Here is a 166,546-nt window from a genome sequence, read left to right on the forward strand (position 1 = left end):
GGGTGGGGGGTCCTTGTCGCTGACCAGCTGGCCCTCGACGATGGTGCCGGCGGGGGTGTCGCGGACCACTACCGGAATGGTGGAGCGGGTGTCGTCGTAGCCGGCGGTGCGGGGGCCGGGCGGGGGTGGGGGTGGCGGTTCGTCCTGGTCGAAGGACCAGTCGCGGTCGCGGCCCTCCCACGGGGCCGGGCCGACGGCGCCGAGGACGTCGTCGTCGAACTCGTCGCCGGCGGGGGTGGCGGTCTGCGGGGGCGGTGGGGGATCGGCGCCCTCGTCGCGGACGGCCGCGTCGTTCCAGTTGACGCGGACGCGGCGGGTGTCGTCGACGTCGACGGTGATGGGCACGGTGGAGCCGGGGACCGGCCATTTCGCGACCGGGACGCGGGACTCGCGGATCACCGTCTCGAAGGTGCCGAGGCCGGGCGCCACCACGATCGCCTCGATCTCGGCCCGGCCGTAGGCCGCGGAGACCGGGGGCGGCGGGATCGACTTGACCTCCGCGTTGCCGGCCACGGTGGCCCGGCCACCCCGGCGGCTGGTGACGTTCACCAGCGCGAGTATGACCGCCAGGACCAGGATGACGACGCCGAAGAACGCGACCGCCATGCTCGACATGCCGAGCCCGAAAACGATCACGAAGACCGCGAGCGTGCCCATGACCGCCGCCACCAGTTTGCGGGCGGGGGCGATGGGCCGGCCGGTCTGGTTCGCCACTGTGGACCTCCCGGTTGTTCCCGTCAGGTTATTGCCCGCCGGTGGCTCCGCGAAAGTGCGGTAGTCCGGGCATCGCCGCTCACCCCGTTCGTGGTACCGATAGGCTGAACCTCCCGCGTGTCGGGCAGCCATCTTACGGAGGAACCCCCGTGTCCAGCCCCACCGAGCGTTCGCTCGTGCTCGTCAAGCCCGACGCGGTCCGCCGCGGCCTGCTCGGCGAGATCCTGTCCCGCTTCGAGCGTAAGGGCCTGGTCATCGAGGCGCTGGAGTTGCGCACGATGGACGCGACCCTCGCCGACGCGCACTACGCCGAGCACGTCGACAAGGCTTTCTACCCGCCGCTGAAGGACTTCATGACCAGCGGCCCGCTCGCCGCCCTGGTGCTCTCCGGAGACTCGGTGATCGACGTGGTGCGCGCGATGATCGGCGCGACCGACGGGCGCAAGGCAGCCGCCGGGACGATCCGCGGTGACCTGGCTCTCTCCAACCGGGAGAACCTGGTGCACGCCTCCGACTCGGCGGAGAGCGCCGAGCGCGAGCTGGCCCTCTGGTTCCCCAAGCTCTAGATCGTCTCCAGGCTGGCCCTCTGGCTCCCCAAGCTCTAGATCGTCTCCAAGCTGGCTCGCCGCCGGGACTCCGCCTCGAAGATCTTCAGGAGGGCGGCGGCGAGCAGGGCGTACCCGATGCCGACCAGTAGTTCGGCGCCGAGGGCGGGTGCTGCCGCACCGAGGCCGTGCCCGGCGGCGAGCTGCCGGGCGGCTTCCGCGGCATGGGTGATCGGCAGGGCCTCGCCGGCGGCGGCCATCCACTGCGGCAGGCCGTCGCGGGGCACGTTCACGCCGGTGAGCAGCAGGAGCAGAGCCGCGGCGACGTTGGAGACCACCCAGACGTCGCGGAAGCGCAGGCCCAGCGCGCCGAGGGCGAGGCCGAAGAACGCGCAGGACGTGGCGGCGACGGTCAGGACCAGGGCGAGGCCGGGAAGTGCGGCGGCCGGGATCCGCAGCCCGAGCAGCAGCGCCCCGGCGGTCAGGGTGAACGCGGCGACCAGCAGGCCGTTGCCGGCGTACGGCAGGGCGCGTCCCCAGAAGATCGCGGTCCGGCTGCGCGGTGAGAGCAGCACGTGCCCCAGAGTTCCGTAGCGGCGCTCGTGGGCGACCGCCATCGTCCCGCCGAACACACAGGCCGTCGAGACCGCGAGGACCGCGTTACCGACGATGAAGAACCGGTCGTCGGCGACCTGCAGCTGCCGTCCCAGATAGGCGAAGAACAGCAGCTGGAACGTCGGCCCGGCGAGCAGTGTCCCGGTGTACATGGCCGGCGAGGTCCAGGTGAACAGCGCCCGGTACGAGAGCAGGCCACCCACGGTGATCAGCCGGAGTGTGCTCATGACAGCGCCAGCGTTCCGGCCGCCCGGGCCCGGCGCTCGAACGAGGTCAGGCAGTATGCGCCGAGTGCCAGGCAGGCTCCGCTGATGGCGAGGCAGATCCCGATCGACGGCCAGACCGGCCCGCCCGCCACCGCCTCCCGCACCGCGCGGGCGCCCCAGGTGGTGGGCAGCACCGCCGCGATCGGCGCGGTCCAGGACGGCAGCACGCTGATCGGCACGAGCATTCCGGAGAGCAGCCAGATCGGGTAGTCGAGCGGGTTCGCCAGGGCGTTCGCGTTGCGCAGCAGCACGAACGTCGACGCGAGCAGCAGGCCGAACATGCCGAGCCCGGCAACGCAGGTGACCACGGCGGCCAGGAAGGCGGCCGGGCGCGCCACGTCGAGCGGTATTCCGTAGATCAGCCGGCCCCAGAGCAGCGTGGCCAGCAGGGCGTAGGTGCCGGTCACCGCGGTGGCCACGGTGATCGGCAGCAGCACCGTGACCGGTCGCCGGGGCGCCAGCATGATCATCTCCAGGGTGCCCTGCCAGCGCTGGTTCTGGATCGCCCCGCCGGCGCCGAAGAGCACCATCGACCAGACTCCCATCAGCCCGGCGCCGACCGCCGCCTCGATCAGCCGGTGCGGTTCGCCGGCGGCGCGGAACAGGTGGACCGCGAGTGTGGCCTGCACGATGGGGACGACCAGCGCGATCGCCACCTCGAACGGGGAGCGGCTCATGTGTTTGGCGTGCATGAGGACGCCGATCAGCAGCGATCTCATGCGGCGCTCACGATCGCCACGTACGCGTCCTCCAGAGTCGGCTCGCGGCTGTCGACCCGGCCGAGCCGGATGCCGGCCAGTTCGCGCAGCACGTCGCCCTGCACGTCCCGGCCCGCGTCGGACTGCACGGTCAGCAGTTGCAGCGAGCCGCGCTCCTCGACGGCGGCCTCGCGGACGCCGGGCAGCCCCCGTAGGGCGGCGATCGCGGAGTCGGGCACGCCGTACGCCTCGACCTCCACCACCCGCCGCCCGTCCGCCCGGCGCCGCAGCTCGGCCGGTGTGCCGAGGGCCTGGATCCGCCCGCCGGCGATCACCGCGATCCGGTCGCAGAGCTCGTCGGCCTCGGCCATGTAGTGGGTCGTCAGCAGTACCGTGGTGCCGTTCGCGGCGAGGGCGGCGACGGTGCGGCGCAGCTCCCGGGCGGCGACCGGGTCCACGCCGATCGACGGCTCGTCGAGGAACAGCACGTCCGGGTCGTGCAGCAGCCCGCGGGCGATGTGCAGCCGCTGCCGCATGCCGCGGGAGTAGCCCTCGACCCGTTCGTTCTCCCGGCCGGTGAGACCGACGAGCTCCAGCAGTTCGGCGATCGCCGGCCGCTGGTGGTGCGGCGGGACGCCGTAGAGCTCGGCGAAGTAGCGCAGGTTGTCCAGCCCGGACAGCCGGTCGTAGAGGCCGCGGTCGCCGCCGAACACGTACCCGATCCGGCGCCGCACCTCGCGGGTGCGGGTGACCACGTCCCAGCCGCAGATCCGGGCCGTGCCGGCGGTCGGGATCAGCAGCGTGTTGAGCATCTTGATGGTGGTCGTCTTGCCGGCGCCGTTCGGGCCGAGCAGGCCGAACAGCTCGCCGCGGCGGATGGTCAGATCCACGCCCCGGACCGCTTCCACGACCTCCCGGCGGCCCTGCCGGTAGGTGCGGCACAGGCCTTCCGCCTCAATGGCGTACTTGCTTCCCATGGCCGCGACGGTAGGGCGGGCGGGGAGGTCAGGAAACGAATTCGGCTCCGGCCGAATCTCCGCCGGCCGCGGCGGTAGGGCGGGCGGGGAGGTCAGGAAACGAATTCGGCTCCGGCCGAATCTCCGCCGAGAAGGGTGACCAGAGCGGTCCCGGCCGGTTCCAGGCCGTAGAGGACGCGGCGGCCGGCCCGGCGGCGGTGGATGACACCGGCGGCCAGCAGGCCGGTGAGGTGCTCGGAGACGGTGCTGGGGGCGAGGCCGAGGGCGACCGACAGGGCGGTGGTGGTGGCCGGCGTGGTCAGGGCGCGCAGCACCGAGGCGCGGCCCCGGCCGACCAGGATGGCCAGGCGGTCGGAGTCGCCGGCCGTGGCGGGCGCGGGGGTGGAGGCCAGCAGGGCGGAGCCCCGGCACTGGTAGGTGACCATGACGATCTCGGGGTGGTCGGTGGAGCAGATGAGGGCGCCGCGGGAGAAGATCAGCGGCACCAGCAGCAGGCGCTGGTTGACCGCGTCGAACGTGTGCTCCAGCGGTTTGACCAGGGTGAGGACCGGACGCTCCCAGCGGATCCGGTCGTGCAGCCGGGCCAGGAGGGCGTCCGGGCCGTCGGCGGCGAGCGCGCGGGCGCGCAGCAGCACCTCCTCGTCCAGGGCGGCGCGCATGGCCGGCCAGTGTGGCGCGATGGCGCCGTCCCAGTACGCCTGGAGGCCGTCGGCGAGCCGGTCCAGCGCCGCACGCCGGTCCTCCCGGAAGGGTCGCAGGAAGGGTGGCACATCGCCGTCCGGGTGGTGCTTGTCCAGCTGCTCCTCGATGGTCTCGGCCGGGGTCGCCCGCAGCCGGTCGAGCTGCTCGCCGATGGTCGACACAGGGGTGTCCGGGATCGGGTTGAGGAAGTCGGGCGAGGTGCTGGGCAGCCGGAAGTAGAGCGACACCGGCTCGGTGGCCGGGTCGGTGCGCAGCACCCGCCGGGCCTGCTCGGCCCATGAGTCGTAGGGCCACGGCGCGACCGGGTTGCGATGCAGCAGGTAGAGGCTGCACACGGCCTCCGTCAGCGGGCTGATCGCGATCCGGGTGCGCGCCAGTGTCGGTTCGTCGATCTCGATCCGGATCACATGATGAATGTTAGGCGCCCGGCCCGGCAGCTGCGCCCGGCGCGGGCGGGGCGGTGGCGGAGGTTGCCGGGTGGTGAGGCCGGCCCGGCAGCTCCGCCCGGCGCGGGCGGCAAAGGCGTGACCGGCGGCGGAGGTCGCCGGCGAGCAGTGGAGGACTCTTCGTCGGGCGTACCAGAGCATGCTCTTGATCTTGGGTTGGAGCGCCCGCGGTAATGCGGATGAGGGAATCGTGGGGCGGCCGGTATCGTTGTCTGGACGCAGGCAGCGAACCGGCCATCACCGGGGAGCCTCCGGAAGAACGGGTTTTCGTAAGAAAGCCCTGGTAGAACCGGGCGGACACCGGACCGCGCAGATCATCCGGCGAATGAGCGGGCGTTCCGAGAGGGCCGTCAAGCGAGGTGGTACCGCGGGCTTGAAAGAGCTCGTCCTCGCAGTCACGACATGACTGCTTGAGGGGAACCAATGGCCTATCCGAAGCACAGTGACGCCACCGGTGTGCCGGCGTCGCCGGACCTGCCGGCGGTCGAGCGCGCGGTTCTCGACCACTGGGCGGCTGACAAGACGTTCGAGGCGTCTGTCGCGCAGCGCCCGGCCGGGGAGGACGGCTCCAACGAGTACGTGTTCTATGACGGCCCGCCGTTCGCCAACGGCCTGCCGCACTACGGGCACCTCTTCACCGGATATGTGAAGGACCTGGTGCCGCGCTATCAGACGATGCGCGGCAAGCGGGTCGAGCGGCGGTTCGGCTGGGACACGCACGGCCTGCCCGCCGAGGTGGAGGCGGAGAAGCAGCTCGGCATCACCACCAAGGCGCAGATCGTCGACCTCGGCATCGACAAGTTCAACGAGGCCTGCCGCACGTCGGTGCTCGCCTACACCAAGGACTGGGAGCGGTACGTCACGCGCCAGGCCCGGTGGGTGGACTTCCAGGACGACTACAAGACCCTCGACCCGAACTACATGGAGTCGGTCATGTGGGCGTTCAAGACGCTGCATGAGAAGGGCCTGGTCTACGAGGGTTTCCGCGTTCTGGCCTACTGCTTCCGGTGTGAGACGCCGCTGTCGAACACCGAGACGCGGATGGACGACGTCTATCGGGATCGGACTGATCCGGCTCTGACGGTCAAGTTCCGCCTGGAGACCGGTGAGGACATCGCGGTCTGGACCACCACGCCGTGGACGCTGCCGTCGAACCTGGCGCTGGCGGTCGGGCCGGACATCGAGTATGCGGTGCTGACCTCGCCATCCGGCGAGAAGCTGATCGTCGGCGCCGGCCGGGTGGGTGCTTACGCCAAAGAGCTTGAGGGGTACGAGCAAACGAGCACTGTCCTCGGACGTGACCTCGTCGGGCGCCGATACACGCCGCTGTTCGATTTCCTCGTGGAGCAGGGCGGGGAGAACGCCTTCCAGGTGCTCGGTGCCGACTTCGTGACCACCGAGGACGGTACGGGTGTCGTGCACATGGCGCCCGCCTTCGGTGAGGACGACCAGAACGCCTGCAACGCGGCGGGCATCCCGACCGTGGTGACCGTCGACGACCACACCCGGTTCACCTCGCTGGTCCCCGACTTCGAGGGCCTGCAGGTCTTCGACGCGAACAAGCCGGTCATCGCCACGCTCAAGGAGCGCGGTGTGGTGCTGCGCCACGACGGCTACGTCCACTCGTACCCGCACTGCTGGCGCTGCGACACCCCGCTCGTCTACAAGGCGGTGTCGTCGTGGTTCGTCGCGGTGAGCACGTTCCGGGACCGGATGGTCGAGCTGAACCAGGAGATCAGCTGGACGCCGTCGCACATCAAGGACGGCTCGTTCGGCAAGTGGCTGTCGAACGCCCGTGACTGGTCGATCTCCCGTAACCGGTTCTGGGGCTCGCCGATCCCGGTGTGGAAGTCGGACGACCCGAACTATCCGCGGGTCGACGTCTACGGGTCCTTCGAAGATCTGGAGCGGGACTTCGGCGTACGCGTCACCGATCTTCACCGTCCCTATGTCGACGAGCTGACCCGGCCGAACCCCGACGACCCGACCGGAAAGTCGACGATGCGGCGCGTGCCGGAGGTCCTCGACTGCTGGTTCGAGTCGGGGTCGATGCCGTTCGCCCAGGTGCACTACCCGTTCGAGAACAAGGACTGGTTCGAGCACCACTACCCGGGCGACTTCATCGTCGAGTACATCGGGCAGACCCGTGGGTGGTTCTACACCATGCACGTGCTGGCCACGGCGCTGTTCGACCGTCCGGCGTTCCGCAACTGCCTGAGCCACGGCATCCTGCTGGGCGAGGACGGGCGGAAGATGTCGAAGTCGCTCCGCAACTATCCGGACGTCTACCGGGTGTTCGACAGCTACGGGTCGGACGCGATGCGGTGGATGCTGATGTCGTCGCCGGTGCTGCGGGGTGGTGACATGCCCGTCACCGAGGTCGCGATCCGTGACTCGGTGCGGCAGGTGCTGCTGCCGCTGTGGAACGTCTGGTACTTCTTCAGCCTGTACGCCAACGCCGCCGGGCACGTGGCGACTCTCCGGACCGATTCGCAGCATCTGCTGGACCGGTACGTGCTGGCCAAGACCGGGGAACTCGTCGCGGACGTCCAGCGGCAGATGGACGACTACGACATCTCCGGCGCGGCGGCAAGCGTCCGGTCCTACCTGGACGCGCTGACCAACTGGTACGTCCGCCGGTCCCGTGACCGGTTCTGGGCCGGCGACGAGGACGCGTTCGACACCCTGGCCACGGTTCTGGAGACCCTCTGCCGGGTGCTGGCGCCGCTCGCGCCGCTGACCACCGAGGAGATCTGGCGTGGCCTGACCGGTGGCCGCTCGGTGCACCTCACCGACTGGCCGTCGGCGGACACGTTCCCGGCCGACCACGAGCTGGTGGCGTCGATGGACGCGATCCGGGACGTGGCCTCGGCGGCGCTGTCGCTGCGCAAGGCGAAGGGCCTGCGGGTCCGGCTGCCGCTCGCGTCGGCGACGGTCGCCACCCCGTCCGGCTCCGCGCTGGCCGGGCTCGGCGATCTGCTCAAGGACGAGGTGAACGTCAAGGACGTGGTCTTCACCGATGACGTCGCCGCGTACTGCCAGCAGGTGCTGACCGTGGTGCCGCGAGTCCTCGGCCCCCGTGTCGGCAAGCAGGTCCAGCAGGTCATCAAGGCGGTCAAGGCCGGGGAGTGGCAGCTCGTCGACGGTGCACCCGTCGCGGCCGGCGTCACCCTCGCCGACGGTGAGTACGAGCTGAAGCTTGTCGCCGCGGACGTGGAGAACTCCGCTCCGCTGCCGGCCGGCGGGGGTGTCGTGGTGCTCGACAGCGTGGTCACCCCCGAGCTGGCGGCCGAAGGCCTGGCTCGTGACGTGATCCGGGTGGTCCAGCAGGCCCGCCGGGACGCCGATCTGGACGTCAGCGACCGGATCTCGCTGGAGTTGTCGGCTTCGGAGGCGGTACGGGCCGCGGTGGAGGCGCACCAGGAGTTCGTGGCCGGAGAGACGCTCGCCACGTCGGTGTCGTTCGCCGTTCCGTCCGCCGGATTCGGCGGGTTCGCCGGTGAGGTGGGCGACGGTGATCACGTGGCGGTGAAGGTCACAGCGGTCTAATCGGCCGATTGGCCCGGATGTTCGCCTGGTGTGGGCGAATGTCCGGGCCTCGGTGCAAGATCACAGGATACTTCCGCGTCCGGGTCCGATAACCTCACCTCACCCCTTTTTCAGCCAGGTACCCAGGTGTTCCGGAGGACGAGTTGCCGCTGCTCTACTCAATCGGCAAAATCACCGTCGGTACGGCGTTGATGACCGGCTGGCGGCCGCACGTCGAAGGCATCGAGCACATCCCGCGTACCGGTGGCGCGATCTTCGCCGGCAACCACCTCTCCGTCGCCGATGAGCTCTTCCTCGGCGCGGTGGTGCCCCGCCACCTGGCGTTCTGGGCCAAATCGGACTACTTCACCGGCACCGGGTTCAAGGGCTTCCTCAACCGGCAGCTGATGCAGGGCCTCGGCGCGATCCGCGTCGAACGGGCCGGTGGCCGCGCGGCCCTGACCGCCTTCGACGCGGCGATCCCGGCGCTTCAGGGCGGCGAGCTGGTCGCTGTCTACCCGGAGGGCACCCGCTCGCCGGACGGCAAGCTCTACCGGGGACGCACCGGCGTGGCCCGCCTGGCGGTCGCCGCGGGTGTGCCGATCATCCCGGTCGGGATGCTCGGCACCGACAAGGTGCAGCCGATCGGCCGGGTCTACCCGACCCTGATGCGCAACACCGTGACGATCAAATTCGGTAAGCCGATCGAGACGGTGGGCCGGTCCGACGACCGGACGGCGCTGCGTGAGCTCACCGACCAGGTGATGGCGGAGATCCAGAAGCTGACCGGCCAGGAGTATGTGTCCCGCTACGCGCCCAAACGCGGAGACCAGGCCTCCTAGCCCCAGTACTTGGGCGTCAGCACCTGGGAGCGGAGCTCGGCGACGAGGTCGGCGCTCTCGGTCAGGGAGCGGCGGGTGAACAGGACGGTGGCGAGGCTGCCGTGATCCGCCCAGGTGCACGCCACGACCGAGGTGCCGTCCAGGCGCCCGGTGCCGCAGCTCTCGTGCACGCCGAACTCGCCCATGTCGAACGACTGGATGTCCTTCAGCTTGAGCTCGTCGGCCAGGCGGCCGAGCTGGGCGTCCACGTCGGAGCCGGGGGTCAGCCGCCAGCCGGTCACGCCGAAGAGGGTGATCCGTTTGCCGCGCTTGTCGGTGTAGATGCCGGCGAAGGCGTCACCTGAGGAACCGGCCTCCTGGAGCTGCTCGGCGAGACGTTCCGCCGCGCGCCTGCCCGCGTCGGTGTCGCGGAGGTCCAGGTCGGCGAAGGAGGACGGCAGTACGGCGGTCACCGGGAACTGCTGGGCGGCCGGGAACTGCCAGTAGGCGAGGGGACCGCCGCAGCAGAGGACCAGGGCGACGACCGTGAGCATGGTCATCCGGCGCATGAAGCGGCGGAACCGGCCGCGGCGGGGCGGGGCCGGGCGGGGTGACCAGGGCGGGGGTGCCGGTCTGGCCGGGGCTGGTCTCGCCGGTGCCGGGCGGACGGGTGCTGGGCGCGGCTGGATCGGGATCCGAGGGTGGTCCGTGGTCTTGGTGGTGCGCTGCCACGGGCGGAGCTTCGACGGGCGGCTCGGGGGGAGACCGGTTCCGGCGGAGGGCGGCGGGTAGGTGCCGGGGGCGGGAATGGGCGCGGGAAGGGATGTGGGCTGGGCGTTTGCGGTAGCGGCGTCGATCTTCGCCGGCTGGCCGGCCTTCATGGCCTGTTCCGCGGCTTTGGCCGCCGCGATGACGGCCGCTGCCTTCGCGGCCTCGATGACTTTGGCGCCGGCGGCGAGTGCTTCGCCCATCGCCTTCTCCGCGGCGTCGGCTGCCTTGGTCGCGGCGTCGGCTGCCTTGGCGGCCGGGTGCGGTGCGGCGGGGCGCGGGGCGGCCTGGTGCGGTGCGGCCTGGTGCGGTGCGGCCTGGTCGTGGTAGGTGGCCGTGTCCAGACGGGTCGGTGGCGGGGCGACGTCGAGCCTGGTGGTGTCGGCGGCGTACGTGTCCAGCCAGAGGGGAGTCTCCTGGTCGGCCCAGGGATCGACGGCGGGCATGGTCGCCCAGTTGTCCGGCTCGGCGGATGCCGCTCGGGGGCCGCTGACCCGCTCTCGCAGGCGTTCCCACATCGAACGGCGCGGTCCCGTCGCGGGCACCGCGGCTGCCCCGCTCCAGCGGAACGGCAGGTCGAGCGTCGACGGATCCGGACCGGCGGCGGAATTCTCGGCCCGGGTCTGATCGGGCACTCCGGCGGCCGCGGTAGGGTCGACCGGCTGCTGGTCGGCCATCGTTTTCTGCTCTCCTCCCGCACGCCTGGAAGCGAACGTCCTCCCCAGGTTAGGCACACTGCGCCAGTCGGACGGCAGGGCGAGAACAGGACGACAAATGCGAATGCCGGACAACGAGGGCGATGTGCGAAACGCTCCGGAGTCGTATGGTTACCCGGACTTGGTATCCGCTCGTTCGGCGCGAGCGCGAGTGCCGGGAGTCACCTGCCCGCCCGCCCCCCGGAGGGTTCGCTGAGATGAGTACCACCCAGAGGAACGCCGTCACCGTTACCGGTGCTGCTTCCGGCCGGCCGATGATCTTCGCGCACGGCTACGGCTGCGACCAGAACATGTGGCGTTTCGTCACGCCGGCCTTCGAGGACACCCACCCGATCGTGCTCTTCGATCATGTCGGCAACGGCAAGTCCGACCTGTCGGCCTATCGGGACGACCGGTACTCGAGCTTGGCGGGCTACGCGGAGGACGTGCTGGAGATCATCCGGGAGCACGACCTGCGCGACGTGATCTTCGTGGGCCACTCGGTGAGCTCGATGATCGGGCTGCTGGCCGCCAACCGGGAGCCGGAGCGGTTCGCCGGCCTGGTGATGGTGGGCCCCTCCCCGCGCTACATCAACGACGACGAGGACGGCTACTTCGGTGGCTTCGGGCGCCCCGACATCGAGCAGATGCTGGAGTCGCTGGACAGCAACTATCTGGGCTGGTCCAGCACGATGGCCCCGGTGATCATGGGTAATCCGGAGCGGCCGGAGCTGGGCGAGGAGCTGACGAACAGCTTCTGCCGTACCGATCCGGCGATCGCCAGGAAGTTCGCCAGAGTCACGTTCCTCTCGGACAACCGTGCCGATCTGCCGAAAGCCCGGATCCCGACACTGATTCTGCAGTGTTCCGACGATGTGATCGCGCCGGCGGTGGTCGGCGAGTACGTTCACAAGAACACTCCGGGGAGCACCTTCGTGACTCTGAACGCGACCGGTCACTGTCCCAACCTGAGCGCACCGAAGGAAACGGTTGACGCCATCAAGTCCTGGTTGTAAGACAGCGGGCATGATCGGCGGAGCAGTGGCGTGAGTGAAACTGGTGGGCCGGACGTGACACAGGAGTTACGACTGCCCTGGGACGACGATCCTGAGGACCTGTACGAGCATGCGCCGTGCGGTTACCTCACGACGCTCCCGGACGGCACGATCGTCCGGGTGAACGAGACGTTCCTGGTGTGGACCGGATATGCCAGGGCCGACCTGATCGGTCACCGTCGGTTCCGTGATCTGCTCACGCCGGGTGACCAGATCTATCACGAGACCCATTACGCTCCGCTGCTCTCCATGCAGGGCGAGGTGCACGAGATCGCCCTCGAGGTGGTCCGTGAGGACGGGCGCAGGCTGCCCACGCTGGTCAACTCGGTGATGGAGCGCGGTCCCGGCCACGCGCCGCGGCTCATCCGGACGATGGTCTTCAACGCGACCGAGCGGCGGAGCTACGAGCGGGAGCTGCTCACCGCCCGCCGGACCGCTGAGGACTCGGAGCGGCGCGTCCAGGTTCTTCAGCAGATAGTGGCCGACCTTGCGGCGGCGCCGACCGAGGCCGAGGTGGCCGAGGCGGTCCTCCGCGCACCGGAGCCCGCGTTCGAGGCCGCCAGCAGCAGCATCTACGTGGTCGACCTGGAACGCGACCAGCTGGTGGCGGTCGCCTCCACCGACCCGACCACCGGCAACTGGGACGACATGCCCCGCTCGTCCGGGCGGGCGGTCGCCCAGGTGGCCCGGCGCGGGGACCTGCACGTCATCGGCTCGGTGGCCGAGGCCGAGCAGCACTTCCCGGACCTCGCCGAGTCGATGCGCCGGTCCGGCCGCAACACCGTGGTGCTGCTGCCGCTCACCACCGGGCCGGCCGACGAGCACTACGGCGTGGCCGTGCTCGGCGTGCTGGCGTTCAGCTTCCGCGAGGAGCGCACGCTCAGCGACGGCGAGCTGCGGGTCATCCGCCTCCTCGGCCAGCAGGCCGGTCAGGCGCTGGACCGGGCCCGCCTCTACGACGCCGCCCGCCGCCGCGAGGAACGGGCCGTCTTCCTGGCCGAGACGTCCGGCGCCCTCGACGAGGAGCACCGCCTGCTGCAGCGGGCTCGCCGGCTGGTGGAGCTGGTGGTCCCGGAGATCGCGGACTGGGCGGCGGTGCGGCTCCAGGTCGGCCCGGCCGGTCTGCTGGAAGACGCGGGCGGCCCGCCGCCGGACGCCGGCCTGCTCGCTGAGCGCGTCGCCGAAGCGGTCGAGGCGGCCGCACCGGTCTTCGCCGTCGACGGCGACGGCCTGGGGTGCACCATCCTGCCGCTCACGGTCCGCGGCCGGGTGCTGGGGACACTCGCTCTGCGGATGGCACCGGACCGGCGGGACGCCGCCGCCGAGCGGCTCTTTCTGGCCGACCTGGCCGACCGGGCCGGGCTCGCGCTGGAGAACGCCCGCCTCTACGAGCAGGAACGCGCCATCGCCCGGACCCTGCAACGCAGCCTGCTCGCCGCGGACGTGCCCGGCGGCGACCCCCGGTTCGCGGTGGAGACCTACTACCAGGCGGCCGCCCAGGACCTGGAGGTCGGCGGCGACTGGTTCGACGCCTTCCTGATCACCTCGAACAAGCTGGCCGTGGTGGTCGGCGACGTGGTGGGCCGGGGCATCGACGCGGCCACCACGATGGGCCAGCTGCGCAGCGCGATCCGGGCGCTCGCCTCCGCCGAACACGGCCCCGCCCGGCTGCTGGAACAGCTGGACCGGTTCTGCGAGCGGGTCGACTCGGCCCGGATGGCGACCGTGGTCTACGCCGAGGTCGACCTGCTCAGCAGCGAGCTGTCGTACGCGTGCGCCGGTCACCTGCCGCCCCTGCTGCACGAGCCCGCCGGCTCACCGCAGTACCTGCTCCAGGCCCGCTCCGCGCCGCTCGGCTCCCGGGCGGGCGACCGCCGCCGCACCGAGCACCGGGTACGCCTGTCCGCCGGGAGCCGGTTGCTGCTCTACACCGACGGCCTGGTGGAGCGCCGCACCCGCCCCATCGACCGGGGCTTCGAGATCCTCGCCCGGGAGTACGCCCGTCGCGGCGACGCCCCGCTGAAGGGCCTGACCGGCGGGCTCGCCGACACGATGGTCGGCCGGGACCACGCCGACGACGTCTGCCTGCTCTGCCTGACGCTCGGCACGGAGGAGCGGCTGGAACGCTCGATCGGCGCCGACCCGCTGCAGATCGCGCTGCTCCGGGCCGACCTGCGGGGCTGGCTGATCGGGCACTCGGTCGACACCGACTGCGTGAACGCCGTACTGCTCGCCTGTTCGGAGGCGGTGGCGAACGCGATCGAGCACGGCTATCGGGACGACCCGTTCGGTGTGGTCGACGTGGCCGCCACGGTCAGCGCGGACGCCGTCGAGGTCCGGGTCACCGACCGCGGCAGCTGGCGGGGCCCGGGCACCGACCTGGTACGCGGCCGCGGCCTGCAACTGATCGAGGACTCGATGGACGAGGTCTTCTTCGACCGTGGTGAGGGGACCACAGTCACCATGCGACGGCACCGAGAGGGAGCTTCGGATGACTGATCAGTGGGTGACCTTCTCCCAGCGCGGCATCACGGAGCTGGTCCACCTCAAGGGCGAGATAGACCTGGCGAACGCCAACGACATCGGCCGGGCCATCGTCGCCCGGACCACCGAGGCGGACGCGGTGCTGATCGACCTGACCGCTGTCTCGTTCCTGGACAGCGCCGGCGTGCGGCTGCTCGACTTCATCGTGGGCGACCTGGACGACCGCGGTAAGCCGATCAAGCTGGTGGTCGGCGAGCGCGGCGCCGCCCGGATGACCCTCCAGTTGTGCGCCTTCCGAACGGATCTCCTCTCCTCAGACCTCGACCGGGCCGCAGCGGACCTGAACACGTAGTCCGCGTACGCTGGATCCCCATGAGCGTGAGTTCCGTCTTCCCGCAGCTCGAGCAGCTGCTGCCCCGGGTCAGCAAACCGATCCAGTATGTGGGCGGCGAGCTCGGCGCCGTCGTCAAGGACTGGGACGCCACCACGGTCCGGTGGGCGCTGATGTACCCGGACGCGTACGAGGTGGGGCTACCCAACCAGGGTGTGCAGATCCTGTACGAGGTGCTCAACGAGCAGCAGGACGTGCTCGCGGAGCGCACCTACGCGGTGTGGCCGGACCTCGAGACGCTGATGCTGGAGAACGGCGTCCCGCAGTTCACCGTCGACGCGCACCGGCCGGTGAAGGCGTTCGACGTGTTCGGGCTCTCGTTCGCCACCGAACTCGGCTACACGAACATGCTGTGCGCGCTGAAGCTGGCGGGCATCCCGCTGGACAGCGCCGACCGCGGCATCGACGACCCGATCGTGCTGGCCGGCGGGCACGCCAGCTTCAACCCGGAGCCGATCGCCGACTTCATCGACGCCGCCGTGCTCGGTGACGGCGAGGAAGCGGTCCTGGAGATCACCGGGATCATCCGGGAGTGGAAGGCCGAGGGGTGCCCCGGCGGGCGTGACGAGCTGCTGCTGCGTCTCGCGCGTACCGAGAGCATCTATGTGCCGCGCTTCTACGACGTCGACTACCTGCCCGACGGGCGGATCCAGCGGGTCGTGCCGAACCGGCCGGACGTGCCGTTCCGGGTGGCCAAGCGCACCACCATGGATCTGGACGCGTGGCCGTACCCGAAGAAGCCTCTTGTTCCGCTCGCCGAGACCGTCCATGAGCGGTATGCGGTGGAGATCTTCCGTGGTTGCACCCGGGGCTGCCGGTTCTGTCAGGCCGGCATGATCACCCGCCCGGTGCGGGAGCGGTCGATCACCACCGTCGGCCAGATGGTGCAGCAGGGCCTCGAGTTCTCCGGCTTCTCCGAGGTCGGCCTGCTGTCGCTCTCCAGCGCCGACCACTCGGAGATCGGCGACATGTGCTCCGGCCTCGCCGAGCAGTACGCGGACACCAACGTCTCGCTGTCGCTGCCCTCCACCCGGGTGGACGCGTTCAACATCGATCTGGCCCAGGAGCTGTCCCGCAACGGGCGGCGCACCGGCCTCACCTTCGCCCCCGAGGGCGGTTCGGAACGGATCCGCAAGGTCATCAACAAGATGGTGACCAAGGAGGACCTGATCCGGACGGTGGTGACCGCGTACAGCAACGGCTGGCGGCAGGTGAAGCTGTACTTCATGTGCGGCCTGCCCTCCGAGACCGACGAGGATGTCCTTGAGATCGCGCAGATGGCGCACGAGGTGATCCGGGCCGGTCGTGAGGCCGCCGGCACCAAGGACATCCGCTGCACGGTGTCGATCGGCGGGTTCGTCCCGAAGCCGCACACCCCGTTCCAGTGGGCGAGCATGGCGTCGCCGGAGGTCATCGACGCCCGGCTGAAGCTGCTCAAGCAGGAGATCAACAGCGATCGGTCGCTGGGCCGCGCGATCGGTTTCCGCTACCACGACGGCGAGCCGTCGCTGATTGAGGGCCTGCTCTCGCGCGGTGACCGCCGGGTCGGCAAGGTCATCCGCCGGGTCTGGGAGAAGGGCGGCCGGTTCGACGGCTGGTCCGAGCACTTCTCGTACTCCCGGTGGGTCGAGGCCTGCGCCGAGGTGCTGCCCGAGTTCGGCGTCGACCTCGACTGGTACACCGTCCGCGAGCGCGAGGAGCAGGAGGTCCTGCCCTGGGACCACCTCGACTCGGGCCTCGACAAGGACTGGCTCTGGCAGGACTGGCAGGACTCGATGAGCGAGTTCGAGCAGGACGACTGCCGCTGGACCCCGTGCTTCGACTGCGGCGTCTGCCCGTCGATGGACACCGAGATCCAGATCGGCCCGACCGGCAAGAAGCTGCTCCCCCTGACACCCGTGACCCACCCGACCGCCCCGCCCGCTGCCCCGAATTCGACGGAAGACCCTCTTCAAAGGGTCTCTGCTTAGGAGAAGACCATTTCCCCGAAGAACCAGCCCGTGGGCGGTCAGGCCCCGGTCGTGCAGCGGATCCGCTTGAGATATGCCAAGCGTGGTCCGCTGCGCTTCACCTCACATCGTGACTTTGCTCGCGCCTTCGAGCGGGCGTTGCGCCGCGCCGCCGTGCCCATCGCCTATTCCCAGGGCTTCACACCACACCCCAAGATTTCGTACGCCAGCGCCGCACCCACCGGCGTCGGCAGCGAGGCGGAGTACCTGGAGATCGGCCTGCAGGCACCGGTGGATCCGGAAGCGATGCGGGTCGCCCTGGACGCCGCGCTCTCACCCGGCCTGGACATCCTGGAGGCGGTGATCGCGGGCGGAACCGGCAGCCTGGCCGATCGTATCGACGCCTCCCGATGGCGGCTGGAGCTTCCCGAGGTGGAGCCGGCGACCGCCGCGAGCGCCGTCGCGGCCTTCCTCGGTGCCTCTGAGGTGCTGGTGGAGCGGATGACCAAGCAGGGCCGGCGGACCTTCGACTCGCGCGCGGCAGTGAACAGCTTCACGGTCGCGAGCGAGCAGGACCTACCTTCCGGGGCGGTTGGAGTACCGTGTGCGATAATCGACCTTGTCGTACGGCAGGTAACGCCCGCCGTTCGGCCCGATGACGTCCTTTCCGGCCTGCGCGTGGTGGCTGGCCTGGAGCCGCCGGTGCCCCCCAGGGTGACCCGGCTGGCCCAGGGCACACTCACCGCGCAGGGGGAGATCGTCGATCCGTTGGACGCGGATCGCGAGGACGTCGGCATCGGAGGACGCTAGCCGGGAACCGGTCGGCGTTCGTTGGCAGACTTCGGAAGCCCGGCCGAGCCGGCCGGGCCCGGAACACTTGCAGCGATCCTGCGTGGCAGCGCTCACCCGCGCCCGGGGTCGCGAGAACTGGAGAGCGCCCCATGCTCGATAACGAGCCCCCAGTGAACCTGGGAGACCAGGGCGGTGAACGGGACGGAGCAGTCGCTCCCCCCGCAGCTGCCGCCGCAAGCACCACCCCGGCACGCCGGACGCGGGCACCGCGCCGGAAAGCCGCCGCGCCCCCGCCTGAGGCGGAGGCGCCGGTGACCGGTGCCGGCCCCGCCGGGCCGGATGCCGTCGACGGCGGCGCCGAGCCGGCCGCCGTCCCGGCTGAGACCGAGACCGGAGCCGAGGCCGCCCCGGTCGCTCCGGTGAAGAAAGCCACCCGTAGCCGCCGTAAAGCCGCTGCTCCGGCGGCCACGGAAGCGGCAACGGACGTGGCCGCGGCGCTCGTTGAGCCCGCTGCTGAGGAAGCCGAGGCACCGGTCGCTCCGGTGAAGGCGACCAGGGCCCGCCGTAAGAAAGCCGCCGCTCCGGCCCCCGAGCTGCCCGAGACTGAGGCCGCCGCTGTCGACGCCCCGGCACCGGTCAAAGCGACCGCGCCGCCGGTGGAGACGCCGGCCGTCGCGACATCACCGGTCGCCGACACTCTGCCGTTCGCCGAGACGCCGGCTGACGAAGAGATCGATGAGGACGAGGCCGCCCTCATCGAGGACGCGGCCATCGCGGCCGCCTCCGCCGCCCGCGCCGCCGGGGTTCCGGTCGTCGGCATCCTTCCGCTCGACGACGACTTCGTCGAGGAGAAGCCGGCCCGCCCGACCCGGGCACGCCGTGTCGCGCTGCCCCCCGCCGTACTGTTCATGCCTCCGGACGCCACTGACACCGAGCCCGCGCCGGTGAGCCGGCGCCGCCGCCCGGCCGCGGAACCGGCCGTCATCGAGACGGCCACCGAGACCACTGCTGAGGCTGTCACCGAGGCCCCGGCAGCCGAGACCCCGGTCGCCGAGGAACGCGCCACCGAGACCACGCGCCGCAGCCGGCGCCGTCGCCGCGGTGCTGCCGACGAGCCCGCCGAGGCCGAGGTCACGGTCACCCAGCCGGTGCTGGAGGAGCCCGACGAGTCCGCCGACGACGTCGAGGAGGGCGTCGAGGACGAGGCCGACGAGGACGAGGACGGTGCCCGCCGCCGGCGCCGCCGCGGACGCCGTGGCCGTGGCCGTGGCAAGGGCCCCTCGGACGAGTCCGAGGACGGCGACGACGGCGAGGGCGAGGGCGATCCCGAGGAGGGCACCGAGGCTTCGGCCGACTCCGAGGAGGAGGACGAGGACTCCGAGGAGGGCGAGGTCGAGGGCGACGGTGTCACCCGCCGCCGCCGCCGCAGGCGCCGCAAGGGCTCCAGCGGGGACGGTGAGGCCGGCGGTATCGAGGACGGCGTGCACACCGTCGTGCGGGTGCGCGAGCCCCGCCGCAGCGACGAGGTGCAGGGCGTCTCCGGTTCGACCCGGCTCGAGGCCAAGCGCCAGCGCCGCCGGGACGGCCGCGAGCAGCGCCGGACCCGCCCGCCGATCCTGAGCGAGTCGGAGTTCCTGGCCCGCCGTGAGGCCGTCGACCGGGTCATGGTGGTCCGCCAGAAGCAGGACCGCACCCAGATCGCCGTTCTCGAGGACGGCATCCTGGTCGAGCACTACGTCGCCCGTGCCACCTCCGGCACCATGGTCGGCAACGTCTACCTCGGCAAGGTGCAGAACGTGCTGCCGAGCATGGAGGCCGCCTTCGTCGACGTCGGCCGCGGCCGCAACGCCGTGCTGTACGCCGGTGAGGTGAACTGGGATGCCACCGGCCTGGAGGGCCGGGCCCGCTCGATCGAGCAGGCGCTGCGTTCCGGCGACTCCGTGCTGGTGCAGGTCACCAAGGACCCGATCGGCCACAAGGGCGCCCGGCTCACCAGCCACATCGCGCTCTCCGGCCGGCACCTGGTCTACGTGCCGAACGGCAACGCCTCCGGTATCAGCCGCAAGCTGCCGGACAACGAGCGCAAGCGGCTGCGGGACATCCTGAAGAAGATGGTGCCGGACGGCGCCGGCGTGATCGTCCGGACCGCGGCCGAGGGCGCCAGCGAGGACGAGCTGGCCCGCGACGTCAAGCGGTTGCAGGCGCAGTGGGAGGACATCCAGGTCAGGGCGGCCGAGGGTAACGCGCCGCGTGCGCTGTCCGAGGAGCCGGACCTGGTCATCCGCGTGGTCCGTGACCTCTTCAACGAGGACTTCCGCGATCTGATCGTGCAGGGCGAGCAGGCGTACGCCGAGGTCGAGAACTACCTCGAGTCGGTCTCGCCGGACCTGGTGGAGCGACTGCGCCGGCACACCGGTACCGGCGACGTCTTCGCCGAGCACCGGATCGACGAGCAGATCCTCAAGGGCCTGGACCGCAAGGTCTTCCTGCCCTCCGGCGGTCACCTGGTGATCGACCGGACCGAGGCGATGACGGTGGTGGACGTCAACACCGGTAAGTACACCGGTGCCGGCGGCAACCTGGAGGAGACGGTCACCCGTAACAACCTCGAGGCGGCCGAGGAGATCGTGCGCCAGCTACGGCTGCGCGACCTCGGTGGCATCGTGGTGATCGACTTCATCGACATGGTGCTGGAGAGCAACCGCGACCTGGTGCTGCGGCGGCTGACCGAGTGCCTGGGCCGGGACCGGACCAAGCACCAGGTCACCGAGATCACTTCGCTGGGCCTGGTGCAGATGACCCGTAAGCGGATCGGTGCGGGCCTGCTGGAGGCGTTCAGCGAGACCTGTGACCACTGCAAGGGCCGCGGTCTGGTCATCCACCCGGAGCCGGTGCCGGAGAAGCGTGGCGGCGGTAACGGTGCCGGCACTCAGGTGAAGGCGGTGGCGGCGGCTGCCCGTACCGAGGCGCCCGCACAGCCCGCACAGCAGCAGCCGCAGCAACAGCAGCCGGCCGGTAAGCAGCGGCGCCGCCGTGGTGGTGCCGTGGTCGAGGAGGCTCCGGTCACCGAGGCCCCGATGGTCGAGGCTCCGGTCACCGAGGCCCCGATGGTCGTGGCTCCGGTCACCGAGGCCCCGATGGTCGAGGCGCCGGTTGCCGAGACGCCGGTCGAGGCCGGCCCGGTCGCCGAGGTGTCCGAGGCGCCGGTTGCTCAGACGGCCCCCGTTGCCGAGGCGCCGATGGTTGGTTCGGGCATCGTGCGCCCGGCCGCCAAGCCGGCGGTCACCACCTCCGGCGACGACGACGGCTACGACATCAGCGGATACGACCTCTCCCGGTACGACGGACCCGACGCGAACGGCGCGGAGTACGACCCGGCCGAGCCCATGCGGCTGGCCGGCGCCGACGACCCGGACGCGGCCGAGGACGAGGGCGAGGAAGAGGACGAGGACGAGCCGGTGGGCGCGGGTACGGGTACCCGCCGCCGCTCCCGCAGGGGTGGCACCCGGCGGCGTACCCGGCCCTGACACCGCGACGACACGGCTCGGAAGTTAGCTGTAAAGAAAGTTAACTACCGAGCCGTGTCATCCGTTACCCTCGGCGGGATCGACTCAGCCCGGTTCGATCCTGTCCGAGGAGGCCGCACCCCCATGCGCCATGTTCTTTTCGCCGCGGCGGGCCTGTCCGCCCTGCTCCTGGCCGGTTGCTCCAGTGATCAGCCGGAGGCCGCGACCGGACCGGGGTCGGTGCCGTCGGCCGCCGCCGGAGCCACTGCCGCCGCGGAGCCCGGTGCCGCCACGCCCGCCGCCGACACCCCGGACGCACCCGCCGCCGCGGCCGGTGACGCCGCGCTGGCCAAGGACACCGACGCCATCTGTGAGCAGGCCTCACGGACCAGCGTCGCGTTCGGCAAGACGTTCAAAGAGGACTACCGCCTGCTCAAGAAGGCGTCCGCCCAGGGTGGGCAGGCCGAGACCGAGGCCGAACAGAAGGCCTCCCGTGATGTGGAGAACTTCGCCTTCGCGCTGCTCGACATGTCGAAGCTGGCCTCCGACCCGAAGGTGAAGAAGGCGCTGGGCACGATGGGTGCTCAGGTGACCGCGCTCAAGGGTGATCTCGACAAGATCAACGACAAGAAGCTGGCCGGTTTGCGGGGCACACTGGACAAGGCGTGCGGCCAGAGCTAGGCGCAACCCGGCCCGGTTTGGGTCTGGCCCCGGCTATGAAGTACGCTTGCCAACGGCGCTTTTTCGGCGCCTGTTCCGTGCGCGCCTCACAGCGCCAGCCGGGATCCTCAGCAGTATCCGCCAGCAGTCTTCCGGCTGCGTAAGTCTCAGGGAGTCCGCGTCGATGTACGCGATCGTCAAGACCGGCGGCAAGCAGTACAAGGTTGCCGAGGGCGACGTGATCGAGGTCGAGAAGCTCGTCGGTGCGCCCGGCGACGCCCTGACCCTCGCCGCGATCCTCCTCGTCGACGGTGACAACCTGGTGACCGACGCGGCCAAGCTTGCCAACGTGACGGTGTCCGGCGAGATTGCCGAGCACACCAAGGGTCCGAAGATCCGGATCCACAAGTTCAAGAACAAGACCGGATACCACAAGCGCCAGGGGCACCGCCAGCCGCTGACCCGCGTCAAGGTGACCGGCATCAAGAGCGGGAAGTAGGCGCAGCCATGGCTCATAAAAAGGGTGCATCCAGCTCGCGGAACGGCCGTGACTCCGCCGCACAGCGACTCGGCGTCAAGCGGTTCGGTGGTCAGCTGGTCAACGCCGGCGAGATCCTGATCCGCCAGCGCGGGACCAAGTTCCACCCGGGCGACCTGGTCGGCCGCGGTGGCGACGACACGCTCTTCGCACTGGCCACCGGCAACGTGCTCTTCGGCACGTCGCGTGGCCGCAAGACCGTCAGCATCGTGCCGGTCGCGGAGTAGTTTTTCTCTACAGCGGGCCGTGGACCCTCGGGTCCGCGGCCCGCTGTCGTTTCATCCCGGCGTCCCCGGGAAGCCCAGCCCTGTGGGGCCGGGAAGCCCAGCCCTGTGGGGCCGGGAAGCCCATCCGGGCGGAGTTGGACCAGGCCGGGAAGAACCGGCAGTAGTAGGAGCTGAAGTGACCACGTTCGTCGACCGGGTAGTGCTGCACCTGCAGGCGGGTGACGGCGGGCACGGCTGTGTCTCCGTGCACCGGGAAAAGTTCAAGCCGCTCGGCGGCCCGGACGGCGGCAACGGCGGGCACGGCGGCAGCATCACGCTGGTCGTCGACCCGCAGCAGCACACGCTGCTCGACTTCCACTTCCACCCGCACATCAAGGCCAACAACGGCGGTGGTGGCGCCGGCTCCAACCGCGACGGTGCGACCGGCAGGGACCTGATCCTCAAGGTCCCCGACGGCACCGTGGTGCAGACCGAGGACGGCGAGGTGCTGGCCGACCTGATGGGCGCCGGCACCGAGTTCACGGTGGCGCGCGGCGGCCGCGGCGGCCGGGGCAACGCCTCGCTGGCGAACACCCGCCGCAAGGTGCCGGGCTTCGCCGAGCTCGGCGAGCCGGGTGACCGGCTCGACGTGGTGCTCGAGCTGAAGAGCGTCGCCGACGTCGGCCTGGTGGGTTTCCCCTCGGCCGGCAAGTCGTCGCTGATCTCGGTGATCTCGGCGGCCAAGCCGAAGATCGCCGACTACCCGTTCACCACGCTGGTGCCGAACCTCGGCGTGGTCCAGGCCGGTGACGAGACGTTCACCATCGCCGACGTGCCCGGCCTGATCCCCGGCGCGGCCACCGGCAAGGGTCTGGGCATGCAGTTCCTGCGGCACATCGAGCGCACCTCGGTGCTGGTGCACGTGCTCGACGCCGCGGCGCCGGAGATCGAGCGGGACCCGCTCGCCGACCTGGACGCCATCGAGGCGGAGCTGTCCGCCTACGGGGGCCTGGAGGACCGGCCCCGGCTCGTGGTGCTCAACAAGATCGACATCCCGGACGGGCGGGACCTGGCCGAGATGGTCCGCCCCGACCTGGAGGCCCGCGGCCACCAGGTGTTCGAGATCAGCGCGGTGACCCGTGAGGGTCTGCGGGAGTTCAGCTTCGCCCTCGCCAAGCTGGTCGCCGAGAACCGTGCCGCCAAGCCGGTCGAGGAGGCGACCCGCATCGTGATCCGCCCGCGGGCGATCGACGACGCCGGGTTCACCATCGAGCAGGACGAGGACGGCGTCTTCGTGATCCGCGGCCCTCAGGTGGAGCGCTGGGTCCGGCAGACGAACTTCGACAACGACGAGGCCATCGGCTTCCTGGCCGACCGGCTGGACCGGCTCGGCGTGGAGGCGGAGCTGGCCAAGCGGGGTGCCCAGGGCGGCGATCCGGTCCGGATCGGCGAGCGGGAGTTCGACTGGCAGCCCAACGCCGGCGACTACGTGTCCGGCCCCCGCGGCACCGACTCGCGCCTGGAGGAGCTCTCCAGCCGGGCCTCGGCGGCTCAGCGACTCGCCGCCCGCAAGGCCCGCCGGGTCCGCTCCGACGAGGAGTTGCTGCACATGGCGGCCGACGGGACGATCAGCACCATGGCGAACTCGCAGCGCCCGGTGCTGGTCAGCGACGAGGACGACGACATCGAGGAATAGGGCACCGGCCAGATCGGCGCAACCCGCCGGAAAGGGTCATCACCTACCGTTACCTCCGTGCTTATCGAATCCCGGCCCTCGCTGGACCCCGAACTCGCCGCGCTCGTCACCGCCCAGCAGCGGGAGCTGGCCGCCGCCGGCACCGGGGCCGGGGACCGGATATTCGAGCCGCACGACGACGTGGCGTACCTGGTGGGTGTCGTCCAGGGCCGAGCCGTGGCGTGCGGCGCCTGGCAGGCCCTGGACGGGGGTGTCGCCGAGGTGAGGCGGATGTATGTGCGCCCGGCGTTCCGGGGCCGGGGCCTGGCCCGCCAGATGATCGTGGCTGTCGAGGAGGAGGCGCTCGCCGCGGGCTGCCCGGTGATCCGGCTGGCGGCCGGCACCCGGCTGACCGCGGCGATCGCCCTCTATCAATCCTCCGGCTATCGGCAGGTCGAGCCGTTCGGTGAGCACGCCGCCGGCCCGGACCGCCTCTGTTTCGAGAAGCGCCTGCCCGCGTTAGTCCAGTAGCCCGAGGGCGGTGCGCGCCCGCCGAACCGTGGCCGCGGCGGTCGGCCGTACCCGGTCCGCGCTGTCCGCGAGCACCCGCCGGACGTGACCGGGATCCGCGACCAGCTCCGCGTGCCGGGCCTGGATCGGGGTGAGCAGTGCCTCCACCGCGTCGGTGACCTCGCGCTTGAGGACACCGTAGGAGCCGGTCTCCGTCGGCGGCCGGCCGGTGCAGGCGGACAGGATGTCGATCAGGTTGGTGATGCCCGGTTGCCGCTCCGGATCGCGGCGGACCACGGCGACGTCGTCGGTGACCGCCCGGGAGATGATGCGCCGGACCACCTCGGGCGGGTCCAGCAGGCCGATGCGGCCGGTACCGGAGCCGCTGGTCTTGCCCATCTTGGCGGTGGGCTCGGCCAGGTCCATGACCCGGGCGGCGGACTCCGGGCGGACACCGTCGGGCACGGTGAACGTGTGGCCGTACCGGGTGTTGAAGCGGGTGGCGAGGGTGCGGGTCAGCTCGAGGTGCTGGTTCTGGTCCTCGCCGACGGGTACCTGGGCGATGTCGTACAGCAGGATGTCGGCGGCCATCAGCACCGGATAGGTGAGCAGGCTCAGGCGTACCGGGCCGCCGGCCGCGGACTTCTCCTTGAACTGGATCATCCGGGCCGCCTCCCCGAAGCCGGTCACGCATTCGAGCAGGTAGTGCAGCTCGGTGTGCTGCGCCACGTGGGACTGCAGCACGATCGGGGTGCGGGACGGGTCGACTCCGGCGGCGAGCATCAGGGTGACCTGTTCGAGGGCGAGTTCGCGTACCGCTGCCGGGTCGTGCTCCACAGTCATCGCGTGCAGGTCCGCGATCAGCGCGACCGAGTCCGCGGCGTCCTGCGCCGCGATCAGCGGCCGCAGCGCGCCCAGCAGATTGCCCAGATGCAGGTGACCGGTGGGCTTGAAACCGGTCAGGCGGCGGGTCCGGGCCGGAGCGGCGGTTGCGGTGAGCGTCATGACGATCTCCTTTGGGTACGGGTGACCGCCCGGTCCGGAGAGGCTCGCTGGAGACGCAAAAGCGGCCGCCCGGTTGGGCGGCCGCGGAAGTGATCGCGCGTGGAAGGTGCCGCCCCGTCAGGGCAGCCACCAGCCGAGGTGGGAAACGCGCATGTGACCAGGCTAGCAGAGGTGTTCGTGAGGAGCGGAACATGATTCTCACGTCCGTAGCGCGCCTCTGCACGGTGGCCACGGCCCGCCGGGCATGATGGTCGTCATGCCGACCCTGACCCGTGCCGAGGCCGCTGAGCGGGCGTCCATCGTCGACGTCGAGGAGTACCACGTCGACCTGGACCTCACCGCGGACGGCGACACGTTCCGCTCCCGGACCGTGGTGCGTTTCCGAGCCGGGGCCGGCGCCGGGACGTTCCTGGAGTTCGAGCCGGCCGAGATCCACGCGATGACGCTGAACGGCGCACCGCTGGAAGCCGGCGTCTGGACCGGGGAGCGCCTGCTGCTGACCGGGCTGGCCGTGCGCAACGAGCTCGTGGTGGACGCCACCATGCGGTACTCGAACAACGGCGAGGGCCTGCACCGCTACGTCGATCCGGCCGACGGCAACGTGTACCTCTACCAGCACCTGTTCATCAACAGTGCCGGCCGGGTGCTGCCCAGCTTCGACCAGCCCGACCTGAAGGCGTCGTTCCGGGTGAGCGTGACCGCGCCGCCGGAGTGGCTGGTGGCGACCAACGGCAGGTGCGCGTCGCGGGAGGGCGGCCGGTGGGAGTTCGCCCCGACCGAGCGGATCTCGACCTACCTGGCCACCCTCATCGCCGGGCGCTATCACGTCCGTACTGACGAGCACGACGGCGTACCGCTCGCCCTCTACGCCCGCTCCGCGCTCGCCGAGCACCTGGACGCCGAGGCGCCGGAGATCTTCGAGATCACCAAGCAGTGTCTGGACCGGTTCCACGAGATGTTCGAGATCCGGTACCCGTTCGGCCACTACCAGCAGGCGTTCGCACCCGAGTTCAACTTCGGCGCGATGGAGTACCCCGGCCTGGTGGTCTTCCGCGACGAGATGATCCCCCGGTCGGCAGTCACCGAGAGCGAGCGCGAGCACCGGGCGAACGTGATCGCGCACGAGATGGCGCACATGTGGTTCGGCGACCTGGTGACCATGAAGTGGTGGGACGACCTGTGGCTCAACGAGTCCTTCGCCGAGTACCTGGGCACCAGGGTGACCGCCGAGGCGACCAGCTACCGGGGCACCTGGACCACGTTCGCGATGCACCGCAAGGCGTGGGGCCTGCGCGCCGACCAGCGGCCGTCCACCCATCCGGTGGCACCGTCCCAGGTGTCCGACACCGACGAAGCCCTGATGAACTTCGACGGCATCTCCTACGCCAAGGGCGCCGCGGTCCTCAAGCAACTGGTGGCCTGGCTCGGTGACGACGCCTTCCTGGCCGGGCTGAACGCGCACTTCGCGGCACACGCGTACGGCAACGCCACCCTGGCCGACCTGCTCGGTGCGCTCTCGGCGGCGAGCGGCCGGGACCTCTCCGCGTGGGCCGAGGTGTGGCTGCTCCGCGCCGGGGTCAACACGCTGCGCACCGAGGTGAGCCGGGACGGGGAGAGCTACGCCGAGGTGGCGGTGGTGCAGACCGCCCCGGAGGACCTCCCGACGCTGCGGCCGCACCGGATCGGGATCGGCCTGTTCGACAAGGGACCCGACGGTACGGTGATCCGCCGCAAGCACGTCGAGGCCGAGTTGGACGCTTCCGGCCGTACCGTGATCACCGAACTGACCGGCGAGCAGGCGGCCGACCTGCTGCTGCTCAACGACGGCGACCTGACCTATGCGAAGGTCCGCCTGGACCCCGACTCCGACGCCGGCGTGCCGCTGCTGCTCCCGCTGCTCGACGACTCCCTGGCCCGTGCGGTGATCTGGGCCGCCACGCTCGACGCGGTCGTCGACGGCGAGCGCCCGGTCGACGAGCTGGTCACCCTGGTCCTGGCCGCGCTGCCGATGGAGACCGAGGTGGTGCTCGCCGAGGACGTCCTGCGCGCCACCCGCGGCCTGGTCGACAGGTACGCCACCCCGGAGAGCCGCCCGGCCGCCCTGGAACTCCTCGCCCAGGCCGCCGACCGGCTGCTCGCCGCCTCACCGGCCGCCGGATCCCGGCAGCTGGCCGCCGCCCGCGGGCTGATCGGCGCCTCCGTCGAGACCGGACGCCTCCGGGGCTGGCTGGCCGGCGAGAACGTGCCGCCCGGGCTGGCCGTCGACGCCGACCTGCGCTGGCTGATCCTCTACCGGCTGTCGGTGCTCGGCGCGGCCGGTCACGACGTGATCGACGCCGAACTGGACCGGGACCGCAGCGCCAGCGGGGAGCAGTGGGCCGCCCGCTGCCGTGCCGCCCTGCCCGAGCCCGCGGCCAAGGAGACGGCCTGGGCGGCGGTGGTCGGCGACGCGTCGCTGTCGAACCGGCTGGCCGAGCTCACCGCGGCCGGGTTCTGGCAGCCGGAGCAGCTGGAGCTGCTGGACGGATACGTCGAGCGCTACTTCACCGAGATGCCCGAGATGATGCGCGTCCGCAGCGGGATGAGCCTGGAACGGACGGCGATGGCGGCGTACCCCGATGTCGCCGTCACGGCACGGACCCGGCAGCTCGCCACCGAGCTGCTGGCCCGCCCGGACCTCAACCCGATCCTGCGCCGCGTGGTGCAGGACGCCGACGACGACATGCGGCGGGCGCTGGGCGCCCACAGTTGATCGGATTCGCCGGTCACCTCCCCCGTTACCTCGTAATCTGAGGTCACGGGGGTGAATGCGTGGAGTGGTCCGAGGAGTTGTCCGGCGGCCTGCTGCAGGCCGCGCCGGACGCGATCCTGGTGATCGACGGGGAACGGATCGTGCTGGTCAACGACCGGGCCGAACAGGTGTACGGCTGGCCGCGCTCGGAACTGGTCGGACAGCCCGTCGAGGTGCTGATGACCGACGCATCACGGCACCTCCGCGTCGAGCGCCGTCGCCTGATCGCGGCGAGCCCGCCCGGATCGTTCGGCAGCGTGACCACCACCGCCCGCCGCCGTGACGGCACCGAGTTCCCGTGCGAGTCGTCCACCACCATCGTGGAGACCCCGCACGGCCGGCTCATCGTCGCCGTGGTCCGCGACATCTCCGAGCGGGTGCACGCCGAGCGGGAGAAGGACCGGCTGCGCGCCGAGGCCCAGGCGCACCGCAGCCAGCGCCTGGAGAGCCTGGGCCAGCTCGCCGGGGGCATCGCCCACGACTTCAACAACATGCTCGGCGTGATCCTCAACTACGCCAGCTTCGTGATCGAGGAGGCGGAGTCGGCCGAGCCGGACGTCTCGATGATCGCCGCCGACGCCAAGCAGGTGATCCGGGCCGGCAACCGCGGCACCGACCTGACCCATCAGCTGCTCGCCTTCGCCCGGCGCGAGGTGGTGCGCCCCCAGCCGGTCGACCTCAACGCCCTGATCGCCGCGGTACAGGAGCTGCTGCGCCGTTCACTCGGCGAACACGTCCGGCTGATCTTCCGGCCCGGCCCGGACCTGCCGCTCGTCACCTGCGATCCCAGCCAGATCGAGCAGATGCTCGTCAACCTCGCGCTGAACGCCCGGGACGCGATGCCGTCCGGCGGCAACCTGGTGATCGACACCGGCCTCGCCGACGGCCGGGTCCGGCTGCGGATCTGCGACTCCGGCCGCGGAATGGCTCCCGACGTGCTGGAACGCGCCTTCGAGCCGTTCTTCACCACCAAGGGCAGCGGCGAGGGCACCGGGCTCGGCCTGGCCACCGTGTACGGCATCGTCACCCAGGCCGGCGGCGAGGTGTCGATCACCAGCGAGGTCGGTCTCGGCACCACGGTCACCGTGTTGCTGCCCGCTGGTGCCGCCACGGCGCCGGAATCGGCGGCGGCCCGGCCCGCGGCGACCGGCGGGCACGGCGAGACCCTGCTGGTCGTCGAGGACGAGGACGCCCTGCGCGACGTGGCGGGGCGGATCCTCACCGGCGCCGGCTACCGGGTGATCACCGCCGAGGGCGGGGCGCAGGCACTCGACCTGGCCGCCCGGCACGACGGGGAGATCAACCTGCTGGTCAGCGACGTGGTGATGCCCGGGATGCTGGGCAAGGAGCTGGCCGAGCGGCTCGTCGTGGTCCGGCCCGAGACCCGGGTGCTCTTCATGTCCGGGTACGCCCAGCCCATCCTCGCTTCGCAGGGCACCCTCGAACCGGGCGTCGTGCTGCTGGAGAAGCCGTTCACCGCGAACGACCTGCTGGCCGCGGTCCGTTCCCGGCTCGATGGTTGATCTTCCATTCGAGGGCTATCCTTCGGCGATGTCCGGACGGCGCGTGGGGATCATGGGTGGGACGTTCGACCCCATCCACAACGGTCACCTGGTCGCGGCGAGCGAGGTGCAGGCCCGCTTCGACCTGGACGAGGTGATGTTCGTGCCGACCGGCCAGCCGTATGAGAAGGGTCGCGTCTCGCCCGCCGAGGACCGCTACCTGATGACGGTCGTGGCCACCGCCTCGAACCCGCGCTTCCACGTCAGCCGTGCCGACATCGACCGGGACGGGCCGACCTACACCGTCGACACGCTGCGCGACATGCGTGCCGTCTACGGTCAGTCGGCGGAGCTGTACTTCATCACCGGCGCCGACGCGCTCTCCCGGATCCTGCAGTGGAAGGACGCGCTGACCATGCTCGGCCTGGCGCACTTCATCGGCGTCACCCGGCCCGGCTTCGAGCTCACCAACGCCCACCTCCCGGCGGACAGCGTCACCCTGGTCGAGGTCCCGGCCATGGCGATCTCGTCCAGCGACTGCCGGACGAGGGTCGCGGAGGGCCTCCCGGTCTGGTACCTCGTGCCGGACGGTGTCGTGCAATACATCAACAAGCGGGGCCTGTATCGGGACTCGGGGATAACGGCCGCGGTGTGAGACGCTTGAAATCCTGAAACTCGACCGAGGGGACTCTTTTGCCCGTCACCGAACGCGCTCTGGAACTCGCGCTGACGGCCGCTCAGGCCGCCGCCGACAAGAAGGCGCAGGACATCTCCGTCATCGACGTCGCCGACCAGCTCTACATCACCGACGCGTTCGTCATCGCCTCGGCGTCGAACGAGCGTCAGGTGGTCGCCGTCGTGGACGCCATCGAGGAAGCACTCGTCAACCTGCCGGAGAAGGCGAAACCGGCACGCCGCGAGGGCGAGCGGCAGGGCCGGTGGGTCCTGCTCGACTACGTCGACATCGTGATCCACGTCCAGCACACCGAGGAGCGCGAGTTCTACGCCCTCGACAAGCTGTGGAAGGACTGCCCGATCATCCCGTTCGTGGACCGGGACATGGTTGACGCCGCCGCTGACGCTCAGTGACCCGCCTTCTCGTCTGGCGGCACGGCAACACCGACTGGAACGCCGGTCATCGCGTGCAGGGGCAGTCCGACGTGCCGCTGAACGACGTCGGCCGGCGTCAGGCCGCCGAAGCGGCGGCACTGCTCGCCCGGCTGCGCCCGGACGCGATCGTCTCCAGCGATCTGCGCCGGGCCGCCGACACCGCCGCGGCGCTCGCCACTGTGACCGGGCTGCCGGTCAGCAGCGACGAGCGGCTGCGCGAGCGGTACTTCGGCGCCTGGCAGGGCCTGACCACCGCCGAGGTGGCCGAGCGGCGCCCGGTGGAGTTCGCGCGCTGGAAAGCCGGTGAGGACGTCATCGGCGGTGACGTGGAGACCCTCGACGACCTCGGTAAACGGGTCTGCGAGGCGCTCCAGGACGCGGCCCGGGTCGCACCCGGCGGCACAGTCGTCGTCGCCACCCACGGCGCGGCGGCCCGCCAGGGCATCGGGCACCTGCTCGGCTGGCGGCAGCAGGAGCTGCGTACGCTGCGGGCCCTGCAGAACTGCCACTGGGTGGAGCTGGCCGACGACCCGGTCCGGGGGTGGCAGGTGGTGGCGTACAACGTCGGCGCCCTGGCGGAACGGCCGGTTCCACCACCGGTCTGAGGGAACCGGAGGCGATCCGGTAGCGTCCAAGCACCATGCTGATCCGTCGAAGCGTTGTCCCCGCCGCGCTGCTCCTGGTGCTCGCCGCCGGCTGCGCGAACAACAACACCTCCGACGCCGGAGCCCCCCCGACGGCACCCTCCGCCGATCTGCCCTCCGCGTCCCCCGAACCCACCGCCGAGTCCCCGGCCGCGTCCGCGCCGGCCGGGTCGGCCACCATCACCGGCACGGTCCGCCAGGGCGTCGAGCCCGGCTGCCTGCTGCTCAAGGACGCCACCGGCGACCATCTGCTGGTCTTCAAGGACGACAAGATCGAGGCGACGGTCAAGGCCGGCAGCGAGGTCACGGTCGTCGGCAAGGTCGAAACCGGCATGATGACCACCTGCATGCAGGGTGAGCCGTTTGTGGTCTCCTCCGTGGCCGCCAACTGACCCGGGCGTTCATCAAGTACCTTGCCTGCATGACCATCGCGGTCGTGACCGACTCCACCGCATACCTGCCCGCCGAGCTCAGCGGCACGTATGACCTGACCATCGTGCCGCTCACCGTCGCCATCAACGGCTGGGAAGGGATCGAGGGCCTGGAGATCTCGCCGTCCGAGGTCGCCCGGGCCCTCGGCACCCGTCGTGCCTCCGTGAGCACGTCCCGGCCCGCGCCGTCACAGTTCGCCGCGGAATACCGGCGGCTGCTCGACGCCGGTGCCGACGGCATCGTCTCCGTGCACCTCTCCGCGAAACTCTCCGGCACCTTCGAGGCGGCCCAGCTGGCGGCGGCCGAGATCGGCCCGCAGGTCCAGGTCGTGGACAGCGGGACAGCCGCGATGGGGCTGGGCTTTCCGGCCCTGGCCGCGGCCACGGCGGCGGCCGAAGGCGAAGACCTTGCTTCGGTACGGCGGACAGCCGCCGACCATTCGGACCGTGTCGCCACGTTCTTCTACGTCGACACGCTGGAGTTCCTGCGGCGCGGCGGCCGGATCGGGGCGGCGTCCGCGCTGGTGGGCACGGCCCTGTCGGTGAAGCCGATCCTGCACGTGCTCGACGGTGCCGTCGTGGTCCGCGACAAGGTGCGCACCGCGGGACGGGCCCTCGTCCGGCTCGTCGACCTGGCCGTGGAAGCGGCGGGCGACGGCGAGGCCGATGTGGCGGTGCACCACCTGGGCACCCCGGACCGTGCGGCGGCGCTTGTCGACGCGATCAGCACGCGGCTCGGCGACCGGCTGCGGGACTGCTACCTCACCGAGGTGGGTGCGGTGGTCGCTGCTCACACCGGCCCCGGTCTGGCGGGCGTCGTCGTGCACCGGCGCGCCTGAGCCGCCGGTCGCGTTTTGAGCCGGTCGCTCAGTCGGCCTTCATCGACCAGCGTGGCGGGTGCATGTCTTTGACCCGGCGCAGGCGCGGCTCGACCTCCCGCCAGCCGACGACCCGGTCGCCGGTCTGCACCTCGTCGGCCTGGGGCAACAGGGCGCCCTCAGCCCAGACGGCACGGGTACGCCAGCCGTCCTCCTCGGAAGCGGCGAGCACCAGCGGTGCGAGCGTGGCCGTGGAGTCGGCGGCCTGCCGGGTGTACTCCTGCACCGCCAGAACCCGCTCGGCACGCCTCACCAGGTGGTGCAGGGGATGACCGGCGGGTGCGGAGTAGGGCACTGTGCAACCGTGGTCGTCGCTCACGTACGCCATCGGGGTCAAACCCCGCACGGAGCGCAGGTAGAACGCCTCGGCCTGGGCGAACAAGCCTGGCAGATGGTCGCTGCCGTCGGCAGCGACGAGCAGAGTGCCCCGCTCCGGGGCGAACGCCACGGGCACACCGCCGACCTGATCGGCGAGCCGGGCGAGCCATCCCTGCAACAGCAGGTGCGAGGTCCAGTAGGAGTCACCGTCGTCGACGAACCGCACCACTGTGGGACCGTTCGCCGTGCCGTGCAGCACCGCGCCGGAGAGGTTGTCGCGGGCGGTCGCGTGGACCCGGGCCGCCGATACGCGCCAGACGGCCAGCTGAGCCTGAGTCACGTACGTCATGGTGTCCGGTTGATCGACCACCACGAACTCGGACAGAAACGGCAGGGTCGGCCGGCGCAGCGGAGCGCCCGGCGTGACGCCCCGCAGCACCGGGCGCAGCATCGGCCACGCCTGGGCCCACGTGGCCGGCAGGCTCGGACTCTGCAGCAGGCCGGTCACGAAGCCGTTCACCTGCCGGCGCCGGTACCGCCCGGCCAGCAGCGGTGTCAGCTGCACGATCGTCGGTTCGGAGTCGCCGGGGGCGGTGAAACGCACCTCGAAGGGGCGGGCGTGATAGCGCGCGTTGGTGACGCCCGCACGGCGCAGTCGCCGGATGACCCGGCCGGCCAGCCGGGCCCGAGCGATCCTCCGCATGAGGCCCACGATGCCTCCCTCTCGGCCTCGCTGTCGGTAACCGGTTGCCCTATCGCTTGCCCTACTGCTTGCTCACTGCTTGCGCTACCGCATGCGGGCCGCTTGCCTACCGCTTGCCCTGCCGCGGGCGGGCCTGACGGGCGACGATCACGCGGGCGTCGAGATCATCGTCGGTGGTGATGGTGGCCGTCAATCCGTTCCCAGCGGCAATCGCCAGCGCGGTCTCCGCCTGCGCCTCGGTGATCTCGGAAAGCAGTACCCCCGCAGGGGCCAGCCACGCCGGGGCGGCCCGCGTCACGGCGCGGAACACGGCCAGGCCGTCGACGCCGCCGTCCAGGGCGGTGGCTGGTTCGTGATCGCGGGCCTCGGCCGGGAGGAAGGGGATGTGGTGGGTGGCGACGTACGGGACGTTGGCCAGCAGTAGATCTATGTTTCCCCGGAGCTGTGCCGGCAGCGGGTCGAAGAGGTTGCCCTGGTGAACGATGCTTTTTTCACCCAGGTTGTCCACTGCGCAGGCGGTGGCGACGGGGTCCAGATCGGCTGCGTGCAGGATTATGCCCGGCACTCGGTGGCGCAGGGCCAGGCCTAGGGCTCCGGAGCCGCAGCAGAGGTCGACGACGAGGCTGTCGGGCCGCACGATGGTGGCGCCCAGGCGGACCAGGAGTTCGCTGCGGACCCGGGGGACGAAGACGCCGGGGCGGAGATGGACGCGTACGCCGCAGAAGTCCGCGTAGCCGACCACCTGTTCCAGGGGTTCGCCGGCGGCTCGGCGTTCCACGAGGGCGGCGAGTGTCTCTTCCTCGGCTGTCGCTGCCGTCTCGGCTGCTGCCTCGGCCAGGATGGCTGCTTCCTCCTCGGCGAAGACGCAGCCTGCGGCACGTAGCCGGAGCGTGGCTGCCGTCAAGGCGTCGGTTGTCGTCACAGGCAGTCCTTAGCACGGATCGGCGGGCCGTGGCCGTTGTCCACATTGAGGGGCTGTCCACAGGGGTGCGGGCAGCGGAGCGGCTGAGTTCCTAGTTTCGGAGCGTGCGAGAGGCGAAGGATAGCGGTGAGGCTGTCGAGGCCAGGCTGCGGGCGGTGCTCGAGCCCGGTGCTGGTGGGCCGGGGGTTGATGGCGCGGCGGTGAGCTGGGACGACCTGCTTCCGGGGTGGTCCGAGGAGGATTTGGCGGGGGATGGTCACCCTTTAGGGGGCGGATCCTCCGGTGGTGGTGTGGGGGAGGGTGGCGGGTTCGGCGGCGGCTCGGAGGTGTCTGCCGGTGAGGTGCGGCTGTCTGCGTCTCGTGTGCCCTCTGCGTCTTCTGCACCCTCTGCGCCGTCTGAGCTGGCCGGGGCTTTTGGAGGTGGGCGGCGGGCCTGGCTGCATGCGTTCGATCCGGGGCGGCCCGGTGTGCGGGCGATGGCTGCGGTTGCGGTGGTTGTGGTGCTGGTCGCGGCTGTTCTGGCGTGGCGGGCGCGGCCGCGGGTCGACTCGGTGGCCGGCTCGGTTGGTGGCTCGGTCGGCGACTCGGTTGGTGGCTCCGTTGTCGTGGAGTCCGGTGCTCCGCGGATGCCGGTGTCTTCGGTGGGCGGCGGGTCCGAGGTGGTCGTCGCTGTCGGCGGGAAGGTGCGCAAGCCGGGACTGGTCCGGCTGGCGCCGGGAGCGCGGGTCGCCGACGCGCTGACGGCGGCCGGTGGAGCCGAACCGGGTGTCGACGTGGCGATGCTCAACCTGGCTCGACGGGTGACCGACGGCGAGCTCATCATGGTCGGTGCCTCCGCTCCCGCGGGAACTGTTCCGGGCGTGGTGCCGGGGACCGTGCCGGGTGCTGGTGCGCTGGTCAACCTCAACACCGCGACGCTGACCGAGCTGGATTCGCTGCCCGGGGTGGGGCCGGTTCTGGCGCAGCGGATCCTGGACGCGCGGGATGCTCAGGGAGGGTTCCGCGCTGTCGGCGATCTCCGCAAGGTGGATGGCATCGGGGATGCGCGGTTCGAGCAGCTCAAAGACCTGGTGACGGTCTGATGCCCGAGCCTCAGCCCGACCCTTCGATGGAGCGCCGGGTGCCGGATTTGCGGCTTGCGGGGTTCACGATCGGGGCGTGGCTGTCGGCCCTGGGAGCCCTGCATCTGTCCGCGGTGGCCGGGGTCGTGTCGGGTCTCGTGGCTCTGGTTGCCGCGACTGTCCTGGTGGCCTTTGCCAGCCTTGGCCGTCGGTTCCCCCGGCTCGGGTGGCTCGCGCGGCTGGGGTGGTTCGGGGCGGTGCGGTGGGTGGTGGTGGCCGTTGTGCTGGGTGCTGGTTGTGGGGCGATCGCCACCGCGGCCAGGGTCTCGGTGCGCGAGGCCGAGGCGCTTGTCGCGGTGATGGAAGCGGGCGAACCGGTGCGGGTCGAGGTGGTGGTCCGGGACGACCCGCGGCTGCTGGCGCGTACCGCTGGTCCGCCGACCTATCTCGTCGCCGTTGAACTGCGATCCGTTCAGGCCGAGGAGGAGGCACCGGTCCGGCTGTCGGCGCGGGCGCTGGTCCTCGGTTCCGACCCGGGGTGGCGTGGCCTGCTGCCCGGGCAGCGGGTGAGCACCACCGGCCGGCTCCAGAGACCCCGGCCCGGCGACCTGAAGGCCGCGGTAATCTCGGCCCGGAAGCCGCCGGTGCTGATCGGCCGATCGTCCTGGGCACAGCGAGTGGCCGGCGTCCTGCGGGCGGGCCTCCAGCGCGCCTGCGAACCGCTGCCGGACGATTCCGGTGGCCTGCTCCCCGGGCTGGTGGTCGGCGACACGAGCCGGCTGGACCCGGCCCTGGAGGAGGATTTCCGAACCACCGGAATGACGCATTTAACCGCGGTCTCCGGCACGAACGTGGCGATCGTGCTGGGCGTTGTGCTCTTCCTCGTACGCCGGACCGGAGCCGGACCGCTGATCTGCGCCTGCGTGTGCGCGGTCGCGCTCGTCGGCTTCGTCATCCTGGCCCGGCCGTCGCCAAGCGTGATCCGGGCCGCGGCGATGGGCGCCATCGGGCTGATCGGGCTCGCCGGTGGCCGCCCACGTGCGGCGGTGCCGGCCCTGGCCGCCGGGGCCGCGGTGCTCCTCATCGCGGATCCGGAGCTCGCCGCCGATCCCGGCTTCGCGCTGTCGGTTCTGGCCACTGCCGGTCTGCTGCTGCTCGCGCCTGCCTGGCGGGACGGGTTGCGGCGGCGGGGCTGGCCGGTGATGGCCGCCGAGGCTCTCGCCGTACCGGCTGCGGCGCAGGTGGCCTGCGGGCCGGTGATCGCGGCGATCTCCGGGACGGTCAGCCTGGTCTCGGTGCCCGCCAACCTGGTCGTGGTTCCGGCGATCGCCCCGGCCACGCTGCTCGGAGTCGGTGCGGCGGTGCTCTCGCCGCTCTGGCCGGCGGGTGCGGAGTTCCTCGCGTGGCTGGGGCACTGGCCGGCCGAGTGGCTGGTGCTCGTCGCTCACACCGGTGCCCGGGTGCCCGCCGGTGCGCTGCCCTGGCCCGGTGGAGCGGCCGGTGGCCTACTGCTCGCCGTGCTGACGGTTGCCTTTCTGGTGGCGGCGCGGCGCGTTGTCGTACGGCGGCTGGCGACCGTGATCGCCCTCGGCGCGATGCTCGGCTCGCTGCCGGTGCGGCTCCTCGCCCCCGGGTGGCCGCCGCCGGGCTGGCTGGTGGTGGCGTGTGCGGTGGGACAGGGCGACGCCGCCGTACTGCCGGCCGGGGAGGGCCGGGCGGTCGTGGTGGACGCCGGTCCGGAGCCGAACGGGGTCGATCACTGTTTGCGCCGTCTCTCCGTACGCCAAGTGGTGTTGCTCGTGGTCAGTCACTTCCACGCTGATCACATCGGTGGTGTGGCCGGGGTGTTCCGCGGCCGGAGGGTGGGCGCGGTGATCGCTCCCGACTGGCCTGAACCGGAAAGCGGGCGGGCGGATGTGGAGACGGCGGCGGCCGACGCCGGGATCGCGGTGCGGGCGGTGGGGCCGGGCTGGTCGTACGCGATCGGTGCACTGCGTCTGGATGTGCTCGGGCCGATCGAGCCGCTTCGCGGCACCAACTCCGATCCGAACAACAACTCGCTGGTCCTGCGTGCGTCGATCGGCGGGCGGACGGTTCTGCTGCCTGGCGACGCGGAGACCGAGGAGCAGGACGATCTGCTGCGGACGCTGGGTGCTTCAGGGGTGCGGGCGGACATTTTGAAGGTGGCTCACCACGGGAGTTCGTTGCAGTCGGTGGAGTTGCTTGACGCGGTACGGCCGGCGGTGGCGCTTGTGTCGGTGGGGCGGGGTAACGACTACGGGCATCCCAATGCGGGGGTGCTGGGGCGGTTGGAGCGGGGTGGGGCGCGGATTTTGCGTACGGACGAGGCGGGGGATGTGGCGGCGGTGATGGTGGGGGAGGGGTTGGCGGTGGCGGCCCGGGGTGATCCGCCGGCTTAGTGAGGGGGTGTGCCCGGCTGGCCGGCGCTTGTCCGGTGGCTCGCGCTTGTCCGGTGGCTCGCGCTGGCCCCGCTGCCCGCCGGGGCGCTTGGGCGACACGCGCGGGTGAAGGATCAGGTCAGTGCGACAGTCGGCGGCATTGAGCCTAATAGGGTAGGAAACGGAACTCTGCCGATGAGGCGGCGTTTGGCCTGAGCAACCGACTCTACGACCGTAAAGGCATGGCAGCCTGCCGATATGTCGGGTTTCGCGTTCGGTGATCGGCGTCCATGCGCGAAGGAGTGAGGCGTGCTGACTTGTCGGTGCACCGTGCGACGATGTGGCACGTGAATTCCGCGCCGCCCCCCTCCCTGTTGCTCGTCCAAGGTGACGAGGAACTGCTCGCCGCCCGTGCCGTCGCGGCGGCGGTGGAGGCAGCCCGGGCGGCCGACCCCGGCGCCGACGTCCGGGAGTATGAGGCTGGTGCGCTCGCCGCCGGCGAGGTGGCCGAGATGTTGAGCCCGTCGCTGTTCGGCGGGCGGCGGGTGCTGGTGATCCGTAGCGGGCAGGACGCTCGCAAGGATCTGGTCGCGGCCCTCCTGGCATATGCGAAAGTTCCCGACCCCGAGGTCACCTTGATCGTGACGCACGTGGGCGGGGCGAAAGGCAAGGCGTTCGCCGACGGCCTGCGGGCAGCCGGTGCGACTGTCGAGCCCGCCGCGAAGCTGAAGAACGACCGGGAGCGCATCGCGTTCGTCCGGGACGAGTTCCGCCGCAAGGGCGCCCGGTGTGACGAGGCCGCCGCGTCCGCGCTGCTCGCCTCGGTCGGCAACGACCTCCGGGAGATCGCGGCCGCCTGCTCCCAGCTGCTCGCCGACACCGACGGCAAGATCACCGAGGGCGTCGTGGCCCGCTATTACAAGGGCCGTGCCGAGGTCAGCGGCTTCACCGTGGCCGACGCGGCTATGGTCGGCGACCTGCCGGGTGCGCTCGAAGCGCTCCGCTGGGCCCTGCACGTCGGCGTCGACCCGGTGCCGATCGCCGACGCCATCGCCGACGGCGTGCGGACGGTGGCGCGGGTGGCTTCGGCGGGGCGGGGCAACCCGTACCAGATGGCAAGCACTCTCGGCATGCCGGCCTGGAAGATCCAGCGTGCCCAGGAGCGCAGCCGCGGCTGGACACCCGAGGGCCTGATCGACGCGATGCGCGCCGCAGCCGACTGCAACGCGGCCGTCAAGGGCGGCGCCGAGGACCGGGGCTATGCCCTCGAGCAGGCAGTCTTCGCAGTCGCCACCGCCCGCCGGGACGGCGGTGCCCGTTGACCCGCACAGTTCGCTCCCGCCGCGCCGAGACGGCGTCCCAGCCGCTGTATGCACGCGTTCTCCGACTGCGCAACCTCGCCCCGAGCGGCCTGCTCTGCTTCGTCTTCCTGGAAGGCGCCGTGGTTCTCGGCGTCCTGCTCTCCCTGGCCGAGCTGGTCAGCTGGTGGGGCGTCCTGGTCCTGCCCATCACGGTCGCCCTGATGGTCAAGTTCAACGACCTGGTCGCCGGCACGTTCACCCCCACCTCAGCCACCACCGAGCCGGCCACCGCCCGAGCCTCAGTGCTGCGCCCGGCAACGCCCAGCACCGGCTTCTCACCCCAGCCCGCCAGCAACGCCACGTTCTCAGCCCAGCCCTCCGGCCATTCCGCGTTCTCAGCCCAGCCCTCTGGCCACGCTGCGTTCTCGGCCCAGCCCGCTGGCCACGCTGCGTTCTCGGCCCAGCCCTCTGGCCACGCTGCGTTCTCGGCCCAGCCCGCTGGGCATTCCGCGTTGTCGCTGGGGCGGCCCAGCGCGCATCCCGGGAGCTTCTCGCCGGCTCGATCCACCGGATACGCCGCGGCCTTCCCGCACGCACAATCCGGCTACGACTCCGGGGCCGACGGTGACCACAGGTCGGCGCAGCAGGGCATTCCCGAATCGAGCGGACAGGTGTATGCGCCGCCCGGAGTCACTCCGGGTGCCGGGCCTGCGCGGGCCGACTACGGAACCCCGCAAGTCACCGCAGCCGGAACCCCGCACGGGATCGCAGCCGGAACCCCATACGGGATTGCAGCTGAGGAGTCCGTAGCCCGGCCGCCCGCCGTGCCCAACCCTGTCCGGCGCCCATGGGCGGACCAGTTGGATGTCCGGCAGCAGATTGCTCGTCAGGCAGCCGCACGTCGTTACGAGTAAGCCCGGCGCCGGTTTCATCTCACAAGTCGACCGGTGCGGGCTCCGGTCCACGGTCGCCGACCCCCGCCCGGTCCTTGGTCCCCGGTCGCCGACCCCCGCCCCGGGCTTCGGTCCCCGGTCGCCGACCCCCGCCCCGGGCTTCGGTCCACGGTCGCCCGTCGCCCTCTGGGGATCGGCCCTCTGACGCAACGAAACCGGGCACCGTCCCGGACCGATGAGGTCCGACGGTGCCCGGTTTCATGAAGCCTGCTCGCCATTGGCAAGCGATGTCATCAACCGCGTCCATGCGATTGTGACCCTGATCCGCGAACGGATCAGGTAGAGCTGCAGCCGATCAGGCGGACAGCGCGGCGATCTTCTTGGCGATGGCCGACTTGCGGTTGGCCGCCTGGTTCTTGTGGATGACGCCCTTGCTGACAGCCTTGTCCAGCTGACGCGAGGCGTCACGCAGCAGAGCAGTCGCCGTCTCGGAGTTGCCCGAGTCGCTCGCCTCGTGCAGCTTGCGGATCACGGTCTTCAGCGACGACTTGACCGACTTGTTGCGCAGACGGGCCTTCTCGTTCTGCCGGTTGCGCTTGATCTGGGACTTGATGTTCGCCACGCGACAGCCTTGTCCTGACTAGGTTCGGAAAAATGGTCTCAAGCGGTGGTCATCGCCATTCGCTGTCCCGGCTGGGAGCCGGTGCAGCCAACAGCAACGTGTCACCACACGCGATGAGCCAGACTACCAGCACCCCGGCAGGCCGCCAAAGCGGCTCCGCCCCCACCTCACCTTTTCTCCCCCACTCGGCTGGGCGTGAGTGGTGTGTTTCGGGCTGGGGGAGCCCGCTGACGGCCAGCTGAGTGAGGGGGCTGGGCGTGAGTGGTGTGTTTCGGGCTGGGGGAGGCCGCTGACGGCCAGCTGAGTGAGGGGGCTGGGCGTGAGTGGTGTGTTTCGGCCTGGGGGAGGCCGCTGACGGCCAGCTGAGTGAGGGGGCTGGGCGTGAGTGGGCTCCGGGGGACCGGCTCATGGGATTTCCGAGGCGCTCCAGCCGCGGCGTTCGGCGAGCCAGGTGAGGGCCTGCGTACCGCTGAAGCGCTGGTGCTGACGGCTGTGCGGCGAGGCAGTGCTGGGGCCGTCGGCGGCCCGTACCAGCCAATAGCCGGCGAGTGCCGCCAGCGCACCGTCCACTCCGGCGTCCGGCGCGCCCCATTCGCGGAGGCGGGCGTCCGTGTCGAGGCCGCTGGCGTACGCGCTGATCAACAACGTAACGGTGTCGAACCAGGGCGCACCGAGGCATGGCCACGTCCAGTCGCACAGCCAGGCGCGGCCGTTGTGATCGAGGAGCACGTTGTCGACGCGGAGATCACCGTGCGACATGGAGGTACCGGCGGCCAGCGGGGGCAGGGCCTGTTCGAGTTCGGCCAGTTCCGCGAGGTGGGAGGGTGCCACCGTGCCCAGCGCGGTGGAGGGCATCCGCTCACGGCCCGCGGCGATCAGTGACCACCATGACATCTCCGCCCGCAGGATCTCCGGCAGCGGTGGCAGGCCCGCAGCGAGCAGCGCGGGCGACGGGTCGTTCAGCGCCGCGGCGGCAGCGGACCAGCTCGACAACGTGGCGTCCAGGTCGGCCGGCGTCCAGGGGAGGGCGGGTATCCGGCCGTCGACCGCCTCGAGGCACAGGACGAACCAGCCGTCCTCCGCCGACGTCCAGAGCGGCCGGGCGGCGGAGACTCCGGACGGTAGTGCGGAGGTGATCGCGGCCTCTCGGGCGTACCAATCAGAAGTTGGCTCCCACAACGGCGCCGCCTTGACGAATGCGCTGGTCCCAGCCTCGGTCGTGAGCACCGCGGCGAAGGCGCGGGTGAAGCCGCCGCCTGCGCTGCGCGCGGCGATGATCGGGCCGCCGAGGCGCACGGTGATCGCTTCGCGCACTCTTTCCGGAAGAGAAGACCAATCCGGCCGTACGGCAGTCGCGTCGTACGGTACGTCGGGCAACGAAATCGGCCGCATGTTCCCATCCTGTCGCCGACGGAAATGTCGTACCCCACTGGGAGGATCGCTGCCATGAGAACCGACGATTTCTGGGCGGTCATCGACCGCGCCACCGTGGATCGGCCGGCCTCGCCTGCCGAGGTGGCCGAGCGGGCCGTCGCCGATCTGGCCACGCGCGATCCGGAGGAGATCGTCGCCTGGGCTCGCCACCTCGACAAGGTCCTTGCCGCGTCCGGCACCGAGGACCTGTGGGCGGCGGCCTACCTGATCAACGGAGGCTGCACCGAGGACGGCTTCGACAACTTCCGTGGCTGGCTCGTGGCACACGGGCGGACAGCGGTCGCCGGCGCGGTCCGCTCGCCCGACGCGCTGGCCGGCATGCCCGCGGTGAAGGCCGCGGCCGACAGCGGTGCGGTGTTCGAGGCGGAGGAGGTGCTGACCATCGCCGGCCAGGCCTACGAGAAGGCCACCGGGGAGTCGCTGCCGACGCCGCCGGACCGGCCGCGCACCCGGCCTGAGGTCGCCGACCTGTGGGACTTCGACGACGAGGACGAGATGCGCCGCCGGTTGCCCCGGCTCGCCTCCCTCTTCCTCGAGCCTCCGGACTGACCAGCGGCAGCGGCTGGGTGGGCAGCGGCTGGGTGGGCAGCGGCTGGGTGGCCGAAGGGCGGGAAAAGGGGTCGTGGGTGGTGGTGATGGTTGAGCAGACTCGGCGGTATGAGTGCTGAGCAGCAAGCGGTCGCCGCGGTCAGTTGTAACGGCAGCTACAGCTTCACCAAGCCGAACCGGGATGAGATTGTCCTGGTGGCGGGGCTCGGGGTGGAGGGAGACGTGCATGCGGGGGTGACGGTTCGGCATCGCCACCGGGTGGCCGTGGATCCGGGGCAGCCGAATCTGCGGCAGGTGCATCTGATCCACGCGGAGTTGTTCGACGAGGTGGCCGGGAAGGGCTACGAGGTGCCGCCGGGCGGTCTCGGGGAGAACGTCACGACCAGCGGGATCGACCTGTTGAACCTGCCGCGGGGGACGATCCTGCGGTTCGGTGCGCCCGCCTCCGGAGCCGAAACAGCCGCAGGAGCCGAGACGGCCGCCGGGGCAGGGACGGCAGTCAGCGGGCCGGAGATGGCGGCTGGCGCGGCGGAGACGGCGGTCAGCGGGGCCGGGACGGCGGTCAGCGGGGCCGGGACGGCGGCCGAGGCGGTTGCTGGGGTGCTGGCGGCGGCTCGGGCTGCGCGACTTGACGAGGCTACGGCGCGGGCTGCTGAGGCTGTCGCCGCGGCGGCTGAGCGGGACGCGGGGGTGGGGGATGCGCGGCCCGCGGTTGTGGTGGCGGGGCTGCGGAATCCCTGTCAGCAGATCAACGGGTTTCGGCGAGGGCTGCTGAAAGAGGTCGTGGGGCGGGACCACGGCGGGACCGTCGTCTACAAGGCGGGCGTGATGGCTGTGGTGCTGCGGGGCGGGAGTGTCCGGGCCGGGGATCCGGTCAGCGTGGAGCTGCCGCCGGGGCCGTACGGGCCGCTCGAACGGGTGTGATCGGACCAGCCCGTGCGGACGTGGGACGATAGGAGGCGCCGGCTTGACCCGCCGGCGCCGCCTGCCCGCTGACGGTTCGGGGTGCCGGCCCGATGTGGGCCTGGGATGCCGGTCGTGAAAGGCCTGGCAGGCGAGCCCGCGAAGATCAGCCCGAGAAGAACGGAAGACCGTGCCTGGACCGCTCGACCCCGGCGTGAACGTGATCGGATCGACCGATCCCAGCCGTATCCGCAACTTCTGCATCATCGCCCACATCGACCACGGGAAGTCGACGCTGGCCGACCGGATGCTGCAGATCACCGGGGTGGTCGACCCGCGCCAGATGCGCGCGCAGTACCTCGACCGGATGGACATCGAACGCGAGCGCGGTATCACCATCAAGTCGCAGGCCGTGCGCATGCCGTGGACGGTCCGGGAAGGCGACCGGAAGGGCGACACCGCCGTCCTCAACATGATCGACACCCCGGGGCACGTCGACTTCACCTACGAGGTCTCCCGCAGCCTCGCAGCGTGTGAGGGTGCGGTCCTGCTGGTGGACGCCGCGCAGGGGATCGAGGCGCAGACTCTCGCCAACCTGTACCTGGCGATGGAGAACGACCTGCGCATCATCCCGGTGCTCAACAAGATCGACCTGCCGGCCGCGCAGCCGGAGAAGTACGGCGAGGAACTCGCCAAGCTGATCGGCTGCGAGCCGTCCGACGTGCTGCGGGTCTCCGGCAAGACCGGTGTCGGTGTGGGGCACCTGCTCGACGAGATCGTCCGGGAGTTCGTCGCGCCCGTCGGCGACGAGGCTGCCCCGGCCCGCGCGATGATCTTCGACTCGGTGTACGACGTGTATCGCGGCGTGGTCACCTATGTCCGGGTCATCGACGGCCGGATCGAGGCGCGCGACCGGATCAAGATGATGTCCACCGGCGCCGTGCACGAGCTGCTGGAGATCGGTGTCGTCTCGCCGGAGATGGAGAAGGCCGGCGCGCTCGGCGTCGGCGAGGTGGGCTACCTGATCACCGGTGTGAAGGACGTACGCCAGTCCCGTGTCGGTGACACCGTGACCGGCAACAACAGGCCGGCCAAGGAGGCGCTCGGCGGTTACAAGGACCCGAAGCCGATGGTCTACTCGGGCCTCTATCCGATCGACGGCTCGGACTACCCGGCCCTGCGGGACGCCCTGGACAAGTTGAAGCTGAACGATGCCGCCCTCACCTATGAACCGGAGACGTCCGCGGCGCTCGGCTTCGGGTTCCGCGTCGGCTACCTGGGCCTGTTGCACCTGGAGATCATCGGCGAGCGGCTGGAGCGCGAGTTCGGCTTGGACCTGATCTCGACCGCGCCGAACGTGGTCTACCGCGTCCTCACCGAGGACGCGAACGAGGCCGTGGTCACCAACCCGAGCGAGTTTCCCAACGGGAAGATCGCGGAGATTCACGAGCCGGTGGTCCGGGCCACCGTCCTGGTGCCGAACGACTACGTGGGCGCCGTCATGGAGCTGTGCCAGAGCCGCCGGGGCAGCCTGCTCGGCATGGAGTACCTGTCCGCCGAACGGGTGGAACTTCGCTACACGCTGCCGCTCGCGGAGATCATCTTCGACTTCTTCGACCAACTGAAGAGCAAGACCAAGGGGTACGCCTCACTCGACTACGAGCCGTCCGGAGAGCAGGCGGCCGACCTCGTGAAGGTCGACATCCTGCTGCACGGTGAGCCGGTGGACGCGTTCAGTGCCATCGTGCACAAGGACAAGGCGTACACGTACGGCACGTCGATCGCCGCCAAGCTGCAGAAACTCATCCCGCGGCAGCAGTTCGAGGTGCCCATCCAGGCGGCCATCGGCAGCCGGATCATCGCCCGGGAGACGATTCGCGCCATCCGCAAGGACGTGCTCGCGAAGTGCTACGGCGGTGACATCAGCCGGAAGCGGAAGCTGCTGGAGAAGCAGAAGGAAGGCAAGAAGCGGATGAAGATGGTCGGCCGTGTGGAGGTGCCGCAGGAGGCCTTCATCGCTGCTCTGTCCACGTCAGAGGCGGGCGACGCGAAGGGTTCCGGCAAGAAGTAGGCCTGGGAGCGGTACCAATAAAAAAATAGGGCGGTTTGAGGTTCCGAAGGGTCGGGAACACAGGGGCTCGACGGACGCAACCACTTGCTCCACCCCCCGAGGAGGACCTCATGGAATTCACTCTCACCGGAATCATCGTCGCCCTGATCGTCGGTCTGGTCATCGGCGCTCTCGGTCGCCTCGTGGTACCCGGCCGGCAGAACATCCCGATCTGGCTGACCATGGTCGTCGGTGTTGTCGCCGCGCTGCTGGGCACCGTGATCGCCCGGGCGGCCGGTGTCGCTGACACGGCCGGTTTCGACTGGATCGAGTTCATCTTCCAGGTCGTGCTCGCCGCGATCGGTGTGGCCCTGGTCGCCGGTGTCGGTAGCCGTCGCCGCCTGACCCGGTAATCGGAAGCACAGGTAACACCCGGGAATCGGCAACGACGCCGGTACCCACCCAAACGGCAAACGCCGGACCCGCACCAGGGTCCGGCGTTCGCCGTTTCCGGGGAGCTGTGAAGCACAAAAGAAAAGGCACCGGGATTGGTCAGGCGGGAACGAGCGCCCAGCAACGAGCGCCCAGCAACCAGCACCCGGCAACGAGCGCCTGGAGCGGGAGTAGGGGAAGAGCTGGAGCTCAGTAGCGGAACTTGTGCTGAGCGCTCCGGCGGTTGATCTGGCCCGGCTGCTCGCCCAGGAACTCCTGCGGCGCCATCTCGAACGGATCCCGCCGGCTGGTGACGTCCCGCATGGTCACCACGAGACCCTGAACCAGGCGGTCCTCGCGCAGATCCCGGTACGTGATCTCGACGAGCACCTGAGTCTGGTCCGGGCGCTGCAGAGCGCAGTGCACGGTCCCGTCGCCCAGGTCCGTCAGCGCACGCCGTACCCGATTCCGGTCGTCCGGATGGACCCAGTCGTCGAGTGCCGCCAGCGGTGGCAGCTCGTCGGTGCCCAGCAGGCGCCGCAGCGCCGGGCTGGCGTAGCGGATGCGCTGGTCCGAGTCGATGACCGCCATGGCCTGAGCGCTGTTCGGGATGACCGTACGCAGGTAGTTGTCGCTGTCCCGGCGGCCGATCGCCTCGACCAGGGTGATCCGGTCCAGGGCGAGGGCGGCCTCGCCGGCCAGCACCTCGAGGGAGCCGCGGCAGCTGACGAGCGCGTCCCGGCGACCGGTGAGGATCAGTGCACCGCCGCTCGGGCGGGCGACGGCGAGGGGGTCCAGCCGGAGCGGGCAGATCAGGGTGCGGTCGTCCGGGTCGCCGGCGGATGCCCACCAGCTGCGCGATTCCGAGCCGGCCGGGGTCACCGGAAGCTTCTCCCGCTCGAGCTGGCCGTCGTCAGTGGCGAGGAACACACGGCGAACCGTGTTCGGCGGCAGCAGCCGGGCGACTGCCGCGTGGACCGCCGCCTCGACCGCGGGCGGGTCGGCGGCCGCGACGAGGGCGGTGTTCGCTGTACGCAGGCCGCGCTCGCGGGTCAGCGCCTGGCTGTGCAGATGGATCGCGTCGGCGAGCCGGGTGATGGTGAGCAGCATGGTCATCGCGGTGGTGACGGCGATGAGCATGCCGTCGCGGACCTCGACCCCGCCGTTGATCGCCTCGACCAGCAGCACCACCGGCGGAGTGACAGCCGAGGCGGCCAGCAGCACGTTCCAGCGGAACTTCCACGGGCTCGGCTCGGCCGGGGTGCGCGGCTCGGTGAGCCGGGCCATCGAGGGGTGCAGGGCGGACAGGCCCCAGGCGACGTAGAGCACCGCGTACGCCGACTCGGTGAGCTCGTTCCTCATCAGTGGGTACGCGATGTCGCCGGCCAGCACCCCGACGGCGCCGGTGAGCAGCAGCAACGCGGAGATGTTGCGGGGCGCCGCGGCGACCAGGCGGCCCGCGGCGCCGATCAGCAGCAGCCCGCCGATCACGTCGGCGGCGTTGACCTCGCCCAGCTGGCCGGCCGTGCCGATCACGAAGACCCAGATCACGAGCAGGGTCGAGCAGGCGACAGCGCACAGGTCGATCAGCCGCGCCCGGTCGACGAGCAGTGCGCCGCCCCGGGTGAACTGGAGCAGGCTCAGCACCACCAGACCGAACATGGTCAGGTAGCAGGCGTCCGCCACGCCCATCCGGCCCAGGCCGTAGAACACGTCACCGGTGGCGATCGCGGCGACCGAACCGGCGAGCAGGAACCAGGGTGCCTTGCGGAGGGGGCGGTGCCGGTGGACGCTGAACAGGATGGCGATGACACTTCCCGCGCCCAGCAGGATCCATTCGATCGCCATCAGCAGCACGCCCTACTTAGTACCAGGGCTCCCGCGCAGTGTCCATGTCGATATATACGCAGCGCAACCTGCTCAGCGCGCTCCGGAACCTCACCATTGGTCACCGATAATTCCGCCGCACGCTAACTGAAGACCTCCGCCGCCACCTGGACCGTATTCGCGCCGCTGCCGTCCGTAACCGGCTGCCACTTTCCCTCCGGCGCGTGCCACTCCAGGCCGCCGAAACGTACCCGTTCGAGACCGGTGGCCGAGGCGTGCGAAACCAGCCAGTGCGCATAGCGCCAGCCGTTGTTCGCGTTCGTCACGTCAACGGTGAGGCCGGCCGCCCGAGCCGCCGCGGCGGCGCTCGGCAGCTTCTTCCCCCAGTCCAGTTTCAAGCTCTCCAGCAGGGCCGCGGCCGCCTCGGCACCACGCAGCTGCGGTGTGCCGCGGACCGTGCACTCCACCGCGCCGGTGGCCCGGCCGGTCAGCGCGGCGGCTAGGACCCGGGACTCGTCGGCCCACTTCTCGTACGCCTCCGGATAGGCGGAACGCTGCACCTTCTGAGCCGCGTCGGTGACCCGCATCTTCTGCCAGCCCTTGACCTTCTTCAGGGACGCGTAGAACTTGCCCGCCGCGTACCTCGGGTCCTTGATCTCCTCGAACGTGCCCCAGCCCTGGCTGGGACGCTGCTGGAAGAGGCCGACCGAGTCACGGTCGCCGTCGTCGAGGTTCTCCAGCTTGGACTCCTGGAAGGCGGTGGCCAGCGCGACGACCACGGCCTGCTCGGGCATGCCGCGCCGGACGCCCACCGCGGTGATCGTCGCCGCGTTGGCCATCTGCACCGCGTCGAGGGTCACCTCGCCGTCGGCGCTGACCGTGCACTCGGGCCCGAGACGGGGCAGTTTGAGGTTGCCCGCCAGGTTGTTCACCAGCACGACCACGCCGATCACACCGACGAGGGCGAGCAGGGTGATCACACCCACAAGCGGCTTCGCTCGCACCCACACCTCCTCTGCCGACGAATCGCGGAACCAGCCGCCGGCCCGGTCGCCGGACGCCAAGCCTAATCAACGAGCGCTCGCGCTCAGGCGTGACTGGGTCCGGCCACCCAACAGAGTCGATCAAGCACCGCACCCACCATCGATCAAGCGTGCCAGCGGAAGACGATCAAGCGTGCCAGCGGATGACGATCAAGCGTGCCAGCGGATGACGATCAAGCGTGCCAGCGGAAGACGATCAAGCGTGCCAGCGGAAGTCGATCAAGCCCGACGGCAGGAGTCGATCAAGCGGACGGAATCCAGGACGGGTCCCGCTTCTCCCTGGCGGCGGCCACCCCTTCGCGCCCCTCCGCCGATTTGAAGTACCCCGCCGACCGCTGGGCGAGTTCCGCGAGTTCGGTACGGATGGACTCGTTCCGCGTACGCCGAAGAAGTTGTTTTGTCCCGGCAAGCGCCAGCGGGCCACCGCGGGTGAGCGACGCGCAGAAGCCCTCCACCGTCGCATCCAGGTCCTCGTCCTCGACCGCGGCCGTGACCAGGCCGATGTCGGCCGCCCGCGTCCCGTCGAAGACGTCGCCGGTCAGATAGAGCTCGGACGCCGCACGCGGCGCCAGCCTGGGCAGCACCGTCGAACTGATCACCGCGGGGATCACGCCGAGCCGGACCTCGGTGAACGCGAACGTCGCCGCCCGGGTGCAGACCGCGATGTCGGCGGCGCCGATCAGGCCGAGACCGCCTGCCCGCGCGGGACCGCCGATGCGGGCAACGACCGGCTTGGGGAATTCCCAGAGCACAGCCAGTACGTCGGCGAGCATCTCGGCGGGAAGTTTGTCACCGGGACGGGCGGAAGCGGTCTCCTTGAGGTCGACGCCGGAGCAGAACACCGGCCCGGCGTGTGAGAGAACGATCACCCGCGAGGCGGGGTCGGCGCTCGCGGCAGCGAGGGCTTCGAGAAATTGCCGCAGGAGGGCGGTGGAGAGCGCGTTGCGGTTCGCAGGGCTGTCCAGCGTCATGGTGGTCACCCCGGCGGCGGTGACGGTACGGACCAGATCCATGCCGAGACCTTAACTACGCTTGACCGATGGCCGGCGCACTCCCCGACGGCGAACCCGTCCCCTCCGACGGTTCGCTCCCCGACGAAGCCACCCGACACGTGGGCAGGAATGGTTTCGCGGTCTATGTCCACGTTCCGTTCTGTGCCAGCCGATGCGGGTACTGCGATTTCAACACCTACACGCCCGGTGAGCTTGGCGGTGGGGCAAGCCGTGAGGAGTACGCGGACGCCGTTCTCGCGGAGTTGGCCCTCGCGGCAAAAGTCATCAATCCGGAAAAGGTGGATACCGTCTTCGTCGGTGGGGGCACTCCGACCCTCCTCGACGCCGGCGACCTGGCGAAAATCCTCGACGGCATCGATCGCACGTGGGGGCTGGCGCCAGGCGCGGAGGTGACCACCGAGGCGAATCCGGAATCAGTGGACATCTCCTACCTGACGAAGCTGAGAGCCGCCGGCTACACCCGGATCTCGCTGGGCATGCAATCCGCCTCGGAGAACGTGCTGCGCTTCCTCGACCGCAAACACACGGCGGGACGAGCGCCACAGGCCGCCGTCGAGGCCCGCGAGGCCGGCTTCGAGCACGTCAACCTCGACCTCATCTACGGCACCCCCGGTGAGACCGCCGACGATTTCGCCAGGTCACTCGACAAGGTGATCGAGGCCGGGGTGGACCACGTCAGTGCCTACGCGCTGATCGTCGAGGACGGGACGCGGATGGCCGCCCGGATGCGCCGTGGCGAGCTGCCCTACCCCTCCGACGACGTGGCCGCCGATCGTTATCTGGCCGCTGACCAGGCCCTGACTGGGGCGGGAATGAGCTGGTACGAGGTTTCCAACTGGGCGAGACCCGGTGGGGAGTGCCGGCACAACGAGCTGTATTGGACGGGTGCCGACTGGTGGGGTCTGGGTCCGGGCGCGCACAGCCACGTGGGCGGGGTGCGCTGGTGGAACGTCAAGCATCCGTCGGCGTACGCGAAACGCCTTGCCTTGAATGAATCTCCCGGACACGCCCGAGAGCTGCTGACAAGCGAGGATCGGCACATGGAGGACGTGATGCTCCGGGTGCGCCTGCGGAAGGGAATTCCGCTGGACCGGGTGGACGCGACCGGTGCCGCGCGGGCGCTGGCGGACGGGCTGCTCGACCCCGGCGCCTACGACGACGAGCGGCTCGTGCTGACCCTGCGCGGCCGTCTGCTGGCCGACGCGGTCATCCGTGACGTGCTGTGACGAGCAGATCCGTACTTTCGATCATCGCGCTGCCGCGAACGGCGACGTAGACTGGCACTCTGTCCGCGGGAGTGCCAGCCCGGTAAGAGCAGAGGGAGGGGTCGTCACATGAGTCTGGATGACCGCAAGCTCGAAGTGCTCCGGGCCATCGTCGAGGACTACGTCGAGACCCGTGAGCCGGTCGGCAGCAAAGCCCTCGTCGAGCGTCACCAGCTCGGCGTCTCCTCGGCCACCGTCCGCAACGACATGGCGGTGCTCGAGGAGGAGGGCTACATCCGGCAGCCGCACACCAGTGCGGGGCGGGTGCCCACCGACGCCGGCTACCGCCTCTTCGTCGACCGCCTGACCAGGATCAAGCCGCTCAGCCCGGCCGAGCGCCGCGCGATCGAGCGCTTCATGGTCGGCGTGGTCGACCTCGACGATGTGGTGCACCGCACTGTCCGGCTTCTGGCACAGCTGACCCGCCAGGTCGCCGTCGTCCAATACCCGTCGTTGTCCCGCTCTTCTGTTCGCCATCTGGAACTCGTGCCGATCTCCACGACCCGGCTGACGCTCGTGATGATCACCGACACCGGCCGGGTCGAGCAGCGCCTGGTGGAGATGCCGGCGCCCGTCGAGCCCGGCGACGTGTGGGAGCTGCGCCGCAAGTGCAACGAGAAACTCGCAGGTCAGAAGCTCGCCGACACGCCGCTGCTGGTGCAGAAACTGGTCGAGGAGTCCGCGCCCGAGCGCCGCGGCGACATGGCCTGCCTCGCCTCCGTGCTGCTGGAGACACTTGTCGAGCGCAGCGAGGAACGGCTGGCACTCGCCGGTACGGCCAACTTGACACGCGGCGGTGTGCTGGACTTCCAGGGCACGCTGCGCCCCGTCCTCGAAGCCCTCGAGGAAGAGGTCATCCTGCTCAAACTCATCGGCGACCTGGAACCCAGCACCACCCGGGTCCGGATCGGCGACGAGAACCAGATCGACAACCTGCCGGTGTCCGTGGTCAGCAGCGGTTACGGACCGGGTGCGACGATCGTTGGTGGGCTCGGCGTGCTCGGCCCCACCCGCATGGACTACCCGGGCACCATCGCTACCGTTCGTGCAGTCGCGCGGTACGTTGGCGACCTGTTGGCACAGAATTGACGGATTCGCGCAGACATTGAGGACTCCAAACCCCGTGGCCAAGGACTACTACGGAATTCTCGGCGTGAGCCGGGAAGCCACCGACGACGAGATCAAGCGCGCCTACCGCAAACTGGCTCGGCAGTACCACCCGGACATCAATCCGGACCCCGAGGCGCACGAGAAGTTCAAAGAGATCAACGCGGCGTACGAGGTCCTCTCCGACGACCAGAAGCGGCAGATCGTCGACCTGGGCGGTGACCCCCTAGCGCCCGGCGGCGGCGCGCCTGGCGGCCCCGGCGGCGCCGGCCCGTTCGTCGGCTTCCAAGACATCATGGACGCGTTCTTCGGCACCGCTGCCGGCGGCGGCTCGCGAGGCCCCCGCCCGCGCACCCGCCCCGGCGCCGACGCCATCCTGCGCCTCGAACTCGACCTGGTGGAAACCGCGTTCGGCGTCGAGGCGCCGATCACCGTCGACACCGCGGTCCTCTGCACCCAGTGCTCAGGCGCCGGCACCGCCCCCGGCACTCATCTGGCCACCTGCGAGGTCTGCGCCGGCCGCGGCGAGGTCCAGTCGGTCCAGCGCACCTTCCTCGGCCAGGTCGTCTCCTCGCGCCCCTGCCAGAACTGCCAGGGCCATGGCACCGTCATCCCCACCCCCTGCCCCACCTGCGCCGGCGACGGCCGCATCCGCACCCGACGCTCACTCACCGTGAAGATCCCGGCGGGCGTCGAGGACGGCATGCGCATCCGCCTGGCCCAGCAGGGCGAGGTCGGCCCCGGCGGCGGCACCGCGGGCGACCTCTACGTCGAAATCCACGAACGCCCGCACGACGTCTACTCCCGCAAGGGCGACGATCTCCACTGCCGGGTCACCCTCCCGATGACGGCGGCGGCCCTCGGCACCCGCATGACCATCAAAACGCTCGACGGCGAAGAGAACATCGAGGTCAAAGCGGGCACGCAGCCGGCGAGCACGCTGCGGATCCGCACCAAGGGCGTGCCCCATCTGCGTGGTCAGGGGCGTGGAGACCTTTTTGTGCACCTCGACGTCAAGACACCGACCAAACTCACCGTCGACCAGGAACGCATGCTGCGCGACTTCGCCAAAACCCGCGGCGAGGATGTGGCCGAACTGAGCAAGCAAGGTGGGTTCTTCAGCCGCATGCGAGACGCTTTCAACGGCCACTAACCGCGCCCCAGCAGCGGGCGTCCCTTTCGGCCGCGCTCCATCCGCGTCGCCGCCCCGTCCCTGCTGCCGTTCTTGCACCGGCTTCCGTCTTCGTCGTCTCAAGATCAAAAGCAGGGTGTCGTAGCCGGGTGGTGGGTGCAGATCGCTGCTCCCGCCGAGGACCGCGCGGCGGCGAGCTGGCCGCTGGCGCGTCCAAACCACTCACCCCCACCCGGCGACCTGCGTAAGCGGTCCCGCTCACCCCAAACCCCCTTTCGCGTGCCCCCTCAACCGAGCCGCCCCACCGCGGCTGGCCCTGAGCGGGGTCTTTGGGCTTGGAAAGGCCCTCTGGTGGCCAGCTGGGTCGGTCGGCTGGCCTTGAGTGGGGTCTTTTGGCTCGGAGAGGCCCTCTGGTGGCCAGCTGGGTCGGTCGGCTGGCCTTGAGTGGGGTCTTTGGGTTTGGAGAGGCCCTCTGGTGGCCAGCTGAGGTGGCTGGGTGGGTAGCGTTGCGGGGTGTCTGCGCCGCTGTTTTTGGTTGAGAGCTTGCCTACCGGGTCGTCGTACACGCTGGACGGGCCGGAAGGGCATCACGCGGCCACGGTGCAGCGGCTGCGTACCGGAGAGGCGTTGATCCTCGCCGATGGCCGGGGTGGCACGGCGCGGGCGGAGGTGACCGCGGTCGGGCGGGGGAGCGTCGACCTGATGGTGCTGAGCATCGCCGAGGAGCCTGCCGCCGATCCGCGGCTGGTTGTGGTGCAGGGCATCGCGAAGGGTGACCGGGGCGAGCTGGCCGTTCAGGCGATGACCGAGGTCGGCGTGGACGAGATCGTGCCGTGGGCGGCGTCCCGTTCGGTGGCGCAGTGGCGCGGTGATCGCGGCGTGAAGGCCCGGGACAAGTGGGCGGCGACCGCGCGGGAGGCTGCCAAGCAGGCCCGGCGGTCCTGGCTGCCGGTGGTCGCCGGGGAACCGGACTGCTCGACGAAACAGGTGGCGGCGCGGCTGGCCGGTGCGGCGGCCGCGTTCGTGCTGCATGAGGAGGCGACCGAGCGGCTCGCCGCGGCGTCTCTGCCGGATTCCGGGGAGATCGCTCTGGTTGTCGGGCCGGAGGGTGGCATCAGTGACGCTGAGCTGGAGGTCTTCCGGGAGGCCGGCGCAGTGCCGGTGCGGCTGGGCAGCGCGGTTCTGCGTACCTCCACTGCGGGTGTGGCCGGTCTCGCTGTCCTGGCGACCCGCCTGGGCCGCTGGTGACGTGCTCAGGGCGTGATCGATGACCACGCCCTGAGCGGGGTGTTCGTCAGCCGAGGGTTAGGTCGGCGGTGAGGCGGGAGTCGTCGAGGGCGTGGGCGGCGGTCACCGTGTAGGAGCCGGCGACCGTACGCCAGCCGTCGTCCCAGATTTGGAAGGCCCGCTCCGGTAGCGGAATCTCCACGGTCACGGTCTGACCGGGCTGAGCTGTCACCGAGGCGAATCCGGCGAGCCAGCGTTCCGGTCGCTGCGCGGAGTCCGATGCGGCGGACAGGTACACCTGCACCACCTCACGCCCCGTACGCTCGCCCGTGTTGGTCAGCGTCACCGTCGCGGAACTCTCGGTGACTGTCAGTGTGTCGTACCGCCAAGTGGTGTAGCCCTGACCGTGACCGAACGCGAACAGCGGCGTCACCCCGGAGCGCAACCACCCGCGGTATCCGATGAAGACGTCCTCGTCGTAACCGAGCGCGCCGCCCGAGGGCCGCACCCCCAGAACGGGGCAGTCCTCCTCGCGGCGCGGCCAGGTGGTGGGCAGCCGCCCGCCCGGCTCGGCGACCCCGGTGAGCACGTCGGCCAGCGCGGCGCCCGCCTCCTGCCCGGGGAACCACGTGAGCAGTACCGCACCGGCTTCCTCGGTCCACGGCAGCAGCACCGGCGAGCCCGCGTTGACCACCACGATGGTCCGCGGATTGGCCGCCGCCACCCGTGCCACCAACTCGTCCTGCCGTCCCGGCAGAGCCAGTGACGCTCGGTCGAAGCCTTCGGACTCGACCTGTTCGGTGGTGCCAACCACGACCACCGCCACGTCCGAGCGAGCGGCCAGCTCGACGGCCTCGGCGATCAGCCCCTCCTCGTCCGGGCCGGGCGGCCGGTGACCCAGTGTGGTGGACACCGAGTGCGCCATGCCGGGCTCGAAGGTCTGCCGCAGCACCACCGGTACGGGTACGCCGGCCGGCAGGGTCAGCGTGAACCGCTTCTCCCTCGGGTGCAGCAGCAGGTCGGCCCGTCCGGTGCCCGGCGGGTGCAGCGAGCCCTCGTAGAGCGTCTCGCCACCGACGACCAGCTCGAACGCACCGAACCCGGAGATCGCGAGGGTGTGCTCGCCGCCGGCCGACGGGGTGAGTTCGGTGTGCAGTTCGAGGCTGGTGACGTGTGCGACGTCCAGGCTGCCGGGCAGGTCGCCGATCCAGCGGACCGTCGCGGTCTCCACGCCGAACTCGTGCTCCTCCAGCCGGAACCTGAAGGGCGCCCACTGCGGGCCCTGCGCGGGGGGCAGGAACGGGCGCGGGTCGGCGCCGATCGTGTACGCCACGTCGACACCCGGCAGCGCCCGCCGGATCCCGTCCAGGGGCGAGATGACGTGCTGCGGGGTGACCTGCGCACTTCCCCCACCGAGCACCCGGGCGTCGGTGGCCAGCGCACCGATCACCGCGACCCGGGTCAGCGATCCCGCGTCCAGGGGCAGCGTCTCGCCCACGTTGCGGGCCAGCACGAACGACCGGACCGCCACCTCGTGCGCGACCGCAACACCGTCCTCGTCGAGCGGCGTCTCCGCTGCCGGGAAGCCCTCCAGCGCCCCGGTACGCGCGGCCAGCAGCAACACCCGCCGCACCTTGTCGTCGATCAGCTCTTCCGCCACGGCTCCGGACCGGACCGCCTCGACGAGCTTCGGCCCCCACGGGTTGTCCATGGCCGGCATCGCGATGTCGAGCCCGCCCAGTGCTGCCGCCACCGTGTCCCGTGCGGCCCGCCAGTCCGACACGACGATCCCGTCGAAGCCCCACTCCCGCTTCAAGATCTCGTCCTGGATGCGACCGTTTGCGGACATCGTCGACCCGTTGACACCGTTGTACGCGCTCATCACGCCCCACCCGCCGGCCTGGGTGACGCGTTCGAACGGTGCCAGGTACAGCTCACGGAGGGCACGTTCCGGGATGCGGACGTCCACGGTCATCCGGTCGGTCTCGAAGTCGTTGCCCACCAGGTGCTTCACCGTGGTGCCGACACCGTGTGCCTGGACACCGGCCACGAAGCCCACCGCAATCTCCCCGGTGAGCAGCGGGTCCTCGGAGTAGCACTCGAAGTGCCGGCCGCCGAGCGGGGTGCGGTGCAGGTTCACCGTGGGCCCGAGCAGCAGGTGGACACCCTTGCGCCGCGACTCCTGCCCGAGCAGCCGCCCAGCCCGCTCGGCCAGTGCGACGTCCCAGGTGGCGGCCAGGGCGGTGGGACTCGGCAGCGCCACGGACGGGTCGTCCGGGGTGTAGCCCGTGCCGCGTACGCCGACCGGACCGTCGGACATGACGAGCGACCGCAGGCCGATCCGGGGGATGGCCGGCAGTGACCAGAAGTCCTGTCCGGTCAGCAGGGACACCTTCTCCTCAAGGGTCAGTTGCTGGAGAAAGTGATCTAAATCAGTCATGAGAGCGCTCCCACAATCAGGTACGAGGATCCGCCGACCATTCAATCTGCAACACCTAAGATCCGACAGGTGGAAAACTCCTGCCTCTTCTGCCGCATCGTGGCCGGCGAGATCCCGGCGACCGTCGTACACCGGACCGAGACGACCCTGGCCTTCCGCGACATCGACCCGAAGGCACCCACCCACGTACTGGTGATTCCGCTGGCACACCACGCTGACGTCGCCGCCCTCGCCGGTGATCCGTCCGCCGCGGCCGACGTGCTCGCCGCCGCCGCACAGGTCGCCGAACTCGAAGGACTCAAGGACGGCTTCCGGGTGATCTTCAACACCGGGGCGCACGGCGGCCAGGAGGTCTTCCACGTCCACGCGCACGTGGTCGGCGGAGCACCGCTCGGCCCGATGCTGGCGGGCCGATGACGGGGGCCGTCGCCCGATACGAGCGCGCCGCCCGCAAGGCGCAGGCCGACGGGCGCATCCCCGCCCTCTCGGTCGCCCTGCACCGCGCCGACCGCGACCCGTGGGTCTTCACCGTCGGCACGTCCGGCAACCCGGCCCACCCGCTCGATACGGGCAGCCGCTTCCGGATCGGCTCGGTCACCAAGACGTTCACGGCGGTCCTCGTCCTCCAGGCCCGCGACGAGGGGCTGCTCGAGCTGGACGCGCCGGTTTCCGCGTACCTCGACATGCCCGCACACGGTGACGCCACGATCCGCCGGCTCCTCTCGCACACCGCGGGTTTCCAGCGCGAACCGCACGGTGACGTCTGGGACACCCTGATCACCCCGGACGCCGCCCGGATGATCGCCGAACTCGACCGCGCCGAACGGGTCCTGCCCAACGCCCGCCGGTTCCATTACTCCAACCTCGGTCTCGCCGTCCTCGGCCAGCTCGTCGCCAAGCTCCGCGGCGGCACCTGGGACCGGATCGTCACCGAACGGATCCTCACCCCGCTGGGCCTGCGGTCCACCACCGCCGAGACGCCGCCCGAGGCAGTCGTCGGATACCTGGTCGACGCCTACTCCGACGCCGCCCGCCCGGAACCCCCGGTCGACCTGGCCGGCGTCGCCCCCGCCGCCCAGCTCTGGAGCACCGCCGCCGACATGGCGAAATGGGCCGCCTTCCTGGCCGACCCGCAGGCCGTCGACCCGCGCGGCCGGGTCCTCTCCGCCGCCACCGTCGACGAGATGCGCTGGCCGGTCACCACCACCGACGAGTCCCTCTGGGCCGCCGGCTTCGGCCTCGGCCTGATCCTCGTACCGGATGGCAAACGGGTGACCCATGTCGGCCACGACGGCGCGATGCCCGGTTTCCTCGCCGGCGTTTACGGCCGGCGTGGCGGCGACGGCAACCCCGGCGCACTCGGCTGTGCCGTCCTCGGCTCCTCGGGCACCGCCGGCCAGACCAACGAACTCGTCCACGAGCTCCTCCGCCTCGCCACCGAACTCGACCCCGCCGAGATCAGGCCGTGGCGCGCGTCCCCGCCGGCCCCGGCCGGGTACCGCTCCGCGCTCGGCCGCTGGTGGAGTGAGGGTTCCGAGTTCGTCTTCGGCTGGCACGACGGGAAACTCCAGGCCAGAGTCGCCGAAGCGCCCGGCGACCGCCCTCCGGCGATCTTCGAGGAACTCGAGGATCAACCCGACGTGCTCCGCACGGTCTCCGGCCGGGAAGCCGGCGAGCTGCTGCGCCTCACCCGCGACGAGAGCGGAACTGTGATCCGGATGCACTGGGCCACCTACCGCTTCACCCGCCTGCAGGAAGGCTTCGACGGCGGTCCCGCTTCCGCGGGCCCCGAGCCCGTCTGACCGATCACCCCCACATCGTGCTCCTTGCCGCTCGGTCCCGCTCGCGTTCGTGCTCCGCACCGGCTTCATCGGCCGGTCACCCCCCGTCGTGGTCCCTGTTTCCGACAAATGCAGCGGTACGCGTGAAGCGCCCCTCTCTTCACCGCCGGGCTTCCGTTCGCGCTTGTCGTCGCAATTGTGCTCGCGGCTGCGAGCATGATCGGGCTCGCTGACAGCAGCAGGCGCGCACATTGAGGTTGCGTGCGACCTGGCATGGCCCCTGGGCCATCCAGACGCACACGGACAAGTTGAATGTGCGCCTACTGCCGCTGCGGGCCGCTCCCTCGGCGGGACGGCGGCTTGGGGAGGCGGCAGGGCGCGGCGCGGGCGGCGGGGCAGCGCAGAGCGCAGCGGCAGGGCGGCACTCCGGGGCGGGCGGCGAGACAGCGACGGGGCGCGGCAGCGGGACGTCGCCGGGAGCGCGACGGGGCGGACCGGCTCCCGTGGGTGATCCGCGGGGGAAGACGGCGATAATGGCATCGGCGGGCGGGCGCCCGAGCGGATAGGATGGCACGATCCTTGAGCACGCCGCCCCGACTGGGACGACGCAGAGAAAGAGAGCAGGTGGCGGAGGCCCTCAGGGCCGCCCTATGACCGGTACGCCGAACCCTTCCAGCACTGGCTCGTCCAGCCCGGTGCGGGCGCAGACCAAGATCTCGGTGAGTGACCCGAAGATCATGGTGAACCTGCTCGGCGCCAAGGACGAGATCCTCCGCCTGATCGAGCGGTCGCTCGACAGCGATGTGCACGTTCGCGGCAACGAGATCACCATCACCGGTGAGCCCGCCGAGAACGCCACCGCTGAGCGGCTCTTCTCCGAGTTGATCGAGCTCATCGAGAAGGGTGAGACGCTCAGCGTCGACGCGGTCCGCCGCACCCTCGCGATGCTCGAGGCCAACACGACCGAGCGCCCCGCCGAGGTGCTCACCCTCAACATTCTGTCCCGGCGCGGGCGCACCATCCGGCCCAAAACGCTGGGGCAGAAACGCTACGTCGACGCCATCGACGAGAACACGATCGTTTTCGGTATCGGCCCCGCCGGTACCGGTAAGACGTATCTCGCCATGGCCAAGGCGGTGCAGGCGCTGCAGGCCAAGCAGATCAGCCGGATCATCCTGACCCGGCCGGCGGTCGAGGCTGGTGAGCGGCTGGGCTTCCTGCCCGGCTCGCTGACCGAGAAGATCGACCCGTATCTGCGGCCGCTCTACGACGCCCTGCACGACATGCTCGACCCGGAGTCCATCCCGCGCCTGATGGCCGCCGGCACGATCGAGGTCGCGCCGCTGGCCTACATGCGCGGGCGCACCCTCAACGACGCCTTCATCATCCTGGACGAGGCGCAGAACACCACGCCCGAGCAGATGAAGATGTTCCTGACCCGTCTCGGGTTCGGGGCGAAGATCGTGGTGACCGGTGACGTCACCCAGGTCGACCTGCCCGGCGGCACCTCCAGCGGTCTGAAGGTGGTGCGGGAGATCCTGCGCGACGTGGAGGATGTGCACTTCTCGGAGCTGACCAGCTCCGACGTGGTGCGGCACCGGCTGGTCGCGGAGATCGTCGACGCGTATGCGCGGTTCGACGCCGTGCAGGAGCAACAGGCAGCACAATCCGTTCACGCCGTGCCGGGGCGGGCCGCCAGTGGTGGCCGGTCGCAGGGTCGTCGGCGCTAGTCGCAAGGGGTAATCGCGCCACTATGTCCATCGAGATCGCCAACGAGTCGGGAGTCGAGGTCGACACCGACGCGATCCTCGCGGTTGCCCGGCACGCGCTTGACGAGATGGGGGTCAACCCGCTCGCCGAGCTGTCGATCCTGCTCGTCGACATCGACTACATGGCCGAGCTGAACCATCGATGGATGGGCGGCGACGGTCCGACCGACGTGCTGGCCTTCCCGATGGACGAGGGCAGCGTCGATCACGGGCCGGGTGAGTCGGGCGCCGGTGAGCCGGCTCTGCTCGGTGACATCGTGCTGGCTCCGGAGGTGGCGGCGAAACAGGCCGCCGCCGCCGGCCACGCGGCGGCGGACGAGCTGCACCTGCTCACCGTGCACGGCGCCCTGCACCTGCTCGGCTACGACCATGCCGAGCCGGACGAGGAGCGGGAGATGTTCGCTCTGCAGAACAAGCTTCTGCAGAGCTGGCGTGCCAGTCGCAAGGCCGGCTAACCATGGACCCCGCCCATCTCCTGACGCTGACCACCATGACCGGCCTGCCGGACCTGAGAACGATCGCGGCAGCACCGGTCTCGGCCGGCCTGCCGGATCTGAGTACGACGCTCGCGGCAGCGCCGGTCTCCACCGGTCTCCCCGACGCTCAACTGATCATCGTCGCTGTCCTGCTGGTGCTGCTGGCGGGGCTCGCATCGATGACCGACGCAGCTCTGGCCACCGTTTCGCCGGCGCGGGCCGCGGAACTCGCCCGCGATGGCCAGCGGGGTGCCGGTGCCCTGGCCGCGGTCGCCTCCGACGTCGTCCGGCACGTCAACCTGCTGCTGCTCCTGCGACTGCTCTGTGAGCTGACCGCGACCACGCTTGTCGCTCTCGTGGCCGTGGACACCTGGGGGGTCGGCTGGCGGGCCGCGCTTGTCGCCGCCGGCGCGATGACGCTGGTGAGCTTCGTCGTCGTGGGGGTCGCCCCGCGGACGGTGGGGCGCCAGCACGCGTACGCGGTCGGTTGCGCCACCGCCCCGCTGGTCCGCTGGCTGGGCAAGGTGCTGAACCCGCTCGCGAGCCTGCTGATCCTCATCGGTAACGCGGTGACTCCCGGTAAGGGGTTCCCGGAGGGCCCGTTCGGCAGCCAGGTGGAGTTGCGTGAACTGGTCGACCTGGCCGAGCAGCGTGGCGTCGTCGAGCACGGTGAGCGCGAGATGATCCACTCGGTGTTCGCGCTGGGGGACACGATCGCCCGTGAGGTGATGGTCCCGCGTACCGAGATGGTGTGGATCGAGGCGCCGAAAACGCTCCAGCAGGCGCTGTTCCTCTTCCTGCGGTCGGGCTTCTCCCGTATTCCGGTGATCGGCGAGAGCGTCGACGACGTGCTGGGCGTGCTCTATCTGAAGGATGTCATCCGGCGGACGCAGAACGGGGATCCGGCGGCGGCCGCGCAGGCGGTGGCCGAGGCGATGCGCCCGGCGACGTTCGTGCCGGAGTCCAAGCCCGTCGACGACCTGCTGTCGGAGATGCAGGCGGCCCGCAATCATCTGGTGATCGTCGTCGACGAGTACGGTGGCACGGCCGGCCTGGTGACGATCGAGGACATCCTCGAGGAGATCGTCGGGGAGATCACCGACGAGTATGACGTGGAGCGCCCGCCGATCGAGCACCTCGACGACGGCGCGGTCCGGGTCGCGGCGCGGCTCCCGATCGAGGACCTGGGTGAGGTGTTCGGCGTGGAGCTGCCCGCCGACGAGGTGGAGACGGTCGGTGGCCTGCTCGCGCAGACCCTGGGCCGGGTGCCGATTCCCGGCGCCAACGCGGAGGTGGGTGGCTTGCACCTGACCGCCGAGGGCGCATCAGGCCGGCGGAACCGGATCGACTCGGTGCTGGTGCGCCGGGTGCGCCCGGAACCGGGGGCCGACGAACAGACTGATGACAACGTTGCCGAGAACGAGGAAAGACAACCCGCAGATGCCTGAGCAGACCTTCGCCGCCGCGACCGTCCCGAGCGCGGACGGTGCCGCGTTGAGCGCCGAGGACGCCAAACTGGTCACCCTGGCGCGCAGCTCGCGCGCCCGGGTGGGTGCGGTCGAGGGCGCAGCGGTACGCGACCAGGACGGCCGCACCTACGCCGCGGCGACCGTGACGCTGCCCAGCCTCGCGGTGACGGCGTTGCAGCTCGCGGTGGCGCAGGCGGCGTCGTCGGGCGCGACCCGCCTGGAGGCAGCCGCGGTGGTGACCGAGGCGTCGACGCTCGACGGAGCAGGCCACGCTGCGGTGCGTGATCTGGCTGCCGACGCGCCGATCCACGTGGCCGGCCCGAACGGCGCACTGCTCGGCACGGTCAACTGATGGCCCAGGAGCGAAACGCGCAGGGTTCGGGCAGGCCGCAGGGCTCGGGTAGGCCGCAAGGTTCGGGTAGGCCGCAGGGCTCGGGCCGGGCGCAGGGTTCGGGCAAGACGCAAGGTTCCGGTGGAGCGCAGGTTTCGGGTGGAGCGCAGGGTTCGGGCGGGGAGCGCCGGCTGACGGCGGGGGAGCGCAACGAGCTGCGCCGCCAGGAGCGACGTGCGGCCCGGCGTGCCGCGGATCAGGGCGCGGACCAGCGCAGCGGCGGCCAGTCCAGCCGCTCTGGCACTCAGGGCAGCGGCGGTCAGCCCGGCCGCTCGGGCACTCAGGGCGGCGCTTCCGGTGGCCAGGGGAACCGCTTCGGGAGCCAAGGGGATCGTCCCGCGCGTCGTGGCGGGACCGGGGCGGAACGGGCCGCCTCCGGTAAGCCCCGGGAACGGACACGTCCGGCCGCGGAACAGTCGGTCTCCCGTACCGGAAAGCAGTTTTCCTCCAAGGTCCATCGGCACAAGGCCGCGCGTTCCGATAAGGCGGCCGACGGGGTTTATCGTGCTGGTTTTGCCTGTTTTGTCGGGCGGCCGAATGCTGGCAAATCCACGCTGACGAATGCGATTGTCGGTCAGAAGATCGCGATCACGTCGAGTAAGCCGCAGACCACCCGGCACGTGATTCGCGGCATTCTGCACCGCCCGGATTCGCAGCTGGTGCTGGTCGACACGCCGGGTCTGCACCGGCCGCGGACGCTGCTCGGTGAGCGGCTCAACGACCTGGTCAGGGAAACGTGGAGCGAGGTCGACGTGATCGGGGTGTGCTTCCCGGCGGACGAGCCGGTGGGGCGCGGCGACCGGTTCATTTCGACGGAGGTCAGCGAGCTCAAGGCCAAGGTGATCGCTGTGGTGACCAAGGTCGACCTGGTTGATCCGGCCACCCTGACCGAGCGGCTGCTGGCGGTCGCCGAGCTGTACGACTTCGCCGAGATCGTCCCGGTCAGTGCGGTCTCCGGGCATCAGGTGGAGATTCTGACCGATGTGATGGTCAAGTATCTGCCGGAGTCGCCGCAGCTCTACCCGGACGACGTCCTGACCGACGAGCCCGAGCAGGTGCTGATCGCGGAGCTGATCCGGGAGGCGGCGCTGGAGGGTGTGCGCGATGAGCTTCCGCACTCGATCGCGGTGCTCGTCGAGGAGATGATGGTCGAGGGCAACCTCACCAAGATCTACGCCGATCTGTACGTGGAGCGCGACAGCCAGAAGTCGATCGTGATCGGGACCCGTGGTGCGCGGCTCAAGGATGTCGGCACGCGCGCCCGGGCGGAGATCGCGGAGCTGTTGGGTACGAAGGTTTATCTGGACCTTCATGTTCGTGTCGCCAAGGAGTGGCAGCGCGACCCGAAGCAGCTGCGTAAGCTGGGTTTTTAGATTTAAACATGGACATAGCCTGACTATGGGATAGTTCACCGGAGTTTGCGCTTTTCGGTCGGCCACGGGTAACACCTTTGGCCATGCGAAACCGGTACCTGGATCTCCTGCGCGCCGTCGCGACCGTCCGAGTGGTGATCTATCACCTCACCGGGTGGGCGGCGCTCACGGTGGTCTTTCCGGCGATGTCGGTGATGTTCGCGCTGGCAGGCTCGCTGATGGTGGCCTCGCTGGACCGGTTCGGGGTGTGGGCGGTCGAGCGCCGCCTGCGCCGCCTGCTGCCGTCCCTCTGGGTGATCGCCCTGATCGCGGTGCCGGCGATGCTGATCGCCGGCACACCGTGGGATTCCGGCCTGCTGCTCTGGGGCTTCCCGATCGTCGACCCGGAGGCCACCGGCTGGTGGATGCAGGCGCTGAGCCACGCCTGGTACCTGCGGGACTTCCTCTGGCTGGTGCTGCTCTCGCCGCTGGCGCTACCGGTGTTCCGGCGGTTCCCGCTCGCCACCGTGCTCGCGCCGTACCTGGCTCTGGCGGTCCTCGAACTCGGCGACATCGCGGTGCCCGCCGTGGCCCGCGACCTCGCCCTGTACGGCGGGGCGTGGCTGCTCGGCTTCGCACACCACGACGGTCACCTGGACCGGCTCGGCCGCAGGTGGCTGCTCGGCATCGCGGCGGGCCTGGCGGTGCCGGCCGCGGTCTGGGTGCTCAGCAATCCCGGCCCGCGCGGGTACGACCTCAACGACATCCCACTCGGCAACGCCCTCTGGTCGGCGGCGTTCATCCTGGTCGCGCTGGCGTTCTCGCCGATGGTGCGGGAACACCGGGTACTCACCGTGCTGAACTCGCGAGCGCTCACCATCTATCTCTGGCACGTGCCGCTGATCGTGGCGGTGACCCAGATCGGGGAGCGTGCCGGGCTTCCGGTCCGCGGCGTGGCCGGGATCGGATGGCGGGCTGTGGTGGTCGTCCTGCTGCTCGGAGTGGTGATCGCCGCGGTGGGCTGGGTGGAGGACCTGGCTTCCGGACGGCGGCCCGTGCTGCTGCCGGGCCGGAGGGTTCCGGTCCCGGCGGCGCCCTCGGTGGTTTCCCCCGCTTCGGCCCCGTCCGGCTCGCTCGTTTCCAGCTCTAGCGCGACATCTCGTTTCTAGCGCGCCATCCCGTCTCTAGCGCGCCATTACGGTGAGATCGCCGCTGCGGGCACGCAGGTCGAGGGAGTTGGTTGCCTTCGGGTCCACCGAGATGCCCTGGTCCACGAACTCGTCGCCGCTGAGGGTGTCGGTGCGGACCTTGTAGTCGCCGGCGGGCACGTTCACCTCCATGTCGCCGCTGCTCACCGAGGCCGTCACGGAGGCGGGCTCGGTGATGCCGAGCAACATGTCGCCCGAGGTGGCGTGGGCCGTGATCGGGCCGGCGATGTCCTGCGCGGTGAGGTCGCCCGAGGTGACCTCCAGGGTCGCCTCGGGGGCGCCGGTCACCAGGAGGTCCCCGGAGGTCGTCTTGACCTTCACCGGGCCGGTGGCGCTCTGCACCCCGACATCCCCTGAGGTCAGCTTCAGGTCGACGGGGCCGACGCGCTCCAGCAGGATGTCACCGGAGCCCAGCTCGCCGCGGACGGTCACCCCGGCGGGCGCCTCGATCTGGTACGAGATGTAGCAGTCGCGACCGCAGTCGGTGGACAGCGTCAGGATCGAGCCGGACAGCTCGTACGACGGGCCGGGGTCGGTCGAGCCGCGGATCTCCCGCTTGATCCGGGTCTCCGTGGCAGTGCTTGTCGTCACCATCACGTCGGCGGCGCCACCGGTCAGCACGATGTCGGTGACCTTTGCCTTCTCGGTGTCGTCGAAGGTCATCTTGGCGCCCACCACACCGTCGCAGCCGGCCAGGGTGATCACCGAGGCGGCGGCGAGGGTAACGGCAACTCTTCGGTTCATGGCCTGACGCTATTTGGGTACCCTCTCCGGGCACCATGGGTCCCGTCCCGGAGCCGACCCTGAGATCCGGGTCAGGGTATGTCGTAGGCACCGGGCAGAATGACAGGGTGCCCGCCGGATACCGACGCCAGCTCTACCGCGACGACGCGGTGGTCCTGCGCGTCCAGAAACTCGGCGAGAGCGACCGGATCGTCACCCTGCTGACCCGCCGGCACGGTCGCCTGCGCGCGGTCGCCCGCGGGGTCCGCCGCACCACGTCCCGCTTCGGTGCCCGGCTGGAGCCGTTCGGCCACATCGACCTGCAGCTCGCCGGCTCCCCCGAGGGGGTGGGCAGCTCGCTGCACTCGGTCAGCCAGGTCGAGGCCCTCACGCTGTTCGGCAAGAGCTTCCTCACCGACTATCCGAGATACACGGCGGCCAGCGCGATCTGCGAGACCGCCGAGCGGCTCACCCCCGTCGAGCGGGAGCCCGCACTGCGGCTCTTCCAGCTCACCCTCGGCGCGTTCAAGGCCCTCTCGGTCGGGGAGCACGCGGGGAGCCTGGTGCTCGACGCCTACCTGTTGCGGGCGATGGCCTTCGCCGGCTGGGCGCCCGCGATCACCGAGTGCGCGGTCTGTGGCACTCCCGGGCGGCATGCGGCGTTCGCCGTACCGGCTGGTGGTGCTGTTTGTCCTGACTGCCGCCCACCCGGCGCCGCCCATCCCAGCCCGGACACCCTCGGGTTGATGAATGCATTGACCACCGGCGACTGGGCGATCGCCGACGCCACGGCGCCCTCGGTGCGCCGGGAGTGCAGCGGCCTGGTCGCCGCCCACCTGCAATGGCACATGGAGCGCGCGCTGCGCTCGCTGCCGCTTGTCGATCGACGGGAGTTGAACCCTTGACGCCGCGCCCGCCCACCCCGCACATCTCCGGTGCCCGGCCGCCCCAGTTGCCCTCCGCCGCGATCCCGCGCCACGTGGCGATCGTGATGGACGGCAACGGCCGCTGGGCCAAGGAGCGGGGGCTGTCTCGCACCAAGGGGCACGAGCAGGGGGAGTATTCGCTCTTCGACACCATCGAGGGCGCCATCGAGCTGGGCATCCCCTACCTCTCGGCGTATGCGTTCTCCACCGAGAACTGGAAACGCTCGCCCGAGGAGGTGCGCTTCCTGATGGGCTTCAACCGCGATGTGATCCGCCGCCGCCGCAACCAACTCGTCGACCTGGGCGTCCGGGTGGTCTGGTCGGGCCGTGCCGGCCGGCTGTGGAAAAGCGTGATCTCCGAGCTGCAGACCGCCGAGGAGATGAGCCGGAACAACAAGACGCTCACCCTCCAGTTCTGCGTGAACTACGGCGGCCAGGCCGAGATCGCGGACGCGGCAGCGGCGATCGCCCGCGACGTGGCGGCCGGCAAGCTCAAGGCCGACAAGGTCAACGAGAAGACGATCGCGAAGTACCTCTACCACCCGGAGGTTCCGGAGGTGGACATGTTCCTGCGCCCCTCCGGCGAGCAGCGTACGTCGAACTTCCTTCTCTGGCAGTCGGCCTATGCGGAGATGATCTATCTGGACACGCTTTGGCCTGATTTCGATCGCCGCCATCTTTGGTACGCGTGTGAGCTTTACGCTCAGCGGGATCGGCGCTTCGGTGGCGCCCTGCCGAACCCGGTCAGCCCGACCTGATCGGGAGGCCTGACCTGATCGGGAGGCCTGACCTGATCGGGAGGCCTGACCTGATCGGGAGGCCTGACCTGACCGGGAGGCCTGACCTGATCGGTGTCGCGGTTGCGACGCGGGCGGTGTTCGGCCGGGCTGCTCCTGCCATCGTGAGGCGATGAGCGCCCGGGAACTGTGGATAGTGCGGCACGGTGAGGCCACACCCGACCAGAACGATCTGAGCGAGACCGGCCGCCAGCAGGCTGATCACCTCGGTGCCCGGCTGGCGGGTGTGCCGTTCGCCGCGATCAGCCACAGCCCGAAGGCCCGGGCGGTGCGGACCGCGACGACAGTGGCCGCACACCTGCCCGGTACGCCGGTGCGTGAGGCTGCCGAGCTGAACGACCGGATCCCGCCGGACGACCTGGCCGCGATGGCCGCGATGATCGCCAAGTTCACGGCGCCGGCGTCCGCGTCTCCGGAGTTGTTGATCACGCACAATTTTCAGGTGGGCTGGTTCGTGCGGGAAGCACTTGCCGCGCCGGCCGCCCGCTTCGACGCGATGAACTCGGCGAACACCGGGCTCACGGTGATCCGCTATCCGGCCGGTGGCCCGCCTCGGGTGCTGCTCTTCAACGATCTGTCGCATCTGCCGGCGGAGTTGCGATGGACAGGCTTGCCGCCTGAGCTGCGGTTATAAGCCTCTCGCGTGATCCAGGGAACGAATGTCCTCTAAGCGGTGACGGCCCGGATCGCGGCGTCGGCGTCGGTCAGGTCCGGCAGGACGGTGTGTGCCCCGGCCGCGACCAGCTCGGCCGCCGCCGTCGCACCGGTCGCCACGCCGATCGCGATCGCGCCGTTCTTCAGCGCCGCCGTCACGTCGTTGACCGTGTCGCCGATGACAACCGGCCGGAACGTCTCGCCGTACTTGACCCGCGCCCGCTCCAGGCTGCGGCGCACCAGGGTCGCACGCACGCTGTCGTCCGTGCCGTAGCCACCGACCTCGGCGTCGAACGAACCCTCCAGCCCGAACGCCGCCACCTTCGCCGCCGCGACCTCCGGGACGTTGCCGGTGACCAGCGTCTGCACCACTGCCGGGTCGTCACCGAGCCGGGTCAGCACCTCACGGACACCCGGCATCAACGCACCCTGCTCGGCGAACTCGTGCTTGATCTCGTGAACGTTCCGGACGTAGCTGGCGAAGAACCGCTCCGGCGTACAGTCCGTCACCCCGTGCACGGTGAACACCTCGGCGCAGATGTCCAGGTCGGTACGCCCGCCGAAGACCGGCGTATCCCGCCACGCCAACCCGGTCACCTCGGTGAACGCCGCCTTCCACGCCCGCGCCGCAACCCCGCCACCGCGCAGCAGCGTGTAGTCGATGTCCCACATCACCAGGCGTCTCACGACTGGCCCAGCACCCGCTCGATGTGCTCGACCTTGGCCGTCAGTGCGCCGGTGACCCCCGGTCGCACGTCCGCCTTCAGGGAGAGGCTGACCCGCGGTGCAACAGCCGCTACGGCGTCGACCGCCTGCTTCACGACAGCCATCACCTCGTCCCACTCACCCTCGACAGTGGTGAACATGGCATCGGTCCGATTCGGCAGACCGGAGGCGCGAACAACACGCACGGCCTCAGCGACAGCGTCACCGACCGAGTCCCCGTCACCGATCGGCGTCACAGAGAAGGCAACCAGCATGGATCCATCTTCCCATTGAGTCGATCAACGCGTACGACTAGTCTGGGCGTACGTCAACTTGTCTCTTGAAGATCATAGTGAGGGGCTTTTGGGGGACTGTTCTGATGCGGGCAGCGCCTCATCGTGAGCGATCGCCTGCGAGTGCCGGGATGCGCTGCGCATATATTTGCCTGCTCATGCAACCGCGCATCTGCGTTCCGCGTATATCTGAGGGTCTGGCGCGGTGGTGGCTGGTGTAGCTAACGTCCGTGACCGAAGGGTGCTCCTTACCTCTTCAGGCGATGCCGAGCCGGTAACCGAGTTGTTATGGTTAACTTTCGGTAGTCCGAGGGTCACTGATGGTCTTGGATGTCGGATTGGGGACAGTGCCGGATTCTCATGAGGGGCATACCTAACGGCAGGTGCCGTTCGGTACATGAGTGAGAATGACTGCTGGGATGGGGGATCATGCGCAGCGTGAAATTGATCAAGAATCCCGCGATGAATCCATTCATCTCTATTGAGTTTCGGCCCAGGGTCGCGCGGAGTGATCTTATGTCCGCCGCTATGCTGCCCGCCATGTCAAAAGAGTCCGAGCGCTCCGCTCTTCGCTTGGAGCAGTCTGCGCTGCGTGCCGAACAGGCTGAGCTGCAGGTGGAGAAGCTGAGGCTGCAGGTCGCGACACTCGAGGCCGACATCAGGCAACTCCGTGACAAGGACCGGGTGACGCTGCAGATTGCCCGCTTCGCTTTGCTGCAGCGCCTCGTCGAGGCGTTCGGCTGGGCTCTTGTGGTTGCCGCGGCATATTTTCCGCTACAGGCCGTCGAGCCGCTGGCGCGAAGCTTCGGAAGTAATGATGCGGAGCCGAGCGCCAGCCTGAAGATACTGATCGCCTTCGCTGCGATTGTCGGCATCGGCTGGCTGGTGACAGGTATTCAAAGCCGACTCAGGAAACGTAAGATCAAGGCTCAACGGCGACGCCTGGATGAATTGGAGAAAGAACTCGGGGAGAAATCTCCTCCGATCCAGAAGGCTGGCACGTGACATGGAAGCCGTTCCGATGCTGCTGCTCGTGATGCTGCTGGCTGTGGCGCTACTGCCGTTCGCGATCGCATTTCAGCTGACGAGCCTGGCGCACAGTGTCTACCGGAATCGCTTGTGGCTACTTCGTGACCGGATAACCGATGATCTGCGGCGCGGGAATGTGGGAAGGAGTGATTCTGCCGGCCAGATCAAGGAAATTGTTGATCGGCAGATCCATATCGTCGGCCGTCACACGCTAGCCGACTCTCTCATAGCGATCAACGTGTTCGAGGTGGCGGGTGACACCTCGGTTTTCGACGACATATTGCAGGACGGGACGCCTGACGACGACCGGGCGACGTTGATCGGATACCTGGAGGATTTCCAGCACGCGACTTCCAGCCACCTGAAATGGGGTTCGGTCTTCGGCTGGTTCATTTCCGGGGTCTTCGGCGTCGCCGTGTTCGCCGCGTCCATGATCCGCCGAGTGTTGCGCGGTTTCGGAACCTCGGCTGATCCGAACCACGTTGATCTCAGTGGCGAGGTCGAGGGTGGCAACGGCGAAGGTGGCAACGGCGAGATTGGTAGCGGTGAGTTCGGGCGTGGTGGCGACCGCGTTCCGGGTCGCCGAGAAGAGCGTCGCCGCCGCCCGGGGATTGGACGAAGACGGGCGAAGACAGCGGTGGAACAAGTGGCTCAAGAGCTGCGACACAAGGTGGAGCGGGCCGAGGTGGAGATCATGCCTGCCGCGGCGCCCGCACGCCCCGCGAGTCCCGCCGCTCGAGCGGAAGTGTTGGCGGGGCGCTAGCCTGCTGAAAGGCGTCGGGTGCGGGTCTGCCGCGTGTCGGCGAAGCGCTAGCCCGCGGCGATGTCTTTTCGCATCTCCTGTAGCAGTCGCACCTGCAACTGGGCCAACTGTGAGCCCGTGTCCCTCTTGGCGATCGCCTCGAAGTAGTCCGTCGCGGCCTGGTCGACCGAGAGTGGTGCAACGATGGAGACCTCTGCCAATAGCGCTGCGGCTTTTGTCTGAGCGTCTCGGCAGCTTTGAGTGATCTTTTGAACTTCGATTTCTTCGAGGTCCTCGGCTGACAGCATTCTGATCTCGGAATGCTTCATCTCGTGAAGTGCTCCGAGAAGCCGGCCATACAGTGAACGACGGTCGGATCGCAAGTTGCGGTCATGCTGGATTCGCAGAGTTTTGTGGGCCAGCCAGGCGGTGACGGAGATGGTTACCGTCCCTACTGTTCCCGTCACGGCGGGGCCGACCCATTCCCATGCCACGATATGAGTGTGGCAGTCGCCGTCAACGTCCGGCGCGTTCGGACCCGCGATGGGATTCGAGAAAATTCCTCGGAATAGCAGTCACCTCGGATGCGAAACGGCCGAGCTGGTTGATGGCGGCAGGGCGGGTTCGGCAGGGCGGGTTCGGCAGCGCGGGTTCGGCAGGGCGGGTTCGGCGGCGGGCTGGTTGACGGACGGCCCACCAACTCTGCCGGCGGCGTGGCGCTCCCGAAGACGCACCGGACCGGTTCGGCTCAGAGGACGTAGTTGGCGATCAGCTGGCTGAGCTGGCGGATGTCGACGTTGCGCTTGAATTCGAGGCGGACGTTGCCGAGGCCGCTGAACCACAGGTCGAGTTCGGAGTCGCGGTCGAAGCTGCCGGCGGTCTCGATCGAGAAGGCCTGGATGCGGTTGTAGGGCAGCGTCGTGAAGTCGGTCTTCGAACCGGTGAGGCCCTGGACGTTCGCGGCGATCAGGCGCTTGTCGGTGAAGACCACGAAGTCGCGGACCGTCTTGAACGCGAAGAACACCTGCTCGTTCTGCACCAGGAACGGGGCGACCTGGGAGATGACCTCCTGCGGGTCGCAGGGGTTGAGCTTGAAGACGGAACCGTTCTGGAAGTCGATCACGACACCACGGTAGCGACGCCGCCCAACGGCCGGGTCCGCCGCCGCCGGAATCAGCGCGAGTGAGCGCACACATTGAGGTTGCGTGCGAGCCGGCTGCTGTCCTGGCGTGGGTAAAAGCGCACGATCGGGCTATGTGTGCGCCGGCTGCTGCTGAACAGGCTGCTACCAAGCAGCGACCGCACACGCCGCGGCTAACGCGTGCGAGCAGTCGCACACGTTAGCCATAACGCGTGCAGATAAACGCACACGTTAGCCGTAACGCGTGCAGATAGGCGCACACGTTAGCCCTAACGTGTGCAGACAGGTGCACACGTTAGCCGCAACGTGGGTGGGCGGGGGCGTGCGGTGCGGCTCAGGTGGTGCGGTGGTGGGCCAGGAGGGTGGCGACCTCGGTGGCGAGGTTGGTGGTGGCCTCGATCTCGGTGCGGCGGATCGACACGTTTTCGATGTTGAAGCCGTAGGGCAGGCCGAGGTGTTCGCAGAAGTCGATGAGGTCGCGGGCGATGGCCAGGCACTGGCGGTAGGACTCGGTGAGTGGGTCGGGGGAGTGGCGCAGCGAGTTCTCCAGCCAGCGGGGGACGTCGACGCCCAGCCAGCGGAGGAACTCGAGGGTTTTCAGCGAGCCGCAGAGTGACAGCGTGAAGATGACGGTGCGGGGCTTGACGTCGCGGGCGCGGCACTCCAGGTAGTAGTCGCTGAGCAGGTTCTTCGTGTCGTTGATGTGGTAGATCACCTGGGAGATGAAGAAGCTGACGCCGCGTTCCTGCTTGTCCAGCATGCGCAGGTGCTCGTCGCGGCGCTCGCCGATCAGCACCGCGCCGAGGGGGAGGTCGGGGTTGGACTCGGCGCGGATTTCCTGGGCTCGGCGCAGGCCGGTGTGTACCGGTTTGCCGCCTGAGGAGGCGCCGACGAAGACGGTATGCACGTCGGGGCCGGCGCTTGTCATCCAGTGTCGGAGCTCGTCCTCCGGATATTTGCCGACGCAGCGGTAGATGACCACCGGGCGGCGCCAGCCGGTCAGGTGGTCGGCGTAGTACCGGGCCGGGTCGAGGGTCGGCAGGTACGGGAAGGGGCGCTCGCCCGGGATGCGGTCGGACTCGTCGTCGATGTCGTAGAGGATCAGGCCGTCGACGTCGAGCGGGGCGAGGCGGCCGATGGTGACCTCGGCGATCTCCTTGATCCGCTCCTCGGGGGTCCTGCTCTTCGGCGGCGTGATGCTGAAGAGCAGCACGCCGCTGTGGGCGTCGGCGAGCAGCTGGCGCAGCGGGGGACGAGACATTCCCCCACAGTAGGGAGGACCTGGTCAGTGGTCCGCACAGCAGGGGGTGGGATCCCGCCTTTCGAACGGCACCAGCCGTCCGCCCGCCGCCGGTGTGGTGACCAGCACGAGTTCGCCGTCCCGGAACTGCGGGCGGACGAAGTCGCCGGTCTCCACCACTGTCGCCGGATCGGCGGGGCCGCTGCCGAGCACCTCGACCCGGGAGATCGAGCTGCGCTGCAGGATCTCACTGACGGTCAGCTCACCGGTTAGCCGCTCCACGCCGGGGAACCGCACCGCGCGGCCGGATCGCCCGGAGGCGGCGGCCTGGGCGGCCACCGCCAGCTCCGGCGCGGAATCGATCTCCAGGAGGGTGAGCAGGCTGATCGCGACGTGCGGGAACGGTGCGGTCACCAGGTGGGTGCAGGCCAGCACCGGCGCCGGGTCCAGCGCCCGGATCCAGCGATCAGCCTCGGCCAGCGTGCGATGACCGAAACTGACCCCAAGAATCCGGGCCCGGAAACCGACACCGCCGCCGACGGAAGACGTGACGGCTGCGGTCATCGAGGCAGAACCCAGATCGGGTTGGTGTAGAACCACAGGTCACCCCACGGGTCGGCGGAGCCCGCGACATCAAGCTGCGGTCCGTACGGGTCAACCGCCGTGCCGAGCAGCCCGGGCTGCGTACGATTACCGTCCGTCCCGCGTACCCGCAGGTAGAACGGCTTGTCGAGGCGCCCCAGCGGATAGCTGATCGTGACCTTCCCGCCGGCCTGCGAGATCTCGAACGACTTGACCACCCTGGTGTTCGGGGTGGTGTAGACGTCCTTGTCCGCGACCGGCCCGGTGACCGTACCGACGATCACGTCGACCCGCTTCAGGGCCGGGATGAAGCCGGCCCAGTTCGGGATGTCCTGGAGGTCGATCTCGAGGACCAGTTCGGTCGAGGTGCCCCGCTTGACCTGGAGCACACCGCCGAGCGGCGTCCCGGTCGAGGAGCGGCGGTCGCCGGTGACGCGTACCCGGGCGTCCAGGTTCTTGATCAGCCGGCCGTGGTCGACCCAGACGCGGCCGGCGCGCAGGCCGTCCATGACCGACTTGTACGAGAAGGACGACGCGCCCACGTTCGTACGGCCGTAGTAGCCCGGCCAGAAGTCGCCGGCCTGCGTGTTGATCGACCCGTTGTAGACGGGGTCGTTGTATTTGCCGTTGGTGTTGAAGTCGCTGCCCGGGCCGCGCTCGGTCTGGTCCAGGTAGTTGACGTGGCTGTCCGAGTTGACGGTGATCCACCACGCCTTGCCCTCGGCGAGCAGGCTGTCCCAGAGGCCGCCGACGGTGGCGGTCATCCAGTCGAAGCCGCCCCAGGTGCGGTAGCTCTCCAGCGGGTAGCCGGCGAACGACGCGGCCGACGGATTGTTGTCGTAGTAGCCACGGGCGCCGCCCCGGCCGTTCGGTGCCGGGATGCCCGCGGCCTGGTGGCCCGGTGCGCCCTCGAAGCCGACGGCGACGGTCGGGTCGGCGTCACGCCAGTTGCGGATCTCGTGCGGCGAGTCGATGCCGCGCCGGGCCGGGTGGTTGGCGAAGAACAGCGCACCGTCGACCTTGCGCTTGCGTACCTGCTCGCCGAGGAACTGGATGCCGGCGATCGCCATCGCCTCGTTCTGGGCGTTGGTGTTGGTCGCCGGCAGCATCGAGCCGTCGTACGCGTTCTCGAACTGCTTGAGGACGTCGACCTCGTGACGGCCCGGGTGCACGAACACGGTGGCGTGCTCGGCGGCCGGGATGTTCCACTCCAGACCCTGGAAGGTGAGCAGCTCCGGCAGTTCCTTGCGGGTACGCAGGATGTCCGGGTTGACCTTGTCCACGCCGATCTTGGCATGGGTGACACTGCCGTGGTCGGTGATGGCCAGCCAGTCCAGCCCGTAGGCGTGGCCCTTCGAAGCCTGGTCGAGGACCCGGTACTGGGCGTCGGAGCTGTACTGGGTGTGAATGTGGTGGTCGCCGGCGAGCCAGCGGAACCCGCCCTTCGCGGTGCCACCACCGGCGGCGTCGTGGGTGTGCCGGAGCCCGGCGGCCGCGGCGGCGCCCGGCTGGGCGAGCACGGAGGCGGCCGCACCGGCGCCGAGCAGGCCGGCGCCGAGCAGGAAGCGGCGGCGGGAGCTGTCACCGGGGGAGAGCTCGCTCTCCGGGATGCTCAGGTCCAGCGCCTCCGGAACGTCGGCGCCGGTTGCGGAAACAGAATGCGAATGATCGTGGCCGTGACCCATGCGCGTCACCCTGATCCGATCAGGACAACGGCCGCTGGCGATCTCGTGACCGCCGGGCGAACGATCAGCCGACAACCGGCCGGAAAACCCCCAACGCCACTGAAAGCGTCAAGATCGACATGGCGGCCACACCGGCGCCGACCAGCAGCGCGGTATCCGCGGCGGTGAAGTGCTGGCGCCGGGCGTAGGTGCGGGGTGCGCCCGAGTCGAAGCCCCGCGCGTCCATCGCCACCGCCAGCCGGACCCCGCGCCGCAACGCGCCGACCAGCAGGGCGAACGCGGTCGAGGCGAACATCCGCAGCTTCGCCACCGGGTTGCGCCCGGCGTCGACACCGCGCGCCCGGCGGGCCAGGGTGAGCGTCCGCCACTCCTCGCCGAGCAGCGGCAGCAGCCGGAACGCGGCGAGCGCCCCGATGGCGAACCGGGCCGGTGCCTTCGCGTTCTGCACCAGCGCGTCGGCCAGGTCGGTGGGGTCGGTGGTCGCGAAGACGACGATGCCGGGCAGCGCCACCGCGAAGATCCGCAGGATCAGGCCGGCCGCGCTCGCGAGCACGCCCGTGGTGATGTCGAAGGGCCCGAGCGACACCAGCAGGCTGCCGGTGCGCTCGGCGGCGAACAGTGTCAGCGTGACCAGCACCCCGGCCGCGGCGAGCAGCAGCGGTGCCACCCGGCGGGCCAGCGCCCGGTAACGCACACCGAAGAACGGCAGCACCGCGAGTTCCAGCAGCAGCGCCACGGCCGGGGTGAACGGGTCGACAGTGGAGACCAGAGGGAGCGAGAACAGCAGGGCGGCGCCGAGCTTGGCGACCGGGTTACGGCGGGCGAGGGGCGCGGAGACATCGGCGATGACCTCGAACGCGGTCACGGGCGCAACCTCCGGGGAAGTGGGTCCGGCGCCGGCTCACCGAGGGGCACGGTGCGGTCGGCGATCGTACGGACGAACGCCTCGTCGTGGGTGACAGCGACGATCCCGTGCCCCTCCGCCCGCAGCCCGGCCAGCAGGTCGACAAGCTCCTGCCAGGTACGCCGGTCCTGTCCGAACGTCGGCTCGTCGAGCACCAGCAGCCGCGGCGCGGTGGCCAGCGCCGTCGCCACGCTGAGCCGCCGGGCCTCACCGCCGGAGAGGGTGTACGGGTTGGCCGCCGCCAGCTTCGTCAGCCGCAGCCGTTCCAGCAGCTCGCCGACGATCCGCCGGACCTCCTCCGGCGTCTTGCCGACCCGGCGTGGCCCCAGCGCCAGCTCGTCGGACACCCGGCTGGTGACGAACTGGTGCTCCGGGTTCTGGAAGACCGATCCGATCCGCTGGGTGAGCGCCGCCGCCCGCCACCGGTGCGGGGGCCGCCGGTCACCGAACGCCTCGATCCGTCCCGAGTCCGGGGCGATCAGCCCGCCGAGCAGCAGCGCGAGCGTGGACTTTCCGGCGCCGTTGGGCCCGGTCACGGCCACCAGCTCGCCGGCTCCCGCACCGATCGAGACGGGAGCCAGCCGTCCGGTCACGGAGATGTGCTCAGCCCGTACAAAATCGTTCTGTGCCTTTGATATGGCCTTGATCGGCGCGGTGCTGAAACCGGGCACCCAGACGCCCTCGTCCGCCAGCTTGTCGCCGTAGGCAGCGAAGATCACCTCGGGTGCGCCATCGGCGCGCACCCCACCGCCCGGCTCGAGCACCACCACGCGGTCCACCAGCTCGAGTGCCTCGGCCACCCGGTGTTCCACGATGATCAGCGTGGTCTCCGGGCTGGTCACCCGCGCGACCGCGGCACGGATCAGCTCAGCACCGGCCGGATCCAGGTTCGCGGTCGGCTCGTCGAGCAACAGCAGGCCTGGCCTCAGGGCCAGGACCCCGGCCAGGGCGAGGCGTTGCGCCTCACCGCCGGAGAGCGCGGTCGTCGGTCGATTGATGGGGTACCGGAAACCGACTCGATCAAGCGCATCGGATACTCGTGGCCAGATGTCATTTGCGGACACTCCCCGGTTCTCGCAACCGAACGCCACGTCGTCACCGCTGCGCGCCATCACCAGTTGCGTCTGCGGATCCTGGAAGACGATGCCGACACGCTCGCGGGCCTTCCGCGGATCCAGCCCGTCGATCTCGATGGTGCCCTCGGACTCGCCGGAGTCCTCCGCCAGCAGGCCCGCCAGCGCGGCGAGCAGGGTGCTCTTACCGGCCCCCGAGGGACCCAGCAGGAGCACCCGCTCGCCGTGCCGGATGTCCAGGTCCAGCCCGCGGACCGCCCAGGCGCGGCGCCCGGCGTGCCGCCACCCGAAATCGCGAAGCCGAACCTCACTCATGTCAGATGAGTGCCCGTTCCCGGCCCGCGCCGAACCGGTCCAGCACACCCGTCGGTGCGAGCGCCCGGACCACGGCCCAGCTGCCGAGCCCGGCCAGGAGCGTGCCGCTGACCACGGTGAAGATCGCGTACGGGATGCGGTAGCTCCCGAGCGCGTACTCGGAGTTCCAGACGATGAAGTCGAACAGTGCCGCGCTGAGGCCGGTCAGCGCACCGGCGAGCAGCGCAGCCGGCAGCCGGAACGACCGGTAGCGCAGCGCCGCGAACGCCAGCTCCGCGCCGAGGCCCTGGATCAGGCCCTGGGGGATGACTGTCGCGCCCCACGCGTTACCGAGCAGCGCGGAGATGATCGCCGCGACGGCCTCGGTGTAGAGCGCCGCACCCGGCTTGCGGATGATCAGGCCGCTCAGCACGGCCGGCATCAGCCAGACACCGTAGAGCAGGGCCTGAGCGGGCGGGAAGAAGGCGAACGCGCTCTCGGTGATGCTCCAGACCGTGTTCCAGGCCCAGAAGATCACGCCGAACGCGACGGCGATGACCGAGGCGATCACGACGTCCATCGTTCGCCAGCGGTTGGTGTTGATGTCTTTCATGACGCCTCCCAGCGGGTACCGGGAGGAGACGCACGCCGCGGACCGGGCGGCGATGCCCGGACACGGCGCGGCTGGAGAAGACCGAACTTCCTGCGCTGGCATTACCCAGATCAGGTACGAGGGTCTGCGGTTGCCCGCACTCTCAGCGCCTTGCGCTCCCCTGTCGGATCGAAGGTTGTTCGCGACCTACCTGGACCGGCGCCTCGGGTGGGTGACGCGCCTGATCTCCGCCGTCGCGAACAACCTTCGCTGCATGTGCTTCGATGACGCTAACACCCGGTAATGGCTGGGGACAGGGAGGGAGCGATCACATGCAGGTCAAGGCTCGCGGACTGACCTTCGACGTCCATGAGGGCGGACCCGCCGACGGTGATCCGGTGCTGCTTCTGCACGGATTTCCGCAGGATCATCGCGAGTTCGACCTCTTGGTCCCGCGGCTGCACGCGGCCGGTCTCCGCACCTACGCCCTGGATCAGCGGGGCTGCTCACCCGGCGCGCGGCCCGGCGAGGTGTCCGAGTACCGGATGGACGAGGTGACAGCGGACGCCCTCGCCGTGCTGGACAGCCTCGGTGTGGAGAAGGCGCACGTGGTCGGCCACGACTGGGGCGCCTACGTCGCCTGGCTGCTCGCCGCCCGGCACCCGGACCGGGTGCGGACGCTCACCGCGATCTCGGTACCGCACCCGCGCGCCATGATGCTGGCCATGCGTGTCCGCCTGTCGCAGCGCGCGCGTCTCGCGTACTTCAGGGTCTTCCAATCGGCGGGGGCGGAACGCCTGCTGCTCACCCGCAACGGCACCATGCTGCGCTGGATGCTGCGCCCGCTGCACCACGCCGAGCAGTACGTCGAGGCGATGCACGAGCCCGGCCGGCTCACCGGCGGCCTGAACTGGTACCGCGCCTTCAGCCTGGACCAGGTGGCCGGGACCGGTGTGGTGAAGGTGCCGACGACGTACGTCTGGAGCGACGGGGACGGGGTGGTCGGGCTCACCGCCGCGCTGCGGACCGCCGACTGGGTGGAGGCGGAATACCAGCTCGTCGCCATGAAGGGTGTCAGCCACTGGGTGCCGGAACAGGCGCCACGCGAACTCGCCGACGCCGTGCTGGCTCGCATCGGCGTTTGACCATGTGCCCGCGGGGGAACGCTGCGCCGTCATGGCGGTCGAAACACACACCCCCCGGAAAGATCAGTCCCACGAGACCGAGAAGCAGCGGTGGGACCGCAACTTCGCGGACCTGCTCCAGGAGCTGCGCGTCGCACAGACCGGCGTGCAGATCCTCTTCGCGTTCCTGCTGACCCTGCCGTTCAGCAGCGGGTTCCCGCAGGCCACGAACTTCCAGAAGGACGTATACATCGTGGCGCTGATCAGCGCGGCGTTCGCCACCGCGCTGATCATCTCGCCGGTCGCGTTCCACCGCGCGCTGTTCCGGCAGGGCCGCAAGCCCGAGCTGGTCCGGTACGCGCACAAGGTCGCCTCCGCCGGCCTGGCGTTCATGCTCGTCTCGATGGTGAGCAGCGTCCTGCTGATCACCGATTACGTGCTGGACTGGAAGTGGGCCATCCCGCTGACCGTGGCCACGGCACTCTGGTTCCTCTTCTACTGGGCGGCGCTGCCGTTCGCGCACCGCAACTGGGGCGAGGACGAGGACGAGAACGAGAACGAGAACGAGGTCAGCGCCGGCGCAGACCGAGCTGCCTGAGTTCGAGGTCGGCGAGAGCGTCCACCGCGTCGGCGTCACCGGCCCGCCAGCTCTGCGCGATGTCCGGGCCCAGTCTGGCCAGCTCGTTCAACGGGCGGCCGGCCAGGGCCCGGAGCGCCAGCAGGTCACGGCCGGCCGGTTCGCTGCGCACCGCGGCCGCCACACCGGCCCGCCGGATCCAGCGCAGCCGCCGCGGCAGCCATCCGAAGAGCACCAGGGCCAGCGGGACGGCGATCGCGATGAGCGGCAGGATCAGCGCCAGCTGGTGGACGAAATCCTGCTGCTCGCGGCCGGCGTCGGCGATGGACCGGGCGGCGTCGGCGGCACCGGTGAACGGCTTGGTCAGGTCGTCGCCGACCACCGGCACCCGGCCGACCTTGCCGCCGGCGTCGGCCAGGTTGTCGGCGATGCCGGTGCCGGCACCCTCCAGCTTCTGGCCCGGCACGGCGAGCTTCTCCACCAGATCGCGGATCCAGAGGGCGACCCGGATCCAGAGATAGACCCAGAGGACGACGAGGATGTCGGTGAGGAGCTGACGGATCGCGGTCGGCAGCCGGTCGGCATAGAGCTTCACACCGGAAGGGTCGCACTCAGCTTTTGGCGGCGCACTCCGGGCAGGTTCCGAAGATCTCCATAGTGTGGGAAACGTCGACGAAGCCGTGCTGACCGGCCACCCGGTCCGCCCAAGACTCCACCGCCGGACCGGCCACCTCGACCGTCCGTCCACATGACCGGCACACCAGGTGGTGGTGATGTCCCTGGCTGCACCGCCGGTAGAGGTGCTCGCCACCCGGCGGGCGCATCACGTCGATCTCACCGGCGTCGGCGAGGCCCTGCAACGTCCGGTAGACCGTGGTCAAGCCGACCCGCTCGCCCCGGTCCCGCAGCATCGCGTGCAGGTCCTGCGCGCTGTGGAAGCCCTCGGTCTCGCCGAGGACGGCGCTGACCGCGCTGCGCTGCTTGGTGTTGCGCGGTGCTCCGGCTTCTGGATTCACTGTCGGCTCTCCCTGGCATGGCTCACGGCGTCCGTGACTATGTGCGCGACGTGTTCGTCCACCAGGGAGTATGCGATCTCCCGGCCGCGCCGCACGCCCCGCACCACACCGGCGCCGCGCAGGACTCGCAGGTGCTGGGAGACCAGGGGCTGCGGAGCACCCAGCTTCTCCACCAGGTCGTGCACGCACTGCTCACCCACGCCGAGCTCGACCACGATCGCGACGCGGATCGGGGCGGAGAGCGCACGCAGCAGCGCACCCGCCGATTCATACGCTTCGTAGCCCGTGGCCGTCATGACTGTCCCAACATTTTTATCACCACGTCAGGTGGCTCGGCTGTCACCGGTGGGCGGGAATGACGGCGCAGGCCGCGGCGGACCATGCCGCCGATCGTGGTGCCCAGGAAGGCGGCGAGGGCCATCAGCACGGTGGTGGCGCCGGGGGCGGTGTCCGCCTCGGCGGAGACCAGGATGCCCGCGGCGGCCGAGCCCAGGCCGATCAGCATGGCCGCCGCCATCGTGGTGCGGAAACCCCGGGTGACCTGCTGGGCGGCGGCGACCGGGACCACCATCAGGGCGGAGACGAGCAACAGGCCGACGGTACGCATGGCGATCGTCACGGTCACCGCGGTCGTCACGGCGAGCAGGATGTTGAGTGTCCGCACGGGCAGGCCGCTGACCCGGGCGTACTCCTCGTCGTTGCAGAGCGCGAAGAGGGCCGGCCGCAGCAGCAGCATCGCCACGAGGACCGCCGCCGCGAGGCCGCCGATCACCATGATGTCCTGCGGCGACGTGGTGATCAGCGACCCGAACAGGTACTGCATCAGGTTCGAGTTGCCCTTGTCGTCGGAGAGACCGACAAGCACCACACCGCCGGCGATCCCGCCGTAGAAGAGCAGCGCCAGAGCCAGGTCACCGGAGGTCCGGCCGCGTTCGCGGATCAGCTCGACACCGACCGCGCCGATCGTCGCGACCACCACAGCGGTGAGCACCGGGGAGTTGTTCGTCAGCAGGCCGACACCGACGCCGGTCAGCGCCACATGCCCGATCCCGTCCCCGATCAGCGACAGCCTCCGCTGCACCAGGTAGATACCCAGGGCAGGCGCGGTGAGACCGATGATCAGCGCACCGGCCAGGGCGCGAAGCATGAATGGGTACGCCAGAAGCTCCATCAGTACGCCTTGGTCCCCTCGGTCGGGGCCCACTCGCAGATGCCCGCCACGACCTCGTCCGCGTGCGGATGCACATGATCGTGCCCCGGCTCGGCGTGGTGCCCGGCCGGTTCGGGCGGGGTTCCCTCGTGCACGATCCGCCCGTCGTGCACCACGACACCCCGGCCGATCAGCGGCCGCAGCGGGCCGAGCTCGTGCAGCACCAGCAGGATCGTGCCGCCGTCGCCGGCGAACCTGGTCAGCGCGGCGGCGAAGGCCTCCTGGCTGGCCGCGTCCACCCCGGCGTTCGGCTCGTCGAGCACCAGCAGGTCCGGACGGCCGGCCAGCGCCCGCGCGATCAGGGTGCGCTGCTGCTGGCCGCCGGAGAGGGTGGAGACCGGGTCGTTGATGCGATCCAGCAGGCCGACGTCGCTGAGCGCTTCGCGTACCGCCGTCCGGTCGGCGGCACCCGGGATCCGGAAGATGCCGCGCCGGGCCAGGCGGCCGGAGGCCACCACCTCGCCGACAGTTGCCGGAACGCCGCTTCCGGCGCCGAGCCGCTGCGGGACGTACCCGATCCGGGCCCACTGCCGGAACCGGCGCTGTGCCGTGCCGAACAGCTCGATCTCGCCGCGCCGCAGCGGGACCAGGCCGAGGATGGTCCGGATCAGCGTGGACTTGCCGGAGCCGTTGGCGCCGAGGACGGCGACCACGTCACCGGCGGCCACGCTCAGCGAGATGTCGCGCAGGATCTCCCGGCCGTCGTAACCGGCCGCGGCGTGCCTGACCTCGATCACGTTGTCGCTCATGACTGACACTCCAGGGCCTTGGTCAGGGTGGCCAGGTTGGCACGCATCACCGTGAAGTAGTCCAGGTTCTCGTCGGTCAGCCCCTCGAGCGGGTCCAGCACCGCCGTCTCGGCACCGACCTCGCGAGCGATGGTCTCGGCCACCTTCGGGCTGACCAGGGTCTCGAAGAAGATCGTGGTGGCGCCGAGCTCCTTGGCCTCCGCGGCGACCGCGGCCAGGCGCTGCGGCGACGGCTCGGCCTCCGGGTCGATGCCGGTGATGCCGATCTGATCCAGGTCGTACCGGTCGGCGAGGTAGTGGAACGCGGTGTGGCTGGTCACGATCTCGCGGTGGGCGCAGGTCGTCAGGCCCTTGGTGAACTCCCCGTCCAGCGTGGTCAGATCGGTGCGCAGCGCGGCGGCCCGGGCGGTGTAGTCCGCGGCGTGATCGGGATCGGCCTTGCCCAGCCGCTCGGCGAGCTTGTCGGCGATGGTGGCCAGGCGGGTCGGGTCCAGCCACACGTGCGGGTCGGTGCCGCCGGCGTGGGCCTCCTCGCCCTCCTCGGCGTGCTCCTCGGCGTGGGCGTCAGCGTCGGCGGCGGTCAGCAGCGGCACCGCGGAAGCGGCGTCGAAGGCGTGGTCGCCGGCGTTCTGCCGGACGGCGTCGTCGACCGCGGGCTGGAAGCCGCTCAGGTAGACCACGAGACCGGCGTCGGTGATCTCGCCCACCTGGCGGGCGCTCAGCTCCACGTCGTGCGGTTCGGCGCCGGCCTTGGTGAGGTTGGAGACGCTCACCGCGTCGCCGCCGACGCGCTGGCTGACGAACTGGAGCGGGTAGAAGGCGGTGACGACCGCGAGTTTCCCGTCGTCGCTCGACGTCCCGCCGCAGCCGGTCAGGGCGACCAGGAGGACCAGGGCGGGAAGCAGTCGGCGCATCATGCCAGCAACTGTCGTCGATAATGACAATGATTGTCAAAAGCGCATGGGTTTTTCACCGGGCCTTCGACACGACTGCGGTGATTTGTCACAGGGCCTTCGACACGACTGCGGCGAGCAGGAGGCTGAGCATGATCAGGCGGACGACCTTGGTGGCCGGCGTCTGCACCGGCCAGGTGGTGAACGTGAGTGCGCCCAGCCCGGCGGTCAGCACGCCGAGCAGCAGCGCGCCGATGATGCCCGGCAGGAAGAGCCCGGCCAGGAAGAGGACCAGGGCGCCGAGGAACGCCGCTGTCGGATTGACGCCGGCCAATCGGCGCAGGAGATGATCGGACGGTGTCACTGACGGCTCCTCCTCGCGTGCGTACCCTCGTCACATGCTGGTGCTCAACCGCTTCCACGTCCCGCCGGACACGCAGGACGGCTTCCTCGAGCGTGCGCACGCCGCGCTCGCCGCTCTGGCTCAGTGCCACGGCTACCGCTCCGGGCGCCTCGCCCGTGCCCTGGAGGACACCGCCGCGTGGACCCTGGTCACCGAGTGGGAGTCGGTGGGAGCCTACCGGCGTGCCCTCGGTGCCTTCGACGTCAAGGTCCACGCCACTCCGCTGCTCGCCGAGTCGATCGACGAGCCGTCCGCCTTCGAGACCCTCGCGGCCGCCGCGCCGGGCGAGCCGGTGGTCGTCACCGCCAGCGACCGGGCAGCCGAGCCCTGGCGGTGAACACTAGGCTGGGGACATGAGCACGGCGCCCTACGCACCGCCGCCCTTCCCCGGGCATCTGCCGCCGCCCCCGCCGGGTGCCGCGGCGCCACCGCCACCCCCGGGCCCGGGCGTGCATCCGCCGTTCCCGGCGCCGCCGGTCGAGGGCAAGGGCCGCCGGATCGGCCTGGGGTTCGGCATCGGCGCCGGCGTCCTGCTGCTGGTGTGCGGCGGTGGTGCGGCCGCGCTGTTCGGGCTGGGTTCCGCGGCCGACGACGCCATCAACGAGCAGGCCACCGTCGTCGTGGGGCGTTACATGGACGCGGTCCGGGACCGTGACTTCACCAAGGCGTACGGGCAGTTGTGCCAGGACGCGCAGGACGACGAGACCCAGTCGGAGTACACGGCACGGATGTCCGCGACCGAGCCGGTCCAGTCGTTCGACGTCGGCAACCTCGACCTGATCAACTTCAACGTGCCGGTCGACGTGACCTACTCCGACGGCGACACCGACCGGCTGCGGGCCCGGATCGACCAGAACGCGTCGACGGGCGCGTTCGAGGTGTGCGACGTCGGGGAGTAATCTCGCTTTTCGTCCTGTCAATCACCATTTCCCCGCCGACACCCAGCCGGCGTAGGAGGAAATCACATGCCTGCCGACCGTATCGACGCCGTCGTCAGCCTGGCCAAGCGCCGGGGCTTCGTCTTCCCCTCCAGTGAGATCTACGGAGGTACCCGTTCGGCGTGGGACTACGGTCCGCTCGGCGTGGAGCTGAAGGAGAACGTCCGTCGCCAGTGGTGGCGGACCATGGTCCAGCAGCGTGACGACATCGTCGGCCTGGACTCCGCGGTGATCCTCGCCCGTGACGTGTGGGCCGCCTCCGGTCACCTCGACGCGTTCGTCGACCCGCTGACCGAGTGCCAGTCCTGCCACAAGCGCTTCCGGGCCGACCACCTGGAGGAGGCGTGGGAGGCGAAGCACGGCTCGCTGCCGTCGTCGCTCCAGGAGCTGAACTGCCCGAACTGCGGCAACAAGGGCACCTTCACCGAGCCGAAGATGTTCAACGGCCTGATGAAGACCTACCTCGGCCCGACCGAGAGCCAGGAGGGCCTGCACTACCTGCGGCCCGAGACCGCACAGGGCATCTTCGTCAACTACAACAACGTGGCGACCTCGGCCCGCAAGAAGCCGCCGTTCGGCATCGCGCAGATCGGCAAGAGCTTCCGCAACGAGATCACCCCGGGCAACTTCATCTTCCGTACGCGGGAGTTCGAGCAGATGGAGATGGAGTTCTTCGTCGCGCCCGGCAGTGACGAACAGTGGCACGAGTACTGGTTGCAGCAGCGCTGGAACTGGTACCGCGAACTGGGCCTGTCCGAGAGCAACCTGCGCTTCTACGAGCACCCCAGGGAGAAGCTCTCGCACTACTCGAAGCGGACCGTCGACATCGAGTACCGCTTCCAGTTCGGCGGCACCGACTTCGCCGAGCTCGAGGGCATCGCCAACCGCACCGACTTCGACCTCTCCACGCACTCCAAGCACTCCGGGGTCGACCTCTCCTACTTCGACCAGGAGAAGGGCGAGCGCTGGGTGCCGTACGTGATCGAGCCGGCCGCCGGCCTGACCCGTGCGGTGCTGGCCTTCCTGCTCGAGGCCTACGACGAGGACGAGGCGCCGAACACCAAGGGTGGCGTCGACAAGCGTACGGTCATGCGGTTCGACCCCCGGCTGGCGCCGGTCAAGGTCGCCGTCCTGCCGCTGTCGCGCAACCCGGAGCTGTCGCCGAAGGCCCGCGAGCTGTCCGCGACGCTGCGCAAGCGCTGGATCGTCGAGTTCGACGACTCGCAGGCGATCGGCCGTCGTTACCGCCGGCAGGACGAGATCGGTACGCCGTACTGCGTCACCGTCGACTTCGACACCCTCACCGACAACGCGGTGACCGTGCGGGACCGCGACACCATGAAGCAGGAGCGGGTTTCGCTGGATCAGATCGAGGACTACCTGATCAAGCGCCTTCCGGGCTGCTGAGAACTCCTCCGCCGACGCCGGGTGCCCCCATGGCACCCGGCGTTGTTGTTACGCTCGCGCCTCAAGATCATCGATCTTTCGATCCCTCCTGAGGAGCAACTTGAAGCTGCGCCGAGCGCTGCCGCCCCTTCTCGCCGCGGTCGCCGTGACCGCCGTACTCGCCGGGGTGGTGGGTACCGATGCGGCCGTGACCGAGAGCCGCCCGGCGCCGCCGGCTGCCGTCGGCACGCTTGCCGCCGCCGCACCCGGTGAACGCATCCGTGCCGCGACCTGGAACATCTGCGCCGAGGCCGGAGGCGCGTTCGGCACGTCCGCGTACTGCCCGCACCGGGCCGATCCCGACGCCAAGGCCGACGCGGTCAAGCGCCTCGTCGACGAGCAGCAGCTCAACGTGGTGATGTTGCAGGAGATGTGCTCCGGCCCGCTGGTTCTCAACCAGGCGGCCGCCAGCATCAGCCTGCTCGACCGGATCAAGACGCGCCTCGGCACGGGCTGGTCGGTCGCCTGGGCCGAGATGCAGCGCCCCGACGGGCGCTCGGACTGCCGTGGCGGACTCGGCGGGACGCTCGGTGTGGCGATCGCCGTACAGGGGACGATCACGATGACCACCCGGCGGCCCCTGCCGGTACCGCACAAGACCCGCGCCGACGGTGCCGGATATTCGCAGCCCACGGTGCTGTGCGCGAAGGTGTCCGGCTGGGCGACCGAGGTGTGCACCGCCCACCTGGTCAACAGCGACATCGGTGAGGCCGCGTACCTGGCCGAGGTCAGCGCCCTGAACAACTTCGTCTTCGGGCGCCCGGCCGACGCGCCGCAGGTGGTCCTCGGCGGCGACCTCAACACCCGGCAGTGGGGCACCTGGCTCAAGACCCTGCACGACAAGTACCCGGAGTGCGACGAGGTGTCGCACGGCAGCGGTGACACGGTCCGCGAGCCCACCATCGGTGGCACCGACGGCGGGAAGATCGACTACCTGTTCGCCAGCGCCGGGTTCACCGCCTGCGACGTGCTCACCACCGGTTACCAGGACACCCTGACCTCGGCGACGCCCGACGGTTACTCGGACCACGCGCCGGTCGTCGGGGTCACCGCCGCCCTGCCCTGACGCCTGTCGGCCGACACTGTTCACAATGGAGTTTCCGCTGAGTTGATCCGGGGAATGGTCGCGGCCATGCCCCGGTATCAATTGCGGCCCAGCAAGCCGCAGGCCGTGTTCACCGCAGCCGGCGCCGCGGCGCTGCTGATCTTCGGCATCGTGCAGATGGTCCGCAGCGGCGAGTTCCAGTGGTTCTTCGTGCTCTGGGTGGTGATCGGGCTCCTGGTCATCGGCGGCGCGCTGGTGCAGGGCTTCGGCCGCCGGCCGACAGGCATGGGCACCGCCACCGTCGATGACGCCTCCGCACCCGCCAACCTGCGGTTCGCCACCGGCAAGCCGATGGCCGTGATCGGCGCGGTGGCCGGCGCCGCAATCCTGATCTTCGGGGTGGTGAAGATGGCCGGCACCCCGAACAGCGGCTTCCTCGTGCTCTGGGTGATCTTCGGTGTGGCCATCATTGCCTTCAACCTCTGGACCGCCTTCGGCCGCCGCGGCGCCTCACACACGGCCACCCGCGAGGACTAGGTTCCGCTCCCCAGGCACCTTGCGGGGCGTGGTGGGGTGTCTCGGCGCTTCAACACCCTGCTGGTCAGAACTCGAAGCCGCCCGGGCGGCCGTTGCGGTCGGCGATCAACCCGGCCAGGACCGCGACCGCGATCTCCGGCCCGGTACGGCTGCCGATGTTGAGCCCGATCGGCCGGTGCACCCGGGCGATCTGCTCCGCCGGCACGCCGAGTTCCCGCAGCGCCGCGACGTGCGGTCCGTCGTGCCGGGGATTGCCGACGATGCCGATCCACCGGGTACGGCGTTCGAGAGCCTCCTGGAGAACCGTCCCGATCTCGCTGCGGTGATGGTCGGTCAGCACCACGTCGGTGTGCTCGTCGAGCCCGGCCGCCGCGAGATCACCCACGAGCGTGTCGCCGTGCGCCCGCGGTGTGCCGCCGAGCCGGGTCGGGTCGGGCTCCACCAGCACCGTTCTGAACCCCAGGTCCAGCCCGAACCGCAGCAACGCCTCCGCCACCGGCGACTCGAAGACGGCCACCAGCCGCCGCGGACTCAACTCGTCACCCATCCGCCCGACTCTGCCAGATCATGGCGTACGGCGCGTACCGGAAAATCAGGGGTCGCGTGACAATAGTCGAGGGACTAGTATAGACGTACGCCAAGTGTGACCCCGGCGAGTAACGACCCCAGTGCCCCAGAAAAGCAGTGACCCAGAAAAGCAGTGCCCCAGAAAAGCAGTAACCCCGGCAGCATGCCTTTCGGCAGAGGCGACCGGGGTCTTCGCATCCGATGCTACCGCTCGACGAGAGGGGTGAGAGCGATGAGCGGTCCCGCACTCGAACCGGCGTTGATCGAGCGTCGGTTCTCACCCGAGCGGATGGCTCCCTACGTCGTCGCGACCGGCGGTGACCTGGAGAGGGCGATCGCGCTCTACGCCTGGAACGCCGACCTCTCAGCGGTTCTGTCCACCACCATCGGGCACGTCGAGGTGCTGCTGCGCAACGCCGTACACGAGAACCTGACCGCATGGTCGGCGGACCGGTTCGGGCAACCCCTGTGGTATCTGGATCCGGGCGGATTCCTGCACGCCCGCGCCGCGCACGACATCCGCGACGCGCGCCGCCGGGCACGCCGTGGCTCGCGCGCGGAGACCGCCGGCCGGGTCGTCGCCGAGCTCAATCTCGGCTTCTGGCGCTACCTGCTGGCGAACCACTACGACGGAACACTCTGGCGGCAAACCCTTCACCTGGCGTTCCCCGGCCAGCCGCGCCGCCGCCTGATCCACGACGCCGCGGCGGTGCTGCATCTCTGCCGGAACAGGCTGGCCCACCACGAACCGATCTTCAACCGCCCGGTCTCCGACATCCACACCACCGCGATCGCCCTGGCCGACTGGATCTGCCCGACCAGCCGGGCGTGGATCGAGCGCCACTGCCACACCGTCGAGCGCCTCGAGCAGCGCCCGGCCTGGCCGGCATAGCCGCGGCTGGACAGGCCGCAGCCGGGGGTGATCCGCGGCGGGTGGTGGGAGCGATTCGGAGTCGTGGCGGTGGGCGTGTCACTCTGGAGCGCGTGACCGCACCGCTCATGCTCGGCAATCACGCCGTCTCCCCGCCCGTCGTGCTGGCGCCGATGGCCGGGATCACCAACGTCGCGTTCCGGCGGCTCTGCCGGGAGCAGGGCGGCGGTGTCTACGTCTGCGAGATGATCACCACCCGGGCGCTGGTGGAGCGGATTCCCAAGACGCTCAAGATGATCGCGTTCGCGGAGGACGAGGGTTTCCGGAGCCTGCAGCTCTACGGCGTGGACCCGGACGTCACCGCGGCCGCCGTGCGCATGGTCGGCGAGGACAATCTCGCCGACCACATCGACCTGAACTTCGGCTGCCCGGTGGCGAAGGTGACCCGCCGTGGTGGCGGGTCGGCCCTGCCGTGGCGGCGGCGGCTCTTCGGGCGGATCGTGCGGCAGGCGGTCGAGGCGGCGAAGCCGTACGGGATCCCGGTGACGATCAAGATGCGCAAGGGCATCGACGAGGAGCATCTGACGTACGTCGAAGCGGGTCTCGCCGCCCAGGATGCCGGCGTGGCCGCTGTGGCCCTGCACGCCCGCACCGCCGAGCAGCGCTACTCGGGCAAGGCCGACTGGGACGCGATCGCCACCCTGAAGCAGGCCCTCGACGTGCCGGTGCTCGGCAACGGTGACATCTGGGAGGGCTCGGACGCGCTCCGCATGGTCGAGCACACCGGCGTCGACGGGGTGGTCGTCGGCCGGGGCTGCCTGGGCCGGCCGTGGCTCTTCGCCGACCTGGAGGCCGCCTTCACGCAGGGTGCCGACTACCGGCCCGTGCTGCCCACCCTGGGTGAGGTCGCGAAGATCGTCTCTCGGCACGCGCAGCTGCTGGTCGAGGCACTGGAGGACGAGAAGCACGGCTGTGCCGACTTCCGCAAGCACGTCGCCTGGTACCTGAAGGGCTTCCCGGTCGGCGGCGACCTCCGCCGCAGCCTGGCGATGATCTCGTCGCTCACCGAACTGGACGATCTGCTCGCCAAGCTCGATCCGTCGATCCCGTTCCCGGCCGACGCCCTGGGCCAGCCCCGCGGCCGGGTCAACGCCCCGGGCAAGGTCACGCTGCCCCACGGCTGGCTGGACAGCCGCGACGACGACACCGTCCCCGAGGGCGCCGAAACCGACGAATCCGGCGGCTGACCGCCCGGATCTACTGACGCTGAACTCGACGCTCGCCCTCCCGGCCGCGCGGGGCGGCTGGAGAACCGGCACCGCGCGGAGCGGCCGGGAGGAAGAGTCGAACCGTTCAGACGGTGATGTTCCACAGCTGGCAGGTGTTGCCGAGAGAGGCCCACTGGCGTACGGCAACGCCATCCGTCGACCCGCAGTCGGTCACGTCGAGGACCAGCCCGTTGCCCCGGTTGGCGATCAGATGGCCGCCGCCGATCGGGGTGAGGCTCCACTCCTGGCAGGCGTTGCCGAGGTTCGCCCACAGGTTGAGCGCTGTGCCGTTGACCGCGCCGCAGTTCACCGAGTCGAGCACCGTGCCGCTGTTGGCGTTGGTGATCCGGTAGTAACCGCTTGTCGTCCTCGTGAACGTCCACTGCTGGCAGGCGTTGCCGAGCGAGGCCCACTGCCGGATCGCGGTGCCGTTGGCGGTGCCGCAGTCGGCCGCGTCCAGGACCTTGCCGCTGGCCTGATTGACCAGCCGGTACTTCGTACTGCTCGACGGGAAGGAGACCGAGCCGCCCGGGTCGCCGGCGGGGGCGGTCAGTGCGGTGGAGAGCTTGTCCGGCGTACCCAAGTCGGGTGTGCCGTCTGAATTCCAGCCGACCTTCTTGATCCTGGTGGTCCGGGTGGCGCCGCAGCCCTGCCCGGTCGTCTCGTTGGCGTGGTAGGCCATCCAGGTCTCGGTGCCGTCCGGCGAGGTGAAGAACGAGTGGTGGCCGGGACCGTAGACGCTGTTCGTGTCGCTGCGCTGGAAGAGCGGGGTGCTCTTCTTGGTCCACGACGAGGCGGCGAGCGGGTTGCTGCCGGTCAGGGTCAGCATGCCGATCTTGTAGTCGGGGGTGTTGCAGGAGCTCGCCGAGAAGGTCAGGTAGGTCTGTCCGTTGTGCTGGAGGATGTAGGGGCCCTCCTCGGTGTTGCCGCCGACCTTCTCCCAGGCGTAGGTGGGGTACGAGATCCGCGTACCGTAGGCGGACACCGTCCACGGGTTGCTCATCGGCGCGATGAACAGGCTCTGCAGGTCGCCGACCCACGACGAGTAGAGGAAGTAGTTCTTCCCGCCGATCGTCGCGACACTCCCGTCGATCGCCCAGCCGTTGTTCGCCTGGACGTTGAGCTGGCCCTTGAAGGTGTACGGGCCCATCGGATCGGTGCCGGCGCTCTCCAGCACGAACGACCGCTGCCCGTCGCAGCAGGCGGTGGTGCCGGCGCTGTAGTACAGGTACCAGCGGGTCCCGTTCGGGCCGGCCAGCTTGTGCATCGACGGCGCCCACACGTTGCAGCAGCTGGCCGCGGCGGTGCCGGTGTACACGACGGACTCGGTGGCGCCGGGCAGGGCCGCCACCGACTTCGCCCTCTTGATCACGACCTGGGAGTTCCAGGTCGTCGCGGCCACGTAGTAGTAGCCGTTGTCGTAACCCATCCACGGGTCGGCGCCGTACGGCGCGGCAGCCACCGGGTTGGTGAACGCCACGGCCGCCTCACTGTTCAGCGGGCGGAGGATGACCGACGTGGAAATCGTGATGGTCATCAATATCACGAGCAGGGCCGCACGCAGCGGGCGTCGGGGAAGCGGCATGGTGATTCCTTTTCGAAGACGGAGAGGGTCAGTAGACGTACGGCCAGGCGGAGGAGTCCCACCCGAGCAGGTTGAGACCGAGCCGCGCGTCGCCCGCCGCGGTGTAGTAGTGGTACGCCAGGACGGTGGAGTCGGTGTCCTCGAAGACCTCCGGATGACCGGGGCCGAAGACCGCGCCGTGGCTGGCCAGGATCTCGGTGCCGCCACCCGCTGTCATCGCGGTGCCGGACCGGTCAACGTACGGCCCGGTGATGCTCCGGGAACGGCCGACCATCGTCCGGTACGTGCTGGACGCGCCCTTGCAGCAGAGATCGAACGCCACGAACAGGTAGAAGTAGCCGCCGCGCTCGAGGATGACCGGCGCCTCGACCGACTTGCTGTTGACGAACCGCTCGGCGAGGTTGCGAATGGTGCCGTCGGCCCGTTTGCCGGAGCTCGCGTTGAGCTTGACCATCTTGATGCCGGACCAGAACGAGCCGAAGCTCAGCCACCACTCGCCGGACGCGGTGATCGTCAAGTTCGGGTCGATGGCGTTGTACCCGCTTGTCGCCGTGCTCTCGATGACCTTGCCGTTGTCGGTCCAGGTGCCCGCCGCGCCGGTGGTGCTGGTGGCCAGGAAGATCGCCGACTTGCTCGACCCGAACGACGAGGCCGAGTAGTACATCAGGTACTTGCCGCCGGCGTAGGTGATGTCCGGCGCCCACAGGTTGGTGTCACCGTTCGTGTACGGGTTGGCCCACGGCGTGCCGTTCGGGAAGGCCTTGCCCGCGTCGGTGAACCTGGTCCGGTCAGCCGACGTCTTCAGGCCGATCCCCGGCGCCGTGTAGGCGAGCAGGTAACCGCCGGTCGGCCGTTTCACCATGGTGGGGTCGTGGGCGAACGTCGAACCGGTCACCACACCCGGGTTCGGGTAGGTGGCGGCGTCGGCCGTCGTCAATCCGTACACACTGGCCGCCAGGGCGAGCAGACCGGTCGTTCCGGTCAGGAGCATCTTGCGCAGGCGCGATCGCATCGGGGGAATCGCCTTTCGGTGGGGGATACCCGAAGGTGTCTTGCAGCGCTGAAAAGGTTGCTCGGCGGATTCGGGGATCTCAGCGGCGGGCGGCGAGCAGAGCCGTGGCGATCAGTGGGACGGCGGCGATCGCGTACAGGATCGGCAGCGGCTCGGGCAGGGCGAACATGGCGTAGAGCGCGACCGCGCCCACCTCCGCGGCGAAGCCGCTCATCGACAGGACAGTGGTGCGGGCGGGACCGGTGATCGTGTCCTGGAGGCGCGTCTCGGCGTGCACCATCGCGAACTGGAGCAGGCCGAACGCGGCGGACACCACGGCCATGCCGGACAGGTGCGGCATCAGGGCACCGGCCGCGAGCAGCGCGGCGGCAAGGGTGAGGGCACCGGCGAGCGGACGCGGCGAGGTGGGTGGCAGGCGCCCGGCGAGCGCGCTCCCGGCCGCCATCGCCAGCGCGGTCAGAGCAAACAGCAGGGGTACGACGGAAGTGTCCGAACCCTTGTCCCGGGCGAGCAGCGGCAGGTACTCGTCTAGTGCGCTGAACCCGGGCACGGCCGCCGCGACCAGCACCGCCCGGGCGACACGGCGGCTGCCGGCCACCTCCCGAAGCCCGGAGCGCAGCATGGCCAGATAGCCGAGCTCGGACTCGGTGTCGCCGGTGCGGTCGTCTCCCGTACCGGAAAGGGGTTTCTCGGAGAAACGGAGGGCGAGCAGGCCGCCCAGGGTGACCGTCGCGATGCTGACCAGGCCCACCAGGAGATAGCCGCCGGCGAGATAGGCCGGTGTGGCCAGCAGTGTGGCGGCGAGCATCGCGAGCAGCCCGGTCGTGCCGGACCGGCCGATCAGCCTGGCGTAGGCCGCGGAATCACCGCCGAGCTCGTCGTGGACGAGTGCCTCGAGCGTGCCGGAGCTGAGCGCGCCGCCCAGGCCCCACAGGACGAAGCCCAGCACGAAGCCGGGATAGGCGGGCCAGATCAGCCACAGCGCGAAACCGGCAGCGGTGATGACCTGCCCGAGCGCGTAGAGACGCTTACGGGACCAGACGTCGGCGAGCGCACCGGCCGGAATCTCGCAGGCGAAAGCGACCACCGACCAGATCGCGAAGAGCGACGAGATCTCGCCGGTGGTGAGCCCGGTGTCCGCGAAGAGCAGCGCGTAGACCGGGTAGAGGAGCACGCCCTCCTCGCAGGCGCGCACCACGTGGAGCAATCGGTGTCAGCGTCAAGTCGGGTGCATGCGACCAGTCTGCCGCACGCGTCAACGCAGATTCGCCTCGTCCGCGGCTGCCCGGCCGGACTCCCAGCCCTCCAGGCTGTCCACGCGGCGCCCACGTGCCCGGACCGTCCGCGGGAACGCCCGCTCCGCCGCCTCGTGCACCTGGACCTCGCGGTTGCGCAGCACCGGCAGCAGGTCACCGTGCCCGGCGAACTCGCGCTCGGCCACCTGCCGCAGCCGCTCACCGATCCGGAGCGCGTACGCCACCAGGAACGACCGCCGGAACGCCTTCACCCTGGCCCGGCCACGGCTCGGCTCGTCGCGCGTCATCGCGCGGTTCGCCTGGACCAGCAGCGAGGTGTAGAGCAGCTCCACCGCGTCGATGTCGGTGTCGAACCCGAAGACCGTGCTGAAGCCCAGCTCCGGTGACCAGACCGTGCGGCAGGTGTTGGCCCGTGCCACCGCGTCCAGCAGGCTCGCCTTCTCGCCCTCGTACGGGTGATCCACCCCGATCCGCCGCGCGAACGGTGTCACGTCCACGGCCGGTGCGGTGACCTCCTCGATCCGGTACCGGGTGATCAGCTCCTGGGCCTTCGCGCTGTACGACTCCGCCTCGGCCGGGAAGTCGGTGGCCTCCGCTTTCGCGAGCAGCGCGCGCACCCGGTCCAGGATCCGCCGGTCGCCGTGGTGGTGCACGGTGGTCGCGGGTGTTCCCGGCGGCGGGATGAGGATCTCGACGGCCGGCAGCCGTCCCAGCTCGCAGAGCAGGTCGAGCTGGGCGTCGAGGACCGCGATCCGGTCGCTTCTGCGCTCGTTGCGGGGGATCCGCCCGACCTGGTCCCGCCAGCGCTCGTCGACGGGTTCCCGGCCCCGCAGGAAGGCGGTGGCCGCGTCCGCGACCAGCCGCGCCTGGATCGGGTTGCCCCGGCGGGCGATGACCCGATGCAGCTCCAGGGGCTGCCAGCCGTGGCGGAACAGCCTGTCGAACTGCTCCTCGAGCGCGGTACCGAGGGCGGCGTCCACCTCGGCGGTGGGTACGCCGGTCAGCGCGTCGAGGGCCGCCTCGTGATCGAGGTCTCCGGCCCGGACGCGGTCGACGATCTCGCGGGCCGTCATGGGTGGGAATGGTAGTTGCCGGGGTCCTGGTTCCCGGCCAGGACCCCGGCACCGTGACCGCCGAGCGGCCGGACGGTCACGGAGTCAGCAGCATTACCTCCCGGATCTGCCCCTTGCGGGAGACCAGCCGGTAGGCGTCTCCTGAGGCCTCGATCCGCCATTCGGCCCCGCCCAGCCCGGCCCCGCGCCGGTCGGTGATCCGGTACCAGCCGTCGGAGAGATGCCGGAACCGCCACCGATCGCCGATCAGCCGGGTGTTCGCCGGGTCGGTGAGCAGCACCTCGCCGACCGGTTCGAGACGGAACTCCTGGCAGGGGCCGGCCGCCCAGGTCTGCACCGCGGCACCGGCACCACCGCAGGCGGCGGGTTGCAGTGCCCGGCCGGCGAGCGGATTGACGATGCGCGACCAGCCCTGCTCGGTGGCGGTCAGGCGGAACCGCTGGCAGTCGTTGGCCAGCCAGCCCCACTGGGCGACCCGGGCGCCGTCGGCGTCGACACAGGCGGCCACCTCGGCGACCTTGTTGCTCTGCCGGTTGGTCAGGCTGACGTAGCCGCCGCCGCGGGGGTCCAGCCGCCACTGCAGGCAGCGGTCGTCCGGATCGGGCGCGGCCAGGGTGATGTCGGCGCCCTCGTATCCGCAGGTGGCGTTGGCGAGGACCGCTCCGCTGTCGCGGTGCACCAGCCGTACGTAGGCGGGGCCGTGACCGTGGCCGCGGTTGCCGCTCAGCGGGTCGGACAGCCGGGGCCAGCCGTTCACCCAGGAGATCCGGCGTACCGAGCCCTTGGGGTTCCCGCTGTCGGCGGCATCGTAGTAGTGGTGGACGAAGAGGTCGCCGTAGACGTCACCGTGCCCCGGACCGGCGAAGCCGTTGTAGCCGGCCAGGATCTGGGTGCCGCCACCCGACAGCAGCGGTACGCCGTCCCGGTCGGTGTACGGCCCGGTGATGTCGCGGGAGCGGCCGACCATGACGCGGTAGTCGCTGTTCACATCGCGGCAGCAGAAGTCGAAGCTGAGGAAGAGGTAGTACCAGCCGTCGTGGGAGGTGATCGACGGTCCCTCGACAGCGCCGCCGCCGCGGGAGGCGATCCGGTGCACGGCGGTGTCGGCGGTGTCGAGCAGGCCGGTGCCGGTGTCGAGGCGGCGCATCCGCAGGCCGTCCCAGAAGGAGCCGTACGACAGCCAGGCCCGGCCGCGGCGGTCGAAGCTGACGTCCGGGTCGATCGCGTTGACGTCGTCGCCGGTACGCGTACGCAGGACCATGCCCCGGTCCACCCACGCCGGGTTCGCCAGGGACTTCGTGGTGGCCAGGCCGATCACCGAGTGGTTGGTGCCGAACGACGAGGCCGCGTAGTACAGGTGGTACTCGCCGTCGAAGTAGTTGATGTCCGGCGCCCAGAAGTCGGCGGGCGCCACCCCGAGTTCCTCGACCACCCAGGCCGGCGGCGTGTCGAAGACGGTGCCGAGGTAGGTCCAGTGCACCAGGTCGGCGGAGCGCCGGATCGGCAGGTAGGTCCGGGTGGCGCTGTCCCCGGTGATGATCTCGTAGTACCAGCGCCCCTGCTTGATCAGCGTCGGGTCGTGTGCGATCGGATCGGGGTTCGGCTTCGAGATCGGCGCGGTCTGTGCCGGCATTGCGTGTGCCGGCATTGCGTGTGCCGGCGCCGCCCGGGCCGGCACGACTGGCATGAGCGTGATCAACGCTGCGGCGAGCAGGGCCGCGCCGCGTCTCCAGGGTCTCCAGACGTCGGAAAGGTTCACCTCGGGTCCTCACAGGGTCTGCGCGCGACACCCGGCGCTGGCACACCGGCCGTCGATGTCAAGCCGGAAAACCGCACGTCAGGACGTACGGCTCGGGCTCTCGGCGCTCTTTGCAGCGCTGCAAAGACAGCATGCACGCGCGTCGATCCCACGGCAAGGGGGAACGCACCGCAAACCTTGCTTACGGTTCGGTCGTCCACAAGGCGGAGATGGGGAGGGCGACCATGTCGTCGCCGAAGCTCAGGGAATCCTCGCCGCCGTAGAGGACGAAGCCGGCTCGGAAACGGTCGCCCAGCCGCCGCCGGAGCAGCCGCAGCCCGCGGAAGTCGGCGGGACCGATCGAGACGGCCGCCTTCACCTCGACGCCGACGACTGTGCCCGCGTTGTCCTCGAGCAGGGCGTCCACCTCGTTCTGGTCGCGGTCGCGATAGTGGTGCAGCCGTGCCGAGAAGTCCGTCCAGGTGAGCTGGCGGGCCAGCTCACCGAGGACGAGGTTCTCCACGAGCCGTCCGGTGGCGATGTCTGCCGCCGCCCCGGTCGACAGGTGTGCGGCCAGACCCGGATCGACGAACATGACCTTCGGCGTCGACACGGCGCGGGCGGTGAGGTTGGCGGACCAGGCCGGGACCACCCTGACCAGATAGATGGTCTCCAGGATCCTGATCCAGGACCTGACGGTCGGGAGGGTGACGCCGAGGTCGCTCGCCAGCCTGCTCATGTTGAGCAGCCCGCAGGTCTGGTCCGCCAGCAGGGAGAGCAGGCGTCGCATGTCCGAGCTGCGATCGATCTCGGCGACCTGCTGGACATCGCGCACGATCATGTCGTTGACGTAGTCGGCGAAGAAGCGATCCCGGCGACGTTCGCTCTCCCGGTGCACCGCCTCGGGATAGCCGCCACGGCGTGCGCGAGCCAGATAGTCCCCGGGGGTCAGGCCGAGCGAGGTGGCCCGCAGCTGCGAACCTCTGCGGAAGGCCGCCGCCACGAAACCGTCCGGTCCGTCGTCGATCTCTCCCTGCGAGAGCGGCCACAGCTCGATGGTCTCGGCGCGACCGGGCAGGGCATCGGGGAGGCTCTTCAGCGCGAGCAGGCGAGCCGAGCCGGTGAGCAGGAACCGGCCGGGACGCGGATCGCGGTCGACCAGATGCTTGATCGCCAGCCAGAGGGCGGGCACGCGTTGCACCTCGTCGATCAGCATCAGGCCGTCGTGGTGCAGGAAACCGAGCGGATCGGCGGATGCGGCAGCTCGGGTGGCGGGGTTGTCGAGGAATCGGGCCACCCCGTCAGGCGTGCTCCGCAGGGCCATTTCGGCGAGCGTGCTCTTGCCGGCCTGACGGGGGCCGTTGACCACCACGACCCGGGTGTCGGCAAGCGCCTCTTTCACCAGGTCAATGGCGTGGCGAGGGTAGAACTGGTCGGCTTTTCGCACGCCTCCAGCGTACGCCTGACTTTAGATCTGCCGAAGGCCTGACTTTAGATCTGCCGTAGGTCTTGCTTTAGATCTGCCGAAGCGTTGACTTTAAATCTGCCGAGTTCTGCCGGGGTCGCCCGCGCAGGCTTTTCGCGCATCGGTGGAGGCATGGCGAGGGCGGGGAGGGCGGTGCGGGCCCTCCCCGCCGGGGGTGGCGATGGTGCTTCGCCGGTCTCAGGACCCTCAGACGTCGAGGTCGTTCTCGATGCGGCGCAGCCGGTGGCGGGCCATGGCCAGGTTCGCCCGGTCGCGGCGCAGGGCCACGTAGAGGAACAGGCCCTTGCCGGAGCGGCTCGTGAGGGGCCGGATCATGTGGTACTGGGTGTCCAGGGTGATGAGGATGTCCTCGATCTTCTCGGAGAGGTTGAGCATCTCCATCGCCCGCAGCTTCGCCCGGACCACGTCGGTGTTGCCGGCGGCCGCGACCGTGAGGTCGAGGTCCTTTCCGCCTCCGAGGGTGCCCAGGGCCATGCCGCTGGTGTGGTCCACGAGGGCGACGCCGATGCAGCCGTCGATCTCCATGACTTCCTTGAGTGCGGTGTCCATGTCGGGCATGGGAGTTGTTCCTCCGTTGTGGTGGGATGGCATCCCGCGATCCGTCTCGGACAGCGGCGCCTGATCTGGCGCGGCGGGCGCCACGCCTTTCTTTGTTCGGCGGTGCCGCTTCGGTGCGGCAGTGCCGTGGTTCGACCTGCCGATCAGCCGGCCTGTGGCCTGTTGGCCTGCCGGCCTGCTGGTCAGCCGGCCTGCCGGTAAGTAGGCCTGCTGGTCAGCCGGCAGCCTGGTGGCGGCGGGCGACGTTCGACAGGGTGGCCATCGGGGTCCGCCGGGCCAGCGGTGTCGATGGGCCGGCCTGCGTGGGGATCTCCGGCCGCATCGGCGGCGCGGATTCCAGGGCCATGATGCGGACGAGGCGGCGCACGCAGCGGCGTGCCTCGAGGTGGACCATGGCGAGGTTGGCGTCGCCGGAGGTGACCACGGTGAGCAGCGCGTTCGGGCCCGCCGTGTACGACGTGATGTAGCCGCCGTCGCACTCCACCACGGATTCCCGCAGGTCACCGTGGTTGACCGCGTGCGCGAACCGCCTGGCCAGAGCCAGATGTGCCGCGGCCAGCGCGGCCAGGGTATCCGGCTCGAGGCCGTGCGAGTCGTGCGCGACGACCAGGCCGTCGGCGGTGGCGAGCACGCTGCCGGAGAGCTCGGGCAGCTTGCTGCGCAGGCGGCCCAGTTCCTCCAGTACCGCCGGATCCACCGTCATCCTCTCCTCGCTCCTTCGGCTGATCGGGGGGTGCGCGCGTCACCGCAGTGCCCTCAGTGCGGTGCGTATGCGCTTGAGCAGGACTTCGTCGGTGCCCTGATGCACCGGCGGGTTCTCGGCCGACGCCAGCTCCTTCGGCAGCTTCGCGCCGGGTTTTCGCCGGGCCAGCCGGGGCGGCCGGAACGCCCCCGTGTTGTTCTCACCGGCCGGTGGGGCCGGCGGTGGGTCACCGTTCGGCGGCGAGGTCCGGGCCGTCGTCGTCTCAGGACCATTGATCACCGGTACGACCGAAGCGTCCCCGCGGTCCGGAGCAGGCCGGGTGACCGGCGCGGCAGCACCCCGGGGCTGGGGGAGCCTGACGAACTCGGGGCTGTCGTTCGCCCGTACCTCAGGCACTTCTATGAGACCCAGCGCCGCGAGGCGCCGCAGCTCCTGGATGGTCGCGAAGCCGGCGCGGCCCAGCAGCAGCGCCAGGTCGGCCGGGGTGCGCTGCCCGTCGGCGTGCACGAGCAGCTCCCACTGCAGCGAACTCAGCACGACCCGTTCCCGCGGCGCCCGGGTGACCGGGACGACCGCCGCGATGTCGACCCTCGGGTTTCCGAAGATCTCGTCCAGCAGCCGGACCCGGCGGCGGACCTCCCGGTTGACCGCCGCCGCGTCGATGTGCACGACTGCGCCGAGCCAGTGCGTCGCACCGGGCAGGAACTCGACCGGGGCGGTCGCCGACGAGAGGGCGAAGTACGCCGCGTCGTAGGTCGCGCCCAGCACACAGAGCTCCAGCTCGCCCTGCGTGAGATGGCCCTGCTCGACGAGCAGCCGGCCGACCCGGGCCGTCGAGGTGCCCAGGTCCAGCGCGTTCTGCCAGGTACGCCCCGCCAGCCGCCCGGACGACGTGAGCATCGCCCCGGCACCCGGTGAGGCCGGTGACTCGGCGTAGATGACCCGGCCCTCGAAGACGTAGACCGCGCCGCCGGGGTGGCCACCCACCATCAGCGCCCCGGTCTGCCGCTCACCGGCGACCTGCGTCAGCAGGTTCCCGGGTGCGGGGGTCTTCGAGGTGGCCACCTCATCAGCTCCAGTCCTTCTCAGGCAGCGAGTGGTTCGTCAGCTCTGTCGGCTTCGTCGGCTTTTCTCAGGCAGCGACCAGTTCGTCAGCGAGGCGCTGCATCACGCGCCGGGCCACGGCGAGGTTGCCGCGGACCCGGTCCAGCCACAGGTAGAGCACCAGGCGGCTGTCGAACTCGGTTTGCACGATCCGCAGGAGGTGGTAGCCCCCGGCGGTGGTGATGATCAGGTCTTCGAGCAGGTCGTGCGGTATGGCCGAGACGAACAGCGAACGGCTGTTCGCGGCCTGGACCACTTCCGCCGTGCCGGCCGCGGCGGCCTCGTGGTCCGCGTTGGGGGCGGCCCCGGTCGTGGCGACCGGGAATCCCGTGGTGTAGTCGACGATGCTGGCCCCGACAGCGCCGGGGATCGTCATGGCCTCCTGTAGACAGTGATCGACGCCGGGCACTTCTCTCCTCAGCGCTTCGTCGCTCCCGGCCTTACCGGGCTTCGTTGCCCCACCGTTTGCCGGAGCGGCCCGGTGCTCCCCGCGCCGCCACCGTGGGCCATCCTCCGGTGACCCTGCGGCGACAAGTCGCACGGGTTGTGCGTCATGGTCCAGAGGGTGGTGGATGTCCTCGCCGGGCCCCGCCGGCGGCCACCGCGACCCGGGAGCGCATGCGCCGCGGGCCGGGAACAGCTCGCAGCCGTACGGCGGCCGGATGACCGAGCGCACCGAGGTCCACCCCGGCCCCGGCGCCCAGCCAATGACGTTCGCCCGGCACGAAACGAGCCGGCGCGGACGACTGCTGCAACAGCTCGTGCGTAGCGTCGGCGATCACCGCCACCACCCGCAGTGCCAGCTCGTTCTGCCCGAGCCGGCCGTCACGCAGCAGTACCCAGCCGACCCGCTGGCCGCCGCGCCCCTCGCGGTAAGCGGCCCGCCAGGTCTGCGGTGCCAGCCGGCCGGAGCCGACCAGACGTTCACCGAGTCCGGGGCAGGCCGGGGTCTCGGCGTACGTGATGCGGCCGGCGGTCAGGTAGAACACCCCGCCCGGGCTGCCGCCGACGTGCAGTGCGCCGGTGCGGCCCGACTCGCCCAGATCGGTGAGCAGGCGGCGCATCGACGCGGTTGCCGGTGAACCAGGTATCACGGGTCGTCATCCTGAGGCAGTCATCGAACCCCGTCGTCGCACCGCCGGTGCGCTGTTCGGCGCTGGTCACCCGCCCGGGTCGCGTAACGTGATCGTCACATGTCGATTGCCGGGAGGACGCATGCCCAGTCGGTGGGAGCAGGTCGTGGTGGACGCCGAGGACCCGGCGCGGCTCGCGCGGTGGTGGGCCGAGGCGCTCGGTTACGTCATCGTCAACGAGGAGCCCGGCGAGGTGGAGATCCGCCGCACCCCCGACGAGCTGCCAGGACTGCTGTTCACCCCGGTCACCGGCACCAAGCGTGGCAAGAACCGGCTGCACATCGACCTGCGCCCGGACGACCAGGGTGACGAGGTGGAGCGGCTGGTCGGGATGGGTGCGCGCCCTGTCGACATCGGCCAGCGCGACGTCGGCTGGGTGGTGCTCGCCGACCCCGAGGGCAACGAGTTCTGTGTTCTCGGCTCCAAACCCGCTCAGTAACGGCAGGGGCGCTCCACAGCGGCAGGGGCTCTCAGTAGCGGAACTGGCCGATCAGGGAGCGGATGTCGTCGGCGGCGCCGGTGACCAGCTCGGCCGAGTGCCGGGTGGTGTTGGCGCCCTCCGCGGTGGACGCGCTCGACGCGGTGATGTGCGAGACCGTACCGCTGATCTCGCTCGCCGCCGCCGAGACCGCACCCACGTCGCGGGCCAGCTGATCCGTGGTGGCCGACTGCTGCTCCACCGCCGCGGCGATCGTGCGCTGGCCGGTGTCGATCCGGGCGATCACCGCGGCGATCGCCTCGATCGCCTCGGCGGTGCTCGTGGTCATCTCCTGGATCGCCACGATCTTCGCGGTGATGTCGCCGGTCGCCCGCGCGGTCTCCTGCGCCAGGTCCTTCACCTCGGTCGCCACCACGGCGAAACCCGCGCCGGCGTGACCGGCCCGGGCTGCCTCGATGCTCGCGTTGAGCGCCAGCAGGTTCGTCTGCTCGGCGATGTTCGTGATCATCTGCACGATGTGGCCCACCTCCCGGCTCGCCTCGCTCAGCCGGGCCACCGCCTCGGCGGTCCGGCCGGCACTCGAGGTCGCCTCCTGGGTGGTCGACGCCGCCGAGGTCGCCTGCTTCGCGATCTCCCGGATCGACGCGGACAGCTCCCCGGTCGCGTTCATCATGTCGGTCACCGAACCGGAGACGTGCACCACCGAACTGTCGGCCCGGCGCGCGTGCGACGAGGTCTGCTCCGCGGAGTTGTCCAGCTCACCGGCGAGCCCCTGCAACTCCGCGCTCGCCTGGGTCAGCGTGTCCGCCCGGGCCGCGGTCGCCGCCACCGTGCTCTGCAACGAGGCCATCGCCTCGTTCAGCGCCTGCGCCATCTCACCGAACTCGTCGCGGTTGAGCACCGGCGCCCGCACGGTCAGATCCCGGCCGGCCAGCGTGCGCAGCGTGTCCCGCATCCCGCTCAGCGGCCGCCGGATGGCCCGTACGGTCAGCCAGCACGCGATCACCATCAACAGGTTCGCGATGCCGGCCGCCCACTTGATGAAGCTGATGCTGGTCGCGGACGACTCCCGGCCCTCCTCGCCGGCCGCGGCGACCTCCCGCGCCATCTCGTCGTCCAGAGAGCCCATGCTCTCCTCGAGAGCGGAGTAGGCGGTCAGGAACTCGGCCAGCGACCTGCGGGCGGCGGCCCGATCGGTAGCCGCGGTCGCGACCGTCTCCGCGGCGGCCTCGGCGTACGCGACAACCGCCGCCCGCGTCTGCGCGTAGTGGGCCCGCAGCCCGGCCGGCGCGAGCGCGGCCGCCGCGTCGAACTTCTCGACCATCGTCTGGCCGTGATCGGTCACCTCGTCGGCGCCGTACTCAGTGCGCTGGGCGTCGGACGTGGCGACGAGAGCGGACATCACGTCGGCCTTCAGCGCGTCGTGCATCATGTCCGCGTTCCACTGGTTGCTCATCGCGGCGCTGACCGTCGCGATCTCGTCGTTCGCCTCGGACTGGTCGTCCGAGTTGCGCACGGCGAAGCCGGTGACCAGAGCGAGCGACAGCAGCCCGGCGGCGCCCAGGGCGATGAGGCGGCCGACGATGGTGAGGCCTCGGCGGCGCGAAACGGACTCCACGGTTGACCCATCGGCATCCTGGACATTCAGCTTAGGGTGGAGATCATGACGGCCGCCGACGCCCAGCGGTGGGCATCCGAGCCCGCCAAGGACAGTGGATACGGGCGTACGCCGTACCAGCGGGACCGGGCTCGGGTGCTGCACTCGGCCGGGTTCCGCAGGCTCGCGGCCAAGACACAGGTGCATACGGCGGGGTCGGACGATTTTCTGCGTACCCGGCTCACCCACTCCCTCGAGGTGGCCCAGATCTCCCGCGAGATGGGCGCCCGCCTGGGCTGCGACCCGGACGTGGTCGACGTCGCCGGGCTCGCCCACGACCTCGGCCACCCGCCCTTCGGCCACAACGGCGAGGCGGCCCTCGACGCGGTCTCCCAGTCCTGCGGCGGGTTCGAGGGCAACGCGCAGACGCTGCGGGTGCTCACCCGGCTCGAGGCCAAGGTGCCCGGCGCCGGCCTCAACCTGACCCGCGCCGCCCTCGACGCCTGCTCCAAGTACCCCTGGTTCCGCAAGCCCGGCAATCGCAAGTTCGGCGCCTACCCCGACGACCGCCCCGTCTTCGAGTGGCTCCGGCAGCCGCGCACCGACGAGCGGCGCTGCCTGGAGGCCCAGGTCATGGACTGGGCCGACGACGTCGCCTACTCGGTCCACGACGTCGAGGACGGCGTGCACGGCGGCTACATCAGCCTCCGCCCGCTGCTCAGCGACGCCGGCGAGCGCGCCGAGCTCTGCGCCGACGTGGCCGCCTCCTACTCCGCGGAGAGCGCCGGCGAGCTGGGTGCCGCCCTCGACCTGCTGCTGGCCGACCCGGCGATCGCCGCGGTCGCCGACTACGACGGCGGCTACCCGGCCCAGGTGGCGCTCAAGCGGATGACAAGCGTCCTGACCGGCCGATTCGTGTCCTCCGCCGTCGGCGCCACGCACAGCCGCTTCGGCACCGACCCGATGCGCCGTTACGACGCCGACCTCGTCGTCCCCCGTACCGTGCGGGACCAGTGTGCGCTGCTCAAAGGTATGGCGCTGCGCTACGTGATGCGGTCCCGGGCCGCCGAGGGCTGGTACGAGCAGCAGCGCACCATCCTGATGGAACTCGTGGAGGCGCTCTCCCGTACCCCCGAAAGGTTGGACCCTCTCTTTGCCCCTCTGCACGCGGCGGCAGTCGATGACGCCGCGGCACTGCGCGTGGTGATCGACCAGGTCGCGTCCCTCACCGACCCCGCGGCGGTGGCCTGGCACCGGTCGGTGGTCACGCCACGCGGCTGACGGCACCCCACCCTGCTGGCGGGCCCCCACCGGCGCGAGGCAGGATGTATGCCGTGGCGGGCAGGGTGAAGGACGAGGACATCGCACTGGTCCGCGACCGCAGCTCGATCGTCGACGTGATCAGCGAGACGGTGACGCTGCGGTCGGCCGGTGGCGGCAATCTGAAGGGGCTGTGCCCTTTCCACGACGAGAAAACCCCCTCCTTCAACGTGTCACCCGCGCGGAACGTGTATTTCTGCCTGGCGGGTGAAACGCGGGTCGTAACTGACGGGGGCATCCGGGAGATCCGGGATCTGGCGGGCGGAAGGCACCGCGTCATCACGACGCACGGCCGTTTCGTCGAGGCGCCGTTCCGTTCGTTCGGTGAACAGCCGGTCGTCCATCTGAAGCTGTCCCGCAACGGGCAGAAGAAGACGATCCGGGCGACGACCAACCACCGCTGGTTCATCCGGAGCCGTACTGGTGAGAAGCGCATCGAACGCACCACCGCGGAGTTGCGCCCGGGCGATCGACTGGCTCACGTCTTTCCTCGCGCGTTGTCGACCAGGGACGGCGGGCACAGCCTGACGCCGTCGCCGTTCGGTATAGCCCGGGGGATCGTGTTCGGTGACGGCACGCTGCTCGACCGCGGCAGCATCGCGATCCTTTACGGGAACAAGGACCGGGAACTGCTGAAATGGTTCCCACTCAACGAGAGTTACCTGAGCGAGGGCCGGGTCACTGTCACTGATCTGCCGGCCTATTTCAAGACGGATCTGCCGCCGCTGACCGAGTCGCTCTCCTACCTTTACGGGTGGCTCGCGGGTTACTTCGCGGCTGACGGTGACGTGGCGGCTGACGGCTGCATCTCATTGAACTCGGCGCATCGGGAGAACCTGGAGTACGTCAGGGACATCTGCACCCGGATCGGCGTCGGCACCTACGGCATCCGGGAGTACGTCCGCACCGGATTCGCCGATGTCGAACGGCCGAACGGGGAGATGGGGTATACGACCCCGATATACCGGCTGACCCTCATGGGCAATGACCTCCTCGAGGATTTCTTCCTGATCTCGGCGCACCGGGACCGTTTCCGGACGGCAAGGAAGAAGTACGAGCGCCGAGGCTGGGTCGTCGAGACGATCGAAGACCACGGCGAGGTCGAAGAGGTCTTCTGCCCGGTGGTCGAGGGCACCCATGCCTTCGTCCTCGAGGACAACATCCTCACCGGGAACTGCCACGGGTGTGGCCAGGGCGGGGACGCGATCAAGTTCCTGATGGACGCGGAGCACCTGTCGTTCATCGAGTCGGTCGAGCGGCTGGCCGGTAAAGCCGGCATCCAGCTGCGGTACGACACCGACAGTGGTGGGCCGCCGGCGCCGCGCCCGCAGACCGGTCAGCGGCAGCGGCTGCTGGCGGCGCACGTGGCCGCCGTGGACTTCTACCGGGACCAGCTCGGTTCGCCGGATGCGCGGAAGGCGCGCGAGTTCCTCGCCGAGCGCGGGTTCGGCCGGGACGCCGCGGAGAAGTACGGGTGTGGCTTCGCGCCGGACAGCTGGGACGCGCTCAGCAAGCACCTGCTGCGCAAGGGCTTCAGCGCGGAGGAGCTGACCGCGGCCGGCATCTCCAAGCCGGCCAGGTCGGGTTCGCTCATCGACCGGTTCCGGCGGCGGCTGCTCTGGCCGATCCGGGACCTGAGCGGTGACGTGATCGGCTTCGGCGCGCGCAAGCTCTTCGAGGACGACGACGGCCCGAAATATCTGAACACGCCCGAGACGCCGATCTACAAGAAGTCGCACGTGCTCTACGGCATCGACCACGCGAAGCGGGAGATCGCGAAGCGGGGCCGGGCGGTGATCGTGGAGGGCTACACCGATGTGATGGCCTGCCACGAGGCCGGGGAGCCGACCGCGGTGGCGACCTGTGGCACCGCGTTCGGTGTGGATCACATCCAGGTGCTGCGGCGCCTGCTGATGGACAGCGACAGCTTCACCGGGGAGATCATCTACACCTTCGACGGTGACGCGGCGGGGCAGAAGGCGGCGCTGCGGGCCTTCGAGGAGGATCAGCGCTTCGTCGGGCGTACGTTCATCGCGGTCTCGCCCGACAACATGGACCCGTGCGAGCTGCGGCTGGCCAGGGGTGATCTCGCGGTCCGCGACATGATCGCCGCCCGGGAGCCGCTGGTGGACTTCGCGCTGCGGCAGACGATCGCCCGTTTCGACCTCGACACCGTCGAGGGCCGGGTGGAGGCGATGCGCCGGGCCGCGCCGCTGGTGGCGAAGCTCAAGGACCGGGAGAAGCGCCCGGAGTACACCAGGAAGCTCGCCGGCGACCTCGGTATGGACCTGGAGCCGGTGCAGCGGGCCGTGAACAACGCACAGCGCGGCGACTCCGGCCCCGCCCCTCAGCGTGGATCCCGTCCGGCCGACTCCCCGCAGCGGCTGGTGGAGCGTGAGGCGCTCAAGCTCGCCCTGCAGGAGCCGGTGCTGGCCGGCCCGATGTTCGACGCGCTGGGCCCGGAGAACTACGGCGACGCCGTGCTCCAGGCGGTCCGGGAGGCGCTGACGCAGGCCGGCGGCGCGTCCTCGGCCACCAGCGGTGCGGTCTGGATCGAGAAGGTCCGCGACGCGTGCGTGGACTTCGCGGGGCAGGCGCTCGTCGGTGAGCTGGCGGTGGAACCGCTGCGGGTCGACGGCGCGGCCGACCCCCGATATGTGCAGATCACCCTGGCCCGGTTGCAGGCGGGTGCGCTGACCACCCGGATCCGTGACCTCAAGTCCAAGGTGCAGCGGCTCAACCCGGTGGCGCACAAGGATCAGTACCTCGCGTTGGCCGGCGAGCTCTTCTCGCTGGAACAGCAGGCTCGTGCCCTGCGTGAACAGGCGGCAGGTGGATTGTGAAGCTCTTTGGTCGGCGTCGATCGTTGCCCGCGGTGTCGCGGCCCGCGCTGGACGCGGAGGAGCGGGTGCTGGCGTGGTCGGAGGTCTCCTCCGCGTCCCCGGCGGCTCAACCCGCACCCGTCGTGGTGGCCACCACTCACGGGCTCTGGCTGCCGGGGTTCGAGAAGCGGCTGGGATGGCACGAGATCCACAAGGCAGCCTGGTCCGGGCGGGAGCTGCGGATCACCCCGGCCGAGGTGGCCGAGGTGCGGGAGAGCTACGCGGTCCTGGTGGACGGGCCGGTGACGTCGTTCCTGCTGCTGGAGCCGGGGGAGCTGCCGGACCAGGTGCGGGCCCGGGTGACACGGTCGGTGGCTTACACCACCCACCACCTGCTCGGTGAGGGCGCGGTCCGGGTGGTCGGCCGCCGGGTGAGTGGGAGCAACGGGCTGAGCTGGGCGGTCCGCTACGACTCGGGTACGCCTGTGACGCGACCCGAGGTGATCGAGGCGACCGACGAGCTGGTCGGTGCGGCGCAGTCGGCCACCGCGCCGAGTGATTGAGTTTTCTGTCGTACCCCGTCTTTAGGGTTCCGGGTGTGAAGTCCCTCATCCACGCGCGCGGGTTGGTCAAACGGTTCGGCGGGTTCACCGCTGTCGACGGCATCGATGTCGATGTGCGGGCCGGCGAGGCGTTCGGCTTCCTCGGCCCCAACGGCGCCGGCAAGAGCTCCACCATGCGGATGATCGGCTGTGTCTCGCCGCCGACCGACGGGGTGCTGACCATCCTCGGGATGGATCCGCGGCGCGACGGTCCCCGCATCCGGGCCCGGCTCGGGGTCTGTCCCCAGCTGGACAATCTGGATGTCGAGCTGACCGTCCGGGAGAATCTGACGACCTACGCCCGGTTCTTCGGCATCCCGCGCAAGGTGGCCCGCGCCCGGGCCGACGAGCTGCTGAGCTTCGTGCAGCTCGGTGAGCGTGCCGACAGCAAGGTGGAGCCGCTCTCCGGCGGGATGAAACGGCGGCTGACGATCGCCCGCGCCCTGGTCAACGAGCCCGAGATCGTGCTGCTCGACGAGCCGACCACCGGGCTCGACCCGCAGGCGCGGCACCTGGTGTGGGAGCGGCTGTTCCGGCTCAAGCAGCAGGGCGTGACGCTGGTGCTGACCACCCACTACATGGACGAGGCCGAGCAGCTCTGCGACCGCCTGGTGGTGATGGACGGCGGCCGGATCGCGGCGGAGGGCTCACCGCGGGAGCTGATCGAGCGGCACTCCACCCGTGAGGTGGTCGAGTTGCGCTTCCAGACCGAGGACCAGGGCACCTATGCGGAAAAGCTGAACGGCATCGCCGAGCGGGTCGAGGTGCTGCCCGACCGGGTCCTGCTCTATGTGTCCGACGGCGACGACGCCCTGGCCGAGGTGCACCGGCGCTCCCTGAGCCCGGCCAGCGCCCTGGTCCGGCGCAGCAGCCTGGAAGACGTCTTCCTGCACCTCACCGGCCGGACACTGGTGGACTGATGACCGCTTCTGCGTACGTGCTGGAATACCACCTGGTCAACTACCGGCGGACCTGGCGGTCGAGCGCGCTCTCCACGCTGGTGCTGCCGCTGCTCACCATGCTCGGCTTCGGGATCGGTGTCGGTGGTTATGTGCGGGGCGGCGTCGAGAATGTGGCGTATCTCGACTGGATCGTCCCGGGCCTGATCGCCTCCGCGGCGGTGCAGACCGCGATCGGCGAGTCGACCTGGCCGGTGCTGAGCTATTTCGAGTGGCTGAAGGTGTATTTCGCCCAGGCTGCCGCCCCGCTGCGGGTCTTCGACATCGTCACCGGTCACCTCGCCTTCATGATCTTCCGGGTGCTGCTCTGCGTTGCCGCGTTCCTGCTGGTGGCCGCGGCCTTCGGGACGCTGCACTCGTGGTGGGCGCTCGCGGTGCTGCCGATCGCGGCGCTGACCGGGCTGGCGGTGGCCACGCCGGTGATGGCCTTCAGCGCGAGCGTCACCAGCGACAGCTATCTGGCGATCCTGATGCGGTTCGCCGTGCTGCCGATGTCGCTGTTCTCCGGGGTGTTCTTCCCGGTCGAGTCGCTGCCCGAGGTGCTGCGCTGGGTGGCGTGGGCGCTGCCGCTCTGGCACGGGGTCGACCTGAGCCGGGCCGCGACGCTCGGTGTCGCGCCCGGTCCGGAGGCGCTGTGGCAGGTGGCGTTCCTGGTCGGCTGGGCCGCCGCGGGGTGGTTCCTGACGGTCCGGCGGTTCCGTAAGCGGCTGGTGGTGTGAGGTGCTGACTCTCCTGTTGCCGAAACGGGTCTCCTTCGAGGGGACGGCCCGGCGGTCCGCCTCGGTGGCCGAGCGCAACGTCGCCGCGCTCGGCTCCGCGTACTGGCTGGTCATGCTGGGCGGCTTCCTGGAGCCCGTGCTCTACCTCTTCTCGATCGGGATCGGGGTGGGCAAGCTCATCGGCGACATCACCCTGCCGGGCGGGGTCGTGGTGGGCTACGCCGAGTTCGTCGCCCCGGCGATGCTGGCGTCGTCGGCGATGAGCGGGGCACTGTCCGAGACGACCTTCAACTTCTTCGGAAAAATGAAGTTCATGCGGCTGTACGACGGCGTGCTCGCCACTCCCGTCCGGCCCATCGAGATCGCCCTCGGCGAACTGTCCTGGGCCATGATCCGCGGCAGCATCTACTCGGCCGCCTTCCTCGTGATCATGGTGCTGATGGACCTGACCACACCGGCCCGAGCCCTGGCCGCCTTCCCCGCCACGGTGCTGGTGGGCTTCGCCTTCGGCGCCCTGGGCATGACGGTGTCCACGCTGATCCGCAGCTGGCAGGATTTCGACCTGATCGGCTCGGCGCAGTTCGCCCTCTTCCTCTTCTCCGGAACCTTCGTCCCCGCCACGGCATACCCGGCGGTGGTGCGCTGGCTGGTCGAGGTCACCCCGCTGTACCGGTCGGTTGACCTCGTCCGCGGCATCACCACGGGGACGGTCGGCTGGGTGCAGGTCGTCGACGTGATCTATCTACTCGTGCTGCTCGGCGTGTGCCTCACCGTCGCCGGCCGCCGGATGGAGCGTCTGCTGTGTAAGTGAGGTTGGTTCGCCGCTCGGCCGGCCTTGAGGGGTCCAGCCCCCTGAGGGCCGTCCTCCGGGGGCGTCCTCCGGTGACCGGCCGCCTGCCAGCGGGCATCGATCCCGCCGCCGTCGCCCGCTGGCCGGGGGTTCGACCTCGCCGGCCGCCGCCCGCCCGCCGCCGCCCGGCCGCCGCCCGCCGCCGCTGTCCGCTGCCGGGCATCCGCCGCCGCCATCCGCCGCTCTGCCCGCCCGCGGTCTAGCTTTGGCCACTGCTGCTGGCGGCTCACCTGCGATCTTGTTGTTGCCGCCGCGAAGGTTTGTGTGAGTGGCGATTTCGGCGTTGGTAGGCGCACACGTTGGAGTTGCGTGTGCGCTGACATGGCGTATGACGTGGGTAAACGTGCACGCAACCTCAATGTGTGCGCCGATTCGCCCTTGCAACCGTCTCGCCGCGCGACGCCGGCTGGTGCGAGCCGGAGAGCGGGACGGGGCGGGGGATCGGTGGGGATGATCTTTGCTGGCTGGGCGGTATTTCGGCGGGAAGAGAAGGAGGTTAGACGGGGCGTTTGCCGGGCATCAAGCATTCAGGTCGTATTCGCACGTCGTGGCGGGGAAGAGCGTCGGCGAGCGACCGGATCTGTTGTGTCGCCCGGAGGGAACCCCGCGATGAAACTTCGTCACAAGTCCGAAGAAGAGCCTGGAAGTCACGCCTCGGCGGACACGCATGAGGGTGAGGAGGCTCGGCATCGGGGTGCCTCCGACTACGACACCGCTGCCGCCGCGACGACCCGGACCGGTGAGGACCGTGAGCCCGACCTCGCGGCGCCCGGGCCGGACGCCGGGCCGGACAGCCCCACCCAGTTGAAGGGCAAGGGGATCTGGGCCGCCGTGAAGCGGACCTTCAAACAGTTCTCCGAGGACAACATCTCCGACTGGGCGGCCGCTCTCACCTACTACGGTGTGTTGTCGATCTTCCCGGCGGTCGTGGTGCTGGTCTCCCTGCTCGGTCTGGTCGGCACCGACGGCCAGAAGGCCGTCACCGACGCGGTCGACGAGATCGCACCCAACGATCAGCTGCGCGGCCTGGTCAACACGGTGCTCGGCCAGGTTCAGGATCAGGGCAGCGCCGGGCTGGCAGCGATCATCGGTATCGTCGTCGCCTTCTGGTCGGCGTCCGGCTACATCGCCGCTTTCATGCGCGCCTCGAACGCCATCTACGACGTGCCGGAGGGCCGGCCGGTCTGGAAGACCCTGCCGATCCGGGTCGGCGTCACCGCGCTGGTCGGCGTGATGCTGGTCGCCTCGGCCGCCATCGTCGTCTTCACCGGCGACATCGCCCAGGTGGTCGGCGAGAAGATCGGCCTCGGCGGGGTGGCCGTCACGACCTGGAACATCGCCAAGTGGCCGGTTCTGGTGATGCTGGTCAGCCTGATGTTCGCGGTTCTCTACTGGGCCTCGCCGAACGCAAAGACCGGCGGCTTCCGCTGGATCAGCCCGGGCGGCATCTTCGCGGTCATCCTCTGGGTGGCGGCCTCGGTGGCGTTCGCCATCTACCTGGGCAACTTCGCGAACTACAACAAGACGTACGGCACGCTCGGTGGTGTCATCGCCTTCCTGGTCTGGCTGTGGATCTCCAACATGGCGATCATGCTCGGGGCCGAGCTGGACGCCGAGCTCGAGCGTGGCCGGGCCATCGCGGCCGGGCACCCGGCTGACGACGAGCCGTTCCTCGAGCTGCGGGACACCCGCAAGCTCAAGAAGGGCAGCGAACAGGGCCTCAGCCAAGGTTGACCCGCGCCGGGTCGTTGACCCGCGCCGGGTCGCGCCCGGGCGACCGGTTTCGGGTCGCGCCCGGACGACGTGTTCGACGAATCGCCACATCCGCAGCAGGTTGCGGATGTGGCGATTCGCTTTGTGGTCGGCGTCCGGGCACTGCACGAAGGGCGAGCGGTGCTGACTGCGGCCTCGGGAGTGCCGACGGTGCCGGAACCGCGCCTGTCCCCGTGGCATTGGGCGCGGCGGCGGGGGCGCGGGGAGCTGTGCCGGATTGCTGTCAGACCCGTCTGGTTGTCGTCTTCGTCCGGCGCAAGAGGGGGCACCGAACGGCGGGGCGGCGCTCATACTTTCGCTTCGTTATGCAAAAGTTTCTTTTGATCATGCAGAAGGTATGGACCGGTACGACGGAACTGGCCTACTGTGACGGGCACCACTTCATCGGAGGTGTTCGTTGTTCGTGACCGATGCACCTCACCAGCGGATCCTGCGCATGCTGCGCGACGAGGGTCCCGTCTCGCGTGCTGAGCTGGGCGATCGCCTCGAGCTGAGCCGTCCCCGGTTGCTCGCCGAGGTGGAGCGGCTGGTGGCGAGCGGGCTGATCGCCGAGGCCGGGATGGCGGCGTCCCGTGGCGGCCGCCGGTCCACGCTTGTCGAGCTTCACCCGGGTCTGCGGTTCGCCGCGGTCGATCTGGGCGCCACTTCGATAGACGTCGAGGTGACGAATGGGCGGCTGGAGCCGCTCGCGGCGTATCGGGAGAGTGCCGACATCCGCTCCGGCCCGCGGGCGACCCTGCACCGGGTCAACGACCTGCTGGCGAAAGCGCGCACCGACGGCGTCTACGAGCGGCTGGACGCTGTCGGAATAGGAGTTCCGGGGCCGGTGAGCTTCCGTGACGGCGTGCCGGTTTCGCCGCCGATCATGCCGGGCTGGGACCGCTATCCGGTGCGCGAGCTGCTCGCCCGGGAGAACAACTGTGTCGCCGTGGTGGACAACGACGTCAACATCATGGCGATCGGCGAGCGGCACGGCGGTGTCGCGCACTCGGTCGACGACTTCCTCTTCGTCAAGATCGGGACTGGGGTGGGCTGCGGCATCCACCTGGCCGGTGCGGTCTTCCGTGGGGTGGACGGGTGCGCCGGCGACATCGGGCACATCCAGGTCGAGGCGGGTGGGCCGGCCTGCTCCTGCGGCAACAGCGGTTGTCTGGAAGCACTGTTCAGCGGCGCCGCGCTCTCCCGGGACGCGCTCGCCGCGGCCCGCTCCGGTGAGTCGCCCGCCCTCGCCGCCCGTCTCGCGGCTGCCCGCCCGGCACGATCCGGCTCGTCCGCCCGTGCCGGTGGCACCGACTCCGGTGTGGTCATCACCGCGAAGGACGTCGCGGACGGTGCCGCCGAGGGTGACATCACCTGCATCCGACTGATCCGCGACGGCGGCCGGCGGGTCGGCGGTGTTCTCGCGACGCTGGTCTCGTTCGCCAACCCGTCGATGATCGTCATCGGGGGCGGGTTGGCGCAGCTCGGTCACGTGCTGCTCGCCGAGATCCGCAGCGTGGTCTATCGCCGCTCGCTGCCGCTGGCCACCGGCAACCTTCCCGTTGTTCTCTCCGAGTTGGGCAGCCGCGCCGGCGTCACAGGCGCCGCGGTGCTGGCCAGCGACGCCGTCTTCGAGCAGGCATCATGACGACACCGACACCCAACCCGGCGCCAGGCCCTGAAGAAAGCCGCGCCGAGACCACCAACGAGCCGAGCAACACGACCACCAACGAGCCGAGCAACACGACCACCAACGAGCCGAGCAACACAGAGACCCGGGCGGAAACCCGCCCGGAGACCCGCCCTGAAGAGGGCGACCACGAGGTGGTTCTCCGTCTCCACGACGTGGTCAAGGAGTTCCCCGGCGTCCGGGCCCTCGACGGCGTCCGCCTGGAGGTCCGGGCCGGCGAGGTCCACTGCCTCCTCGGCCAGAACGGCGCCGGCAAGTCCACCCTGATCAAGGTGCTCGCCGGGGTCCACCACGCCGACGCGGGCGAGGTCACCTGGCTGGGTGAGCCGTTCGCTCCGCCCACACCGCAGGCCGCCATGCGAGCCGGAATCGCGACTATCTACCAGGAGCTTGATCTGGTCGACGACCTCTCGGTCGCGGAGAACGCGTTTCTCGGCCACGAGCCCAGTCGCTTCGGTTTCACCAGGCGCCGCGTCACGTCGTACCGAACGAAGGAAATTCTGACCCGGCTGGGCCACGCGGAGATCGCCCCGCGCCGGGCCGTGCGGACCTTGCCGGCCGCCGCGAAGCAGGTGGTCAGCATGGCGCGGGCGCTCTCGCACGACGCCCGCCTGATCGTGATGGACGAGCCGAGCGCGGTGCTGGCCCACGACGAGGTGGAGAACCTGTTCCGGATCATCCGGGAGCTGACCGCGCAGGGCATCGCCGTCATCTACATCTCGCACCGGCTCGACGAGATCCGCGACATCGGTGACCGGGTCACCGTGCTCAAGGACGGCCGGACCACAGCGGCGAACCTGCCGGCTCGCACCACGCCGACGAAGGAGCTGGTCAGCAAGATGACCGGCCGCTCCATCGAGTATGTGTTCCCGCCTCGCGAGGAGTCGTCGGCTGCGGCGGAACCTCTGCTGGTGGTGGACAACCTGACCCGGTCCGGCGAGTTCGCCGGCGTGAGCCTGACGGTCCGCCCCGGCGAGATCGTGGGGGTCGCCGGGCTTGTCGGTTCCGGCCGGTCCGAGCTGCTGGAGACCATCTTCGGCGCCCGCCGCCCGGACGCCGGCACCATCTCGGTGGCCGGCAAGCCGATCCGCAGTGTCGGGTCCGCGGTGCGCAACGGCATGGGGATGGCACCGGAGGAGCGCAAGAGCCAGGCGCTGCTGCTGGACGAGCCGATCTTCAAGAACATGACGCTGGCGTCGTTCGCCCGGTTCGCCCGGGTGGGTTTCACCGACACCGGCGGGGAGCGGGCCGCGGCCGAGCGGACCGCCGAGTCGCTGGAGCTGCGACCGCGCGGTGTGGTCCGCCCGGTGCGCACGCTGTCCGGTGGCAATCAGCAGAAGGTGGTGGTCGGTCGCTGGCTGCTCGGCGAGACCCGGCTGCTGCTGCTCGACGAGCCGACCCGGGGCGTGGACGTGGGCGCCCGGGCCGAGCTCTACCAGGTCATCCGTGGTCTCGCCGACACCGGCGTCGGCGTCCTGCTGGTCTCCAGCGAGGTGCCCGAGGTGCTGGGCCTGGCCGACCGGGTGCTGGTGATGCGGGAGGGTCGCCTCATCCACGAGGCTCCCGCCGCTGAGATCGACGAGGACACCGTTCTGAACCTCGTCATGGCGGGTTCGCTGCTGGAAGGGGAGCCGGCATGATCACAGAAACAGTGCGTTCCGAGAAGCGGGACGCTCGTCGCCTCGACGAGGGGACAGTACGCAACCTCGGCCTCGTCGCCGTGCTCGTCGCTCTGGTGATCATCGGGATCATCACCAGGCCGGAGCTGTACAGCGACCCGTCCTGGGTGCGCAACAACATCCTGACGATCCTGCAGCAGGCGTCCGCGATCGGTGTGGTGACGGTAGGGATGACCTTCGTCATCATCGGTGGTGGCATCGACCTGTCGGTCGGGGCGATCATCGCGCTCGCCGGGGTGTGGTCCACCACGGTGGCGACGCAGAGCTTCGGCGCGACTGGGATGATCTTCACGGCGATCGTGGTCGGTATGGGTGTCGGTTTGGTCAACGGCGTGCTCATCGCGTACGGAAAGCTTGTCGCCTTCATCGCCACGCTCGCCATGCTGGTGGCCGCCAGAGGTCTCGCCGCGCAGATCTCCGGCAAGCAGACGCAGATCTCCACCAACGACACCATCAACGGCATCGCCACCACCCGGATTCTCGGCATCCCGCTGCTCGTGATCCTCTTCGCGGCGGTCGCGGTGGCCGGCTGGGTGCTGCTGAACCGGACCACCTTCGGCCGCCGCACCGTGGCGGTCGGCGGCAACCCGGAGGCGGCCCGCCTGGCCGGTATCAACGTGAAGCGGCAGACCCTGCTGCTCTACGTGCTCTCCGGGCTGTGCTGCGGCATCGCGGCGATCATGCTGACCTCGCAGGCGACCAGCGCACAGGCCGCCACCGCCAACCTCTACGAGCTGGACGCCATCGCCGCGGCGATCATCGGCGGCACGCTGCTCAGCGGTGGCCGCGGCACGATCGTCGGCGCTGTCCTCGGCGTCCTGGTCTTCTCCACCATCACCAACCTCTTCGCGATCAACAACCTCCCGACCGAGGTCCAGAACATGGTCAAGGGCGGCATCATCGTCGTCGCCGTCTTGATCCAGCAGTTCAACTACCGCTCCATCACCCAGATTTTCAAGCGATGACCCACCCCCGAAATAGTCTCAGGACGGGAGCAATAATGTCCTCATTGTCCCGTAGGCGCATTCTGTTCGGCGGCGCTGCCGTCGGTACGGGTGTCCTGCTCACCGCGTGCACCAGCAACGACACCACCAGCAACGCTCAGGTCAACACGAACGCCAGCAACGACAACTCCGCCGCCGGAGCGAAGGTGGTGATCGGGTTCTCCGCTCCCGCCGCCGACCACGGCTGGATCGCCGCGATCACCAACAACGCGAAGGCTCAGGCCGCGCAGTTCTCCGACGTCGAACTGAAGATCACCGAGGCCGGCGCCGACGCGGCTGCCCAGCGGGCGGCGATCTCCACGATGATCGCCCAGAAGCCGAGCATCATCGTGATGCTCCCGCACGACGGCAAGGAACTGAACGCGGCCGCCGAGGAAGCCATGCGAGCCGGCATCCCGGTGGTCAACCTGGACCGCGCCTTCCCCTCGCAGGACGCCTACCGGCTCCAGCTCAAGGGCGACAACTACGGCATGGGGCTGGCCGCCGGCACGTACATCGGCGAGCAGCTCAAGGCCAAGGGCACCGCCAACCCGATCATCGGTGAGATCGCCGGGATCGACTCCCTCGAGCTGACCCAGGAACGCTCGAAGGGCTTCGTCGACGCTCTCCAGGTCCACGGCTTCAAGGTGGCCAACCGGCGCGCCGCCGACTTCACCGTCAACGGCGGCCAGGCTGCGGCCGCCGACCTGCTCCAGGCGCTGCCCAGGATGGACGCGCTCTGGAACCACGACGACGACCAGGGTGTCGGTGTGCTGGCCGCGATCGACCAGGCCAACCGCAGCGAGTTCTTCATGGTCGGCGGCGCCGGCTCGAAGGCGGCGATCGACGCGATCGCCAAGGACGACAGCGTGCTCAAGGCCACCGTCACCTACAGCCCGTCGATGGCCTCCTCGGCGGTCTCGCTGGCTCGCCTGATCGTCCAGGGCAAGGGGATGAGCGACCTGGTGGAGCTCCAGGTTCCGAAGGAGATCATGCTCGCCTCCGAGACGATCACCAAGGAGAACGCCGCCCAGTACAGCAAGCTCGGCTTCTAAGGGGACAGAATGTCGCAGGACCTGCGAGTCGGCATGGTCGGCTACGCGTTCATGGGGGCCGCGCACTCGCAGGCCTGGCGCACCGTCAATCACGTTTACGATCTACCGCTGCGCGCCAGGATGTCTGTGGTTTGCGGCCGCTCCGCCGATCAGGTGGCGGGCGCGGCCGCGAAGCTGGGCTGGGAGGGGCACACCACCGACTGGCGGTCGATCGTGGACAGCGATGAGGTGGACCTGGTGGACATCTGCACACCGGGTGACACCCACGCCGAGATCGCGCTTGCCGCGCTTGCCGCCGGCAAGCACGTTCTCTGCGAGAAACCCCTGGCCAATTCGGTGGCCGAGGCGCGGGAGATGGCTGCGGCCGCCGCTCGTGCCAAAACCCATGGGGTACGGGCGATGTGCGCCTACAACTACCGCAGGGTGCCCGCCGTCGCCCTCATGCGTGACCTGGTCGCGTCCGGACGGATCGGAACCATCCGTCACGTCCGGGCCGCCTACCTGCAGGACTGGATCGTCGATCCGCAGTTCCCGCTGGTCTGGCGGTTGCGTAAGGAGATCGCCGGTTCCGGTGCTCTCGGTGACATCGGCGCGCACATCGTCGACCTCACCCAGTTCGTCACCGGCCAGTCGATCACCGCTGTCTCGGCGCTGACCGAGACGTTCGTGCGGTCACGCCCACTGCCGTCGGCGTCGTCCGGGCTCTCCGCGGCCGGCAACGGCGCCGCCGTGGGGGACGTCACTGTGGACGACGCCGCGCTCTTCCTGGCCCGGCTCGACGGGGGAGCGGTCGCCACGTACGAGGCCACCCGTTTCGCCACCGGCCGGAAGAACGCGCTGCGGGTCGAGCTGAACGGTTCGCTCGGTTCGCTCGCGTTCGACTTCGAGCGGATGAACGAACTGGAGTTCTACGACGGCACCCTGCCGACGGCGGAGCAGGGGTTCAGCCGGATCCTGGTGACCGAGGAGGATCACCCGTATGTGGCCGGATGGTGGCCGCCGGGGCACGGGCTGGGGTATGAGCACTCCTTCACCCACGAGGTCCGTGACCTGATCGAGGCGATCGCCGAGGGCCGGGACCCGGCTCCGTCGTTCGCCGACGCTCTCCAGGTGCAGCTGGTGCTGGACGCGGTGGAGCGGTCCGCCGCGGGTGGCAGCTGGACCGACGTCGAGCCCGTGCTCGAGCCCGTTCAGGGCTGAACCCACCAGCTGGCTCTCAGGGGTGCCTTCCGGTCGTTGAGGCGCCCCTGGGGACCAGCTGAAGAATGCCGGCTGGCTCTCAGGGGTGCTTCACGAGTGCTGAGGCAGCGCTGGGGACCAGCTCGCTGAGTGTCCGCCGGGAGCGGCGAGGGACGGCGTGGTTGCGCCCCGCGCCGGCCGGTCCGCGGCGGGTGATGCGGATGTGCGGGCTACTCGCCCGTGCATCCGCATCGGCGTGCTACGGCACGCGGCGGACGCACGAGCAGTCGACCAGTGCATGTCCGTTTATGCAAAACATGAACACGTACGCCGTCCGAGAACGCTCTCTTTGGACGGTGCGCGGAAAGCTACTCGCTGGTCACCGGCGTAACGTGAATCGACGTACATGTATTTGGTGGGCCGCTTCTGATCATGTTGTGGCCGGTCATGACGTCGCACGGTGGGTGCGCCGGTGATCCCTCTCACGCCGCACGCTCGTATCCGAGGACAGGCATCCACGGACGGAGGCGGCGATGAAACCCCGATGGTGCGGAGTCGGTCCATCGAGGATCGGCTCCGAGATGGTCCATACTGGAGGCGTCAGCACGAGCGAATGCACGTGCACCTGCACGGGTGACCTCGTCCGGGGAGGAAATTGATGCGGCTGCGACATCCCTCCGGCCGGATCGTGCACCTCAGTTGCGGCATCAGCCTAGACCAGGCAGAAACTCTGAGCGCCGCTGTCGATCATCTCGACGCCGCCACGTCGGCACTGCGGGCTCGCTTCGGCACCGGCACCCTGGGCGTCGCGCTCCGGCTGCCACTGCCACTCGCCGCCGCCCTCGCCGACGACGGGCGTGCCCGCACCCGGCTGCGTTTCGAACTCGACGCCCGCGGGCTCGAGGTCGTCACGTTGAGCGGCGGGTCCGACGCCGAGGGCGGCGGCGAGGACCCGGTGGCCGACTGGAGCACCCCGGGCCGCCTGCGGCACACCCTCGAGCTGGCCCGGATCCTCGTCGACCTGCTGCCCTTCGAGGAGGTGCGCGGCGCCGTCGCCACCTGTGGCCTCGGCCGCCGCGACGGGTGGGACGAGGCCAAGGACCGCGACGTCGCCCGCCACCTCGGCCGCCTCTCCGGTGGGCTCGCCGACCTCGCCTGGCGGGTCGGCCGTGCGGTCCGCGCCGGCTTCCAGCCCGGTCCCGGCCGCGTGCTGGACAGCCCCGAGGAGACGGTCGCCGCACTCACCCGGGTCGACAAGGACCGGCTGGGCATCTGCCTCGATCTCGCCACCGTGCTCCGCGACTGGCCGGATCCGACCGGTGGCATCGACCGGCTCACCGACGCCGGGCTCTCCGTCATCACCGCCCGGATCACCGACCCGAGGGCCGCCTGGCAGCCGGTCCTGCGGCACCTGCTCGCCGCCGACACCGCGCGTACCGAGTACGTCGACCTCGACACCCCCGGCGACCACGAGCAGACGGCGAGCGACCTGGCGTACGTGGTGGAGGAACTGACCGGCATCGGCCTGGTGCCGGAGCAGCAGCCCTGCACCGCTCCCTGATCCCGCCCGGATCCCGCCCTGAATAAGCCCGTCGGGCCTTCAGCGTCAGGGCGGCGGGCAGATGCGTTCGGGTGGTCAGCTGTTGCCGTGGGACGCGTCCCGGCTGCGCTCCAGCATCGCCTCGAAGTGCTCCGCCGGTGCCGCTCGGCCGAGCAGGTCACCCTGGCCGAGCCGGCACCCGGCCGTCCGTACGGCGTCGAGGTCCGCCGGCGTGGAGACCCCGCACGCGATCACCTCCAGGCCGAGCCGCCGCCCCAGGATCACCACCACGTCCATGATCTCGCCGAACTGCCCGAACTCGCCCTGGTCGATCTTCAACAGGTCGATCGGGAGCACCCGCAACCGGCTCAGCGACGTGGGCCCCGCGCCGAAGTTGCCGACCGCGGTCCGCACCCCGTACGCCCGCAGCTCACCCAGCCGTGGCCCCAGATCCTCACCCTCCTGGCTGAGGTCCTGCTCGGCGACCTCGATGACAAGCGCCGACGGCGGGAGCCGGTTGACCTCCAGCGCAGTCCGCAGGCTCACCTGGAACGCGGGGTCGAGCAGCTCGCGCGGGCGGACCGGAACCGCGAGCCAGAGCGACTCGTGCTGCCGCCGCCACTCGGCGAGCAGCCGGCACGAACGCTGTAGCACCCAGTGCCCGATCTGGTGGAGCAGCCCCAGTTCCTCGGCCTGGGCCAGCAGCTCGCCGGCCGGCACCGGGCCGAGCGTCGGATGCCGCCAGCTGATCAAGACTTCGACGCCTGCCGGGCGCTGCCCGGGAAGCTCGGCGATCGGCTGGTAGTTCAGGTCGAACTCGCCGCGGGAGACCGCCCCCGGCAGGTCCTGTTCGAGGGTCGAGCGGCGCAGCAGTCGAGCCTCCATCTGCTCGTCGTACCACTCCACCGACGCCGGGGGACCGGAGCGCGCCGACCGCAGGGCGAGGCCGGCCCGGCGGATCACCTCGTCGACCTCGGCCTCCGCGGTGAGGTCGGTCAGGCCGGCCCACGCGGACAGGCGCGAGACGGTGCCGGCCACCGAGTAGGGCGCCGACAGCACGCTGAGCAGCTGACCGGCGAGCAGGTGAGCGCGGACCGCGCCGCATCGGGTCAGCACCGCGAACCGGGTCTCACCCAGCCGGGCCGGTACGTCAGCGCTGTCCACCTGGTTGCGCAGCCGCCGGGCGGCCTCCACCGCGACCACGTCGGCGACGTCCGGGCCGTGCACGTCGCCGATCGCGGTCAGCCCGCTGAGCTCGATGACGATCAGCGCACCCGGGTCGTGGATCAGCTCCGCCGCGCGGCGCAGCCCCTGCCGGTTGGCCAGGCTGGTCTGCTGGTCGAGATGGGCCGCCTGGCGCAGCGCCTGCTCGAGGTTGCGCATCTCGGTGACGTCGCGCACGTGCACGACAAGGGTCCGGCCGGGCTCGGCCGGGTCACCGCCGCTTGTTGTCCACTCCGTCTCCCGCCACCGGCCGAACCCGTCCCGGAGGCGGACCGCGACGCTCTCCCCGGGTGAGGCCGCGCCGGTGACCAGCCGCGCGGCCAGGAACGTGTGCAGGGTGTCGGCCTGCTCGGGGTCGACCAGCACCGACGCCGCCCGGCCGAGGACCTCCTGGTCGGACAGGCCGAACTGGCGCGCCGCGGCCGGTGACTGCCAGCGCACCGCCAGGTCGGCGTCCAGGATCATCGCCACGTCCGCGGCGCCGAACATCAGGCTCCGCAGCCGGTTGCCCTGGTCGGTGAGGTGCTCGGCGTGCCGGCGCAGGGCGATCGCGGAGACCCACTCCCGGGCCGCCACGGCCACGATCGCCGTGGTGGCCAGGACTATCGACATCGGGTCCAGGCTGTGGCCGTTGAGCAGGTGGTACACGGTGCCCAGCACCGCCGCGCCGATCGGCAGCGCGAGCAGCGGGAAACTGGCGGACGGCTCGCTGCCCGCGGGGGCCATCGGGTGCGCGTCGGGGGAGATGCGGACCGAGCCGTACCAGAGCAGCCCGGCGGCCACGTTGACGGCGGCGGCACCGGCGAAGGCCCCGATGGCCGCGTTCGGCTCGAACGGATAGTCGATGCCGACGACCAGCGCCGTCAGCCCGATCAGGGAGAGCGCCGCGCCGGAACCGCACCACAGCAGGGCCGCCCGGTGCCGGATCGCGTGGACGCCCGCCACAGCGACGACCGCGGTGGCGGCACCACCGGCGATCAGCGCGGTGATCGCCGCACCGCGTGGCGGGCCGGCATTCTGGAGCAGGAGCCAGGGCGGCAGGATCAGGCAGGCCGCGCCGCCCACGGTGTCCAGCCCGACCCGCAGGCGGGCCAGCTGGTCGCGGCGCTGCAGCGGGCGCAGGATCGCCGGCAGGTAGGTCAGTGCCACCAGGAAGAGGGCGACGAGCGGGATCTCCGTGGGCAGCGGGACCTCGGCGACCAGCACGTCGGGCGCCACCACGACGGTGACCGCGCTGGCCGCGCCGGCTCCGGCGGTGAGCAGCACGCCGCAGCCCAGCGTCAGCACGCGCAGGCGGGGCCCGCCCGACCGGCCGGAGGCCGCTGCTCGGAGCATCACCACGGCGATCCCGGCCGAGCACGCCGTCAGCAGGCCCGCGCCGGCGGACGGCGGGAGCAGGACGAGGCCGGTGGTCAGCGTGACGGCGGCCAGGATCGCGAGCGCGACGAGGACGGCCGGCCGGTTGGTGCGCCACTCGGTCGGGGGTTCACCTGTCATCGGGGGTCATCCAGGTGTTCGGAAGGGGCAAAATGATCCTCACCCGTCAACGAGTGGCGGATGCTTTGGTTACGGCCTTTCTTCAGCACCGCGCCCTTCCGCCTCGGTGCCGCGCCGCCGTAGAGTCGCTGTGGGGCCACCCGCCACGACGGGCGGGCCGGCGGGAGGCGCAAACCCGTCCGGCACGACGCGTGCCGCATCGGCGTGGCGATGCCCCGTGGCCGGTTCTCCCTCGCCGGCCGGCTAACGCCAGCCACCAGGGAGGGAAAGATGGCACGACCCATAACGCTCTTCACCGGCCAGTGGGCCGACCTGCCGTTCGAGGAGGTCTGCCGGCTCGCGTCGGAGTGGGGCTATGACGGCCTGGAGATCGCCTGCTGGGGTGACCACTTCGAGGTGGACCGGGCGCTCGCCGAGGACGACTACGTCGACCGCAAGCACGAGCAGCTCGCCAAGCACAACCTGAAGTGCTTCGCGATCTCCAACCATCTGGTCGGGCAGGCGGTCTGCGATCACCCGATCGACGAGCGGCACCGCGGCATTCTGCCGGCGGCGATCTGGGGGGACGGAGACCCCGAAGGGGTACGGGTACGCGCGGCCGACCGGATGAAGGACACCGCCCGGGCGGCGGCCAAGTTCGGTGTGCGCACGGTGGTCGGCTTCACCGGATCGTCGATCTGGCACACGCTCGCCATGTTCCCGCCGGTTCCGCCCGAGATGATCGAGCGCGGGTACGCGGACTTCGCCGAGCGGTGGAACCCGATCCTCGACGTGTTCGACGAGGTGGGCGTCCGGTTCGCGCATGAGGTTCACCCGAGCGAGATCGCGTACGACTACTGGACCACCCGGCGGACGCTGGAGGCGATCGGGAACCGGCCGGCCTTCGGGCTGAACTGGGACCCGTCACACTTCGTCTGGCAGGACCTCGACCCGGTCGGGTTCATCCTCGAGTTCGCCGACCGGATCTATCACGTGGACTGCAAGGACGCGAAGGTGCGGACCGGCGACGGGCGGCGCGGGCGGCTCAGCTCCCACCTGGCCTGGGCCGACCTGCGGCGTGGCTGGGACTTCGTCTCGACCGGGCACGGCGATGTGCCCTGGGAGGACTGTTTCCGGGCTTTGAACAGCATCGGGTACGACGGACCGCTGTCCATCGAGTGGGAGGACGCCGGAATGGACCGGCTGGTCGGAGCTCCCGAGGCCATCAAGTTCGTACGCCGGCTCGCCTTCGATCCGCCGTCCGCCGCGTTCGACGCCGCTTTCTCGTCGGACTCCTGACGACTCTTTGCTCAGACGTCGAAAGGCCGCCCCGAGAGCGGGGCGGCCTTTCGACGAAACGGTCTCAGTAAGTGGTGCTGGTGCCGGTGGTTCCGGTGCGGCTGCTCTTCGAGGTGGCGAGGGTGTCACTGGACGCCAGCAGCTCGTCGGTGCTGTCCGAGCTGGAGGTGCCGGTCGTGCCCGTCTGCAGCTTCTCACCGAGCTTGGACGACTGGATCTTGTCCTTGCCCTCGGTGTAGAGCTTGTTCGCCTGCGCCTGGGCGACACCGGCGGCTTCCTGCACCGACGGGTGCTGCCAGACCTTCTGAGCGTTGGCCCGGATCTCTTCGTACTTCTCCCGGCCGGCACGGCTGCCCATGACGAAGCCCGCCGCGAGACCGGTAAGGAACATCAGCTTTCCGCGCATGATGGCGGCTCCTTCCGTTGGATGACGCGCGTGCGTCTGGGGGTGGCATACCCATCCTGTCCCTCCGCTACTCCCCGGATCCAGGTTTCGGGCATGTCACCCCGCCACTGACCACGGGTGGGTATCCCGTTGGTGGGGCGCCTGTGTGGTCATGTAGTCTGTTCTCCGTCGCCAGGGAAACCGGGCGGCACAGGTGGTAGAGCATTCCCCGATAGCTCAATTGGCAGAGCAGCCGGCTGTTAACCGGCAGGTTATTGGTTCGAGTCCAATTCGGGGAGCTTCTTCGAATCCCAGGCCGGCGGCCTGGGATTTTCTGTTTCACGCGGTGCGCCCGGGGAACCACCCGAGCCGTTGCGAAGCCACCGCTTCCGGCGGCACGCTTCGACCGTACCGATGCATGCATTTGGCCTTGGGGCCGAAGGCCTGCTGGCTCTTTCGCCTCCCAGGTCGCGCGTGCCCGGTTACGCTGAGTCCCGCGTTGATTAGCAGCCTGTGAGGTGTTCATGTCGCAGCCGGTAGAGGTGGACGTCGTCATCGTCGGCGGCGGGCTCGCCGGGCTGTCCGCTGCCCGCCGGCTCGACCGCGCCGGCGTGGAATGGCTGCTCGTGGAGGGGTCCGACCGCATCGGCGGGCGAGTCGCCACCGACGTCATGGACGGCTGGCGGATGGATCGCGGATTCCAGGTGCTGAACACCGCCTATCCGCGGCTGCCCGCCCTCGTCGACGTCGACGCACTCGACATGCGTTACTTCACCTCCGGCGTGCTGGTGCGCCGCGGCGCCGGCCTGCACCGCCTGGAGAACCCGCTGCGTGATCCGCTAGCCACGCCGCAGACCCTGACCTCGGGTGTCGGCACCTTCGCGGACCGGCTCAAGTTCGCCGCGCTGGCCACCAAATGCGCCACGCTGCCGCCCGACAGGCTGCTCGACATCCCGGAAACCACCACCCAGGAGATGCTGCGCAACGCCGGCCTCTCCCACCGGATCATCGAAGAGGTGCTGCGACCGTTCTTCTCCGGCGTCTTCGCCGAACGCACCCTCGACACGTCCAGCCACGTCGCCGCCATGGTGCTGCGCTCCTTCACCCGCGGCCGCATCGGCGTCCCCGCCTCCGGCATGGCAGCCCTGCCCGCCGCCATCGCCGGCCCGCTGCCCTTCCCGCAGCTGCTGATCGGCGCCCGCACCCTCTCGATCGGCCCAGGCCTGGTAGTAACGGAGGGCGGCGAGATCCACTGCCGCGCCGTGATCGTCGCCACCGACCCGCTGACCGCCGCCGCCCTGCTACCCGGCCTGCCCCGCCCCGACGTGCACGGCCTGACCACCTTCTACTTCGGCGCCGACCACGCACCCATCGACGAGCCCATCCTCCTGCTGGACGGCGACCGCCGCGAGATCATCGCCAACACCGTGGTGTTGAGCAACGCCGCGCCCGAGTATGCTCCCGCAGGCAAAAGCCTGATCGCCGCGTCAATCGTCGGCGTCTCGGCCCCTTCTAGCGCCTCCGAAGCGGTCATTCGGGTCGAGTTGTCCCGGATCTACGGTGCCCCGACCGACGACTGGGAACTGCTCAACGTGGTTACGGTGCCCCAGGCCCTGCCTGCGGCCCGCGCCCCCCAGTCCCGCCTTCGCAAACCGGTCTCTCTAGGCGATGGTCTCTTCGTCGCGGGTGATCATCGCGACAGTCCCTCCCTCCAGGGTGCGATGGCCGGCGGCTGGCGAACAGCCGGCGCGGTCCTGGAGTCGATCGGCGCCCAGGTCGGCGCCTCATGAGCGAGATCAATCCGGAGAATTTCGCCGAATTCACCACACAGGATGGGCCGGAGGAGGCGTCGGTGGGTGAGGACGGGATACCGGAGGCGGATGGATCTTCAGCCTCCGGACATGGTGTCTGACCCTCAGCTTCTGCCGAAATCCCTGGTGCGGTGATAGATCGCTAGCTGCGGGAGCGGGGCACGGGATAGGATCGCCGCCGGTACGGGGCGGTAGCTCAGTGGGTTAGAGCAGGGGACTCATAATCCCTCGGTCGCGGGTTCGAGTCCCGCCCGCCCCACTCCACCAGCCTGTGGGCGACCCCCAGACCCCACGGTGCGGTGGTCGCTCCAGGCGCGGTGGTTGCGCTATCGCATCGGTTCCGCCCTTGTGAGTCTGCCCGGCAGTGCACCAAGCACCCTTCACTAGCTGCCGAGCGAGTTGCGCCGAGCGGTCGCTGGCGAGGTCCGCAACACGCTGCTTACGGGTCAGGTGGCTTCCGGATCGCCGCGCGGGATAGCGATGGCGGCCTAGATCGTGGTGATGACAGCGTCCTCGGACAGGGCGGTCGCAGTCGTGATTTCTGCAGCCCGATGTGCCCCTGTTCCCGTCAAGCCGAGCTATCACGCCCGGCCCCGTCGAGGCAGTGACCCGCATGGTGAGCGGCCCTCAGATATTCGCTGGGCTGATCCGTAGGGCTGATGATGCCTATGCCGTCGCAGGAGCGCGGTCCGGCATGGCACGCTGGGGGCAGGATCCGCCGAGGAGGTGAGGTGATCCGATCCTCACATTCGCGACGGTCCAGCCAGGTGCCCTCAGCGCCGGCGCGCGGGTCAGGAAGCAGAATCTTGACCGGAACGCTCCCCGATCGCCTGCTCCACAGGTCGGCGAAGCTGTCACGAGTGATTTCGTTGCCCCGGCTAGTGAAGACACGCACCCATTTCGCATCACGCAAGTCGTCGGCAAATGCTGCGTTCGCCATGGACTGCTTCGGGTATGTTCGAGCGACACCGGCTCCGGTCAGCCGCGAGAGCCAACTGATCAATCTTCCGCGAAGCCTTCTTGATCCAAACCAAGCGATCCCCCCACCAGCAGGCTTGCGATCAACGAACTGAGTACTCCCCAAGTGAACTCCACGAGTCATCCCCTTCCGCAGTGCCTCTATTCTCGACACTTGTGCAAGCCGAGTGGCCTCCCGCAGCGAACCCGGGCCTGACTTACGGAGAATGCCGTTCGTGGGCGAGTGGTGTTCCGCGGACCCCTGAGGCGAAGCAGGCGAGGAACTCAATCCGGCCCCGTGGGCTGGGTATCTTCCGGGCCAGGCCACCGCTCCCCCTACTCCTGCTTCTGGCTGCCAAGGAAGGACGGTTGGTCGGATCGGCGGACGCTTTCGCCGTCATTGAGCCGCCGATTGCTCGGATGGCCGAGTGGAACTCGGCGATGCGGGTGCTGCCACGAAATGTGCGTGCAATCGCCTGGCTGGCCCGTGCTTGGCAGTTCATCCTGCCTTTGGCCCCGGCAGCGTTTGCCATGTCGGTGGCGATCCCACTGGTTCTCGTCCACAGAGCGAACGCTTTCACCGCCCTGGTGTTGATCCTGGCAGGCTTGGCGGTGCTGGTCGGCGACATGATCGTCTCTGTGATCCGGCTCGCCGGGGAACTCGTCCGGTCGAGCAGCGCGAATGTTGCAGAAAGTGAGATCATCGGCAATGAGATTCGGGGGCACCGCTGGACCATCGTCTTCTGCCATGCAATCGATCCCGCTGATGCGGCACGGCTCAGCACGGAGGCTTTGCGGCGAGTCGCAACATTGACGGACGCGATGTTGCCCGTAGATCGTGCGTTCGGTTCCGAATATGTCGGCGTTCGTGTCGAAAGTTTCACCGGCCGCGATGTCAGAGGCGTACTCGGATCCCTGGCTTCACTCGAACGGATCCCGCAGACGGATTGGTTCGTCATCGGTGCTAGGAAGAACTTCAGCAGGCCCGATCACGCGGCTGTCCGGCCGTTGAGTGTCGTACGGCTCATGCTGACGGCTACCACCCTTTGTGTGCTGGTTTCGGCGCAGATCGTCGCCTCGTTCGAACGCCAGGCATGTTTGACTCCTGACTGTGGTGATCGACCGATCACCTACCCGCGGGCACTGCGCTGGATCATCGAGTACGTCTTCTTCCAGTTCCCGGGATCGACGACCTGGCAGGCGCAGCTGCTGGGATTGCTCGTCATGGTCGCCGTTCCGGTGATCACGCTGTGCGTCGTCATCGCAATACATCAACGGATTCAGTACCGACGCGCGAGGAGAAATCTCATGTACGGGGCCCTGGAGCGGATGGCAGCCGAGCCGACCGTGGCGATTCTCGTCGTCAATGAGACCGAGTCCAAAGCGTTGGAGGATGCCTTCATCTCCCGCTCACCTCGCCTTGTCCCGCAGACCGACAGGGTCGGTGGCAAAGCCGTGACCAATCTCGGAGTCCTTGGCGGGGCTCGTATCGTCATGGCACAGAGTGAGCAGGGCACAGTTGGAGCCGGCTCGATGCCGTGGACCGTCGACAACCTCGTCAAGAATCTCGATCCGGCATTCCTGATCCTGACCGGCATCTGTTACGGCTTGGACTCCCGAGAGTTCGACGGTGGAAAGCAGAACATCGGTGACGTCGTGGTCGCAACTCAACTGCGCGCCGTGGAGCATCGTAAGGTGACGACCCGTGCCGATGGTTCTTGGTACGAGATCAGCCGAGGCCCTCGCCCCGAGGCTTCGAGTGACCTGTTGAGCCACGCACGCGTTCTTGGTCGGGCGCGGGAGCCGGCGGTTCACTTCGGCCCTCTTCTGTCGCTCAACACTCTGGTCAACAACCCGGAGGAGCGCGCCAGATTGCGTGTCCTCGACGAGGAGGCTATTGCCGGAGAGATGGAGGCGGCCGGTCTCTACGCTGCCGCTGTCCAGGCGAAGCGCGACTGGATCATTGTCAAGGGCATCTCTGACTGGGGCGTGGGAAAGGTCGATGACTCTCAAGCCCCAGCGGCTCGCCATGCCGCAGACTTCGTCGTTGACCTGATCGTCCAGGTCGAACCCGGGGCTCGGCGTGATTGACCGCGCGCTGGCTCGTTCGTTCAGGCCGGTCCTGCGTTGATCAGCGGCCCAGCCTTCCGGCGATCATCACCGTGGCGATGCGCCGGTTGGCGTCAGCGGGGTCGAAACGCGCGGGATCGAAGTCGGCGCCCTGTTCCAGGCCCAGCCATCGTCGTAGATCGTCGTGATCGGTATGGTGCGGGTCGGCGAGCGCGTCGAGCAGTTCCTGGTAGCCGGTGGTGCCGCCGCAGTCTTCCGGTGGACAGGCGCGAGCACCGTCCGTGCAGGCCGGGTATCGCCCGGTCGGCTCGGCGGATACCAGTTCCTCCAGCAGCACCTCGTGCGTCCAACTGTCGCCGAAGTCGTACTCGTACCCGAACGTGTCTCCCTCGCGGGCGGCTAGGTCGCGGAACGCGGCCTTGCTTTCGTCGCGCAACGGAAAATCGAGGCAGGGCGTGCCGTAGTGGCCGGTGGGGTGGATGAACATGTGCAGATGTGAGTTGGTCCAGCCCATCGCAGCCTGGATGACACGGTCGAGCCGGTCCAGGCGCAATGTCACGGGCACGAGCAGACGTCGCCACACTGGTGGGTCGGTGTCCAGCAGAGTGACCTTGATTGAGCGATCTGAGCACCAGGCTGCACCGCAGCGAACCTGGCGCTCAGAACCTTCTCGGCGGCAGGGGACAGGTGCAGTGTTTCGCCGTCCTCGGCCAGCGCGCCGAACGCGACCAACTCGCGGGCTGCACGGTGCAGGTCGCGGTCGGTGGCCTTGCGGATGTGCCCCAGTTGCTCCGTGGTGGCTTCGTCCAGGTAGTAACGGGTGGAGAGGACGGACCAGACCTGTTCCTGCGCCTTCTCGATGCGCGTGGCACCACCGCCTCCCGCGATGCTGGCGAATAGCACGGTCATCCCGTCGCTGAAGTCCTCGCCGAGCAACGAGGCGAACCAGCCGGGCGGGCAGAGTGCTGGGCCGAGTTGGTCGAAGGCCGCGAACATGACGGTCCACAGCTCCACTGGCCGGTCCAGCAGTCGCTGATTCGTCTTGACCGGCACCAACCGGCCGTGCACGACTCGGAGAAGCCCGGTTGCCTTGGCCCAGGCCACCACGAGCGCCAGCCGGGGAAGGTCGGCGCTGCTACGGGTGCGGAACCTCCGGGTGCCGATCACCGGGTCGATCTCGTCGCCAATCTCCAGGAGAGTGACCAGCTGCCCTGCATCGGCCATGGTCAACTGTCCGGTCTGGGTCAGTTTGCGGCCCGAGCCGACCCAGCGGGTCAAGGCGACCACCTGCCGTACGGCAGGTGCGGATGCTGCAGCGGCGGCCAGATCATCCTCAGGCATCCCGTGCACCGATCATTTGGCCGGCTGCCATGGATCAAGAAGGCCGATGCCGGTGTCGACGAAGTCTCTGGTGTTCCGGGTCGCCAGAGACGCCGCTTGCGAGCGGCAGATGGCGGCGATCTGAGCGTCGAACCCGCTGATCGGGTTGCCCTGTTGCTCCCGGCTCGCGACGATGTCGGCGTAGGCGCTGGCGGAGGCGAGGTCGAAGGGCAGAACCTGGCGAGGGAAAGCCGCAAAGATCTCGTCGGCCGCCTGATGCAGCGATTGCCGCCGACGGCCCTCCGGCAGGCGCGCGATGCCGTATCGGATCTCGGCGATGGTGACCGCGGTCGTATACAAGCCGTAACCGGAACTGCGTTGCATCCAGGCGAGCACCGCCGGAGCTGGCTCGGGCCGCATGAGTTCGGAGACCACGTTGGTGTCGAGGACGATCATCACTCCGGCAGACTCGCAGCCCGGGGCATGGTGGTACGTGCCGGCAGGTCGAAGTCGGCGCCGCCGAGCTGGGCGAACCGTTCCGTGAGAGCGCTGAACAGATCGGTTCGTGGCGCATCATCAGTGACGGCGGTGGTCAGGATGGCACGGATCTCGGCCTCCATGGAACGGCCGTTACGGGCAGCGCGAAGACGCAACTTCTCCTTCACCACATCGTCGAGATCTCTGATGCTGAGAGCCGCCACGGAACCTCCTTCAACGGCAGAAGTGATAGCAATGCTAGCGCACCGATCGGGCATGTCGCGCCGCCACGAGCGCCCCTCTCGGGCGCGCCAGCCCCGTCACGGCTCGGCCTGGATGTGGCGTGAAATGGCCAAACGTACCGGTAGCGGGGTGCCCGGAACACCGATGGCGTGGTTCGCATGGTGCAACGTCCGGCCCACTTTATTTGCCTGGGGGCGACCCCCAGACCCCACGTTATGGTGGGCGCGGTCGGTGGTCCGGTCACGCCTTCGTCGGGGTCGCGTCCTTCGGCCGATCCACTCACCGGGCTATCTAGTGGCTTCTTGCGGCGAGCCAGGTCAAAGCTTGCTGGGCGGCCTTGTGGTTGGGCCGAGGGTCTGTTCCTCGAGACCGCGACGGATCCGGCCGCGGCTGCGGTGGCGGGTTACCTCCTTCTGCGGTTGAGTGCGCTGGACCGGCTGTGGAACTGGCCGGGCCACGACCTTCCTGGGCTCCAGCCCGGCCGGACCGTCCGAGGTGCCGGTGTACGACCTGCCCACCTCCCGAAGAGGGCTCGCCATCGTCTACGACGTGCGGGTCACCGATCTCGTGACATTGGGGCCTGATCGAACCTGATGTGGCCCTCTCGATCGGCGGATTCCCCCTTCAGTTTCCGGCCGAGGCCCACCTGACCGCAGAGGGACGAGTCCGACTACCTGACGTTCGTGAGTTCACCGACCTGGTGGCGGCGGCCGCGGCAGCCACCGGTCTGGACATCTGGCACTTCTGGCACTTCTGGCAATCGGAGCACTCCGGCCCTCTGTCATCCGCCAGAGAGCGGGCACGGCGTGGCCAACTCGCCTGAGCACTCGTAACCACCCGTGCATGACGCGCCTGGCTCATCGGACCCGCCAGGGCACGGTGACGGTCCAGGTGAGTGGCCCCGGGAGTTTCGTTAAAGAAGCTTTAAGGAACGCTTGCTCAGCGTCATGAACTGCCGCCACATCGTTGCTCGTATATCTCGGCACAAGCAGTGCCGAGACGAAGAGGAGCCGTGCATGTATCGACGCGGAGTCAGCAGCCGGACGCGCAAGCTGGTGAGTGGAGGTGCCGCCGCAGCGCTGCTCGCCTTGGCGCTCGCGGTCGGCACGGGGATGGGCCAGGCCGCCGAGTCCGGAGCCAGCTCCGGTGACATTAACGCTTTGGTGCCGGCGTTGGGTTTCAGCCCGGGCAATCCGAACGCGACGGCCGACCGCGTGGGCCCTACCGGGGTAAACGTTCCCGGTCGCTGCCCACCCACTCAAGCCCAAGTGAACGCGCAGGTAGCGCTCAAGAATGCGAGCCTTCCGAGTGGAACGGACCTTGAAAGTCGCATCCAGCGTTTTGAAAAGACCTTGTCGGCGATTCAAGACTTGAAATGCCCCGCATCTTCCACGACTTTGCTGGGCCGCTTGAATTCCTTGACCGCGCTGCGCGGAAACGCGGACCGCGATAACATCCTGCGTGGTTTGGATTTGAACGAAACGCCAGCGGATAAAGCCGCCGCCACAGGATCCGGTGACGCGGCCGCGAGTGGAGCGACGGGGAACGCCGGAGCCAGCTCCGGTAACGTTAACGCTTTGGTGCCGGCGTTGGGTTTCAGCCCGGGCAATCCGAACGCGACGGCCGACCGCGTGGGCCCTACCGGGGTAAACGTTCCCGGTCGCTGCCCACCCACTCAAGCCCAAGTGAACGCGCAGGTAGCGCTCAAGAATGCCAGCCTTCCCAGTGGAACGGACCTTGAAAGTCGCATCCAGCGTTTTGAAAAGACCTTGTCGGCGATTCAAGACTTGAAATGCCCCGCATCTTCCACGACTTTGCTGGGCCGCTTGAATTCCTTGACCGCGCTGCGCGGAAACGCGGACCGCGATAACATCCTGCGTGGTTTGGATTTGAACGAAACGCCAGCGGGATAAAGCCGCAGGGAATGCGGCGCCGCAAACGCGCCAGCGAACAAACGGCGCCGCGGACAACGGCAACCTGATCCTTCGCGGATCCTGATCCACCGCACGGAACCGCCTCGCCGGAGGCCCTCGCACCACAGGGGGTCTCCGGCGCGTCCGTGTGTGGGCCATGCGCGCGGTGATCTTCGGCTACTTCATATTTCGCAGCCACCGCCGCAACGCTGTCCCCAGCGACATCGCGCCCACCGACGCCCCCGTCCCCACCGCCGATCGCCATGATCGCAGCCATTCTGTCGCCCATGAGCCGACCGAGCGACCGCATTCCCGCAGCGCCACAGCGACGCCGCAGCGGCGGCCCGGCAACCAGCCGCCGGGCATCGCCCCACTGCAATCGATGATCTTCGTGGTGTGGAGAAAGGGTCCTGACGGTAAGCCGCTAAGAACCGGCGAAACCGTGCATCTGTGGGACCGCTAGGAGTGCTCAGCGGGGCCCCGACTGTGGCGTGAGCAGGTCAAACGTTCTGGCAGCGGATGCCCGGGAACGGTGGTCGGGCGGTTCGCATGGTGCAACGTTCGGCCCCCTTTGATCTTGCATGCCAGAGGCCCACGATGCGATGAGCGCGCCGGTTGGTCCGCTGACGGCGGTAGTTGGTCGACCTCCAAGCCTCAGAGTTTGGGCCACGACGCCGGACGGGCCTGTACCCAACTGAGCCGAATGGCGGGCATGGCCGCCCTGCCGACCGCCCTCAGCGGCGGACGCCGGTCCCGGCTTGTCCTCTTCATGCGATCGGCCGGGACGGCGCGATGGCTCCTCGAAGGGGATCGAGGGACGGGATCCAGGTGCTTTCGGGGAAGCGCTTCCCGGCCGGCGAGAGATCCGGATATCGCGGTGCCTGAACGGGCAGACATGGCAGGCATTCGCTGGCGCACGCCTTTTGCCGACAATGGATCATCGGGGGACCCGCGTCGACCAGGACATCTTCGACTGAGCGCCCGGTCGATCACCGCTGCGCGCTTCTCGACCGGGGCGAACTTCGGCAGTCGGATTCTCATGGGTGTCGATGAAACCGTTGTGAGGCGATGACGAATCTGTTAACTTTTCCACATCTTGGAGAGAGCGCTCTCCGAGGGGTTGAGGTCGAAGCCGCCACGTTCACCGACCCACCGCCTCGCCCCTATCGCGGCGCCGCACGAGCCTTCACCGAGGCGCGACGTGTCGACGACCCCCCACCGCCGGGACAGACGTGACACCGCGATGTGCGTCCCCGGCCCTCCCCGCGGAGTCGCATTCCGCGGCCACATTCGAGACGTGATCGGCGTACGTCTCGGCTGCTTCCTCACGAGAGGTACCCAACCGATCATGATTCGCAGAGTGCTGCTGATCGTCGCTCTTGTACTGGCCGGGACGGGCGTCAACGTCGCCCCGGCATTCGCGGCCGACTTCTCGGTCCTGATCTTCAGCAAAACCGTGGGGTTCCGGCATGACTCGATCCCCGCAGGAATCACCGCGATCCAGCAACTGGGCGCGCAGAACAACTTCACGGTCGAGGCGACCGAGGACGCCGCCCAGTTCACTGATACGAACCTGGCCAGGTTCAGGGCGGTCATCTGGCTGTCCACGACCGGCGACGTGCTCAACGCGACCCAGCAGGCCGCGTTCGAGCGCTACGTCCGCGCCGGCGGCGGCTATGTCGGCGTGCACGCCGCTTCCGACACCGAGTACGACTGGCCCTGGTACGGCAACGTCGTCGGCGCGTACTTCTCCGGCCATCCGGCGATCCAGCCGGCCACCGTCCGCATCGAGGACACCGCCCACCCGTCCAACGCGGGCATTCCGGTGAACTGGAACCGAACCGACGAGTGGTACAACTACCGCACCAACCCTCGCTCCCAGGTGCACGTCCTCGCGAACCTCAACGAGGCCACCTACACCGGTGGCACCATGAACGGCGACCATCCGATCTCGTGGTGCCGGCCCTACGACGGCGGCCGCTCCTGGTACACCGGCCTCGGCCACACCCAGGAGAGCTACACCGAGGCCAACTTCCGCACCCACCTGCTCGGCGGGATCAAGTACGCCGCGCAGAACATCGGCAACTGTTCGGTGCAGGCTCCCGGCGGCACGTTCAGCCAGGTGAACCTGGCCAAGGGCGTGGCGGAGACCGGTGAGCCGATGGGCCTCACCGTGCTGCCCAACCGGGGCGTGCTGCACACCTCGCGCAACGGCGTCATCCGGTACACCGACGTCAACGGCAACACCAAGGTAGCCCTGACGCTGCCGGTCTACAGCCACGATGAGGAGGGTCTGCAGAGCATCAAGGCCGACCCGAACTTCGCCAGCAACCGCTGGGTGTACGTCTACTACGCGCCACCGCTCAGCACGCCGGGCGGCGACGCTCCGTCCACCGGCACGGCGGCGCAGTTCGCCCCGTTCAACGGCTCCAACAAGCTGGCCCGGCTCACCGTGCGGGACGACAACACGATCGACCCGGCCTCAATGGTGACGATCCTCGATGTGCCGACCAGCCGTGGGCTGTGCTGCCACGTCGGCGGTGATATCGACTTCGACGCCGCCGGCAACCTGTACCTGTCCACCGGTGACGACACCAACCCGTTCGACTCGGCCGGTTTCGCGCCGATCGACGAGCGGGCCGACCGCAACCCCGCCTACGACGCGCAGCGCACCTCGGCCAACAGCAACGACCTGCGCGGGAAGGTCCTGCGGATCAAGCCGGGTGCGACGGGCGGCTACACCGTCCCGGCGGGCAACATGTTCGCCCCGGGCACGGCGAACACCAGGCCGGAGGTCTACGCCATGGGCTTCCGTAACCCGTTCAAGATGAGCGTCGACAAGGCCACCGGGGTCGTCTACCTCGGTGACTACGGCCCCGACGCGGGCTCGGCCGACCTGCAGCGCGGGCCGGCGGGCACCGTCTCGTTCGAGCGGATCACCCAGCCGGGCTTCTACGGCTGGCCGTACTGCTCCAACTACAACACCCCCTACCAGGAGTTCACGTTCCCCAGCGGGCCGTCGTCCGGTCCGTACGACTGTGCCGGTGGGCCGACGAACAACTCGCGGAACAACACCGGCATCACCAAACTGCCGCCGTCTCAGGCGGCCTGGCTGCCCTACGGCGGGCAGGGGCCCTGGCGGCCCGAGCTGGGCGGGGGCGGGCCCATGGCCGGTCCGGTCTACAACTTCAATCCGGCATTGGCCTCTGACGTCAAGTTCCCGGCGTCCTACAACGGGAAGGCCTTCCTCGGCGAGTTCACCAGTCGCTGGATCAAGGCGGTCACCCTGAACGCCAACGGCACGGCCGGCGCGATCGAGCCGATCCCATGGTCCGGAACCGCGATCATGGACATGGAGTTCGGTCCTGACGGCGCCCTGTATGTGCTCGACTACGGCACCACCTGGTTCGGCGGCGACGAGAACTCGGCTCTTTACCGGATCGAGTACAACACCGGCGCCAACCGGGCGCCGATCGCACAGATCGCCGCCACCCCGTCCTCCGGCGCCGCGCCGCTGGCCGTGCAGTTCAGCTCGGCGGGCAGCAACGACCCGGACGGCGACCCGATCACGTACGCCTGGGACTTCACCAGTAACGGCAGCACCGACTCCACGGCGGCCAACCCGACGTTCACCTATCCGGCGAACGGTGAATACACCGCGACGCTGACGGTACGGGACAGCGGCGGCAAAACCTCGACGGCCAGTACTGTCGTCGGGGTCGGCCGGCCATCCATCCAGTTGATCACACCGGCCGACGGATCGGTGTTCCAGTACGGTGACCTGGTGCCGTTCGAGGTGCGGGTCACCGATCCGAACGCCGGCACCGTCGACTGCAGCCGCGTCGTGGTCAACTACATCCTGGGGCACGACAGTCACGGTCACCCGATCACCAGCAAGACCGGCTGCACCGGATCGGTCCAGACCACCGTGGACGGTGAGCACGACGCAAGCGCGAACATCTTCGGGGCGATCGCCGCCGTGTACACCCCGGTCAGCGGGGTCGCGGTCCAGGACCAGCACGTGCTGCAGCCGCGGACCCGGCAGGCCGAGCACTTCAGCACCATGAACGGCGTCCAGGTCGCCGCCAAGGCCAGCGCCCACGGCGGCAACGCCATCGGCTACATCGAGAACGGCGACTGGATCTCCTTCACGCCGTACAACCTGGCCGGCGTCACCGGCATCAAAGCGCGGGTCGCCTCGGCCGGCGTCGGTGGCACACTGACTGTGCGGGCCGACTCGCCGACCGGCCCGGTGGCCGGCACGGTGCAGGTCGCCCCGACCGGTGGGTGGGAGACGTGGGCCGACGTCACCGGGACGATCAACCCACCGACCGGTACGCGCCAGCTGTACCTGGTGTTCACCGGCGGCGCGGGATCGCTGTTCGACATCGACGACTTCACGTTCACCTCCGGCGGCACGACGCAACCGCCGTCGGAGAACCTGGCGTTGAACAAGCCGGTGACGGCGTCGAGCACAGAATCCGGCAGCTTCCCGGCCTCGGCCGCGGTGGACGGATCGCTGACCAGCAGGTGGGCGAGTGCCTTCGCCGACCCGCAGTGGATCCAGGTGGATCTCGGTCAGTCGTACCCGATCAATCGGGTCAAGCTGACCTGGGAGGCGGCCTACGGCTCGGGATACCAGATCCAGACGTCGGCGAACGGGACGACCTGGACCACGGTCCGGACGGTCACCGGCGGCGACGGTGGGGTGGACGACAACACCGCGCTGGCCGCAACCGGCCGTTACGTGCGGATCAACGGTACGGCCCGTGCCACCGCCTGGGGCTACTCGCTGTTCGAGTTCGAGGTCTACAGCTGATCGGGTAGACCGCGCACGACAGGGCGCGAGGACCTTCGACGGTCCCCGCGCTCTGTCTGTCCCGGCCATCGCTGCATGACGGGCGGCTTCCCTCAGGCGGCCGGCCTGGTCTCCGGCCTGGTAGCGCAGCCGTCCGAGGTGGCTGAAGGCGGGTCTGAATCAGGCTAACGGTCTGGTCGAATACCCCTTGAACCCGCCAAACGTCCCGGCAGTGGATCGCCAGCGATGATCGGGTGGTTCGCATGGTGCAACTCCGGCCCACTTTGATCTTGCATGCGAACCGCCGGGCCCCTGATGAAGGGCGATGGCTTGCATGCCGTGCACCCTCGTGCGCGGGCGGGGAAAGGCTGAACGCCGCGACCGCCGATCCGATTAGGCGGGATGCTGGGGTGAGCCGCTGCTACTTGTCGAGGTAGTGGCCGTGGCAGGCGGCGATTTCCAGGTCGCCGCCACGGACGCGGTAGATGAGCCGGTGTTCGTCGTTGATGCGGCGGGACGACCAGCCAGAGAGCGGGCCTTTCAGCAGTTCGGGCTTGCCGAGACCGGTTCCGTGTGGATCCCGTTGAACGTCGAGGATCAGTTTGCTGATGCGGCGGCCATCTTCACGTCTCGGCGTAACCAGCCGTCGTAGTCCTCCCCTGCGTTGGGAGTGAAAACGATACGCAAGCTCATAAGGCTTCCTTGCCGCGTTTCGGCGAGGGGGGCCTCGAGTCGAGCGGATGCTCCTCGAGCAGGCCGGCATCGGCCTGGGCGATGCTCTCCAGCAGGCGGCGGGCGTTCGAGGCGGAACCGAGAACATGCAGCGTCTCGTTCATGGCGTTCCACTCGTCGAGCGAAACCATGACGACGGCCTTGCCGCCGCCGCGGGGGATGATGCACTCCTCGGCATCATCGATCACCGCATCGACCACGGCGGCGAGGTTCTTGCGAACGTCGCTGATGGTCAGCACCTTCATCTTGGCCCCCAATAAAGCATAATGTACGTCTGAACGTACACTGAATGGTACGTCAAGGTTGCAGGTGTCGGTGGGGATGGGCACCTACCTGGCCGGATGGACACGGTCGGCGGTTCGCCTGGGTCTGGCGTCGGCATGGGTGGCTCGAGGCTCGGTCCGCGGCAGTTGACCGACCTGGTGATGGAACAGGCTGTTCGGGATCGCCTGTTCGCGACCTTGCTGCTGGGGAAGCGGGGATGCTCGTTCCGGTCGACGAGTCGGCCCTGGCCGGCTTTCAGGCCGTCATCCGCGAGGTGTCGAACGTGACCACCGGCACCAGGTGGGAGATCGCCGATGCGGAGGACGCCGGCCGTCGCCTGGTCGCCGAGGTCGCGATCCTGTGCGCGTATCCCGTGGTGCCGGCCATGCTCGATCTGATCGAGCAGGCCATCGCCGCCTGGGATGAACTGGCCATCCATCTGATCGATGCCTACCACGCGCGTCGTATCGATCCTGAGGAGATCAGCGAGCCTCTGGTCGATGCGCACCGGGATCTGTGCGAGCGGCTCGACCTTGACTCGGAGGAGATAGCTGCACGTCTCGAGCGGCTGCTCGACCGCTGCCACCACGACACCGTCGACCCCGCCGTGTACTCGGAGCTTCTCGGTGACGCTGCGGATCCGGTCGGTCGTTACTCACGTCGGTAGCCGGAGGGCCGTTCCTCGACTTTTCGATGGGCCGGCCGACGACCCTGAAGCGTGCCGACGTAGGAAGCGGCCGTTCGGCATTCAGGACGGGGCATTCCGCGCGCCGAAGACGCAGGCCGTGGTGTAGTCACGCGGTTGCGCCAGAACCGCCATCGTTGCTGATGGTTACGGCTGCTCCTGTTGCATCGTCAGTCAGCCTGATGGGAGGCTGCCATACACGAGTATGGTGATCCTATGGCGGTAAAGAAGGTGACGGTGACGCTCCCGGAAGAGCTGGTCGAGGCCCTCGGGTCGGCGGCACGTGAGGACGGGGTTCCGTTGTCGCGGCTGGTGGCGAGTGCTGCGGAGAGTGAGCTCCGGCGCCGGGTGGGCCGGAAGGCCGTCGCGGACTGGCAGGCCGAGCATGGGGCGTTCACGCTTGAGGAGCTCGCCGCAGCGCGGGCTGAGATGGCTGCGGCGGACGCGGAGGCTTTTGATGTCTCCGGGCCGGCGGCGGCGTGAGTATTCCGTACGTGTACGACGCCGGTGTGCTGCTGGCGATCGACGGCAATGATCGGCGGATATGGGTCATCCATCATCTGGCGCTCGAAGAAGGGCGCCGTCTGCTCGTTCCCGCCGTCGTCGTGGCCCAGGCCTGGCGTGATGCCCGTCGTCAGGTACAGCTCGGAAGGTTTCTGCACAGCTGTGAGGTGCTCCCGGTAGGGATGGAGACGGCAAAAACGGCTGGGGTGCTGTGCGGTAAGGCGGGGACCCGTGACGTCATCGACGCCACGGTGGTAACGGTGGCGCTGGCGTACGGGGCGATCGTGTTCACCAGCGATCCGGACGACATCACGCACCTGGGCGCCGCGGCCGAGGTCAAACCGGGATTGGTCGTACGCCGAGTGTGACCTTGACGACTCAGGATCTGCGGCTAGCGCGTCTCGATGCTGCCACTGGCCCGTGAGCTGGTCAAACGACCAGGAAGCGGGTGGCCGGGGACGGCCGTGGTGTGGTTCGCATGGTGCAACGTCCGGCCCCACAACTCCATCCGTGAACGCTGTCCGCATCGCGGCACCCGCCGAATTCGGGGATCCGAACGATGGACGTGAGCCGGAGTACCGATGAAGTCAGGGCACCGGTGGATCGGGATGCTCGGCGAAGAAGCGGTCCGCGGCGGCACTGCGGATCAGCGATTCGTCCAGTAGCCATTCGACGGCCCGGCGGGCGGCCCGGGTGTCGCGGAAGTCGTACCAGGGCTGCAAGAGGTGTGGGTATTCCTCATTGAGCTCGATCTTGAACCGCCGGAACGCGCCGCGACCGGTGATCGCGCGGACAAGACGACGAGATGCTCGATCGTCGCTGACGAGGTCGATGAAATCCGCCATGTCCTGGTACCAGACGTACGACGGCAGGGGCCTGATCACGGGAAGATCCAAATCGTCGAGGTCGACGGGGTTCGTGCCGTCGATCCCACCTTCCCGGGTCCACAGGACGATCTTTCCGGTGCCCGGGTCGAGCAGATGCCGATGCTCGTCGTAGAGGTTCTGGTCCGACAATGCGAACGCGATCTCGTCGAGGTCGAATCGCTCGATCTCCAGCATTACTCCTCCGTTCCGTGCCCTACGCCGGTCACCCGCCCGGCCTTCCAGCGATCATCACGGTGGCGATACGGCGGTTGGCGTCGGCGGGGCCGAAACGTATGGGATCGAAGTCGGCGCCCTGCTCCAGGTCCAGTCATCGTCGTAGCTCGTTGTGATCAGGATGGTGTGGGTCGGCGAGCCGGCTCGGGCCCCATGAGATCGACCTGGGACGTCGCCCCGGTCTGGACGCCGCCAAGGCGGCTCGCCGCGACTCAATTCTGCCCGGAACGGTCCGCTTCCCGCCAAGTCGAACCCCGCCACGTACCCAAGACAAGCCCGGGGGGTGCCGATGCGGCACCCCCCGGGCTCGGGAGAAGGCGGCTGTCAGCCGGTCGGGTTCCAGCTGTCGGAGCCGGCCAGGTACTTCTGCGGGGTGTAGTTGGCGGCGGTCGAGGCGCTCATCTGCGGGCGATTGCTGTTGGTGGTCGCGCCGGAGCCGGTGTTCTTGTATTCGAAGAACCGGGCGTTTTTCCACGAGTTGCTGGACATGTCGATCCACGGCTGTCCGGTCGCGATGGTGGCACTGAGCGACGACTCGCGGAACAGCACCTGCGCGGTCGGGCCCCACGGGCGGCCGAGTTGGGTGGTGTTGTTGGTCGCGCCGGTGATCGTGCTCTTGTAGATCAGGAAGCCGTATGTGTTGCCGGAGGGCGTCCTGGCCGCTGTCAGCGGGCCGCCGGTGGAGCGCTTCTGGTAGATCGAGGTCGCGTTGAAGACCGCGGTGGCGTCGCCGAAGATGAAGTCGACGGTGCCCTCGACGTACGAGTTGGTGATGTACTGGCGTTGGGTGTTGGCCAGCAGTGTGTCCTGGTTGCCGAGGAACCGGACATTCTTGTAGATGCCCTTGTCGCCGTTCATGTTGATCGCGACGGCCTGGCTACCCGTACCGTAGTCGTTCGAGAATGTCAGGTTCGTGGCGATGAACTCCTTCGCGGCGACCGTCACCGTGGCGCTGCCGAAAGTGCCGTAGCCGCCGGCGTTGCTGCGGTTGTTGACGATCACCACGTTGCTCGGTCCGGAGCCCGTGCCGTTCAGCGTGATGTACGGCTTGTTCGACGGGATGCTGACGATCTCCCGGTACGTGCCGGCCTTGATATTTATCGTGGCGCGGCTGGAATTGTTGGCGGCGACTGCGTTCACCGCAGCCTGCACGGTCTTGTACTGGCCGGTGCCGTCGGCCGCGACGGTCAGCGTGGTGGCGGCCTCGGAGGACAGCGCGGTCACGCCGACGAAGGCGACGGTGCCGCTGACGACGACGGCGAGCGCCGTCGACCACTTGATCATTCTGGTCAAAGCATTCTCCTGGTGGGGATGCGGGCGGGGGACGGTGCGCGCCGCATGACCGCCGCAGGCGCGTGGCGGGGGGAAACGCCTCGCACCGGACAGTGCCGTTCGCGGCGGTGGCTCGCGCGGCACCATCGTTCGGCGGCATCGGCAGGCCGTCGCTGGCCGAGGATTCCCAGGCCTCAAGGCCACTGCGCGACGGCTACGCATGCGAACCATACGGCGGCCGATCGACGAATGTCTATCAATGCAAATAAATGCAACAAGGTCGGCATTCTGCGCGGTCACGCGAGCAAGCGGGGGTGGACCTTGACCAATATGCCTGCCCGGGGGATCCGGCGACGACGGCACGAAAGTTGGTCGGCCACCGCTGACTCCGACCACTTGACGACCGGCGGAGCCGATCGCTCGTCCGTCAGCCGGCGGCGGTCGCCTCGGCTTTGCGGGCGGCCTCGCGACGACGGCGGATCGGCCAGCTCACGGCCCCCAGGAGCACCAGTGCTCCGCCCAGGGAACCCCAGATGTAGGGCGCGGTCTCCTGATTCGACTTGGTCTGGTCGTAGGTCCGATCGGAGGAGCCGGTCGAGTCGCTGACCTTTCGGCAGGTGTCGCCCTGTTCCATCGTCGGCTTCGTCAGTTCCTCGGCCTCCAGCCTGGTCGCCCGCCGGACCTGACGGTCCCGGCGGGCGAGGCCGGTCAGACGGCGGGGACCGGTTCGCGGAGGCGGTGGATCAGGGCGTCGCCGACCCGGGCCGTCTCCCGCTGGTAGGGGGTGTCGGAGAGGACGAAGTGCGTGATGCCCAGGTCGGCGTACTTGCGCAGGGCGGCGGCCACGTCATCGGCGGAGCCGACCAGCCAGGTCGTACCGGCGCCGCCCCCGCCGTAGCGGCCGGGCGCGGTGTAGAGGCAGGAGTCCAGGATGTCGCCCCGGGCGGCCAGGTCGAGCAGGCGCTGCTGGCCGACCGCGGGACGGCGCAGCGGATCGGGCGAGGCCGAGTGGGCGGCCATGTCGGCGACCTTCGCCTCGGCGTCGCGCCACGCCTCTTCCGTGGTGTCGCGGACCAGCGTGGTGATGCGCAGGCCGAACTCCAGCGGCGGCAGGTCCCGGTCGAGGTCGCCGCTCAACCGGCGGAGGCGGGCGACGCGGTCGGCCACGCCTTCCAGGGGCTCACCCCAGAAGAGCTGCACGTCGGCTTCGGTGGCGGCGACCTTTTCGGCGGCGGGGGAGGCGCCTCCGAAATAAAGACGAGGACCTTTACCGTACGGCTGGGGCGCCACCGTGGAATCGGTGACGCTGAAGTGCTCCCCCTCGTACGACACCTGCTCCTCTGTCCACAGGCGGCGCGCAATGCGCATGAATTCCCTGGTCCGCGCGTATCGGTGCGCCTGATCGCCTTCGACGTCGCCGTAGGCGGCCAGGTTGTCCTTTCCGCTCACGATGTTGATCAGTAGCCGGCCGCCGGAGAGCCGGTCCAGCGTGGCCGCGGCGCTCGCGAAGTGCGCGGGCTGCCAGTAGCCGGGCCGGATGGCGGCGAGCGGCTGGAATGTGGTGGTCCGGGCGGCCAGCGCGGTGGCGACTGTGAACGTGTCGGGCCGGCCCCATCCGGTACCGATCAACGCCCCCGACCAGCCGTGTCGCTCGGCAGTCAGGGCGAGTTCGACGCTGTGGTCGAGGGTGCCGTAGCCGTCGACGGCGTCGTCACCGCGATGGCCGGGGTCGACCGTGTTCGGGATGTACCACAGGAAGGTGGGGCTCATGCGGCGCTCCGGCGACGGCGCGACAGGTCGGTGATTGCCGGCGGGTGGTAGCCCTGGTCCCGCGACGACAGGGTGACGCCGGGCGGCACTATTTTGTCGATCTCGTCGAGGACGTCCCGGGACAGCCGGATCTGGGCGGCACCGAGCTGACCTTCGAGCTGTTCGAACGTGCGCGGGCCGATGATGGGGGCAGTGATGGCCGGATGCTCGAGGACGAAGCCGAGTGCCAGGTGGATCAGTGACAGGCCGGACTGTTCGGCGAGCAGCGCCAGGGCCTCGACGGCGGCGAGTTTGCCCGCGTTGGACGGTTCGTCGATCTCGAACCGGCCGGGTTGGCGGCCACCGCGGCTGGTGGACGGCTGGGCGGCGCCGACGCGGTACTTTCCGGTCAGCCAGCCACCCGCGAGGGGGCTCCACGGGATGACGGCCAGGCCGTACTTCGCGGCGATGGGCAGGACTTCGCGCTCGATGCCGCGTGCCAGGATGGAGTACGGCGGCTGCTCGGCGACGACTCGTTCCCGGCTGCGACGCTCTGAGATCCACTGGCCTTCGACGATCGCGGACGGCTCGAACGTGGACGTACCGATGTAGCGGACCTTGCCCTGGTGCACGAGATCGGAGAGCGCGCCGAGAGTGTCGTCGAAGTCGGTGTCCTCCTCCGGGCGGTGCACCTGGTACAGGTCGATGTGGTCGGTTTGCAGGCGGCGCAGGCTGTCCTCGACCGCGCGGGCGATCCAGCGGCGGGAGTTGCCGAAGTGGTTCGGGTTCTCGCCGATCTGCCCGTGGAACTTCGTCGCGAGGAACACGTCATCGCGGCGGCCGAGCAGGGCCTTGCCGACGATCGCTTCGGATTCGCCCTGGCTGTAGACGTCGGCGGTGTCGACCAGGTTGATCCCGGCGTCGAGTGCGCGATGGATGATCCGGATGCTGTCGTCGTGGTCGGTGTTGCCGCGCGAGCCGAACATCATGGTGCCGAGCGCGAGGGCGCTGACCTTGACACCGGTACGACCGAACGGGCGAAGCGGAATGCTCATCGGGATGCCAGTTCCAAACTGTTGGCGGGGCGGGGGAGTCCGTAGTGCTCACGCAGGGTGGCGCCGGTGTACTCGGTGCGGAACAGGCCGCGTTCCTGCAGAATCGGCACGACCTTGGCCGCGAACGCCTCGATCCCGGACGGCAGGACCGCGGGCATGATGTTGAAGCCGTCGGCCGCGCCGTTCTCGAAGTACTCCTGGATCGTGTCGGCGACCTGCACCGGAGTGCCGGTGAACGTCCGATGCCCACGACCCCCGCCGAGTTTGCCGATCAGCTGCCGCACGGTCAGGTTGTCCCGCCGGGCCCAGTCCACGATCAGCGTCCGCCGGCTCTTGTGCCCTTCGATCTCCTCCTCGGCGGGTAGGTCGGTGGGCAGCGGCTCGTCCAGTTTCAGCCGCTCGGCGTCCACGCCGAGCACCGTCGCCAGGGTTCCGATCGCGTGTTCGGGCGCGATCAGGCGCTCCAGTTCGGCGTCGAGCTCACGAGCCTGTGCCACGGTGTCGCCGATGACCGGCACGATCCCGGGCAGGATGACCACATGGTCAGGGTCGCGGCCGGCCGCCACGGCCCGGCGCTTCAGGTCGGCGTAGAAGGCCTGGCTCTCCACCAGTGTCGGCTGTGCCACGAAGATCGCCTCAGCCCACTTGGCGGCGAACTCCTTGCCGTTCTCCGATGAGCCGGCCTGCACGAGCAGCGGATATCCCTGCGGTGAGCGCGGCACGTTGAGCGGCCCGTCGACCCGGAAGTACTCGCCGTGGTGGCCGACGGCGCGCACCCGGTCCCGCAGCGCGTGCACACCCGACTCTTTGTCGGCGATCACCGCGTCGTCGGTCCAGCTGTCCCACAGTTTCGTCGACACCTGAAGGAACTCGTCGGCCCGCTCGTACCGGGTCTTGTGCAGCGGCTGGTCGTCGAGCCCGAAGTTGCGGGCGGCCGCGTCCCCGGCGGTGGTCACGATGTTCCACCCGGCGCGGCCTCCCGACAGGTGGTCCAGCGAGGCGAACCGGCGGGCGAGATTGAAGGGCTCGTTGTACGAGGTGGAAGCCGTCGCGATCAGCCCGATGTGCCGTGTCGATGCCGCGAGCGCGGCCAGAAGCAGGGTCGGCTCCAGCTTGCCGGACGGCCGGCGCGCCGGATCGCTCCACAGCACCGGGCTGTCTGCCAGGAACACCGAGTCGAACTTGGCGTCCTCGGCCACCCGGGTCAGGTGCTGGTGGGCGGCGAGCGACAGGTTGGAGTACGGGTCCGACTCGGGGAGCCGCCACGAAGCTTCGTGGTGCCCGGTGTCGTGCAGGAACAGGTTGAAGTGCAGTTGCCGGGTCATACCGAACTCAGCTCCAGGCTGTTGGCGGGACGGGTCAGGCCGTAGTGGTCACGCAGGGTCGTGCCGGTGTACTCGGTGCGGAAGCGGCCGCGTTCCTGCAAGATCGGGACTACCTTGTCGACGAAGGCGACCAGTCCGGACGGCAGAACGGCGGGCATGATGTTGAAGCCGTCGGCGGCGCCGTCGTCGAACCACTCCTCGATGGCGTCGGCGACCTGGACCGGGGTGCCGGTGAACGTGCGGTGCCCGCGGCCACCGCCGAGACGGCCGATCAGCTGGCGTACGGTCAGGTTCTCCCGTTTCGCCAGGTCGACAATCAGGGTGAACCGGCTCTTCGCGCCCTCGATCTCGTCCTCTGTGGGCAGCAGGTCCACCGGCAGTGGCTCGTCGAGTTTCAGTAGCTCCGGGTCGAGGTCGAAACGTTCGGCGAGCTGCCGGCGGGCGTACTCCGGGCTGATCAGGCGGTCCAGATCGGCTTCCAGCTCGCGGGCCTCGGCTGGGGTGTCGCCGATCACCGGCACGATTCCGGGGAGGATTTTGATGCTGTCCGGATCACGGCCCAGTTCGGCCGTACGCCGCTTGAGGTCTTGATAGAACGCCTGCCCTTCCGCCAGCGTCTGCTGCGCGGTGAAGACCGCCTCCGCCCAGCGGGCGGCGAATTCCCGGCCGTCCTGCGACGAGCCGGCCTGCACGAGCAGCGGATAGCCCTGGGGGGAACGCGGCACGTTCAGCGGTCCATCGACTCGGAAGTAGCGTCCGTGGTGGTTGATCGCCCGAACCTTGGCGGCGTCGGCGTGGACGCCCCTTCCCTTGTCGGCGAGGACCGCGTCGTCGGCCCAGCTGTCCCACAGTTTTGTGGCGACTTCGACGAACTCGGCCGCCCGCTCGTAGCGGTCCCGGTGCGCGGGCACGTCGTCCAGGCCGAAGTTGCGAGCCGCGTCGGCACCCGCGGTGGTGACGATGTTCCAGCCCGCCCGGCCCTCGGACACGTGGTCGACCGAGGCCAAACGGCGGGCCAGGTTGTACGGCTCGTTGTACGACGTCGAGGCCGTCGCGATCAGCCCGATCCGTTCGGTGACCACGGCCAGCGCCGTGAGCAGGACCGTCGGCTCCAGCTTGCCGGCCGGCCGCCGGCCGGGATCGCCCTGCAGAACCGGGCTGTCGGCGAAGAAGATCGAGTCGAGTTTCCCGCGTTCGGCGATCCTGGCCAGTTCCTGGAAATGCTTCACGTTCCAGCTGGCGTACGGGTCCGACTCGGGTAGCCGCCACGACGCCTCGTGGTGGCCGACACTCATCAGGAATGCGTTGAGGTGCATCTTCCGGGTCATCGCCGGCCCTCCTCGTCAACGCCGAGCCGGTCCAGCAGCAGCGTCCGCAGCGCGGCGAACCCGGCGTCCGAGCGGGACCGGTTCACCAGATCCACCCGCACGTCGGCGTCGACGACGCCCGCGTCCAGCAGGATCACCCGGTCGGCCAGCACGATCGCCTCGTCGACGTCGTGCGTGACCAGCAGCACCGCGGGCCGGTGCGTCTCGCACAGCTTGCGCAGCAGGGCGTGCATCCGGATCCGGGTCAGCGCGTCGAGAGCGCCGAACGGCTCGTCGGCCAGCAGCAGCTGCGGCTCCCGAACCAGCGACCGGGCCAACGCGGCCCGTTGCTGCTCGCCACCGGACAGCTGATAAGGCCAGGCCCGTTCCCGGCCGGCCAGCCCGACCTCGGCCAGGGCCTTCGCGCCGCGTTCCCGGGCGTCGGCGCCACGCAGCCCGAAGATCACGTTGTCGAGGATCCGTTTCCACGGCAGCAGCCGGGAGTCCTGGAACACCACCGACACCGCGCCGGGCACGGTGATCTGCCCGTACCCGTCGACGTCGCGGTCCAGGCCGGCCAGCGCCCGCAGCAGAGTGCTCTTGCCGGTGCCGGATCGGCCGATCAGCGCCACGAACTCGCCGGGGGCGATGTCCAGGTCCAGCCCGTTGAGGACGCCACCGTCCTTGTTGAAAGAACGATGCAGATTTCGTACGCGGACCGCCTGGTCGGTGGTCAGCCCTCGAGCGTCTGTCGCCATGCCAGCACCTTCCTTGCCGTGAGCCGGACCGCGCTGTCGGCGCAGTATCCGAAGACGCCGTAGATGACGAGGCCGACCACGATCACGTCGGTCTGGCCGTACTGCTCGGCGAGGCTGATCATGTGGCCGATGCCGGCGACCGCGTTGTACTGCTCGACGACCACCAGGCCCAGCAGCGCCGATGTGACCGCGAACCGCATGCCGAGCAGGAACCCGGGCAGTGCTCCCGGCAGTACCACGTGCCGGACGAAGTCGCCGCGGCTGATCCCGATCGTCTCGGCCAGCTCGGCGTACTTGCCGTCGATGCCGCGCAACCCGTTGTGGGTGTGGATGTAGATGGGGACCAGGCTGATCAGCGCAATCGTGATGATCTTCATCTCCTGGCCGATGCCGAACCAGGCGATGAACAGCGGGATGATGGCCAGTGTCGGCACCGACCGTTTGATCTGGATCGGACCGTCGATCACCGACTCACCGGCTCGCGACAGCCCGGAGATCACCGCCAGGACCGCGCCGGTCACCACGCCGAGGGTCAGGCCGATGACCGCACGTTCCAGTGAGGACAGGATGTTGCCGAGCAGGTCGTGGTTGACCCACTGGTCCTCGAACGCCACGGCTACGTCCCACGGGGCCGACAGGATCGCCGGTTTGATCACGCCGGTCACGGAGCCCGCCGACCAGACCGCCAGGGCGAGCAGCGGGCCGATCCAGAACGCGAAACGGATGCGACGGCCGGGGCCGAGCCTGCGGCGTACGACCCGAGCGTCGGTCTTGTCGTCGATCTTCGGTGTCGTGGCGTGCAGGGCGGCGGTCATGCGGCATCACCGGTGACCACCTGAGAACCCGCGGCCTCCGCCTGGACCTTCTCGAACCGGCGGTCGACCAGCGTGTTCACGTCCAGCTTCTCGTGGTTCTGCTCCTTGGCCAGCAGATCGGCGGTCTCTTGCAACCGGACGATCGCCGCGTCCCAGGTGGCCGGGACGGCCTTGTCGCCGGTGATCTCGACGACGGCCTTGGCATCCGCCTCGTTGAGTCCCTGGGTGTCCTCGTAGTAGGCCTTGGCGACCTCGGCGGGGTGGTCGTTGGCCCACAGCAGGGCCTTGGTGCGGACGCCGACGTAGAGCTTCAGCGCCGCCGCCTTGTCCGCGTCCTCGACCGCCGAGGTGAGGCAGTACAGCGTGGACGCGTCGTCGCGGATGCCGGTGCCGATCGAGGTGGCGCCCGGGTACTTCGCCTCGTAGATCTTGACGTTCTGGGCGCCGATCGGCGCGACGTCGACGGACTTGCTGCCGAGCGCGGTCACGTAGGAGTCGCCCGTGCTGGTCAGCTCGACCAGCTGCACGTCCTTCTGGCTCAAGCCCGCCAGCTGTAACACCCGCAGCACCAGTGCGCCCTGGGCCTGCCCGGCGCTGTAGGCGATCTTCTTGCCGCGCAGGTCGGCCAGCGAACTCACCGCCACGCCGGGCGCGACCCCCAGCTTGTAGACCGGGTGATTCAGCGGATCCACGGTGACCGACTGGAACACGATCTTCGTCGAGGTGCCCGTCCATGCGGCGAACAGCGACGGGATGTCCGCGACCGCACTGCAGTCCAGCTTGTCGGCGCGAAACGCCTGGATGCTCTGCGGGCCGCCGCTGATGTTGGCCCACTCCACCTTCAACCCGGCGTCGGTCAGCTCTTTGTCCAGGCCGGCTGCTCCGATGACCGCCTGCAGTTGCGGGTCGCCGAGGCGGAGGGTGGTCCCGCTGGGAACCTTCTCCGGAAGAGCGGCGCTCAGCTCCAGGGTCGCGCCCGCCTCCTCGGTGCCGCACGCCGCCACCGTCAGGGCCAGCATCGCAACCGTGGCCGTTCTCCAAAATGTGATCATGGCTACCTTCTTCACAGAGCGCCTCACGAAAGGTGCTTGATGGAGCGGCTTCACAGAATGTGGAAATCGCCGGCGTGATACAGCAGCGGGGCGCCTTCGGCGGCCAGTTCGATCTCCTCGACCCGGCCGATGATCAGGTGAGATCCGCCGGCCGGGTGGCGATGCTCAATCGAGATCCGTAGCCAGGCCGCCGCGTCGTCCAGGACGGGCTCGCCGGTCGGCAGGCGGCGCCAGCGGGTCGCCCCGCCGAACCGGTCGATGCCGCTGGTGGCGAACCTCCGCGCCAGCTCGGTGTGCCCGGCGCCCAGCAGATGCACGACGGCGGTATCCGCATCCCGCAGATGCGGCCACACCGACGCGGTCGCCGCGATGCTGAACGACAGCAGCGGCGGCTCGGCGGAGAGCGAGGCGAGCGACGTGACGGTGACACCGGCCGCGCCGCGCCCCGCATCGGTCGTCACCACGGCCACACCCGCGGCGTGACGCCGGAATGCCTGACGGAAGATCGCTGCGTCGTACGTGGACCGGGAATCGATGACAGTCATGGACGTCTCCGTTCGAATGCGGAGGAGGGCAGGGCGTTACCAACCCGCGACGGTGCGGGCCGGGCCGGTCGACGCCGTCCTGCAATTCATACTATGCCGCTAGGTTTAGTTGGCAACTAAGGGTCGTGGTGAATTAAGTAATGCCTGCTGGATCAGGGGGAGGCGTACACCTGATCAAGCGCGACAGCGCCGCCGGCGACTGCCAGGACGTTGTCCGGGAAGCTCGACGCATAGACCGTGACCGCCATGTCGGCCCCCGACCACGACGCGTCGGCGGCCTCCGCACGCAACGTCGCGAGGCACTCCGGCAGCCGGTTCGCGCCCGCTTCGGCCACCACAAGGACCTCAGGGTCGAACAGATCGAGTAACAGGCCGGCAGCGCGGCCGACGAGGCGGGCCCGCTCCCGCAGCATCTCGAAAGCCTCGGCGCCGCCCGCTGCGGCCGCGTCAACCAGTGCGTGGATGTCCGGCTGGTCGATCAACCCGGCGGCGAACGCCCGGCGTACCATTGCCCGCTCACCGACAGCCGCCTGCAGGCAGCCCACGCGACCGCAGGAACACGGCTCGAGGCAGCCCTCGACCGGCAGATGAGCGACCGCGCCCGCCGCCGACCGGGGGCCTTGATGGACGACACCGCCGGTGGCGAACGCGACATCGACAACGTTGCCCACGAACAGCTGCACCGCACTCTGGCGTGCCCGTCCGGCCACCCGTCCGAGCAGCTGTTCGGCCCGCAGCAATGCCCGGGAGTTGCTGTCCACCCGCACCGGCAGGCCGGTGGCCTCGCCGAGGGCAGTGCCGACACGGACGTCACGCCAGCCCAGGACCGGGTGCTCGACGACCGTGCCCTTGGCGGCGTCCACCCAGCCGCCGGTGGCCAGTCCCAGACCCAGGATCCGCCGGCGACGGCCGTGCTCCCGCCGTACGGCGTCGATCGTGATGGCGAGCGCGGCGAGGACGCTGTCCGGGTCGCGGCGGCCGTGCGGGTACTGCCGCTGGGCGATCACCCGCCCGCGCAGGTCGAGCAGGGCGACCGTGGCCCGAGGGACCGCAATGTGGACGCCGATGACGCCGACCGTGCCGGACTCGATGTCCAGCGGCACGTGCGGCCGCCCGATCCCCGGCGGCCCGACCGCCTCCGGCGCCTCGCGGACCAGACCCTTTTTCAGCAGGAACGTCGCCACACCGGTCACCGTTGCGGCGGACAGTCTGGTCGCCCGGGCAATCGAACTCCGCGCGATCGGCCCGTGGTCGAGAACGGCGCGCAGCACCGCTGCCGCCGTGTCCGGCGACCGGCGCGACGCGGGCAGTGGCAGGTTGTTGCGCCGGGTGGCGCGTGGCACGCCGATCACGGACCACCCGGGGGAGAGTGGATCATTTTTCGAGGCTATCCCGGCGACCACCCGAAGACGGCGTTACGTTACTGGTTGTTCGACGTTCAGTAACTATTGAGGGCCACGCCATTCCTCCCAGGAGCATCCTCGCCTCGGGATTCCCGCGGAGGCGCTCCCGTCCGGGGGAAGGGTATTCAGCGGACGTCTCGACTGCCGATAGGTTGGCGGGCGTGTCCTCCGTTGCCGGCCTTGCCGCTCACCTGCGAACTCTGACTGAACACGAGATCGCCGGGTTGGTCGCGACCCGGCGTGATGCGACCTTTGAGCCGGTGCCGGCGACGGTTGAGCAGTTGGCCGAACGGCTGCTGCGTCCCTCGTCGATGGCGGGTGCCTGTGCGCTGCTGAACCTGCCGCAACTACAGGTCGGTGAAGCGGCTGCGGCGCTGGGTGACGGGTGCACCGCGGGGCGGTTGGCGGTGCTGCTGGGCGTACCCGAAGATGATCTTGGCTTTGTGGCGGCGCTTCGGCGTCTTGCCGCGCTTGCTCTGGTTTGGCCGCGTGCCGACGGTATTGCTGCCGCGCATCTCGGCGAGATGTGGTCGCATCCGTTGGATCTTGGGCATCGGGCCGCTGACCTGCTTGTCACTCGGAATGTGACGGAGTTGCGAAGGCTGGCGAAGCTGTACGGGATCACGTCCGCCGGGTTGAGTAGTGGTGAGCTGATCACCGCGCTCGCCGGCTGGCTGGCTCGGCCGGAGAATGTGCGCGGGCTGGTGGCCGCGGCGCCCACCAGCATTCGCGATCAGCTTCAGAGCCTTGCGTGGGACTCGGATACTTCGTTCGGCCGGCCGGGAGTTATGTTCGGCTCGGCGGGGATGGTGTTGCCCTGGGCTGTCGATCGTGGGCTGCTCATTCGTTCCAACTGGAGCATGAATGAGATGCCGCGTGAGGTCGCTCTTGCTCTGCGGGATGGTTCGGGTGCCTCTTTCCAGGTTCAGCCGCCGGTCATGGCGCTCAGCCCGATTGAGGCAGCGGTGCAGGAGCGGGAATCAGCGGCCGCGGCGACGGAGACCCTTGCCGCGATCGCCGCTGTTGTGGAAGCGGTCGGTGCCGGCCCGGTTCCGCTTCTGAAAACGGGTGGTCTCGGCGTGCGGGAATTGCGCCGGATCGCCAAGGTGTCCGGGCAGGACGAGGACCGTACCCGGCTGACCATCGAACTGCTCACGGCGAGCGGGCTGATAGAGGCGTCGGAAGCGGGCCTCACACCCGCGACGGAATATGACGCGTTCGCCGCCAGCGATCCCGCCGACCAATTCCTCGAAGTCGTCGAGGATTGGCTGATCATGCCCGCGTCGCCGCTCGCGCCGGCCGATTCACCAGCGCCGTCCGCTCGGATTCTCTGCTGGGACGAGAATGAGGAACTGATTCTGTCCGGACTTCGTGCCGTGACCATGCGAACGCTTGTCGGCGTCGTGCCGGAGGGACAATCCGTCGAACTCGGGGGCCTCGCTGATCGGCTTCGCTGGGAGAGTCCTGTCGTGACCGACCAGGCCGGCGAGGATCTCGATCGGTATGTCACCGGCATCTGGCGGGAGGCGCACCGGCTCGGCCTGCTCGCTCATGGAACGGTGACCACATTCGGCCGTGCCCTGCTCAACGATGGCCCGAATGCCGCCCACGCGCGGGCCGAAGCGATGCTGCCGCGATCCCTCGACTCCGTCGTGCTGCAGAACGACCTCACCGCGGTGGTGACCGGTACTCCATCGGCGGAGCTGCTCAGCCTGCTCGACAGCGCCGCCACACCGGAATCCCGTACCGGGGCGTGGACCTGGCGTTTCTCTCCGGCGAGCGTCCGCGCGGCGCTCGACGCCGGGAACACCCCGGAGGGTCTGATCGCGCGTATCACCGAGGCGGCCGAGGGCGGCCGCGTGCCGCAAACCCTGACATATCTGATCGAGGACGTGGCTCGCAGGCACGGTCGCGTTCAGGTACGCCCAGCTGGTTGCTGCCTGTGCAGCGACGACGAAACCCTGCTCACCGAGATCCTCAACACCCGCTCGCTGCGAAGCTTGTCGCTGGCCCGGCTCGCCCCGACCGTACTCGTCAGCGCGAAACCGCAGGCGGAGACGCTCGCCGGGTTGCGCGCGGCGGGCTACGCGCCGGTCGGCGTCCGTACGGATGGCAGCTTGGCGATCGAGATTCCGCAACGCCGGCGTGCCGCACCTCCGCCGATCGCCGCCGGTGGTGGCGAAATGTTCGCCATGCCGGTCATCGGTGATCCGGCTGAGATGGCAAGGAGTCTGCTCGGCAATCACCACGCCGGGACCACCGAACAGCGGTAGACACCACCGGACATAGCGTCTATCCCTCAGGTTGTCGGCCTCTTTGGCGTGTCGTGCCTTGGCGGCCGGAGACCCTTTGAGGTGACGGTCAGTTCGGTCATCCAGGGTTTCGACAGGCTGGCCGGTGATCGAGGTGATGAGATCGAAGTCCTTATCGACGGCGAGGACGGTAAGTCCTGCTTTCTCGGCCGTGGCCGCGATCAGGAGATCGCGAATCGACGGTGCGCGATGCTGGCCGGCTTGTGCGGGGATCCTTCTCATCCCCGGCCGGTCAGCGCCCGGGTCACCTCCGTGGCGTCGAAGCGTGCGGGGTCGAAGTCGCCGGCGGATCGGAGGCCGAGCCATTCCAGCCGTTCTTTATGGTCCGGGTGGCTCGGATCGCTGAGGATTTCGACGAGTTCGGCGTATCCCCAGATGCCGCCGCAGTCGTCCGGCGGAGCGGCACGCCGGCCGCCGGTGCATTGCGGGTATGGCCCCGCTCGGCGGTCGAGAAGCTTCTCCACCAGGATCTCGTGATCCCAGTTGTCACCGAAGTCGTAGAGGTACCCCACCTTGCTCCCGGCTCGGGGCGCGACCTGTTTCAGCGTCACCGGTTTCTCCGCGCGGTGGCCGAGCTCCCGGTCGGGCACGCCGAATCTGCCGGACGGCGTTTCGAAGACGTGTAGATGGCTGTCCTGCCAGCCGAAGGCCACCTGAATGATGTGGTGCAGATCGGCCAGGCTGGTGTCGCCGGGAAGTTCCAGGCGCCGCCAGATCGGGGGCTTCGAACCACGCAGGCTGACCTTGACCTGATAGATCGGGGCCGGCCCGTCGGAATTCTTCTTCGGTTTGGCTCGCACCGGCATCTCCAGAGCCGCTGGCCTGTCGTTGTCACCGTGCGCGGCAGGTGGGCGCGGTGGCTCGGGAAGAGCGCCCATCCGGGCGCGCAGCAACACGCTTAGCGCGTGATAACCGGGGCCGTCCTCGTCGCGGCCGTCGTCCAGTTCCGGCTCGTCATCCTCTTGATCGTGTACGGCACGGGCGTCCAGGGCCCGTTCGATCTGCCAACGGAACTCGGCCGGATCCAGCTCCTCGACAATCAGTGTCAGACCCGCACGGAGTCCGTCCGCCTGGATCATCGTGCTGACATTCTCCAGCGACTCGCCGGCGAACAGGATGATGTCCGCAGCCGCGTCACAGTCGAGGTGATCGACGTGCACCAAGAAACCGTGCGAGCGCCCGGACCGTTCGAACGAGCACATCAGCATCGACGCCTCGCCGCCCGGGTCGCCGTAGCGCCGGCTCAAACCGATCCTCACCGGTTCGGACAACTCGCCGGCCCAGACCGGCGCCGGCACCCCGGCCTCCATCAGGCGACGGGCCGCGTCTCCGGCCCCGGCATGGTCGTCGACCGCGTCGACAGCGAGGAGCACAGCGAGCGATCCTGAGGTGGAAAGCTGTGTCAGCGAGGGGACGATGCCCTCCGAGAGTGCCTCCGTGAAGCCCTCACCGGCTAGCTCTCCTGCGGCCAGGAAGTTCGCGCCGAACAGCTCGCCCTCCAGCGGGTCGTCGACTGCGAGAAGAGCGGTGGCCGATTCGGACAGGTCGGCGACGAAGGCTTCGGGATCGAAGTCGTCGTCCGAGCATTCCGGGCAGTCGCACTGCTCCGGAACGTCCACCGCAGGCTTCACGACGCGCTGATCGGACCGGCGCGACTTCGCATTCTTCCGACCGCGACTCACGGGACTCATCCGGCCATCCTGCCGCACGGCCGCCGCGCCCATGAGCCGCACATCACCCATTCGGCGTACGGGTGATGGCGTCTTTCAGCGCGCAGCGCGGCCAGCACCGAACTCCGTCGGCCCGTCGGGGGTACTCCTTCGTAGGTCTGCGGCCGAGGGGAGTAACCGTGGACACAACGATGCCGCGAAGGCCCCTGGTCCATGGCTTGCCTGGTGAGTGAGTCCGCATTGGTCGCGGACGCGCGCGACCCGACGGCCTGGTACACCGGGCTCGGTCTGGTGCAAGACGCCACCGAGATCAGCAACGGCATAAGCGACCACAGCTGGGTGGACGTGACCCTGGGCGGCGTGGGTGGCGGCCTTGACCTGCTCGCCGCGGGGATCGACCCGCTCGGGACGCTCATGGCCTGGGGAGTCGGCTGGCTGCTCGAGCATGTCGAGCCGTTGCGGGACACGTTGGACTGGCTGGCCGGCAATCCGGCCGAGGTCGCTGCGCACGCCGCCACGTGGCAGAACGTCTCCACGTCGACGACCGGCGCTCACCAGCGATTCGCGAGCTCGGTCCGTACCCAGACCGCAGACTGGCGCGGCGATGCCGCCGACGCCTACCGCGCCCATGCCACCGAGCAACTCGCTGCACTCGACGGCATCGCGACCGTCACGAAAGCTATTTCGTACGCGGTTGAAGGCGCTGGTCTTCTGGTTGGCCTGGTCCGTGAGATCGTCCGTGACCTGATCGCTCAATTCGTCGCGACCCTAGCGGTACGGCTGCCGCAGTGGCTTGCCGCGGAAGGGCTCACGGTCGGGCTCGCCACTCCGGTGGTGGTCGGTCAGGTAGCCACGCTCGTTGCCAAATGGATCAACCGGATCCAGCACTTCATCCTCGGCGAGCTGGCGGGGATACTCCATCGCCTCCAGCAGCTGCTCGGTCGACTCAGCCGGACCGACCCGGTGAGGGTCCCCGGATGGAGGTCGCACGCCAGCAGGGAACGTCCGGAGACCGGCCTGTTCCGTGAGGGCGACGGTATCGTCCGTAACGGCAAGAAGCTCCTTATGAGCAGCGAGAACGTCCTGGCGGTCGCGGGCAAATACGGCATCAACATGGAAGGTGTCAGATTCTCTGTCGACAAACTTCGGCGTGGGTCCGGGCCAGGCAGGGAGTTCTACGGTGTGACGACGCCCGACGGCGAGATCAAGCTCGCTCGTGACGCGTTCGTGGATGAGGAACAGCTGGCTCGCACCCTGGCACATGAGAGGTTTCACCTCGACGAACTGCGCAACGGAATGGATTTTCCTTGGAATGAAGCGGACCGCGCGGCCTCCGAGGTGCGCGCGTACGCCTACGAGGAGCGATGGTGGCAGTCGATGAAGCACCTGATCGACAGGGAGTAGATCGCCGGATGGATGAGATGACAGAGGGCAATCGCAGGTGGGAGGCATGGTTCGACGCCTTCACCAAGATTCGGGATGCCTGGCCGGCCTGGGAGGACGTGCCCTGTCCGGACGGTGATCACGGGCGCCTGCACATCACATACACGGGAAGCCAGGAAAGCAGAGTCGGCTTCGCCACCCTCTGGTGCGACGTGGGGCGCAACGGCATCTTCCTCTCCCGGGTCGGTATCCCTGAGGGAGTCGAGATGCTGGACTTCGATGCTTCGCCGGAAGAGCGGGCAGCTGTCATCCCGGAGATCACCCTCATCCCTACGAAGCCGTACACCCCCGACGATGATGCGGCCACCCGCTGAGCGGGACGGCGGCGTCGGGGCCGGTCATTTCGATCTTGTTTGGGGGCTGGTGGCCGACTCGTCCGGCCGCCTGGGGGCCAAGCGGTGCCGTCGGAAATTTGGAGCGCTTCGAGGCTGATCCGATCCGGTCAGCGATGCGTACTTCCTGATGTCTGCACGTGTCGATGGCGCTCGATGAGCGTCCTGAAGCCATGCCCGAAGGCGGCAACGGCGAGACACGCACGAGTCAGGGAGGTTCGCGTGGCCGGTTTCGGCTTGACGTTCGCGTGGCGCCGTCTGTGTGGTGCGGTGCTTCTCTCCGTTGTGCTGATCCTGCTCGCACCGGAGAAGGTCATGGCCGCACCGGACGTGCCGGTGCCTCCCGAGAACCTTCTCACCGACCGGGGCCGGGGTGATATCTCGGACGCTGACCGGGACTTCGTCGTCAAGGTGCGGCTTGCCGGGTTGTGGGAGATTCCGGCCGGCGAGATGGCGCAGGAGAAGTCGGACAGCGCGCGGATCAAGCGGATCGGCCGCAGCATCGCGGACCAGCACACTGTGCTCGACGAGCTCACGCGTAACGCCGCGAAGAAGCTCGACGTCGACCTGCCGAACGAGCCGAACAAGGATCAGCAGGGCTGGCTCGACGAGATGGACGAGGCGGTGGGTGACGACTTCGACGACATCTACATCGACCGGCTCCGGGCGGCGCACGGCAAGATCTTCCCGGCGATCGCGACGATCCGGGCCAGCACCCGCAATGACACCGTACGCAAGCTGGCGCAGCAGGCGAACCAGTTCGTCATGACGCACATGACGCTGCTGGAAAGCAGTGGGATCGTGGATTTTGCCGCCCTTCCGACCGCTCCCGCTCCGGCGGCGGCCACGAGCCGCCCGTCGGCAGCGCTGCTCTCCGCGGCGGAGCAAAGCCAGTCGTCCGGAGCGAACGTGCCGCTGATCCTCGCGGCGCTCGCCGGTGGTTTGGCGGCGGGAGCTTTCGCCACCCGGCAGATCGTCGGTAATCGCCGGCCGGGATACCGTTCGCGCCGAAACCGGTATTACGGCGGCTGACACCAAAGCGGCGCGGCGGGTTACTCGGCCTTGGTCGCTTGGCGCCGGGGCCGCCGGCCGGCGCGGTAGGTGCTGATCCACGCTTCGATGTCGCCGAGGTTCCAGATCTTGCCCTGTGCCAGCTTGGCGATGGGCTTGGGGAAGTCGGGACGGCCGGCCAGCTGGTAGGCCCGTTGGCGGCTCACGCCGAGCATGTCGCGGATCTCGTGCGCACCGACAAGGCGGAGAGGCTCACCGTTCATGACCACGACTATAGTCCTGCGACTATAGTCGTGGGAACCGGCAACCCGAACGAGTGCCTGGTAGGTCCGGTGCCGGGCCGCGTGGTGCCCGTTTGACGGCAGCGCTTCCAGAGTCGACCTCGAACCACAGCTCCTCGCCGGTGGTACGCCTTGGCAACTCTGGCGGCTGCCATGGCGCACGAACACACGCTCGGATTCTCGGCGTCGACCACCCGACGCCACGAACGCGGCGGACGGAGGAGGGTTGATCGGGCCGACGCTGGTTACGTCGAGGTGGGGCGCTGCTGGATCACCGATGTGCCCGCTGCCTCGGAGCGCGGCTCGGGTCCCGAGGTCTGACCGGTGCCGCCTTCCGAGGGCGGCCGGGCTTGGCGGTCGCGTCGTCGTTTGCCGGTGCGGTTGGTGCTGATCCACGCTTCGATGTCGTCGAGGTCCCAGATCTTGCCCTGGGCCAGCTTGGCGATGGGCTTGGGAAAGTCGGGACGGCCGGCCAGCTGGTAGGCCCGTTGGCGGCTCACGCCGAGCATCTCCCGGATCTCGTGCGCGCCGACGAGGCGGAGGGGGTCACCGTTCATGACCATGACTATAGTCGTATGACTATACTGATGGGAGTGCGGGTGGTGGGCTCAGGCCTCAGGTCACGCCCGCGGGTGTGCGTCCTCGATGCGGCTGCAGTGGAGATGGTCGAGCAGGTTCTTCTGCTCGGTGTCGGTCAGGGCAGCGAAGGAGCGGTATGCCACCTGCCTCGCGTGCGGTGTCTCGGCGGCCAGCAGGGAAACGATCGCGGCCCAGGCCAGGGACACTGCGTGGAAGCGGTCTTCGCGGAGCACCGGAAGCGTCGTCAGATCGCCCAATGTGGTGGCCGCGTCGTTGTCTGCCGCTGCTCTGTCGCCGAGTTCGAAGACGGCCTTTCCGCGGAAGGGGCCGCCGGCGCGGACGAGGGCGGCCAGGTCGGCGTTGCTCATCTCGCGGACCGGGGGCACGGGCAGCGGCGGCGGCACGGGGATGCTCATGGTTCCTCTCCGAAGATCTGCCGGTACTCCTCGCGTACCAGCTGTTCGAGTTTCGCGACGGACTCGTGATCGCCGATCGACTCGGCGTATCGGATCTCCTGCTCGTAGGCGTGGACCTCGTTGGCGTACCGCACCTGCGGATCCTCGAACCAGCCTCGCATGCCGGCCCACCCGGCGGCCCGATCGTCGCGCATGTGCTGCAGTTCGTGGAGCAGTGCACCGTAGGAGGCGTCGGGATCCAGGATCAGCACACCCGGGCTTCCGGGGGACGGGCTCGGGCCATAGGCGAGGCCGCCGGTGCGGAACGTTATCTCGACTCCAGCGGTTTCCGCTTCGCGTATCGCGTTGTCCCACGCGGCCGGGTGCGTTTCGCGGGCGGGTCCCCATCGGGCCAGGGGGTCGGCGTCGGAGTGGCGGAAGTACTGCCGATCTCTGACCTTCGGTGTTGTCGGATCGGTGCGGGCGAGAGCGTTTGTGCGTATGTGGGCCCGGTCGAGGAGACCGGTGAGCCTGTCGAGCATGGGGTGGAGGCGGCGGAGGCTGGTCAGCAAGGCTAGGAGGAAGTGGTGGATCCTGGCGCTCCACCTGGCCACCAGCGCGGCGACCTGGGTGATCACGAACGGGGTGGCGACACCCAGGGTCAGGCCCTCAGCGGCGAGCCACTGGGGCAGGCGGGCGGCCAGGGTGCCGACGAACTGGGCGATCAGGTCGCGGACCAGGTCGCGGACGGCGGCGACCAGGAGACCGGCTCCTTCTATCGCGTACGAGATGCCCTGCGCTGCCGTGGCCAGAGTTTCCAGGACCCGCAGGTGCGCGTGGGCGTGGGCGCTGTAGGAATCGCCGGAGGTGCCGGACCACCCGGTCAGTACGGTTTGCAGGCTTTCTACGTACACATGCTGGGTTTGTGTGATGTGAACCGCGACGTTCGACCAGGTGGCGGCATGCGCAGCTATCTCGTCGGCATTGCCGGCGAGCCAGTCGAGAGCCTGCTGGAGCGGCTGGACGTGCTCCATCAACCAGGAGACGCCCCAGGAGAAGAGCGTGCCCAGCGGATCCACAGCGAGCGAAAGAGTGTCCAGTGTGGCACCGGCGCCGCCGAGGAGAGGGTCGACCCAGCTGTGGTTGCGGATGCCCGCGGTGATGTCGGCGGCGTCTCCGACCAGGCCGAGGCCGGTGTGCCAGGTTGTCGAATCATGAGTGGATGCGACCAGAGACACCGTTGACCCCCTGATGGCCGGTTCCCTGATGAGGTGAACCCTGGCCGGCGGGTCTCGGTTCACAGCGAACGGCGGGCCTGAGCAGAGGGGGTGCTCAGGCCCGCCGTTCGGGTCGGGGGGTGGTCAGGCGAAGGCTTTGATGGTTGCCCAGTTCACGTGGAGGACGGTCTTCACGGGGGCGTTGGTGTTGGTGGCCGACGGGTTGTAGATGCGCATGTAGCCGTCGGAGCCGAGGCGGGCCCAGAGGTCGGGGATGCGGTCCTTGTTGACGTCGGGGATGGCGATGACGGCGGTGACGGTGGTGGTGGTCCAGTTGGTTCCGTACTGGGCGTCGCTGCCCTTGGCGGAGGCCGCGGCGCTCTTCAGGGAGTCGATGTTGACGCTGCCGGCCACCGGGCCGGGTTTGCCGTGGCGCAGGGCCATGACGCCGCTGGGGAACTGGCGGTAGAGCATGTCGGGTGTGCCGTCCAGGTCGACGTCGGCGATGTTGACGAGGTCGCGGGCGGTGCTGGCCCAGGCGGTGCCGTCCATCAGGGTGGCCTGCTGGAACGTGGCGCCGGTGTAGCCGGAGAGGAACCAGAGTGCGGTGCCGGCCTGGACGGTCAGGTCGGGGAGCTTGTCGCCGGTGACGTCGCCGACGGCCTTCATCTGGGTCCAGGTGGAGGGTGCGGGTGCGTTGGACGGCAGGAAGATCTTCAGGCGGTCGTCGACGTTGAAGCTGCCGTAGCCGTCGCCGGGGTAGAGCCACATGGTGCCGTCGTAGTGGCGGACGAACAGGTCGGTGATGCCGTCACCGGGGTAGACGTCGGCGTACTTGGCGATCAGGGACGTCTTGTTGGAGGCGGCGTCGTACCAGTGGCCCTTGGGGTCGAGGCTGCCGTTGGTGGTGTAGGAGGCGCTCAGGCAGCTGTAGAGCTCGCCGAGTTCGTCACCGACGCAGTTGCGCAGGTCGCCGTTGGCGTTGATGGTGATCAGGTCGGGGATGCCGTCGCCGCCGGTGTCGCCGGGTGCGTCTCCGGTGCTGCTCGGCGGCACATAGGTGTTGTAGTAGGTGATCGGGCTGGGGTTGCCGACCGCGTCGTAGGCGATGACTTCCAGGCCGTTCGGCCCGGCGTGACGGGGTTTGAGGGCGGGCACCGTGGCGATGCCGTTGGTGGCGGTCACCGGCTGCGGGCTGACACCTTCGAATGAGTACTGGAAGCGCACGGCTCCGGCGGACTCGAAGGTGATCGAGCCGGTCTGTCCGAACTTGACGGTGGCCCAGGTGGCGCCGTCCGGGGTCGCCTCCTTGAACACCTCACTCGACACGTCGGGTGCCGGCGGTGCCGAGGCGTCGATGGTGACCCGGCAGGTGGTGGTGTCGCTCGGGTACCGCACGGAGACGGCGCCGCTGGTGTCCTCGGCGCGGACGTCCCAGTTGTAGCTGACCTTGTCGGTCAGGCTGGTCGTGGGAACCGTGTAGCTGGCCCAGCCGTTCGCGTCCGGGGTGATGGCGTTGCCGCCGGTGGCGGCCGGAGCGGTGGCGGTCGTCGCCCACCAGCGGAATCGCAGCTTGGAAAGGTTGCCGTCGGGGTCGATCGACCGGGCCTTGAGCACGATGTTGGTCTTGCCGAGCGTGCGGGTGGCGGTGGCGACGACGCAGGCGCCACCGGGCGTGGTGGTCACGTCGGTGGGCTTGCCGGGCGTCCGGTTGTAGGTGGCGCTCAGCACGGCGGTGTTGGCCTGGAACTTGCGCCAGGTCAGGGTGTCGCTTTCGGAGCTGGCGCGCATGCCCAGGGTGATGTTGGTGGCGCCGGCGTCGGCGCCACGCTGGGCGGCGTCCTTGACGTTGAAGGAGACGTAGTCGTCGGAGCAGGAGCTGCTGTAGCCGTTGGCGAACGACAGTTTCTGCTGCAGGTA

General features: G+C 69.4%; 151 protein-coding genes, 2 tRNA genes, 6 pseudogenes and 1 riboswitch. Of the genes and pseudogenes, 87 read left to right on the plus strand and 72 right to left on the minus strand.

The features are described 5' to 3' along the window. A pseudogene (locus ACFQV6_RS25655) lies at positions 1 to 714 on the minus strand (glyoxalase/bleomycin resistance/dioxygenase family protein); the annotation flags it as partial. Positions 715 to 863: 149 nt separating this feature from the next. Between ACFQV6_RS25655 and ndk the strand changes: the two are divergent. Beyond that, positions 864 to 1,280 carry a nucleoside-diphosphate kinase gene (gene ndk, locus ACFQV6_RS25660; protein ID WP_378030138.1) on the plus strand — a complete coding sequence of 139 codons (417 nt, stop codon included), beginning with the start codon at positions 864 to 866 and terminating at the stop codon, positions 1,278 to 1,280. Positions 1,281 to 1,315: 35 nt separating this feature from the next. Here ndk and ACFQV6_RS25665 read toward each other — a convergent pair whose 3' ends face one another. The 4 genes from ACFQV6_RS25665 to ACFQV6_RS25680 form a co-directional block, all read right to left on the minus strand. After that, on the minus strand, positions 1,316 to 2,101 hold the full coding sequence (locus tag ACFQV6_RS25665; RefSeq protein ID WP_378030139.1) for an ABC transporter permease: 786 nt from the start codon (positions 2,099 to 2,101) through the stop codon (positions 1,316 to 1,318). After that, positions 2,098 to 2,859: an ABC transporter permease gene (locus ACFQV6_RS25670; RefSeq protein ID WP_378030140.1), complete on the minus strand. Its 762-nt coding sequence runs from the start codon at positions 2,857 to 2,859 to the stop codon at positions 2,098 to 2,100. Before ACFQV6_RS25670 ends, ACFQV6_RS25665 begins: the two co-directional genes overlap by 4 nt. Beyond that, the gene (locus ACFQV6_RS25675; RefSeq protein WP_378030141.1) at positions 2,856 to 3,815 is read right to left on the minus strand and encodes an ATP-binding cassette domain-containing protein; all 960 of its coding nucleotides are present in this window, start codon (positions 3,813 to 3,815) and stop codon (positions 2,856 to 2,858) included. Before ACFQV6_RS25675 ends, ACFQV6_RS25670 begins: the two co-directional genes overlap by 4 nt. A 92-nt stretch (positions 3,816 to 3,907) precedes the next feature. Then, positions 3,908 to 4,924 (minus strand): ArsR/SmtB family transcription factor, encoded by a 1,017-nt coding sequence (locus ACFQV6_RS25680; protein WP_378030142.1) that lies wholly within the window; start codon positions 4,922 to 4,924, stop codon positions 3,908 to 3,910. A 462-nt stretch (positions 4,925 to 5,386) separates the two neighbouring features. Here ACFQV6_RS25680 and ileS point away from each other — a divergent pair, with 462 nt between their 5' ends. Both ileS and ACFQV6_RS25690 read left to right on the plus strand, forming a co-directional pair. After that, positions 5,387 to 8,512, plus strand: a complete 3,126-nt coding sequence (gene ileS, locus ACFQV6_RS25685; RefSeq protein WP_378030143.1) for an isoleucine--tRNA ligase — start codon at positions 5,387 to 5,389, stop codon at positions 8,510 to 8,512. A gap of 143 nt (positions 8,513 to 8,655) precedes the next feature. Next, entirely contained in the window at positions 8,656 to 9,333 is a 678-nt protein-coding gene (locus tag ACFQV6_RS25690) for a lysophospholipid acyltransferase family protein (RefSeq protein WP_378030144.1), read from the plus strand. Here the strand turns inward: ACFQV6_RS25690 and ACFQV6_RS25695 are convergent. Next, entirely contained in the window at positions 9,330 to 10,757 is a 1,428-nt protein-coding gene (locus ACFQV6_RS25695) for a hypothetical protein (protein ID WP_378030145.1), read from the minus strand. The genes ACFQV6_RS25690 and ACFQV6_RS25695 overlap by 4 nt on opposite strands. 236 nt (positions 10,758 to 10,993) lie before the next feature. Here ACFQV6_RS25695 and ACFQV6_RS25700 point away from each other — a divergent pair, with 236 nt between their 5' ends. The 11 genes from ACFQV6_RS25700 to ACFQV6_RS25750 all read left to right on the plus strand — a co-directional run bounded on the left by ACFQV6_RS25700 (position 10,994) and on the right by ACFQV6_RS25750 (position 24,562). Beyond that, positions 10,994 to 11,791, plus strand: coding sequence for an alpha/beta fold hydrolase (locus ACFQV6_RS25700; protein WP_378030146.1), 798 nt, complete (start codon positions 10,994 to 10,996; stop codon positions 11,789 to 11,791). Positions 11,792 to 11,821: 30 nt separating this feature from the next. After that, a complete protein-coding gene (locus ACFQV6_RS25705; RefSeq protein ID WP_378030147.1) occupies positions 11,822 to 14,329 on the plus strand; it encodes a SpoIIE family protein phosphatase in 2,508 nt (835 codons plus the stop codon). Continuing rightward, positions 14,322 to 14,666 carry an STAS domain-containing protein gene (locus ACFQV6_RS25710; protein WP_378030148.1) on the plus strand — a complete coding sequence of 115 codons (345 nt, stop codon included), beginning with the start codon at positions 14,322 to 14,324 and terminating at the stop codon, positions 14,664 to 14,666. Before ACFQV6_RS25705 ends, ACFQV6_RS25710 begins: the two co-directional genes overlap by 8 nt. Before the next feature lie 20 nt (positions 14,667 to 14,686). Beyond that, positions 14,687 to 16,675 carry a TIGR03960 family B12-binding radical SAM protein gene (locus tag ACFQV6_RS25715; RefSeq protein ID WP_378030149.1) on the plus strand — a complete coding sequence of 663 codons (1,989 nt, stop codon included), beginning with the start codon at positions 14,687 to 14,689 and terminating at the stop codon, positions 16,673 to 16,675. 51 nt (positions 16,676 to 16,726) lie between these two features. After that, on the plus strand, positions 16,727 to 17,464 hold the full coding sequence (locus ACFQV6_RS25720) for a TIGR03936 family radical SAM-associated protein (RefSeq protein WP_378030278.1): 738 nt from the start codon (positions 16,727 to 16,729) through the stop codon (positions 17,462 to 17,464). Positions 17,465 to 17,595: 131 nt separating this feature from the next. Beyond that, positions 17,596 to 20,973 (plus strand): Rne/Rng family ribonuclease, encoded by a 3,378-nt coding sequence (locus ACFQV6_RS25725; protein WP_378030150.1) that lies wholly within the window; start codon positions 17,596 to 17,598, stop codon positions 20,971 to 20,973. A gap of 123 nt (positions 20,974 to 21,096) precedes the next feature. Continuing rightward, positions 21,097 to 21,633 (plus strand): hypothetical protein, encoded by a 537-nt coding sequence (locus ACFQV6_RS25730; protein ID WP_378030151.1) that lies wholly within the window; start codon positions 21,097 to 21,099, stop codon positions 21,631 to 21,633. A 163-nt stretch (positions 21,634 to 21,796) separates the two neighbouring features. Continuing rightward, complete coding sequence (gene rplU, locus ACFQV6_RS25735; RefSeq protein ID WP_378030152.1) at positions 21,797 to 22,111, plus strand: 50S ribosomal protein L21; 315 nt, start codon at positions 21,797 to 21,799, stop codon at positions 22,109 to 22,111. 8 nt (positions 22,112 to 22,119) lie between these two features. Then, positions 22,120 to 22,377, plus strand: a complete 258-nt coding sequence (rpmA, locus tag ACFQV6_RS25740; protein WP_378030153.1) for a 50S ribosomal protein L27 — start codon at positions 22,120 to 22,122, stop codon at positions 22,375 to 22,377. A gap of 175 nt (positions 22,378 to 22,552) precedes the next feature. Then, entirely contained in the window at positions 22,553 to 24,052 is a 1,500-nt protein-coding gene (obgE, locus tag ACFQV6_RS25745) for a GTPase ObgE (RefSeq protein WP_378030154.1), read from the plus strand. 57 nt (positions 24,053 to 24,109) lie between these two features. Continuing rightward, positions 24,110 to 24,562 (plus strand): GNAT family N-acetyltransferase, encoded by a 453-nt coding sequence (locus ACFQV6_RS25750; RefSeq protein ID WP_378030155.1) that lies wholly within the window; start codon positions 24,110 to 24,112, stop codon positions 24,560 to 24,562. Here the strand turns inward: ACFQV6_RS25750 and trpS are convergent. Then, a complete protein-coding gene (trpS, locus tag ACFQV6_RS25755; RefSeq protein WP_378030156.1) occupies positions 24,551 to 25,546 on the minus strand; it encodes a tryptophan--tRNA ligase in 996 nt (331 codons plus the stop codon). The genes ACFQV6_RS25750 and trpS overlap by 12 nt on opposite strands. Positions 25,547 to 25,802: 256 nt before the next feature. Here trpS and pepN point away from each other — a divergent pair, with 256 nt between their 5' ends. The 7 genes from pepN to ACFQV6_RS25790 are packed head-to-tail and all read left to right on the plus strand — an operon-like array spanning position 25,803 to position 32,863. After that, complete coding sequence (gene pepN / locus ACFQV6_RS25760) at positions 25,803 to 28,298, plus strand: aminopeptidase N (RefSeq protein ID WP_378030157.1); 2,496 nt, start codon at positions 25,803 to 25,805, stop codon at positions 28,296 to 28,298. 59 nt (positions 28,299 to 28,357) lie between these two features. Beyond that, complete coding sequence (locus ACFQV6_RS25765) at positions 28,358 to 29,860, plus strand: ATP-binding protein (RefSeq protein ID WP_378030158.1); 1,503 nt, start codon at positions 28,358 to 28,360, stop codon at positions 29,858 to 29,860. A gap of 28 nt (positions 29,861 to 29,888) precedes the next feature. Continuing rightward, on the plus strand, positions 29,889 to 30,494 hold the full coding sequence (nadD, locus tag ACFQV6_RS25770; RefSeq protein WP_378030159.1) for a nicotinate-nucleotide adenylyltransferase: 606 nt from the start codon (positions 29,889 to 29,891) through the stop codon (positions 30,492 to 30,494). 38 nt (positions 30,495 to 30,532) lie between these two features. Continuing rightward, complete coding sequence (gene rsfS, locus ACFQV6_RS25775) at positions 30,533 to 30,928, plus strand: ribosome silencing factor (protein WP_378030160.1); 396 nt, start codon at positions 30,533 to 30,535, stop codon at positions 30,926 to 30,928. Next, positions 30,925 to 31,554 carry a histidine phosphatase family protein gene (locus ACFQV6_RS25780; protein WP_378030161.1) on the plus strand — a complete coding sequence of 210 codons (630 nt, stop codon included), beginning with the start codon at positions 30,925 to 30,927 and terminating at the stop codon, positions 31,552 to 31,554. Before rsfS ends, ACFQV6_RS25780 begins: the two co-directional genes overlap by 4 nt. A 35-nt stretch (positions 31,555 to 31,589) precedes the next feature. Beyond that, the gene (locus ACFQV6_RS25785) at positions 31,590 to 31,985 is read left to right on the plus strand and encodes a hypothetical protein (protein ID WP_378030162.1); all 396 of its coding nucleotides are present in this window, start codon (positions 31,590 to 31,592) and stop codon (positions 31,983 to 31,985) included. Positions 31,986 to 32,014: 29 nt separating this feature from the next. Next, complete coding sequence (locus tag ACFQV6_RS25790) at positions 32,015 to 32,863, plus strand: DegV family protein (protein WP_378030163.1); 849 nt, start codon at positions 32,015 to 32,017, stop codon at positions 32,861 to 32,863. Between the two features lie 28 nt (positions 32,864 to 32,891). Here ACFQV6_RS25790 and ACFQV6_RS25795 read toward each other — a convergent pair whose 3' ends face one another. Together ACFQV6_RS25795 and ACFQV6_RS25800 are read right to left on the minus strand one after the other, a co-directional pair. Further along, complete coding sequence (locus ACFQV6_RS25795; RefSeq protein WP_378030164.1) at positions 32,892 to 33,923, minus strand: hypothetical protein; 1,032 nt, start codon at positions 33,921 to 33,923, stop codon at positions 32,892 to 32,894. 106 nt (positions 33,924 to 34,029) lie between these two features. Further along, a complete protein-coding gene (locus ACFQV6_RS25800; RefSeq protein ID WP_378030165.1) occupies positions 34,030 to 34,845 on the minus strand; it encodes a putative protein N(5)-glutamine methyltransferase in 816 nt (271 codons plus the stop codon). A 341-nt stretch (positions 34,846 to 35,186) separates the two neighbouring features. Here ACFQV6_RS25800 and ACFQV6_RS25805 point away from each other — a divergent pair, with 341 nt between their 5' ends. The 4 genes from ACFQV6_RS25805 to ACFQV6_RS25820 all read left to right on the plus strand — a co-directional run bounded on the left by ACFQV6_RS25805 (position 35,187) and on the right by ACFQV6_RS25820 (position 40,520). Next, on the plus strand, positions 35,187 to 35,927 hold the full coding sequence (locus ACFQV6_RS25805; RefSeq protein WP_378030166.1) for a helix-hairpin-helix domain-containing protein: 741 nt from the start codon (positions 35,187 to 35,189) through the stop codon (positions 35,925 to 35,927). 26 nt (positions 35,928 to 35,953) lie between these two features. Further along, positions 35,954 to 38,326, plus strand: a complete 2,373-nt coding sequence (locus ACFQV6_RS25810; protein WP_378030279.1) for a ComEC/Rec2 family competence protein — start codon at positions 35,954 to 35,956, stop codon at positions 38,324 to 38,326. A 317-nt stretch (positions 38,327 to 38,643) separates the two neighbouring features. After that, positions 38,644 to 39,627 carry a DNA polymerase III subunit delta gene (gene holA, locus ACFQV6_RS25815; protein WP_378030167.1) on the plus strand — a complete coding sequence of 328 codons (984 nt, stop codon included), beginning with the start codon at positions 38,644 to 38,646 and terminating at the stop codon, positions 39,625 to 39,627. Next, positions 39,624 to 40,520 carry a hypothetical protein gene (locus ACFQV6_RS25820; protein ID WP_378030168.1) on the plus strand — a complete coding sequence of 299 codons (897 nt, stop codon included), beginning with the start codon at positions 39,624 to 39,626 and terminating at the stop codon, positions 40,518 to 40,520. Before holA ends, ACFQV6_RS25820 begins: the two co-directional genes overlap by 4 nt. A gap of 334 nt (positions 40,521 to 40,854) precedes the next feature. Here the strand turns inward: ACFQV6_RS25820 and rpsT are convergent, their stop codons facing one another. Further along, positions 40,855 to 41,121, minus strand: a complete 267-nt coding sequence (gene rpsT, locus ACFQV6_RS25825; RefSeq protein WP_378030169.1) for a 30S ribosomal protein S20 — start codon at positions 41,119 to 41,121, stop codon at positions 40,855 to 40,857. Positions 41,122 to 41,526: 405 nt separating this feature from the next. Beyond that, positions 41,527 to 42,513 carry a phosphotransferase family protein gene (locus ACFQV6_RS25830; protein WP_378030170.1) on the minus strand — a complete coding sequence of 329 codons (987 nt, stop codon included), beginning with the start codon at positions 42,511 to 42,513 and terminating at the stop codon, positions 41,527 to 41,529. 54 nt (positions 42,514 to 42,567) lie between these two features. Between ACFQV6_RS25830 and ACFQV6_RS25835 the strand changes: the two genes are divergently transcribed. The 4 genes from ACFQV6_RS25835 to ACFQV6_RS25850 all read left to right on the plus strand — a co-directional run bounded on the left by ACFQV6_RS25835 (position 42,568) and on the right by ACFQV6_RS25850 (position 46,470). Further along, positions 42,568 to 43,104 (plus strand): DUF4240 domain-containing protein, encoded by a 537-nt coding sequence (locus ACFQV6_RS25835; protein ID WP_378030171.1) that lies wholly within the window; start codon positions 42,568 to 42,570, stop codon positions 43,102 to 43,104. Positions 43,105 to 43,212: 108 nt separating this feature from the next. Beyond that, on the plus strand, positions 43,213 to 44,028 hold the full coding sequence (locus ACFQV6_RS25840; protein WP_378030172.1) for an MOSC domain-containing protein: 816 nt from the start codon (positions 43,213 to 43,215) through the stop codon (positions 44,026 to 44,028). A gap of 169 nt (positions 44,029 to 44,197) precedes the next feature. Further along, the gene (gene lepA, locus ACFQV6_RS25845; RefSeq protein WP_378030173.1) at positions 44,198 to 46,078 is read left to right on the plus strand and encodes a translation elongation factor 4; all 1,881 of its coding nucleotides are present in this window, start codon (positions 44,198 to 44,200) and stop codon (positions 46,076 to 46,078) included. A 110-nt stretch (positions 46,079 to 46,188) separates the two neighbouring features. After that, positions 46,189 to 46,470: a GlsB/YeaQ/YmgE family stress response membrane protein gene (locus ACFQV6_RS25850; RefSeq protein WP_378030174.1), complete on the plus strand. Its 282-nt coding sequence runs from the start codon at positions 46,189 to 46,191 to the stop codon at positions 46,468 to 46,470. Positions 46,471 to 46,699: 229 nt separating this feature from the next. On the opposite strand, the gene ACFQV6_RS25855 is transcribed toward ACFQV6_RS25850, so the two are convergent. The 3 genes from ACFQV6_RS25855 to ACFQV6_RS25865 form a co-directional block, all read right to left on the minus strand. Then, on the minus strand, positions 46,700 to 48,337 hold the full coding sequence (locus ACFQV6_RS25855; RefSeq protein WP_378030175.1) for a PAS domain S-box protein: 1,638 nt from the start codon (positions 48,335 to 48,337) through the stop codon (positions 46,700 to 46,702). Between the two features lie 122 nt (positions 48,338 to 48,459). After that, on the minus strand, positions 48,460 to 49,326 hold the full coding sequence (locus ACFQV6_RS25860; protein WP_378030280.1) for a hypothetical protein: 867 nt from the start codon (positions 49,324 to 49,326) through the stop codon (positions 48,460 to 48,462). 275 nt (positions 49,327 to 49,601) lie between these two features. Further along, the gene (locus tag ACFQV6_RS25865; RefSeq protein ID WP_378030176.1) at positions 49,602 to 50,372 is read right to left on the minus strand and encodes an enoyl-CoA hydratase-related protein; all 771 of its coding nucleotides are present in this window, start codon (positions 50,370 to 50,372) and stop codon (positions 49,602 to 49,604) included. A gap of 26 nt (positions 50,373 to 50,398) precedes the next feature. On the opposite strand from ACFQV6_RS25865, the gene hemW reads away from it, so the two are divergent. From hemW to ACFQV6_RS25885, 4 genes are all read left to right on the plus strand, one after another. After that, positions 50,399 to 51,598, plus strand: coding sequence for a radical SAM family heme chaperone HemW (gene hemW, locus ACFQV6_RS25870; RefSeq protein WP_378030177.1), 1,200 nt, complete (start codon positions 50,399 to 50,401; stop codon positions 51,596 to 51,598). A gap of 108 nt (positions 51,599 to 51,706) precedes the next feature. Continuing rightward, positions 51,707 to 52,726: a heat-inducible transcriptional repressor HrcA gene (gene hrcA / locus ACFQV6_RS25875; RefSeq protein WP_378030178.1), complete on the plus strand. Its 1,020-nt coding sequence runs from the start codon at positions 51,707 to 51,709 to the stop codon at positions 52,724 to 52,726. Positions 52,727 to 52,760: 34 nt separating this feature from the next. Then, the gene (gene dnaJ / locus ACFQV6_RS25880) at positions 52,761 to 53,897 is read left to right on the plus strand and encodes a molecular chaperone DnaJ (RefSeq protein WP_378030179.1); all 1,137 of its coding nucleotides are present in this window, start codon (positions 52,761 to 52,763) and stop codon (positions 53,895 to 53,897) included. Between the two features lie 492 nt (positions 53,898 to 54,389). After that, a complete protein-coding gene (locus ACFQV6_RS25885; protein ID WP_378030180.1) occupies positions 54,390 to 55,124 on the plus strand; it encodes a 16S rRNA (uracil(1498)-N(3))-methyltransferase in 735 nt (244 codons plus the stop codon). 46 nt (positions 55,125 to 55,170) lie between these two features. Here ACFQV6_RS25885 and ACFQV6_RS25890 read toward each other — a convergent pair whose 3' ends face one another. After that, a complete protein-coding gene (locus tag ACFQV6_RS25890) occupies positions 55,171 to 57,543 on the minus strand; it encodes a glycoside hydrolase family 3 protein (RefSeq protein ID WP_378030181.1) in 2,373 nt (790 codons plus the stop codon). Between the two features lie 69 nt (positions 57,544 to 57,612). Here ACFQV6_RS25890 and ACFQV6_RS25895 point away from each other — a divergent pair, with 69 nt between their 5' ends. The 8 genes and pseudogenes from ACFQV6_RS25895 (at position 57,613) to ACFQV6_RS25930 (ending at position 65,950) form a co-directional block, all read left to right on the plus strand. Next, on the plus strand, positions 57,613 to 57,960 hold the full coding sequence (locus ACFQV6_RS25895; protein ID WP_378030182.1) for an HIT domain-containing protein: 348 nt from the start codon (positions 57,613 to 57,615) through the stop codon (positions 57,958 to 57,960). Then, positions 57,957 to 59,345, plus strand: a complete 1,389-nt coding sequence (locus tag ACFQV6_RS25900) for a serine hydrolase domain-containing protein (protein WP_378030183.1) — start codon at positions 57,957 to 57,959, stop codon at positions 59,343 to 59,345. The genes ACFQV6_RS25895 and ACFQV6_RS25900 overlap by 4 nt, the downstream gene beginning before the upstream one ends. A 629-nt stretch (positions 59,346 to 59,974) precedes the next feature. Beyond that, positions 59,975 to 61,054 carry a PhoH family protein gene (locus ACFQV6_RS25905; protein WP_378030184.1) on the plus strand — a complete coding sequence of 360 codons (1,080 nt, stop codon included), beginning with the start codon at positions 59,975 to 59,977 and terminating at the stop codon, positions 61,052 to 61,054. Between the two features lie 23 nt (positions 61,055 to 61,077). Next, positions 61,078 to 61,548: an rRNA maturation RNase YbeY gene (gene ybeY, locus ACFQV6_RS25910; RefSeq protein WP_378030185.1), complete on the plus strand. Its 471-nt coding sequence runs from the start codon at positions 61,078 to 61,080 to the stop codon at positions 61,546 to 61,548. Between the two features lie 62 nt (positions 61,549 to 61,610). Further along, a complete protein-coding gene (locus ACFQV6_RS25915) occupies positions 61,611 to 63,017 on the plus strand; it encodes a hemolysin family protein (RefSeq protein WP_378030281.1) in 1,407 nt (468 codons plus the stop codon). Further along, entirely contained in the window at positions 63,010 to 63,390 is a 381-nt protein-coding gene (locus ACFQV6_RS25920; RefSeq protein WP_378030186.1) for a cytidine deaminase, read from the plus strand. The genes ACFQV6_RS25915 and ACFQV6_RS25920 overlap by 8 nt, the downstream gene beginning before the upstream one ends. 539 nt (positions 63,391 to 63,929) lie before the next feature. Then, positions 63,930 to 64,802, plus strand: a pseudogene (gene era, locus ACFQV6_RS25925) (GTPase Era); the annotation flags it as partial. 83 nt (positions 64,803 to 64,885) lie between these two features. Next, positions 64,886 to 65,950, plus strand: a complete 1,065-nt coding sequence (locus ACFQV6_RS25930; RefSeq protein ID WP_378030187.1) for an acyltransferase — start codon at positions 64,886 to 64,888, stop codon at positions 65,948 to 65,950. Between the two features lie 15 nt (positions 65,951 to 65,965). Here ACFQV6_RS25930 and ACFQV6_RS25935 read toward each other — a convergent pair whose 3' ends face one another. Then, positions 65,966 to 66,733, minus strand: coding sequence for a DUF4097 family beta strand repeat-containing protein (locus ACFQV6_RS25935; RefSeq protein ID WP_378030188.1), 768 nt, complete (start codon positions 66,731 to 66,733; stop codon positions 65,966 to 65,968). Between the two features lie 107 nt (positions 66,734 to 66,840). On the opposite strand from ACFQV6_RS25935, the gene recO reads away from it, so the two are divergent. The 3 genes from recO to ACFQV6_RS25950 all read left to right on the plus strand — a co-directional run bounded on the left by recO (position 66,841) and on the right by ACFQV6_RS25950 (position 69,069). Then, a complete protein-coding gene (recO, locus tag ACFQV6_RS25940) occupies positions 66,841 to 67,617 on the plus strand; it encodes a DNA repair protein RecO (protein WP_378030189.1) in 777 nt (258 codons plus the stop codon). Beyond that, a complete protein-coding gene (locus ACFQV6_RS25945) occupies positions 67,614 to 68,396 on the plus strand; it encodes an isoprenyl transferase (protein ID WP_378030190.1) in 783 nt (260 codons plus the stop codon). Before recO ends, ACFQV6_RS25945 begins: the two co-directional genes overlap by 4 nt. A gap of 151 nt (positions 68,397 to 68,547) precedes the next feature. Continuing rightward, a complete protein-coding gene (locus tag ACFQV6_RS25950; RefSeq protein WP_378030191.1) occupies positions 68,548 to 69,069 on the plus strand; it encodes a phosphoglycerate mutase family protein in 522 nt (173 codons plus the stop codon). 32 nt (positions 69,070 to 69,101) lie between these two features. Here ACFQV6_RS25950 and ACFQV6_RS25955 read toward each other — a convergent pair whose 3' ends face one another. Next, on the minus strand, positions 69,102 to 69,776 hold the full coding sequence (locus tag ACFQV6_RS25955; RefSeq protein ID WP_378030192.1) for an HAD family hydrolase: 675 nt from the start codon (positions 69,774 to 69,776) through the stop codon (positions 69,102 to 69,104). Next, entirely contained in the window at positions 69,773 to 70,069 is a 297-nt protein-coding gene (locus tag ACFQV6_RS25960) for an MTH1187 family thiamine-binding protein (RefSeq protein ID WP_378030193.1), read from the minus strand. Before ACFQV6_RS25960 ends, ACFQV6_RS25955 begins: the two co-directional genes overlap by 4 nt. A gap of 456 nt (positions 70,070 to 70,525) precedes the next feature. Between ACFQV6_RS25960 and ACFQV6_RS25965 the strand changes: the two genes are divergently transcribed. Beyond that, on the plus strand, positions 70,526 to 71,092 hold the full coding sequence (locus tag ACFQV6_RS25965) for a LapA family protein (RefSeq protein WP_378030194.1): 567 nt from the start codon (positions 70,526 to 70,528) through the stop codon (positions 71,090 to 71,092). Positions 71,093 to 71,108: 16 nt separating this feature from the next. Beyond that, positions 71,109 to 71,879 (plus strand): hypothetical protein, encoded by a 771-nt coding sequence (locus tag ACFQV6_RS25970; protein ID WP_378030195.1) that lies wholly within the window; start codon positions 71,109 to 71,111, stop codon positions 71,877 to 71,879. A 47-nt stretch (positions 71,880 to 71,926) separates the two neighbouring features. Here ACFQV6_RS25970 and ACFQV6_RS25975 read toward each other — a convergent pair whose 3' ends face one another. The 8 genes from ACFQV6_RS25975 to ACFQV6_RS26010 all read right to left on the minus strand — a co-directional run bounded on the left by ACFQV6_RS25975 (position 71,927) and on the right by ACFQV6_RS26010 (position 79,390). Then, positions 71,927 to 72,352, minus strand: coding sequence for a hypothetical protein (locus tag ACFQV6_RS25975; RefSeq protein ID WP_378030196.1), 426 nt, complete (start codon positions 72,350 to 72,352; stop codon positions 71,927 to 71,929). A 254-nt stretch (positions 72,353 to 72,606) separates the two neighbouring features. Continuing rightward, positions 72,607 to 72,981 (minus strand): PH domain-containing protein, encoded by a 375-nt coding sequence (locus ACFQV6_RS25980; protein WP_378030197.1) that lies wholly within the window; start codon positions 72,979 to 72,981, stop codon positions 72,607 to 72,609. A 352-nt stretch (positions 72,982 to 73,333) separates the two neighbouring features. Continuing rightward, positions 73,334 to 74,260, minus strand: coding sequence for a 5,10-methylenetetrahydrofolate reductase (locus ACFQV6_RS25985; RefSeq protein ID WP_378030198.1), 927 nt, complete (start codon positions 74,258 to 74,260; stop codon positions 73,334 to 73,336). A gap of 24 nt (positions 74,261 to 74,284) precedes the next feature. Continuing rightward, a complete protein-coding gene (locus tag ACFQV6_RS25990; protein ID WP_378030199.1) occupies positions 74,285 to 74,803 on the minus strand; it encodes a hypothetical protein in 519 nt (172 codons plus the stop codon). Next, a complete protein-coding gene (locus ACFQV6_RS25995) occupies positions 74,800 to 76,506 on the minus strand; it encodes a PHP domain-containing protein (protein WP_378030200.1) in 1,707 nt (568 codons plus the stop codon). The genes ACFQV6_RS25990 and ACFQV6_RS25995 overlap by 4 nt, the downstream gene beginning before the upstream one ends. 64 nt (positions 76,507 to 76,570) lie before the next feature. Then, on the minus strand, positions 76,571 to 77,371 hold the full coding sequence (locus ACFQV6_RS26000) for an energy-coupling factor transporter transmembrane component T family protein (protein WP_378030201.1): 801 nt from the start codon (positions 77,369 to 77,371) through the stop codon (positions 76,571 to 76,573). Beyond that, positions 77,368 to 78,798 carry an ABC transporter ATP-binding protein gene (locus tag ACFQV6_RS26005; RefSeq protein WP_378030202.1) on the minus strand — a complete coding sequence of 477 codons (1,431 nt, stop codon included), beginning with the start codon at positions 78,796 to 78,798 and terminating at the stop codon, positions 77,368 to 77,370. The genes ACFQV6_RS26000 and ACFQV6_RS26005 overlap by 4 nt, the downstream gene beginning before the upstream one ends. Position 78,799: 1 nt before the next feature. After that, on the minus strand, positions 78,800 to 79,390 hold the full coding sequence (locus ACFQV6_RS26010) for an ECF transporter S component (protein ID WP_378030203.1): 591 nt from the start codon (positions 79,388 to 79,390) through the stop codon (positions 78,800 to 78,802). 69 nt (positions 79,391 to 79,459) lie between these two features. Then, a riboswitch (TPP riboswitch) is annotated at positions 79,460 to 79,562 on the minus strand. Positions 79,563 to 79,701: 139 nt separating this feature from the next. Here ACFQV6_RS26010 and ACFQV6_RS26015 point away from each other — a divergent pair. Together ACFQV6_RS26015 and ACFQV6_RS26020 are read left to right on the plus strand one after the other, a co-directional pair. Further along, positions 79,702 to 80,514, plus strand: a complete 813-nt coding sequence (locus ACFQV6_RS26015) for an alpha/beta fold hydrolase (protein WP_378030204.1) — start codon at positions 79,702 to 79,704, stop codon at positions 80,512 to 80,514. Between the two features lie 31 nt (positions 80,515 to 80,545). Then, positions 80,546 to 81,091: a DUF6328 family protein gene (locus ACFQV6_RS26020; protein ID WP_378030205.1), complete on the plus strand. Its 546-nt coding sequence runs from the start codon at positions 80,546 to 80,548 to the stop codon at positions 81,089 to 81,091. On the opposite strand, the gene ACFQV6_RS26025 is transcribed toward ACFQV6_RS26020, so the two are convergent. The 7 genes from ACFQV6_RS26025 to ACFQV6_RS26055 all read right to left on the minus strand — a co-directional run bounded on the left by ACFQV6_RS26025 (position 81,063) and on the right by ACFQV6_RS26055 (position 85,302). Continuing rightward, positions 81,063 to 81,665: a hypothetical protein gene (locus tag ACFQV6_RS26025; protein WP_378030206.1), complete on the minus strand. Its 603-nt coding sequence runs from the start codon at positions 81,663 to 81,665 to the stop codon at positions 81,063 to 81,065. The two genes, ACFQV6_RS26020 and ACFQV6_RS26025, sit on opposite strands and share 29 nt — an antisense overlap. 16 nt (positions 81,666 to 81,681) lie before the next feature. Further along, positions 81,682 to 82,086, minus strand: coding sequence for a Fur family transcriptional regulator (locus ACFQV6_RS26030; RefSeq protein WP_378030207.1), 405 nt, complete (start codon positions 82,084 to 82,086; stop codon positions 81,682 to 81,684). After that, positions 82,083 to 82,382, minus strand: coding sequence for an ArsR/SmtB family transcription factor (locus tag ACFQV6_RS26035; protein ID WP_378030208.1), 300 nt, complete (start codon positions 82,380 to 82,382; stop codon positions 82,083 to 82,085). Before ACFQV6_RS26035 ends, ACFQV6_RS26030 begins: the two co-directional genes overlap by 4 nt. Further along, complete coding sequence (locus ACFQV6_RS26040) at positions 82,379 to 83,257, minus strand: metal ABC transporter permease (protein WP_378030209.1); 879 nt, start codon at positions 83,255 to 83,257, stop codon at positions 82,379 to 82,381. The genes ACFQV6_RS26035 and ACFQV6_RS26040 overlap by 4 nt, the downstream gene beginning before the upstream one ends. Continuing rightward, positions 83,257 to 84,045, minus strand: a complete 789-nt coding sequence (locus ACFQV6_RS26045) for a metal ABC transporter ATP-binding protein (RefSeq protein WP_378030210.1) — start codon at positions 84,043 to 84,045, stop codon at positions 83,257 to 83,259. Before ACFQV6_RS26045 ends, ACFQV6_RS26040 begins: the two co-directional genes overlap by 1 nt. Continuing rightward, positions 84,042 to 84,962, minus strand: a complete 921-nt coding sequence (locus tag ACFQV6_RS26050) for a metal ABC transporter substrate-binding protein (RefSeq protein ID WP_378030211.1) — start codon at positions 84,960 to 84,962, stop codon at positions 84,042 to 84,044. Before ACFQV6_RS26050 ends, ACFQV6_RS26045 begins: the two co-directional genes overlap by 4 nt. Before the next feature lie 85 nt (positions 84,963 to 85,047). Continuing rightward, positions 85,048 to 85,302, minus strand: a complete 255-nt coding sequence (locus ACFQV6_RS26055; protein WP_378030212.1) for a DUF6703 family protein — start codon at positions 85,300 to 85,302, stop codon at positions 85,048 to 85,050. A 34-nt stretch (positions 85,303 to 85,336) separates the two neighbouring features. On the opposite strand from ACFQV6_RS26055, the gene ACFQV6_RS26060 reads away from it, so the two are divergent. The 5 genes from ACFQV6_RS26060 (at position 85,337) to ACFQV6_RS26080 (ending at position 89,307) form a co-directional block, all read left to right on the plus strand. Next, positions 85,337 to 85,678, plus strand: coding sequence for an antibiotic biosynthesis monooxygenase family protein (locus tag ACFQV6_RS26060; RefSeq protein WP_378030213.1), 342 nt, complete (start codon positions 85,337 to 85,339; stop codon positions 85,676 to 85,678). A gap of 16 nt (positions 85,679 to 85,694) precedes the next feature. Further along, the gene (locus tag ACFQV6_RS26065) at positions 85,695 to 86,240 is read left to right on the plus strand and encodes a hypothetical protein (protein WP_378030214.1); all 546 of its coding nucleotides are present in this window, start codon (positions 85,695 to 85,697) and stop codon (positions 86,238 to 86,240) included. A gap of 66 nt (positions 86,241 to 86,306) precedes the next feature. After that, positions 86,307 to 87,686: a glycine--tRNA ligase gene (locus ACFQV6_RS26070; protein WP_378030215.1), complete on the plus strand. Its 1,380-nt coding sequence runs from the start codon at positions 86,307 to 86,309 to the stop codon at positions 87,684 to 87,686. A 100-nt stretch (positions 87,687 to 87,786) separates the two neighbouring features. After that, on the plus strand, positions 87,787 to 88,791 hold the full coding sequence (locus ACFQV6_RS26075) for an endonuclease/exonuclease/phosphatase family protein (protein ID WP_378030216.1): 1,005 nt from the start codon (positions 87,787 to 87,789) through the stop codon (positions 88,789 to 88,791). 66 nt (positions 88,792 to 88,857) lie between these two features. Further along, positions 88,858 to 89,307, plus strand: coding sequence for a hypothetical protein (locus ACFQV6_RS26080; RefSeq protein WP_378030217.1), 450 nt, complete (start codon positions 88,858 to 88,860; stop codon positions 89,305 to 89,307). A gap of 64 nt (positions 89,308 to 89,371) precedes the next feature. Here ACFQV6_RS26080 and ACFQV6_RS26085 read toward each other — a convergent pair whose 3' ends face one another. Beyond that, positions 89,372 to 89,854: an XdhC family protein gene (locus ACFQV6_RS26085; protein ID WP_378030218.1), complete on the minus strand. Its 483-nt coding sequence runs from the start codon at positions 89,852 to 89,854 to the stop codon at positions 89,372 to 89,374. A 252-nt stretch (positions 89,855 to 90,106) separates the two neighbouring features. On the opposite strand from ACFQV6_RS26085, the gene ACFQV6_RS26090 reads away from it, so the two are divergent. Both ACFQV6_RS26090 and dusB read left to right on the plus strand, forming a co-directional pair. Then, on the plus strand, positions 90,107 to 90,766 hold the full coding sequence (locus tag ACFQV6_RS26090; RefSeq protein ID WP_378030219.1) for a hypothetical protein: 660 nt from the start codon (positions 90,107 to 90,109) through the stop codon (positions 90,764 to 90,766). Positions 90,767 to 90,873: 107 nt separating this feature from the next. Continuing rightward, a complete protein-coding gene (gene dusB / locus ACFQV6_RS26095) occupies positions 90,874 to 91,992 on the plus strand; it encodes a tRNA dihydrouridine synthase DusB (RefSeq protein ID WP_378030282.1) in 1,119 nt (372 codons plus the stop codon). A 106-nt stretch (positions 91,993 to 92,098) separates the two neighbouring features. Here the strand turns inward: dusB and ACFQV6_RS26100 are convergent, their stop codons facing one another. The 11 genes and pseudogenes from ACFQV6_RS26100 to ACFQV6_RS26150 all read right to left on the minus strand — a co-directional run bounded on the left by ACFQV6_RS26100 (position 92,099) and on the right by ACFQV6_RS26150 (position 103,622). After that, positions 92,099 to 93,598, minus strand: coding sequence for a family 43 glycosylhydrolase (locus tag ACFQV6_RS26100; protein ID WP_378030220.1), 1,500 nt, complete (start codon positions 93,596 to 93,598; stop codon positions 92,099 to 92,101). A 28-nt stretch (positions 93,599 to 93,626) separates the two neighbouring features. Then, positions 93,627 to 94,610, minus strand: coding sequence for an arabinan endo-1,5-alpha-L-arabinosidase (locus tag ACFQV6_RS26105; RefSeq protein WP_378030221.1), 984 nt, complete (start codon positions 94,608 to 94,610; stop codon positions 93,627 to 93,629). Positions 94,611 to 94,689: 79 nt separating this feature from the next. Further along, entirely contained in the window at positions 94,690 to 95,808 is a 1,119-nt protein-coding gene (locus tag ACFQV6_RS26110; protein WP_378030283.1) for an MFS transporter, read from the minus strand. 57 nt (positions 95,809 to 95,865) lie between these two features. After that, positions 95,866 to 96,939, minus strand: a complete 1,074-nt coding sequence (locus ACFQV6_RS26115; RefSeq protein WP_378030222.1) for a DUF2786 domain-containing protein — start codon at positions 96,937 to 96,939, stop codon at positions 95,866 to 95,868. 76 nt (positions 96,940 to 97,015) lie between these two features. Further along, positions 97,016 to 98,572: a family 43 glycosylhydrolase gene (locus ACFQV6_RS26120; protein WP_378030223.1), complete on the minus strand. Its 1,557-nt coding sequence runs from the start codon at positions 98,570 to 98,572 to the stop codon at positions 97,016 to 97,018. 487 nt (positions 98,573 to 99,059) lie between these two features. Further along, positions 99,060 to 100,124: pseudogene (locus tag ACFQV6_RS26125) on the minus strand (ATP-binding protein); the annotation flags it as partial. A gap of 225 nt (positions 100,125 to 100,349) precedes the next feature. Then, positions 100,350 to 100,721 (minus strand): hypothetical protein, encoded by a 372-nt coding sequence (locus ACFQV6_RS26130; RefSeq protein ID WP_378030224.1) that lies wholly within the window; start codon positions 100,719 to 100,721, stop codon positions 100,350 to 100,352. Positions 100,722 to 100,935: 214 nt separating this feature from the next. Continuing rightward, positions 100,936 to 101,424 carry a roadblock/LC7 domain-containing protein gene (locus ACFQV6_RS26135; protein ID WP_378030225.1) on the minus strand — a complete coding sequence of 163 codons (489 nt, stop codon included), beginning with the start codon at positions 101,422 to 101,424 and terminating at the stop codon, positions 100,936 to 100,938. 39 nt (positions 101,425 to 101,463) lie between these two features. Next, positions 101,464 to 102,489, minus strand: a complete 1,026-nt coding sequence (locus ACFQV6_RS26140; protein ID WP_378030226.1) for a DUF4388 domain-containing protein — start codon at positions 102,487 to 102,489, stop codon at positions 101,464 to 101,466. A gap of 67 nt (positions 102,490 to 102,556) precedes the next feature. Next, positions 102,557 to 102,904 carry a hypothetical protein gene (locus tag ACFQV6_RS26145; RefSeq protein ID WP_378030227.1) on the minus strand — a complete coding sequence of 116 codons (348 nt, stop codon included), beginning with the start codon at positions 102,902 to 102,904 and terminating at the stop codon, positions 102,557 to 102,559. A gap of 175 nt (positions 102,905 to 103,079) precedes the next feature. Beyond that, positions 103,080 to 103,622, minus strand: coding sequence for a DUF4388 domain-containing protein (locus tag ACFQV6_RS26150; protein ID WP_378030228.1), 543 nt, complete (start codon positions 103,620 to 103,622; stop codon positions 103,080 to 103,082). Between the two features lie 121 nt (positions 103,623 to 103,743). Here ACFQV6_RS26150 and ACFQV6_RS26155 point away from each other — a divergent pair, with 121 nt between their 5' ends. After that, the gene (locus tag ACFQV6_RS26155; RefSeq protein ID WP_378030229.1) at positions 103,744 to 104,100 is read left to right on the plus strand and encodes a VOC family protein; all 357 of its coding nucleotides are present in this window, start codon (positions 103,744 to 103,746) and stop codon (positions 104,098 to 104,100) included. Positions 104,101 to 104,131: 31 nt separating this feature from the next. On the opposite strand, the gene ACFQV6_RS26160 is transcribed toward ACFQV6_RS26155, so the two are convergent. Continuing rightward, entirely contained in the window at positions 104,132 to 105,718 is a 1,587-nt protein-coding gene (locus ACFQV6_RS26160; protein WP_378030230.1) for a methyl-accepting chemotaxis protein, read from the minus strand. Positions 105,719 to 105,763: 45 nt separating this feature from the next. Here ACFQV6_RS26160 and ACFQV6_RS26165 point away from each other — a divergent pair, with 45 nt between their 5' ends. The 15 genes and pseudogenes from ACFQV6_RS26165 (at position 105,764) to ACFQV6_RS26235 (ending at position 122,868) form a co-directional block, all read left to right on the plus strand. Next, positions 105,764 to 106,978, plus strand: coding sequence for a deoxyguanosinetriphosphate triphosphohydrolase (locus ACFQV6_RS26165; protein ID WP_378030231.1), 1,215 nt, complete (start codon positions 105,764 to 105,766; stop codon positions 106,976 to 106,978). 44 nt (positions 106,979 to 107,022) lie between these two features. Beyond that, a pseudogene (locus tag ACFQV6_RS26170) lies at positions 107,023 to 107,217 on the plus strand (CHC2 zinc finger domain-containing protein); the annotation flags it as partial. Further along, positions 107,206 to 108,009 (plus strand): annotated as a pseudogene (locus ACFQV6_RS26175) (LAGLIDADG family homing endonuclease); the annotation flags it as partial. The pseudogenes ACFQV6_RS26170 and ACFQV6_RS26175, both read left to right, overlap by 12 nt. Beyond that, a complete protein-coding gene (gene dnaG, locus ACFQV6_RS26180) occupies positions 107,995 to 109,860 on the plus strand; it encodes a DNA primase (RefSeq protein WP_378030284.1) in 1,866 nt (621 codons plus the stop codon). The pseudogene ACFQV6_RS26175 and the gene dnaG, both read left to right, overlap by 15 nt. Further along, on the plus strand, positions 109,857 to 110,402 hold the full coding sequence (locus ACFQV6_RS26185) for a hypothetical protein (RefSeq protein WP_378030232.1): 546 nt from the start codon (positions 109,857 to 109,859) through the stop codon (positions 110,400 to 110,402). Before dnaG ends, ACFQV6_RS26185 begins: the two co-directional genes overlap by 4 nt. 35 nt (positions 110,403 to 110,437) lie before the next feature. Next, positions 110,438 to 111,361, plus strand: coding sequence for an ABC transporter ATP-binding protein (locus tag ACFQV6_RS26190; RefSeq protein ID WP_378030233.1), 924 nt, complete (start codon positions 110,438 to 110,440; stop codon positions 111,359 to 111,361). Next, on the plus strand, positions 111,361 to 112,119 hold the full coding sequence (locus ACFQV6_RS26195; protein WP_378030234.1) for an ABC transporter permease: 759 nt from the start codon (positions 111,361 to 111,363) through the stop codon (positions 112,117 to 112,119). The genes ACFQV6_RS26190 and ACFQV6_RS26195 overlap by 1 nt, the downstream gene beginning before the upstream one ends. 1 nt (position 112,120) lies before the next feature. Then, positions 112,121 to 112,930 carry an ABC transporter permease gene (locus ACFQV6_RS26200; RefSeq protein WP_378030235.1) on the plus strand — a complete coding sequence of 270 codons (810 nt, stop codon included), beginning with the start codon at positions 112,121 to 112,123 and terminating at the stop codon, positions 112,928 to 112,930. A 648-nt stretch (positions 112,931 to 113,578) separates the two neighbouring features. Then, on the plus strand, positions 113,579 to 114,703 hold the full coding sequence (locus ACFQV6_RS26205) for a YihY/virulence factor BrkB family protein (RefSeq protein WP_378030236.1): 1,125 nt from the start codon (positions 113,579 to 113,581) through the stop codon (positions 114,701 to 114,703). Between the two features lie 436 nt (positions 114,704 to 115,139). After that, positions 115,140 to 116,369 carry an ROK family transcriptional regulator gene (locus ACFQV6_RS26210; RefSeq protein WP_378030237.1) on the plus strand — a complete coding sequence of 410 codons (1,230 nt, stop codon included), beginning with the start codon at positions 115,140 to 115,142 and terminating at the stop codon, positions 116,367 to 116,369. Between the two features lie 176 nt (positions 116,370 to 116,545). Further along, positions 116,546 to 118,051 carry a sugar ABC transporter ATP-binding protein gene (locus tag ACFQV6_RS26215; protein WP_378030285.1) on the plus strand — a complete coding sequence of 502 codons (1,506 nt, stop codon included), beginning with the start codon at positions 116,546 to 116,548 and terminating at the stop codon, positions 118,049 to 118,051. Continuing rightward, the gene (locus ACFQV6_RS26220) at positions 118,048 to 119,055 is read left to right on the plus strand and encodes an ABC transporter permease (RefSeq protein ID WP_378030238.1); all 1,008 of its coding nucleotides are present in this window, start codon (positions 118,048 to 118,050) and stop codon (positions 119,053 to 119,055) included. Before ACFQV6_RS26215 ends, ACFQV6_RS26220 begins: the two co-directional genes overlap by 4 nt. 35 nt (positions 119,056 to 119,090) lie before the next feature. Continuing rightward, positions 119,091 to 120,128: a substrate-binding domain-containing protein gene (locus tag ACFQV6_RS26225; RefSeq protein ID WP_378030239.1), complete on the plus strand. Its 1,038-nt coding sequence runs from the start codon at positions 119,091 to 119,093 to the stop codon at positions 120,126 to 120,128. A gap of 9 nt (positions 120,129 to 120,137) precedes the next feature. After that, on the plus strand, positions 120,138 to 121,328 hold the full coding sequence (locus ACFQV6_RS26230; protein WP_378030240.1) for a Gfo/Idh/MocA family protein: 1,191 nt from the start codon (positions 120,138 to 120,140) through the stop codon (positions 121,326 to 121,328). Positions 121,329 to 121,965: 637 nt separating this feature from the next. Beyond that, entirely contained in the window at positions 121,966 to 122,868 is a 903-nt protein-coding gene (locus ACFQV6_RS26235) for a hypothetical protein (RefSeq protein WP_378030241.1), read from the plus strand. A gap of 75 nt (positions 122,869 to 122,943) precedes the next feature. Here ACFQV6_RS26235 and ACFQV6_RS26240 read toward each other — a convergent pair whose 3' ends face one another. After that, positions 122,944 to 125,568 (minus strand): putative bifunctional diguanylate cyclase/phosphodiesterase, encoded by a 2,625-nt coding sequence (locus ACFQV6_RS26240; protein ID WP_378030242.1) that lies wholly within the window; start codon positions 125,566 to 125,568, stop codon positions 122,944 to 122,946. A 270-nt stretch (positions 125,569 to 125,838) separates the two neighbouring features. Here ACFQV6_RS26240 and ACFQV6_RS26245 point away from each other — a divergent pair, with 270 nt between their 5' ends. After that, positions 125,839 to 126,846 (plus strand): sugar phosphate isomerase/epimerase family protein, encoded by a 1,008-nt coding sequence (locus ACFQV6_RS26245; RefSeq protein WP_378030243.1) that lies wholly within the window; start codon positions 125,839 to 125,841, stop codon positions 126,844 to 126,846. A gap of 64 nt (positions 126,847 to 126,910) precedes the next feature. Here the strand turns inward: ACFQV6_RS26245 and ACFQV6_RS26250 are convergent, their stop codons facing one another. Then, positions 126,911 to 127,252 (minus strand): hypothetical protein, encoded by a 342-nt coding sequence (locus ACFQV6_RS26250; protein WP_378030244.1) that lies wholly within the window; start codon positions 127,250 to 127,252, stop codon positions 126,911 to 126,913. Between the two features lie 205 nt (positions 127,253 to 127,457). On the opposite strand from ACFQV6_RS26250, the gene ACFQV6_RS26255 reads away from it, so the two are divergent. The 5 genes from ACFQV6_RS26255 to ACFQV6_RS26275 all read left to right on the plus strand — a co-directional run bounded on the left by ACFQV6_RS26255 (position 127,458) and on the right by ACFQV6_RS26275 (position 132,090). Then, positions 127,458 to 127,530: transfer RNA gene (locus ACFQV6_RS26255), tRNA-Asn, on the plus strand. Positions 127,531 to 127,755: 225 nt separating this feature from the next. After that, positions 127,756 to 129,021, plus strand: a complete 1,266-nt coding sequence (locus tag ACFQV6_RS26260; RefSeq protein ID WP_378030245.1) for an NAD(P)/FAD-dependent oxidoreductase — start codon at positions 127,756 to 127,758, stop codon at positions 129,019 to 129,021. Continuing rightward, positions 129,018 to 129,143: a hypothetical protein gene (locus tag ACFQV6_RS26265; RefSeq protein WP_378030246.1), complete on the plus strand. Its 126-nt coding sequence runs from the start codon at positions 129,018 to 129,020 to the stop codon at positions 129,141 to 129,143. The genes ACFQV6_RS26260 and ACFQV6_RS26265 overlap by 4 nt, the downstream gene beginning before the upstream one ends. A gap of 84 nt (positions 129,144 to 129,227) precedes the next feature. Beyond that, positions 129,228 to 129,301: transfer RNA gene (locus ACFQV6_RS26270), tRNA-Ile, on the plus strand. Positions 129,302 to 130,368: 1,067 nt separating this feature from the next. Next, positions 130,369 to 132,090, plus strand: coding sequence for a hypothetical protein (locus ACFQV6_RS26275; RefSeq protein ID WP_378030247.1), 1,722 nt, complete (start codon positions 130,369 to 130,371; stop codon positions 132,088 to 132,090). A 40-nt stretch (positions 132,091 to 132,130) separates the two neighbouring features. Here ACFQV6_RS26275 and ACFQV6_RS26280 read toward each other — a convergent pair whose 3' ends face one another. From ACFQV6_RS26280 to ACFQV6_RS26295, 4 genes are read right to left on the minus strand one after another with little or no spacing between them, the layout of a single operon-like run. Continuing rightward, the gene (locus ACFQV6_RS26280) at positions 132,131 to 132,628 is read right to left on the minus strand and encodes a plasmid pRiA4b ORF-3 family protein (RefSeq protein ID WP_378030248.1); all 498 of its coding nucleotides are present in this window, start codon (positions 132,626 to 132,628) and stop codon (positions 132,131 to 132,133) included. Further along, entirely contained in the window at positions 132,625 to 133,410 is a 786-nt protein-coding gene (locus tag ACFQV6_RS26285; RefSeq protein ID WP_378030249.1) for a hypothetical protein, read from the minus strand. The genes ACFQV6_RS26280 and ACFQV6_RS26285 overlap by 4 nt, the downstream gene beginning before the upstream one ends. Positions 133,411 to 133,422: 12 nt before the next feature. Continuing rightward, on the minus strand, positions 133,423 to 133,845 hold the full coding sequence (locus tag ACFQV6_RS26290) for a type II toxin-antitoxin system VapC family toxin (RefSeq protein WP_378030286.1): 423 nt from the start codon (positions 133,843 to 133,845) through the stop codon (positions 133,423 to 133,425). Next, positions 133,845 to 134,090 (minus strand): Arc family DNA-binding protein, encoded by a 246-nt coding sequence (locus tag ACFQV6_RS26295; RefSeq protein WP_378030250.1) that lies wholly within the window; start codon positions 134,088 to 134,090, stop codon positions 133,845 to 133,847. Before ACFQV6_RS26295 ends, ACFQV6_RS26290 begins: the two co-directional genes overlap by 1 nt. 1,035 nt (positions 134,091 to 135,125) lie before the next feature. Between ACFQV6_RS26295 and ACFQV6_RS26300 the strand changes: the two genes are divergently transcribed. From ACFQV6_RS26300 to ACFQV6_RS26310, 3 genes are all read left to right on the plus strand, one after another. Continuing rightward, positions 135,126 to 136,022: a hypothetical protein gene (locus ACFQV6_RS26300; protein WP_378030251.1), complete on the plus strand. Its 897-nt coding sequence runs from the start codon at positions 135,126 to 135,128 to the stop codon at positions 136,020 to 136,022. A gap of 157 nt (positions 136,023 to 136,179) precedes the next feature. Beyond that, on the plus strand, positions 136,180 to 136,485 hold the full coding sequence (locus ACFQV6_RS26305; RefSeq protein ID WP_378030252.1) for a hypothetical protein: 306 nt from the start codon (positions 136,180 to 136,182) through the stop codon (positions 136,483 to 136,485). A gap of 885 nt (positions 136,486 to 137,370) precedes the next feature. Continuing rightward, positions 137,371 to 140,841, plus strand: a complete 3,471-nt coding sequence (locus ACFQV6_RS26310; protein WP_378030253.1) for a ThuA domain-containing protein — start codon at positions 137,371 to 137,373, stop codon at positions 140,839 to 140,841. Between the two features lie 400 nt (positions 140,842 to 141,241). Here the strand turns inward: ACFQV6_RS26310 and ACFQV6_RS26315 are convergent, their stop codons facing one another. Together ACFQV6_RS26315 and ACFQV6_RS26320 are read right to left on the minus strand one after the other, a co-directional pair. Further along, positions 141,242 to 141,583 carry a Txe/YoeB family addiction module toxin gene (locus tag ACFQV6_RS26315; RefSeq protein WP_378030254.1) on the minus strand — a complete coding sequence of 114 codons (342 nt, stop codon included), beginning with the start codon at positions 141,581 to 141,583 and terminating at the stop codon, positions 141,242 to 141,244. Continuing rightward, positions 141,510 to 141,797: a type II toxin-antitoxin system Phd/YefM family antitoxin gene (locus ACFQV6_RS26320; RefSeq protein ID WP_378030255.1), complete on the minus strand. Its 288-nt coding sequence runs from the start codon at positions 141,795 to 141,797 to the stop codon at positions 141,510 to 141,512. Before ACFQV6_RS26320 ends, ACFQV6_RS26315 begins: the two co-directional genes overlap by 74 nt. A 236-nt stretch (positions 141,798 to 142,033) precedes the next feature. On the opposite strand from ACFQV6_RS26320, the gene ACFQV6_RS26325 reads away from it, so the two are divergent. From ACFQV6_RS26325 to ACFQV6_RS26335, 3 genes are all read left to right on the plus strand, one after another. Then, positions 142,034 to 142,483 carry a hypothetical protein gene (locus ACFQV6_RS26325; RefSeq protein WP_378030256.1) on the plus strand — a complete coding sequence of 150 codons (450 nt, stop codon included), beginning with the start codon at positions 142,034 to 142,036 and terminating at the stop codon, positions 142,481 to 142,483. A 234-nt stretch (positions 142,484 to 142,717) separates the two neighbouring features. Further along, positions 142,718 to 142,984 carry a hypothetical protein gene (locus ACFQV6_RS26330; RefSeq protein WP_378030257.1) on the plus strand — a complete coding sequence of 89 codons (267 nt, stop codon included), beginning with the start codon at positions 142,718 to 142,720 and terminating at the stop codon, positions 142,982 to 142,984. Positions 142,985 to 142,995: 11 nt separating this feature from the next. After that, positions 142,996 to 143,373, plus strand: a complete 378-nt coding sequence (locus ACFQV6_RS26335) for a type II toxin-antitoxin system VapC family toxin (RefSeq protein ID WP_378030258.1) — start codon at positions 142,996 to 142,998, stop codon at positions 143,371 to 143,373. 219 nt (positions 143,374 to 143,592) lie between these two features. Here ACFQV6_RS26335 and ACFQV6_RS26340 read toward each other — a convergent pair whose 3' ends face one another. From ACFQV6_RS26340 to ACFQV6_RS26395, 12 genes are all read right to left on the minus strand, one after another. Next, positions 143,593 to 144,066, minus strand: coding sequence for a UPF0158 family protein (locus ACFQV6_RS26340; RefSeq protein WP_378030259.1), 474 nt, complete (start codon positions 144,064 to 144,066; stop codon positions 143,593 to 143,595). A gap of 363 nt (positions 144,067 to 144,429) precedes the next feature. Then, positions 144,430 to 145,389 (minus strand): pectinesterase family protein, encoded by a 960-nt coding sequence (locus tag ACFQV6_RS26345; protein ID WP_378030287.1) that lies wholly within the window; start codon positions 145,387 to 145,389, stop codon positions 144,430 to 144,432. A gap of 415 nt (positions 145,390 to 145,804) precedes the next feature. Next, positions 145,805 to 146,011, minus strand: a complete 207-nt coding sequence (locus ACFQV6_RS26350; protein ID WP_378030260.1) for a hypothetical protein — start codon at positions 146,009 to 146,011, stop codon at positions 145,805 to 145,807. Between the two features lie 74 nt (positions 146,012 to 146,085). Further along, a complete protein-coding gene (locus ACFQV6_RS26355) occupies positions 146,086 to 147,147 on the minus strand; it encodes an LLM class flavin-dependent oxidoreductase (protein WP_378030261.1) in 1,062 nt (353 codons plus the stop codon). Next, positions 147,144 to 148,175, minus strand: a complete 1,032-nt coding sequence (locus tag ACFQV6_RS26360; protein WP_378030288.1) for an aldo/keto reductase — start codon at positions 148,173 to 148,175, stop codon at positions 147,144 to 147,146. The genes ACFQV6_RS26355 and ACFQV6_RS26360 overlap by 4 nt, the downstream gene beginning before the upstream one ends. Before the next feature lie 2 nt (positions 148,176 to 148,177). Then, positions 148,178 to 149,506, minus strand: coding sequence for an LLM class flavin-dependent oxidoreductase (locus ACFQV6_RS26365; protein WP_378030262.1), 1,329 nt, complete (start codon positions 149,504 to 149,506; stop codon positions 148,178 to 148,180). Next, positions 149,503 to 150,834, minus strand: coding sequence for an LLM class flavin-dependent oxidoreductase (locus tag ACFQV6_RS26370; RefSeq protein WP_378030263.1), 1,332 nt, complete (start codon positions 150,832 to 150,834; stop codon positions 149,503 to 149,505). The genes ACFQV6_RS26365 and ACFQV6_RS26370 overlap by 4 nt, the downstream gene beginning before the upstream one ends. Then, entirely contained in the window at positions 150,831 to 151,571 is a 741-nt protein-coding gene (locus ACFQV6_RS26375; protein ID WP_378030264.1) for an ABC transporter ATP-binding protein, read from the minus strand. Before ACFQV6_RS26375 ends, ACFQV6_RS26370 begins: the two co-directional genes overlap by 4 nt. Beyond that, positions 151,547 to 152,386 (minus strand): ABC transporter permease, encoded by an 840-nt coding sequence (locus ACFQV6_RS26380; RefSeq protein WP_378030265.1) that lies wholly within the window; start codon positions 152,384 to 152,386, stop codon positions 151,547 to 151,549. Before ACFQV6_RS26380 ends, ACFQV6_RS26375 begins: the two co-directional genes overlap by 25 nt. After that, positions 152,383 to 153,438 (minus strand): ABC transporter substrate-binding protein, encoded by a 1,056-nt coding sequence (locus ACFQV6_RS26385; RefSeq protein ID WP_378030266.1) that lies wholly within the window; start codon positions 153,436 to 153,438, stop codon positions 152,383 to 152,385. The genes ACFQV6_RS26380 and ACFQV6_RS26385 overlap by 4 nt, the downstream gene beginning before the upstream one ends. Before the next feature lie 50 nt (positions 153,439 to 153,488). Continuing rightward, positions 153,489 to 153,983 carry a flavin reductase family protein gene (locus ACFQV6_RS26390; protein ID WP_378030267.1) on the minus strand — a complete coding sequence of 165 codons (495 nt, stop codon included), beginning with the start codon at positions 153,981 to 153,983 and terminating at the stop codon, positions 153,489 to 153,491. 152 nt (positions 153,984 to 154,135) lie between these two features. Beyond that, a complete protein-coding gene (locus tag ACFQV6_RS26395) occupies positions 154,136 to 155,335 on the minus strand; it encodes an ROK family protein (protein WP_378030268.1) in 1,200 nt (399 codons plus the stop codon). Positions 155,336 to 155,547: 212 nt separating this feature from the next. Here ACFQV6_RS26395 and ACFQV6_RS26400 point away from each other — a divergent pair, with 212 nt between their 5' ends. Further along, positions 155,548 to 157,659: a helicase-associated domain-containing protein gene (locus ACFQV6_RS26400; protein ID WP_378030269.1), complete on the plus strand. Its 2,112-nt coding sequence runs from the start codon at positions 155,548 to 155,550 to the stop codon at positions 157,657 to 157,659. Between the two features lie 257 nt (positions 157,660 to 157,916). Here the strand turns inward: ACFQV6_RS26400 and ACFQV6_RS26405 are convergent, their stop codons facing one another. After that, the gene (locus ACFQV6_RS26405; protein WP_378030270.1) at positions 157,917 to 159,329 is read right to left on the minus strand and encodes a plasmid pRiA4b ORF-3 family protein; all 1,413 of its coding nucleotides are present in this window, start codon (positions 159,327 to 159,329) and stop codon (positions 157,917 to 157,919) included. Positions 159,330 to 159,593: 264 nt separating this feature from the next. On the opposite strand from ACFQV6_RS26405, the gene ACFQV6_RS26410 reads away from it, so the two are divergent. The 3 genes from ACFQV6_RS26410 to ACFQV6_RS26420 all read left to right on the plus strand — a co-directional run bounded on the left by ACFQV6_RS26410 (position 159,594) and on the right by ACFQV6_RS26420 (position 162,175). Continuing rightward, the gene (locus ACFQV6_RS26410; RefSeq protein WP_378030271.1) at positions 159,594 to 160,772 is read left to right on the plus strand and encodes a WXG100 family type VII secretion target; all 1,179 of its coding nucleotides are present in this window, start codon (positions 159,594 to 159,596) and stop codon (positions 160,770 to 160,772) included. 8 nt (positions 160,773 to 160,780) lie between these two features. After that, positions 160,781 to 161,125, plus strand: a complete 345-nt coding sequence (locus ACFQV6_RS26415) for a hypothetical protein (RefSeq protein ID WP_378030272.1) — start codon at positions 160,781 to 160,783, stop codon at positions 161,123 to 161,125. A 240-nt stretch (positions 161,126 to 161,365) separates the two neighbouring features. Further along, positions 161,366 to 162,175 (plus strand): DUF4142 domain-containing protein, encoded by an 810-nt coding sequence (locus ACFQV6_RS26420; RefSeq protein WP_378030273.1) that lies wholly within the window; start codon positions 161,366 to 161,368, stop codon positions 162,173 to 162,175. 20 nt (positions 162,176 to 162,195) lie between these two features. On the opposite strand, the gene ACFQV6_RS26425 is transcribed toward ACFQV6_RS26420, so the two are convergent. The 5 genes and pseudogenes from ACFQV6_RS26425 to ACFQV6_RS26445 form a co-directional block, all read right to left on the minus strand. Then, the gene (locus ACFQV6_RS26425) at positions 162,196 to 162,417 is read right to left on the minus strand and encodes a helix-turn-helix transcriptional regulator (RefSeq protein WP_378030274.1); all 222 of its coding nucleotides are present in this window, start codon (positions 162,415 to 162,417) and stop codon (positions 162,196 to 162,198) included. Between the two features lie 263 nt (positions 162,418 to 162,680). Continuing rightward, entirely contained in the window at positions 162,681 to 162,992 is a 312-nt protein-coding gene (locus ACFQV6_RS26430) for a helix-turn-helix transcriptional regulator (RefSeq protein ID WP_378030275.1), read from the minus strand. Positions 162,993 to 163,055: 63 nt separating this feature from the next. Continuing rightward, positions 163,056 to 163,430, minus strand: a complete 375-nt coding sequence (locus ACFQV6_RS26435) for a hypothetical protein (RefSeq protein WP_378030276.1) — start codon at positions 163,428 to 163,430, stop codon at positions 163,056 to 163,058. Then, positions 163,427 to 164,647 carry a WXG100 family type VII secretion target gene (locus ACFQV6_RS26440; RefSeq protein WP_378030277.1) on the minus strand — a complete coding sequence of 407 codons (1,221 nt, stop codon included), beginning with the start codon at positions 164,645 to 164,647 and terminating at the stop codon, positions 163,427 to 163,429. Before ACFQV6_RS26440 ends, ACFQV6_RS26435 begins: the two co-directional genes overlap by 4 nt. Positions 164,648 to 164,770: 123 nt before the next feature. Then, a pseudogene (locus ACFQV6_RS26445) lies at positions 164,771 to 166,546 on the minus strand (hypothetical protein); the annotation flags it as partial.

The sequence above is a fragment of the Actinoplanes sp. GCM10030250 genome (assembly GCF_042666575.1).
GTDB lineage: Bacteria > Actinomycetota > Actinomycetes > Mycobacteriales > Micromonosporaceae > Actinoplanes.

Excerpts from the sequence above, each read along its gene's own strand:
- ACFQV6_RS26315 (WP_378030254.1), bottom strand. The coding sequence starts at position 141,583 with ATGCCGGCCTGCTCGAGGAGCATCCGCTCGACTCGAGGCCCCCCTCGC.
- ACFQV6_RS25795 (WP_378030164.1), bottom strand. The coding sequence starts at position 33,923 with ATGCGGAGGATCGCTCGGGCCCGGCTGGCCGGCCGGGTCATCCGGCGA.
- ACFQV6_RS26425 (WP_378030274.1), bottom strand. The coding sequence starts at position 162,417 with ATGAACGGTGAGCCTCTCCGCCTTGTCGGTGCGCACGAGATCCGCGAC.
- ACFQV6_RS26080 (WP_378030217.1), top strand. The coding sequence starts at position 88,858 with ATGCCCCGGTATCAATTGCGGCCCAGCAAGCCGCAGGCCGTGTTCACC.
- ACFQV6_RS26240 (WP_378030242.1), bottom strand. The coding sequence starts at position 125,568 with ATGACAGGTGAACCCCCGACCGAGTGGCGCACCAACCGGCCGGCCGTC.
- ACFQV6_RS26130 (WP_378030224.1), bottom strand. The coding sequence starts at position 100,721 with ATGCCCGACATGGACACCGCACTCAAGGAAGTCATGGAGATCGACGGC.
- ACFQV6_RS26350 (WP_378030260.1), bottom strand. The coding sequence starts at position 146,011 with ATGGAACAGGGCGACACCTGCCGAAAGGTCAGCGACTCGACCGGCTCC.
- pepN (WP_378030157.1), top strand. The coding sequence starts at position 25,803 with ATGCCGACCCTGACCCGTGCCGAGGCCGCTGAGCGGGCGTCCATCGTC.
- ACFQV6_RS25675 (WP_378030141.1), bottom strand. The coding sequence starts at position 3,815 with ATGGGAAGCAAGTACGCCATTGAGGCGGAAGGCCTGTGCCGCACCTAC.
- ACFQV6_RS25695 (WP_378030145.1), bottom strand. The coding sequence starts at position 10,757 with ATGGCCGACCAGCAGCCGGTCGACCCTACCGCGGCCGCCGGAGTGCCC.
- ACFQV6_RS26430 (WP_378030275.1), bottom strand. The coding sequence starts at position 162,992 with ATGAACGGTGACCCCCTCCGCCTCGTCGGCGCGCACGAGATCCGGGAG.
- ACFQV6_RS26070 (WP_378030215.1), top strand. The coding sequence starts at position 86,307 with ATGCCTGCCGACCGTATCGACGCCGTCGTCAGCCTGGCCAAGCGCCGG.
- ACFQV6_RS25665 (WP_378030139.1), bottom strand. The coding sequence starts at position 2,101 with ATGAGCACACTCCGGCTGATCACCGTGGGTGGCCTGCTCTCGTACCGG.
- ACFQV6_RS25700 (WP_378030146.1), top strand. The coding sequence starts at position 10,994 with ATGAGTACCACCCAGAGGAACGCCGTCACCGTTACCGGTGCTGCTTCC.
- ileS (WP_378030143.1), top strand. The coding sequence starts at position 5,387 with ATGGCCTATCCGAAGCACAGTGACGCCACCGGTGTGCCGGCGTCGCCG.
- ACFQV6_RS26010 (WP_378030203.1), bottom strand. The coding sequence starts at position 79,390 with ATGAAAGACATCAACACCAACCGCTGGCGAACGATGGACGTCGTGATC.
- ACFQV6_RS26005 (WP_378030202.1), bottom strand. The coding sequence starts at position 78,798 with ATGAGTGAGGTTCGGCTTCGCGATTTCGGGTGGCGGCACGCCGGGCGC.
- ACFQV6_RS25715 (WP_378030149.1), top strand. The coding sequence starts at position 14,687 with ATGAGCGTGAGTTCCGTCTTCCCGCAGCTCGAGCAGCTGCTGCCCCGG.
- ACFQV6_RS25890 (WP_378030181.1), bottom strand. The coding sequence starts at position 57,543 with ATGACTGATTTAGATCACTTTCTCCAGCAACTGACCCTTGAGGAGAAG.
- ACFQV6_RS26155 (WP_378030229.1), top strand. The coding sequence starts at position 103,744 with ATGCCCAGTCGGTGGGAGCAGGTCGTGGTGGACGCCGAGGACCCGGCG.
- ACFQV6_RS26260 (WP_378030245.1), top strand. The coding sequence starts at position 127,756 with ATGTCGCAGCCGGTAGAGGTGGACGTCGTCATCGTCGGCGGCGGGCTC.
- ACFQV6_RS26345 (WP_378030287.1), bottom strand. The coding sequence starts at position 145,389 with ATGATCAAGTGGTCGACGGCGCTCGCCGTCGTCGTCAGCGGCACCGTC.
- ACFQV6_RS26045 (WP_378030210.1), bottom strand. The coding sequence starts at position 84,045 with ATGAGCGACAACGTGATCGAGGTCAGGCACGCCGCGGCCGGTTACGAC.
- ACFQV6_RS26225 (WP_378030239.1), top strand. The coding sequence starts at position 119,091 with ATGTCCTCATTGTCCCGTAGGCGCATTCTGTTCGGCGGCGCTGCCGTC.
- ACFQV6_RS26090 (WP_378030219.1), top strand. The coding sequence starts at position 90,107 with ATGAGCGGTCCCGCACTCGAACCGGCGTTGATCGAGCGTCGGTTCTCA.
- ACFQV6_RS26015 (WP_378030204.1), top strand. The coding sequence starts at position 79,702 with ATGCAGGTCAAGGCTCGCGGACTGACCTTCGACGTCCATGAGGGCGGA.
- ACFQV6_RS26435 (WP_378030276.1), bottom strand. The coding sequence starts at position 163,430 with ATGAGCATCCCCGTGCCGCCGCCGCTGCCCGTGCCCCCGGTCCGCGAG.
- ACFQV6_RS25840 (WP_378030172.1), top strand. The coding sequence starts at position 43,213 with ATGAGTGCTGAGCAGCAAGCGGTCGCCGCGGTCAGTTGTAACGGCAGC.
- ACFQV6_RS26305 (WP_378030252.1), top strand. The coding sequence starts at position 136,180 with ATGCGCGCGGTGATCTTCGGCTACTTCATATTTCGCAGCCACCGCCGC.
- ACFQV6_RS26365 (WP_378030262.1), bottom strand. The coding sequence starts at position 149,506 with ATGACCCGGCAACTGCACTTCAACCTGTTCCTGCACGACACCGGGCAC.
- dusB (WP_378030282.1), top strand. The coding sequence starts at position 90,874 with ATGCTCGGCAATCACGCCGTCTCCCCGCCCGTCGTGCTGGCGCCGATG.
- ACFQV6_RS26100 (WP_378030220.1), bottom strand. The coding sequence starts at position 93,598 with ATGCCGCTTCCCCGACGCCCGCTGCGTGCGGCCCTGCTCGTGATATTG.
- ACFQV6_RS26415 (WP_378030272.1), top strand. The coding sequence starts at position 160,781 with ATGGATGAGATGACAGAGGGCAATCGCAGGTGGGAGGCATGGTTCGAC.
- rplU (WP_378030152.1), top strand. The coding sequence starts at position 21,797 with ATGTACGCGATCGTCAAGACCGGCGGCAAGCAGTACAAGGTTGCCGAG.
- ACFQV6_RS26105 (WP_378030221.1), bottom strand. The coding sequence starts at position 94,610 with ATGCGATCGCGCCTGCGCAAGATGCTCCTGACCGGAACGACCGGTCTG.
- ACFQV6_RS25855 (WP_378030175.1), bottom strand. The coding sequence starts at position 48,337 with ATGGCGATCGAATGGATCCTGCTGGGCGCGGGAAGTGTCATCGCCATC.
- ACFQV6_RS25730 (WP_378030151.1), top strand. The coding sequence starts at position 21,097 with ATGCGCCATGTTCTTTTCGCCGCGGCGGGCCTGTCCGCCCTGCTCCTG.
- ACFQV6_RS26375 (WP_378030264.1), bottom strand. The coding sequence starts at position 151,571 with ATGGCGACAGACGCTCGAGGGCTGACCACCGACCAGGCGGTCCGCGTA.
- ACFQV6_RS26300 (WP_378030251.1), top strand. The coding sequence starts at position 135,126 with ATGTATCGACGCGGAGTCAGCAGCCGGACGCGCAAGCTGGTGAGTGGA.
- ACFQV6_RS26325 (WP_378030256.1), top strand. The coding sequence starts at position 142,034 with ATGCTCGTTCCGGTCGACGAGTCGGCCCTGGCCGGCTTTCAGGCCGTC.
- ACFQV6_RS25960 (WP_378030193.1), bottom strand. The coding sequence starts at position 70,069 with ATGCTGGTTGCCTTCTCTGTGACGCCGATCGGTGACGGGGACTCGGTC.
- ACFQV6_RS25710 (WP_378030148.1), top strand. The coding sequence starts at position 14,322 with ATGACTGATCAGTGGGTGACCTTCTCCCAGCGCGGCATCACGGAGCTG.
- ACFQV6_RS25995 (WP_378030200.1), bottom strand. The coding sequence starts at position 76,506 with ATGGGTCACGGCCACGATCATTCGCATTCTGTTTCCGCAACCGGCGCC.
- ACFQV6_RS26050 (WP_378030211.1), bottom strand. The coding sequence starts at position 84,962 with ATGATGCGCCGACTGCTTCCCGCCCTGGTCCTCCTGGTCGCCCTGACC.
- ACFQV6_RS26060 (WP_378030213.1), top strand. The coding sequence starts at position 85,337 with ATGCTGGTGCTCAACCGCTTCCACGTCCCGCCGGACACGCAGGACGGC.
- ACFQV6_RS26320 (WP_378030255.1), bottom strand. The coding sequence starts at position 141,797 with ATGAAGGTGCTGACCATCAGCGACGTTCGCAAGAACCTCGCCGCCGTG.
- ACFQV6_RS26385 (WP_378030266.1), bottom strand. The coding sequence starts at position 153,438 with ATGATCACATTTTGGAGAACGGCCACGGTTGCGATGCTGGCCCTGACG.
- ACFQV6_RS26195 (WP_378030234.1), top strand. The coding sequence starts at position 111,361 with ATGACCGCTTCTGCGTACGTGCTGGAATACCACCTGGTCAACTACCGG.
- ACFQV6_RS26230 (WP_378030240.1), top strand. The coding sequence starts at position 120,138 with ATGTCGCAGGACCTGCGAGTCGGCATGGTCGGCTACGCGTTCATGGGG.
- ACFQV6_RS25920 (WP_378030186.1), top strand. The coding sequence starts at position 63,010 with ATGCCTGAGCAGACCTTCGCCGCCGCGACCGTCCCGAGCGCGGACGGT.
- ACFQV6_RS26390 (WP_378030267.1), bottom strand. The coding sequence starts at position 153,983 with ATGACTGTCATCGATTCCCGGTCCACGTACGACGCAGCGATCTTCCGT.
- ACFQV6_RS26285 (WP_378030249.1), bottom strand. The coding sequence starts at position 133,410 with ATGCCTGAGGATGATCTGGCCGCCGCTGCAGCATCCGCACCTGCCGTA.
- dnaG (WP_378030284.1), top strand. The coding sequence starts at position 107,995 with ATGGGCAATGACCTCCTCGAGGATTTCTTCCTGATCTCGGCGCACCGG.
- ACFQV6_RS25950 (WP_378030191.1), top strand. The coding sequence starts at position 68,548 with ATGAGCGCCCGGGAACTGTGGATAGTGCGGCACGGTGAGGCCACACCC.
- ACFQV6_RS26235 (WP_378030241.1), top strand. The coding sequence starts at position 121,966 with ATGCGGCTGCGACATCCCTCCGGCCGGATCGTGCACCTCAGTTGCGGC.
- ACFQV6_RS26330 (WP_378030257.1), top strand. The coding sequence starts at position 142,718 with ATGGCGGTAAAGAAGGTGACGGTGACGCTCCCGGAAGAGCTGGTCGAG.
- ACFQV6_RS26165 (WP_378030231.1), top strand. The coding sequence starts at position 105,764 with ATGACGGCCGCCGACGCCCAGCGGTGGGCATCCGAGCCCGCCAAGGAC.
- ACFQV6_RS26115 (WP_378030222.1), bottom strand. The coding sequence starts at position 96,939 with ATGACGGCCCGCGAGATCGTCGACCGCGTCCGGGCCGGAGACCTCGAT.
- ACFQV6_RS26355 (WP_378030261.1), bottom strand. The coding sequence starts at position 147,147 with ATGAGCCCCACCTTCCTGTGGTACATCCCGAACACGGTCGACCCCGGC.
- ACFQV6_RS25670 (WP_378030140.1), bottom strand. The coding sequence starts at position 2,859 with ATGAGATCGCTGCTGATCGGCGTCCTCATGCACGCCAAACACATGAGC.
- ACFQV6_RS25970 (WP_378030195.1), top strand. The coding sequence starts at position 71,109 with ATGCTGCTGCTCGTGATGCTGCTGGCTGTGGCGCTACTGCCGTTCGCG.
- ACFQV6_RS26220 (WP_378030238.1), top strand. The coding sequence starts at position 118,048 with ATGATCACAGAAACAGTGCGTTCCGAGAAGCGGGACGCTCGTCGCCTC.
- trpS (WP_378030156.1), bottom strand. The coding sequence starts at position 25,546 with ATGACGCTCACCGCAACCGCCGCTCCGGCCCGGACCCGCCGCCTGACC.
- ACFQV6_RS26265 (WP_378030246.1), top strand. The coding sequence starts at position 129,018 with ATGAGCGAGATCAATCCGGAGAATTTCGCCGAATTCACCACACAGGAT.
- ACFQV6_RS26310 (WP_378030253.1), top strand. The coding sequence starts at position 137,371 with ATGATTCGCAGAGTGCTGCTGATCGTCGCTCTTGTACTGGCCGGGACG.
- ACFQV6_RS26040 (WP_378030209.1), bottom strand. The coding sequence starts at position 83,257 with ATGGAGCTTCTGGCGTACCCATTCATGCTTCGCGCCCTGGCCGGTGCG.
- holA (WP_378030167.1), top strand. The coding sequence starts at position 38,644 with ATGTGGCACGTGAATTCCGCGCCGCCCCCCTCCCTGTTGCTCGTCCAA.
- ACFQV6_RS26085 (WP_378030218.1), bottom strand. The coding sequence starts at position 89,854 with ATGGGTGACGAGTTGAGTCCGCGGCGGCTGGTGGCCGTCTTCGAGTCG.
- ACFQV6_RS26340 (WP_378030259.1), bottom strand. The coding sequence starts at position 144,066 with ATGCTGGAGATCGAGCGATTCGACCTCGACGAGATCGCGTTCGCATTG.
- ACFQV6_RS26145 (WP_378030227.1), bottom strand. The coding sequence starts at position 102,904 with ATGACGATCCCCGGCGCTGTCGGGGCCAGCATCGTCGACTACACCACG.
- ACFQV6_RS25990 (WP_378030199.1), bottom strand. The coding sequence starts at position 74,803 with ATGACCGCAGCCGTCACGTCTTCCGTCGGCGGCGGTGTCGGTTTCCGG.
- ACFQV6_RS26120 (WP_378030223.1), bottom strand. The coding sequence starts at position 98,572 with ATGCCGGCACAGACCGCGCCGATCTCGAAGCCGAACCCCGATCCGATC.
- hemW (WP_378030177.1), top strand. The coding sequence starts at position 50,399 with ATGGCCGGCGCACTCCCCGACGGCGAACCCGTCCCCTCCGACGGTTCG.
- ACFQV6_RS26035 (WP_378030208.1), bottom strand. The coding sequence starts at position 82,382 with ATGACGGCCACGGGCTACGAAGCGTATGAATCGGCGGGTGCGCTGCTG.
- ACFQV6_RS26370 (WP_378030263.1), bottom strand. The coding sequence starts at position 150,834 with ATGACCCGGAAGATGCACCTCAACGCATTCCTGATGAGTGTCGGCCAC.
- ACFQV6_RS25850 (WP_378030174.1), top strand. The coding sequence starts at position 46,189 with ATGGAATTCACTCTCACCGGAATCATCGTCGCCCTGATCGTCGGTCTG.
- ACFQV6_RS26250 (WP_378030244.1), bottom strand. The coding sequence starts at position 127,252 with ATGCGCGGAAAGCTGATGTTCCTTACCGGTCTCGCGGCGGGCTTCGTC.
- ACFQV6_RS26135 (WP_378030225.1), bottom strand. The coding sequence starts at position 101,424 with ATGACGGTGGATCCGGCGGTACTGGAGGAACTGGGCCGCCTGCGCAGC.
- ACFQV6_RS26245 (WP_378030243.1), top strand. The coding sequence starts at position 125,839 with ATGGCACGACCCATAACGCTCTTCACCGGCCAGTGGGCCGACCTGCCG.
- nadD (WP_378030159.1), top strand. The coding sequence starts at position 29,889 with ATGTCCGGACGGCGCGTGGGGATCATGGGTGGGACGTTCGACCCCATC.
- ACFQV6_RS25865 (WP_378030176.1), bottom strand. The coding sequence starts at position 50,372 with ATGGATCTGGTCCGTACCGTCACCGCCGCCGGGGTGACCACCATGACG.
- ACFQV6_RS25935 (WP_378030188.1), bottom strand. The coding sequence starts at position 66,733 with ATGAACCGAAGAGTTGCCGTTACCCTCGCCGCCGCCTCGGTGATCACC.
- rpmA (WP_378030153.1), top strand. The coding sequence starts at position 22,120 with ATGGCTCATAAAAAGGGTGCATCCAGCTCGCGGAACGGCCGTGACTCC.
- ACFQV6_RS25810 (WP_378030279.1), top strand. The coding sequence starts at position 35,954 with ATGGAGCGCCGGGTGCCGGATTTGCGGCTTGCGGGGTTCACGATCGGG.
- ACFQV6_RS25725 (WP_378030150.1), top strand. The coding sequence starts at position 17,596 with ATGCTCGATAACGAGCCCCCAGTGAACCTGGGAGACCAGGGCGGTGAA.
- ACFQV6_RS25900 (WP_378030183.1), top strand. The coding sequence starts at position 57,957 with ATGACGGGGGCCGTCGCCCGATACGAGCGCGCCGCCCGCAAGGCGCAG.
- ACFQV6_RS26065 (WP_378030214.1), top strand. The coding sequence starts at position 85,695 with ATGAGCACGGCGCCCTACGCACCGCCGCCCTTCCCCGGGCATCTGCCG.
- ACFQV6_RS26290 (WP_378030286.1), bottom strand. The coding sequence starts at position 133,845 with ATGATCGTCCTCGACACCAACGTGGTCTCCGAACTCATGCGGCCCGAG.
- ACFQV6_RS25785 (WP_378030162.1), top strand. The coding sequence starts at position 31,590 with ATGCTGATCCGTCGAAGCGTTGTCCCCGCCGCGCTGCTCCTGGTGCTC.
- ACFQV6_RS26020 (WP_378030205.1), top strand. The coding sequence starts at position 80,546 with ATGGCGGTCGAAACACACACCCCCCGGAAAGATCAGTCCCACGAGACC.
- ACFQV6_RS26205 (WP_378030236.1), top strand. The coding sequence starts at position 113,579 with ATGAAACTTCGTCACAAGTCCGAAGAAGAGCCTGGAAGTCACGCCTCG.
- ACFQV6_RS25835 (WP_378030171.1), top strand. The coding sequence starts at position 42,568 with ATGAGAACCGACGATTTCTGGGCGGTCATCGACCGCGCCACCGTGGAT.
- ACFQV6_RS25905 (WP_378030184.1), top strand. The coding sequence starts at position 59,975 with ATGACCGGTACGCCGAACCCTTCCAGCACTGGCTCGTCCAGCCCGGTG.
- ACFQV6_RS26380 (WP_378030265.1), bottom strand. The coding sequence starts at position 152,386 with ATGACCGCCGCCCTGCACGCCACGACACCGAAGATCGACGACAAGACC.
- ACFQV6_RS25985 (WP_378030198.1), bottom strand. The coding sequence starts at position 74,260 with ATGTCTCGTCCCCCGCTGCGCCAGCTGCTCGCCGACGCCCACAGCGGC.
- hrcA (WP_378030178.1), top strand. The coding sequence starts at position 51,707 with ATGAGTCTGGATGACCGCAAGCTCGAAGTGCTCCGGGCCATCGTCGAG.
- ACFQV6_RS25930 (WP_378030187.1), top strand. The coding sequence starts at position 64,886 with ATGCGAAACCGGTACCTGGATCTCCTGCGCGCCGTCGCGACCGTCCGA.
- ACFQV6_RS25830 (WP_378030170.1), bottom strand. The coding sequence starts at position 42,513 with ATGCGGCCGATTTCGTTGCCCGACGTACCGTACGACGCGACTGCCGTA.
- ACFQV6_RS25790 (WP_378030163.1), top strand. The coding sequence starts at position 32,015 with ATGACCATCGCGGTCGTGACCGACTCCACCGCATACCTGCCCGCCGAG.
- ybeY (WP_378030185.1), top strand. The coding sequence starts at position 61,078 with ATGTCCATCGAGATCGCCAACGAGTCGGGAGTCGAGGTCGACACCGAC.